Source organism: Synechococcus sp. MIT S9508 (assembly GCF_047303045.1).
GTDB lineage: Bacteria > Cyanobacteriota > Cyanobacteriia > PCC-6307 > Cyanobiaceae > Synechococcus_C.
The window spans coordinates 1-224,143 of the sequence record NZ_CP138941.1; the positions used below are offsets into that span (position 1 = coordinate 1).

The following is a 224,143-nucleotide window of genomic DNA, read 5'->3' on the forward strand; positions in this document are numbered from 1 at the left end:
CAAAATGCGCCAGGGCACAAAAAAAGCCACCCCTCAAGGGTGGCTTTCTTCGCATCACATGCGTGACAGAAATGTTTTACCTGGCATCGAGCTATTTTCTCAGGGGGCTACCCCCCAAATATCGTCGCCGCTGCTGCGTTTCACAACCGAGTTCGAGATGGATCGGAGTGGTTCCACAACGCTATGGACACCAGGATAGAAAACATTCCCAAGGTTGAACCCTGAGAACTGCATAGGACATAACCAACAACTTTCATCGTTGATCATGCGTCTGAATCGAATAAATCATCGCCTCAGGCAAGAACCAAATCATGGTCAAGCCCTCGGTCTATTAGTACTCCTCCGCTGCATCCATTACTGGACTTCGACGTAGAGCCTATCAACGGGTGTTCTTCCCGTGACCTTACTGGGTTACCCCATGGGAATACTCATCTTGAGGTGGGCTTCCCACTTAGATGCTTTCAGCGGTTATCCACTCCGCACATGGCTACCCAGCGTTTACCGTTGGCACGATAACTGGTACACCAGAGGTGCGTTCCTCCCGGTCCTCTCGTACTAGGGAGAAATCCTCTCAATATTCCTACGCATACACCGGATATGGACCGAACTGTCTCACGACGTTCTGAACCCAGCTCGCGTACCGCTTTAATGGGCGAACAGCCCAACCCTTGGGACCGACTTCAGCCCCAGGTTGCGATGAGCCGACATCGAGGTGCCAAACCTCCCCGTCGATGTGAACTCTTGGGGGAGATCAGCCTGTTATCCCTAGAGTAACTTTTATCCGTTGAGCGACGGCCCTTCCACTCAGAACCGTCGGATCACTAAAACCGACTTTCGTCCCTGTTCGACTTGTAGGTCTCACAGTCAAGCTTCCTTCTGCTTTTGCACTCGTCAGCTGATTTCCAACCAGCCTGAGGAAACCTTTGTGCGCCTCCGTTACCTTTTAGGAGGCGACCGCCCCAGTCAAACTGCCCACCTGATACTGTCCGCTCCCCGGATAACGGGTGAACGTTAGAACCCTAGCTCTGAAAGAGTGGTATCTCACCATTGACTCCCTAGTACCCACGAGCACTAGATCAACGTCTCCCACCTATCCTGCGCATTCAGAGCCCGGGCACAATACCAAGCTACAGTAAAGCTTCATAGGGTCTTTCTGTCCGGGTGTATGTAGTCCGCATCTTCACAGACAATTCTATTTCGCCGAGCCTCTCTCCGAGACAGCGCCCTGATCGTTACGCCTTTCGTGCGGGTCGGAACTTACCCGACAAGGAATTTCGCTACCTTAGGACCGTTATAGTTACGGCCGCCGTTCACCGGGGCTTCAGTCGCCAGCTTCGCTTACGCTGACCGGCTTCCTTAACCTTCCGGCACTGGGCAGGCGTCAGCCCCCATACATCGTCTTGCGACTTAGCGGAGACCTGTGTTTTTGGTAAACAGTCGCCAGGGCCTTTTCACTGCGACCACCTTGCGGTGGCACCCCTTCTCCCGAAGTTACGGGGCTAATTTGCCGAGTTCCTTAGAGAGAGTTACCTCGCGCACCTCGGTATTCTCTACCACCCCACCTGTGTCGGTTTCGGGTACTGGCAGTTATGCCTTAACGGGTATAGAGCTTTTCTTGGAAGCATGACATCACCGACTTCGCTGCCGTAGCAGCTCGTACTCACGCCTCAGCTCGGAACGTTTTCGCCGCTCCTCATAGCCTCGAACGCTTGAACCAGTAACCAACGTCTGGCTCGGCTAGCCTTCTCCGTCCCTCTTCCCAAAACATAACCGGTACAGGAATGTTGACCTGTTATCCATCGACTACGCCTTTCGGCCTGACCTTAGGACCAGACTAACCCTCCGCGGACGAGCCTGCCGGAGGAACCCTTAGGGTTTCGGTGCATGGGATTCTCACCCATGTTTTCGCTACTCAAGCCGACATTCTCACTTCTATGCAGTCCACGCCCGCTCACGCTAACGCTTCGCCCCACATAGAACGCTCCCCTACCATAAATCCGCAGCTTCGGTACAACGCTTAGCCCCGTTCATTTTCGGCGCAGGATCGCTCGACCAGTGAGCTATTACGCACTCCTTTGAGGATGGCTGCTTCTAGGCAAACCTCCTGGTTGTCTGGGCAATCCCACCTCCTTTATCACTTAGCGTTGATTTGGGGACCTTAGCTGGCGGTCTGGGCTGTTTCCCTCTCGACCATGGAGCTTATCCCCCACAGTCTGACTGCCTCGCTACACACAGGGTATTCAGAGTTCATCTCGATTTGGTACCGCTCTCGCAGCCCGCACCGAAATGGTGGCTTTACCCCCCTGCTGGAGCACGAGACGCTACGCCTCAACGTATTTCGGGGAGAACCAGCTAGCTCCGGGTTCGATTGGCATTTCACCGCTAACCACAGCTCATCCAGTGACTTTTCAACGTCAGTTGGTTGGGACCTCCACTTGGTATCACCCAAGCTTCATCCTGGCCATGGTTAGATCACCCGGGTTCGGGTCTATAAATACTGACAAACGCCCTATTCAGACTCGCTTTCGCTATGGCTCCACCATTTCCGGTTTAACCCGCCAGTACCTATAAGTCGCCGGCTCATTCTTCAACAGGCACACGGTCACCCGATTAGTCGGGCTCCCATTGCTTGTAAGCTCACGGTTTCATGTTCTATTTCACTCCCCTCCCGGGGTTCTTTTCACCTTTCCCTCGCGGTACTGTTTCGCTATCGGTCACACAGTAGTACTTAGCCTTACGAGGTGGTCCTCGCGGATTCACACGGAATTTCACGTGCTCCGTGCTACTCGGGATACAGCTAGGTCAGTTCAGTTTTCGTGTACGGGGCTTTCACCTTCTTTGGCGTGTCTTTCAAACACTTCCACTAACATCCCTTTTCCACATTGCTGTCCCACAACCCCGATGGTCGAAACCATCGGTTTAGGCTCTTCCCCGTTCGCTCGCCGCTACTCAGGGAGTCGTTTTTACTTTCCTTTCCTCCAGCTACTAAGATGTTTCAGTTCGCTGGGTTGGCTCGTGCCAGCCTATGGATTCAGCTGGCCGTTCTAAGGGTTGCCCCATTCGGAAATTCCCGGATCAAAGCGTGTTTCCAGCTCCCCGAGACTTATCGCAGGTAACCACGTCCTTCATCGCCTCTGTGTGCCAAGGTATCCGCCGTGAGCTCTTTGTAGCTTGACCATTCATCTCCAAAACGCTTGCTGTCGTTGAAACAGATTCTGAACGATTCATTGCTGAATCAATCATCAAACTCCCAATTGCTCGACACAATTAGAAGAACGTTATGGAGTCTCGGCTCTTGCTCAAGAATTGACATCATCCTAAAAAAGAATGATGCATCCATGAGAGATGCTTTATTCTTACAGACTTTTTCCTATGCAGTTGTCAAGGTTCTGCTAGACATCAAACTGATAAAACAGTTCGAGCCCAGCATCTTATCAACCAAAAGGTCGTGATAATTCACGTCATTTCAGAATGACAGGAAGCTGGGGTCATGCCAGCGGACAGATCTAAATCACATCACATTCGAGTTCACCTTCCATCATTCAGAAGATGGAGATTGAGTTCGATCAGTGGAGGTTAGGAGACTCGAACTCCTGACATCCTGCTTGCAAAGCAGGCGCTCTACCAACTGAGCTAAACCCCCAACACCGAATGGGCCATCCTGGACTTGAACCAGGGACCTCACCCTTATCAGGGGTGCGCTCTAACCACCTGAGCTAATGGCCCAGGAAGACTCAACCCTTGTGGGATGTGACCTAGACAAAGTTTAGGAACTGAAAATTTCCATCAAGCAATCCATATCTCTATGCATTCTTGACTTCAAAATTGAGGTACCGATCGACCTAAGGTGACAGGATTTTGGCCTAAGAATTAAGTACTCAGACATCAAAATCATTGTTTGTCTCCCTGTTAGGAGGTGATCCAGCCGCACCTTCCGGTACGGCTACCTTGTTACGACTTCACCCCAGTCATCAGCCCCACCTTCGACGTCCTCCTCCACAAGGGTTGGAGTAACGGCTTCGGGCGTGGCCAACTTCCATGGTGTGACGGGCGGTGTGTACAAGGCCCGGGAACGTATTCACCGCAGTATGCTGACCTGCGATTACTAGCGATTCCTCCTTCACGTAGGCGAGTTGCAGCCTACGATCTGAACTGAGCCACGGTTTATGAGATTTGCTTGTCCTCGCGAACTTGCTGCTCTTTGTCCGTAGCATTGTAGTACGTGTGTAGCCCAGGATGTAAGGGGCATGATGACTTGACGTCATCCACACCTTCCTCCGGTTTATCACCGGCGGTCTCTCTAGAGTGCCCAACTAAATGCTGGCAACTAAAGACGTGGGTTGCGCTCGTTGCGGGACTTAACCCAACATCTCACGACACGAGCTGACGACAGCCATGCACCACCTGTCACTGCGTTCCCGAGGGCACTCTCTCGTTTCCAAGAGATTCGCAGGATGTCAAACCCTGGTAAGGTTCTTCGCGTTGCATCGAATTAAACCACATACTCCACCGCTTGTGCGGGCCCCCGTCAATTCCTTTGAGTTTCACACTTGCGTGCGTACTCCCCAGGCGGAACACTTAACGCGTTGGCTACGACACCGAGGGGGTCGATTCCCCCGACACCTAGTGTTCATCGTTTACGGCCAGGACTACAGGGGTATCTAATCCCTTTCGCTCCCCTGGCTTTCGTCCATGAGCGTCAGTTATGGCCCAGCAGAGCGCCTTCGCCACTGGTGTTCTTCCCGATATCTACGCATTTCACCGCTACACCGGGAATTCCCTCTGCCCCTACCACACTCAAGCCCAACAGTTTCCACTGCCATGATGGAGTTAAGCTCCACGTTTTAACAGCAGACTTGAAAGGCCGCCTGCGGACGCTTTACGCCCAATAATTCCGGATAACGCTTGCCACTCCCGTATTACCGCGGCTGCTGGCACGGAATTAGCCGTGGCTTATTCCTCAAGTACCGTCAGATCTTCTTCCTTGAGAAAAGAGGTTTACAGCCCAGAGGCCTTCATCCCTCACGCGGCGTTGCTCCGTCAGGCTTTCGCCCATTGCGGAAAATTCCCCACTGCTGCCTCCCGTAGGAGTCTGGGCCGTGTCTCAGTCCCAGTGTGGCTGATCATCCTCTCAGACCAGCTACTGATCGATGCCTTGGTGAGCTCTTACCTCACCAACTAGCTAATCAGACGCGGGCTCATCCTCAGGCGAAATTCATTTCACCTCTCGGCATATGGGGTATTAGCGGCCGTTTCCAGCCGTTATCCCCCTCCTGAGGGCAGATTCCCACGCGTTACTCACCCGTCCGCCACTAACCCGAAGGTTCGTTCGACTTGCATGTGTTAAGCACGCCGCCAGCGTTCATCCTGAGCCAGGATCAAACTCTCCGTTGTAGATCAAGTCCTCTTAAAGGCTTTCACCTCTTCAACTTGATTTGCTTTACCCACTCATCAGCACTGGCGCACTGATTGCAGTTAAAACCACCTTCCTCTGACAGAAGGGTTCTTAAGAGTGCACTTAGAATCTCTCCCTCGTGACTTTCCAGGATCTCAGATCCGGTCGTTGCTCCACAACGCGCACACCGACAACATTAAAAGCTCGTGAAAACTTCCAATCTTGTAAGCACGCTGCTTCTTTGCAACTAAAAATTGTTGACGGGACCTCACACTTACATCGCTATATCATCAAGCTCAATCACCAAACCTTTCAGCTCAGCAACCGAAACTCGACGCGATGAAAGCGTCAGTTCCTAAACTTTTCGATTGTCCAGGTTCTGCCGTCGCGTTCCCTATCAGGAACGGTTGGCGGTGCGGTCTCGCGACCGCTTGTGAAACCTACAACACCGTGGGATCGCTCCCTCTTGGCCTTGTAAGCACCTCTAAACATTACAAGCTCGCGCTCTTCATGTTCAGTGGCTGCGCTCCAGGCTTCCGCCTGCCGCGCAGTCCAAAAACATAACTCACAAACATCCCCTAACGCAACTGATCGCATCTCAAGACTTGCTTCCACTGCCGCAATCGAAAGCCAGCACTACGTTTTGGCTACACGCAACGGATCATGGCAGGACGCTTCAGCCAGCAGAACCAGCGTGTCCGACCGAGCTCAAAGGAAGACCAGGTGGTCCAGAAGGCCCGCGAGCACTTCGAGCGAACGCTGATTCCCCTGCGCGGACACCTTGCTGGCAGCGTCGCCGCCCTGGAACATCCCCGTCACGACGAAGCTCTCAACTACGGCGAGATCTTCCTGAGGGACAACGTTCCCGTGATGGTCTACCTGCTGACGCAGAAACGATTCGACATTGTCCGTCAGTTCCTGACCATCTGCCTTGACCTGCAGAGCACCACTTACCAGACACGAGGAGTCTTTCCCACCAGCTTCGTGGAAGAGGAAGGACATCTGATTGCGGACTATGGCCAACGCTCCATCGGTCGGATCACCTCAGTCGACGCAAGTCTCTGGTGGCCGGTTCTTTGCTGGATGTACGTGAAGTCCAGTGGAGACGAGGAGTTCGCCTCCAGTCAGGCTGTTCAGCGCGGTGTTCAGCTGCTGCTGGACCTTGTGTTGCATCCCACCTTTGAAGGAACTCCGGTGCTGTTCGTGCCGGACTGCGCTTTCATGATTGATCGTCCGATGGACGTCTGGGGTGCACCACTGGAAGTGGAGGTGTTGCTGTACGGATCTCTGCGTTGCTGCACTCAGCTCATGGAGCTGGGACGAAAGCACCACAACAGCAGGCTGCTGGACCAACGACTGGTGCTAACCCGCCAGTGGGTTCACGACCTTCGCCAGTTTCTTCTCAAGCACTACTGGGTCACGAGCAAAACCATGCAGGTGCTGCGTCGCAGACCGACCGAACAGTACGGAGACAACCAGCACCAAAACGAATTCAATGTTCAGCCTCAAGTCATTCCTGACTGGCTGCAGGACTGGCTCGAAAACCGTGGGGGCTACCTGATCGGCAACATGCGCACAGGACGACCTGACTTCCGCTTCTACAGCCTCGGAAATTCACTCGGCTGCCTGTTCGGACTGCTGACGGCCCCACAACAACGTGCACTGTTCCGCTTGACACTGCACAACCGCGACCACCTGATGGCCGAGATGCCCATGCGCATCTGCCACCCTCCGATGGAAAGCCTTGAGTGGCAGAACAAGACCGGGTCGGATCCGAAAAACTGGCCCTGGAGCTATCACAACGGTGGTCACTGGCCAAGCCTGTTGTGGTTCTTCGGTGGCTCCATCCTTCTGCACGAGCGCCGCCATCCCCATGCCGATGTCCTGCTGATGGGGCAGATGAAAGCACTGCTGGAGGAGTGCTATTGGAGTCATCTCAACCAATTACCAAGGCAACAGTGGGCTGAATACTTCGATGGCCCAACAGGGACCTGGGTGGGCCAACAGTCGAGGACCTACCAGACCTGGACGATTGTTGGTTTTCTGCTGCTCCACCACTTCCTGCGCGTCAATCCAGATGACGTAATGCTTCTGGATCTCGATGAAGGAGCTGTTCCTGACCCTGCGGATGAGTTTCCTGAAGACACTATTCACGACTGGGATCACCATTAAAAAAGCCCAGCCATAGGGTTGGGCCAAAGAGATCCATCTCAAGGAAAATCAGAAGAGTCCCAAGGTCAGAGATTTATCGATGGGCATTGCTGCACCAATACCGAGGTAGATGGTTGTTGCTGTACCAAACAGGAACACAGCCATCGCGACAGGGCGGCGGAAAGGGTTCTGGAACTTGTTGAAGCTCTCGATGAAAGGAACCAACATCAGACCGAGAGGAACAAGGGTCTGAAGAGCGATTCCCAGAAGCTTGTTGGGAACAACCCTCAGGATCTGGAAAACGGGATACAAGTACCACTCAGGGAGGATTTCCAGAGGAGTTGCGAAGGGATCAGCCTTGTCGCCAAGCATGGCGGGATCCAGGACGGCGAGTCCGACAATGCAGGCAATGGTGCCCAGGATCACGACCGGGAAGATGTAGAGGAGGTCGTTCGGCCAGGCAGGTTCGCCGTAATAGTTGTGGCCCATGCCCTTAGCGAGCTTGGCGCGCATTTTGGGATCGTTCAGATCCGGCTTCTTGAGGATGTGCATGGATCAGGGGGTGTTGTTTGAACCTTAAGCAGACCAGGGGGGCTGAACGACAGAGCGCTCAGAGAATGAAACGGATCACAAGGGACCAGAAATACCTTGCTTCCGGATCATCAAGAAGTGCATCAGCATGAACACCGCCAGAAGCCATGGCATCACAAAGGTATGAAGGCTGTAGAAGCGAGTCAGTGTGGACTGGCCAACACTTTCACCGCCTCGGAGCAGTTCAACCATGAAGTCTCCAACCACTGGGATGGCAGCAGGAACACCTGAAACGATCTTCACAGCCCAGTAGCCGACCTGATCCCAAGGAAGGGAATAGCCCGTCACGCCGAAGGAGACAGTGATCACAGCCATCGTGACGCCGGTGACCCAGGTGAGTTCACGGGGGCGCTTGAAACCTCCAGTGAGATAGACCCGGAAAACGTGCAGGATCAGCATCAGCACCATCATCGAGGCACTCCAGCGGTGGACCGAGCGGATCAACCATCCAAAACTCACATCCGTCATCAGGTACTGGACGGATGTGTAAGCCTCAGCGACCGTGGGCTTGTAGTAGAAGGTCATCGCGAAACCTGTCGCGAACTGAATCAGGAAACACACAAGTGTGATTCCACCGAGGCAGTAAAAAATGTTGACGTGTGGAGGCACGTACTTGCTGCTGATGTCATCAGCAATGTCCTGAATTTCAAGACGTTCCTGGAACCAGTCGTAGACAGGTGAGGAGTTCGCCATGCAGAGGTGGGCTTGGATTGCGAGAGTCTACCGATGTCGTTCCAGTTGCGGGCAGGGATGAAGCCAATGTTGCCGACTGTTAACGGATGGTCAGATCGTCTGCGACGACTGGCTTTTGGTTTGGCGAGTGCCATTCTCATCGTTCTGCTTGCCAGCCCGCAGGCCCTGGCGCTCAACGATGCGCAGCAACTGGTGGTGGAAAGCTGGCGTCTTGTGAACCAGGGTTATCTGGACCCTGACCAGTTCGATCGGATCCGCTGGAAACGCCTTCGCCAGAAGGCTCTTGAAAACACGATTGAAAGCAGCGAAGAGGCTTACAGCGCCATCGAGGCGATGCTGCTACCGCTCAATGACCCCTACACCCGCCTGCTGAGACCTGCAGACTACGAAGTGATGAAGGCCAGTAACGAGGGGAACCTCAGCGGCATTGGCCTGCAGCTCGGTCATCGCCAAGACAGCAATGCAACCGTGGTGATTGCTCCACTGGAAGGGTCCCCCGCAGCTGAAGCCGGCATCGTCAGTGGAACTGAAGTCATGGCCGTGAATGGAGAGGCTGTCGAGATGCTCGGCCTCGAAACGATCGCGGCACGTCTCCGGGGAGCAGTGGGAACCCAGGTGGTGCTCACCCTGCTGCCACCGCAAGGCGAGCAGCAGGAAATCACTTTGGAACGACGCAACATCGATCTGCGGCCGGTGCGGACAAGGCGGCTGCGCAGTGACACCCACACCCTCGGTTACATCCGGATCACACAGTTCAGCGAAGGCGTGCCCGAACAGGTTCGCGCAGCCATTGACGAGCTCTCCGACAAGAGCGTTGAGGGGCTGGTGCTTGATCTACGCAACAACTCAGGGGGGCTGGTCAGCGCAGGGCTTGCGGTAGCCGATGCATTTCTGGATCAGCAGCCGATCGTGGAGACCCGAAATCGCAGCGGCATCGCCGATCCGATCCAGGCAGGAGCTGAAGTGCTTTACAGCGGACCGATGGTGACGCTGGTCAATGAGGGGACGGCAAGCGCCAGCGAAATCCTTGCGGGCGCACTTCAGGACGATGAACGATCGCTGTTGCTTGGCAGCAACACCTTCGGCAAAGGCCTGATTCAGACTCTGACCAACCTCAGTGATGGCAGTGGACTCGCCGTGACGGTGGCGGGCTATGTCACCCCCAGCGGGAGGGACATTCAGGGCGAAGGCATCACTCCAGACAGGATCCTGGACGGACCGGAACCACTGAATCCCGGCGGAGAAGGCGATCGCTGGCTCAGCGACGCCGAACTCGTGCTCCAGTCGATGATTGATCAGGAAGCCAGTCAGGCCAGTCCAGATCCCATGCCGATCACGGATGACGTTGAAGCGGAGCCAACGAGCTGAATGGGCTCCCGCACTTATCACGACCCACTTCATCACGGCATCAGCCTGGACGCCGATCAACCCGCCGAAGCCATGGTGCTCGCGCTGGTGGACTCGGCTCCTTTTCAACGACTGAGGCGTATCCGCCAGCTCGGCCCAGCATTCCTCACGTTTCACGGGGCGGAATCCAGCCGATTCACTCACTCACTGGGTGTCTTTGCCATCGCCCGCCGAGCGATGGGCCGCCTGATTGAGCTCGATCCCTCTCTGAACAAACAAAAGGGTGTGCTTTACGCCGCCGCCCTGCTTCATGACCTTGGCCATGCTCCTCTCAGCCATTCAGGAGAGGAGATGTTTGGCACGCACCACGAACAGTGGTCAGCGCGTGTGATCCGGGAACACCCCGACATTCAGGCCCCCCTCGAACAGTTTTCAACAGGCACAGCTGCCTCGGTGGCCGATCTTCTCGAACATGGTCGTGCAGAACGTGGCGTCATCAAGGCCCTGGTGAGCAGCCAACTTGACTGCGATCGTCTGGATTACCTCTTGCGCGACAGTTACAGCACAGGGGCCCGATATGGCCAGCTGGATCTTGATCGAATCCTTGGTGCGATCACCCTGGCGCCCGATGGTGAATTGGCCATTCATCCGAAAGGGCTGATGGCGGTGGAGCATTACCTGGTGGTCCGCAGCCTGATGTACCGCAGCATCTATAACCACCGCCTCAATGTGGTTTGCAATTGGTTGCTAGATCAGTTGATCCGCCAAGCACGACTGCTGGGACCTGGTCGCATCTGGGCTGACCAAACCATGCAGGCTTGGCTATGGCAGACCCAGGAGCTTGACCTCCACAGTTATCTCGCCAACGACGACCTGCGCACCGGTTATCACTTTCAGCGATGGAGAGAGGAGGCACCGGAGCCGCTTGCCGATCTCTGCGATCGATTCCTCAACCGCCGACTGTTTAAAGCTCTCGATGTCAGCCAGATGGATGCATCAACACAGTTGGCACTGCTGGCTAAAGCGCAGACTTATGCCGCTGCAGCAGGCCTCGACCCTGAAATGTGTTGCGGACTTCGACACCATCAAATCCGCGGATATCACCCCTATCGAGGTGGATTGCGCCTTTGGGATGGTCAAAGCCTTCAGGCGCTCGAACAGTGCTCACCACTGGTCAACAGCCTCGCGATTCCCGCGGCGTCAGCCTGGTTAATTCACCCGGGAGAGATCACAACCGAACTCCATGTGGCCATGGCCAGCATTCGCTAGGCGGATGATCTCACTAATCTCCGGCCATGACCGCTGAACCAACACCTCAGGTTCCTTACTGCCTCAGGCTGCCGGCGTTCCGGTCCGTTTCCTGGCAGCAATGGCTTCCAGCACAGCTGCCATCTCTCCCTCCAGGTGATCTTGATCTAGACATTGCAGACTGGAGCCTGAGCTGTCGCGATCTAGACGAGCTGCTGCATGCTTTAGATCAGGCTGGACACGGCGTTCAGCTGCTGATCACGCGCTGCCGCGACACGTTGATCAGCGCAGCGGCACTGGGTTTGTCTGTTCGCGAGGCCAGCAATGTCATTCCCACACGTGAAGCCAGGGATGATGAGCCGAACGCGACCAAAACCAAGGTTGACCTCACAGTTCATCGGGGAACCTTGCGGTCCGGTGATCACATCGAAACCCAAGGTCACTTGCTGATCGTGGGTGACGTGAATCCAGGGGGGTCAGCGTCCGCCGAGGGGGATGTCTATGTCTGGGGACGCCTACGAGGCCGGGCTCACGCAGGCAGCAAGGGCAACAGCAACGCCAAGATCGTGGCGTTGCAACTGAGGCCACTTCAGCTGCGGATCGCGGAGCTTGTGGCCCGAGGTCCTGAGGATCGGCCCCAGCCTGGTCTGGCCGAGCAGGCTTGCATTCTCGATGGTGCCATCTCCATCGAGCCAGCCAGTCCGCCCTTTTTGCCTCAGCAAATCTGATCGATTTCGGGCGGACGAGATGAATTAATGCCATTAAGGTGGCGCGATCAAAACGGGACCCCGTGACCAATTCGCGAACGATCCTGATCTGCTCGGGAAAGGGCGGCGTCGGCAAGACCACCCTCACTGCCAATCTCGGCATTGCTCTAGCCGGGCAAGGGGCTCGCACCGTGGTTCTCGATGCGGACTTCGGCCTCAGAAATCTCGATCTGTTGCTTGGACTCGAAAATCGAATCGTGTTCACCGCTCAGGAAGTGCTGGCAGAAACCTGCCGCCTTGATCAGGCCTTGGTGAAGCACAAACAGGAGCCGAACCTGGCACTGCTGCCTGCGGGGAATCCACGCATGCTCGAATGGTTGAAACCCGAAGACATGCAGACCATTGCTGGAATGCTGTCGGAACGTTTCGACTACGTGCTGATCGATTGCCCCGCAGGCATCGAAGACGGCTTCAAGAATGCCGTGGCAGCAGCGAAGGAAGCGATCGTGATCACGACCCCGGAAGTATCTGCAGTCAGAGACGCGGATCGAGTGATCGGATTGCTCAACACCCATGGGGTTTCACCCGTTCAGCTCGTGCTGAATCGAGTCAGGCCAAAAATGATGGCCAATCAGGAGATGTTGGCGGTCGATGACGTTACCGACATCCTGGCTCTACCGCTGCTTGGCCTGGTTCTTGAAGATGAACAGGTGATTGTCAGCACCAACCGAGGGGAGCCTCTGACACTCAATGGAAGTGCTTCTCCTGCAGCCAAGGCTTACGGGAACATCGCCCGTCGCCTTCAAGGAGAGGACATCCCTCTGATGGACCCTGCGAAGGATGGACGACGGGGAATTCGCGCCAGGGTGCGCCAACTGATGCAAACCAAGATTTTCTGAACGCCATGACCTTGCAAGACTTGATCGACAAAATCCTGCGCCGTCAACCCGCCAGTGCAACCACCGCACGTGAACGCTTGCAACTGGTTCTGGCTCACGATCGCAGCGACCTGAGCCCTGAAACGCTGGATCAGATGCGACGCGAAATCTTTGAAGTCGTGGCCAAATACGTGGACATTGATCTCGAGGAAGGCGATGTGAGCCTGGAGACCGAAGATCGCGTCACAGCACTCGTGGCCAATCTGCCGATCCGACGTTCAATGGCGACTAGCTCACAAGATTGACGGCACTGCGATTGAGGGGAATCCCAAGAGCAGGACTTCCCTTGATCCATGACGAACTTTCAGCTCACACCAGCCGAAATTGGCGTGCTCAATCTTTTATTGCAGGGCTGCAGCAAGCACGCAATCGCTGAAGCACTGGTTCTGAGTGTGCGAACGGTTGAAAGCCATATCAGCAGTTCCCTTAGAAAGACAGGCTGTCGTTCACGACTGCAGCTCAGTCTCTGGTGGATGCATCAGGTCAGCGCGGATCAGCGGATGTGCGCCGGTAGAGTTCGATGATTGCCGGCTTAGCTCAGTGGTAGAGCAGCGCTTTTGTAAAGCGAAGGTCGTCGGTTCAAATCCGTCAGCCGGCTTCTCGGGACTCAAATCGGACTGTTCAGGGCACTCGATCTGAGTCAGTGCGCCCAGCCAGCAACCAGATCCCTACAAAGCCCAACAACAAAGGCAGCACCCTCAGTTCAAACAAAGGCGTGAACCATCGGATCGCAGGCTCCAGCGTCCAGTGAAAGAGGGCCTGGAGCACCAGCACAAGCGCGATCAGCCAGAGCATGGGGGAGATCTCTCAATCACATCAACCATCACAGCGCCTTGACGCAGGAGTTGCCAGCAACCTGGTGATGTCCAGGCAATCACGGTGCTCGCCAGCCCAGAGGGATCAGGCCAGGGCAAAGGAGCCAGCAACGGCAGATCTGGAAAAGCAATAGCAGCTTCTTCTGCGCTCTGAGTTGGCGGAGCTCCGGAAGGATTGGCACTGGTTGTGGCCAGTGGACCGCTCTGCGCCAGCAGGGCTCGGGTGACATCACAATCTGGAATACGCATGCCCAGGGTTGATTGACCAGGGTTGAGGCGCTGAGTCAGATGCCCCTCCACAGGAAGCACCAGAGTGAGTGCGCCTGGCCAGAAGCGACGGGCCAGCGGTTCAGCATCAACTCTGGCGTCTTCACTGGTGAGTGTCAGTAACTGATCAGCCTGTGCTGCCATCAGGATCAGTGGTTTGTCCTGCGGACGCTTCTTGAGGGTCCAGATCTGAGCCGCATGGTCAGGAGCAGCGGCAAGAGCTGGCAAGGTATCCGTGGGCAGCAGAGCTGCTCCACCACCCCTGAGATGTTGGGACAACTCCTTGGCTGACATCAATGGGGACTCATCGTTGGTCATGGGGACGAGCGAGCAACAAGATCCGAGTCAAATGGGGCGTCTAGCGATGGCAAAACGCTTCACACCGCTGAGATCTGAGCGTGCTCTGGACAACATCAGTCCTGCGGACCTCATCAGGCCAAGCACCTGATCACTCTGGTCGTGATGATGCTCTAGAAGAAGCCATCCGCCTGGAGAGAGCGCCTCAGGAGCCCGTTCCAGAATCGCTCTGCAGCAATCCAAACCATCCTCACCGCCGCACAGCGCCTGCCTTGGTTCATGGTCGCGAACGAGAGGATCGAGCACCTCCACAACCTCGGAGGGGATATAGGGCGGATTGGCGACAACAAGATCAAAGTGTCCCCACCAGCGATCCAGGGGATCCCACCAAGACCCTTGATGCAGCTGCCATGTCCGAGACGTCGTCAAAGCGTTGAGGTTGATCTGCGCCAACTCGAGAGCAGCAGCGCTGAGATCCACAGCATGTCCGTCCCATCCCGGCAGTGCGCGAGCGAGTGCAATAGCCAGGGCTCCACTGCCTGTGCCCAGATCTGCCCAGCGACCCGCAGAGGCATAGCCTGCCGCTAGTGGATCCTGCAGACAATCAAGCGCAAACTCAATCAGAAGCTCGGTCTCCTGACGGGGAATCAGCGCGGCTGGGCTGATCTGAAGATCAAGATCGCGCCATGGACAACGTCCGACGAGATGTTGCAACGGAACATGATTTTGAAGATGCACGGCCCAGATCTTCTCCAGGTCCTGGAGGGTGCTGGCCAGAGAAGCGGTTGACTCAGGCAAGATGCGCAGCCGCTGCAATTCAGCCCAGCTCAGGTTGGCCTCCATCGCCAGAAGCCAATCGAGATCAACAGCCCGACCACCACGCAGCAACTGTCGGCGACGCCAAGCCAGCAACTCCTGTCCTGAACATGAGGCGGACTCCATGAAATCAACCTAGAGCGAGCGCCAACGCAGACCTGGCTGCGCCACCACCAAACCCTCCAGCTCAAGCTTCAGCAGCTCCGCAGCAACACGTTCAGGATTGGAATGAAGTGCGTGCACCATCTCGTCGAAGCTGGAATCGTCATCGACCAGCCTCAGTAAATGGGTTTGCACCGCGTCGGAGGTTTGAGGGTTCTCTGAGTGCAATACAGAGGCATCACCCTGCCCAAGAGAAGAGACACAAGATCCTGATCCTGCCCCAAGTTGATCAATCAAAGCCTGAGTGTTGATCAGCGGCAGTGCCCCCCGACAGCAGCAACGCATTATTGCCCTGAGACGATTCCCGCAGAGCATCACCTGGAACAACCCAGACGGGGATTCCCAAAGAGCGCGCCATCGCTGCCGAACGCAGCGCTCCACTGTTCTCTGGACATTCCACCACCACAACAGCCTTGGTCACAGCGACGAGCAAGCGATTGCGCAGAGCAAAACTAGATCGCGTGACGCTCGCGGAATCACGGAGCTCAGTTATCAGTAAGCCAGCCTGCGCGACCTCCTGCTGCAAAGCGCGATGCTCTAGCGGATAAACACGATGCAGCGGCATGCCAAGCACCGCGACGGGACTGCCGCCAGCCTGAAGACAAGCTCGATGAGCAGCTGCATCAATGCCCTCAGCCAGACCGCTGACCACTGGCCAATGAGCCTGGGCCAGGGCTCGACCCAGCTTGTCCGCCATCCGAAGTCCGTGGTTGGAAGGCCTTCTTGTGCCGACCACCGCGACAGCTTGCTGCAATGAGAGCGAGGACAAAAGAGCTCGACGTCCACGCCAGTGAATCGATAAGGGCGGGCGCTCCAACCTCTCAAAGCCAGCGGGCCACTCAGGGGCACAGGGCAACAGAACATCGACAGGGACCTCGATGCAAGGTTGCAGGCCGAGGCTCGCTCGATATCGCTCGAGCGAAGACAGCACCGACGCCGGCCATGCGAACTCCTTATGCAATTTCGGGAGAGACCAACCCCAGAGCTCCTGAAAACCCTGAGGGGCCTGAGCGGCAGCAGAACAGAGCTGGTGCATTCGGGCTGAACCAATCCCAGGACACTGCAACCACAACCACCACCAGGAGCGCCCCGACACACCATCGTTGCTAGTGCAAAAATACTATTAAAGCCCTTGCTTTGGCCCGTCAACGAGAGCGCTGAATGCTTCCGCCACTGCTTCGGGCGGATGACGCAAAACCCTTCGGACCGGATGCACGCTCACCAGAGCAAGCTCCACCGAAGCTTCAGCCACACAGATATCGCCCTTCATGAAACGGGTTGACCAGGGCCAGCGAACACCCCGGGGAGCACCGGAGACACTGATCAGCTCCACCTCATCGCCAAGCATCAGCGCTTCCCGATAGCGGATCCGAAGCTGAATAACGGGCATTTCCAGGCCGCCTGAGGCCATCGCTTCGTAGGGATAGCCCGTAGCGGATAGTGCCTCCACCCGAGCCTCCTCAAGCCATCCCACATACGCTCCATGCCACATCACACCGCCATGGTCTGTGTGCTGTGGAAGCACTCGTTTGACCAGGCGCCAGGGGTGCCTGGTAACGCTCTCATTCACCATCCGAACTGGAAACTCCAATCGGCCATAGGCTGCTGCATAGGCTGAGACTTCGCCGTGTTCAAGAACCTTCTGATCGCCGATTCAGGCAAAGGCCACGTCGGTGAAATGATCAACATGCTGCGCGACCTGCCGGCCTTCCAGTCAGCCAGGATCAACCTGCTGCATGTTGTCCCTGAACAGACCATGGCAGCATCGCAACAGCACTGGGAAAGCGCAGGCAGCCTTCTGGCTGGTTCTGTTGAGAGACTGGGACTCAATCCACAGGACGTGAATTCAATCATCCGCCAGGGGGACACCAAGCAGACCGTTCTCAGCGTTGCGGATGAACTGAACGTCGACCTGATCGTGATGGGATCACGAGGTCTTGGCCGGCTCAGGTCGATTCTGGCCAACAGCGCGAGCCAGTACGTTTTTCAACTATCGACGCGACCGATGTTGCTGGTCCGTGACGATCTTTACATCCGTCATATCAACAGAGTTCTGGTCACCATTGATGGCACGGGAGTCGGCGACGACGCCCTCAAGCTGGCCTGCGAAATGGTGCTCGAGATTCCAGGAGGACAGCTGACCGGTGTTCACGTGGCGCGCCAGGACCCCACACCATCACGAGGAGCAGCCAGCAAGAGCGATACTTACCTCGACCGCGCGGTACAGAGAGCTCGCAAGCTGGGGGTTGAACTTAAGCCCTTGCACGTGACCGACTCGGACATCGGCAAGGGGGTGTGCCTGGCAGCCGAGAAGGTCAACGCTGATCTGGTCGTGTTGGCCTCTCAAGACCGTCGTCCTCTGGTGGCGAGAGGACTCGTTGACCTCGACAAACTGCTCGGCGGTTCAGTGAGCGATTACATCCGAGTTCATGCCCCTGCCCCGGTGCTTCTCGTGAGAGAACCGGAACAGCGGTGATCAATAGGGAGCTGAACAGCCGTGAGGGAAGTCACCCCTCACGGCTGTTGGTCTGAATGAACAAGATGATCAGGAAGACGGTCGGCACCAGAACAAACAGCAGGCTGGCCACGAAGCCGAGATCGTTGGTTTCCATGAATGTGAAAGAACCTGCTGGAACGTATCACCGTCCGGAAAGCTTTGACTCGAACCGATCAGCGCTCTTCACCGGGCGTTGCAGGCGAACCTTGACCAGAGGCTTCTAAGGGCTGCATGGTTTCGTCAGTCGCTGACTCGTCATCAGCGTCCAAATCAACGGCAGACGCACCAGGCCATTCCAAGGGTCCGGGAGGTAGAGGCGCCGCCAAGGCTGCAGCCACCCGCTTGGTCTGATCAGGCATCGAAACCTGTGGCTTGGTCACCACCACCACCGACTGCTCAACCAGAGATTGACAAGCGAGGCGCCATCCTTTTGGCCTCCGTCTGAGCTTGACCTCTTCCACCGCGGTTCTCGCACTCATGGCGGCTGTGGACGTCTCGCCTTCAACTTTCACGAAGCAGGTACTGCACTGTCCGCATCCACCACAATTACCCAGTTGCCCTTTCAACCCGTAGAGCTGAATCCCTTCTCGCACGGCCACAGCTCGCAGGTTTTCACCCGGGAAGCACTCCACATCCCGACCCTCACGCACAAAACGGATGACAGGCATTGAACCTCTTGAAGAGAAGGGCGCTGCGACACGCCGGGGCATAGACACTACGAGCCTCAGGTTGCGTTTTGTAACCCCCCGGCCAGAGATCGCTGCGAACACAAGCAAAGCCAGGAAAGCGGCGGGATCGAGAATTTCGATCACCACGGTGACCGTCAATTCACGTTGCAGCTCACGACAGCCTGACGCGTACATCGAAGTGAACGCCCTACGATCGCTGGGTCTGGCTGCATTGGCAGCTCCGTTCCCCCGAACCTGACCCATGGGATTGCCCTGGTATCGGGTGCACACCGTCGTCATTAACGACCCAGGCCGCCTTCTGGCCGTGCACCTCATGCACACTGCCCTCGTCGCCGGCTGGGCCGGCTCGATGGCTCTTTATGAACTCGCCATCTTCGACCCCTCCGATCCAGTCCTGAACCCGATGTGGCGTCAGGGCATGTTCGTGATGCCCTTCATGGCCCGCCTGGGCGTGACGGACAGCTGGGGTGGCTGGAGCATTACTGGAGCCACAGGAGTTGATCCTGGCTTCTGGAGCTTCGAAGGTGTCGCAGCTGCTCACATCGTGTTCAGCGGCCTGCTGATGCTGGCCGCCATCTGGCACTGGACTTTTTGGGATCTCGAGATCTGGCAAGACCCCCGCACTGGAGAGCCAGCTCTCGATCTCCCCAAAATTTTTGGCATCCACCTGCTCCTGGCAGGCCTCGGCTGCTTCGGTTTTGGAGCTTTCCACCTCACCGGCGTCTTCGGCCCTGGGATGTGGATTTCTGATCCCTACGGCATCACGGGTCACCTAGAGCCGGTGCAACCGTCTTGGGGCCCTGAAGGTTTCAACCCCTTCAACCCTGGCGGAATCGTTGCCCACCACATTGCAGCTGGAATCGTCGGCATCATTGCCGGAATTTTCCACATCACAACTCGTCCGCCGGAACGCCTTTACAAGGCACTACGGATGGGCAACATCGAAACCGTTTTGGCCAGCGCGATCGCCGCTGTGTTTTTTGCCGCCTTCGTGGTTGCAGGAACCATGTGGTACGGAGCTGCTGCAACGCCTATTGAGCTGTTCGGCCCCACTCGTTATCAATGGGACCAGAGCTATTTCAAGACCGAAATCAATCGTCGCGTTCAGACCGCGATGGATCAAGGTCAATCGGAATCTGAGGCCTACGCTTCGATCCCAGAAAAACTCGCCTTCTATGACTACGTCGGCAATAGTCCTGCCAAGGGTGGACTGTTCCGCGTCGGCCCCATGGTCAACGGTGATGGGCTGCCGACTGGCTGGCTCGGGCATATCGCTTTCACCGACAAAGATGGACGCGATCTACAAGTTCGCCGCCTGCCCAACTTCTTTGAGAATTTCCCAGTGATTCTCGAAGACGCCGATGGCGTTGTCCGGGCTGATATTCCCTTCCGTCGTGCTGAAGCGAAATACTCCTTCGAACAGCAAGGCGTCACGGCATCAGTCTTCGGTGGTGCACTCGACGGTCAAACCTTCACTGACCCCGCTGACGTGAAGCGACTGGCACGCAAAGCACAACTGGGAGAAGGGTTTGAATTCGATCGCGAAACCTACAACTCCGACGGCACCTTCCGCAGCTCGCCTCGAGGCTGGTTCACCTTCGGACACGCCACATTCGCGCTGCTGTTCTTCTTCGGCCACATCTGGCACGGAGCCCGTACGTTGTACCGCGATGTGTTCGCCGGAATTGATCCCGACCTCGGCGAACAGATTGAGTTCGGCCTCTTTCAGAAACTTGGAGACCGCACCACCCGCAAACTGCCTGAGGGCTACGTTCCCCCTGCAGGCACACCCCTCAGCTGATCAGTCCTTAGGAGATAACCGATGGAAAGCTTCGCTTACATCCTCATCCTCACTCTCGCGATTGCAACTCTCTTCTTCGCGATCGCATTCCGCGATCCTCCGAAGATTGGCAAGTGATCATCTCCGCCCCGCTTTCAGCGGGGCTTTTTTTATGTCTAAAACGTGAATTCGCGCCACAGATGTCATGGGTGGACGCGAGCCTTACAATTCATACATCTACGCAATTGTTAGGGCGTGCAGTGCCCCTCCTGCCAGAACACCGATAGCCGGGTGCTCGAATCAAGAGCCGCCGACGGAGGTAGAAGCGTGCGTCGGCGACGGGAGTGCCTCAATTGCGAATTTCGTTTCACCACCTACGAACGGGTTGAAACCGTTCCCATCACAGTGATCAAGCGAAATGGCAATCGTGAAACTTTCAGTCGCAGCAAATTGCTTCATGGCTTGAGTCGAGCCTGCGAAAAAACTGGGATTCCTCCAGAACGTCTTGAAACCATGGTTGAAGAGCTGGAACTCAGCCTTCAACAACGCAGCGGCCGTGAAGTCTCCAGCAGCGACATCGGTGAACTGGTTCTCGAAAAGTTGAAAAGTCTGAGCGAAGTCGCCTATATCCGTTTTGCGTCCGTTTATCGCCAGTTCAGCGGTGTGAGTGATTTTGTCGCCACCCTGGAAGGCATCAATGCAACCAAGGCGGAGCTCACAGCCGCGATCTGAGCTTGGTCGTCGATCTGTAGAATCGGCAATTGCCTGATTCAGGTCGGCGGGCCTGTTTCAGATCCCATCGCTCTGCCCCAGAGGCAGACCGCCAACGTTCCATGACTGTCACTCCCACAGATCCTTCCCAGGAATCTGCAGTGGACACCGCAGAAGCGGTCACATCCGAAACCGAAGCCGTGGCTGAAGGGTCAGCTGATCAAGCCGACTTCGGTACCGATGAAGACCTCGGCATTCCCGAAGACATCCCCACTGCTGACGATCCCAGCAGCCGGGCGACCAGTCGGGACATGGACAGTGCTGGATTCACCCTGGATGAATTCGCGGCCTTACTGAGTAAGTACGACTACAACTTCAAGCCCGGAGACATCGTTAACGGCACGGTTTTCGCCCTGGAATCCAAGGGCGCCATGATCGATATCGGAGCCAAAACCGCTGCATTCATGCCTCTTCAGGAGGTGTCGATCAATCGCGTTGAAGGACTCAGCGATGTTCTCCAACCCGGAGAAATCCGGGAGTTCTTCATCATGAGTGAGGAGAACGAAGACGGACAGCTCTCCCTCTCCATTCGACGGATCGAATATCAGCGAGCCTGGGAACGTGTCCGCCAGCTGCAGAAGGAAGACGCCACCATCTACTCAGAAGTGTTTGCCACCAACAGAGGTGGCGCTCTGGTGAGAGTGGAAGGACTGCGTGGATTCATCCCCGGATCCCACATCAGTACCCGTAAACCCAAGGAAGAACTTGTTGCCGACTTCCTCCCCCTCAAGTTCCTTGAGGTTGACGAAGAGCGCAATCGTCTGGTGCTGAGTCATAGGCGCGCTTTGGTCGAACGCAAGATGAACCGCCTCGAAGTGGGTGAGGTTGTTGTGGGCACCGTGCGCGGAATCAAGCCTTACGGCGCCTTCATCGACATCGGCGGTGTCAGCGGGCTGCTGCACATCTCTGAAATCAGTCACGAGCACATCGAAACCCCACACTCGGTGCTCAACGTGAATGATCAGATGAAAGTGATGATTATCGATCTCGACGCCGAGCGAGGCCGCATCTCACTCTCCACCAAGGCGCTTGAGCCAGAGCCTGGTGACATGCTCACGGATCCGCAGAAGGTGTTTGACAAGGCTGAAGAAATGGCTGCTCGCTACAAGCAGATGTTGCTTGAGCAAGCAGAGGAAGGCGAAGAGCCCCTGGGTTCAATGATGATTTGAGGGAGCCGAGCCAGTGGCTCATCTCAAACTCAAGGACCGTGAGCTCGGTTCAGTTCAGGGGGTGCTGTTCGATAAGGACGGCACCCTTTCCCATAGCGAGCCGCGTTTAATCGAACTGGCTGACGCCAGACTTGATGAAGCAGGGCGCCGATTTAGATCGCGAGGTGCCTCAGCTAGCGAGCTTCGGGAGCTGAACGATCTGCTAGCGAGAACCTACGGACGCTGCAGTGCAGGGGTCATCCCTGACGGCACGCTGGCCGTAGCGTCGCGAAATCACAACCTGCTGAGCACCGCAACGGTGTTCTGTCAGATGAATCTGAGCTGGCCTCAATCATTGGTCCTGGCTCAGGAGGTGTTTGATCATGTGGATCAGCACAAACAAGCATTGCATCCAGGTGGGTACCCGATTGGCTTGTTGCCAGATGCAGCACGGCTTCTCAGAGAGCTAGCCGCTGCTGGAACCACTTGTGCCGTGATTAGCAATGACACCACAGAGGGCATTGAGAACTTTCTCCACCAGCACCAACTCAACGACTGCATCAGCGGGCTGTGGAGTGCCGATCACCACCCAGCCAAACCAGACCCGGGAGCTGTTCAGGGACTGTGCTCACAACTGGACCTCAGAGTGGAGAACTGCGCCTTGATCGGAGATGCCGACACCGATCTGTTGATGGCACGACAGGCAGGGATCGGACTGACCATCGGCTATGTGGCCGGATGGCATCGCCAGCCAACGCTCACCGCCCATGAACATCTGATCAGTCACTGGAGCGAACTGACCGCAACGTCAGACTCATTGTCAAAGGCCTAAAGAGTCGACCTCGTAAAGTCGCCGGCAATTACCGATGGCCATGAGTCGATACGTTTTTACCTCCGAATCCGTTACGGAGGGGCATCCCGACAAGATCTGCGATCAGGTGAGTGATGCCGTACTCGACGCCCTTCTGGCGCAGGATCCCACCAGCCGTGTGGCCTGCGAAACAGTTGTGAACACTGGCCTTTGCATGATCACAGGCGAAGTGACATCCAAAGCGCAAGTGGACTTCATCCACCTTGTTCGCAATGTGATCAAGGAGATTGGCTATAGCGGAGCGCGCGCCGGTGGCTTTGATGCCAACAGCTGTGCTGTCTTGGTCGCCCTCGACCAGCAGTCGCCCGACATCGCTCAGGGAGTGAATGAAGCCGATGACCACGCTGGCGATCCGCTGGATTTGGTTGGTGCTGGCGATCAGGGGATCATGTTCGGCTATGCGTGCAACGAGACACCCGAGCTGATGCCCTTGCCCATCAGCCTGGCCCACCGGCTGGCAAGAAGGCTGGCGGAAGTACGTCACAACGGCACCCTCGATTACCTCTTGCCTGACGGCAAAACGCAGGTGAGTGTGGTTTATGAGAATGACAAACCGGTTGCGATCGACACGATCCTGATCTCCACCCAGCACACGGCTGAGGTGGGAGGCATGAGTGACGAGCAGGGCATCCGTGAGCGAATCACGAATGACCTCTGGACCCACGTCGTGGAGCCGGCAACAGCCGACCTGGCCCTGAAACCAAGTCGGGAAGCGACCAAATATCTCGTGAACCCGACCGGAAAGTTTGTTGTTGGTGGCCCCCAGGGTGATGCCGGGCTCACCGGACGCAAGATCATCGTGGATACCTACGGGGGTTATGCCCGTCATGGGGGCGGCGCCTTCTCAGGCAAGGACCCCACCAAAGTGGACCGCTCAGCGGCCTATGCAGCCCGTTACGTGGCGAAATGCCTAGTAGCAGCTGGTCTGGCGGAAAGGGCCGAAGTGCAGCTGAGCTATGCGATCGGCGTTGCCAAGCCGGTGTCAATTTTGGTGGAATCCTTCGGAACAAGCCAGTTGGCCAACGACGCGCTGACAGGCCTGGTTCAGGAGCACTTTGACCTGCGCCCCGGAGCCATCATCGAAAGTTTTGGACTGCGCAGCCTGCCTCAGCAACGAGGTGGACGCTTCTACCAGGACACTGCGGCCTACGGGCACTTCGGCCGCAATGACCTGAAAGCTCCCTGGGAGAACGTTGACGCCAAGGCGGCAGAACTGCGTAACGCCTGATCGGTTGATGCACGATTCACTGGCGCTCGGAATTGATCTGGGCACCAGTGGAGTGCGGGTTGCGGTTCTCAATCAACAGCGCGATCTGCTCTACACGCATTCCAGCGGCTATGACCGAGGCCTGGCGGATCCAGATGATTGGCTGACAAGCTGCATCCAGCTGATCAAGGCCATTCCACAGGAGCTGCGCAGCCAGCTCAGGGCTGTGGCTGTCGATGGAACCTCAGGGACGTTGGTGGCCTGCGATCCACATGGCACCCCCCTAGGCAAAGCTTTGCCCTACAACGTTGCCTGTCCGGAACAGCTGGAGCAGGTGCGTGAGCTGGTGCAAGCAGGCCAGCCGGCAGCGAGCGCTAGTGGCAGCTTGGCCCGCGCACTAAGGCTGCTGCAACAGCACTCGCAGCCGCTGATCCTTCGTCACCAGGCTGATTGGATCAACGGCTGGCTGCTTGAAGACTGGAGGTTTGGAGAAGAGGGCAACAACCTTCGCCTGGGCTGGTCGCTCAGCGATCAGCGATGGCCCGGTGACTTTGAGCGGCAGGGCTGGCGTGAGGCACTGGCGGAGATCCGACCGAGCGGCTCAAGGCTCGGAATCATCAGCGCTGCCCGAGCCAAACAGCTAGGGCTGTCGGAGAACATGCTCGTAATCGCAGGCACAACCGATGCCAATGCTGCAGTCCTCACCGCCGATGCCGCCGACGATGAAGGCATCACCGTGCTGGGAAGCACTCTTGTGCTCAAACGCTTCACCAGCATCCCTTTACGAGATGGCTCAGGGACCTCCACCCACCGCGTGGGCGGTCGCTGGCTTGCCGGGGGAGCCTCCAACAGCGGCGGTGCTGTGCTGCGCAAGTGCTTTCCAGGGATCGACCTCAACGAACTGAGCCGACAGATCGACCCTGATCAAGAGAGCGGACTGAAGCTACTGCCCCTGATCGGACATGGAGAGCGCTTCCCGGTGGATGATCCCAATCTTGCACCCATCCTGACTCCACGACCGGTGAGTGATGCGCTGTATCTGCATGGTCTTTTGGAAGGCCTGAGCCAGATTGAACGGAAGGGCTGGGCCAAGCTCACTGAACTCGGAGCACCCGCTCCAAAACGACTCGTGACCCTGGGGGGAGGTGCCAGAAACCCCCAGTGGCGACGCTTGAGGCAACGGTTGATCGGTGTTCCGATCCGCAGTTGTTACAGCCCTCCTGCTGCGGGGGTGGCGCGACTCGCACTCAGCGCTCTGCAACAGCAGCATGACCAAATCAGCCATTTCGGGAGAGAATCGACTGAGCTTCCATGAGCCTTTGGCAAACAAACTCCGTGACGCGCTCGCCATCGGGTTGTTCGTCGTGTTGGCCGGATACGTGGGGTACAGCGGTTTTCGACTGGCCCTGCTGCTCTGGCAGCGCTTTAGCTGATTTCGTTCATCAATCCCTGAGTCTTTCCCATGGCCGCCGAACCGCTCACTCCAGCCATCAGCGAACGCATCTGTCGTCATATGAATGACGACCACAGTGATGCTGTGCTCCGCTACGCCCACCACTACGGAGGCCTGACATCGGCAACGGCAGCCTCGATGACAGGAGTGACCGCAGAAGCCATGACCCTTGAGGTGAATGGCGAGACCCTCAGCATTCCCTTCGACCACATGCTCACCGACAGCGAGGATGCACACCGCACTCTCGTGGCCATGTTGAGAGCCATGCCTGCCGGGGCTGACCAAGGGGAATCCTGAAGTCAATCGCAGATCGTTGCCTTGCTGACCTGCATCAAGACCTGTCTGAAGCAGCTACTGATCGAACCCAGTTGCGCGATCTGCAAGCGACAGCTCATCTCAGAAGCTGATCAGTCAGGCCTCTGCCAGACCTGCCAACAACGCCTGGGGCTTGCTGAGTCTGGGGTCAAGGGCAACAGCCCCCTGCCCTGGCGCGCAGTCTCTTGGTACAGCGGTGCCATGCGCCAGTTGATTCTGTCGTTGCGCAGGACTCACGATCTTGGCTCTCTGCAGGCGATTTGCACGAGTCTTCAGTGCGGCTTACCACAAAACAGTCTGCTGATACCGATCACTGGCTGGAAGGCGAAGAGCCGATCGAATCCGCTTCCGGAACTGATCTGCCGCTGCCTGGAACGACCAACACTTCAGCTGCTGCAGCGTTGTCGCCCCACAGTGGGTCAGCACCGGCTCAATCATCGACAGAGAGTGAGCAACCAGTCCGGCAGCTTCAAGCTCAACCATGCACCCACCCAGTGGACAAGCCATGCCTGGACAAACCAGCGCCGTCAGCAGCAGGTCTGGCTTGTGAATGACATCGTGACACCGTTGTGGCCGCGAAGCAGGCTCTTCAGGCTTCAGGAATCACCATCCATGGGGTGCTTTGCCTGGCCAGAACCCCCTAGGAGCTCCACCCCGTGATTTAAGATTCAAGGGTCGCGTAGACAACGCGCCGGGATAGCTCAGTTGGTAGAGCAGGCGACTGAAAATCGCCGTGTCCCCAGTTCAAATCTGGGTCCTGGCACCTTCCTTATGCGCTAAAAGAGCACCGAATGGTTCCTGTCATGGCACCGTTCTGTGCTTTTGAGTGCCCGACTCTCTTTAAACCCATGCCCGTTGCATTTGGGAGGGATCGAACAAAAAAACGGGGCGGTTCTCGCACCACCCCGTGATTCCCCTATTGGTGTCTTCCCGATTCAGTCAGCACCTCCTTCAAGTGGACGAGCACAGTTTTATGGTTCGTCCTGATACATAACGTCGCCAAAGGCACAGTTCAGGAAAAGGGGCCGCCGGGCACCAAGCGAAGCCATCAGCCGCCATTACAGAAGCGAACTGCTTCGGCATTGGTGACACCATTGGCGATGACCTCGTCCACACAACCATTGAACGCCTTGCTTTCCTGCTTGACAGCGCAGAGCCCCAAGGCGATTGCTGCCAGTGAAATGGCGGTGACGACGGTGGCAGAAATCTGGATCACCCCATAGGCAAGCATCGCCTTCCTGTTGCCAGCGCAACTCTTCTTCCTCTTCTTTTTTCGAGGCGTATTTTCGGAGGAGTTGTCTTAAGTCATGGTCATAGAAAAATTTTAAGAATGTTATGGACTGGAACTAAGCTGCGAAGGCATATTTTGGCCGTAATAAACGCACCCAGATTCTAAAAGGAACAACCCCATAACACATCAAAATAGGCGTCATTTCTGCTCCCCAACCAGCACAAACGTCTTGAAGCCGTCTAACAGCTAATCCCTTCAAAGCCCCTCTGGCTTATCTCTAAGCATCTGCCGAAGGGGTATCAGACGTGCCACTCTTCCTGGCGTGCTTCTTGATCACAGGGAATTCCGGGCAAGTGAGAGCAGGAAAATCGGATCTTGCCTCCATGAAGAGGAGACGAATCAGGGCTTTGTATTGACGCTTGGTGTCGTCCACAGAGAGTCCCTGCGCTTCACAGTACTTACGCACGATGAGCAAGAACTCCAGAAAATCGTTGCTGGAAATTCGCTCAATTGTCTTGATCGTGGCCCACGGCTGAAGACCAATGCCGATCGGTCCATTCCACAGGTTCCGCTTATCACTTAACCAGCGATTGCGATTGTTCCTTGGTTGCTGCTCTGCACGGGCATACCAGCGCTCCCAATACACCGAAAGGGCCTGGCTTTGCTCACGCTGCTGCTGCTCCAGCTGCTGATGCAGGGTTCGCCACCGCTCCTGGGACGCAGCCACAGCAATGGTTGCGGCTTCCCAGGGGTCAGTGGTTCCACAGGTTCCTTCGATCGACAGACGCTTGCCTTGTCCTCGGTTGGTTCTTCCCTTGAAACGGCGCGGATCATCGGCCGTTTCTGGAAGAAAACGCCATTGCAGATTCTTGGTCTTCCTGCTTTTGGCGCTTGGTTTCTGGCGGAAGACAGACAGAGACGGATGAACGATCGCCCCAGTCCACCCCAGATCTCGTACCAGATTCAGGCTGTGCAGAGTGCCGTCGATCCAGTTCTGGGGAAGAGAGCGAGACATAGAGTTCCCCTACCTACGCCAACGATCAGGAGGGCGAAGGCGCTACCGCCGAACCGAACCAAACGTAAGGTCGCGGTATGGGAGCAACAAGACCAGCCTTTGCCAAAAGGCGTTGTCTTGATCACTGCTCAACCAAATCGAGTGTTTTAACGGGCCAATAGTCGCATCACCCCCAGCTCAAATCCTGGTCCTGGCACTTCGCAGAACCGTTCATTGATTCCAATCCCGGTTAACGACGATCGACATTTCAACAATGCCGATGGCTTCGCCATGGTGTTCGACCCAGCCTGGAAAGAATGTCTCAGGCGTGGCGAGCTTGAAAACAAATCAGTCGATGAAAAAATCGAAACAGTGATCAACCATTTGAACGACCATCCTTTTGTGCAGTCAGAGCCAACACAAGCTCGCCAGGTTGCTCAGTTCAGGGTCCGCCTACTGGAGCTGTGAGCAGCTGAAACAACCTTGAACCCCACCGATCAGGCACTCAAGAGATCAATTTGATCATTGTCGTCCTGATCATCGTCGTGCTGATCATTGACCTGGCCATGAGCAGGCTCAATCTGCGGGTCATCCACGTAGACCGTCTCATTCAGCGAGGGCTCAAGCTCATCCTCAATGTCATCGAGCTCCTCACGATCAGAGATGGCTTCATCAACGCAGTCAGAAGCCATTTCAATTTCATCGGCTGCTGGAGTCACGAGTTCGAGCACCTGGCCGGGAGCCTCTTCGTCGAGCAATCCTTGAAGATGCCTGAGACGGTCACCACTGTCATCAAGCAGCTGTTGACTGGCTTCATCTGGCGCAGGGTCTGATCCAGCAGACAAAGCATTCAGATGCAACTGCTCAAAACGCTCCTCGATGGCCAGCAAACGCAGCGTGAGTGACTCAGCGATCTCACTGACTGCATGCAGCTGTCGACTGAGCTGCTGGACCATGAGCGCATTGGATTCAGCAGCAGCCATGGGACACGAGCATTGGCGGCCCGATCGTATCGACCGTGCGTGGCTTGTCCAGGAGTGCCTGGCACAAGCAAAACCCGACCTCACACCATTCGACTTCTGGTGACATCCCTGATGCACGGCAGCTGAGATTCCGAACAGTACGGATACAGTTCCCAAGGCCGCATTTGAGCGATGGATGGATCACAGCAGGCCAACCTCATGTTGTTGCTTGAGGGGGTTGGAGCTGAAAACGAACAGCTCCATTCGGTCGGGGATCAGATCCTGCGGCTGAATCTCAAGCCCGATGACCTGCAGCTCTGGCAGGACACCTTCGCAGCCATGACGGAGCCTGGAAATGTGCTACTTGCCTGCGAAAGCGACGCTTGCCCGTTGGATGCGACCAAACTCACCTGGGTCGTTGGTGCCGCCATCCGCAGCACGGCAGTGAGGTCTGCTTCCGATGTTGGAGCACTGCTGAAAAGCCTTGGAGTGAGTGATCCAATTGCCGATGCCATCCCCGATCACTGCCCGGGAGTGGGCCAGGAGATTGCGTGGGCGTTCTATCTGGAACGCCACGGCTGGCTGACCGCGTGTCCGATTCTTCCCAAGACTTCGAGAAACAAGGCCGTTCATCCGTGAGCTCCGCTTCAGCAGAACGCATCAAACAACTTGCACGGGAGTCGAAGGTGTGTGGACTCAGTGGAGATCCCAGCCTTCCAGAGAACCTGCGTGATCTGATTCGAGAGGCCGATCAGAGCAAACGCTTACTCAGCGATGAAGAGATTCAAGAGTGTTGTGACTGGTCAGGTCTTGAAGCCGCTCCACTGACGGCACTTCAACGACAGGTTTCTGATCTTGTTGACCAGGCGCGTGCGGATCTTCTGAGTGAGCAGCCGCAGCTAGTGCAACCAGGCGGCAAGTTGTACCCGAAGGATCGGGCCGACGCCTGCTGGCGAGACTGCTTTCATTTTCTACGCGTCAGCATCTACGGCACCGCCTTACGCAAAAGCGCTGTGACGGACAGCGATGGCATGCAATGCCTGGCAGAGCTTTACGCACTACTCGATGTACCAGTGCCTGGATTACTTCTGGCCCTGGATCGCCTGCGCCTTCATTCAGTAGACAGCTACAGCAGACTGGGAGAGGGAGTGGATACCAAAACACTGGGTGATGCGTTATCTCACCTCGGCAACATGATTCGCAAGGAGATGAAGAGACACGACGGGTCTCAGCGGGAAAGCAGTGAAGCAGACATAAAATAAGCAGCATTGAATGAGCATTTCTACGGATGGCGCTTCAGCTGCTCGACTACCCGCTGACCAGCCAGAACAACCGCGTCGGCGACCAAGGCGGCCTGAAGTCTGAGCTGAATCGCGCGACATACCCAAGCCGTGAAGACCGGGGCTTCCAGATCGAGCAGGCCTATCGGCAGATCTTCTTTCACGCCATGGAATGCGATCGTGACGTGAACCTTGAATCCCAGTTTCGTGACGGAAGCATCACAACCAGGGACTTCATCCGCGGATTACTGCTGTCAAGACGCTTCCAGGAAGGATATGTGGCCTGCAGCACGAATTACAGGCTTGTCGATCAGGTGGTTGGCCGCGTTCTCGGTCGAGAGGTGCATGGTCAAAGTGAGCGAATCAGTTGGTCAATCCTGATTGCAGAGAAAGGCTTCAGCAGCTTTGTTGATGCTGTGCTCGACAGCAGCGAATATCTGGATTCGTTTGGCTATGACGATGTTCCAAGTCAGCGCTCGCGGGTGATTCCGGGGGCCTCAACCGGAGTGATGCCGATCTACCAGCAATATCCTCGCTACGGAAGCGACTGGAGAGATCGACAATGGGATCAAAAACTACAAGCCAGAATTGAAATTGAGATCCTTGTCCCTGCTTACATCAAAACGCCTGAATGGGCCAAAAAAGCCTGGCTTGGCTTGGCTGCGATTGGAGCCTTTGAAATCATCAGAGTTCTTCTCATTGTTGCCGGAGAAATGTATGGCACTCGCTAATTGAAAAGCGATAATTCGAATCCAAGATTTGATTGAAGCCACAACTGGCGACGCAGAACGACCATTTTCATATTGGAAGCACGAGATGACTCGAGATTTTGCTGTGAAAGAGCTACTCGAAGCAAGAAAGAGCATCATTTGATGACAACCGATGCACCACAAAACACCTGAGACTAAGAACCATTAAGCGTCCAATCGGCGACTATTAAGAAAGCCGGAGAATCGCGAGAAAACATTTTGTTGCAAGCCTCCAGGCTCTGGGGAGTTCATCCGAAAAACGCGATTACTGTCTGTTCACAAGCACTCCTTTGAGATCAGTAATGGTCGCCATCAAGCCGACACGTGATTTCACGAATCTGAACCGCGTCTCCTACGCCGGAGGGAACTCCACCAAAACACGACGCAACACTGCGACCAATCTCTACCGCCAGGAATGCGAAAAAGGCAACTTAATTCCCCGCCAGGGCCGCGCTGCGTCAACACCTGAGGAATACAAAGCAAACCTTTGTTCCGCCATGGGCATTGGCATCGGGCCAAGGGTTCACAGCGAATGTCCTTTCAGCAGTGTCAACGAGGTTTACGCAGCCAACGGAAGCGATGCCCTAGAGACAGCGATCGCGGCAAGCTACAAGCAGGTTTTCGGCAACCTGGGCCCCATGGGCAGCCAGCGCTGCACTGAGCTGGAATCGCAACTCAGCACCGGCGAAATCAGCGTGAGAGATTTCGTAGCAGGACTCGCCAAGTCAGACCTCTACAAAGAAAAGTATTTCCATAGTGTTTCGCCAATTCGCGGCATCGAATTGAACTACAAGCATTTGCTTGGGAGACCGCCAATTAACCAGGCGGAAGTGAGTGCAGCGATCACGCTCATCGCCGAAGGTGGATTTGATGCATTGATTTACAAAATCACCCACTCTGGAGAGTATCTGGAGGTGTTTGGAACAGACACTGTTCCTTATCCACGCGCTTGGACTTCGGCCGCTGGTGCTTATTGCTCCACATTCACCAATCTGGCCAGAGTCACTCCAGCCAACGCCGCTTCAGATACAACGATCGAAGGGCGCAGCCAACTGGTGATGGAATTCAGCAACGCTCGACGGATTTCTCAATCAGTGGGATACGACGTGAGTGGATTTGTTTACTCCAAGGCCGTCAGAGACCCTTACAGCGGTGCATTCCAACGCATGTATCAGTCTAAAAATGCAAAAACCTGGGCATAAGACAAAAGTCCTAAGCCTCGGCGAACCAATCCCACCAAAGAGTTGAAAATTGAAGCACCGACTGGATCAGTCGGTGCTTTTTCATGACTTCATCCGGTCCCAAAAAGCGCATTGAGCATCCCATCATGGGATTTTCGATTAATGGGGCCAACACAAAGAGCAAGGAGCAACTCGATCTCAACAACCATCAGCCTTGAATACTGATCGATTCAGATCATTCAGGTGGGGGAGAGAGGTAGCCTCCATGCAATGCAATTAAGGAGGCTTGAGCTCTGACGTCTCAATTCATCGACCTTCGCAACTGGACGGCCCCGGAAACCCAAACGCCTGAAAACGCTCAAGGTTCAGCCGTGGATGCTCGTGGTTCGGACTGGAGCCAACAGGATTTGGGTCAACGTGATCTGAGCGGCGCCTTGCTCTGCCGTTGCAACCTGCGTGGCAGTGATTTAAGCCAATGCAAACTTGAAGGCGCAGATCTACGTCTAGCGGTATACGACTCGAGCACCAAGTTTCCCGAGAATTTCGATCATCAAAACAGCGGAGCCGTTGGTCCAGGAGCAAAGCTCAATGGTGCTTTTCTGAATAACGCAGATTTAAGAGGAGTTGACCTGCGCAAAGCGGTGTTAATGGGTGCCTATCTCAGCGGGACCGATCTCAGCGGAGCAATTCTCGATGGCACGGCGATGGCTGGGGCAGATCTTCGACACGCCAACTTGCGAGGTGCGATGTGCAGAGGCACACGCTTTGGAACCAGCCAGCTGGATATGGCCGATTTCCGAGGCGCAGACCTCGAAGCTGCAGCGCTTGACTGCGTCGAATCGATTCGGGGAGCTGACTTCACTCTGTGCCGAGGTCTTGACCAACAGCTGGAGACATTGCTGAACCGTGGAGCGCTTGAACTGGATCAATGGAACCCGCTAACACGCAGCTCAACGCGGACAAGCCTGGAATCGCTGAAAGCGAAAAATGGTTCAGAAAACCAAAACTGATGCATGCTCAAGACCCCTTCCAGGAGCACTGAATTGTCACGTCACGCAATATTTAGACACACTTGATTGAGCTTTATAAAGAAGGCGCTCGCGCACGGCAGTTCTGACAGACGATAGGGCCTGCGAATATCGCGAGAACCTTCATGCCCTTCGGTCCTGCCTCGCTTTTGGGGGTCGAGCGCTTCTCGGACGAGAGTGAAGCACCCCTCGAACTGCTCCCTGGCGACGACGATGCCAAGAAGGAGCAGGTCATCCGCAAGGTGTATCAGCAGGTGCTTGGCAACGCTTACGTCATGGAAAGCGAGCGCCAAATCATTGCTGAATCGCAGTTCAAGCTCGGTGAAATCAGCGTGCGAGAACTGGTGCGACGCATCGCCAAGAGCGAGCTGTATCGCACACGCTTTTTCGACAGCTGCGCGCGTTATCGCTATATCGAGCTGGCCTTCCGCCACTTTCTCGGAAGGGCTCCTGAAGACTTCCAGGAAATGCGCACCCATGCTGAACGCCTAGACAGCAAGGGATATGAAGCCGATATCGACAGTTTTCTGGATTCAGACGACTACCAGAATGCATTCGGTGAGTGGACCGTTCCCTATCAACGCGGTTGGAAAACCGAATGTTGCACGACTCTCCAGGAATTCACCTGGAGCTTCCAGTTGTTGCGTGGAAACAGCAGCAGCAGCTTGAAGGGTGATCTGGCTGGCAACCGCAGCAAGCTTGGCGGTGCGGCCTATCAGAACCTGCCACTTCCGGTGGTTCCTCCGTCATCCACTCAGGCCACAGGCTGGAGTTTCCGCCCTTCAACCGATTTGCAGGATGCACCGACCCGACTGGGTGCAGGTGCTGGCGAGGAGGGCATGACTTACCGCGTGGAAGTCACGGGCTACAGCGCCAACAATCTGCGGCGCATCTCTCGCTATACCCGCAGCAACAGGGTCTTCTACGTTCCGTTCGACAAGCTTTCCGAGCAGTTCAAAAGGATTCACCGAGAAGGCGGAAAGATCGCAAGCATCACTCCGGTGACCTGATCTCATCTGAACAAGCATTCGACCACAACCCAACAACCTTTCATTAGATCTGAACCATGGCAACCAACCAAACTTCGAACGGATTCGGCGCTGAAACCAAGTGGAATAGCCCTGTCAGCTTCCAAAGGAAAGGGCAAAACGCTCAGAAGCCTGCACTGACTATTGGCGAATTCCTCAAACAGTCATGCGATCAGATGGCGATTGGCGTTGGTCCTCGCAGCCATGAGGATTGTCCCCACCGCGTCACAGCGGAGTGCTACAGCCCCGACGACCAGGCATCACTGGATGAAGTGATTGCTGCCAGTTACCGACAGGTGTTCGGCAACGCGCACGTCATGGATTTTGAACGCTGTACTGAACTGGAAGCACAACTGAGAGACGGCAGGCTCACAGTTAGGGACTTCATCAGAGGGCTGGCGCAATCAAGCTTTTACAAATCTCGTTTCTTCTCTGCGGTTGCCCCACAACGTGGAATCGAACTGAACTTCAAGCATCTGCTGGGTCGAGCGCCCCATTCTCAGGCTGAGGTGTCTCAAAAAATCAGCTTGCAGGCTGAAAGCGGCCACGCTGCACTGATCGACAGCATCATCGACTCGGCTGAATACCTCGAGGTGTTTGGCAGTGACATTGTTCCCTATGCACGTGCTTGGAGCTCACCCGCAGATCTAGCCACCTCAGCATTCTCAATGCTGGCAGCACTGCAAAAAAGCTTTGCTGGAAGTGACAGCGCACGCGGAGGCAGCAGTGCACTGACAAGCAGCATGGCTTCAGGAATCGCCCCCCGCATCGGCCGTCCTTCCGAAGCCATCGGAGTCCGCCCCTCCACAGCATTCTCGCGTGGTCAGATTCCAAGCAAAGCTCCTGGAATCACCAGCGGCAGCGATAGCGCGCCGATGCGCGGTGACTCCTACGTGTTCTTTGGGTTGGGGCAAAGGGAGCAAGAAACGTTCCAACGTTGCCCTGGCGATAGTGCAGATCAACTGAATGCACTGATTCGGGCCTCATACAAGCAGGTGATGGGCAACCCCCATCTCATGGAATTCGAACGGTCCTTGTCGGCAGAAAGCAAATTCATCGATGGCTATCTGAGCACTCGCGAATTTGTGCGGGCGATTGGCCTTTCCGCCGAATACAAAAAGCGTTTCTTCGAGACCAATGCCCCCTATCGCTTCATCGAACTGAACTTCAAGCATTTCCTTGGACGTGCACCAAAATCCCAAGCAGAAATCAGTGAGCACACTCGAATTCTTGCTGAAGGTGGTTACGACGCGGAAATTTGCAGTTACGTGGACTGCGAGGAATACCAAAGCACGTTCGGTGAAGACACCGTGCCTTTCGCACGAATTCTCTCCGAAGACGGCCGCTCACAGGTTGCCTTCAACCGTCATCTCAAGCTGGCCGAAGGTTTCGCGGCAAGCGACACAGTTCTAACCAGTTCTTCGTTGGTCACTTCAGTGGCAACAGGAATGGTTCCGGGCGGATGGAGCTCCACCACAACGAGAATCAACAGAACTGGCACCCAATCTGGTGCACCAGATCCCACCAAAAAGCGCTTCCGGATTGTGGTTGCAGCTCAAGCTGCACGCTCCAGGCAACGCACCGCAGGAAGCACCTATTTGGTGTCTGGCAAAGACATGTCCAGCCAGATGAAGTACATCCATGCCAGAGGTGGAAAAATCGTCTCCATCACCGAAGTGATGTAAGCGAATTTCCATCAACGAATTGTTGAATAGGCCCTTTGATCATCAAAGGGCCTAAAAAATTGACCCATCACCTAATCACCTGAGACATGACGGAAACCACCACACTGGCAACCCAGGCCAATGCAGATCTGGGACATGCTGATGAAGTGATTCAAAGCATTTACAAGCAGGTTTTCGGTAACCGTCACCTCATGGAGCTGGACGTCAACAAGTCTCTCGAAGCCTTGTTTATGAATGGCGATCTTTCTGTTCAGGGGTTTGTGACAGCACTTGCACAATCTGATACCTACAAGAGACTTTTCCTAGAAGACAAGAGCCCCTATCAATTTGTAGAGCTCAATTTCAAGCATTTATTGGGACGACCTCCTCATGATCAGAACGAACTGATGGAGCATGTTACCCGTATGAACACTGAAGGGTATGAGGCAGAAATTGCAAGCTACACCTACAGCGAAGAATATCTAGCTGCCTTTGGGATCGACCAAGTCCCCCACAATCGATCAGGCGAATCAATTAGTGGCGGACGAACCATTAATTACACACGTGGAATTGCAGTTGATGCCGGCTTCGCAGGCTACGACGCAGCCAGCAATGGTTCAAAACTGCTGAGCAGTCTCTCCACTGGCAATGCACCTGCGATTGTCGATCGCAAGAGCGTTGGCAACGCCAAGGGAATTTCAATCTTTTGGACGACCCGTCGTCAGGTCAGCGCTAATCGGCGTGTGATGCAGAAATCAGTTGTCAGCCAAAGCTCCATGTCTGCAACGCTTCGGAGCATCCAAGCCCAAGGTGGTCGGATCATTTCTATTTCGAAGGCTTAACCCTTCAAGGAGTTGTCCGCTGAATCTTCTTTGAATCAGAGATAATTGGATTGGCGATAGTGAACGCCAATCCAATTCCTTCAATCAACCGGCCAGACTCCTAGCTTTTTTCGTCGACAAACCCCTGACATGCCAATTCTTAGAGACACCACCAGGTCTGACCCCAATCAAACAGACGCCTTCAACAAGTCTGTTTCATCGGTTCCCATGGCTATGTCGATGATGGTTGATTCCATGGTCAACATGATGCAAGCCAATTTACCTAAAAACACCGAAGGGTTCGACACTGAAGGTAGAATTAATAATGAATATTGAGCAGTTTGTTGCTCAAAGCATCGGAGAATGGCGCTCAATGAGAAGCGGCCACTCACTTGCATTTCAACAATTCGAAGATGTACTGAGTGAAATATCAATCAAGGCATTCAACGATGATCAAAACAAAATTTCAGAGCTGATCAAAGCATCATCTCAACCTTCTGATAGCCAGTATCAATCTCCCTTTTGCATGGAGTGGAATGCTGAAAGTGACTGGGAACCCGACGATCCAAGCGAAGTCTCAAGTGGATCTTGCCTGATCGTACCGATCCCATCGGACGAAACATCGGGAAAACTTCTAAGAAGCGTGGGTTACGCAGAAGCTGTAGCAGCAGAATCAGACTACCGATTTCTTGACGACGGCACGTTTATTCTTAAGACTCACTATGATCAATCAATTGCCGAAGAACGCATCTGGTTCATATCAGAGCACGTTCGCTGTCGATCTTCAGTCTTAAAAACATCGGCTGGATCTGGAATCCTTCAGGCTTCTTTTGCATCTGAAGTCAGAAAAATTTCAACCTAAGAACCCAAGCCTAAAAACCTCAGCCATGGATAATCAAGATAAGCTCAGATTCGCAAAAATACTATCAGGCATCTACGATAATTTCGCTCAATCACAAGAAAGGCCCAAAGACTTCGCACGCATCAACATTGTCTTCCGGCCATTACCTTGGACTGTTTTCAAAGGTCCTGGTTTTTATTCAGAGCAGTTTTACGATTACTCGCCGTGGGATCCCTACAGGCAAGGAGTTCATCGCCTCATCTGCCAAGACGATGTTTTTGTGATTGAAAACTTTGACTTTAACAATAAGGAACGACTGGCTGGATCTGGCAGACATCCGGAATTACTTGATTCGCTTGATAGCGATAGCCTCAAAAAACGCTGCGGTTGTTCAATGCATTTTAAAGAAACAACAGCCAATCATTACGTTGGTAGTGTTGAACCAGGGAAAGAATGCTTGGTGCCTCGAGACGGAAAACTAACCTACTTAGTTAGCGAAGTCGAGGTGAATCAACACACTTGGGTGAGTCGAGACAGAGGATTCGACCCAGAGACCGATGAGGTGAAATGGGGTTCAGAGCATGGACCACTCAAATTCAAAAGAATTGAAGATATCTCTGATATAGTTACTCCGACTTGGATCGAAGAAGAAAAATAGTGAATGGAAAGTAGCGAAAAACAGCTTAAAGGTTGGATCCGTTCACAACATCTAATCTGCGAAGGTACTGATTTTATATTTGAAACCGTTGATCAAACACAACTTGAAAAGTTTGAAGCCTGCATGCTGGAAATTGGAGGTCAAGTGCGACAAGTTAAAGCAGTTGGCAATTGGCCAATGGGGCCCAATCGATCATTTAAAATACTGAGAGCTGTAGCAAGCGTGCCTCGACCTGGAGGAGAAGACTTAGTGACGTATTGGGCAAAACGTGGCGGGAAACAAACACGATATGCAGATATCAATACATAAAGCTATTCACCAAACCAACCCATCCAAGTTGGCGTCGAGAAATCAGTGTGCTTGCTCCACTTACGTAAAATTGCGAGCGAATCGATTTGAAAACCTCGCTCAGCCGCGATCGCAATCACTTGATCTTGATTCAGGGCCGATTTGATCTCATCTTGAAGAGCTTGATCGGTCTTTGCTAAAGCAATAAATTGCTCAAGAACTTCGTCTTGATTGACATCAGTCATGAAAAAGCCCTGCAAAAGTACTTAAAACGCGGCAATTAAGGGAATTAACTATCCGCTCCTTCCATTAGCATAGCTCTCCAAGCTGTGAGTTGACGGAAAGCCCATGACCAGTGCGCGGGATCAGCACTGAGCACTTTTTGTTGTATGGAAACTGACAAATTGGAGAATTCACGCTCATAACATGCATTCCATTGTGCTTCGCTGAAATCAAAACCCTGATGCTGGCCGTAGGCAATGATCTCTTGATGAGAACTCAGAGGTTTTAAACCAGTCGCAAGTTCGTGAGAACGAATCACCTCGTTAATAAAGCGAGTGAGCTCCTCGGAATGCATCAGCAACTCTCGATCCAGATTGCAAAATTGGCTTTGCTACAGATCATTTGCAAGACCAGCGGTCCACCGGGGCAGCGAAGCATCCGCCAAGAGATCGCTTGATCCATCACACCAGAATCCACGAGAATCTTTGCTGCACTCGTTGCCTGCTCGAGGGGAATCAAGGCTGCCCCTGTTATCGAGGCATCAACCGATTCAACGACCTGGCGCAGTGTTTCTATATCAGTGGTGAGATTTAGCCGATCCCGAATTGTCTGATCACTCTGAAGCGAGTCCACAAAACGTGGCAACGCTTGTTCAGCTTCTGCAGAGGCAGGCATAACAACAAGACAACACACCCTATTTTAACAGAAAAAACAAAGACCTAAAATGGGATCATCCTTGCGAGACCTGAGGATGTAGAATCAAAAAGACTTAGGTAATAGGCGGCATCATCAATCATGTCTGAACGATTTGATGTTCTCTTTGCCGGACTAGCTGAAGAAAAAGCAATTTAGTTACTGAAAACAAACCCTGAAGAACTCAAAAATCCTTTAGAGAAATACACGGCAGCGACTCGCCTTGCTGCATGCCAAAGCGATGAATCACTTGAGGCTCTGATCGAAGCCATCAGTCTTGAACAAGAAAATCTGTTCAATCGAATTACGCGCCGAAAGGTGCTGGAAGCTCTAGGGCGACGCCGAGATTCCCGCGCCTTGCCAGGACTCTTCAGTGCACTGACATTTGATGATGAGCCCTCAGTGATCAATGCTGTTGACTCGATTGCGCAGATTGGTTCCGCCCTTGATATAGAGCAACGCAGAGATCTTCTCAACGCTTTAAAGGGAAGCGACAACCAGAAAAGATCCGTGATTCAGGAGCACAGACGTCTTGGGATCGAAAAAGCAGACCATGAAATATCCGTGCTGGAGGACGACGCCAATCCACTCGTTGCAGGGGCTGCTCGTGCCTATGCCGCCAAGATTCACGGTCGGATCGATCGGCTGAATCCCCTGATTCCTCAACTCACCGATCCCATCGCTGGGCGACGCCGATCTGCTGTGATCGACTTAGGAGATGCCGGCGAGAGTTCCGTGCTGGAGCATCTGGTGTCATCTCCGGTGTCGATGCCGCTCAGAGCGAAGAGCGCCTTTCAAATCGTGGATCCCGAGAAAACAGGACTGGTTCCGGCCCCCTACGCAGAACTGATCACGACACTGCTTCAGGACAATCCTTTGGATATGGCCTTACAACAAGACTGGATCTACGAAAGCTCGCAGAGCGACATCGAAAAAATCTCCAGCACCGTAACGAAGGCAAGCAGCACGGGGGCGCACTCACTCTGATGAAGATGCCCAGGCCACAACAGCTGGAGGAAATCGATCACATTCACGCCAAGTTCTGGAGTGACTATGGAGCGAACTACCTACTCACAGCCGTCATCGGACTGAACAGAGTGCACGAACGCAGCGATCTGGTGCGAACGGCCCTGGCTGAGACGCTGCCGCAATACGCAAAATCCAGAGTTGCCGCTGCATGGGCCTGTCTCAGACTTGAACTCAATGACCAAATTGAGCTCCTCCAAGACATTCAAATGAATACGCGTTGGGTACCACTGAAATGGAGCTGCGAGCAGGTGCTTAAACAGATGTCATAACCACCACTTCGACTGCGGCACAGGGGGTTCAGAGCTAAACGCTTAAGAACTTTGGAATTTTTATTTTTTCCTTCGAATTGGTTTTGCAAACTTGTGTGTCCTGACAATCTGCTTTTGGTGGCGAGGCAGAAAGCAGGGTTAACGTCATTCGTGATGCGGATTTGCATCCCCCTCTAAACTTTCCGAAGCACCCATGCTCGACGCATTCTCCCGGAAGGCCGTCTCGGCCGATTCCAGCGGCGCTTTCATCGGCGGAGGCGAGCTGGCCTCCCTCAAGTCCTTCATTGCTGATGGCAACAAGCGCCTCGACGCTGTTAACGCCATCTCCGGCAACTCTGCCTGCATCGTTTCTGATGCTGTTGCAGGTATCTGTTGCGAGAACACCGGCCTGACAGCCCCTAACGGTGGTGTGTACACCAACCGCAAAATGGCTGCTTGCCTGCGCGACGGTGAAATTGTTCTCCGCTACGTGAGCTACGCCCTGCTCGCCGGTGACGCATCCGTGCTGCAGGACCGCTGCCTGAACGGTCTCCGCGAAACCTACGCCGCTCTGGGCGTTCCCACCGGTTCCGCTTCCCGCGCTGTGGCCATCATGAAGGCTGCTGCTTCTGCTCTGATCACCAACACCAACAGTGGTGTCAAGAAGGCTGCTCTCACCCAGGGTGACTGCGCAAGTCTGTCTGCTGAAGCCGGCAGCTACTTCGACATGGTGATCAGCGCCATCAGCTGAACCACTTCTGTTTGATCGTTCAAAACAACACACATCCTTCATCATGAAGTCCGTCATCACCACTGTTGTCGGCGCAGCCGATAGCGCTTCCCGCTTCCCCTCCGCTTCCGACATGGAATCCGTTCAGGGTTCTATTCAGCGTGCTGCTGCACGTTTGGAAGCTGCTGAAAAGCTGGCATCTGGCTACGACGCCATTGCTCAGCGCGCAGTTGACGCTGTGTATGCCCAGTACCCCAACGGTGCTACAGGCCGCCAGCCTCGCAAGTGCGCCACCGAAGGCAAAGAGAAGTGCAAGCGTGACTTCGTTCACTACCTGCGTCTGATCAACTACTGCCTCGTCACCGGCGGCACCGGCCCCCTGGACGAACTGGCTATCAACGGTCAGAAAGAGGTCTACAAGGCCCTCAGCATCGACGCTGGCACCTACGTTGCTGGTTTCTCCCAGATGCGTAACGACGGTTGCTCACCTCGCGACATGAGCCCCCAGGCTCTGACCGCTTACAACACCCTGCTGGACTACGTGATCAACTCCCTGGGCTGATCACAGCTCAAAGGTTGATTTAATTCAGCAATGTGACATGGGTGGGCATTTCTGCCCACCCTTTTTTTTACCTTCGACTCGAAAGGTAAATCAACTAAGTCAAGAAGTTGCTGAACACGAGAAAATCTCAGTCAACTAGCCAATTGGGCGTTGAAACAGAATGACGCCAATCATCTGTGGCAACAGCAAAAAATCCTTGATTTCTTGTTGCATCAAAGTTTGCAACCGACTTGCTCTTGAGCTTCACGATTAAAAGCATTATTCAGGGGTAATTCGGAACAAACAAACACACCTATCCCCAATTCTCATCATGCTCGGCACAGAAACCAGCCTGAAAGCCCTCACGTCAGCCACCAGAACAGGGCCCGCTTCGTTCTCCACAGCGAGCAAAGCCGGCAAAAACACCGCTCCTCGCACCGTTGCAGGCGCCATTGCTGATTACAAGCGTCAGCATTGTTCCGCGATGGGTATTGGTATTGGGCCAAGACTCCACTCCGAGTGCCCCTTCGGAGTCACCTTTGATCAGTACAGCCCAGAGAACAGCGCAGCTCTTGAACGCGTGATCGCGGCTGCTTACCGCCAAGTCCTTGGAAATCTTCCTCCAACAGACAATCAGCGCGAAACTTCATTGGAAGTAAGGCTGATGAACGGTGAAATCACTGTTCGTGATTTCGTCAACGGCTTGGCTAAGTCGGACTTTTACAAGACCAACTTCTTCCATGCAGTTGGCGCCCAACGTGGCATCGAACTGAACTTCAAGCACCTGCTCGGCCGAGCACCTCTGAACCAGACAGAAGTTCAGGATCACATCAAGTTTCAAGCAGAAGAAGGCTTTGATGCGCTGATTGACAAGCTGACCGACTCAGCTGAATACACAGAGGTGTTTGGCTCTGACATCGTCCCCTACGAAAGAAGCCACGATTCCTATGCGGGAATGTTCACACGTTCCTTCAATCTGATGCGTGAGCTTGGCGGCATGAAGGTTGCCATCAGCGACAACGCCCAAGGCCGCAACAGCCGCACCATCAACCCTCTGGCGATTGCTTCCAGAGAGGAATACAAGCCACAGTCGTTCTCTTACACTGCCGTTCAGAAGACTCCTGTCAAACTGCCTCAACAGCAGTACAGCGGACATCAGCCTCCCAAGATGACCGATTACGTGGCATTCCGTCCTTTCGGAGTTCACTTCTGATCCAAACTTAGGTTTGATCAAATAAGCCATGAACCCCATCCAAGGATGGGGTTTTTTTTTGCCAAATCTTTGGCATGATATTTCCCAACCAACAGAGCGGCGAGACAATCAATTAGATTCAATCCAAGTGAATGAAAACCATGAATGAGGCAACATCTAATCAGCAAATCAATGAACTTGAAGGGCTTACCGAGCGAGAAGCTTTGGAGTTGGCCGAAGTACTCAAACAAAAATTAGTCGATCAAGAAACACCAAGCTCTGATCAAACGTCGATCAAACAAATGGTTGCTGGATTGGGAGATCAACGGGGTTCTTTACGACTGACATTCGCCCAAAGCCTAGGGAACGTCGGGGAAGCAGCTATTCCATATTTATGCGATGCCATGAAGAACAACCCAAATGTGATCATTCGACGCGCATCGGCAAAAACGCTCAATCTGATTGGTAGTGAACAAGCCTTACCTAATTTGATCGAGGCATTTAAAACAGATCCTGATCCTGTCGTTCAAGGATCCTCAGCCGGCGCAATGGCAACGATAGGAGTCCCTGCAATTGAAGATCTTCTGAAAATTCTCACCGAGCCAAACTGCACAGCCTTCCAAGTAGGACTGATCAACCTGGCATTAAGCTTTATCGGCTCAAAAGCTCCGGATGCACTGAACAACGCAATACAATCAGAGAATATAGAAATCCGGATCGCTGCCATTACAGTCTTGGCAGAACAGATTCAATCGGGAAGGTACCAATCTGCGAGCAAGATGCTCCTCAAGGCATTGTCGGATCAATCAAGTGAGGTCAGAGCAGAAGCAGCAACGATGGTTGGAAAAACATTAGAGCCTGAAGATGCCAGCGAAAAACTCTGCGAATTACTGTCCGATGAGTCCGTACAAGTCCGAAAGAATACATCGCTGGCGCTGATGAAAATGGAAGCCGAAGAAGCCATCAGGCCGCTAAAAAATGCAGCAGCAATCGAAAAAGACGAACAAGTCAAATCAGTGATGAATGTGGCAATTAAGGTATTAGAACAAGACTAAAAACCTGATCAATCCAGGCCCAAACTCTGGCGCCTCTCAAGACTTGCTTGAGCGACTTCACGGATTAATTCGTCTTTGCTCTCATCTTGAGCCAACCCGTGAAGGCACTGATTAACCAAAGGAGAATCTAATTCAGCTAGCGACATAGCCGCACCTTGAACGTGTGCAATATTGCTGCTATCGCAAGCCTTAATCAACAGCGGAATGACACGAGATTGCTCTGATGCTTGCTTGGAAAGGTGACCAAGAGTCATCAAAGCGGACTGAGCGACCACTGGGCTGACATCGTCTAGAGCTTTTTCTAACATCACTAACGTTTCGAGAGAAAAAGCTTGATCAGGAAAACACACCGAGACCTGAACAATTGCCTTAATACAACACGCTCTAATGGTTCCATTATCAGATGCGTTGAATAATTGAATCAGTTCGGGGACACTCTTATGGCCAATCATCCCTAACGCTTTAACCGCAGTGCGATAAACACCTGGATCAGGATCATGCATCAACTCGAACAGTCGAGGCATTGCCTCTTCAGGGAATTGCTCTGCAAGGAGCGAACAAGCAGTGAAGCGAATATTAGGATTTGGATGTACTAAATCAGCAAATAAAGAATCAATGGAATTTTTGGACACGTCCATATAAATACCTGCAAATTCAAAGCAATCCTACACTAGCGACAAGAGGACCCTAAGGATAATTCAATCAATATTCAGATAACACCGTCAATCAAGCCGATTGCATCGATGACAGCTTAGCTTGGACAAAACAATCGCCATCATCAGCAAGTAGCTTCAAACAATTATCAGCATCAAGTTGATTGACCCGATTAGAAATTGATTCCAACGCCAAGATCACCGCGTAACGACAATCCCAAGGAGGCATGTATTGATCGGCCAAAAACTGAGGAATCAGCTCAAGAAAATGAGATGGATTCAATTGAGCTATAGAGTATATCGCTGCAGCACGGCTTTTTTGAAACTGAGGCCGCAGATTGATTGCAGATGACTTCAAGATTTCGTCAATACAACTTAAAGCCTGCTGCGACCAATCACCCCGCGAACCCATCAAGCGCATAAAGAAATAATGGGCACCATAGTCATTATGTGCTTCTTCATCCCATTGTTTTGAGATGACTGGCCAGAGTACATCCGAAGAGATAGATCTCAACATCTTCAAGGCAAGGTAACAACGGCTGAAATCAGTATTAAAGAGGTCCCGCACTAAAAAATCAGGATTAGGAGTGACGTCATACTCATGGACAAGCGTAATATCATCTGGTTCATCAATTAGAATGGTGTCAATCAGATGAATTGATTCCATTAAGGCTGGATGCTGATCTTGAACGTTAAGCAGAAGCCTGCAAGCACGCATTCGAAAAGCTGGGGAAACTGGCGACGCTACAATTGAAGGCAGATACTCAACGGCTTGCGCATCAATTAAGTCCTGGATTGCGCATTGACGGTCCATCTGGTTTGGGAGCAAAAGATGCTCAGCCACAACAGAAAGCTGCTTTCTACTACCGGAGAGTTGAGCATCTGCAGCAATTGCGGCTCCTCTGATTCCAGGAGATTCGGAATTCTTTAAAGCCTGAATTGTGGCGAGGCATTCTTGCACAGACAGGCTTGCCAAGCATTGAATTAAAACACGCTGATTGCATCGATTATCTTCCAACAGATCAATCATCTTTGCAGTTAGTCGAGGATTATTGCATTTCAATTGCTGGAGAGCAAATATAGTGTTTTCGACCAAATAACGGTCTTCAGACCAAAGGCATTGCCCAATTTTAGAGATCGACGACGAAGCACCTAACCTTCCAAGAACTTCGACAGCCTTTCTCTTAGCAATATTAACAGCTTGTTCCTTAAGAGGATTATCTAACAAATTCACTAAAGCTTGTTCAGTCTCCGATCCTGGGCAATTGATCAAATGAGACGCTGCCATATAGTAATCGCTTTGCGACTCCAACTCATTGATGGGCTGAAGAAGAATCCGGCGTGCATGCTCACATGTCAGCTCGGGATGAATATTGTCAAAACGACCTGTCATCAAGGTATAAAATCACGTATAAATTGTACCTTAAAATCAAGCAAGATGTCTTCACTAAACTCAAACTAGTCAAAAAAAACTAACTCGATGCTTTGAGAAGCGAAAACAGCATAGAGTTGCATCAGTTACTTGAACATTGTGGGACCTTTTTCTGGGAAGCGATTCATCGTACAAACAACGACCATGAATCGTTCAAGGCCATCGATGTCCGTACATTTCAACATTCCATTCAATGGTCTATGTCAGGGGATGCAAGTGATGCATCGTGCTGGCTTTAATGTTACTGCGCTGAATAGAGATTACGCAAAAAGCGAGCCTCAAGCTCAAGCAACTACTAGCAAGAGCAACTTGAAAGAGAAGAGTGTAGAACTATCGCCAGCAAAACCGTCCAGCCCCAAGAACACAGAGCTGAAATCAGAGAATAAAGCTGAAAGCACTAAAGCGGATAAAAAGTCAAGCCAAAGGAATCGTCGTCAACGACGCAAATAGAACAACTCTGACTAACTCGATTTAGGCCTTGATTTCAAAGACTGCATCGCTGGGTCTTCCACTTTTCAGTGCTTCCCAGTTGATGCCAAGCAGAAATTGTTCAGGATTTGTACATTCAACGACATCAACTCCCCAAGATCCATCTTGCAGTGGGGAACCAGCTGATCCCGGAGAATCCTTACGACCTCCAAGAGCAAGCCAATGATGCTCGGAGCCATGAGAAGAAGAAATTCGAAATTTTTTCCATGCCTGAACGAGCTCTTTGGCCATATCTTCAGGTGATAAAGAAGACTCTAAACGAATCAGCCAATGCGGATGATTTAAAGCTTGGGCATGATCAAAAGCATTTGATTGCCCCTTCAATCCATCAGCTAACGCTTGAGCAGATATTGCAGGAACACTATCTGATGTGATCTGAAGATTATGAGAGACAATAAAAACGGTCATGGTTTGGGCTATGGTCAAAGTCAAGTGTGATGGAGGGCTCAATGAATGACTTCGCTGAAACACAGTTGAGTCAAGAAGAAGCCCTTGATCTTGCCAATCATCTCAAAGAAAAATTGAGCGCAGGATTGCCGATTGACGCTGATCCAGACTCCATCGCGATCATGGTAGCCGGGCTGGGGGATCCTCGAGGGCTGCTTCGCCGTCAAATTTCCGAGGGCTTGGGATCGATTGGGAAAGCAGCTGTTCCTGCTTTGTGCCAGGCCATGCGACGCAGTGATCAGGTCACAGTGAGAAGAGCAGCTGCTAAAACTCTGACTTTGATTGCTGATCGGAATAGCCTGCCAGATCTTCTGACGACTTTTCTGACCGATACAGATTCAGTGGTGCAAGGCTCAACAATGGGAGCGATGGCATCCATGGGAAAGGAATCAATCGGAGCAATTCTGAGCATCGTTGAAAATGTCGACAGCACAGAAATGCAAATTGGCCTAGCGAATTGGGCACTCACGATCATTGGTGATCGAGCCCCAGAAACCCTCAAAGGTGCATTGACCTCAGACAATGCCAGAGTTCGAAAAGCAGCAATATCAGCCCTTGCCAGTCAGATTCAATCCCTAAACTCCCAAGAGGATCGAGACCTGCTTCAAAAGTCTCTTCTGGATTCGTGCGCTGAAATTCGTTCTGAAGCGGTCATCCTGCTTGGAAATCTTGAGGATTCAGAATGGACATTACCTTTACTCTCCTCTGCTCTCTCAGATCAGGAGAGTTTGGTCAGAAAAAACACTGCTTTATCACTGATGAAGCTCGGCTGCAGTTCAAGTATTCCTAATCTTCAAACACAACTCGAAAGCGAATCTGACCCAGTAGTCCGCAACGTTTTACAGCTTGCGATTGATCGACTCCAACAATCCTGAGAAAAACAATCATGAAAAAGGGGGATGCCTGAGCACCCCCCGATTCAGCTAGTTGCTGTAACCAAGCTCAGGAGAGTGCGTTGATCACATAATCCAAGTAGGACTTGAACTCGTTGAGAGCCTGAGGGCTCATGTCACGAGGAGCACAAGCACGGTCACGGGTGTAGGTGAGTGCTTCAACGTAGGGGCCTGTAGGAAGGCTCAGTGAGCGGTACACCTCACGGGCACCAGCAATTCCCCACTCATCCAGAGGACCAGTGCCGCCAACAACGAGGCAGTAGTTGATCAGGCGCAGATAGTGGCCCAGATCGCGGTAGCACTTGTCAACCTTGACCTGGCTATCACCAGCCTCACCAGGCTGCTTCAGATAGGCGTACTTGTTGAAGCAGGCATCACCGGCTTCACGAGTCACGGCATCAAGACCAGCAGCCAGCTTTTCAGCAGCTTCAAGTCGAGCAGCGGCACGTTGGATGTTGCCCTGAACGGCTTCAAGATCGTTCTGGGAAGGGAAGCGACCTGCTGCGTCTGCAGCAGTCACAACTGTGGTAACGACGGACTTCATTGATGGGTTCCTTTAAGAGGGAGAGTGTCTGAAAAGAAAGCGAGAAGCCGTTCAGGAGACGGCGCCGATCACGCGATCGAAATAGGAACCAGCTTCAGCAACAAGAGCTGAGCAGTCGCCTTGTGTGGTCTCCATCTTGCGGAAACGCTTGCCGCCAGAGGCAGGAGAGTTGGTTTCGCCGATGAGAGCAGTTGCTGAAGCCTTCATGATGGCCACGGCACGTGCTGCCGACTGGGTGGGAACTCCCAGAGCGATGTAGGTCTCTTTCAGACCATTCAGGCAACGGTCATCCAGCACGGAAGCGTCGCCTGCAAGCAGCGCATAGCTGATGTAGCGGAGCACGATCTCACCATCGCGCAGGCATGCAGCCATGCGGCGATTGGGATAGCAGTTACCACCAGCCTGAATCAGGCCGGTGTTCTCGCAGATCATGCCGGTCACAGCATCGGAAACGATGCAGGAGGCGTTGGAGGTGATGGCGTTGACAGCGTCCAGGCGCTTATTGCCTTGGCTGACATAGCTGCGAAGGACAGCGAGGTCGCTACCACCTACAGGTGCGGTTTTGGCGTCAGCGCTGACGACCGAACGGGAGAATGCGTCGAGCATTTGGGGCCAGACAGTTTTGTGGGGGAGAGGCTTCTGATGCCGAGAGGCAACCACTGAAACAAGGCCTTTGAAGGTGTCTTGAGCCGATGGCTGAAAAACCCAAGGGGTTGGAAGCGCTTTAACAAACTAAGCCGGGTCAACCAAGCAGTGGTTCGGGATCAGCTGATCACGCAAGAGTTCGTCACCTTGTGAGCTCAACAAGGCCCTCAACAGGCTTCAAGGTCCCCATAGCCCTAGCCATGAACAGTACAAAAGGCACTGAGCAAGGGAAAATCTGTCCGTCAAACCACTAGATCACCAATCGCAACGCAGGCAACACTTGGGCTTCAGTGGGCGGGTAGGCTCACACTCGCTTTTCTGTTCATTTGCTCAGCATGGCGGATCAACCTCCTCAGCAAGCACCCAGCATTGAAGAATTGCAGGAATCGATTGATGAACTATCCACCTATCGAGAACGACTTTATAACGACGTTCTAGGGCTGGGTAAAAAACTTCGTTTATCCCAAAAGAAAATAGAAGCCACGCTCAGCGAACACCCTGAGCTCACACGAATCGATGAGGTGTTGGATCAACTCAAGGCGCAAAGAAATGCTCAGAGCGGCCAATGATGAGACCAGAGGGGATCACCCCGATGACGATGGCCAGCTTTTTTGAAGCAAGTCGGGGTACTTGGCTGAATCGCCGAGTCGTCCATCACCTGGATTGCCAAGACGATGAAGCTGCAGATTCAAATTTGATCATCGAACCGTTCGACACCAATGACCCAGTAGTTGAAAAAGTGTGTTCAGCGCTGAACGTGAAAATCAGCGATACCAGCGGTGGAGCAAGGTTTTACTGGGAGAGCAACTTGATGGAAGATACGCGCAATAACGACTACGCCGCAGTGGTTGTCGATGCCCCTAATCCAGCAGACCCCCGTCAAGGATTTCTGTTGAGAGATGTCGGTTATGTGGAAAAAAAATCAGTCGTCAGCACCTATTCCTTTGCTGATGATGGCGTGTTGACGATCAAAACCCGATATGACACCAACACAGGTATCGAACGATGCTGGTTTGTGAATGATCAAATCAGAATGCGGGTGAGCTCGGTGCAATTTCTCAACGGTGTTGCCATGACCACGTACTGCACTGAATTTCGCTGTCCCAGTAACGCTGAGATTGCGGCCCTGTCGTCAGCCACCAGAGAGAGAGCTGACAACAATCCTCCAACCCAGGAGAGCTGAAACGTGTTTGATCCATTTCTCAAGGAACTTCACCACGGCATCCAGCAACGAGGCGGTAAGGCCATAGACGTGCCCGCTGGGCTCGAGGAATGCCAATCCAAGAAAGGCACCAGCGTGATCCGCAGCTGGCTTTGGGAGGTCCCGAATTTCCGTCGCTGGCGGGTCACCAGGCTTGATGCTGGTGACAAGCTGCAGGTTCTGAATTCGGTTGCCTATCCCGATTACAGCCTTGACCATCCTCTGATGGGAGTCGACCTGCTCTGGTTTGGAGCGCGACAAAAGCTCGTTGCCGTTCTCGACTTCCAACCTCTAGTTCAGGATGCAAATTATCTCGATCGCTATTTCTCCGGCCTCAAACAACTGAATCAGGAATTTCCTGATCTCAATGGCGAAGAGACGATGCGCTCGTTCGACCCGAATCAATACTTCTCATCCTGGTTGTTGTTTTGTCGTGGCGGTGCTGATCAAGCGGAGACCTCGTTGCCGCCGGCATTCAGTGCATTCCTGAAGGCCTACTGGGAGCTTCACGACACCGCTCTGAAAACCGACGCGCTCATTCAGTCGGATGAAGTGAAACGCCTGCAGGACAACTACGACGTTTACAGCGCCGAACGCGACCCGGCTCACGGACTCTTCACCAGTCATTTCGGCAAAGAGTGGTCCGACCGATTCCTGAGCGAATTTTTGTTCCCAGCATCCGCCAAGCAATGAGTTCAAACCGACGCAACAGCCTTGACCCTGTTGCCATTGAAGGCTGGAGCTGGCAGCCGTTCCTGGAGGACGCTGTCAAGTCTCTAGAGCCTCTTGGGATCGAGCCCTATCCGGTCAACGATGCCTTTCTGTTCAAGCAGGATCAAACAGGATCGAAAGCGAAACCTGTCTGCGTGACCACGGCCACCTGGGCCTGCAAGTGCAAGAAATTCCGTCAGGTGAGGGCGGCTTGCGTCAGTGCGGGCTCATCCGCATCGGTTCTGAACTTTGTGATCAATCCTCTGCCGAGGTATGACTTGCCCTTCTTTGGCGGAGACCTTGTCACCCTGCCTTCGGGCCATTTGCTCGCGCTCGATCTTCAACCTGCTGACAAGCAGGACAGCGAACACACTCAAGGCGTTTGGGATCGGCTGATGCCGATTTTTGATCGCTGGCGTTCTCAGTTACCAGACGGAGGTCCAATTCCTGACGAAGCCCAGCCCTTCTTCTCGCCGGGTTTCCTTTGGACACGATTGCCCCTGGGAGAAGAAGGAGATCAGCTCATCAAAAGCGTGGTGCGACCAGCTTTCAATGACTACCTCAACCTTTATCTGGAACTCGCCGCTGCGGCCGAGCCTGTCTCCGATCAACGCATGGAGCATCTCCTGGCGGGTCAACGCCGTTACACCGATTACAGAGCAGAGAAAGATCCTGCCAGGGGAATGCTGACTCGATTCCATGGCAGTGAATGGACCGAGGCTTACATCCACGATGTGCTGTTTGACCTCTAATAGCCGGTGTGCTGCTCTGAACTGAGCAAATACCCTGCCTGGACTGGGGGTTAAGCATTATGAACAGCAATCGGGTGCGCTTCGACCACTTAGCGAGAATTGCTTTCGACCCCGACGGGACTTTTACGATGTCCCTCCGGTGTCTGTGACACCCATTTAGACGCTGCCAAGAGGAGTTCCAAATGTTCGACGCCTTCACCAAGGTTGTCGCCCAGGCCGACGCCCGGGGACAGTTCATCAACACCAGCGAGATTGATGCTCTCGCCGCCGTCGTCTCTGACAGCAATAAGCGTCTGGACGCCGTGAACCGCATTTCCAGCAACGCCTCAACAATCGTTGCGAATGCTGCACGCGCTCTGTTTGCTCAGCAGCCTGCACTGATTGCCCCCGGCGGCAACGCCTACACCTCCCGTCGCATGGCTGCCTGCCTGCGCGACATGGAGATCATCCTTCGCTATGTCACCTACTCGGTCTTCACCGGTGACGCCTCTGTGATGGAAGATCGCTGCCTCAACGGCCTGCGTGAGACCTACCTGGCACTGGGTACTCCCGGCGCATCTGTAGCCGCTGGCGTCAATCTCATGAAAGAAGCCGCACTGGCCATCGTCAACGACAAAGACGGAATCACCTCAGGTGATTGTGCATCTCTCAACAGCGAGATCGGAACCTACTTCGATCGCGCAGCAGCCTCTGTCGCTTGATACCGATAGCCACTTTTTTCGCTTAAATCCTTCTTCATCATGAAAACCCCCCTCACCGAAGCCGTCGCGGCAGCAGATTCCCAGGGCCGCTTCCTCACCAACGCCGAAGTGCAAGCTGCTTCCGGTCGTTTTACACGCGCCAAAGCGAGCCTGGAGGCTGCCAAGGCTCTGACTGCCAAGGGTGATGCCCTGGTCAACGGAGCTGCACAAGCTGTTTACACCAAGTTCCCTTTCACCACCCAGATGGAAGGCTCGAACTATGCCTCAACCACTGAAGGCAAAGCCAAGTGTTCCAGGGACATCGGCTATTACCTGCGCATGGTCACCTATTGCCTCGTTGCTGGAGGCACAGGCCCTATGGATGACTACCTGATTGCTGGCCTTGCCGAAATCAACCGGACCTTTGAGCTCTCACCGACCTGGTACGTTGAAGCACTGAAGCACATCAAGGCCAACCACGGTCTTTCTGGTGATGCGGCTACAGAAGCCAACAGCTATCTCGACTACGCGATCAACGCCCTGATCTGATCAACATCGTTGTTCAGACTCTCCATAAGCCCCCATCTGGGGGCTTTTTTTTTCAGTCACTCACTGATGAAACCATCTCTGCAACGATTCCTAGACCTTCTATGCGGAGAGTACAGCAATCAACAGCAAGCCTTCGATAACCCTCCATTGTTTGCTCATATCTTTCTTAAATATCGACCGATAGAGCATCTTCAGCAGGGATCCATTCTTCTGGAACAAACTTATGCAGTCGACCCGAAAAACCCATACCGATTACGAATGATACGAGCAGAAGAAGTTGAGAATGGAATCATCAAACTCTGGAACCATGTTTTTAGGGAACCCGATCAATTCTCAAAAGCAACAACAGACATCACTCTACGAAATCAGATCAAAGAATCAGATCTCATACCATTGAACAATTGCCACTACCAAGTCACCCAAAGAGAAGACGGATATCATGGAGAAATAGAGCCAGGCTCTTGCTGCATTGTCAAACGAGAGGGCAAAGACACCATTCTTGTTAGCTCATTCCACCTGGATCGAGACACTCTTTCAACGCTTGATCGTGGCCAGGACCCAGTGACCAAAGAGCGATGCTGGGGCTCAATCGCAGGTGAATTTCGCTTCAAAAAGACTGCATCATGGGAAGCGAAGTGGTGTTAACCCTCCGAAAAAAATCCCAGGCATGATGCGGTCTTTTCAGAGAAACAGCACAGGGACGCCGCCTTTTAAGCTAAAGCCCAAGAGCTGCCGCCACAGAATAGAGACTTGATCCCAATCAACTCAACACAATCAGCCCTTGAAGCCCTAGATCATGAAGATGCTGGTGTTCGCTATCACGGCGCCTGGTGGCTGGGCAAACACCGAGCGATCGAAGCAATCCCCAAGCTGGTCGACTGCCTGAAGGATGAACGAGAGGTGACCTCTACAGGTGGCTACCCACTGCGAAGGCAAGCAGCACGATCGCTCGGGATGATCAAAGATGCAAGTTGCATTCACTCACTTCTTGAAACACTGAATACCAATGATGTTCAACTCCATGAAGCAACATTGAGAGCATTGATCGAAATCAAAAACGATCAATGCTCTCATGCACTAATCAGCTATCTAGACAAAGATATTGATAACAAACCAATAGAAGCTCTCATTGAAGCACTGGCTTCAAATCAAGTTTGGCAGGTTGCTGAGAAAATCAAGCCTTTCCTTCAATCAGACTGCGAGAGAGTGGTGAGCTCAGCAGCAGCATTCTTCTATGAATGCACTGGCGAGAAAAGCTATCTCGATCAAGTGATTGCCCTCCTGAATCACGAAAATCGTTTTGTGAGGCAATCAGCAGCTTTCGACCTTGCCCGAATCGGAACGATCTCAGCAGCAAAATCCATTCTGGCAGCCCCAATCCCCAATAACGTCAAAATGTATGCCATCAGGGCAATCCTGAGCGATTCGCTACTCAAATCAGCCAAGGGAGAAAATGAGCAAGGGGCGCAGAATCAAGAGGCGCATGATTCTCTCTTCAAAACACTTGACGGATTAACCAGAGAAAACTTTGCGGGCAATTTGCTCATCAATCAAGACATTACAAAACCGACCAGCACCGAGCAATCACTCAGATCAACAGCAGACATACTCTCCCTTGCCTTTGAGAAGCTCGGATCGCCGTCATTGATGGAACGCGAGGAAGGCATCAGGCTGCTTGCCGAAAGCCCGAAAAGCATCAAAGAAGATCTACACAATCTGTACTTTTCAGAATCAGATCAAGACATCAAAATGGGCCTTGTTAAAGCCATGGCAACGCTAAAAAATAGTGATTATGTACCAGCCTTGATCGATGCTGTTGGAGTCGAAATCGGCAATCACTGCCAGGGCAACATCCGACGTGTGGCAGCATGCGCACTTGGAGACATTGACTGGATTCAGCAAGCCGATTGTCCATCACTCACTATCACAATGGATAAGCTGAGCTGGACATTGCAATACCCTGACGACTGGGGATTGCGCTACAGCGCATGCATCGCACTAGAAGGCATCGGCAATAGCAGAGCTAGAGCCCTTCTGCTTGAATCAAGCGCAAAAGAAGCCGACCCTGTGATTTTAAAACGCATCGACATTGCTTTATCCGAAATAAGCTCACCCAATATTTTTTAAAGTTTCAAACCCACGAAGCCACCAATTTGCGCCTCAATCAAGGGGCATCAAAAAGCCTAAAACGATTACTTAAAAACAACCGTGAAAATACTTTTCGTCTGTCTCGGCAACATCTGCCGATCACCCGCTGCGGAGGGGGTGTTTCTGCATCTTCTGAACGAACGAGGATTAAACGACCGCTTCGTGGTGGACTCCGCCGGCACCGGCAGCTGGCATGTGGGAAATCCCGCGGACCGTCGGATGCAGGCCGCGGCCAAGCGGCGTGGCATTCATCTGCCAAGCCGAGCCCGTCAGATCGACCTCAATGACCTGGAAGAGTTCGACCTGGTATTAACCATGGACGACGACAATTTCAGGGCTGTCAGCGGCCTAGCCCGAGAAGCGGGGGAAAGGGCCACCGCCCAGATCCGGCCGATGCTCAGCTACGGAGAGCGCTACAGCGAAAGCGAAGTTCCTGACCCTTATTACGGAGGGGATGCCGGCTTCGATCATGTGCTGGATCTACTGGAAGATGCCTGCGCAGCGATGCTCGATGAACTGAGCGCACAGGATTAAGCAACTACCATCCAGCAATGAAAAGCGATCAGCGCTCGGGAGTGGGCCAGACCTCTTCAGCAACCCGCCCGCGGAACAGGTCCTCGAGTGCGTCAATCACGGCTTCGATCCCCATCCCGTCGGTGATCAGCTCGGTGGCGTCATCCGCCTGCACCAACGGCGCATTTGTTCTGGTGCTGTCGAGTCGGTCTCGCTCAACAATCTGCGCTTCGAGTTCGCTGAGCGCAGGCACGGCATGACCGCGCGTCTCCAGATCCTTGGCACGACGACGAGCCCGTTCTCCAGGAGTCGCCGTCAGGAACACCTTGAGCTCGGCATCCGGAAAGACAGCTGTACCGATATCGCGGCCTTCAGCCACCAGGCCGCCCTTCTCACCGAGTCGCTGCTGCTGCCGCGTCAGCAGTGCCCGTACGCACGCATGGGCAGCCACCAACGACACCGCACCGGTGACTTTGGGATCACGGATTGCATCCGTGACATCCCTGCCGTTCACACAAACGGTCTGCACTCCATTCCGCAACGGCGAAAGATCCACCTCCAAGCCGCTCAGAAGCCGCTCGACGGCGTCTGCGTTGGCCGGATCAGCCCCATGCTCCTGGACCCATAAGGTCACAGCCCGATACATGGCGCCGGTATCGAGATAAAGCAGACCCATGCGTTCAGCGAAGGCCCGGGTGACCGTGCTCTTTCCAGCACCGGCGGGGCCGTCGATGGCAACGATGGGAGAACGGGTCATGACAAAAATGTGATCGATCAGGCGTGTGGATCCAGAGCAGACGGCCGCGGCCAAAAGGCGCAAGGACTGCGTTTCCGCAGCAGGCTGCAGCGTGGATGGATCCACGACCTCTACATACTCCACCTCAAGGCCTGCGGTTTCGAGCTGCCGTCTGAGTTGGATCAGAACATCCCTCTGGCTAGCCAGCCTGTTCTGAAGTTGCGTCGCAGCACGACGGAGAGCGGCTCCGATCGATACCGCGCTGCGTCGCTCCGCTGGAAGCAGGTACAAATTGCGCGAACTGGCAGCCAGACCATCGGGCTCCCGCACGGTGGCACATCCCCTGATCCGAACCGACAATCCCAGGTCGCTCACCATCCGGCGCACGATCGCGAGTTGCTGCCAATCCTTCTCACCCAGCCAGAGCTGTCTTGGCTGGACAAGTGCCAAAAGGCGGCTGACCACGGTGGCAACTCCATCGAAATGGCCTGGTCGCCAGGGACCGCACAAACCCGACTGCAAAGCTGACGGCGCTTGCAGCCTCCAACCCGACGCGACACCTTGCGGATAAATCTGGCGCTCATCCGGACACCAGATTGCTGACGCACCGGCCTGCTGTGCCAGAAGGCAGTCAGCCTCGAAGGAGCGGGGGTAACGATCAAAGTCTTCCCCCTCTCCGAACTGCAGAGGATTGACATACACACTCACCAGAACGGATCCCGGCTCCGGGCAGCCAGCAACCGCACGCTGGATCAGCTGGGCGTGACCTTGATGCAGCCCCCCCATCGTGGGAACGAAATCAATCGGGCCAGGCCGTGATGCACGCCAGGCCGTGAGTTCTGAGCGAGTTCGGAGGACGCGAAGGCTCAGCGAAGCACCTCAAGACGAACCTGGGCAATGCCACTGCTCGTCAACCCCAGCTCGCTTGCAGCACCATGCGCCAGATCAATCACCCTGTCCCCAGCAAATGGGCCACGATCATTAATGCGCACCACTGCTTTGCGACCGTTCCAGAGGTTGGTCACACGCACACGCGTACCGAAAGGCAAGGTGCGGTGAGCGGCAGTCATTGTTCCCGGGCGAAACACCTCTCCATTGGCGGTGCGATTCCCATAGAAACCGGGGCCATACCAGCTGGCTTCGCCCGAATGCGTGGAGATCACAAGCGGAACAAGAGACTTGGGTGGCGGCGGCGGAATCGGAACCACCACTGGCTCAGGCTCGGCAATGGCTGTCACTGGATCAGTGATCAGTGGATCCAGTGGCGCTTCGATCGATGGTTCAGCGACTTCGAGAGCGGAAACAGGCTCAGAAGGCAGCACCAGGTCCAGAGGGTCAGTGATCCCAAAGCCATCAAGGTCTCTCGCCAGCACCGGATAGAGAGCAAGGCCTGCGAGCGAAACTCCGGCAAATGCAGCAATGGCAGGAAAAAAACGAGCCATAAGAGTGGGTCAACGGCGGTCTAGGAAAGACCGTTGCTTCGGCCGTTAAGGGCCAAAAAAACCGCGACCGAAGCGCATGAAAGTCGCTTGAACGTAAAAATGTCTGGAATTCCTTGCAGGCAGAGAAAAGCTCACGCCGAGCAGGCCAAGACGCTGATCAGCCGCCCGGAGAGGATGCAGCAACTGGGCTGCAAGCACAACGCGCCGAGGAGCCATTGATCAGCTCAGGCAATCCAAACAACAAGCCCCACTGATGACCAGGGGACCAGCGATCGCAGCGGCACAAGAGCACGACACGACGCTCCGCTCACGAGGGGAGAGGATCAGGGCAGAACTACTGCTGCTGATGGACTACCGAGCCGCCGGTGTAGACGTGGAAGCTGGGCGAGCTTTCGTGCAGCGGATCAAAACCGGTGTCGAAGCAACGCATCGTCCAGAGGTAGTCGGCGGGCTGGGCGGCTTTGGAGGCATGATCCGGCTGCCGCAAGGGCTGAAACGTCCACTGTTGGTGTCGGGAACCGACGGCGTTGGCACCAAGCTTGAACTCGCCCAGGAACATCACAACCATCACGAGGTGGGCATCGACTTGGTTGCCATGTGCGTCAACGACGTCATCACCAGCGGTGCCGAGCCCCTCTTTTTCCTCGACTACATGGCCACAGGAGCCCTGAGTCCTGATGCCATGGCCACGGTGGTCGAGGGCATTGCCGATGGCTGCCGCCAGAGCGGCTGCGCACTGCTCGGCGGTGAAACAGCAGAGATGCCGGGCTTTTATCCACCAGGCCGATATGACCTGGCGGGTTTCTGCGTGGCCGTCGTTGACGAGGATGCGGTGATTGACGGCAGCCAAGTTCAAGCCGGCGATCGCATCGTTGGGGTCAGCAGCAGCGGAGTTCACAGCAATGGCTTCAGCCTGGTGCGCAAAATTCTCGAGACCAATGGCGTGTCGGCCGAAACACGCTTCGGCTCCGATGATCAACCTCTGATTCAGGCGCTATTGAAGCCAACCCATCTGTACGGGGCACTGGTGAAGCGGTTGATCGAATCAGGCACTCCTCTGCATGCCATGGCCCACATCACAGGCGGAGGCATTCCCGAGAACCTGCCCCGCTGCCTTCCTGACGGCTTGATCGCCAAGGTGGCCCCCGAACGCTGGCCGCGCTCGGAACTGTTCAGCTGGCTGCAATCTCACGGAGAGATCAAGGAGCGTGATCTCTGGCACACCTTCAATCTGGGAATTGGTTATTGCCTGGTGCTTCCTGGCGCGGCGGTCGAAGCTGCAATCGAACACTGTGAACAACAGGGCTTCAAGGCTTGGGACATCGGCGAGATCATGGCAACTACTGGCCATGACGACTCCCCAGTGCTCGGCTTACCCGCCTGAACCAGACCTGGATCCAACAATCTCCAACAGCTGGAGGACAAAGCGCACTGAGGCCTTCTAACCCCGTTAGTCTCACAACAGACAGATCGATCCTGCATCGATCAATGCGTCGCGACATACGCCCTAGTAAGCCATGCCATTTGATAGACCTCAGCGCACGACCCGACGACGTTCGTCGGCAGGTCCCACACCTCCCAGACGCCCTGTCAGTAATGGATATGACAAAAGCGGAGCTCACCGTCAGGGCGGACCAAGACCGACCTTTCTGGCGCTAAAGGACCACGGCAAGGTCTTCGTTGCCGACATGCCATTTCTCTCTGATGGGCAACTGGCCAACATCAGTAAAGAAGCTGCGGAAGTTCTCCTTAGTCTTGAGCGTCGCATTACCGAATTGGAGCAGGTTCAGGGTGACCGTGACACGTTGATCAAGGCCTGCACGAAGCGCGATGTCACCCATCGTTTCCTTAGAGCAATCGAGGAGGAACAACAACAGCGCCGGGACAATCCCGCCGTTCGCCGCGCTGCAGGAGAGTCTCTGCCTCGAACGTTTCTGGAGATCGCACGCCACCGCCTTCCGGGCGCAACGTTTGATTCTTTGCTGCAGGAAGCACTCTCAGCATGCGAACAGTCTGCGGCAGAACCTTCACCTGCCATCAAGCCACCACTCAAGGTGGTTTCCCTGCAACCCCAGGCATCATCACTGCCAGTGGTCGTCAGTCCAGATCCGGAACCAACCGATCAAGCGCTCTGAAACGGATTGTCCGGCATGCGAACCGGACAATCGAGACTGAGCTGATCGAGCAGACTGCGCTCTTGCTCGGTGAGGGTCCAGCCAAGTGCCTGCTTGGCATCCTTGACCTGAGCGGGTCGGCGAAATCCAGGAATCGGGCAGGTTGAGTGAGCCCGGCACCAGTTCAGGGCCACCTGCACCTGATTCACCCCCCTTGCCTGCGCCATGTCAGCCATCGCCTGACGCAGAGGGAGAGAACCCGGCAAGAGGCGCCGAAACAGCCCCGAACGCAAGAGCGTTGCACCACTGGGTGTCCAGCCAGGGTGTCGCGCCAGAACGCCAAGAGCAAGAGGGCTATAAGCCAGGACCTCCACACCGAGGTCGCGACAAAGGTCGAGGATACCGCCAGGTCTGATTGGTTCTGGAGCAAGCAGTGACAGCTGCACCTGCACACTGGCCAGCCGTACACCCCGACGCGCCAGATGATCGTGGAGCAGCCTTAGACGCTGGGGGCCGACATTGGACACACCAAGCTCACGCACCTCACCCTGGTCCACCAGATCAGCGAGACCGTCCAGCAGGGGTCGTTCCTGCCAGGGGGCGTATCGGGCTGTGCTCCAGTGCAGCTGAACCCGATCGAGCTGACCCCGTAGACGCTGCCGGCTGGCTTGAAATGCTTTCACCAGGCCGCGACGACCTAGGCGCCAGGGGAATGGAGCCAGCTTGGTGGCAACGATGAGGTTGTTGCGGGACGAGAGCTCAAGGCCCTCTAGACACTGACCCAGCAGCTCTTCACTTCGACCATTCAATCGACCAGTGCCATAGGAGTCCGCCGTGTCCACGAGCTGCAATCCGGCAGCAACGGCCGCTGCAAACGTTGCTTTCAGTTCTGGATCGTCTGTTTCGGAGCGATAGCCCCAGAGCAGTTGGTTGCCCCAGGCCCAAGTCCCGAATCCGATTCCTGTCACAACGCCATGGATCGCTGCACGCCATGATCGCTTCAGTACGGTCCATGCGATGTCACTCACTGCTGCCGAAACAGCTCGCAATCGGCGGGACGAGGGCTCCGCGCAGGATTCAGCCAGCGGTGCTGCAGATGAGCGTGTGCTCTGCTCTCACTGTGGTCGCACCGCCAGCAACGGCATCAGCTGCATCGGCATGTGCGTGGCCGACAGCGACTACTGAAGCGATGCGCGTCCTACCCATCCACCAACACGCGGCCCTTGGATGCGCTCTGTTGATTGGTCTGAGCTCCCCCATCGCTGCTCAACCCCAACTCGAATCCTTTTCAGGTCGATATCAGACCAAAAGCAGCAACTGTCGCTTCCTGCCAATGAATGGGCAAAAGCGTGGTTGCCGTTTAATTCAGATCGATGGCCGAACGCAGGCGGTCATCAGCATCCGCTTTGTTGGAGCTGGCGATCAGCCAGGCTCCAGCCAGAGGCTCACATTCGTGGTGTCGGAGTTGTCAACAACGCCCGTTTTGAAGTGCAGCCGAGGCAACTGCCAACTGATAACTGCCAACTGGCAAGGCAAGATCAACAGTGTGTCCGAAGCGAACTACAACGCCGATGGGCTGGCTGAAGGATTGCCGAAGGCCTGGGCTGTGAGCCTGGGGAACTGCAGTGTCCGTACAGGACGCATTCTCTGTCGTGCCGATAGACCAGCAGGAGGACAGGTCAGTGCTGAAGCACAACTCTGATCATCCAGACCGTGTGATGAGAACGAAGGCGGCACCCAGATTCGAACTGGGGATAAAGGATTTGCAATCCTCTGCCTTACCACTTGGCCATGCCGCCGCTCGGAGCAAATCCGCTCCACTGGCGGATCGTATCAGCGAGACCGCCCCTGCCCTGCTAGTGATCAGCAACGGACACGGCGAGGATCTGATAGCACTGAAAATCATCGAATCGCTGCACCGACTGCAACCGGCCTGGACCGTGAAGGTGCTTCCTCTCGTCGGCCAGGGCAGCTGCTTTCAGGGCGCGATTGACAAAGGCTGGGTGCAGAAGATCGGTCCGGGAGCACGACTTCCCAGCGGAGGATTCAGCAATCAGAGCCTGGGTGCTCTCCTCTCAGATCTCATGGCCGGTCTGCCGCTGCTCACCTGGAAGCAATGGATCTGCCTGCAAAAGGAGCGCAAGTCCACTGCTGCAATCCTGGCCGTGGGAGACCTGCTGCCGCTGCTGATGGCCTGGAGCATCCGTCGGCCGTTTGGGTTCATCGGCACGCCCAAGAGCGACTACACCTGGAGCAGCGGGCCAGGACAAGCCCTGAGTGATCGCTATCACGCACTGAAAGGCAGCGAGTGGGATCCCTGGGAATGGCATGTGATGAAACGGCGTGGCTGCCGCCTGGTTGCCATGCGCGACCGTCTCACCGCAAGGGGACTGCGCCGCCACGGCGTCAACGCGACCAGCCCCGGGAACCCAATGATGGATGGGCTTGCCCAATCAGACCCCCCAGCCAGCCTGGAGCGATGCCGACGCATCCTGCTGCTGTGCGGCAGCCGGATGCCCGAGGCACTGAACAACTTCCGCCGCCTGATCAGCGGACTCCTGCAGATGCCAAGCCCCGTGCCTCTGGCCGTTCTGGCAGCGCTTGGCTCCAGCCCCCATCAGAACGAGCTGGGTGAACTGCTACAAAACCTTGGATTCCGCAGCTGCCCTCCTCCAAGCAGCGCCCTCGAAGCCGCCGAATGCTGGGTAAACGGGCCGGTGCTTCTCCTGATTGGACCAGGGCGATTCCATCGATGGGTGGCTTGGGCGGAAGCAGGTGTTGCCACCGCCGGCACAGCCACAGAACAAATGGTGGGACTAGGAATCCCAGCCCTCTCCTTGCCAGGTCGTGGTCCGCAGTTCACCCATGGGTTTGCCGAGAGGCAGAGCCGACTTCTAGGTGGCGCCGTCCGCACCTGTGAATCGGAACAGGAGCTGGGCCGCCGTCTTGCCCAGCTTCTCAATGACCCTCTGCTGCGACAGGAGATGGGGCGCATGGGGCGCCAGAGGATGGGCCCTGCAGGCGGCAGCGAAGCCATTGCAAGGGAGGTGATCGGCCAGCTCGCACCCGAACACTGATACTGGGTTTCACTTCAGAACGAAGGATCTCCTTCCCACAGCCATGGCCGCCATTCAGGACCGCGACTATCTGAGGCTTTGCGCGGAACTGGCAAGTCTGCTCAGCATCAGCCAGGCCTCTGCCCGCAGACGGGTCGACCAGCAAGCAGCCAAGGACGGTGCACGGGATGTGGAAACCCGAAAATCCGTGGCAACAAGCCTGCTTGATGCAGCGAAAGCCGAACAGGGCCAGGGCTCAGCGGGCAGCAACCTGGACACGCTGCTGGAGGCTGAGCCCATGGATCAACACTTCATGCTCGAAGACTGAAACCGCTCAGTGCTCGAAGGTGTTGACAAAGCGAAAACGATCCAGATCAGACATCACTGGAACGCATGCGAAGCAACGCTGCGCCAGCTCCCAGCGACCCTCTCGCCGCAACATCACCTCCAACTGGCGGCGCGCGGGCAGCAGATAACGGGCATCGTTGGCGGCGTAGGCCAGCTGGGCGTCGCTTAACTCATCAACCCTGCCCCAATCACTGCTCTGGGCCTGTTTATCCAGCTCAACTCCGACCAGTTCCATAACCAGATCCTTGAGGCCGTGCCGCGGGGTGTAGGTGCGTGCCAGACGACTCCCAACCTTGGTGCAGAACACAGGATTGACTCGGATCGAAAGCCCCGTGGCCAGCGCTGCCACGTCAAACCGGGCGAAATGGAACACCTTTTCAATGGATTGGGCCTCCATCAGTGACTTCAGCCGCGGGGCCTCCGTCTGGCCGAGACCAACGCGAATGCAAGCAACCTGGTCTCTGTCGTCGCAGATCTGCACCAGACAGAGTCGGTCACGTCCATGAATCAGTCCCATGGCTTCGGTGTCGACCGCAAGGGCCTTCGCCTGGACGAAGCGGTCATACCAGTCCTGATCCAGGTCTCCATCAAAGACTGCGAATGTGCAGGGCTCATTGGGGATCTCAGCCATGGAAGGAAAGCAAGGAATGACAACCAACCACCACTCTGGCCTCAGCAGGAGATCGAACGAGTTTTAACTGAGCGCTTGAAAATCAGAACAAGACCGAGTTAGACAAAATCGAGACAGCTTGTTTTCATGCTCACCCAACGCAAACCAACGCGCTCCTGTCTGGCGGACATCGAACACTATTTCCAGCAGCCCCCGCCGCTCTTCCTGGATCTCGAGCTGGCGGTCTGCTGGGTTCTGGACTGCCTGCTGCAGAACGACACCTACCCCTCCGGACTGCTTCAGCGCCTGCAGAGTGATCATCCCAAGCTGCGGCTCTCCGAAACAGTGCTGCATCAGGCGGTCGATTTTCTCGAGCAGCAGGAAATGCTTGATTCCTATACCAAGCGTTGCCCAAGCAGGGGGCGCCCCCGCCGCATGCTGCATCTGCATCAGGACGCAAGAGGGCAGGCTGAACGCCTGATGGAACCCTGGAGCCGCTGGCTTCATGAACACGATCCACTGACCACCTAGCCACTGACCACGTAGAACAGTCCTCTGTTCGGGCAGCAGCTAGCCGGATGCCATCCCCCCAGACGTCCACTCTGCTGCTCACAGCGTTGCTGGGGATTGGACTGGTCTTCTTCCTGCGAGCTGCCAGCAAGGATCGAACCACTGTTTTGGAGGTTCGATCACCGCGGCCTCCGGTAGAAGTGCTGAATGGACTCGACGCCTGGTTGAAGCAGCGGGGCTGGAGCCAGCAAGGCGGGGATGCCGATCGCTGCCTGCTGGAATACAGAGGCCAGGTCGACAGCAGTGTCCCTCTGGCAATCCTGCTGTCACTGCTGGGAACCGTCGGCGCTGGCAGCCTTGGACTGGTCGTGCGACAGATGAACCCATCCTTGAATTGGTGGCCTCTGCTGATTGCCACTCTTGGTCCCTTGGCCGGGTGGATTTACACCCGCCGAGCAAGGCGCGTGGAAGAGATTCAGATCCGGCTCATCGAGTCTGAGGCAGGCGAAGGCAGCACACTGCGCCTGCGTGCTCATCGCGATGAGCTCATCGCCCTTGAGCTCGCCCTTGCCGATCCGCTGGAACTGGCCAGCGATGGCGCGTTGCTGTCATCACCGATCTGACGTGACTCCGCGACGGCTGGTCCTGCCCGCGGCATTGATGACCGCTGGACTGATCCTGTCAGCCGTGATGGCAACGGCCGCCAAAACACCACACCCCCAGGACGACGACCCCCTCACGGGAGTCAGGGTTGGCTTGCCTGCCAGCTGGACGGGCCGAGCAATACCCTCAGAGTCCATGGAGATTCTGGTTCTGGCAGGCCATGCCGACTCCCAGGGAATCGAGGGAGCCGGGACTTCGGGCGCAGCTGTTGACCGTGGGGGAGCCCGCCCCATGGATGCGCGCATGCGCGATGAACTGTTCTGGAATCGGCGGGTTCGTGATGCCGTGGTGACAACAGGCCAGGCTCGCGGACTCAAGATCCGTTCCTATGAACCGGATCAACTCACGATTGAGAATGAAGAGGATCCACGCACCAACTGGTCGGTGGGGCGACGTCACCACGACGCAGGTGGTTACGCCTTGGAGATCCATTTCGATGCCTACGGACGCCACGGCGTCGGCTCTGGCCTGATCCCCAACCGGCGCAGTCCAGCGACAAGGATTGACGAAAGCCTGGCCCTCAATTTCGGTCGCTATCCCATCAACTTTCGCGGTGGTCTCGGCGCACCCAGACGAGGCATCAGCATTCTCGAGATCGGCAAACTGGAGGGACAGCTGGAGCGGGCTTTGCGGGCTCCGCACAGTCGCAATGCAGTGATTGCCGCGTTGGCCCTTCGCATCGTTGAAGCCATTGAGCTGGGCATCGGGGAGACCCCGGGCCCAGCAACCCAGAGGCTCAGTTCACCGCCTGATGCGGACGACAACGTTCCTCAAGCGATGGATCTTCGAACCAATGCTGTGGACGGGTGAACAGATCCGTGAGTAGGGCCTCACGAGACCCCTCCTCGGCCTGATAGCCATATTCCCAGCGAGCTAGAGGCGGCAGAGACATCAGGATCGATTCCGTGCGGCCATTGGTCTGCAATCCGAAGATGGTTCCTCGATCCCAGACCAGATTGAATTCCACATACCTTCCCCGTCGGTACAACTGGAACTGACGCTCACGGTCTCCGTAAGCAAGGCCATTACGTTTGTCGATAATCGGCATGTAGGCAGGAAGGAATGCCGTTCCGTTAGCCCTCGCCAGATCATGCAGCTGCTCCCAGGAGAGATTCACTGAACCGATCTCAGCCGCTTTGCGAGCAGCTGGGCCTTCAGGATCCTGGCCGCGGTAAAGGCGCCCAGACCCGTCTTGGTAGTCGTAGAAGATGCCGCCGATCCCCCTCGTCTCCTGGCGATGCTTCAGGAAGAAGTACTCGTCACACCAGGGTTTGAACACCTTATAAAGACGCTCATCGACTGAATCGCAAGCCTGCTGATGGGTGCGATGAAAATGGCGGGCATCCTCAAGAAAGGGGTAGTAAGGCGTGAGATCAGCACCACCTCCGAACCACCAGACCGGTCCAGCCTCGAAGTAGCGATAGTTGAGATGCACCGTCGGAACGAATGGATTTCTGGGATGCAGAACCATGGAGGTGCCGGTGGCAAACCATGAATGCCCTTTGGCTTCAGGCCGCTGTTTGAGGATTGAAGGTGGCAGTTCCTTACCATGCACTTCAGAGAAATTCACGCCTCCTTGTTCAAAGATGCGGCCTTCACGCATCACACGGGAACGCCCACCACCGCCTTCAGGCCGATCCCAGCTCTCTTCCTGAAACTTGCCAACGCCGTCGATCTCTTCGAGGCCTGAGCAGATCTCATCTTGCAGGCCCATCACCAGCGCACGGGCACGCTCGCGTGAGTCGGCGGGGGGACGCTCTCCCGAGACAGCCCCAGACGACGAGGGCACGGCCCCGAGCATCCGGCCCTTCAGACGCTTAAGCAGGGAACGGACCATGGTCGACAGTGTCGTTGAACTCCTGACCATTTCAGCCCAGCGCCGTCTCCGACAAGTTCGTGTGAAGGACTGTCATGGAAAAGCGCCCCTAGGATCCAGCCAACGAATGGGACGCATGACCACTGCGGAACAGGCCACTCAGGCGCTCAGCGACCTCCGCGATGCGGGAAGTGACCGTTCTCTGTTGGACCTCGGTTGGCTCGACCAGGTGCGGGTGACGCCTCCAAGAGCAGTGATCCGGTTGAACCTGCCTGGATTCGCACAGAACCAGCGTGATCAGATTGTGAGCGGTGCGAGGCAGCGACTGCTGCAACTGGAGGACATCGACGATGTCCAGATCGAACTCGGGCAACCACCCTCCCAGGGAGGAATCGGACAGGCTGGCCACGGCCAGGTCGCCGAACGACAGTCGATTCCCGGTGTCCGCCATGTCATCGCGGTCAGCAGCGGCAAGGGTGGCGTTGGCAAGAGCACGGTGGCGGTGAATCTGGCCTGTTCTCTAGCCGTGCGTGGACTGAAGGTAGGGCTTCTGGATGCCGATATTTATGGCCCCAACGCCCCAACCATGCTCGGGGTGGCGGACCGTACGCCAGAGGTGAGCGGCAGTGGAGATAACCAGTGCATGCAGCCGATCGAGACCTGCGGAGTCGCCATGGTGTCGATGGGGCTGCTGATTGAAGAGAACCAGCCCGTGATCTGGCGCGGACCCATGCTCAACGGGATCATTCGCCAGTTTCTATATCAAGTGCAGTGGGGAGAGCGCGATGTCTTGGTGGTTGACCTGCCGCCTGGCACCGGCGATGCCCAATTGTCATTAGCCCAGGCTGTTCCCATGGCGGGCGTCGTGATCGTGACCACCCCACAGCAGGTGGCCCTTCAGGATGCGCGACGCGGATTGGCGATGTTTCGCCAGATGAATATCCCGGTGCTGGGTGTGGTCGAAAACATGAGCGCATTCATTCCGCCAGACCAGCCCGATCGCAGATATGCCCTCTTCGGCACAGGCGGTGGCCAGACGCTGGCCGATGCTTTCGACGTCCCCCTACTGGCTGAAATTCCCATGGAGATGCATGTTCAGGAAGGCGGCGATCAGGGCAAACCGATCACCTTGTCAAAGCCCGACTCGGTCAGCGCCAAGACATTTCTGGCGCTGGCAGATCGTCTCTCACCCATGGTGACCAACGAAGCCTGATCATGGTGTCCGGAGTCGGCCTCAGTGGACAACCCCTGTTCAGAAGGTCCGACAAACGGCGGGGTCGAGGACGCGAGCGGGACTGGATTCTGTGGGGAGTACCGCTCGCCATGGTGGCCGTGGCTGGACTTCTGATCGCCAGCACGCAGCGTCAGGCCGATTACGCCGACTGGTATCACCACTGGATCACTGCCGGTGTCGGCGTGGGAATCGCACTAGTGCTGGAGAGGTTGTCGTTGCTGCGACTCCGCCCCCTGCTGATCCCCATTTACGGACTCACCGTGATCAGCCTCGTCGCTGTTCGAATGATCGGCACCACAGCACTGGGCGCACAACGCTGGATCAGCATCGGGGGCGTGCATGTGCAACCCTCCGAATTCGCGAAGCTGGCAGCAATCCTGCTGCTGGCAGCGGTATTGGATCGACACCCTGTTGAACGCCCGGTGGATCTGCTCAGACCACTAGGTGTGATTTCACTCCCCTGGGTGCTGGTGTTCATCCAGCCCGATCTGGGCACGTCGCTGGTGTTCGGTGCGCTGTTGTTGACGATGCTCTACTGGTCGGGAATGCCTTTCGAGTGGCTGGTTCTGCTGCTCTCCCCCCTGATCACGGCCCTGCTCGCGGGACTGTTCCCCTGGGGACTCGCCGCCTGGATCCCATTCACCCTGGGCATCGCCTATCGGTCTCTGCCCTGGAAAAAAGTCGCGCTGGCTCTGGTCCTGGCGGTTCAAAGCGCAGCTGCACTGGTGACTCCCTGGCTGTGGGCCAATGGCCTGCAGGATTATCAGCGCGACCGACTGGTGCTATTTCTCGACCCAACCAAGGACCCCTTGGGTGGTGGATATCACCTCCTGCAGAGCACTGTGGGAATTGGTTCTGGAGGACTGTTCGGCACTGGCCTGCTGCAGGGACAACTCACCAAGCTGCGCTTCATCCCCGAGCAGCACACCGATTTCATCTTCAGTGCGCTGGGTGAGGAGCTGGGATTCGTGGGCACAATTCTGGTGGTCGTCGGCTTCGCACTACTGATGGGGCGCATGCTTCAGGTGGCAGGAAAAGCTCGGACCGACTTCGAATCGTTGGTGGTAATCGGCGTCGCCACGATGCTGATGTTCCAGGTTGTGGTGAACATCTTCATGACCATCGGCCTTGGGCCCGTCACCGGGATTCCGCTGCCCTTCATGAGCTACGGACGCAGCGCCATGGTGGTGAATTTCATCGCCCTTGGTCTCTGCCTATCCGTGGCAAGGCGTGCAAGGCGAGCTCTGATCCGTTGAAGGACTCCACACCGCTGCTGCAGTCAATTCAGGCCTGTATGGCGACGGGTGTCCCTCCCGGCCAGGCCAGCGACACCAATGCCAGACGGCTGTGGTGGGGCGGCTTGGAAGTGCTGCAGGATCTGCTGGAGATTCAAGACAACACTGCCGCAGGCATCTGGCTGGCGGCACCGCTGCCAGCCCTTTACGCCCCCGATCTGCTTCAGCGTTTTCAGGGCTGGGTTTGGGCGCCTGAGGCCCTGGATGTCCTGAGTGCCGCCGAGCGATCAACCCTGCTCCCACCGGATCGCCTCAATGCCAGACAAAGCCAGGTCGCATTGGCCACGTCCAACGAGCACTTCCAGCGCCTGCCCCTGAGAGAGTCCGACAGTCACGATCCGCTACTGATCGTGATCACAAGCCGGCTCCAGGTGGCCCTGGCCCTCCATGGCGAAGAGGGACAGCGGCAGCTGCTAATGCGCAGCGAGCCCGACATCCTTGGCCAGGCCCTGACGCTGGTTGAACAGCGTCTGCGCCTGGATGCGCCTGAACAAGCCGACCAACTGCAACAGGCGGTTCGGCAACTCGGTCCTTTGCAGAGCAGCAGCGATCTGGCCACACGCTTCTGGCCCCGTCTGGCGGAGCGGCTCGCTGGAATGGCGCCCACGGTCATGTTGCAGACAGCGCAGGGTCCCAAATCCACACCACCTCCACCACAGCCTGCTAACGACAAGGGAGATGAGGATGCTGAGCTGTCGCTGCTGGAGGCCATCACGCATGAAGTGCGCACACCCTTGGCCACCATCCGCACCTTGATTCGTTCCCTGCTGCGCCGCCGTGACCTTCCAGAGCAGGTGCTCGGTCGCCTGCAGCAGATCGACACCGAATGCAGCGAGCAGATCGATCGGTTCGGGCTGATTTTTCAGGCGGCCGAACTGCAGCGGCAGCCCCATAGCTCATCCACGCTGGCCCGCACCGACCTTGGAGCGATGCTGAATCTTCTGGCGCCGGGATGGGAACAGCAGCTGCAACGCCGGGGATTACATCTCGAGCTGAACCTGGAGAGTGGGCTTCCCCCTGTGCTGAGCGATCCAGGTCGACTGGAGCCCATGCTTGGCGGACTGATTGACCGCTGCAGCCGCAGCTTGCCGGCAGGAAGCAGCCTTGAATTGACCCTTCAACCTGCGGGTGCGCGCCTGAAGCTGCAGATTCTCACGAGAACACCTGATCAGCTCTCCACCACAGCAGCCGACGCCAACGACTTGTCGCAGGAAAACCTTGGTCCCGTTCTCAGCTGGAATACCAGCACGGGTGGACTGCAGCTGAGCCAGACGGCAACCCGTCGACTGCTTGAACGACTTGGCGGACGCCTCACCCAGCGCAGGGACCGCGGGCTGACGGTGTTCTTTCCGATCGCCGATCATTGTTGACGGGTGTAAAGGTCCGGGTCGGATCACCAAATCGGAGCCGAATCATTTGCTACTTTCCAAACAGATCGGCATGCGGATTTCCTCAGGACAGCCATGACATCAACTCCTTTGACAGGACAGCTTCCCCAGTACATCGGAAGCACCGGTGGCCTGCTCAATTCCGCTTTAACAGAAGAGAAATACGCAATCACCTGGAGCAGCAAAACCGATCAAGTCTTCGAGCTGCCAACCGGCGGCGCTGCCGTGATGAACACCGGCGAAAACATCATGTATTTCGCACGTAAGGAACAGTGCCTGGCGCTGGGCACCCAGCTGCGCACCAAATTCAAGCCCCGGATCGAGGACTACAAGATTTACCGGATCTACCCCGGTGGCGACACTGAATTCCTGCATCCCAAGGACGGCGTCTTCCCCGAGAAAGTCAATGAGGGTCGTGCAATGGTGGGGCATAACCCACGCCGCATTGGCCAGAACACCAATCCTGCCAAGATCAAGTTCAGTGGCCGCGACACGTTCGATACCTGATCCCCTCCTCGCTTAAATCCATCCCGTCGTTCTGTTGAACGGCATGATGGTCGGCGGTCGGTTTCGACGACTTCTTCATGCTCAGTCCCGACCGCAAAGCCTTTCTGGAAGCCGCTCAATCAGGCGCCACGATGATACCCGTGGCCTGCAGCTGGCCTGCGGATCTCGAGACCCCACTGACCACCTGGTTAAAGGTCGGACATCAACGACCACCTGGTGTGCTGCTGGAATCTGTTGAAGGTGGCGAAACCCTCGGTCGCTGGAGTGTGGTGGCCTGTGACCCTGTCTGGACGTTGTCAGCAGCGCGTGATGGGCTGGAGCGGACCTGGCGAGACAATCACCGCGAGACCTTCAGTGGGAACCCCTTCGATTGCTTGAGAAGCTGTCTGGAGCCTTACCGGCCTGCAACGCTGCCGGGACTGCCTCCGCTGGGCCAGCTCTATGGAATGTGGGGATACGAGCTGATCCGCTGGATCGAGCCCAGCGTTCCTGTCCATCCCGCGAGCGCCGATGGTCCGCCCGATGGGCTGTGGATGCTGATGGACAGCATCCTGATCTTCGACCAGGTGAAACGCCTTATTACCGCTGTTGCCTACGGAGACCTCAGCGGACAGCGCAATGCAGCCACAAGTCCTGAGGATGCCTGGGACGAGGCGATGGCGCGCATCAACTCACTGCGCGAACGCATGGCAGCCCCCTTACCGCCCGTGCGACCTCTCAACTGGAGACCAGACAAAGGTGCAACCCCAGAGACCCGAAGCAATCGCACCCAGGAGGATTTTCACCAGGCGGTGGACCAAGCGCGTGATCACATTGCTGCTGGTGATGCCTTCCAGCTGGTCGTGAGTCAGCGGCTAAGCGTTGATGTCGATCATCCACCGCTGGATCTGTACCGCAGTCTGCGGATGATCAACCCCTCTCCTTACATGGCGTTTTTCGACTTCGGTGACTGGCAGCTGATCGGCTCCAGTCCCGAGGTGATGGTGAAAGCGGAACCGGATCAGGGTGGGATCCGTACGGTGCTGCGACCGATTGCCGGTACGAGGCCCCGAGGCAGTAATCCTGTTGAGGACAGGAACTTCGAAGCCGACCTGCTGGCCGATCCCAAGGAGCGCGCCGAACATGTGATGCTCGTTGACCTGGGACGCAATGACCTGGGCAGGGTCTGTGCGCCCGGTTCGGTCTCCGTGCGCGAACTGATGGTGATCGAGCGTTATTCCCATGTCATGCACATCGTGAGCGAAGTGGAGGGGCGGCTTGCCCCTGGCAAGGACATCTGGGATCTGTTGATGGCCTCCTTCCCAGCAGGGACTGTGAGCGGAGCTCCAAAGATAAGGGCAATGCAGCTGATCCACGAGCTTGAACCTGACTCCCGTGGTCCCTATTCAGGTGTCTACGGCTCGGTGGACCTGGCCGGAGCACTCAATACCGCCATCACGATCCGCACCATGGTGGTACAACCAAGATCCGACGGTGGCTGGACCCTGCAGGTGCAGGCAGGAGCGGGAATCGTGGCCGATTCCCAGCCAGAAGCAGAGTTCCAGGAGACACTCAACAAGGCTCGCGGGATGCTCACAGCGCTGGCCTGTCTCGAGGACGTGGAAGCATGAGCCGGAACAGGTTGCTCAAAGGCTTTGAAGTCGAGCTGTTCACCGGCCGACCCGATGGCCGCAATGTCGGCATCGCAGCCCGTGCCAAGCGGGAACTCGAGGGCTTCGTGACGGAGCCAGATCACCGCAATCTTGAATATGTGACCGATCCGCAGGCCAATTACGAAGGCATTGCAGAGGCCTTGCTCTCTCCTCGCCGCAAGCTGCGTCGCTGGCTGATGGAGCAAGAGCTCACCCTGCTGCCAGGCAGCACCCTCAGCCTCGGGGACACCGACCGTTTTGAGCGTTCAGACCCGGACAACCCTTATCACTCACTAATCGAAGCCACCTACGGCACAGCAGTGGTGACAGCGAGCATCCATATCAATCTGGGGATCGATAATCCAGCTGAACTGTTCGCTGCTCTGCGTCTTGTGCGCTGTGAAGCGGCTCTGTTGTTGTCTCTGAGTGCCAGTTCACCCTTCCTCAACGGCCGGATCACCGGAGCGCATTCCCAGCGTTGGCTCCAGTTCCCGCTCACGCCGGCACGCGTTCCTCTCTTCCTTGACCACCAGCACTTCATCTCCTGGACCAATCAGCAGATTGAGGCCGGTTCCATGCACAACGTCCGGCACCTCTGGACATCCGTGCGACCGAACGGACCGGACCGTCCGCACCAATTGAATCGTCTTGAGCTGCGGATCTGCGATCTGATCACCGACCCAGAGGTGCTGATTGCAGTGACCGTTCTTTTGGAACTACGGGTGCAGCAGGTGCTGCGAGAGCCCGAACAGCACGACCCCCTGCAAAGCAGTGCACTCAATCTTCAGCAACTGGAAGAGCTGAGCATGAGCAACGATCGCGCCGCGGCCCGTTCCAGTCTTGAGACCACATTGCACAACTGGCGCGACGGACGCGAACGCTCCTGCAGAGACTGGCTGGAGCAGCTGATCGACAGCGTGACGCCGCTGGCTGAAGAGCTTGGATTGAAGCAGCAACTCGAACCACTCTCAGGCGTTTTACAAGAAGGCAATCAGGCCATGCGATGGCTGCAGGGCATCCACTCCGGAGAAAGCATCGAATCGGTGCTGCGAGAGAGCATCGCGGCCATGCAAGAGGAGGAGATGCGTGGAGTGTGCACGCCGGCCGAACGTTCTTTGGGATGATCATGACGACTCCAGATCCCGACCCGCTTTCGATGTCCTCCTCCCCAGCAATGATTCCTGCGAGCGATCAGCCCAGGGCTGCGGTGCAGGAGACATCTGGCAATGGCCATCTGCTTCAGCAGCGCCTGGCTCTGGTGGAAGATCTGTGGCAAACCGTGCTGCGCAGCGAATGTCCTGCGGAACAGGCTGAACGCCTGCTGCGCATGAAGCAGCTCAGTGATCCGGCCTTACCCGAACCCAGTGCCGTCAGTTCGGATTCCGTGGTCTCGCTGATTCGAGATATGGACCTGTCGGAAGCCATTGCAGCGGCCAGAGCCTTCTCGCTGTATTTCCAGCTGGTGAACATCCTCGAGCAGCGCATCGAGGAGGACAGCTACCTCGAAAGCATCATCCGCTCTCAGGAACTGGCCGAGCAGGTTGATCCCTTCACTCCACCACTGGCAACTCAGACAGAACCCGCCACGTTTAGCGAACTGTTTGAGCGTCTGCGGCGCCTGAACGTACCTCCCGCACAGCTGGAGACTTTGCTTCAGGAGCTCGACATCCGACTGGTTTTCACAGCCCATCCCACGGAAATCGTGCGTCACACGGTGAGGCACAAGCAGCGGCGTGTTGCCAGTCTACTGCAACAGCTGGAAACCGCCTTCGAAACCAGTCCACGCGAAGCCGACAGCATCCGTCTTCAATTGGAAGAGGAAATCAGGCTCTGGTGGCGTACGGATGAACTGCACCAGTTCAAGCCATCCGTGCTCGATGAGGTCGATTACGCCCTGCACTATTTCCAGCAGGTTCTGTTCGACGCCATGCCGCAGCTGCGTCGCCGTCTGACCACTGCACTCTCCGGCAGTTACCCCGATGTACAGCTGCCCCCGTCCTCCTTCTGCACCTTCGGGTCTTGGGTGGGATCCGATCGCGACGGCAATCCTTCCGTCACCACAGACATCACCTGGCGGACAGCCTGTTATCAGCGTCAGTTGATGCTGGACCGCTACATCAGTGCCGTCCAGAGCCTGCGCGACCAGCTCAGCATCTCGATGCAGTGGAGTCAGGTGAGTGCTTCGCTGCTCGAATCACTGGAAATGGATCGGTTTCGCTTCCCAGAGGTCTACGAGGAGCGAGCCACTCGCTACCGCCTCGAGCCCTACCGGTTAAAGATGAGCTTCATGCTCGAACGGTTGCGTCTCACCAAGTTGAGAAATGATCAGCTGGCCGATGCCGGATGGCGAGCTCCGGCTGAGAGCCCCCAGCCGTTTGCTCCCGAAAGTCAGCCGAGCGAAGCCCTCCATTACGGGTCGGTCGCCGAATTCCGCAGTGATCTTGAGCTGATCCGCACAAGCCTGGTGAGCACTGATCTCACCTGTGAGCCCCTCGACACCCTGCTCACTCAGGTTCACATCTACGGCTTCTCGCTTGCGGGGCTCGATATCCGTCAGGAGAGCACGCGGCACAGTGACGCGCTGGATGAACTCAGCCGATATCTCAATCCAGACCAGGCCTATGGAGACCTGAATGAGCAGGAGCGCGTGAACTGGTTGCTGCAGGAGCTGCAGACGCGTCGTCCCCTGATACCTCCTGCAGTGGATTGGTCTGCCACCACCGCGGAAACGGTGGATGTGTTCCGGATGCTGCATCGCCTTCAGGACGAATTCGGCAGCCGCATCTGCCGCACGTACGTCATTTCCATGAGTCACAGCGTTTCCGACTTACTGGAGGTGCTGCTGCTGGCCAAGGAGGCGGGCCTCGTGGATCCCTCCGCTGGCCATGCCGATCTGTTGGTGGTTCCTCTGTTCGAAACGGTGGAGGATCTTCAACGAGCTCCTGAAGTGATGGGCGAGCTCTTCCAGACAACGCTGTACAGAAACCTGTTGCCTCGCGTGGGCAGCCAGGGACTACCGCTACAGGAACTGATGCTCGGTTATTCCGACAGCAATAAGGACTCTGGATTCCTCTCCAGCAACTGGGAAATTCACAAGGCTCAGATTGCGCTGCAGGATCTGGCTGCACGCAATGGTGTGGCCCTGCGTTTGTTCCACGGCCGTGGAGGCTCCGTCGGCAGAGGCGGTGGCCCCGCTTACCAGGCAATCCTGGCCCAACCGAGCGGCACTCTTCAGGGACGCATCAAGATCACCGAGCAGGGCGAAGTGCTGGCTTCCAAGTACAGCCTGCCTGAGCTGGCTCTCTACAACCTTGAAACGGTCACCACAGCAGTGGTGCAGAACAGCCTGGTCACCAATCAGCTGGATGCCACCCCAAGCTGGAACGATCTGATGGCTCGACTAGCGAAATGCTCACGACGCCACTACCGGGCCCTTGTGCATGACAATCCCGACCTGGTGGCCTTTTTCGAGCAGGTGACTCCGATTGAAGAGATCAGCAAACTGCAGATCTCCAGTCGTCCAGCACGGCGCAAATCCGGCGCCAGGGATCTGTCCAGCCTGCGTGCGATTCCCTGGGTGTTTGGCTGGACCCAGAGCCGATTCCTGCTGCCCAGCTGGTTCGGTGTGGGCACAGCTCTCAGTGAAGAGCTCGAAGCTGATCCAGAGCAGATGACCTTGCTGCGCACCCTGCACCAGCGCTGGCCCTTCTTCCGAATGCTGATTTCCAAAGTGGAGATGACTCTCTCCAAAGTCGATCTCGATCTGGCCCGTCACTACGTGACCAGCCTGGGCAGTGCAAGCCATCGCGATGCCTTTGAACGGATCTACACGACGATCTCTGATGAATACACACTCACTCGACGCCTGGTTCTGGACATCACCAGACAGGAAAGATTGCTGGATGCCGACCCGGCACTGCAGCTGTCGGTGAACTTGCGCAACCGCACGATCGTGCCGCTCGGGTTCTTGCAAGTGGCCCTACTCAAACGCCTGCGTGATCAGAACCGTCAGCCACCTATGAGCGAATTTCCGAGTGACGGCGACGGTCGGACCTACAGCCGCAGTGAGCTTCTGCGCGGCGCACTGCTCACCATCAACGGCATTGCCGCAGGCATGCGCAACACCGGTTGAGTCGCAGTGGCACTGCTTCCCTTTCGCCAACAGGCCGCCGTTCCACGGCTCCCAGAGCGCTACAGCGAGAGCATGGAGTTCGTTCCCGATGGGAACAGCATCAATGCCCTGCTGGAAGACTGCGGCGATCAACCCCACCCGGTGGAACGCTGGCCGCTGGCACTGCAACGCAGCATCTGGCACCTCAGCATCCTCGACAGTGAAGAGCAGCGACTTGTGGGCTTTGTCAGAGCCACCAGTGATCAGGCACTGAATGCCAATCTCTGGAACCTGGCAGCCGCTTCAGGACCTGATCAAGCCAGATTGCTGGAGGTGCTGGTTCACCGTTCACTGGCCTGTTTACGCAGAGATTTGCCCGGATGCAGCATTTCGATTGCAGCACCTGCCCAGGCGCTGGATGCACTGAAATCGCGCGGCTTCATTCTTGATCCTGGCGGGATCAGAGCGATGGGCCTGCGGCTGCGATGACCGGTCGATCTTTCTGAACACGAGCATGGAGGGACTCGAACCCCCGACCCTCAGAACCGGAATCTGATGCTCTATCCAACTGAGCTACATGCCCACGCGGAGGCTGGGAGAACAACCACGCTCCAGTTACCTTAGCCACACACCGCACCCGGACCGATTCGGCTTCTCCGGCTCGAACTGCAGGAGTTCCGCAACCACTGCAATCTGCAGCTGGAGATTGATGCGCCGCGTCTGCTGGTGATCGGCAGCAACGGCGTTGGCAAATCCAACCTGCTCGAATCAGTGGAGCTGCTGGGCAGCCTGCGCTCACATCGATCCAGCCAGGATGCGGATCTGATCCACTGGGATGCCTCCCGCGCTCTGCTCAAGGCCACCTGCCTTGATGAGGATGTGGTCGAACTCGAACTGCGGCGACGGGGAGGACGACAGGCTCGACGCAACGGCAAGGTGCTGCAGCGTCAGATGGATCTGATCGGCCCCCTCCGCTGTGTCGGGTTCAGTGCGCTGGATCTCCATCTGGTGCGTGGAGAGCCGGCACTGAGGCGCCAGTGGCTCGATCGGGTCGTGTTGCAGCTGGAACCGGTCTATGGCGACCTGATTGGTCGCTACAACCGCCTGCTGCGACAACGCAGTCAGTTCTGGAGACGAGGTGGGCTCGGCATGTCGCTGGAACGGAACGTGCTACTGGACAGCTTCGACACCCAGATGGCACTGGTATGCACACGCATTCACCGCCGCCGTCGCCGTGCCTTGGCACGACTCGAGCCCCTCGCCGCAGCCTGGCAGCAACGTCTCAGCCAGGGCGATGAACAACTGGAACTGCGCTACTCGCCCGGAAGCGTGCTGGAAGGGGAAGAGGCCGAGGAAACCTGGCGGCTGTCCATCGAAGAGCAACTGCAGCGGCAGCGGCCAGACGAGCAGAGGCTGGGCAGCTGCAGAGTGGGACCCCATCGCGACGAAATCGATCTGATGCTCAATGGCACTGCAGCTCGCCGCTTCGGATCTGCAGGGCAGCAGCGCACCGTGGTGCTGGCACTGAAGCTGGCCGAACTGGAATTGGTGGGTGAATTGTGTGGTCATCCCCCTCTGCTGCTGCTGGATGATGTTCTGGCGGAACTGGATCCACGTCGCCAGCTCACCCTGCTGGAAGCCGTGGGTGATTCCCATCAATGCCTTGTGAGCGCAACGCACCTGAACGCCTTCGAAGGCCAGTGGCGGCAGCGTTCGCAGATTCTCAACGCTGATCACTTGAGAAACGGGCTGAGAAAAAGCTAGGGTCTGGAGCCCTTTTCTTCGATGCCCTGATGGAGCAGACCCTGTCCTGCCTTCATCCCAACCCGGGATGGGACGACGCTTTAACAATCTCAGCCCCCAGCCCCAGTCAGACGAGTGCGACTGAGATGGTGGGAAAACATTGCATCCTTGAGCTCTACGGCTGCGATCAACGGAAGCTCAACGACGAAGCCTTCCTGAGAACCACCATCACGATGGCAGCGAAACGTGCTGGTGCCACTCTTCTCAACCTCATCACCCACCGATTCGAACCTCAGGGTGTGACCGGGCTGGCGCTCCTTGCCGAGTCCCATATCTCCATTCACACCTGGCCTGAAAACGGTTACGCAGCAGTGGATGTTTTCACCTGCGGAGATCACACCATGCCCGAATCAGCCTGTGAACACCTCAGGCAAGAGCTGGGCGCAGGTCGCCACTGCATGCGCAGCTTTCTGCGAGAAACACCGTCGGCCGTGGCTGAAGCAGAACGGACACCGAGCGTCCAGGCCGGCTGAATCGGCCCTCAACCGGGGATAACCCTGTTGAGTTTTCCACTCACCAACCCTTCCAAATCGAGGCTCACACTGGTGAAGCCGAGCTCGAGCATGGCCCGAACCAATGAGTCTCTGAGCTCAGGAGCAAGCAGTTCCGCAAGCCGCTCCTGAGGGACCTCAATCCGGGCCGAAAGGCCTTGGGATCGAACCCTCACGCGAGCGAAGCCCCGTTCGATCAGCCAGGCTTCCGCATGACCAACCTGTCTGAGCCGGTCATGGCTGATAGCTTCTCCATAGGGAAAGCGTGAAGCCAGACAAGGCTGAGCCGGCTTGTCCCACCAGGGAAATCCCAGCGCCTTGGACAGTCGTCGCACGCAGGACTTATCGATCTTCAGATCCGCCAGCGGCGAACCCACACCTGCTTCACTGGCCGCCTGTAGGCCAGGCCGATGATCACCGAGGTCATCGAGATTCACACCATCCAGCACCTTTGCTCCTTCAGCAGCCTCAGCAATGGGGGCGAGATGACTGTGCAGCTCGCGTTTGCAGGCATAACAACGATCCGTGGGATTGCTGCTGTAGGCGGGGTCTTCGAGCTCCCTGGTTTCCACCTCACGGTGGCGGATTCCCAGCCAGTGCGCCTGCTGACGCGCTTCAGCCAACAGATGAGGAGCCAGCGAAGGCGACACGCCGGTGATGGCACACGCGCAGTCGCCAAGCTGTTCCTGTGCGATGGCAGCCACCAAGGTGCTATCCACCCCACCGGAGTAAGCCACGAACACGCGATCACAGCCCAGGATCCATTCACGAAGGTGCTTCAGGCGAAACTCATCCTCCACCGACAAAGATTCCAGCAGGCGCAAGGTCTCGAAAGCCACTGCTGAAAATAGGAATCTCGTTATGCTCCGATCGTAAGAAGCGCCATCCAGGAATCGACGATGGACGCAGTCCAGTCATCCGATAGCTCGAGCGGAACCCGACGCAACAGCAAGCCAGGTATCGGCATCGTCACAGCTGCCGACAGCCGTGAACGCAGCCTGGGTCAGCTGCATGTGTACGACGGAGAAGGCAAGGGCAAAAGCCAGGCCGCACTTGGTGTTGTGCTGCGCACGATTGGTCTGGGCATCTGCGAACAAAGGCGAACCAGAGTTCTGCTGCTGCGATTCCTCAAAGGGCCTGGACGGGCCTACGACGAGGATGCAGCGATTGAAGCATTGCAGCAGGGTTTCCCCCACCTCATCGATCAGGTCCGCACAGGGCGCGCCGACTACTTCAATGCTGACGAGGCCACCAAATTCGACCAACAGGAAGCCCAGAGAGGTTGGGACATCGCGCGAGGCGCGATTGCCAGCGCCCTCTATTCCGTTGTGGTTCTGGACGAACTGAACCCGGTGCTGGATCTCGGTCTGCTCGATATCAACGACGTGGTGAAGACCCTCTCGGCACGACCGGAGGGCATGGAAATCATCGTGACCGGACGGGCTGCCCCCCAACCGTTAATTCAGATCGCCGATCTGCACTCTGAGATGCGAGCCCACAGACGGATTGAGCCCAAAGATGATTCGCTGCTTCCATTCCCGTCACCGGGTGGAATCGAGATTTACACCGGCGAAGGCAAAGGGAAGTCGACCAGCGCCCTGGGCAAAGGTCTCCAGGCCATCGGTCGAGGCATCAGTCAGGACAAAAGTCATCGCGTCCTGATCCTGCAATGGCTCAAGGGAGGCAACGGTTACACCGAGGATGCTGCGATTGCAGCTCTGCGTGAGAGCTATCCGCACCTGGTCGACCACCTGCGTTCTGGACGGGACGCGATCGTCTGGCGTGGTCAACAGGAACCGATCGATTACGTGGAGGCTGAACGCGCCTGGGAAATTGCCCGAGCGGCAATCGCCAGCGGCCTTTACAAGACCGTGATCCTGGACGAACTCAATCCCACCGTTGACCTGGAACTGCTACCGGTCGAACCCATCGTGCAAGCCCTGGTGCGCAAGCCCTCCGAAACTGAAGTGATCATCACAGGGCGCTGCAAACACCCACCGGCCTACTTCGATCTGGCGAGTGTTCATTCTGAGATGGTGTGCCACAAGCACTACGCCGAACAGGGAGTCGACCTCAAGCGTGGGGTTGACTACTGACGGCTTGATCCAGCCTCAGTATCGAACAACTCCCGGATCGACCTGCTGCGACCAGGCATCGATCCCTCCCGCCACATTGGTGGCGTCGATTCCTTGCTGGGACAGCAGCTCGACCGCCCGAGCAGAACGTCCTCCCAGCTTGCAATGCACGTAGATCGGACCTTGACCAGCAAGGCGGCGAATCTCCTCGATCCTCTCTCCGTTCTCGATTTGTGCAAGCGGGATCAGTTGCGATCGTGGAATCACGGCCACGTCAGCTTCCGAGGGATTGCGCACATCAATCAGTACCAGCTCACCGCCGTCGTCCAACAGTGCGCTGAGCTCCTTCACGGAAATGCTTCTCACGCTTGACGCTCCCTCAAGACGGCCAGAATTGTCGACGCTACAGAACGCCTCGTAATCGATCAGGCCAGTGATGGGAGGGCGCTGGGGGCGGCGCTGCAGACGCAGCTCACGGAAACGCATGGTCAGGCCATCCACAAGCAGCAGCCTCCCATCCAGAGATTCACCAAGTCCTGCCAGCAACTTGATGGTTTCGGTGGCTTGAAGCAGCCCGATCAATCCCGGCATCACCCCAACAACTCCACCATCTGAGCAGGAGGGAACAAGGCCAGGGGGCGGTGGCTCCGGAACCAGATCGCGATAATCCGGTGACTGAGGGCCTTGGTTGAAGACACTGACCTGACCTTCGAAACGCTGGACGGAGCCATACACCCACGGCTTGTTGAGCAAGGCACAGACGTCGTTGATCAGATAGCGAGTAGGAAAGTTATCGGACCCATCAACCACCAGGTCATGACCCTCGACCAGCTCGATAGCATTGGTGGTGGTGAGCCGGCAAGCGTGCTGCTCAACCCGGCAATGGGAATTCAGGCCCACGATCCTTTGACGAGCGGAATCCGTCTTGAGCTGGCCAAGGCCACTTTCGGCATGAATGACCTGCCGCTGAAGGTTGGAGACCTCCACTCGGTCGTCGTCAACGATGCCGATGCGACCAACACCAGCCGCCGCCAGGTACATCAATAAAGGCGAGCCGAGCCCACCGGCGCCAACACACAACACCGATGCTGTTTTCAACCGCCGCTGACCGGCAACCCCAAACTCCGGGAGTGTGAGGTGACGGGCATAACGTCCACGCTCCTGAGCACTCAGATCGGGATCTGGAAGGTGTTCCGTCATTGCAGAGGCAGAAAGACGCCATCGGGACACGACATCACAGTTTCTCCCACAGTTGCCTGACTGTGGACAACCAACGAAAGAGCGCTGACAGGCTTGTCAGGCCCCCCCGGCCCGGCCCCCTGTAACCACCAGGCACGGACGCCGGCGACACCGGCATCAATGACCATGACCCCCTCGCCGGCAGCCCATTGCCTATCCAGTGCACTTGGCAGCGGCTGGCCCTCTGGATGGGAATGCGCACTGCCTAGAACCCGCCAACCTCTCTGGCGAGACCAACGCTGGGCAGCGATTTGCTCACGAGGATCGAGTGCGAAACGTGATCGGCGCGAAGCACAAACCAGCGATTGATCTCGGTCTCCCGTGATCGCATCGTTGAATCCGCCGAAACCAGGGCGCCAGACATTGCAACAGGGCCACACGAAGCGCACATTGAGATCAGGTGCTGACTCCCCAAGCAGCAATGCGCAACCCTCTTCCGGTGATACAGCTCCAAGAGAAGCCCTGAGAATCATCAGACAATCGAGATCGATACGGAGCCGGCATGGCATTCCAGTGATCTTGCCGATATCGTCGCGGAGTATTAGTAGCCAGCCTAGGCGTCATGAGCGACGAAACCACTACGCAGTCGACTGAAAGCGCCACAGGCGACAACATCGCCTTCGCCGAGCGCTACAAAGACGTCCTCGGCAAGGTGAACGAAACTCTCGACAAGGTCGATTGGAGCCAGGCAGGGCGAATCGGCAAGGTTGTTGGCATTTTTGCCGCTGTGATCGTTGCCCAGATCCTGATCAAAGGCATTCTCGACACGATCAATTTGCTGCCGGTTGTCCCGGGCCTGCTGGAATTGCTCGGCGTTGTGGTGGTCGGGCAATGGAGCTGGAAGAATCTCACCACAAGCGACAAGCGCAATGCTCTAGTTGACAGAATTCAGACGCTTCGCAAGGAGTACCTGGGCTGAAGCCACTTGGCATGAGCCATCAGGTTCATTCACGATCGTTTCAGAGCAAGGCGAGCCGCAGATCCTTAAGGATCCTGCGGCTTTGTTGTTGGTATCCACCGCCAAAAAGGTTGGCGTGATTTAACAGGTGATAGAGATTGAGAGCTTCAATTCTCTGATCCGCGCCCGCAGGCAGTGGCCATTCGCGGCTGTATCCCTCCATAAAGCGACGAGAGAATCCACCGAAGAGATGGGTCATGGCCAGATCCACTTCGCGATCAGCCCACCAACTGGCGGGATCAATCAAGAGACCACGACCATCAGCCAGCACCGCTGCATTGCCAGCCCATAGATCGCCATGAACCAGGCAGGGTGCAGGGGCATGACGATTCAGCCATGCAGCGATCGGTTCAAGCACTGGCTCCCAGTCCTGCACAGCTAGCCCCCACTCAGAGGCCAGACGCAGCTGGGGCTGAAGTCTGAGTTGAGTGAACGCATCGCCCCAGCTGTCACGCCATCCGGATGGCTGGGCACCAAGACCGATGAAGCCATCACGATCCCAGCCGAAACGACCTGGTCCGGCCTCAGCCGACACACGATGAATCTGCGCCAGTCCCCGGCCAAGACAGAACTGATCGCCGCTACTGGCATCCCACCATGCCATCACCAAGGCTGAGTTCTCAGGCAGTGGCAAGCAGCCGAGCACCTGAGGCACTTCGATCAAGGCTGGATCTGCCCAGTGACGTAACGCCTGTAGACCGGACTGTTCCGCAAGCAAGTTGGCCGTTTCGGCCACCTTGACGAAGAGTTGCTCACCATCGTTCAGGTTCACCCGCCACGTGGAACCCACACTGCTGCCGCCCACACTGAGCACATCAACGACCTGTCGTCCCTCAAGCAACTCAGTGGCAGCCGCCAGTGCCTGTTCCAGCTGATCACGCATCCACGCTGATCTAACTCTGCTGCCAGCATGCCGCGATGGAACCAGTCCAGGACGTGATCGTGATCGGTGGCGGCATTGCCGGTCTCACCGCCGCAGCTCTGCTGGCCCATGAGGGTTTGGGCGTCACCCTGCTGGAGGCACACCACCAGCTTGGTGGTTGTGCTGGAACGTTCCGACGGGGTCCGTTCACCTTTGATGTGGGCGCAACACAGGTTGCGGGACTGGAACCCGGAGGAAGTCATGCACGGCTCTTCCAGCACCTGGACATCCAACCTCCGGAAGCCGAACAGCTGGACCCCGGATGTGTGGTGGACCTCAATGACGGGTCGCCACCGGTGCATCTCTGGCACGATCCTCAGCGCTGGCGCCAGGAGCGCAACCAGCAATTCCCTGGCAGCGAACGCTTTTGGCAGCTGTGCAGCTGGATTCATCGTCAGAACTGGCAGTTTGCTGCAGCTGATCCAGTGCTGCCGATTCGCACTGGCTGGGATTTCGGACGCACCCTGGCTGCCCTGACCCCCGGAAATCTGGCTTGTGCCCCACTCAGTCTGCTCACGGTGTCTGATCTACTGACCCTCAGCGGATGCGCTGGAGACCGGCGACTGCGACGCTTCCTCGACCTCCAGCTACGGCTGTATTCACAGCAACCGAGTGACCGCACAGCAGCTCTCTATGGCGCCACGGTCTTACAGATGTGCCAGGCCCCACTCGGTCTGTGGCATCTGCACGGATCGATGCAGAGCCTTAGCCACCAGCTGGAGACAGCCCTGGAACGCGATGGTGGGCGGGTGTTTCTGCGCCATCGTGCTCTGAAATTGGAGCGCGATGGCGATCAATCTGGATGGTCGGTCACGGTTGAAGCTCCTGGGACAGCGCAACGATGCCTACAGGCCAGCGAGATCATCTGCAGCCTTCCGCCGCAGTGCCTGCCAGACCTGATTCCGGATCGGGAACAGATGCCCGACAAGTACCGCAAGCACCTGAACAGCCTCAAAGCACCGAGCGGAGCGATTGTGTTTTACGGAGCTGTGGAACGGCATCACCTGCCGGACGAATGCCCTGGACACCTGCAGCGCGACGGCAACTCCCCCGGTTCACTCTTTTTGTCGATCAGCCACGACGGTGACGGACGAGCCCCGGAGGGCCAGGCCACCGTGATCGCCAGCGTCTTCACCTCGCCGGAGGGCTGGCATGACATGGATGAGAAGGCTTACCAGCAACGCAAACGGGAGCTTCGGGATTCAATTCGACAAGACGTGAACGCCGCTTTGAAACTGCCGGATGACGCCTGGCTGCATCAGGAGCTGGCAACTCCGAGAGGATTCGCCCACTGGACCGGGCGTCCGGATGGCGTGGTGGGTGGTCTTGGGCAGAGCCCAGATCGCTTCGGCCCCTTTGGACTGGCCAGCCGCACGCCGATTCCCCAGCTGTGGCTGTGCGGTGATTCCATTCATCCCGGAGAGGGCACCGCCGGCGTCAGCCTGTCCGCACTGATGGCATGCAGGCAATTGATGGCTGGGCGAGGTCTGACCCTCAGGCTTGCGGTCTAACTGGATCAGAAGGGGGCTCCAGAAACCCTGGACGCAAGGCGCGAGTTTTTTCCAACTCCTGCTCCAATTGAGCCCAATGGCCGTTGAGGATTGCCTCTTCAAGCTGTTCGAGGCTCCATCGATAGGCGGCAAGAGACTTCAGCAATGCAGAGGTATTGCGGCAGGCCATTGCCGTTCCCAGCGCTGGATTGCCACCACCAACCCGCGTTGTATCAGCGAAACCACTGGACGCCAATTGACGCGCAAGATCGCGCACGCGTGGGTCTCGCTCCTCCCCGAGCACGCGCAGCAGTGCTGCGCTCACCATCACGGGCAGATGGGAGATCAGGGCAACGGCCTGGTCATGAATGAACGGATCCGCACTGATCCAGTGCGCACCGAGCGAGCAAGCCAAAGCTCTCACCTGCGTCAGAGCTTCGGGATCTGTCTCAGCCTCTGGAGTTCCAACCCAGGCGCGTCCTCTGAACAGACCACGGCAACCGGAGTCCACCCCTGACTCCGCAGTCCCTGCCATGGGGTGAGACGCCACGAAGCGGGGATGGCGATCTCTCCAGACATCGAGGACGGCTCCCTTCACCGACCCCACATCCGTGATGACGGCCTCAGACGGCAGGGCTTGAAGCAGCGCATCTTGCGGCTGCAGCAAGGCCTCGAGCGGCAATGCCAGCACGACAAGATCACATCCCGCGAGGCAGGCAGGGTCGCAGCTGACAGTATCGACAAGCCCGCGCTCAAGGGCACGCTCCGCTGTGCTGTCGCGATGCACGAGGCCCTGAACGCTCACCCCAAGAGCACGCAGATCCAGCCCGATCGAGCCACCGATCAGGCCAAGACCCACAACACCGACCCTGCTGACACCAGCGAGTTCTGCGATCCGCTCCTGATCCATCACTGCTGTCCACATCCAGCCCATGTTGCTCGACTTGTGCGGGGATCGGAACAGCTCAGCCTGAACCGATGAGGGGCCCGGCCGTTCTTAGGCTTTTCGAATGCTGGAAGTCCAGGCCCATCAGCAGCTCAAGCACCTGCTTCGGGGAGAAGCGGGCCAATGGGAGCACCAACTGACCCTGAGTCGCCTGGTGGGCCGAAGTCTGCGACGCCAGGATCGAACCAGAATCCAGCTGTCTGCGGGCAGCAGCGACCGTTGGTGGCTAGCCCTGCTGGTGCCGCTCAGCCTGCGCAGCAATCACACCGTGCTGGTTCTCGACCCGACTCAACACCAGCGGTTGCTGCATGTTGAACGGACGCGCCTGCTGGAGAGCGGATTAAAGCTGGGATGCTGGACAGGCTTTGATCCCCCGCCTGGAGACCAGATCTGGCTGTTGACACACCAACAGCTTCTGGATGTCCATCGCCGCGGACAGCTCCGTCCTGACGATCATCTTGTTGTTCCTGAGGCGGAGTGGCTTCAAGAACGTCTGCGACGGGCCATGACCGTGAACATCGAATCCTGTCACTGGGAGGAACTGCGAGCAGCATTTCCCTCCGCAGGAGAGGGTTTGCTGGATCTGCATGAACGCCTGAGCCGCCAGCTTGTCGCCCTTGGTGGCGGAACGAACCGCGACCTCGCCATGCCCGGGAGCGCTTTGACCCGGGTTCGCGATCTGCTGCAGCTGCTGGGTTCAACACCAGAACCCTGGTGCCAGCTGATGTCCGTGGACCGGCCATCTTGGGCCAGCTGGGCTCGCGTGGATTCGAACACCCTGCAGTGGAGCTGGCAGTTGCAACCGCTTGAACCACTGATCACGCTGGAATCGCTCTTCCTAAAGCATCCCTGGACATTGATCCACGCAGATGGGGGCTGTCGAAGTCATGGTGAAGAGCCGAGCATCGACAGCGATGAGCTGCGAATCGATCTACGCGATGCACCGCGTGGAGAGCCACTGCCGATCTATTTGCCGAGGCGTCAGCCGCTGCCGAACACTGAAATTTTCGCCGGCCATCTTCTTGAGCAGAGTCGACGCCTGATCCTTGGCCGAACTGGATTAACCGCAGTCCTGGTGGATGCGCCCTGCATGCGTCAGCGTCTCTGCAGCGAGCTTGCAGCGGAATTCGGCAGCAGGGTCACGTTGGAAAACACCGCACCGGAGTCAAACGGAGTGATCTGCTGCAGCTGGAACTGGTGGTTGAGTCATCAGCATCTGCTTCCGGACCCGGAACAGCTGATTGCAGCCATGCTGCCGATCGCCAGCCTGGAGGACCCTCTGACCGCAGCCCGTGTGGAGTTGCTGAAGCGCCAGAGACGTGATTGGTTTCGCACGCTTCTGCTACCGGAAGCATTGGCCATTTTGATCCCTGCCATTGCCTCGCTCAGACGCAGCGGTGGTCGGCTGGCCATCCTCGACGGACGGGTCCGAGGACGCAGCTGGGGAGAGCAGGTGCTGCGCGCGCTTGAACCCTGGGACTCGTTGCAGAGACTTCGGCCAGACTGAGAATCACTTCTAGGCTGACCAACAGCTTGTGAGGCCTGAGATGGGAGAAGCACGACGCCGTGCCAGTCAGGGACTGCCACCTCGCCAGAGCAAACCCGACCCCAAGGACGCTGAGCGATTTATCACCTGGTTACCGCTGACTCGAGCGCAGGCCACGCAATTCGTGTCCATCACCACACGAGGCGCCTGGATCGGCATCGCAGCCCTGGTGCTGTTCTGGGTGGTGGTGCGCTTCATCGGGCCTGCCGCCGGATTCTGGACACTTGCCGACAGCCCATAAAACCGCGAAAGCTCACCTCAACCCTGAATTCGAAAGAAAACCTTTAGGCTCATATGCACCTGGGTGGTGTTCTGCGTGTTCCTCCGACTTGCCGAGCAGTACCGCTCGGTCGTCCAAGATCTGGTCATGAGCCTTCAGGCTCTGGCGACAAATCTCAGCAAACAGGGCATCACAGCAACCTGCTACGTCTGCGATGACGGCCAGCACGGAAGTGGAGCCTCATTTATGGCTGAGCTTGGCGAGCAACATATGGTGCGCTTTCTGGTCTCTGACTTTGGGATCAGCTGGGTCGAATCCCGCAACGGCCGCGAACTGGTGAAATTCGAAGGTGCGGAAGCCATTCAGGAACTTCAGCGCATCACAGGAAACCTGCAGAGAAGCCGCAGCGAATGCAGCTCCCCACAGCTCAAGCAGGGCTAATCAGGCTGCGTCCTTCGACGGCGCAGCAACCTCAGCGGACTTGGCGAGAGGCTTGGCAGCAGCCGAGCGTGCCGCAGCAGCAAGAGGACGCATGGAGTTGGACGTGACTTCCGAACCCTCCGTCAGCTTCTGACGCACCAAAACCTCAATGGCATCCTTGGCCTCCGAATTTTGCTCCAGCCAACCAATGGTGTTGTCACGACCCTGACCGATGTTGTCGCCCTCATAGCTGTACCAGGCACCCTTGCGAGTCACGACACCCGTCTCCTCCGCCAGATCAAGCAGACAACCCAGCGTGCTGATCCCACGGCCAAAGAGGATGTCGAATTCCGCAATGCGGAAGGGAGGAGCCACTTTGTTTTTGGCCACCTTCACCTTGGCGCGGATGCCGTATTCCTCAGTACCGCGCTTGAGAGTCTGAATACGGCGGATATCAAGACGCACCGAGGCATAAAACTTGAGAGCGTTACCACCGGTGGTGGTTTCTGGGTTGCCGTAGGTGACACCAATCTTGAGGCGCAGTTGATTGAGGAAAATCACCGTGCAACCGGACTTGCCGATATTGCCCGTGATCTTGCGCATCGCCTGGCTCATCAGACGGGCCTGACTGCCCACGGCAAGGTCGCCCATCTCACCTTCGATCTCAGCACGGGGCGTCAGAGCGGCAACAGAGTCAACCACCACGATGTCGACAGCCGCGGAGCGGACCAACTGGTCCACGATTTCCAGCGCCATCTCGCCGGTGTCCGGCTGAGAAACCAGCAGGTTTTCCACATCCACTCCCAGCGATGCCGCATAAACCGGGTCGAGCGCATGCTCGGCATCAACAAAGGCAGCGACGCCTCCATTGCGCTGAACCTCGGCGATGGCATGCAAGGTCAACGTGGTCTTACCGGAACTTTCGGGCCCGTAGACCTCAACGACTCGTCCCTTGGGATACCCACCACCGAGGGCGAGATCAAGGGTGAGAGCTCCAGTGGAAATGGTTTCCACCCTCATCCTGGATGCGTCCCCGAGACGCATGATCGAACCCTTGCCGAAGTTGCGCTCGATCTGACCGAGCACGAGATTGAGCGCTTTATCGCGCTCACCGGGGCGGACATCTCCGCCGGAGGACTGGGAGGCTTTCACGTCGGCTGGCATGGCTGAAACAGTTAAGGAGCAGAAGAACGCCGCAGGCAGCTGATCGGGACGGCGGATGAACCGACGCCTCGGTGGGATCAGAGACCGGACAGATCATCCAGTGCCCCGATCCAGGCCATCCGTCTCACGTAGTACAGATGTACGTTATCGAATCAGGGCCAGTCCGCCAAGGGGGCTGAGAACTGCTCTGGCCTCAATAGGCGAATTCCACTGGAGAGGTCCGTCACATCCGTGGGTCTCAGGTAGCCCCAGCTGACAAGCCAGCAGCGCAGGGTTTCGAGGCCTGGGGTGGTTCGAACGGTTTCCAAGGTGGGGCGACGGTCCTCGACAAAACCCTCCAGTGTCCAGTCGCAGGCCAGGCGGCGCAGCACCTCAGGCTTGGATCCCGACTCATGCCCATCCAGCCGTTCTGGCTTGAGCCCCATCGAGGCGAGCAGCTCAGCGGTGAAATCCCGTGCCTTGGTGGTGAGCACCGCCCAGGCCATGTTCTCTTCCGAAAAAGCAGTCAAACGCTCAGGCACTCCCGGATAGGGCTGATGCAAAGCCAGCCAGGAGTCCGGATCGGTCCGCACGGCAGTGGCCCGCACCACCTCCAGGGTCTGCTGCAGCAAGGCAGGAGTCCAGCCGAAACGCTCCAGGGCAGCTGTGCATTGCGCCGTGTAGCCGTGCACAAATGCCTGGACCCCGAGCTGCTCGAGAGGACCGCGTTGCTCGGAAATCAATGCCGCGCTCAGCACCATCTCCCAACCGTGATGAATCCAGGGCCTGAGCTGCCGGAACTGTGGCGGTGTGGACTCAGGAAGATCGACAGCGGGATTGAGCTGCAGGCAGGCACGACGAGCACTCCACCAGTACTCGTTCATCCCATCCACAATCACGCCGTCAAAATCGAAGACCAGCAGACTGGGTGACCGCACTGAGGATCAAGAAAAACTGGGCCGCTAGGATTCGAACCTAGGAATGGCGAGACCAAAACCCGCTGCCTTACCGCTTGGCGACGGCCCATTGATTCCAGTGATGAAACTCCCTACGGAGGTCAACTCTGGGGTTCAAATAGTTACTCACAACGGAGTGACCTTCGTCAATCCATCCGAGCATCCAGGCGCGAGATCATGGCGGGAAGACCCTGAGCCGGCGCTGATCACTGGATCCATAGACATCGCTCTGAAGGCTATAACGCGCCACAAGATCTGCCTGCATCTGAAGAACGTTCTCGTTGCGAGGTAGAAGTTCAACCGGACGCCCCTGCGGCATCACAATCTGCTCGACTGCAAGACGGCATTCCTCGAGAGCCGCCAAGGCATCGCCTCGATCCGGATGAACGAATGACCTCTCAGACTCCTGGTCTTGTCTGGGCAGAGGCTGGCGGTTGAGCAGTCGCTCAAGAGCTCGCTCCACCTGGGCCAGAGAATCCGACTTGATGACAAGAATCGGCACCCCGGCCTCCCTTGCCTGTCGGCGAAGCTCGGGCTGGCGTCCTAACCCTCGACGCACGCTCAGCAGCACATCCGCACACGCCAGATCGTCAACAGCACTGACAGGCCAACCATGGCAGCGGACAGCTTCTTCGAGTCGCTGCTGACTGAGTCCACAACAGAGCACCTGCAGCTTCAGCTCACGCGGTGCCACATCAACGGCGGACTTTTCGGGAGCATCGTCCCTGGGAACGGAACGCCTGGGATCGGGCAAAGGAACAACGGCCAAGGCAGGCCGCCGCTGAGGAGGCTGCGGCATTGAAGGCTCTGGGTCGACAAGCCTGACGCCGCCGTCCGCCATCAGTTCACGCTGCTGAGGCCTGGGGCTTTGTCCACGCAGCAACAGATCCACCGTGCGCCCGACATCGTCGTGAACTGCCCAGCGATGGCGGCTGTGCATCTCCACAGCGAGCGGGAAGGTGGGTTCAGCAGCACGCTCCAGAACCGTTTTCTGCGTTCGACGCCGGCGTGCCTCATCGTCGCCAAGGGTGACGGACTCAATCCCACCCACCAGATCGCACAATGTCGGATTCTTAATCAGATTGGCGAGTGCATTGCCGTGGGCGGTGGCCACAAGCATCACTCCCCTCTCGGCGATCGTGCGTGCCGCCTGAGCTTCCAGCTCAGTGCCGATCTCATCGATCACGATGACTTCGGGCATGTGATTTTCAACAGCCTCGATCATCACCTGGTGCTGAAGTTCGGGCCTGGCCACCTGCATGCGCCTGGCACGACCAATTGCAGGATGTGGAATGTCTCCATCACCAGCGATTTCATTGCTGGTGTCGATCACAACGACCCGCTTGTGCAGATCATCGGCCAACACACGGGCAATTTCCCTAAGAGCTGTGGTCTTGCCCACACCGGGGCGTCCCATCAGCAGCAGTGACTCACCGTTGTCGAGCAGATCACGAACTATGGCGACTGTTCCGAAAACTGCGCGTCCAACGCGACAGGTGAGGCCGACCACATCACCGCTGCGATTACGAACGGCGCTGATGCGATGGAGTGTTCGCTCGATGCCGGCACGATTATCAGCACCGAACTGGCCGATCCTGCTCACCATCTCCTCGAGATCGTTGCGCTCCAGGCAGCGGCCACCAAGTTCAACCGAGCGACCTGGATAGCGCGCTTCCGGAATCCGACCGAGATCGAGCACGACCTCAAGCAGCTGATCACGACGTTCAGCGGATGCAAGAGCTTCCTGAACTGCGGTGGGCAACAACGCGAGCAGTCGCTGCAGATCATCGGTGATGCGCTCGGTACTCATGGCCCAGGCTCCCAGTGCTCATCAGGACCTAAACGCCTTCTAGCAGGATTGAGTCCCCAATCGGGACCGTCAGGGGCGTGAAAGCCAGGGGATGACAAGATCACGGGCCAGCGCCAGGGCCTGCTCCCAGCCGAAGGGCCAGTCACGCAGGGTGGTCCGGCGGCATTCCGCCTCCTGCAGAAGAGGTTGCACGATCGAACGGGCCATGCCACCAAAGGCGACGCCTGCAGGACCACTGGAACGCGGCAGCCCCAGGCCGTCCAGCAAACCAATCGTCGCGCCATTGGTGCCTCCCGCCAGCTGCAACGGACCCGGAGGTGCGCTGGTCCGCACCTGCTGCCAGAGCCGCAGTGCCGCACGGGCCGTGCCTGCACCGACATCGCCGCTCATAGGACGTCCATCCAGCTGCCAGAGAGGTCGAAAACCATGCTTTCGCAGGGCCTCATGGCGACCCCACAGCTCCGTGACCAGATCTTCGGAGCGAAGACCATGCCCCTCAAGACCGCAGCTGACCGCCAGCCTGCGCAGAGGAATCGAGGCAGCTGCAACCTGCTCAAGCGTGCGATCAAAGTCCTGCTCACGCCCAGGTGCGGTATGAACCTCAATCGCATCGGGTTGGAGCTCGGCCAGCAGAAGGGCGAGGTTGTCCAGCCCCACTCGGTGATCGGAGGTTTCAATCAGGCCAAGGGGGCAGGCCGGCAAACAGCGCCCACAGCCGTAGCAACGGTTGGGGTCGACACCAGGACCGGCATGAATGGCATCAGCCGGGCAGACCCTCTCGCAGGGGCGCGCGCAATCAGGTGGGCAACGGGACGGGTCAAAGACAGCCTTACGAAAATGGGCATCACGTCCATCGCTGACGCTGACCATCAACCAGGGGGAGTGACCAGTGCGTTCCCGGGCCCAGCTGAGACCGGTGCGAGCAGCATTGACGACAGCGGCGTCGGCTGCCACGTCGACACACTGAACGCCGGCCACGGCATACAGGGCACAAAGGTCTGCAACCGCAGCCAAATCTTGATTACTGGCCCCACAGATCAATTTGACCCAACGCCCCTCCCCAAGGGCTTCATCACCGGCGGTCTGTGAACCGGTGACCGGCAGAAGACAGGTGGTCAGGCTCCCAGCAGCCGTGTCATCGGCTGCCAGCGCAGGCTGCGCGCACCACCCATTTCCACCACAATCTTCAAGCGCGGCTCACGCCGGCAAAGGTCACAGAGGGACAGCAATTCCGATCGAGACAGCACCTGCCCCTCGATCAGCCAGAGAACGACCGGCTTGTTTCCAAGCAGAATCTCTCCAAGCTGAGGCATGACTTCCTGCACCTCTCCAACCGCCGCACCACGTCCAACGCTTTGATGTCCAAGGTGTGGAGGGCGCACGCCGTGTTTCTGCAACAGAAACACCTCCGGATCTCCGAAACCGCGTGCTGAGGTGATCTGTGTGCGGTACCCAGCGGCACGCAGTCGCCTCAGCAGGCGCGTCTCTGCGCCGCCCTCAAGGGGAGCATGGACTGCCATGACACCTGCGGATTCCAGTTCACGGCGGAAACCCCGACCTGAAAGCAGCAGCGGCATGGAATTAGTCCAGATGGAATGAGTCTGGCAGCTGATCAGGGATGAATGGAAGCCGGAAGGCAGTGGTGTAGGGTTTTTATTTGCTCTGCCGATCTGTGCCCGTCCGCTAGCCGGGCCTCCAGTTCCAAGAGCAGGTCCGGCGTGTGCGCCGGATCTTCAGGCCAGTGCAATTCAGCGATTTCATTCGTTGCATTGCCGGGAAACTACCGACCTTCACCGGTTGATTAAGTCCCAGCCAGCTGATTCGCTCGCTAGCCCCAATCCGAATTGCCCCAGCGGTTTCCGTTGAAGCTTTCGGCCATGACTGCGTCATCTCAATCAGCGCCCTTCAGGCCACAGCTACAGCAGCGTCAAGTTGCAACAGCTGAGGTTGTCCACGCTGGCGTCATTACCTCCCATGTCCATCGGCATCCTTGGGAAGAAACTGGGTATGTCCCAGTTCTTCGACGAGCAAGGCAAAGCCGTCCCGGTCACTTTGATCGAGGCGGGGCCTTGCCGAATCACCCAACTCAAGACCACTGAAACTGACGGCTATGAAGCCGTGCAGATCGGCTTTGGCGAAACACGCGAAAAGCTGATCAACAAGCCCGCCAAGGGTCACCTCGCCAAATCCGGCGAGGGGATCCTCCGCCACCTGCATGAATATCGCGTCGACGACCTGAAGGGTCTCGAACTGGGTGGCGCAATCACCGTGGGTGATTTCGAGGCAGGCCAGAAGGTTGACGTCAGCGGCGACACCATGGGTCGTGGCTTCGCCGGTTATCAAAAGCGTCATGGCTTCAGCCGAGGTCCGATGACCCACGGCTCGAAGAACCATCGTGAGCCCGGTTCAACCGGCGCTGGCACCACACCAGGTCGGATCTACCCCGGCAAGCGAATGGCTGGTCGCTATGGCGGCAAGAAAATCACCACGAGGGCCCTCACGATCCTCAAGGTGGACAGCGACCGCAACCTGCTCGTGGTCAAGGGCTCTGTACCTGGCAAGCCTGGATCTCTTCTGAACATCCGGCCCGCCAATCGTGTGGGTGCCAAGCCCACCAAAGGAGGTAAGTGATGGCCAATTGTGTTGTTCGTGACTGGCAGGGCAAGGAAACCGGCAAGGCTTCCATTGACCTGAAGGTGGCCAAGGAAACCACTGCCGTTGACCTGATGCACCGTGCGGTGCTGCGCCAGCAGGCCCACAGCCGCCAGGGAACCGCAAGCACCCTCACCCGTGCCGAAGTACGAGGTGGCGGACGCAAGCCTTACAAGCAGAAAGGAACCGGTCGTGCCCGTCAGGGATCGATCCGTACGCCTCTGCGTCCCGGCGGCGGCATTGTGTTTGGTCCCAAGCCGCGCACCTACAACCTTGCGATGAATCGCAAGGAGCGTCGTCTGGCCCTGCGCACCGCGCTGATGGCCCGCATCGATGACGTGATTGTGGTAAAGGACTTCGGAGCAGCCCTCGAAGCGCCAAAAACCCGTGAAGTCGTTGACGCACTCGGGCGCCTCGGAGTTGCTGCCGACGCGAAAGTTTTGATTGTGCTCACCGCCCCTAGCAATGTTGTGAAACGGTCCGTTCGCAACCTCGAGAAGGTAAAGCTGATCACTGCTGACCAGCTCAACGTCTTCGATCTGCTCCACGCCAATGCATTGGTGTTGGGCGAAGAGGCACTCGCAACCATCCAGGAGGTCTACGGAGATGACTGAGCGCTTCACAGGACGCCTGGCGGATGTGATCCGCAGGCCCCTCATCACAGAAAAAGCCACCCGAGCACTGGAACTGAACCAGTACACCTTCGAGGTGGACCACCGAGCTGCCAAGCCCGACATCAAAGCCGCTGTTGAGCAGCTATTCGATGTCAAGGTCACCGGCGTGAGCACCATGAATCCTCCCCGCCGCAGTCGTCGGGTCGGCAAATTTGCCGGCAAGCGCTCTCAGGTTAAGAAGGCTGTGGTGCGCCTCGCTGAGGGCAACTCCATCCAACTCTTCCCTGAGTCCTGAGGGGTCTGAAACGTCATGGCAATCCGTACCTTCCGCCCCTACACACCCGGTACCCGCACCCGGGTCGTCACCGACTTCAGTGAAGTCACCGGCCGCAAGCCGGAGCGTTCGCTTGTGGTGTCAAAGCACCGCCGCAAGGGACGCAACAACCGCGGCGTGATCACCTGTCGCCATCGTGGCGGTGGCCACAAGCGGCAATACCGCATCGTCGATTTCCGACGCAACAAGCACGGCGTCCCCGCCAAGGTGGCCGCCATTCACTACGACCCGCACCGCAATGCGCGGCTGGCCCTTCTCTTCTACACCGATGGTGAGAAGAGATACATCCTGGCTCCAGCAGGAGTCACCATCGGTCAGACGGTGGTCTCAGGGCCTGAATCTCCAATCGAGATCGGCAATGCCATGCCGCTCTCTGACATTCCCCTCGGTTCCAGCGTTCACTGTGTCGAGCTTTACGCCGGTCGCGGTGGACAAATGGTCCGAACTGCCGGAGCCAGCGCTCAGGTGATGGCCAAGGAGGGCGATTACGTCGCCCTGAAACTGCCATCCACTGAGGTTCGCCTGGTGCGCCGTGAGTGCTACGCCACCATCGGCGAAGTCGGCAACTCGGAGATCCGCAACACCAGCCTTGGCAAGGCAGGGCGCCGGCGTTGGCTCGGACGCCGACCTCAGGTGCGAGGCAGTGTGATGAATCCCTGCGACCACCCCCATGGTGGTGGTGAAGGCCGAGCTCCGATCGGGCGTTCTGGTCCTGTAACCCCTTGGGGCAAGCCTGCGCTGGGACTCAAGACCCGCAAGCGCAACAAGCCGAGTAACAAGTTCGTCCTCCGCAAACGTCGCAAGACGTCCAAGCGGAGCCGTGGCGGACGCGACTCATGATGCTGCTCACCATTCTGTCGTTCGCTTAATCCGCCATGGGACGTTCACTTAAAAAAGGCCCCTTCATTGCCGACAGCCTGCTTCGCAAGGTTGAAAAGCAAAACGCCGCCGATGACAAATCGGTGATCAAAACGTGGTCTAGGGCTTCCACGATCCTGCCGATGATGATCGGCCACACAATCGCGGTTCACAACGGCCGCACCCACGTGCCGGTCTTCGTGACCGAACAGATGGTGGGCCACAAGCTTGGCGAATTCGCCCCCACCCGCACCTTTAAAGGCCACATCAAAGACAAGAAAGGAGGCCGCTGAGACCATGACAACGTCATCCCCAACGGCAACTACCGCCCAAGCCCACGGTCGCTTCATCCGCGGCTCCGTGTCCAAGGTCCGGCGGGTTCTCGATCAGATCCGCGGTCGCAGTTATCGCGATGCGTTGATCATGCTCGAGTTCATGCCTTACCGCTCCACGGGTCCCATCACCAAGGTTCTGCGTTCTGCAGTGGCCAATGCCGAGCACAACCTCGGACTTGACCCTTCAACCCTGGTGATCTCCCAGGCCAGCGCAGACATGGGTCCATCCATGAAGCGCTACCGCCCCCGTGCCCAAGGTCGCGCTTTCGCGATCAAAAAGCAGACCTGCCACATCAGCATTGCTGTGGCACCCCAGACCGAATCCTGACCCCCGAGCACCCCGACTGATGGGACACAAAATCCATCCAACCGGCTTACGCCTGGGGATTACCCAGGAGCACCGGTCACGCTGGTACGCACCCGGCAAGAGCTATCCGAGCCTCCTTCAGGAGGACGATCGGATTCGCAAGTTCATCCACAAGAAATACGGCTCCGCCGGTATCAGTGATGTGCTGATCGCCCGCAAGGCCGATCAGCTCGAAGTTGAGCTGAAAACCGCACGCCCCGGCGTGTTGGTTGGACGCCAGGGCAGTGGCATCGAAGAGCTGCGCTCCGGCATCCAGAAAACCGTCGGTGATCTGAACCGTCAGGTTCGGATCAATGTGGTCGAGGTCGAGCGTGTCGACGCCGACGCTTTCCTACTTGCCGAATACATAGCTCAGCAACTTGAGAAACGTGTGGCGTTCCGTCGCACGATCCGCATGGCCGTGCAGCGAGCACAGCGAGCGGGTGTTCTTGGCCTGAAAATCCAGGTTTCAGGACGCCTGAATGGTGCTGAGATCGCTCGTACCGAGTGGACGCGTGAAGGTCGGGTGCCTCTGCACACCCTTCGCGCTGACATCGACTACGCCACCAAGGTCGCCAGCACCACCTATGGGGTTCTCGGCATCAAGGTCTGGGTGTTTAAAGGCGAAGTGCTGGGCGACGAAGCCCAGCAACAGCTGCCAGTGGGGGCAACCCCGCGGCGTCGGGCCGGTCGCAGGCCCCAACAGTTCGAAGACCGCTCCAACGAGGGTTGAACAGGAGGCCTGAACCATGCTGAGTCCAAAACGCGTCAAATTCCGTAAGCAGCAACGCGGCCGCATGCGCGGTGTCGCCACTCGTGGCAACACCATCGCCTTCGGTCAGTTCGCTCTGCAGGCACAGGAATGCGGCTGGATCACCTCGCGCCAGATCGAGGCCAGCCGTCGTGCCATGACCCGCTACGTCAAGCGTGGCGGAAAAATCTGGATCAGGATTTTCCCTGACAAACCGGTCACCATGCGCGCTGCCGAAACCCGAATGGGTTCAGGTAAGGGCAACCCAGAATTCTGGGTGGCGGTGATCAAGCCGGGCAGGATCCTGTTCGAGATGGGTGGTGAAGAAATCACCCCCGAAATCGCCAAGGAAGCCATGCGCCTCGCGCAATACAAGCTTCCTGTGAAGACCAAGTTCATCACTCTCGATGAACAGGAGCAGGCATCCGGTGCGCAAGCTCCGGCCGCTGCTGCCGCCACCGTGGAGTCCTGACCATGGCCCGTCCCAACGCCTCCGAACTGCGTCAGCTCTCCGACGCAGACCTCACAGAGCAAATCGTCAGTCTCCGCCGCGAGCTGTTCGATCTGCGCTTCCAGCAAGCCACAAGGCAGCTGGCCAACACCCACCGCTTCAAGCAGAGCCGCACCAAGCTGGCCCAACTGCTGACGGTGCAGAAGGAGCGCCTTAGCTCCACCGCCTCCTGATCCTTCGCTACATACCTATGGCACTCAAGGAAAGGGTCGGCACCGTCGTCAGCGACAAGATGGACAAAACGGTGGTGGTTGCGGTGGAAAACCGCTTTCCCCACCCCATCTACCAAAAGACGGTCAGCCGTACCACCCGTTACAAAGCTCACGACGAAAACAACACTGTTCGCGTTGGTGACCGTGTTCGCATCACCGAGACCCGTCCACTCAGCCGTCACAAGCGCTGGGCCATCGCTGAGGTGCTCAGCCACAGCCCGAAGGCTGAGGAGGTCAACAAATGATTCAGCAGGAATCTTTTCTCACCGTTGCTGACAACAGCGGAGCCAAGCGCATCCAGTGCATCCGCGTGCTGGGAAGCAATCGTCGCTACGCCCATGTGGGCGACGTCATCGTGGCCACCGTGAAGGACGCCATGCCCAACATGGGCGTGAAAAAGTCCGATGTGATCAAGGCCGTGGTGGTCCGCACCAAAGCCACACTGCGTCGTGACACCGGTAACTCCATCCGGTTTGACGACAATGCTGCCGTCATCATTAACGACGACAAAAACCCCAAGGGCACACGTGTCTTTGGACCTGTGGCACGCGAACTGCGCGACCGGAACTTCACCAAAATCGTCTCCCTCGCTCCGGAGGTGATCTGAGATGGCAACTGCAACTCCGAAATCCGCCGCAGCGAAGCGCATCAAGATGCGTCTGCGCAAAGGCGACACCGTTCAGGTGATCACCGGCAAGGACAAGGGCAAGACCGGAGAGGTCCTGCGCACCCTGCCCAATGAAAACCGCGTGATCGTGGAGGGCGTCAATATGCGCACCCGCCACGTCAAACCCACTCAGGAGGGTGAAAGCGGTCGGATCGTCACTGAAGAGGCTTCACTGCATGCCTCCAACGTGATGATCTACTCCACAGACAAGAAGGTGACCAGCCGAGTCGAGCTGATCACTGAGAAGGACGGCAGCAAAAAGCGCCGCCTCAAGAAAACCGGCGAGGTGATCGACTGATCACCTCGATCCGCCTTCTGACCAAGCCCAGAAGTCCCATTCCCCAGCCATGTCACTGAAACAGCGCTACAGGGAGACCATTCAGCCCAAATTGCTGAAAGATCTAAGTCTCTCCAATGTCCATGAAGTCCCCAAGGTGGTCAAAGTCACCGTGAACCGAGGACTTGGCGAAGCTGCCGCGAATGCCAAGGCGCTAGAAGCCTCGGTGAACGAACTTGCTCAGATCACCGGCCAGAAAGTGGTGGTGACCCGAGCCAAGAAAGCCATCGCGAGCTTCAAGATCCGCGAGGGCATGCCGATCGGCTGTGCCGTGACTCTGCGCGGCGATCGCATGTACGCCTTCCTTGAGCGACTGATCAACCTGGCACTGCCCCGCATCCGTGACTTCCGTGGCGTCAGCCCCAAAAGCTTCGACGGACGTGGCAATTACACCCTGGGGGTGAGAGAGCAGATCATCTTCCCTGAGATCTCCTTCGACAAGATCGACGCCATCAGGGGCATGGACATCACCATCGTGACCACTGCCCGTTCGGATGAAGAGGGCCGGTCCCTCCTCCGCGAGATGGGAATGCCGTTCCGCAGCAACTGAGCCCTCCTCGGAAACCACTATGGCCAATCACGACCCTATTTCCGACATGCTCACCCGCATTCGCAATGCGAGTGAGAAACGTCACCAGAGCACGAAAGTACCTGCCTCCCGCATGTCTCGCAGCATCGCCAAAGTGCTGCAGCAGGAAGGCTTCATCGCCGAGATCAGCGAGGAAGGCGAGGGAGTCCACACCAACTTGGTGCTGGAACTGAAGTACAGCGGCAAGAACCGCCAACCCACCATCCGCTCCATGCAGCGGGTGAGCAAGCCTGGTCTGCGCATCTACAAGAACACCCGCGGCCTTCCCAAGGTCCTCGGCGGACTGGGGGTGGCGATCATCTCCACCTCCAAGGGTGTCATGAGCGACCGCGATGCCCGTAAGCAGGGCGTGGGCGGTGAAGTGCTCTGCTACGTCCTTTGATCTGGAGCCAAAACCATGTCACGTATCGGTAAAGCCCCCATCCCCATCCCTGAAAAGGTGACCGTGAGCCTCAACGGACTCGCTGTCACGGTGAAGGGACCAAAGGGCGAACTCAAACGCACCCTGCCTGAGGGCGTGAGCATTGATCAGGTGGAAAACACCATCGTGCTGTCTCCCACCAGCAGCAAACGCACCTCCCGCGAGCGCCATGGCCTGTGCCGCGCTCTCGTTAACAACATGATTGTTGGCGTCGAGAGCGGTTTCAGCAAAAGTCTGGAAATCATCGGTGTTGGCTCCAGGGCACAGGTGAAAGGCACCACCCTGGTCGTCTCCGCTGGTTACAGTCACCCCGTCGAGGTTGCAGCTCCTGACGGCATCACCTTCAAAGTTGAGAACAACACCAAGGTGACTGTGTCGGGGATCGACAAGGAATTGGTGGGTAATGAAGCCGCCAAAATTCGCGCCATCCGTCCGCCCGAGCCCTACAAGGGCAAAGGAATCCGGTACGAGGGCGAATGGATCCTCCGCAAGGCAGGCAAGTCGGGCAAAAAGTAATCCACTACTAGACGCCGTTCTTCTTTACCCACCATGTCGACCCTCTCCCGCAAACAACAGACCCAGAAGCGTCATCGACGCCTGCGTCGTCACCTCAGCGGCACCGCCGGCAAACCCCGCCTGGCCGTGTTCCGCTCCAACAGCCACATCTATGCCCAGGTCATTGACGATGACGCCCAGAGCACACTCTGCTCAGCGTCGACAGTTGACAAGGACCTGCGCACTAGCCTCAAGGCCCATGGCAACGACTGCAATGCTTCCGTAGCCGTCGGTGAACTGGTGGCCAAACGCGCCCTTGCCAAGGGCATCCAACAGGTGGTCTTCGATCGCGGCGGCAACCTGTATCACGGCCGGGTGAAAGCCCTTGCCGACGCCGCCCGGGAAGCGGGCCTTCAGTTCTGATCCTGCTCTCAACATGACCGATTCCAACCCCCAGACCAATCCCAACGACGTGCCCTCGGCGGCTGATGTTCCTGCTGCAGCTGAAGGCCAGCAGCAGGAGCAACGCCGTGGAGGAGGTCGCGACCGTGGTGATCGCCGTGGCGGACGCCGTGGTGACCGACGCAACCAGGAGCGTGACTCCGAGTGGCAAGAGCGGGTTGTCCAGATCCGCCGCGTGTCCAAGACCGTGAAAGGCGGCAAGAAGATGAGCTTCCGAGCCATTGTTGTTGTCGGAAACGAGCGCGGTCAGGTCGGCGTCGGCGTCGGCAAGGCCGGCGACGTGATCGGTGCCGTCCGCAAAGGTGTCGCTGACGGCAAGAAGCATCTCGTCAAGGTGCCTCTGACACGTCACAACTCCATTCCGACCCTCTCCAACGGTCGCGATGGTGCAGCCAGCGTGTTGATTCGCCCCGCAGCTCCCGGTACCGGTGTGATTGCAGGCGGCTCAATTCGCACAGTTCTCGAGCTTGCCGGCATCAAAAACGTGCTGGCCAAGCGACTGGGCAGCAAGACTCCTCTGAACAACGCCCGGGCCGCCATGGTGGCTCTCGAAAGTCTCCGCACCCACAAGGAGACCGCCAAGGAACGGGGGATCTCCCTCGAGCAGATCTATTCCTGATTCCCCACATGACTTTCCGACTTGATTCCCTAAAGCCCAACAAAGGCGCCCGACGCCGCAAACTGCGCAAGGGTCGCGGCATTGCCGCTGGCCAGGGCGCGAGCTGCGGCTTCGGCATGCGCGGCCAGAAATCCCGTTCCGGCCGGCCGACCCGCCCAGGTTTTGAAGGTGGCCAGATGCCCCTTTACAGGCGCGTGCCCAAGCTGAAGCACTTCACATTGGTGAATCCCAAACACTTCACCGTTGTGAATGTTTCAGCACTGAATGAGCTCAAGGCCGGCAGCACCGTCAACCTCGACTCACTGGTCAAGGATGGTGTTGTCACCAGCCCCAAGCACCCGCTGAAAATCCTCGGCAACGGGGAACTCAAAGCAAAGCTCACGGTTCAGGCCGCCGCTTTCACGGCATCAGCACGAACCAAAATCGAAGCAGCCGGTGGCACCTGCGAACTGTTGGACTGAGATCCGTCGATCGACCTCCACAGATCTAACGTCTGAGCCGTCCGCCGGATCATCATCCGCGGACGGCTTTGCTGCATCAAGCTCAATCACCCAATCTCTGTTTCATGCTCGTCAGTCGAGGACGAAATCCCAGCGCCACTGAAGTCATCACCCAGCTGGTTCAAAACCCTGAGCTGAGAGGCAGGGTTCTGACAACTCTGGGACTGTTGATGCTGGTGCGTCTTGGCATCTACATCCCGATGCCAGGCATTGACCGTGTCGCTTTTGAACAGTTCATCCAACAGGGTGGACAGCTGATTGGTTTCCTCGACATCTTCACTGGTGGCGGCATCTCCACCCTGGGCATCTTCGCTCTCGGGATCCTGCCGTTCATCAATGCATCGATCATCCTTCAGCTGCTCACAGCCTCCCTTCCGCAACTGGAGGACCTGCAAAAAAATGAGGGAGAAGCGGGTCGTCGCAAACTCGCTCAGATCACGCGCTATGTCGCACTTGGCTGGGGTCTGATTCAGAGCGTGGTGTTCGCCATGATCCTGCGCCCTTACGCCGTGGAGGGACTTCCAGTTGCTGTGTTTGTGGTGCAGACGGCACTCGCGCTGGTCACCGGATCGATGATTGTGATGTGGCTGAGTGAAGTGATCACAGAACGAGGCATTGGCCAGGGCGCCTCACTCGTGATCTTCCTGAACATCGTGGCCACCTTGCCTCAGGCTCTCGGCTCCACGATTGAGAAGGCCCAAACCGGCGATCGCAACGACGTGTTCGGAATCGTGATCCTGGTTCTGGTGTTCCTGGTCACGATCGTGGGAATCATCTTTGTGCAGGAAGGACAACGCCGGCTTCCGATCGTCAGTGCAAAGCGTCAGGTAGGCGGCGGAGCCGTCTTGCCTAATCGCCAGAGCTACCTGCCTTTGAAGCTCAACGCCGGCGGCGTGATGCCGATCATCTTTGCCTCGGCACTGATTTTTCTGCCGATCACGATTGCCAACTTCAGCCAGAACCCTTTTCTGATCAGAGCAGCCACTGCCCTGAATCCAGGCAGCTCGAATCCATGGCCTTATGCCCTGGTGTTCTTCTCCCTGATTCTCGGCTTCTCCTATTTCTATGCGTCCCTGACCTTTAACCCGGTGGATGTCGCCAGCAATCTCAAGCGCGGAGGGGTGGCAATCCCAGGCGTTAGGCCTGGAACAGCAACAGCGAATTACCTCGAAGGTGTGAAAAACAGACTCACCCTGCTTGGCGGACTCTTCCTCGGCGCTGTCGCCATTATTCCTTCCGCCGTGGAACGAGCAACCAATGTGCAGACGTTCCAGGGACTTGGAGCCACCTCGCTGCTGATCCTGGTGGGTGTTGCCATCGACACTGCCAAGCAGGTGCAGACCTATGTGATCTCTCAGCGCTACGAGGGAATGGTGCGCCAGTAACACGGCACGTTCGAGCAATCGCTCCGAAACAACACAACATTGGTGGATCCTCAACACCTGCTGACCTCGTCTACCCCAACCACCCAGAATCGCCATGAAACAACGTCTTCTGTTTGTGGGCCCGCCCGGTGCCGGCAAAGGCACGCAAGCGGCCCGCCTCTGCGAAAAGCACGGTCTTCGGCACCTGTCTACCGGCGATCTGCTCAGAGCTGAGGTTGCCGCAGGCAGTGAGCTTGGCAAGGAAGCGGAAGCCGTGATGAACCGGGGCGAGTTAGTCACAGACAGCCTGGTGCTGGCAATCGTCAAGGCACAACTCTCTGCTCTCAATGGCCAGGGCTGGCTGATGGATGGCTTTCCGCGCAACGTGGCGCAGGCCGAGGCACTGGCGCCACTGCTTCAGGAACTCGATCAAGCGATTGAAAGTGTCGTATTACTCGAGCTGGATGATGCAGTTCTGATCGAGCGACTGCTGGGCCGCGGTCGTACTGACGACAACGAGGAGGTGATCCGCAACCGTCTTGAGGTCTACAAGCAGCAGACAGCCCCTCTGATTGATCACTACAGCAGTCAGAACCTGCTGGCCAGAGTGCAAGCCAACGGCAGTGTTGACGCCATTGCTGAGCGAATTGAAAGCATTGTTGCTTGACCCGCTGTGTTACGTTAGCTGTTTGCAACAATGGAGAGCTTCGCCCCATGAAGGTGCGTTCCTCAGTTAAAAAAATCAGCCCTGACGATCAAATCGTCAAGCGCAGAGGTCGCATCTACGTGATCAACAAGAAGCGCCCTCGCAACAAGCAACGCCAGGGCTGAAGCCTCGGTCTGCTGTCTCAAGGCAGGGTCCCTGTCCCTGCCACCCTGAATTGAAGACTTCCCAGGCAAAGGAAGTCATTGTCCACCTCGATTAATTGCTCAGTGGCACGGATTGCTGGTGTCGACATTCCCCGCGAAAAGCGGATCGAAGTCGCCCTCACCTACATCTACGGAATTGGCCCAACACGGGCCAGAACCATCCTTTCCAAGGCTGGTGTCAACCCCGACATCAGGGTGAAGGATCTAGAGGACGGTGATGTGCAGAAATTGCGCGGTGCCACCGAAGCCTTCACCATCGAGGGTGACCTGCGCAGGCAGGAGGGGATGGCACTCAAGCGCCTGCAGGACATCGGCTGCGTACGTGGTCGTCGCCATCGCATGAGCCTCCCGGTGCGTGGACAGCGAACTCGCACGAATGCGCGGACCCGTCGCGGAGCTCGCAAAACCGTGGCCGGCAAGAAGAAGTAAGCCGCTACGGCCCATTCGGACCCTTCAGTTCCTTAAGCCCCCTCCATCTCCAGGCCCATGGCCAAAACAGTCAAAAAATCAGGCCCCAAGAAGGCCAAGCGCAACGTTCCCAACGGCGTTGCCCACATTCAAAGCACCTTCAACAACACGATTGTTTCGATCACCGATACCACTGGAGAAGTCATCTCCTGGTCTTCGGCAGGTGCCAGCGGTTTCAAAGGTGCACGCAAAGGCACACCATTTGCTGCTCAGACTGCAGCCGAAGCAGCCGCCCGCAGAGCTCTCGAGCAGGGCATGCGCCAGATCGAAGTGCTTGTGCGTGGCCCCGGATCAGGTCGTGAAACCGCGATCCGTGCTTTACAGGTTGCAGGTCTGGAAATCACGCTGATCCGTGACGTCACTCCACTGCCTCACAACGGCTGCCGCCGTGCCAAGCGTCGGCGCGTCTGAGCCAACGCGTCCCCGTTCAGGTCCCTCTCTCCCCCGACTCAGACCGTGTTGCAATACCAGATCGACCGTATCGAGCATCAGATCGCTGACGATCGCTCCCAAACCGGTGTGTTTCTCATCGGCCCCCTTGAGCGGGGCCAAGCCACAACCCTGGGTAATTCCCTGCGGCGTGTGCTCATGGGCAACCTTGAAGGCACAGCGGTTACAGCAGTCCGCATTGCCGGCGTCAATCACGAGTACGCGACCATCCCGGGAGTTCGGGAGGACGTGCTCGACATTCTGCTGAACTGCAAACAGATCACCGTCAACAGCCGCACAAACGATCTGGAGATCGGCCGTCTGGTGGTTGCTGGCCCTGCAACGGTCAAAGCCCGCGATTTGCAGTTCTCCTCCCAGGTCCAGGTGGTGGATGGTGAACGCGTGATCGCCACGGTGAGCGATGGCTACAGCCTCGAGCTCGAGGTTCATGTGGAACGCGGCGTGGGCTATCGCCCAGTGGATCGTCACAACGAAGACACCAGTGCCATCGATCTTCTTCAGATCGACTCCGTGTTCATGCCCGTGCACCGGGTGAACTTCACCATTGATGAAACGGCAGTAGCTGAGGGTGGTTCCGCTCGAGAGCGCCTACGCATGGAAGTGGTGACCGATGGTTCGATCACACCTGACGATGCCATTGCTCAGTCCGCAAACCAGCTGATCGAGCTCTTCCAACCGCTCGCCACCGTCACCATGGTGGAAGAAGTTCCGGTAGAGCCTGAGCCCACAGCTGAAGCTCAGATTCCTCTCGAGGAATTGAATCTTTCTGTGCGTGCCTACAACTGTCTGAAGCGCGCTCAAGTCAATTCCGTTTCCGATCTGATGGGCTTCAGCTACGAGGATCTACTGGAGATCAAGAACTTCGGTTCCAAGTCGGCTGATGAGGTGATTGAAGCGCTTGAAAGGATCGGCATCCAGATCCCCCAAAGCCGCACCAGCGTCTGACTCTTACCCGCCCTTTACTGCAGCCCCTTCAGAACCATGCGCCACCAATGCCGAGTCCCAAAGCTGGGACGCCCCGCTGACCAACGCAAAGCCATGCTTCGCGGCCTCACAACTCAGCTGATCCGCGAAGGACGCGTCACCACCACCAAAGCTCGTGCAAAAGCACTGCGTGACGAAGCTGAACGGATGATCACACTGGCCAAGGAGGGCAGTCTTGCTTCCCGGCGCAGGGTTCTGGGATACGTCTACGACAAGCAGCTGGTGCATGCTTTGTTCGAGAAAGCTCCTGATCGCTACAGCGATCGCAAAGGTGGCTACACCCGCATAACCCGCACCGTTCGTCGTCGTGGGGACAATGCCGAGATGGCCATCATCGAACTGGTCTGAAGTCCGGCTCCAGCGTCACGGAAATCACCATCCCAAAACCGTCGGCTGATTCTGTCGGCATCCGTCTCAAACGGATTGCTCTCAGTCTCCAGTACGAGGGTTCTTCATTTTGTGGATGGCAACGTCAACCCAACGGCACCAGTGTGCAATCGGTTCTCGACGAGGCCATCTCAGCGCTCGACCCCCATCGGCCGATACAGACCGTGGCAGCGGGGCGAACGGATGCTGGCGTGCATGCATCCGGCCAGGTGGTTCATTTCGACAGCTGCGGAGCGATTCCAGCCAGGCGCTGGGCCCCAGCTCTCAATGGCCGTTTGCCGTCCTCGATCCGGGTGCGAGAAGCGGTGGAACGCCCACTTGGATGGCACGCCTGCTACTCCGCCAGCTATCGGCGTTATCGCTACACCCTCTACAACGGTCGAAGGCCGAACCTGTTTCTGTCGCCCTGGAGCTGGCATCGCTATCAGACACGGCTCGATGAAAAGGCGATGGAACAGGCGCTTCGTGGCCTGCTGGGACTTCACGACTTCGCAGCGTTCCAACGCGCAGGAAGCCGACGATCCCACTCACGGACAACGATCCAGGACGTGTCCATTCAGCGTCAAGGAGACCTGATTCACTTTGAGATCCAAGCCAGCGGTTTTCTCTATGGAATGGTGCGTCTGCTGACGGGCCAGCTCGTAGCTGTGGGAGAGCATCGATTGACCCCGGAGCACTTTGAACGCCGTTGGAGAGAACGTCGCCGCAGTGAAGTGAAAGATGGAGCACCAGCGCAGGGACTCTGCCTGCTGCGCGCTGGTTATCCGGAAACCATCTTCAGCAAGGGCGGCTGGTACGATTGCCAACCGACGTTTTTTCTGGCCTCAGAGGACCCACCCCCGGAACCTCCCCCATGGCCAATCAGTACCTAAGCGGTCGATTCCACTCAACTGACCCGATCAGTGGGGGAACCACCGACAGGTAGAGTCGTTCTTTGAGCTCTGTCCAGCACGCCACGGCGTGACTCAAGCTCCCTGCCCAGCTTCGTCGCTCGCGACGGGGCATAACCGAACCGGCATGCCGGCGCGATGAACAAGACCTCTGTCCCCTCCATCGATTCAATCGACCGCCAGTGGTATCTGGTTGACGCTGAGAATCAAACGCTCGGCCGCTTAGCGACCGAAGTAGCTTCCGTGCTCCGCGGCAAGAACAAAGCCAGCTACACCCCGCATCTCGACACCGGCGATTTCGTCGTTGTGGTCAATGCCGACAAGGTGAAGGTGAGTGGCAGCAAGCCGCAACAGAAGCTGTACCGCAGGCATTCCGGACGCCCAGGTGGGATGAAGGTGGAGACCTTCGCTCATCTGCAGGAGCGTCTTCCTGAGCGAATCGTGGAAAAAGCCATCAAGGGCATGCTTCCCCACAACGCTTTGGGTCGCCAGATGTTCCGCAAACTGAAGGTGTACAAGGGTGCCGATCATCCGCATTCCGCCCAGCAGCCTCAGCCCCTGCAGCTTGATCCCGCCGCTTCCGCCAAATGAGCACGTCTAATTCCGTCGTTTACTGGGGCACAGGTCGCCGTAAGACCTCAGTTGCCCGCGTTCGCCTGATCCCCGGCAACGGCACGATCACCATCAATGGCCGGCCTGGAGATAACTATCTCAACTACAACCCTGCATACATCGCTGCCGTCAAGGCTCCATTGCAGACGCTGGGTCTAACCACTGAGTACGACGTGCTCGTCAACGTCAGAGGTGGTGGTCTAACCGGACAGGCTGATGCCATCAAGCAGGGCGCTGCCAGGGCTCTGTGCGAGCTCTCCTCCGACAACCGCAAGCCTCTGAAAACGGAAGGTCACCTCAGCCGTGACCCTAGGGCTAAGGAACGTCGCAAGTACGGTCTCAAGAAAGCCCGCAAAGCTCCCCAGTTCTCCAAGCGCTGATCCCTGTCATGCCCAAGCCCGACATTCATCCCACCTGGTATCCCGACGCCAAGGTGATCTGCAATGGAGAAGTGGTCATGACCACTGGCTCCACACAGCCCGAAATCCATGTGGACGTCTGGAGCGGAAACCATCCGTTCTTCACAGGCACCCAGAAAATTCTCGACACCGAGGGCCGAGTGGATCGCTTCATGCGCAAGTACGGCATGGGCAGCACCGCCAGTGTCAACGACGAGAAAACAGCTCCCGCCAAGGACGAAGCGAAGAAGGAAGCCTGATGCGCTCTGCAATCGACGCAGAAGCGATCGGTCGCCACGATTTTTGCCCCCGAATGCAGACCAAACTCTGCTTTCGGGGCTTTTTTCTGAAAGGACATCACCATCAGGTCCTTTGCCGACCATGCTTCTGAGGCCATGGACTCCTCAACACTGATCAGCCGTCTTGAGGCCGCGACCAGCAGTTTCCACAATCTGGAACGCCAGCTCGCTGACCCTGATGTGGCTTCAGATCCGGATCGTCTGCAATCTGTGGCCAAAGAGCGTTCACGCCTTGAACCGCTGGTCGTCGACTACACCAGCCTGCAGAACGTTCTCCAGGAAAGGGAACAGGCGCGGACGCTGCTGCGTGAAAGCCGCGGCGATGCCGAGATGGAAGAACTCGCTCAGCTGGAACTGCAGTCTCTGGAGCAACGCCATGACGAACTGATCCAGCGGCTGACGCTTGCATTACTGCCCCAGGATCCGCGCGATCAACGCAGTGTGATGCTGGAAATCAGAGCCGGTGCCGGCGGCGATGAAGCCTCGCTCTGGGCCGGAGATCTTGCCCGCATGTATGAGCGATTCAGCAGCCGTCGTGGTTGGACAGTCCAGCCTGTGAGCGCTAGCGAAGCCGACCTTGGCGGTTACAAGGAACTGATTCTTTCGGTGAAAGGCGATGCCGTCTTCAGCGAATTGAAATTTGAAGCCGGTGTACATCGTGTACAGCGTGTCCCCGCCACCGAATCCCAGGGCAGGGTGCACACATCCACGGCGACGGTGGCTGTGATGCCAGAGGCAGATCCCGTGGAGGTTCAGATCGAACCCGGTGATCTAGAGATCAGCACGGCTCGATCAGGAGGAGCCGGCGGACAGAACGTGAACAAAGTGGAGACAGCCGTCGACCTGCTGCACAAACCGAGCGGCATCCGTGTGTTCTGCACGCAGCAACGCTCCCAGCTCCAGAACCGGGAACGGGCCATGGAGATTCTGCGAGCCAAGCTCTATGAGCGACAGCTCGCCGAAGCCAATGAAAGGGAGAGTTCAGCCCGCCGCTCCCAGGTGGGTACGGGCGACCGCAGCGAAAAGATCCGCACCTACAACGCCAAAGACAACAGGGTCACCGACCACCGACTCGGCAGAAATTTCAGCCTTGAGTCCGTTCTTCAAGGACAAATGGAAGATGTGATCGGTGCCTGTGTCGCCGAGGAACAGCGCAGCAAACTGGAGCAACTCAGCCAACAGAGCGACGATTAACCAGAACGGTTCAGGCGCCGATCACATATTTGGCCCATTCACTGTGGCGACCTGAATCAATCTGGCGAACAGCTTCGAAACTCAGACTGCTGAGGGGACGTCGCGGAACCCGCTTAAGAGGCATGCCGGCTTCAGAGGGGGTACGACTGGCTTTGCGCACATTGCAACTGGTGCAAGCCGTGGTCACGTTGTCCCAGGCATCGGTTCCACCTCGGCTGCGAGGAATCACATGGTCGATGGACAGGAGTTCGTGGCTTCCGCAGTACTGACAGGTGTGATTGTCACGCTGAAACAGATTGCGGCGTGTCAGTGGCACCTGGCGAAAGGGAACTCGCACAAACTGACGCAAACGGATAACCGTTGGCAGATGCATATCACTGCGAACAAGGTGCTTGGAATCGTGTTCCAGACCCTCAGCTTTGCCCTTGATCATCATCACGACGGCTCGTCGCCAGGTGGTGATGTTCAACGGCTCGTAGGACGCATTGAGAACGAGAACCTGGCCCATGCCAGCTCCCTGATTACACGCCATGCTATCGGGGTCACAAGGCCAGCTTTGTGACCTTCACTACCCAGTCCCGATGCCTGACCTGTCCGCCGATCGCCCTAGCCCCACCGGCCCTGAAACGGCTGCTGGCGCTGACCCGCGACAGCGAGCCTGGATGGAGGTGTCGGCTTCAGCCGTTGAACACAACGCCAGAGCGTTGAAGCGGTTGCTGGCATCGGACTGCTCCCTGATGGCGGTCGTCAAGGCTGACGGCTACGGACATGGCGCCAAAACAGTTGCCCAGGCCGCCATCTGCGGGGGGGCGACCAGCCTGGGAGTCGCCACCCTGCAAGAGGGAATTGAATTGCGACGGGCCGGGCTGGAGTTACCGGTCCTCGTGCTGGGCAATCTCACCCAACCCGAAGAGCTGCGCGCATGTCTGCACTGGCAGCTGATGCCCACGCTGAGCAGCATGCGCGAGGCACTGCTCTGCCAAAACCTCGCCAGTGGCAGCGGCCGAGTGTTCACGGTGCAGCTCAAGCTCGACACCGGCATGTCTCGGCTTGGCTGCCACTGGGAGGACGGGGAACGCCTGACTGAAGCGATCCTCCAGCTCGATCAATTGAATCTGGGTGGGGTCTACAGCCATCTCGCCCTGGCCGATGGCGAACTTGAAGGGCATGCCGATCGGATTACGCGCCTGCAGCAGGAGCGTTTCGAAGCCGTAACACGAAAACACCGACAGCAGGGTTTACAGCGACATCTGGCCAATTCAGCAGGCACCCTGCGTGATCGATCACTGCATCACGATCAAGTGCGCGTGGGATTGGCTCTCTATGGCCATGCACCCAGCACCCATCTGGAGCAAAGCCTGGATCTTCAACCAGCGATGAGCGTCAAAGCTCGAGTCAGTCTGATCCGTGAGGTCGCAGCAGGTGTGGGGGTGAGCTACGGGCACCGCTTCGTCACTAGTCGGCCCAGCCGACTGGCCGTAATCGGCATCGGCTACGCCGATGGCGTGAGCCGCTGCCTATCAGGGCAAATCCACGCCCTGCATCGTGGCCAGCCCCTTCCTCAGGTTGGTGCCATCACCATGGATCAACTGATGTTGGATGTCACCGACCATCCTGACCTTGAGAGCGGTGATGTGGTCACGCTGCTGGGAGGGGATGATCAGGAGGTGATCCGCCCTGGGGACTGGGCAGAACTGTCAGGTTCCATCCCCTGGGAGGTGTTGTGCAGCTTCAAGCACCGACTACCGCGACTAGTGGTCTGAACGGGCACACTGTTGATAGGGTGGCGAGGCCGCTGGAGAGGTGGCTGAGTGGTTGAAAGCGGCTCCCTGCTAAGGAGTTACAGGAGGCAACTTCTGTCGAGGGTTCGAATCCCTCCCTCTCCGTGCCCTGACGGATCCAGGAAGTCCTAGACCATCCCATGCCCTACTGAGACAGAGACCACGAATTAAAAGGTACCTGGACGTTCCCCCATGATCTGAAGCAGGTCAATTCCTTTTTTGGGTGAGGCTGGAGGAATGGACATAGCCTCAAGTCAGGAAAGAACCGTAATGAGACAACCATCTCGGCGACGAGTTGGTAAAAGACCAGGCAAAGTGCTACTCAAAACCTTAGGACTTAATCCTGAATGCTCTCTTCTACGTCTTGAAAACAATATCAATTCCAAGGCTTGGCTTTTATTAAACAAGCCAATTCCGACAAGATTGAACGAATATGAGAGATTCGTCAAATATAAACTCATCAGAGAATTTAGTCAAGCGTACATCAAGGAAAACTAGACACCACGAATGTCATTAATAAATAAAAAGGCAATGAGTCTATTAGAAATTGCGGGCACAAATCATTGAAATTTGAATATTCGACAAAGGAAAACATCAACTTGTCAAACAAAAGTTGAAAATCGATGCTTAAAAAATAGATAGTTGATCACGAAACCATGAGGCAATTCCTAGCAATGGGGCCCAAAAACCTGATTATCTGTATCAAGGGGCACAGTTTTTGTAAAAAGATGACCAATAGTTCAAAGCCTATTGAAATTCTCAAAACATAGACTATCTTAAGAGGACATTAATGTCCGGGGAAAGCAGGGAATGAGCAAACGCAGAATAATTGCAAGTTTGCTGGTTTGCTTTTTAGGTGGCCAAGATATCGCCAGGGAGCTAGAAGCGTCGGAAACACAAATCAAAAACCTATTCGGCTACGATCAGAATGACTTAAATAAACTAGAGGAAAAGTATAATCAATTAAGCAGCAGAATTGAGGAAAATTCAAATTATATAAGCCTGAATCAGGCATACATAGAGGGGCTAAGAAACAATGCAACACTTAAACAATACTACTACAATGTAGTATCAAAACAATGGGAAAAAGTAGCAGCATTTCGTGAGTGGATGCCCAAGCTATCATTGTATGGATATCCAGCGTTTGGACTTTATAGCTACACGAACAGTACATATTACAAAAATCCAAATTCAACCTCCTCTGGCAGCAGTACCACAACAAACACCACAAATTCGACTGGAACCACGACAACAGTTACAACAACAACGAGTTCAAGCTCCAATCCGTACACATATTACAGTAAACAAAGTGCATTAACTCCATACGCAACATTACAATGGACATTCTTTGATTTAGCAAGAGGTTCTAAAATTTCTGCCAAATCGGAAGAAGTGGAATCAGCGAAATTTGTATTTGATTCAAGCGCAAGAAATATTCTTCTTGATATCGCAAATGCTTATTACTCCTTACAGGCTGAGCTAGAATTGATAAATCAGTACAAAAATATTTTAGAAATAACTCGCAAAAGCATGCTGGCAGTGAATGCACAAAGACAGGCTGGACTCAAAGACTATGGAGATACAGCACAAGTTGCAACACAATATTTTTCGGCATTGAACAAGCTTATAGATTCTCTAAACAATATAATAAGTGGAGGATCAACATTAGCCAAACTTATTCAAGAGGAACCCGACGCTTCACTAATGCTCCCTTCCGATGCATTGACTGCATTAGATGAATGGAATCAAAGCTTGCAAGATTCTCTTAAACATGGATTGGAATTTAATGAGAATATCTACAACGCATTGGCCGAGTCAAAAAGTTATTCACTTCAAAAAGATGCAGAACTCCAATCTTATTGGCCAAAATTATTCTTGTATGCAGTTGGCTACTACAACAGATATAATGGAACGAATTATGCGCCTATAGGCGAAGGCGGCAGTGATTCATATTATGATCAAATATCCAAACAAATGACAGGTCAGATCGGAATTGGCTTCAGCTGGGAATTTGATGGTGGAATTAGTTTAGCGAGTGCAAACTCCTTTGAAAATTTATCTCTTGCAAAGTTAGAGGAAGCAAAAGACAAAAGATCAATGGTTGTTGAGAAGGTCAAAGCATATTACGGTCAGTACGAAACGCAACAAATGAAAATGATCAATACTAAAAGAGGCTTAAGCGCATCAGAAGCTTCTCAAACAATAGCGCTTGAAAAATATCAATTAGGCTTAAGTGATATAACAACACTAGTTCAAGCTATACAACTTTACTCAGCAGCAGTAGAAGATAATATTCACTCGATAAAGAAATACAATGAGGCTATTTCTGAGTTGCACAGGTGGTCGGCTCAGTGGCCATCTGAGATCACAGAAAATATAGTCTACGAATATTTTAACTTACAAACCACAACTAACTAAAATCAATGTCAGAACTTTTTGAAGAAAAAGCACTCGCAAAGAAAAAGAACAAAGTTTCTTCTGTAAAATCAACGTCACTTCTTAGTACCCCATTAAAGGGAGCTATTGGAACAGGGATTGCCTTGTCAGCAGGAGCTTTGCTTTGGTCATGCTTCGCAAGAATTCCAATGAAAGCGACTGGTTATGGGGTTATCGTCCCAAATGGTACCTTCGATACAAAAGTAACTGCGTCTACCGGAAGAATTCACTTCACATTTGAAAATGGCAAACATAGACAGCCAGAGTTTGCAGCAACACTGTCTTACATGATTCAAAATCCGGATGCAATTTCAAAAAATACAGTATCAAAATTCAACGATGAAATCCAATCGTATTACACTACTTTATTTACATCAGAGGGTGCAAACAACCAGGACGTAAGTCCTCCAAGAAATAAATTAAAAGCAGGTAGCATTCTAGCAATGCTCAGTCCGATAAAGAGTCTAAAAGAAATTTCCGAAGCAATTTCAACATTTGAATTAACTCATGAGCTAGAAAAATCCTCCATCCAAGCAGAGGAGAAAGTAATTGAAGCTAATTCAGATATCTACGAGCAGAAATCGAGAATACTTAGTAAGATGATAGAGCTAAGGAATAAAGGTTTTTTAAGTGAAACATCTGTAATTAGCGCAACTGCTGAACTCAACGAATATAAGGATAAAATCAATCAAGCAGTGCTTCGCTTGGAAAAGCTAAAAAAGTCAATAGAGAAAGAAAGATTGACAATAGCCCAAAAGATTATTCGATTTAATGAATTGAATGTAGTACTTGCAGAAAACGATGTATTCATACTTGATGTATTGCAGCCTAATCATACGTTTTTGGATTCTGGGACACAAATATTACTAACTGCACCCAACTTAAATACACATCCCACCACAATCCCGGTATTTTTTCCAAACTCTAGTGCTGGCAAAGTGAATAAAGGGTTAGATGCTCTTGTTACCCCAATTGGGATTGACAGTTCATCGGTAGGGTCAATTAAAGCAAAGGTTGTTGAAATTAGCCTTCTCTCTGCAAATGAGGCATCCATTAATCAGATCATTGGAGCCAAAAGCCTTACAGAACTAGTACAACAAAATGTCAAAGATCCGACACCAGGAATTATGCAATTATCAAAAATCAGTAATAACTCCTACGAATGGACTTCAGGTCAAGCACCTGAAGGGTATGTACCGCTAGGGAGCATTGCCAGTGTAAATGTAACAACATCAAAAGTTGCACCAATTTCATTAGTTATACCTTTCTTCCGAAGAACATTTGGGATCACACCGCCAGAACCAAAACTTAAGGACAATAATGCCTTGAATGCAACTAAAGAACTAAAATGAGAAACTTACAGCTTTCCAAAAAAAGAGTCGTAGCGAAAACGACCATTCAATTTGAGGCAGTTGAGTGTGGGGCTGCTTCATTAAGAACAATACTTCAATACTTTGGCAAAATTGTTCCACTGTCTGACATTCGCAAAGAATGCGGTATTACTAGAGATGGTGCAACAGCCAGTCGCATAGTATCTGCAGCAAAATCATATGGGTTAGATTGTAGACCGTTCAAATTAAGCGCTGAAGGTTTATGCCAGGAAGGCAAGTTTCCTATTATATTATTCTGGGGATTCAACCACTTTCTTGTTCTCGAAGGATTCGATGAGCATCAAAATGCTTACTTAAGCGATCCACAACAAGGGAGAGTACGTGTATCTTTCAAGGAGTTTGAAGAAACTTACACAGGAGTAGCTCTTGAATTCATCCCCAACAAAGATTTTACACAAGGAGGAAATGAAGAGTCTAACTTTGCAGTACTGCCTGAACTACTCAATAATGTAAAACCATATGTTTGGATTGTAGTCATATTATCAATATTTGGCGCAATTCCTACTCTTGTCATTGCAGGAGCGACGTCACAAATTATCAACCAATTTCTGAATAATAATAAGCTTTATTTTGGCATACCATCGCTTTGGCTAATTGGCATATCAAGTACTATTTTGATGATTATTCTTACAATGCAATATTTGATAGTTAGGCGTCTTGGATTCAAGGTATCAAAAGAATTAACCGCAAATCTTTTTCAAAAGCTTTTCTCGGTACCATTTGCATTTTACCAGCAACGAATGCTTGGCGAGCTTGCACAAAGAATGCAGCTTGGAATTCGAATATCGGATCAATTTTTTAACGACATATTATTATTCACCTTAACAATGATCCAATCATTCGTAATTGTGATGGCGACCTTACTTATATCGTGGCAGTTAACAGTCTTTTGCTTATTATTAATATCCGTCAATCTTATTCTGAACTATAAATTAACTCTTAATCGAGTCGACTCAAATCGCCTACTTGGAATTGAAGAAGGGAAAATGCTTGGAGCAAGCATGCAAGGAATTGGAGACATACAAATGATTAAGGCCTCTGGTCTAGAGATTCAATTTATGTCCGGATGGCAGATACATTTTTCTAACGTTATAGAAAAAAGACAAGAGTTAGGTATACAGATAGGTCTCTCAAATGTGGTTGCATCAGGTTCAACATATCTTATGAATTCAATGTTAATTGGTATTGGCGGCCTTTTGATTCTGTCTGGAGATTTGACATTAGGTGCCTTGGTGTCATTCCAATTCCTATTAACTGTGCTTGTAGCACCAGTTGCCCAAATGTCCGGTATAAGCAAACAGTTTCAAATGCTAGACGGTCTGCTTGGAAGAATTCTTGATTTACAAAAAACTGAGACAGATCCTACTCAAGATGATTTACTAATAGAAGAAAGTAATCAATATCAATCAGCAAATTCCGATCCGGATAATCATAAGCTATTCACTGCTTCAACTGAAATAGATGTAGAATTCAAAGATGTAGATTTCTCATATGATCCCAAAAAACCATTTATCGAAAAATTTAATTTCGTCATTCCAAATGGAGGACATTTAGCGTTGGTTGGGGGGAGTGGTTGTGGAAAATCAACTATTATAAAAGTACTGGCTGGTCTTTACAATCCTTTAGGTGGACAAATAAAATTCAATGGGGTGAATAAAATAGATATCAAAAAAGAATTAATAAATCAAGTCATTGGATATGTTCCACAAGACGTATTTATGTTTAATGAGTCAATTGAAACAAATTTAAAATTATGGAAAGATTATGTTTCTGATTCAGATCTAGAATCAGCAGTAGAATTAGCTTGCATAAAGGATATGATAGATAAATATCCAATGAAATACAAACAAATAATATCAAACGGTGGGCTAAATATAAGCGGTGGTCAAAGGCAAAGATTAGAGATAGCCCGGGCGTTAGCTCTGAAACCGAAATTGCTATTGCTTGATGAAGCAACTAGCGCGTTAGATGAAGATACAGAAAAACAAGTTTTAGAAAACATATGGGGCTTAGGTATATCAACAGTCTCTATCGCACACCGTATGAGATCAGCCTTGATGAGTGATTATGTAATTGTTATGCATGAAGGAAAAATTGTTGAACAAGATACCCCTAATAATTTGCTGAAAACCGAAACAGTATTTAAACATCTCGTAAATTTGGAGAATAACCAATGAACCGATCCGACTCAAAAAAAGCTGTACTTCAGCAGGCATTAAATATTAAGGAAAGCCTCCGCTTTGACAATGCACCACAAACCTATTCAGATTCAATAGAAACTGTCGTTCAATTCGCACTACGCAGGCTCAATGTTGCGAAAAGACTAAGTGCTCCAACAAGAAAATCTTCAAATACAATTGTTCATTTTTTAGATTATAACGACATACTTTATAGAAGAGTTCTAATTCCTGATGATATAGATAAAAAAGAACATGTTGTGCTGGTTGTCAAAGAATTTGACAACGATGTTTACCATGTGGTGTATCAAGAAAAAAGAAAAGATTACATTTTTCTAGGGAACACATTTGAGGTAAAACTTTTTGATCCTGAAGAATGGAAATCAAAATTAGATTTAAATTGTTTCGAACTATACCCGAGTTTGCCTGCGAAAATAAATAATGCTTTTGATGTTCTATCTTTTTCTTTTAAACAAGAATATTTAGCATTAATTGCACTTGTAATTGCTACCGCAGTAGTGACAATATTTAATTTATCAATTCCACTGCTAACAAAATTTCTCGTAAGTACGGTTTTACCGCAAAATCAAACAACACTGTTATTGGAATCATTGATATTAATTTTGTTGATTGGCTTAGGATTAGTATGTGCAAATTTCTTGCAAATTAACATGCTGCTTAGATTAGAAACGTTGACTGACCTTAGGCTTCAGACTTCGGTATGGGATAGATTGCTTAAATTACCAGTTCAATTTTTTAATAAATACTCTGTAGGTGATTTAGCATCGAGAGTGAATTCTATATCGGCTCTTAGACAGTTATTAGGCTCTGGGGCAATATCTACATTGTTATCTGGGGTATTTGCTGCATCCTATTTCGTATTAATGTACCAATACAATGCACGACTGGCAAATTACGCTTTAATAACAAGTATTATCTCAATTACGATCGTCGGAATACTAGCATTTCGTCTTATAGATTTCCAATTTAAATTACAAGAAAACGAAGCGGATATAGCAAATTTTGCTTTGCAGTCATTGATAGGAGTTGCTCAACTAAAAACATCCGGAAGTACTCCGTACGTATTCTTGCAATGGTTAAATAGGATCTCAAGACTCACTAAAATTAAATTACACAGTTTAAAAATCGACAACTCCCTTGATATCTTTTCGCAAATATCAATCCCTATATCATCTACTATTATATATAGTGCAGTAGTCATAAATGTCTTGTCCTCAAACGATGAAAGTACAAGTAATCAAGCTGCTGTTGCGTCGATAGTTGCATTTGTATCAGCATATTCCGCTTACAACAGCAAAGTCAATGAAGCAATTACGCAATTAGCAAATATATTGCCAAATAGTATCGTACTGTGGAAACGTGCATCACCAATACTATTTGCTGACGTAGAGTCAGGTTATGACCCTAAAGCTATAGTCTTAAAATCCCAAGGAAACATCAGATTTGAAAAAGTAAAATTCCAATATCAAGGTGCTCCTGAACCACTATTCGAAAATCTCAATTTAATTGTAAGACCAGGAGAACATACCGCCTTGACAGGACAAAGTGGATGCGGAAAAACAACTATCTTTAGATTACTCTTAAGCTTTGAAAATTTAAATTCTGGGACGATTTTAATAGATGACGTACCATTAAATCAACTCTCTATCCGTAACTTTAGAAGACAGATAGGTGTGGTAATGCAAAACGCTCAGTTAAACCCTGGGACTATCTACGAAGCAGTAACTGGTGGTTTACCATACGAAGAAGAAGAAGTTTGGCATGCACTCGAACTAGCCAACATTGCTGAAAGTATTAATGAAATGCCTATGAAGCTAGAAACCATTTTGACACAAGGTTCTTCTGCAATTTCCGGTGGACAAAGACAAAGGATTGCAATAGCAAGGGCCCTGATCACAAAGCCAAAAATCCTTTTAATGGACGAAGCTACTAGTGCTTTAGACAATGAATCTCAACAGATTATTACTAAAAATATTGATTCTATGCACTTGACGAGGATAACAATTGCTCATCGCTTATCCACAATTTTGAGTGCTGATCACATATACAGAATTCAAAACAAACAGGCTATTAAGATCTCGGTTGATGACCTAGAAAGAGGTGATTACGAAGAAAGTGAAAACAAATAATTGTTTTAATAGCACTTATAGTCTAGTCAAGGAATCTGTAAAACTTAATAATTTATACATTGACCCGACTAGTGGTAGTCATAAAAAGAACCAAGATTATTTTCAATGGCAAAATAATTTGAAGGATTCCTTTGATATGAACCCTATTCAAGAAGCTGAATACATAAAGCGTCAGGAGGCAAGGATTAACAATATAAAAACAAATTATTTTAATAATCCCATAAAAACAGAAGATGTAGAGAATTTATCAGCCCAGCCTGTGTGGTTTGCTAAATTAGTGCAAATTCGCGAAATTTATCTCCAGTATAAAACAAGTCAAATTTATAGTAATCACGAACAGGGATCCTGTTGGGATATTTTTTGGCAACCCTTGCTTAAATTATTTGAATCAGATTTAGACGAAATCTGTAAAATCAACAGTATTCCCTTGCAAATAAATACAAAGGTATATGTTGATTACTTAAACCGCAATTTAAGTAAAATTTTTGATGGTTTGCTAGGGGAATTCTTCGATAATACAAAGTCGAGTTTTAGCTTGTCTACTGAAAATAGTTTAGATAATATATCCCTTGAATACACGCTTAAGAAGCAGGGTTTGAATGACAAAATAACTGAGGAGATTACATGTGGTTTTGCAAATATTTTGAGTAGCTATCCAGTGTTTGGGAAAAAGCTTTCATTGATTTACTTGAACTACTTGAATTTCTTTTCATTGTTCGTCGATCGTCTTAAAAAAGACATTTATGAAATTTGCAAATATAACCCAAGTAGTAAAGAGATAGTCGTAAATCTAATACCTTGTCGCTCTACTTTGGGTATTTTTCATCCCAAATGTTTTCATATTCAACTTTTTGTTGTATCCGACAATGACACAAAATTACCAGACGATCCAATAGAAGTATTATATATAGAAAAGAATTTTACGGCTGAAAAGTTTTTCAGCTCAGTGTATTCATGCAAAGGCATAGATGAATCAAGTCAATATATACTACCACCAAGTTTTCTTCCGAAAGATAATTATGGGTATGTATATCTCGCAGACAAATTAGAAATAAAAGACCAATGGCCATACTTATTGTATTACTTAGGTCAAGTCACATATCTCTATTGGTTATTAGATTTAGACAAGTCTGCATGTAGTAGTTTTTATTATTATAATGAGCAAATAATATTAGTTGATGAAGCGTCAGCAAGCTTATTGCGTCCGACCTGTATTGCCAATCGCTCTTATGACTTACTCTATTCTAAAATTGATGAGTTAAATAGAACCAACTATAAATTGACAGACGAATCCGTTTTGAAAACAGGAATCATCCAGAATTTTAAAATTTTAAATGGAGAGACTATTAATTTGAGCTTACTCGGGCAGATCTGTAAGAATATATTACCAAAGCTAGAAAAAGATTATTCGTTATTTGTTTACACTCAGTTCCTTCAATTGCAAAAGAAAAATAAATCTTATGAAAATCCTAATAATCTAGAAAGTCTCTCCATTTGTGAAATTTTATTTAGCTGTTTTAAATTTGGATTTGAAGATATGATTAACTCATTTTCATCAAATGATTATCAGCAAAATAATGCTATCTGGTTGAATATAGCCAATAACCTGCAAAATCATTCAAATTCATTTTCCTACTATGATTCTACAGATGACCTACGCCTCCTAATAGCCTTACACAAGCCCTCTAATTTGAGATCTGAAATAAATCAAGTTAAGGAGATTGAGAAATTTCATAAAGAGTCAATATCTAACATGGATAATAAACCTGATGAAGTACCTCTTGTCGGATATCATATGACTTGTCTTTATGGAACTAAGGATTCTCGAATATGCAATAATATGTCTGCTCTAAACGAAATAAATAGTATTTATGGAGACACACTATTTACAGATAGATCTGAATACTCTTTTTCGGACTATCTTATCAAACGGCTTAATAAATTTGATAGGAATCATATCCAAGTATCATTAGATATGATTGAAAAGTATTTTTTGCGGCTAAATGACTCTTTATCAATGGCGCCTTCTGTGAAAATTGAAATATCTTCATCATATGATAATTTGAATCAAGATCTATGCCAAACTTTTGGTTTTACAAGTAATGATCTGGCAGATATTTGCGTAAGCAAACTTTCTGATTATTACATATTAAGTGAGCAAAATCACCCTTTTTGGTTAGCAAATGATTTATTAAATAGCAATTTGGTACATCCTCCGGTTTCATCAGGGCTCAATCTATACTCAGGTAAGGCAGGAATTGCGTTATTCTTAAGTCATTATTCTGAGATAAATAAAAATTCCTCTGCATCTAATGCTAACCAAATCAAACATATCACTAATCTAATTCGCCAAGAGTTGCATGATCATTTTTCCGCATCTTCTATCCAACCCATGGAATATTCTTCACTTCCGTTAGGCATATGTGGTATTGGTGGATTTCTGATAGCCTTCAAATGTCTCGAATTACCCGAATTACATCGTAATTTAATACAAAACTTATGTATGGACTCAATCAATACCGATTGTGATCTTGATTTCATTGCAGGTGCTTGTGGCTGCGTTGGACCACTTCTTTCCAATTCATCGCAAAAATCATTAGATTTAGCTTATTCTGCGTGTACTCGTTTTAAAGATATGCAGGATATTAGCGGTGCTTGGGATATAAATCCTTCCTTTTCTAAACTTATTAGTTTTGCACACGGAACATCCGGTTTTATTGCGGCTTTAGTGCGTTGCGCATTGACTTTAAATACCGATGAGTTTGATTTAACTATTGAAATGGCAATTAACTATGAACGTACAATGTTCAATGAAAAGTTGCTTACATGGCCTGATCTACGCAGATCGTATAATGAAACCGTTTTATCTTGGTGCCATTGTGCTCCGAGTGTCTTACTTAGTCGCTGCTGTTTAGTTGGCACCAAGTATTGGGATGATTATTGTGAAACTGAAATAATCCTAGGACTACAGGCAATGCAAAATTTGCCATTTACTGATGTAAATAATATTTGCTGTGGGGGTTTTGGCTTAGCTTCTATATGTTCAATTGTAGAAATTATATCATCAAGCTTATCAGCACATGGTCATAAAACAGCCCTAGAACTGATATGCATGAATCGGCAAAAAATACTGAAAAACATCTCATCTATGGATGGCCATAACTATTTATTTAACGACAAAGATCCATTGATAGAGACAGGATTGTTTACAGGTATTTCGGGAATTGGCTTATCATTAAGTAGTCGATCGCTTCCATTGCTTGCCACTGTGATAAGTGGTGACTTGCTAAAGCTTCAAAGCCTAAAATAAATCAATCCTATTGATCGCAAATCCAAAAACATTTGCTCTATTAAATAAGATAAAAAAGCCATGGAACTAATGCTCCATGGCTTTAAGGCAAAATAAGATAATTCGAAGCTTATTTCACTAAGAAATCAAAGGGTGCAAGCGGCTGTCCATGCAGCTTTACCGCAGCTTCCGCCGCCGCCAGCAACGGAATCAAGGTCGCTGTTATCGAGTGTTACGCCGTGCTCTGAGGCAAGTTTTTTAAGAGCCTCTTCTGCCTTCTTAGCGAGCGCAGGATCTGACTGAAGCTTTGCAATGAAATCGTTTGTGTTTGCCATGAGAATTAAAGTGTTTGATAGGTTTATGACAGGTTTCAAAGGAATAATTTGAAACCGGTATTAGGGCATTAGTTAGTTTTCTTGCTCAGAAAGAGCAACCTGCCGTCCAAGCGTACTGCTTGCAGGAACCGCCACCACCAGCGACTGAATCGAGATCAGATGAATCTATATCCATTCCTGCTTCTTTAGCAACTTGATCGAGAGCTGCTTTCGCTTTTTTTTGCATTGCAGGATCATTCTGTAACTTATCCAAAAAATTCTTAGAATCAGACATGGTAAAAATGAATGGGTTTGACCGTGGTTAAAAACCAACCACGATTTTCAAAATAGCCAATCTCAGCAGCATGGGGCGTCATCTTCCTAAAGAAAAAATTTTCTTTTTTTTGAATTGAATCAATTGATACTTTTTGAAAGATTCGGAAGATTTATTTAATAAGCATTAACCGGTTCAAAGCAATTTGAAATTTACTAGAGAATCATATGAATACGCTTACTCATTTTGGTTGCAAAAGCTTGCTATAAACTGCTAAAAGTCGCCCAGTTCGCACAGGCCTGCTGTCATGATTGTCAACAGCGCCTTGTCTGACTGGACACTTCCTCTCCGCATCATTATCTTTGCAATAATCCCGCCCCAAAAACCCGGCCCAATTTGGATATTTTGCAATTGCTTATGAGATATCCCAATTTGATAAGATATTGAATCCTGATTATTTTGGTCAATTTCAAACAGCTTCAAAATAGATTGCTGTCTAGAATTATTTTTCTTATCGTCGCTAGTTGGGCTCAACAATTGTAGAGCAATTAAAGTTGAATAGAGTTTTGTTTGCTGATAAGTAGTCAACCCGACCTTTTCGATTTCCTGGATATGCCTGTGAAGCGATAATTCTACTGAATTTAATTCAACGCTGAATTCTTTTGTTTGGCCTTCCCATAAACTCATAAGACATAATATCATACAGTCACTAACAATTTTCTCTAGGCATTCAAGCTTACCAATATTTGAAAAGAATCTTTCACGCGATTCATTCGCAAGCTTTTGATAAAGTGAACTTTTTTTATTAAAAGATAGATGCAGGCTGACGATGGTTAAAGCACCTTGCCCGCTCCAAAAATCATAAGACAAATCAAAAGTATTGTTTATATAAGCTGTTAATTGCTCAAGGATAATGTCAGTAATTTGTTGGTCCAATATCTCATTTTTACAATTTAAAGCCTTTTGTCTATACAGAAATGTACTTACTAAAGCTAATGAGCCATCTTCCAGATTTAGTGGCAACCCATAAATAATCTCCTTCAAATTACCAAGCCTAATGATTGATTGCCATGGATCATTAAAGCCTGAGCAATGTAAAGCTAATAAGTCTGAGGAGGCACCCAGTAATCCAATACCTTGTTCACGAAGCCACGGGAAAATTAAGTTTTTACGAGACAACACATGGGTCCAAGAGACTTGGTTTTGTTTGCCTAATTGAATTTCCCAATTATTGCAGCCTTCTTGACTTAAGGCATTTTCAATTGATGTATAAAAAACAAAGCCAAGAATACCATTTCGAAATGAATAATCAGTAGGACCAAACTGATGTGTATGACCATCTCTCTCCAACAGAATACATAGCCAATAGTAATTATTTTCTGAATTTAATTTTGCTTGTGATTTTATGCTTCCAGTAGAATACTGGCTTATGCTATTAATTTCCTTAGTATTGGTTGTCAACTTTGTATTTCGAGTTTTCAAAAAATTAGGCTGTATAAAACATAAATTAAGACTCTTTGCTACAAAAGACCCATTAATTATCATAATTTGCCTTTTTATCTCTTCTTTGCTTAAGACGTTTAGCCTTCTTGTGAAACTTGTGAGAGAACTATCTGCAAAGAATTCTTCTCTGCTAAATTTTAAGATATGATTAGGCCCTTTTGGTGAACAACAATTTTCTAGTTCGTGAGTAAAATATGGTATATCAAGTTCACGCAGTTGCTGGATTTCCTGCTTGCAAATCAGCCAGTTATAAGGAGCATCTTCTGACTGCATATAAGCACGTATAAGTTTTTCAATTACAAGAAATTGCTGATTAACAGTCTCTAATGACTGAGGTGATTTAAGATTAAGCAGTAATTTTTTATAGACTTGAGTATTTCTTTGAATGAATCTTCTTTTCTTGTTTTTGCAATATGTTTTTGCCAATTCTCTAATCAAAATTTTATTATCATAAAATAATTTCATTTGTTTTTCAAAGCCTTCTCTTACGTATTTGACATATTCTATGCATTTGTTCTGTGATTTTGATGGCAAACAAGGATTAAATAGGCACTCATCTGATAAATCCAACTTCATCATATAATTTGTATTCGTAAATAGCCAGCGTTGTTTCGCAAAGAGCTCTTCATCTTCTTCACAAGTAGGTGAGCCCAAGCAACTAATATCAATAAATTTTTTTAGCTTTATAGAGTATATTTGTGAAGGTAGCATGCCAGTGCGTGTTACTGAATAACTTTCTTCGACTGAATCGATTTTATTATCTTTATCTATATATGTATGCCTTAGACGTGGCTCCATTAAAGTCTCCCCATCTATAAGCATTAGATTATCGAGACGTGCTATGAGATTTTCTTGATGACAATCTGATCCACCAGTAATATGGAGTGTTGCCAAAATTTTTCCAGAATTAATATAAAATCTTTTCATCTCTTTTTCGCTTTTACATAGCCTATGCTCAACAAACTCTGAATAACCATATGTTTCTCTATCGAGTAAAACTGGAAACAATGAAACTGATTCCGTTTCTAATGAAGCAAAAAATTTCAGAATTTCATAGAAAAATATTTCCAACCCAACGCTTCTTGGCTTGTAAACTACTTTGATTAGTTCATTATCTGCAAGTATTGACTTAAAATGAATAATCAATACTTGTTCGCCGCCATTGTGAGAATCAGATCCGGTATAGCGTACATTTATTATTTTATCGCTGGCAACATTAAATTTCTTTCTTAATTCTTTCTCGTCTGCGCTGATTCGGGTAAGAAGTTTTCTTGTTGTAGTTTCCCATCTATTCACTATAGTGTTGATATGTAAGTAAAGTACTGGGTATTCTTTCAGAATATTTTCAAAGTTAATCTTGGTATCTCTGATAAAAGAGATGTATTGGTCTTTTGGAATCTGATTATTGGCATCCTGCGAGTATTGATAACTTGTTATTTCAGCCATGATCTCATTTATATTTCTTGATTCATTCAACTTTTTTATCAATACTTGTTCGGTAAGATCGCTAAGCTGTATGTAAAGTCCTCGAATAAGTGAACTTTTAGTATTTTCACTGACAAATACTTTGTTCGGGGTTAATGTGCTTGCCTTTGTGATGATATTCCCTGCCCATAACTCAAGTGGTTTCCATAGTTCTATAAAAGGAATTTGATCATATCCTTCATAGCTATCTAAGTCTTCCTGTTTTGTCTTTTTAATTAGCTCTACAAGCCAGTTTAAACTTTTTTTTGCTTCTGAAATTTTTTGATTTTCTGTTTTTTCCCAGTTTCTTATTTTTTCGAACTCTTCGCTATTTTCCCAGAGTAATCTTTTCTCTAATTGTGCAATATCTCTAGGGTGGCCAATTGACTCGCACCACTTAGCAAGGAAATCGGAATCACATTTATCGATGAATTTTCTAATATTATATGCATCCATAATCGTTAAAACTCACGTTCCAACCTTTATTTGGAAAAAGTTCGATTGTAAAATCGATATTTCTTATTTTAAAAGTCGTGGGTTTAATGCAAAAGTTGATTGAGATGTTTGATTGCTTCATAGGGAAACAAGAATTCAAGAGTGCTTTTCCAAGGATGATGATGGTCGAAAATACATCTGTATACTTAGTCTAAAGTCGGAGATTGCAAGAACCCGTAACGAGGAATATCGCTCTATGAACGCGAGCTAATCCTAATCCACTAAAGGCGCATGCTCGAAAAACAGAGAGGAATCAAGTGTTTTCTCAAATCTATCTTAAAACAGTTATATCATTTCTCTTCCAAAAACTTCGATCAAAGTCGCTCGTTTTAACTAAACGCAGATCGCATTTGGCTCCATAGTTTGATAGGCGTTTTGCAATAAGAGGTAATGGTTATTGATCAATGGCTCTATCAATGCCGTTGCTGAACGTCACCAGCAGGCATGAGGCCTTCCCGTCGGTGCACCACCATGCAGCGTCATGTTGAGCCTGAATCATCCAGCTGGCCATGCTCCAAAGCTGAATGTCCTCCGGCAGCTATCCACCGAGGAAACCATCAACCTAATTTCAGGATACGCCTACCGCGTCTGGTGCCCTAACAGGCACCCTCTTGATATGGTGGGCGGGCCGCTGGAGAGGTGGCTGAGTGGTTGAAAGCGGCTCCCTGCTAAGGAGTTACAGGAGGCAACTTCTGTCGAGGGTTCGAATCCCTCCCTCTCCGTTGAATTGAACAGTGAGTCGTCAATCGGCTCCATAGGCAGAGAGTTCCCTCGCCATCAGAGGCAGCAGTTGTTCGTCGTCGGCACTCTCCTGCCCTTCGCTGAAGACCACCAACAGACAAGGTGCCTGCCCGTCGATGCACCACCAGGCTGCGTCGTGACGAGCCTGACTCATCCAGCCGGCTTTACTCCAGAGCTGACTGCCTTCCGGCAAACCCTCGCCGAGGAACCCATCCACTTGATTCTCAGGATCTTCGAGCCTTTCTGCCTTGCCGAGTGAACGCGCCAATCGGGCTCGAAGTCGCTGACAAGCCGGAGGTGAGAGCACGCCATCGGTCATGACCGCCTCGAGAATCCTGGCAACAGCGGCTGTGCAGAGGGCATTGCGATTGTTGTTGTTCTCCCCGTAGAACGCTCGTTCGCGTCCATAGGGACCATCACCCCAGGTTTTCTGGCAACAGTTGACGCGCTCCAACTCAGGCCAGCCGAAACCATGAAACCAGTCGTTCACTCGGCGGCGTTGCTGCTGCCACTGCTCCCATGCAGGGGAGCGCAAGGGCGGACCACTCGTTGTACCGGTCAGCAGATCCACTATCAACCCCGTGGCGTCATTGCTGGAGTCAGCCAGCATGTCGCGGAGCGCACGACGAAGTTCATCGCTGTCTGGAATCAGATCCCGCTGCAACCAGTGCTCGGCCGCCACCGCGTACAACAGCTTCACCACACTCGCGGGATAGAGCAGCTTCTGGTCAGCCCAAGCCGCACCGGTGCCGCTGCCATTGGTCGGAAACGTGGTGTCGTAACGCACCCAGGTCACGGCCATCTGATCATGCAGACCGGGACGGCCATCGGCCGCCAGCCTGTCGATCAGAGCAACGAGGTGCTGCTGCATCACCGGCTCGGGACGGTAGAACGCCATGGCACTGGCTACTGGCAATGCCGACCCTAGGCACCCCGATCACTCCGGACCTGATCAGCCCAGGGAGCTGCTGGAAACTGCTGCGTGGACAGAACGGCTACGCCTCGCCAACAAAGAGCGGACTCGCCACCCAGGCCGCAGCAGGCCGATGCTTCAAGGTCGCTGCACCGTTGCGCCGCGAAAATCAGGGGCGTTTGCAGGTTGTGCTGCTCGAGGACGGCTACCCCTGCTGGCTATCCATGGATGAACTGGCGGATCAGGCTGTGGCCTGCGAAGCCTGGCAACCATGCCTGCTCTCAAGCTCGGAGATCACCAGCCGTCTGAATACGGTCCTGAAGTGGCTGCAAGCCTCTGCCGGGCTCAAAAACACCTACCTGTGGGGAGGCACCATCGGGCCTGACCTGGACTGCTCTGGCCTTGTGCAGACAGCCTTTGCCAGCACCGGGATCTGGCTGCCCAGAGATGCTTATCAGCAGGAACGGTTCTGCAAGCCGCTGGCGGTGCAAGCGAATGATGTGAACGCGTTGCGCTCCGGTGATCTGATCTTCTTCGGCACACCTGAACGCTGCACGCACGTCGGCATCCATCTCGAAAACGGCCGCTACATCCACAGCTCGGGGATTGAACATGGCCGCAATGGCATCGGCATCGACAGCCTGAATCCCCAGGATCTACATCCCGTGGCCAGTCACTACAGGGCTGAACTGAGGGGTGCAGGCAGGGTGACCCGCTGCCATGACGGCAGCACACTGCCTTAAAGGAGTGACAATGCGCGAGATCTCCGCCTGACGGACTCATGGATCCGCTGACACTGCTCGCAGGGCCGTTCATCGCACAGATGAATCTCGGAGCTCCAGGAATGATCGAAACCAGCTCCATGGGCGGTGAGGGGGAATTTCTTCAGCGCAGTCAGCCCATCCAGCAGCTGACACTGATGCGCACGATCTACCGGGGCGATTGTCCTGGCGAGAGTGTGAGACCGATTAGTGGCATGAGCTTTCTGGCCTCGCTGCCCCCGGCAGGCAATCAGCGGATTGTGATCAGGAACCGACGCACCGGTGGCTATACCAACCGTGAATACGACAGCGGCAGAAGACGTTCGGAGAGGTTTTCGATCAGTCTTGGTGATCGGCACCACGGCAGTTTTCTCTCCGTGACACCAGGCGAGAACGAGTTCCGCTGGTCTGTGACCAAAGCCGGCAATGCAGATGGACCGACCAAAGGCAACGCAATGCTGATGGTGACCATCAAAGACAGAGAGCGCTATCGCAATTTTCGCTCCATCGATGAAGACGCCTATTGCCCTGGCGAAGAATACTCCTCCTCACGAACTCCCATCGGGCAATGCAGTAGCGGCTACTTCAAGGTCAAACGGCAGGGTATCTGCCCCAATGGCAGCAAGATCGATCTAGGCACGCAGATCGTCTATAGGCGCTATCGATCCTGGTGATGAGCAGAGTGCCGGTCTGCTGTTACTGGTCAGCATTGGTCCAACAGGCGCCGATTAGGTTGCATGGATCTCGATCGGATCCTGATGACGGCTGGGCTGGACCTTTCGGTTGTGGTGCCGCTCTACAACGAAGAGGAAAGCCTGCCTGAGCTGGTGGACCAGCTGCTGAAGGCGCTGCGACCCATTGGAGAGCGCTTTGAACTGGTGTTGGTCAATGACGGCTCAACCGACAACACCGCATCAGTGCTGGAAAGCATCAGCGAGCACGTGCCGGAGTTGGTGGGTGTTCTGCTGCGCAAGAACTACGGTCAGACAGCTGCCATGGCGGCAGGTTTTGATGTCGCCCAAGGGCAGGTGATCGTGAGCCTCGATGGTGATCTACAGAACGATCCCGCCGACATCCCCCTGCTCCTCAACAAGCTGCGCGAGGGGTATGACCTGGTGAGCGGTTGGCGTTTTGATCGCCAGGATGCCGAGCTCCAGAGAAAACTTCCCTCCAGACTGGCCAATCGTCTGATCGGGCGCGTCACTGGGGTTCGCCTGCATGACTATGGCTGCTCACTCAAGGCCTATGACCGCGACGTGCTGTCCGACATGCGCTTGTACGGGGAGCTACATCGCTTTCTGCCAGCGCTGGCCTTCATCGAAGGAGCCCGAATAACAGAAGTGAAGGTGAATCACCGTGCGCGTCAGTACGGAACCAGCAAATACGGAATTGATCGCACCTTTCGAGTCCTGATGGACCTGCTCACGGTGTGGTTCATGAAACGCTTCCTCACCCGGCCGATGTATGTCTTTGGGTTTGGAGGCCTCGTCGCCATTGCAACAAGCCTGGTGGCAAGCGCCTATTTGCTGGTCATCAAACTGACGGGTGAAGACATCGGCAACAGGCCACTGCTCACGATGGCTGTCGTACTCGGCCTGGCCGGGATTCAGCTGTTCTGTTTCGGACTGTTGGGAGAACTGCTGATCCGGACCTACCACGAAAGCCAGGGGCGCCCGATCTATCGCATCCGGGCAACGTTGCGAGGGGGCCGGGCCACCTGAGCCGGAGACGGTCGGGTCGCTCCACGGTGACGCTCAATGGCTGTTGCAGCGGCTTCGACAACAAGACTGTCGGCATCACGCAGACCGCGCCTCAGCAGCGGCAGAACGGAGGCATGCCCCCACTGACCGGCCACCCTCACGGCCTCAAGCCTCTGGCCTGGGTTGCCTTGATCCATTGCCTCGCGTAACCGACGCTCGAGGGAGATCCGCTCAGCGCTGCTGACTGGGGGCTGGAACGGGGCCGAATCGCAGGTTCCCTTTGCAGAACCTGGCTGAATCTCATGATCTTTCTGCGGCGATGAAACCTGCACCAGACCCAGCTGGGCTCTGTTGATGGCTGCCACGGAGGTCGCATCGGTGCTGCGCAACAGCGTTTTGCCAGGCCGTCGGCCAAGACCCCAGAGCACGATCACCAATACAAGGGCGGCACCACCTGCAAGCAGCTGATTCATAGGTTCAAGGCAGCGGAGGCCGAATGGATTGAACTTTTATGTCACCGACCCGATCGGTCGAAGACCACCAGAAAGTCAGTCTTTACAGTAACCGCAGACATTTGGGTCGCTGCCATGACTGGAGAATTCGCCGCTGCCTGGATGCCCTCTGTATTCATCCCACTGGCTGGGGTTTTGGGTCCAGCTGTCGTGATGGTTCTGATGTTCAACCTGATCGAAACTACCGCTGACTGATCGCTAGCAAGCCCCCGTCAACGATCAAGCGCACTGCCCACCCACCGCTTCTTCATCCATGTCTGTTTCCCCCGTCGCCGATCCAACAGTTGGCAATCTCGCCACCCCGGTGAACAGCAGCTATTTCGTCAAGGCGTTCCTCAATGCGTTGCCGATCTATCGACCATCTCTCTCGCCGAACAGACGCGGCCTGGAGATCGGCATGACCCATGGGTATCTGCTGTATGGGCCCTTCGCCGTCTGCGGTCCTCTCCGAAACAGCGATTACGCATCCTCCGCAGGACTCCTTGCTTCGATCGGATTGGTTTCTATCCTGACTGTATGCCTGTCGATCTATGGCACCGCTGGCAACGGACCCAAGGTCCAACCCGCTGACGCCACCATCGACAGCCCACCGTCTGACCTCTTCACCAAAGAAGGTTGGTCGGAATTTACAAGTGGCTTCTGGCTTGGCGGTTGCGGGGGAGCAGCATTTGCTTGGTTCCTTGTCAGTGCAACTCCGTTGCTTTATTTGGCGAAGATCGCTGGTGGTGTCGCTCCCGTCGGCTGATTCACTACTTTTAAACTTCAAACGGGAGTTTGAAATCACTGTTTGGGATGCCCCGGATGACGTCATCGATGACTCATTTGGGGCTTTCTGCTGCCAGGATCTGAGCCCTTGCTGAGCGGTCGCCGACTTGCGGTCCATCTCCCAGCCATTTCTGAGACGGCCCGTCTTCACCATCGTCTGCAGCCTGCTGGTGCTGCTGGCGGGTGTGGTGTCTCTGGTGGGCCTCGGGCTGGAAGACCTGCCTCAACTGGCTCCCACCCGCGTGAGCGTGAGCGCCAGTTTTCCTGCCGCAGGTCCTGAAGTTGTCGAGCAAAGCGTCACGGCAGTGCTGGAAAACCAGCTCAGTGACCTCGACGGCCTGGAGAGCATGACCTCCAACAGCCGACAGGGCGGAGCAAGTCTCAGCCTGCGCTTCGAGGCTGGCGACCCAGAACTCAACGTGATCAAGGTTCAAAACGAGGTCAACCTGGCCAGCCGCCGATTGCCCCAGGCCGTAACGCGGCAGGGGCTGAATGTGAACCGCTCCACAAATGATCTCCTGCTGATCCTCGGCTTCAGCGCTCCTCCGGGGCTATATGAGCCGATCTTCATCGGTGGCTGGCTCGACCAGCAACTGAGCGAAGGCCTGCGGACCACGCCTGGAGTTGGCGACATCCGTGTGTTCGGCAGTAGCGAGCTCGCCTATCGGCTCTGGCTGGATCCCAGTCGGCTGGAGCAATTCAATCTCTCCACCAACGACATCACCAATGCTCTGGCAGATCAGAACGTTCTTGCCGCAGTGGGCAACCTGGGTGAGGCACCGGCACCGGCAGGGCAGTTGTTCAGCCTGCCGGTTGATGCCGAAGGGCGTCTACGCAGCCAGGCCGACTTTGAAGCCATGGTGGTGAAACGCACCGACAACGGAGGCCTGGTTCGGCTTAAGGATGTGGGACGCGTTGAGCTGGGCCAACGCAGCTACGGCAGCAGCGCCCTCAACCTTCAGGGCCAAAGCTCCGTGGCTGTCGGCATCTTCCAGCGGGATGGATCGAATGCACTGGAGGTCAGCCGGGCGGTGCGAGACAGGCTGAAAAGCCTGGAAAGCAGCTTTCCTCCTGGATTGGATGTTCAGGTGATCGTGGATGTGGCCGAAACCGTCCAGGCCAATCTCGATCGCACCAGAGACACCCTCAGGGACGCGGTGCTGCTGGTTTTGCTAGTGCTGGTGCTGTTTCTGGGACGCTGGCGCCTTGCCTTGATTCCCGGCCTGGCGGTGCCTGTGGCATTGATCGGCAGTCTTGTGGTGGTGCGCCTCAGCGGATCCAATCTCAACAGCCTGATCCTGTTTGGCCTCGTGCTGGCCACAGGCATCGTGGTCGACGACGCCATTGTCGTCAGCGAAGACATCGCAGGTCGGATCGAGCGGGGCGAGGAGCCAAAGGGGGCTGCGGAAGATGCGATGGCAGAACTAGCGGGCGCCGTGTTGGCCACATCGCTGGTTCTGGCTGCAGTCTTCCTGCCTGTTCTGCTGATCCCTGGCTCCATAGGCCGCCTGTATCAACCGATTGCACTGGCCATCAGTGGCGCCATTCTGTTCTCAACGTTCAATGCCCTCACCTTCACTCCGATGGCCTGCGCCCGCGTGCTCGGACAGGGCGACGGACGCTTGCCAGGACCGCTCAGGTTGATCAGTCGCAGACTGCAATCGGGCATGGCCCGGTTGCAATGTCTTTACGCACGGATGCTGGCGGTTTGGCTAACGCGTGGCAGAACCGTGATCGCTCTGGTGCTGGCAGGCCTGATGCTCACCGGCATTGGTCTGTCGACGATCCCCACCTCCTTCATCCCCAACGAAGATCAGGGCCAAGTACGCGGTTATTTCACGCTTCCGGAGGGGGCAAGCCTTGAACGAACCGAGGCTGTGATGGAACGCATCCGCGAGGTAGTTGCCGAAGAGCCCCTGATCCGCAGCGGCAATTTCTATGCCGGAAGCTCGTTCGGACAGAGCGGCGAGGACACGGGATCGTTCTATCTGCGCCTCACACCCATGAAAGAACGCTTAGGGCGGCAGAACAGCAGTGAAGCTGTGAAGCAGCGCCTGAACAGCGAGCTGAGACGACGCATCACCGATGCTCAGGTGATCGTGACCACACCGCCCACAGTGCGGGGTTTCAGCAGCGAATCGGGCCTGCAGATGGAATTGCTGGATCGCAGTAGAGGCCAGCTCAGCCTGCAGGATTTCGAGACCCAGGCCCAACAGTTCATCCTTGCTGCCCAGAACTCCGGACAATTCCAGCGCGTCAGCACGCGCTTCGATGCAAGCTCACCACGATGGCTACTAGAGCTGGACCGAAGCCAGATGGCTGCTCTGGACCTTCCGGTGGGTCCCACTCTCAGGGACATCGGAACCGCCATCGGAGGCCGTTTCATTGATGACACCTTCGCGGGAGGGGAAATCCGCAGCATCTATCTGCAACTGGAGGGAACAGATCGCAGCACGCCTGGAGATCTCACCAGCCTGATGGTGCGCAACCGCAGCGGCGATCTGGTCTCTGTGGCAAACGTTGCTCGGCTTAAGCGTGATTCAGGAGCGAATCGAATCACTCATTACAACCAGAACCGATCCATTAGCATCACTGCCGTCACAGCGGATGGGATCAGCAGCGGCCAAGCCATCGATCTCCTGCAGTCGATCAGTGACCAGACCGGAGGCAACAACCTGGGGCTCGCCTTCACCGGTCTTGCCAGAGAGGAGACCCGGGCGGAATCTGTGTCCTGGGTGCTGTTCGGCCTTGGAGTCACGGTGGTGTATCTGTTGCTGGCGGGCCTCTATGAAAGCTTCGTAGACCCACTGATCATCTTGCTCACAGTGCCGATGGCACTGCTGGGAGCACTGATCGGCCTGAAGCTACGCGGTCTCACCCTTGACGTTTTCGCCCAGATGGGCCTGCTGGTGCTGGTGAGCCTGGCCGCCAAGAATGGAATCCTGATTGTTGAATTCGCCAATCAGCGTCTAAAGCAAGGCGTCGCATTGACGGATGCAATCGAGGAAGCAGCGCTGAACAGGATGCGACCGATCCTGCTGACCGCAGTGACGTCGTTGGCCGGATTTCTGCCATTGCTGCTCGCCACAGGCACAGGCTCCGCCAGCCGCATCAGCATCGGCACCGTTGTGTTCAGCGGGCTGCTGGTGTCCACGCTGCTCTCACTCTTCATCGTGCCCGCAACCTATCTGCTGTTCAAGCGCTGGCGAGGAGTCGATGCGGCAAGTCCGGAGCTGGACAGCTGATTTCAACAGGGCTCAAAACGATCGTTCACGGCAGGGCCACCCCCGGGAGGGATGAGGCACGCCCCGCCGGACGACGATTCAGTGACTAACGCCCTAGACGCGATCGAAGCGAACGTCGTGGGAGCAAATGGCGGCTGAGGTGCTGCACGCTCAGCAATCTGCTCATCCACCTCAAGCTGAGCCAGATCAATTCGCTCTCTGGGCAGGATCTGCAAGGTGAGGTTGTAACCGGCGGCGACGCCAACCAGCAGCACCACGAGCTCCAGTTTTGGGGGAAGGGAAGGGAATGACATCCAGAACTCAACCCAAGCGGTGAAGCTCCAGTAGACGCGGACAACACGATCAAAACGTGACTGAGATCGATCAAAGCCATGACACTTTGCATACGAAGACCAGATGTACAGATTTGTAAGGTGTGTGCTCCCTGAAGCGCTGAGACGACACGGCATGCTGAGCAGCGCAAAGAATCGCCAAACGTCATCTGCTCAGGCTCAGTATTTCTCCTACGGCGAAGCGGCCAATCCGATTCGCAGCGGACTGACGGGCACCGTTCCCTATCGCTCCTTTTCCCCGGCTTTCTTTTCCCAAAACGGCAGTGCCGTGATGCCTCTGGATCTGAGCGAAGAACTGCAGTGCAGTGGACCTGCCACCGGCCCATCGTTGTGCGCCAACTTCATCCGACTGGATGGCGACGAGCTGCGCACTACCGCTGTAGCAACAAGCCAGTTGTTCTTCGTTGCCGATGGCCAGGGAGCCACGGAAGCTTGCGGCGAACACTTCCAGTGGAGCAAGGGCGACATGCTCGTTCTCCCCGCCGGAGGAGATGCCATTCACTGCTGCTCTGGCAAAGCGGCTCTCTACTGGGTGCACGACGCACCACTGCTGCGTTTTCTGGGTGTAACTCCCAATGAAGCCCGTTTTGAGCCAACGTTTTACAGCCATCACGACAGCCAGGGGCGACTTGCTGAGATTGCAGCCAGCCCCAGCGGAGCGCGTGCCAACCGGGTCAGCGTGCTGCTGGGTAATTCAGCGTTTCCCCAAACAAGAACGGTCAGTCACACTCTTTGGGCCATGCTCGGCATTCTGCCCGCAGGGCAGGAACAAAAGCCCCATCGCCACCAATCGATCGCACTGGATTTCGCCGTGAACTGCGAACCCGGTTGCTACACCCTGATTGGCACTGAGCTCGATGATCAGGGAAGAATCCGAAACCCACACAGAGAAGATTGGGCAGCTGGTGCCGCTTTTGTGACTCCACCGGGCTACTGGCATTCCCACCACAACGAGTCAGGTGCAGATGCCTATGTGCTGCCGATTCAGGACGCAGGACTCCATACCTATCTGCGAACACTCGACATTCTTTTTAGCGGCTGATCAACGGCTTAATTGTTCTCCGCCATTCAGATTCAGCCAACAAAAAACCCCCGCCAGATGACTTGGGCAGGGGCGAATGAAAGATTGCCCTGCAGTGAGGGCAATCAGGATTGATCAGCCGAACTTGCCGGATGTCGATGCAATCAGGAAGGCGGCATACGTGAGGATGTAGCCAATCGTGAAATGGGCGAGACCCACAACACGAGCCTGAACGATGGACAGAGCCACAGGCTTGTCGCGCCAGCCAACAAGGTTGGCGAGCGGTGTGCGCTGATGAGCCCAAACAATGGTCTCGATCAGCTCCTGCCAGTAACCGCGCCAGGAGATAAGGAACATGAATCCAGTCGCCCAGACGAGGTGGCCGAACAGGAACATCCAGGCCCAGACGGCGAGATTGTTGCTGCCGAAGGGGTTGTAACCGTTGATCAGCTGGGAGGAATTCAGCCACAGATAGTCGCGGAACCAACCCATTAGGTAGGTGCTGGACTCATTGAACTGAGCCACGTTGCCCTGCCAGATGGCCAGGTGCTTCCAATGCCAATAGAAGGTGACCCAACCGATTGTGTTCAGGGCCCAGAAGACGGCTAGATAGAAGGCGTCCCAGGCAGAGATGTCACAAGTACCGCCACGGCCAGGGCCGTCGCAGGGGAAGGAGTAACCAAAGTCCTTCTTGTCTGGCATGAGCTTGGAGCCACGGGCATCCAGAGCACCTTTGACCAGGATCAGAGTTGTGGTGTGCAGACCAAGAGCGATGGCGTGGTGAACCATGAAGTCACCAGGGCCGATCGGCAAGAACACGTCGGTGTTCCCGTTGATGGCATCCATCCAGCCACCCATGTAGGCAGCGTTGGCATTGGCTGCAGCACCAGCGGAATTGGAGAGCAGAACGTCGAAACCGTAGATCGCCTTACCCGAAGCGGCTTGAACGAACTGGGCAAAGACGGGCTCAACCAGAATCTGCTTCTCAGGTGTTCCGAACGCCACAACAACGTCGTTGTGAACGTAAAGACCAAGCGTGTGGAAACCAAGGAAGAGAGTGATCCAGCTCAGGTGGCTGATGATCGCTTCCTTGTGCTCAAGCATCCGGGCCAGGACATTGTCCTTGTTGGCTTCGGGGTCGTAGTCACGGATGAAGAAGATCGCTCCGTGGGCGAAAGCACCGCACATCAGGAAGATGGCGATGTACTGGTGGTGCGTATAGAGAGCAGCCTGTGTCGTATAAGCCTTGGCGATGAAGGCATACGACGGCATCGCATACATGTGTTGCGCCACCAGGGAGGTGACCACACCCAGCGAGGCAAGAGCAAGGCCGAGCTGCATGTGAAGGCTGTTGTTCAAGGTGTCGTAAAGACCCTTGTGGCCAGCGCCGAGATCACCGGGAGTGCCCTTGGGAGGGTTATGAGCTTCGAGGATCTCCTTGATGGAGTGTCCGATACCGAAGTTGGTCCTGTACATGTGACCAGCGATCACAAATAGGCAACCAATCGCCAGGTGGTGATGGGCGATGTCAGTGAGCCAGAGAGCTTCTGTCTGAGGATGGAAGCCACCGAGGAAGGTGAGAATCGCAGTTCCAGAGCCTTCGGCCGTACCGAAGATTTGACCCGCGGAATCAGGATTCTGTGCATATACACCCCAGTTGCCGGTGAAGAAAGGTCCAAGACCGGCGGGGTGAGGCATCACGCTCAGGAAGTTGTCCCACCCAACGTGCTGACCCCTGGATTCAGGAATCGCCACGTGCACCAGATGTCCGGTCCAGGCAATAGAGCTGAAACCGAAGAGGACAGCCAGGTGGTGGTTCAGACGCGACTCAGCATTCTTGAACCATGCGAGTGACGGACGGAACTTGGGCTGCAGGTGCAGCCAACCGGCGAAGAGTGCCCAGGCCGACAGGATCATCATGAAGATGGAACCCTGATACAGCTCGGCATTCTTGGTCATGCCAATTGTGTAGAACCAGTGATACAGGCCTGAATAGGCAATGTTCACTGGCGATGTGGCTCCCGCTTGAGTAAAGGCGGTAATGGCGCCTTGACCGAAATGGGGATCCCAGATTGCGTGAGCAATGGGCTTCACGTGCAGAGGGTCGGCGACCCACTGTTCGAAGTTGCCCTGCCAGGCGATATGGAACAGGTTTCCCGAAACCCAGAGACCGATGATCGCGAGATGCCCGAAATGGGTGGAGAAGAGCTTTTGGTAAAGCCTCTCCTCCGTCATTCCGTCATGGCTCTCGAAGTCGTGAGCCGTGGCGATCCCGTACCAGATGCGGCGGGTTGTCGGGTCCTGTGCCAGACCCTGGCTGAACGAAGGAAATTTCGTTGCCATTAGAGGGAAAGTTCAGGAAAGGTCAGCCGCCCACCACAAGGATGTGGGCGTGGAAGAAGGACCAAGTGACTGTGATGCCGCCCAAAAGATAGTGAGCAACACCGACAGCACGGCCCTGGATGATGGACAGCGCACGAGGCTGGATGCCAGGGGCCACCTTCAGCTTGTTATGAGCCCAGACGATGGACTCAATCAGCTCCTGCCAGTAGCCGCGGCCACTGAAGAGGAACATCAGGCTGAAAGCCCAGATGAAGTGACCACCAAGGAACATGATTCCGTAGCCGGCTGTGTTGGAGCCGTAGCTGTTGATCACCTGAACGGCCTGAGCCCACAGGAAATCACGCAACCAACCGTTGATGGTGATGGCGCTGTTGGCGAAGTTGCCATTGGTGAGGTATTGGACTGAGCCATCAGGCCTCACCGCACCCCACACGTCGCTCTGCATTTTCCAGGAGAAGTGGAAAATGACGACAGACAGGGAGTTGTACATCCAGAACAGACCAAGGAAGACATGGTCCCAAGCAGACACCTGGCAGGTGCCGCCGCGACCAGGGCCATCGCAGGAGAAGCGGAAACCAAGGTTGGCTTTGTCTGGAATCAGACGGGAATTACGGGCGTAAAGAACACCCTTGAGCAGAATCAACACCGTCACGTGAATCGTGAAGGCGTGAATGTGGTGGACCATGAAGTCCGCAGTGCCCAGAGGAATTGGAGACGCCGCGACCTTGCCGCCTACGGCAACAACGGAACCGTTGAACACTTCACTGACGCCAGCGAGAGCGTTAGGAGCGGTGCTGCCGGCAGCTGAGGCATGCAGACCCTGAATCCACTGTGCAAAGACGGGCTTCAGTTGGATCGCGGAATCACTGAACATGTCCTGGGGACGACCCAGAGCACGCATTGTGTCGTTGTGGATGTACAGGCCGAAGCTGTGGAAGCCAAGCCAGATGCACACCCAGTTGAGGTGGCTGATCAGAGCGTCACGGGCCTTGAGCACTCTGTCCAAGACGTTGTCCACGTGCTTGGCAGGGTCGTAATCGCGAATCATCGCGATGGCGGCGTGAGCTGAAGCACCGACGATCAGGAAGCCACCAATCCACATGTGATGGGTGAACAAACCGATCTGAGTCGGATAGTCAATCGACATGTACGGATAGGGAGGCATCGCGTACATGTGCTGGGCAACGATGATGCTCAAGGAGCCGAGCATTGCAAGGTTCAGAGCCAGCTGGGCATGCCAGCTGTTGATCATGAACTCGAACAGGCCGTCATGGCCCTTCGTTGCAGGGAAAAGCAGAGGATCGCCTTTCTGGCCCTCGAGGATCTCCTTCATGGAGTGACCGATTCCCCAGTTGGTCCGGTACATGTGTCCGGCCACGATGAACAGCACCGCGATCGCCAGATGGTGATGAGCGATATCGGTCATCCACATGCTTCCGGTCACAGGATTGATTCCACCCTTGAAGGTGAGGAAATCGCTATAGGCAGCCCAGTTGCCATTGAAAAAAGCACCGATGCCGGCACTGAATCCTGGATAAAGCTGAGCTAGCAGATCCTGATTAAAGAATTCGTGGGGAAGAGGAATGTCTGCCACGGAAGAAATGGTCTTGCCGTTCAACACCAGCGGCTGGCCGGCGTCGATGGCATCCATCAACTTCGTGGTAGGCAGAGACACATGCAGCAAGTGACCGGTCCAGGACAGTGAGCCCAGGCCCAGCAGACCAGCCAAGTGGTGGTTGAGCATCGACTCAACGTTCTGGAACCACTCAAGCTTCGGAGCTGCCTTGTGATAGTGAAAAACGCCTGCATTCAGCATCAGGCCGGCCATCACGAGAGCGCCAATGGCGAGAGACATCAACTGCGTCTCATTGGTAATGCCCCAGGCCCTCCAGACATGGAAGAGACCGGAGGTGATCTGGATGCCTTGGTGGCCGGCACCCATATCGCCGTTGAGGATTTCCTGGCCGAAAACCGACCAAACCACCTGAGCGCTTGGCTTCACATGGGTGGGATCGGCAAGCCAGCCGGAGAAATTGGAGAAGTGGGCGCCATGGAAAAAGGCACCACTCAGCCAGATGAAGATCACGGCCAGATGACCGAAGTGAGCACTAAAGATCTTCCGAGAAACCTCCTCAAGGTCACTCGTGTGGCTGTCGAAATCGTGAGCGTTGGCGTGGAGGTTCCAAACCCAGGTGGTGGTTTTGGGACCTTTCGCGAGGGCTCGGTCGAAATGTCCGGGCTTTCCGAACAATTCGAAGGTCGCTGGATTGTCGACCTTCTCGACCTGAGTCTTCGCGGTGCTCCCACGCTCTGGTGGGCTGATGGTCATCGAGTCGTTCCTCGAGGGACGGGATCGAGGTGGTGGGACACCCCTCCGGAAATCCATGGGATTACCGGGGCCCCGGGCGCGGATCAGCAAGCTTCACCGTGACCGGGCGCCAGTGGCGTTCAGAGTAATGAACCCTGACTCTCACTGGAGCTAGGGCCCCAAAGAGGGGACCGCTGCGGGAAGCATAGGAGGGGGAGCAGTCATCACACGACAGGGAGTTACAAAGGTTCAATCCGGTCGCGGGCCTGTCCAGACCTGGAATCTGGATCAGCTCGAGCATCAGCGAGGAGACCCCGATTAGGCGCGTTGAGCAACACAAACAGGCGACACATATCGATCTATTTAATGCAAATCATTCCCAATAGTGCGTCCTTCCCATCGGTGCCCAGAATGGGTCGAATCAAGCTTTGGCCCATGGCGGCATCAGGCCGGACGTACCACCTTCATCACTGGCTGCAGACTCTGCTTGCCCTGTGGATCATGGTGGTCCCCGCCGCAACCGCGCAGGCCTGGCCCTGGGGAGCAGACAGCTCAGGCGATGGAGAGCGCTCTGCAGAGATCATCAGTGTTTCTTCACCTTCCGGGCGACTGCAGGAAGTCAGTCCCCCGGGCGCTGTGCAGCAGCTACAAGCAGCGCTAAGCAGCCATACCCCCCGACTTGAACTGATCAAACCCTCCGATGGCGCCCTGCTGAAAACCGGTGAGGTGCAAGTCACGTTGCGGATCCAGGATTGGCCGTTGGCTGAGGATCCACAACTGGGCCTTGGAGCCCATGTGGCCCTGCAGATCGACGACGATCCACCACTGCGTTTCTGGCACGCCGAAAACGATCGACTGCAGATCACGCTTCCCGGTCTCACCCCGGGGAGTCATCGCTTTACGGCCTATGCGGCCATGCCCTGGGGTGAAGCCGTGAAATCTCAGGGAGCCAGCCTCCAGTGGCGACTGGATCTCCTGCAGCAGCTTTCAGGAACGCAGCCGAATCAGGATGCTCCCTGGCTTTCAGTAGTCAGCCCCTCGGATCTCAGCAACGGTGATCCTTTGCTGATCGACTGGCTGATCTGGAACGCCCCGCTGCAGAACCTACGGGAGGGGGATGGCCGCTGGAGGCTGAGGATCAGCGTGAATGGCGACAGTTTTTTGGTTGACCGCCAGGAGGCTCTTTGGCTGAAAGCATCAGGCAACGGGAATGGCAGCGTGCAGATGGAACTGCTGGATGGTCTTGGCGATCCGATCACTCCGGTCTTCAACAATCAATTACGAGCCACCGCAGCGCGTCCCGGCCTCCGTCCGATTTGGATGCAGTCGAAGCTGAGCGATGAGCAGATGGCGCGTCTGCTTGGCGTCGCCATTCCTGAAACAGAACAGTCACCTCAGAGAGACGCAACACCGCCACAGACTGCGCTCAATCCTGACTCTGAAACCGAAACTGAGACTAAAAAGTCCATCCAAGACGACCCTTCAGCACCGATCAACACACCGACCGCACCAAGAGTTGAGGAACCAACATTTGAGGAATCAACCATTGAGGAGCCAACCATGGAACAACAATCCATGGATCCAAGCCCGCAGCAGATCGACTCCTCGCCTCCGGCCATCACGGCTGACGATGAGCTGCCAGTGCTGCCTGATCAGTCAGCCGCCGACAGCGAAGAACCGCTGGCGACCAGCAAAGCCGACAAGGCTGCGCCCGAGCGAAGCATCAGGACAACAGAACCGGCATCCGAGCCAGAGAAGCTACGGATCACCAGCAGCCTGGGAGGATCAGCTAGGGAGCTGTTGAACGAGGATGGCACCCAGCGCTGATTCCCTGAGGCCACTAGCCCTGAACGCTGTCGACACCACCTTCATCCAGCTGATGGAAGCGCCACTCGCACTGGGCCTATCCGTGAGTGCCTGGCCCCTCCTTCAGCAGCTGCAACAGGCGGGACAGGCGGATCGGGTGGGATTAACACCTCTAGCCGCCGCAGCACTGCAAACCTCTCCCAGCGACTTGTTGGTCGCACCGGCTGCGGAATTTCTGAGCGACCAGTGGCGGAGGGGTGGGCCCACAATCGTGATCGGAGCCATGGGTGCCGTCACACGACTGATCGCACCGTTGCTGAGCGGTAAGCAGAACGATCCTGCCGTGGTGGTGATGGATGCTCACGGTCAAAACATCGTGCCCCTGATTGGTGGTCATGCGGCAGGAGCGGAACAGCTGGCCCATGCACTGGCTGCGGCACTAGGCGGGCAAGTGGTGCTGACCGGTGATGCAGCGAGCCAGGAGCGACTGGCTCTCGACGCCTTCGGAGAAGCCTGGGGATGGGTGCGTGGCGGCACGCCGGAAGCCTGGCATGACCTCATGCTCTCCCAGGCCTCTGGACCAAGCCTCAATGTTGTTCAGCAAACAGGAACGGACCTCTGGCGCAGTAGTACCGCTGGTCAACACTTCGGCGTTACCGCTGACTCCGAACACGGGATTGCGCTCGCCATCGGTCCACGCTCCGACGGGGCTCCCTGTCGCTGGCACCCAGCCACGCTCTGGATCGGCATCGGCTGCGAACGCTTGAGCTGCCTTGCATTGATTCAACGAGCTGTGGATCGCTCTCTTCAGTCCGCAGGACTGGCCAAGGAGTCCGTGGCAGGCATCAGCAGCATCGAGGCCAAGGGTGACGAGCCGGCTCTGCTGGAGTTCTGTGAGCATCAAAATTGGCCGTTACGACTGTTCGGCGCCGCTGCCCTCGCCGATGTCGCCGTGCCCACGCCCTCTGAAGTAGTGAAGGCGGAGATGGGCACAGCATCCGTTGCGGAAGCCTCTGCAGTTCTGGCATCAGGAGATGGCGCAAAGCTGTTGCATTCCAAGCGGATCTTCCATGCCGAGGGCGGCGAACAGGGTGCCGTGACGGTGGCGATCGCAGAGGCTGCTCATCCCTTGGCAGCCAACAAAGGAGAGCTGCATCTGGTTGGCAGTGGGCCAGGGTCACTGCAACTGCTCACTGCCGACGCCCGCACAGCGCTCAGCCGCTGCGTCCTCTGGGTGGGATATGGCCTTTACCTGGATCTGCTTGAACCGCTGCGTCGTTGCGATCAAGTCCGATTGGACGGACAACTCACCCGTGAACGGGATCGCTGCTGGCAAGCACTGGATTTGGCCCGTCAGGGCGCCCGTGTGGCACTGATCTCCTCAGGAGACAGCGGCATCTACGGCATGGCTGGGCTGGCGCTGGAGCTTTGGATGGACCTGCCTGAAACAGAACGTCCTCGCTTCCAGGTGCATCCTGGCCTCTCCGCACTGCAACTGGCTGCCGCAAGGGCAGGGGCACCACTGATGCACGACTTCTGCACCATCTCTCTGAGCGACCGGCTCACGCCCTGGCAGGTGATCGAACGACGCATCGAGGCAGCTGCCTCCGGCGATTTTGTGGTTGCGATCTACAACCCTCGCTCCAGGGATCGCAACTGGCAGCTGACAAGGGCCCGGGAGATTCTGCTCTGCGCGCGTCCGGAGACGACTCCTGTGGTGATGGCTCGCCAGCTTGGACGCAGTGACGAGCAAGTCAGTCTTCACAGCCTGGGCAAGCTGCGGCCTGAAGACGTAGACATGCTTACGGTGTTGGTGATTGGAAACAGCAGCAGCCGAGTCCAGGACGGCCGCATGGTGACCCCAAGGGGTTACCCAGGTGCCACTCTGAATTGATGACGACCTAGTGCAGTCGGGATGACAGGATTCGAACCTGCGGCCCCTTCGTCCCGAACGAAGTGCGCTACCAAGCTGCGCCACATCCCGATGGCCCGACTGTAGAAGATGACCTCAGTTCTGAAACCTGACTGGTTGCGCGTCAAAGCCCCTCAGCGGGAACGCATCGGAGCTGTTGCCGACCTGCTTCTTGACCTCAAGCTCAACACGGTCTGCCAGGAAGCAAGTTGTCCAAATATCGGTGAATGCTTCGCCGGGGGAACCGCCACATTTCTGATCATGGGGCCGGGCTGCACGCGTGCTTGCCCCTACTGCGATATCGACTTCGACAAGAGCGTTCGAGCGCTGGACCCCACCGAACCGGAGCGTCTTGGCGAAGCGGTGTCGCGGCTGAAACTCAAGCATGTGGTGATCACCTCGGTGAATCGCGACGATCTGAGCGATGGAGGAGCGAGCCAGTTCGTTGCCTGCATTGAGCAGGTGAAACGACGCTCTCCCTTCACCACAATCGAACTGCTGATCCCCGACCTTTGCGGCAACTGGGACGCACTGGAAACGGTGATGGACGCCGCGCCGCATGTGCTCAACCACAACATCGAAACCGTTCCACGCCTTTACAGACGAGCCAGACCTCAGGGCAATTACGAACGCTCTCTGGAGCTGCTGAAACGGGTGAGAGATGGATGGCCCAGGTCGTACAGCAAATCAGGTCTGATGGTGGGCCTGGGAGAAAACGATGAGGAGGTGATCGAAGTGTTACGCGACTTGCGCGCCCACCGCGTCGACATTGTGACCATTGGCCAGTACCTCTCTCCCGGCCCAAGACACTTACCTGTGAACCGCTTTGTGACTCCGGAGCAGTTCGACCGTTACCGGCTGATTGGTGAACAAGAGCTGGGTTGCCTGCAGGTGGTGAGCAGCCCACTCACACGCAGCAGCTATCACGCCGGCGAAGTACAGCGGCTGATGATCAGCCACCCACGCTGACGATCAGAGCTCATAACCGCCGATCTGGATCCATTGCTGCAACTGCCAGTTCACCAGTCCGGCCTGAATCATCGGATCGTCTTGAACCCAGCGGTGAGCGTCTTCAAAGCTACTGGCTTCAAAGATCAAGAGCCCACCTCCGCCTGGCCGCTGCTCACCATCCACCAGATAACCACTGTGGATGCGACGTCCGCTGTTGCAATGGGACATCACCCATTGGCGATGAGCCTCAAGATGAGGCCGCTTCTGCTCAATGGGCAGGGCGGCCGTCTCCGAGGTGAAGGTTTCGGTCTTGATGAACCAGGGCACGGTGCGGAAGAACGATCAGGCCGCAACCGCCTGTTTGTCGGCAAGCCCCATGGCAGCCCGTTCGCTGGGGGGGACCAGAACCTTGAAACGGCTCCTTGCGGCAGACCAGTCAGACAGAAGATCCGAAGCTTTCTCACTGCCGGTGGCCGCGACGTGAAGCTCAAGCAGACCCTTGAGCGTGGCCTCCTGCTCAGATGTGGTAATTGGGCACACCTCCACGATCTCCGGGTTCACGCGTGGCGTGACCCGGTCACCTTCATCGAGAAGGAACGTCACGCCTCCGGTCATCCCAGCGCCAACATTGCGACCAGTGCTGCCAAGCACCACCACAATGCCACCAGTCATGTATTCACAGCAGTGGTCGCCGGCACCCTCAACCACCGTGCAGGCGCCGCTGTTACGGACACCGAAACGCTCACCAGCACGCCCATGAGCGAAGAGCTCACCACCGGTTGCTCCATACAGACAGGTGTTGCCAAGAATCACCTGGTCACCAGGATTCGCAGTGGAATCCGATGGCACAAGCGTGATGCGACCGCTGTTCATGCCCTTGCCGACATAGTCATTGGCTTCCCCTTCAAGGCGCACATTCATGCCCTGAACGAGAAAGGCCCCAAAGCTTTGACCAGCAGCTCCACGGAAGGTGAGATCAAGCTGGCCCACGAAGCCACGATTGCCGTAGCGCTGGGCAATCTCACCGGCCAGACGAGCGCAGACACTCCGGTCGGTGTTGATGATCTCAACCGTGCGGCGAATGGATCGCTGACTGTCAATGGCCGCCATCAGCTCGGGGTCGGCCAACAGTTGGTCTTCGAGAATCGGCCCATTGCCGTGGGCTTCAGCACTGTGGGTCAACCATGAACGATCTTCAGAACCACTGATCGGTGCCAGAAGGCTAGAAAGATCCACGCACTTGGTTTTGGCCAGCGAAACGCCTCTGGGCTTGAGGAGGTCGCTGCGACCAATGAGATCCTCCAGTCGGGCCACACCAAGCAGACTCATCAGCTGGCGCACCTCTTCGGCGACGTACCAGAAAAAATTCACAACGTGCTCAGGAACTCCCGTAAAGCGCTGACGCAGGTTCTCTTTCTGTGTCGCCACTCCAACCGGGCAGCTATTGAGGTGACAAACACGCGCCATCACGCAGCCTTCGGCGATCATGGCGATCGAACCAAAGCCATATTCCTCAGCACCGAGCAGAGCAGCGATCACCACATCCCAGCCGGTCTTGAGACCGCCATCGGCTCTGAGCAGAACTCTGTCGCGAAGGCCATTCTCGAGCAGAGAGCGATGCACTTCTGTGAGGCCCAGTTCCCAGGGCCCACCCGCGTGCTTGATCGAACTCAGGGGGGAAGCACCTGTGCCTCCGTCGTGGCCGGAGATTTGGATCACGTCCGCGTTGGCCTTGGCCACCCCGGCAGCGATCGTGCCGATACCGATCTCGGCGACCAGCTTGACGCTGACCGGCGCCGAAGGATGCACCTGGTGCAGATCATGGATCAGCTGGGCCAGATCTTCAATCGAATAGATGTCGTGATGAGGTGGCGGTGAAATCAAAGCGACACCAGGCTTGCTGTTGCGAAGCCAGGCGATGTACTTGTCCACTTTCGGCCCGGGGAGCTGGCCACCTTCTCCAGGCTTGGCACCCTGGGCCACCTTGATTTCCAGCTGTTTCCCGCTCCTGAGATATTCAGCCGTCACACCGAAGCGTCCTGAGGCGATCTGCTTGATCGCAGAGCAGGCGGTATCCCTGTTCTGAAGCCCGCCGATGCTGGGGAAAGCAACGGACCGGCCGTCGCCATCCACATCGCTCAGCACCTGGAAGCGAGCAGGATCTTCACCACCTTCGCCGCTGTTGCTCTTACCGCCGATCCGGTTCATGGCCACCGCCAGAACCTCGTGAGCTTCACGAGATAGAGCTCCGAGGCTCATACCGCCGGTACAGAAACGGGTGCAGATGCTTTCCACGCTCTCCACCTGATCGAGGGGCAACGGCGAGGACGCGACATTGAACTCCAGCAGGTCACGCAGCGCCATCACCGGACGGTTCTCCAGCAAGGTCTTGTAGGTGGAGAAATGGTCATAGCCAGGACCCTGGGCCAAAGCCTTGTGCAGGGCCTTGGAGAGTTCAGGGTTGTTGCGGTGATACTCCGCACCATTGCGGTATTGAACAAAACCCATGAATTCGAGCTTGCTGCGGTTCAGCTCGGGGAAGGCCTTGGCATGCATGGAGAGTGTTTCGTTCGCCAGTTCCGCAAGGGTCATGCCGGCAACCCGACTGGTCGTGCCGCTGAAAGCGGTCTCGATCACATCGGCTCCGAGCCCGATCGCCTCAAAGATCTGAGCACCGTGATAACTGGCCAGAAGCGAAATTCCGATCTTGGACAGAATCTTTCTGAGGCCGTTTTCCAGAGAGACACGCACATTGGCCTGAACCTGATCAGCACTCAGGTCGGGAAGCTTTCCCTGCTCAATCCGTTTTCTGGTTTTGGGGTGTTGGAGCCAGTGGCGGGTGGTCTCCCAGGTCAACCACGGACAAACTGCACTGGCGCCGTAGCCGATCAGGCATGCCATGTGATGGGTGCTCCAGCACTGAGCAGTGTCCACCACAAGGGAGCAGCGCAATCTCAACTTGCGGCGCAACAGATGGTGGTGGACGGAGCCAACGGCGAGCAGTGCCGGCATCGCCACCGTGGTGGCCGTCAGGGGTGTGGGCTCAGCGTTGGCATCAACGCGGTCGGAGAGCACCAAAACCTGAGCCCCAGCGTGCACGGCTTGCTCAGCTGCCTGGCACAGGGCATCAAGAACAGCTTGAAATCCACCGGTGCAGGATTCAACCGCCACCTGGGTAGACAAGAACTGAACCGGGAGACCTTGCTGGCTGATCTCTTCCAGCTCGGCCTCATTGAGAACCGGGGTATCGAGATGAATCACCGAAGCTGCTTCCGCCTGAGGTTTCAAGGCCGGACGACGCTCACCGAGATGCATCTCCAGGCTCATCACCAGTTGTTCCCGCAGGGGATCGATCGGTGGATTCGTGACCTGCGCGAAGCGCTGCTTGAAATAGTCGTAGAGCAAATGGGGCTTGTCTGAGAGCACCGCCAGTGGGATGTCATCCCCCATGCAGAAGGTGGGCTCCTTTCCTAAGGAGGCCATATCGCCGATGATCAGATCGAAATCCTCTGCGGTGAAGCCCATGGCGGTCTGCAGTCTCAGCAGATCGAGTTCTCCGACCTGCTGAGACTGAGTCCAAGCTTGCGGACGGACATTGCGGCGGTATTGCTCCAACCAATTGCCGTAGGGGAAACGTCCAGCGGCGTCTTCCTTGACCAACCAGTTGTCAAGGAGTTGGCCTGTCTGCAGATCCACCGCGAGCATCTGACCTGGACCGAGCCGACCTTTCTGGACCACGGTCTTGCCGCTGAGATCGACCACACCGGTCTCGGATCCCATGATCACGAAGCCATCCTCCGTGGAGCACCAGCGAGCTGGACGCAGGCCGTTGCGATCCAGGGTTGCTCCAACACGCTTGCCGTCAGCGAACACCAACAGAGCCGGGCCGTCCCAGGGCTCCTGGATACCAGCGTTGAATTCATACATGGCCGTCACATCAGGACGGCTGTCGAGGTCCGGCTGGTTGCGGAATGCTTCAGGGACCAGGGTGATCAGGCTGTCGGTGACGGAACGACCACTGCGCACCATCAGCTCAAGGGTGGCGTCGAGGTTGGCTGAATCGCTGAAAGCTGGATTCACCACGGGGTTGAGGTCGTCCGCAGCTTCTCCCCAGACGCCAGCGAGGCTGGCTTCAGAGGCCTTCGCCCAATTGAGATTGCCCAGCAGGGTGTTGATCTCACCGTTATGCCCCAACAACCGCATCGGCTGGGCCAGGGGCCAGCGGGGGAGGGTATTCGTGCTGAAGCGCCGGTGATACACCGCGAAGCTCACTTCAAAGCGGGAGTCCCGCAGATCGGCGTAGTACTGAGCGAGCACTTCCGATCGCACCATGCCCTTGTAAACAACCGTTCGGCTGCTCAGAGAAGCCACATAAAAAGCGCGTGAGCCCTCGAACCCCCACGCTTCCCTGGCCCTGGCTCCAACACGGCGCCGGAGACGCAGAAGAAGCGCCTCGAAGGCATCACCTTCAGCGTCCCCCTTAACCAACCACTGCTCAATTACTGGAGCCGTTTCACGGGCCAGAGGCCCAAGCACTGCTGCATCGACAGGCACCTCGCGCCAACCGGCGAACTGCAGACCAAGTGCAATAGCTTCCTCTTCAAAGAACTGTCGAGCCTGCTGGCGACGTTCAGCGTCTGTGGGCAGGAACATCATTCCCAGCCCTTTGGCGTCAGCGGCTTCCGGCCAGATTGCCCGGAGATAGGTCCATGGAATTTCACACAAAACACCCGCACCATCTCCGGAGTCAGAGTCACCCCCACAACCACCGCGGTGTTCCATGCAACCGAGGCCACGCAAGGCCTGCTTCAGCACCCAATGGCTGGGATGCCCTTGCATCTGCGCTAAGAATCCCACTCCACAGGCGTCCTTCTCACCGGCCACTGCCTGGGGCGCAGCGCTGTCGCTGTAAGGCCAGGAGGAGCCGGTGAGGTGTGTCATGACCTGGATAAGAGTCGGGCTGATCCCGTTTTGGATGCAACATCCATCACGGTGCAAATTCGATCCTAAGGATTGGCCACCCCAGCTAGCGTCAGCGGATGTTCCTGTCGCCTCCTCCTCCAGTCCCGCTTGCCGAAGTGCGCACAGCCGACCGGGTGAACGGCAGCGAAGTGAAGGTCGCAGGCCTTGCATCCAAGGGGGCATGGCAGTGGGTCGGAAACGACCAACGCTCACCAATCCAGCTCTGGATCCCTCTGGATGTGCTGATCGGTCGACTCGGCTTCCAGCGGGTTCGTAGTGAAGGAGGGGAAGCACTGGAGTGGTTTGGTCAACGCGTCCCTCTACAAACACTGATCAAGCGCTCTCTGGACGATGAGGTAGCGATTGACGCAGCACCTTGGTTCAAGCGATTCAATGTCGCCAGCAGCCATCGACAGGGTGTCCTGTCGATTTCACTGGAAGCACCCAGGGTTCAGAAGCTGCGTCAGGGCCGCGGGAGCACAGCGGGGCGACTGGTCCTCGATCTCAGCGGACCTGCGCTGATGCAACGGCAGAACGACGACCTATTACTCGGGGTGTCGATCACTGCCGCCCAGGACGCCAAGTTGCATGCAATGGGCCTGAAGACCAAACGCGAAAGGCAAGGTCTGCGAATCGAGGGACGAGCCGATCGTCCGACGCTCACTCTTGCAACACCCTGGCGGATTGTGATTGATGGATTGAGTAGCTCCCGCACCACCCGAGTTCGTTCGTCGAGGAATGGATTGCAGTCGGCTCTGCTCAACCCAGAGATCCAAGCGGCACGCCGCAACGGGCTGGTGCTGGAAGCCCGCACGTTTCGTGTGGGGGTAAAACCGGTGACAATTTTCAGGGCAGGTGTTCCCTTCAACAGCAAATCGCTCGAACTGCGACCACTCGCTGCTCGTGGCGAACAAACCGGGATTCGATTTCTCAGCCAACTGGCCCAGCATGAACAGGCTTTGTTGGCCGTGAATGGGGGGTTCTTCAATCGGGTTCGTCAGCTTCCCCTGGGCGCCCTGCGTGTCGATGGAACGTGGCTTTCAGGACCCATTCTCAACCGGGGAGCGATCGGCTGGACAGCAGGACAAAAGCTTCTGTTCAACCGTCTGCGCCTCGACCAGTCCATGCAGATCAATGGAGGCCGTCGCTGGGGCCTGGGGTTTCTCAACAGTGGCTATGTGCAACGAGGCTTGAGTCGCTACACCCGGGCATGGGGGCCGGTCTACAAGGCCCTGAGCGGCGAGGAGAAGGCCATCACCGTGAAGGATGGCGTCACCATCAACCTCCACAATCGCGCCGAATTGAGCCGGGGGGTTCCTCTGACACCCGGAGCGTCCCTGATCGTGTCGCGCGCTGGAACACCGCTTCCCGCTCAACCTGGTGATCGGGTCAGCATCAGCCTGCAGCCATCCAATCCAGTCGGAGAGCAACCGCAAGTCCTGGCTGGAGGACCACTTCTGATGAAAGATGGTCAAGTTGTGCTGCGCGGTCGTCAGGAAGGTTTCAGTGCCGGATTCCTGTCCCTTGCAGCTCCTCGAACGGTCGTCGCCCAAGACCGCAGTCGTATATGGCTGATGACACTCAAGGGCACTTCAGGCAGTGATCCCACGCTGCTGGAAACGACGCTGGCCCTTCAGCAGCTGGGCATGCTCGATGCCCTCAACCTTGACGGTGGGAGCTCTACGACGCTTCTAGCAGCAAATCGAACGGTGATGACCGGACGCGGCGTGACGCCCAGGGTTCAGAACGGTCTTGGGCTCGTTCGCCACTGAACAACAGCTGGCACACTGGACGCCTTCCCGAGCATCGGTCCATGGGCTCCACGCTGCAAATCACCGCAACTGCAGCCGCCGAACTGGGGCGACAGGCCGCTGTTGCAGGCACCCCCGGAGTGATGCATCTGGATCTCACGGCAGGGCACTGTGAGCGCAATGTCATCCGTCTACAGCCAGGTAGCCTCAATGGAATACCCGCCGCTCGGGCCGAGGGAGTGACCCTGCATGTTCCCGATGCCCAGCAGGCATTGCTGGAGGGGCTGACACTTGACTATCGAAGCGACATCAGTGGCGGAGGCTTTCTGATCCTGAGCAGCGATGCAGTGCGTTGCTGCGCCTGCGGCAGCGCTTTCAGCCGCCTTTGATCAGATCGGGCAGGTCGAACCGGTATTGTGGTGGATTGTCGAACAGGTCGGATCTCCGGCCGCTACGCGACCGTCGATGCCAACCATTCAGCAACTGATCCGGACCGAGCGTCAGAGCTCAAAGGCGAAAACCAAATCGCCAGCTCTGAAAGCCTGCCCCGAACGCCGTGGTGTTTGCACCCGTGTGTACACGTCCACTCCCAAAAAGCCCAATTCGGCTTTGCGCAAAGTGGCCCGTGTGCGCCTCACCTCCGGATTCGAGGTCACCGCCTACATCGGCGGCATCGGCCACAACCTGCAGGAGCACTCGGTTGTGCTGATCCGCGGCGGTCGCGTCAAGGATCTGCCTGGAGTTCGCTACCACATCATTCGCGGAACCCTTGACACCGCAGGAGTCAAGGACCGTCGTCAGTCCCGTTCCAAGTACGGCGCCAAGTCTCCGAAGGAATGATCGCCAACGATCCACCTTTCAGGATCGTGATCTGCCCGTCACCTTCACCCTTCTCCGTTCCTTTTTCATTTGACAGTCCATGTCACGCCGTAACGCCGCCGTCAAGCGCCCGGTTCTCCCCGATCCCCAGTTCAACAATCGACTCGCCACCATGCTTGTGGCTCGGCTGATGAAGCATGGGAAGAAGTCCACGGCACAGCGAATCCTGTCCGATGCCTTCAGCCTGATTGGCGACCGCACCGGTGGCGATCCCATCGAACTCTTCGAGACGGCCGTGAAAAACGCGACTCCTCTTGTAGAAGTACGTGCCCGACGCGTCGGCGGTGCCACCTATCAGGTCCCCATGGAAGTCCGCCAGGAGCGCGGCACAGCCATGGCTCTGCGCTGGCTTGTGAGCTTCTCCCGTGCTCGCAACGGCCGCAGTATGGCTCAGAAGCTTGCTGGTGAACTAATGGACGCTGCCAATGAAGCCGGCAGTGCCGTTCGCAAGCGCGAAGAAACCCACAAGATGGCCGAAGCCAACAAGGCTTTCGCTCACTACCGCTACTGATCCAACACCGCTCTGAAGCCTCGTTTGCTCAGGGCGGACCTGTAGGATCTCACCGCCTTTTTACGCCCCACCCCGGAGTTTCCTGTGGCTCGCGCCTTTCCCCTGGAACGCGTCAGAAATATTGGTATCGCTGCCCACATTGATGCGGGCAAAACCACCACGACAGAGCGCATCCTGTTCTATTCAGGTGTGGTTCACAAGATCGGTGAAGTGCACGATGGTGCAGCGGTGACCGACTGGATGGCCCAGGAGCGCGAGCGGGGCATCACGATCACGGCTGCGGCCATTTCCACCAGCTGGAAAGACCACCGGATCAACATCATTGATACCCCTGGTCACGTGGACTTCACCATCGAGGTGGAGCGCTCTATGCGTGTTCTCGATGGTGTGATCGCTGTGTTCTGCGCCGTTGGAGGCGTCCAGCCTCAGTCAGAAACCGTCTGGCGACAGGCCGATCGCTATTCCGTTCCCAGGATGGTGTTCGTCAACAAGATGGACCGCACTGGTGCAGACTTCCTCAAGGTCCACGGTCAGATCAAGGATCGCCTCAAAGCCAATGCTGTTCCGATTCAGCTGCCCATTGGCGCTGAAGGCGAGCTGAGCGGCATCATTGATCTCGTGGCCAACCAGGCACACATCTATAAAGATGACCTCGGTCAGAACATCGAAGTCACCGATGTTCCTGCTGACATGAAGGATCAGGTGGATGAATGGCGCAACGTCCTGATGGAAACCGTTGCCGAGAACGACGAAAACCTTATTGAGAAATTCCTGGAAACCGGTGAGCTCTCGATTGATGAACTGAAAAATGGCATTCGTGAAGGCGTTCTGAAGCATGGTCTCGTGCCTGTGCTTTGTGGCTCCGCCTTCAAGAACAAGGGTGTGCAGCTTGTTCTCGACGCAGTTGTCGACTACCTTCCCGCCCCTGTTGACGTCCCCCCCATTCAGGGTGTGCTGCCAGACGGCAAGGAAGCCGTTCGTCCGTCCGACGACAAAGCCCCCTTCAGTGCTTTGGCCTTCAAGGTCATGGCTGATCCCTACGGCAAGCTCACCTTTGTGCGGATGTACTCCGGTGTGCTCGAGAAGGGCAGTTATGTGCTCAACTCCACTAAAGACAGCAAAGAGCGCATCTCCAGATTGGTGGTGCTGAAGGCCGACGATCGTGAAGAAGTCGATGCACTGCGCGCCGGCGATCTGGGTGCTGTTCTTGGTCTGAAGAACACAACCACCGGTGACACTCTGTGTTCCGTGGAAGATCCGATTGTTCTTGAGACTCTGTTTGTTCCGGAACCCGTCATTTCCGTGGCAGTCGAGCCCAAAACAAAGGGCGACATGGAGAAACTCTCCAAAGCTCTTGTCTCACTGGCTGAAGAAGATCCCACCTTCCGGGTCAGAACTGATTCAGAAACTGGCCAGACCGTGATTGCCGGAATGGGAGAGCTCCATCTGGAGATCCTGGTCGACCGGATGCTGCGCGAATTCAAAGTGGAAGCCAATATCGGCGCTCCTCAGGTTTCCTATCGCGAAACCATTCGCGCCTCATCACGAGGCGAGGGCAAGTTCTCTCGTCAGACCGGTGGTAAGGGTCAATACGGCCACGTCGTGATCGAAATGGAGCCGGGCGAACCCGAATCCGGCTTTGAATTCGTCAACAAGATTGTTGGCGGTGTCGTTCCCAAGGAATTCATCAAGCCCTCCGAAATGGGCATGAAGGAGACCTGTGAGTCCGGCGTGATCGCCGGATTCCCGATGATCGACGTCAAAGTGACCATGATCGACGGTTCATATCACGATGTGGACTCGTCGGAAATGGCATTCAAAATTGCCGGTTCGATGGCCTTCAAGGATGCGGTCAAGAAGTGCAACCCAGTGCTTCTTGAGCCGATGATGAAGGTCGAGGTCGAGGTCCCCGAGGATTTCCTCGGCTCGATCATCGGCGACCTGTCCTCCCGCAGGGGCCAGGTCGAAGGTCAGGCAATTGACGATGGCACGTCAAAGGTCTCTTCCAAGGTGCCCTTGGCCGAGATGTTCGGCTACGCCACCGAGCTCCGATCCATGACCCAGGGTCGGGGTATTTTCTCGATGGAATTCAGCCACTATGAGGATGTTCCTCGCAACGTGGCCGAGGCCATCATTTCCAAGAATCAGGGCAATTCCTGATCTCTACCCTCCTTTAATTCCACCCCCGATTCTTTAACCAAAATGGCACGCGAGAAGTTCGAAAGGAACAAGCCCCACGTCAACATCGGCACCATCGGCCACGTTGACCACGGCAAGACAACCCTGACCGCCGCGATCACCAACGTGCTCGCCAAAAAGGGACAGGCAGAGGTCCAGGACTATGCCGATATCGACGGTGCTCCCGAGGAGCGCGAGCGCGGCATCACCATCAACACCGCTCACGTCGAATACGAGACTGACTCGCGTCACTACGCCCACGTGGACTGCCCTGGCCACGCGGACTATGTGAAGAACATGATCACGGGTGCCGCTCAGATGGACGGCGCCATCCTCGTTTGTGCCGCCACCGACGGCCCCATGGCCCAGACCAAAGAGCACATCCTGCTGGCCAAGCAGGTGGGCGTGCCCGCCCTGGTGGTTGCTCTGAACAAGTGCGACATGGTCGATGACGAAGAGATCATCGAACTGGTGGAGATGGAGATCCGCGAACTGCTCTCCAGCTACGACTTCCCCGGCGACGATATCCCCGTGGTTCAGGTCTCCGGACTGAAGGCCATCGAAGGTGAGGCTGAGTGGGAAGCCAAAATTGAAGAGCTGATGGCGGCTGTTGACTCCAACATCCCTGAGCCTGAGCGCGAAGTCGACAAGCCCTTCTTGATGGCTGTTGAGGATGTCTTCTCCATTACCGGCCGTGGCACCGTGGCGACAGGCCGTATTGAGCGTGGCATCGTCAAGGTTGGCGAAGAAGTTGAAATCGTCGGCATTAGAGAGCCTCGGAAAACCACCGTTACCGGTGTGGAAATGTTCCGCAAGCTGCTCGATGAGGGCATGGCTGGAGACAATGTGGGTCTGCTGCTCCGCGGCATTCAGAAGGAAGACATCGAGCGCGGCATGGTGCTCGTGAAGCCTGGCTCAATCACTCCTCACACCAAGTTCGAGGGTCAGGTTTACGTCCTCAAAAAAGAAGAAGGTGGTCGCCATACCCCGTTCTTCGCTGGCTACCGCCCGCAGTTCTACATCCGCACCACGGACGTGACCGGTCAGATCACCGCATTCACCGCTGAAGATGGCAGCAACGTGGAAATGGTGATGCCCGGTGACAACATCCAGATGACTGGCGAATTGATCTGCCCAGTCGCCATGGAAATGGGCATGCGCTTTGCCATCCGTGAGGGTGGTCGCACCATCGGTGCAGGCGTTGTCTCCAAGATCATCGATTGATCTCACCGGGATGATTGCAAGGATGGTCTGACCGCTGTCAGGCCATCCCTTAGCATTCATAGATGAGTTGAACGCTGCCTAGACACGTTCAATCAGCACCTCGACAATCCACCTCTCGTGATCTCCCTAGGAGATTTCTTCGCGCTTCATGTCCACTGCAATTGCCCAGCAGAAGATCCGCATCCGTTTGAAGGCGTTTGACCGCCGCATGCTGGATCTGTCCTGCGACAAAATCATTGAAACGGCCGATAACACAGCAGCAACTGCCATCGGCCCCATTCCTCTTCCAACCAAGCGCAAGATCTACTGCGTGCTGCGCTCCCCGCACGTAGACAAGGATTCACGCGAACATTTCGAGACCCGCACCCACCGCCGCATCATTGATATCTACAGCCCTTCCGCGAAGACCATCGATGCTTTGATGAAGCTCGATCTACCCAGTGGCGTGGATATCGAGGTGAAGCTCTGAGCTGAGCACGCTCATTCGGTCAGCTGTCTAGGATTCGTTTCCTCAGCAATTTCATGCGTGGCTGACCTGTCCGTCAGAGAGCTTCCCCTATTTCCTCTGCCGGATGTCGTCCTGTTCCCCAGCGACGTACTGCCGCTGCACATTTTTGAATCGCGTTACAGGATGATGCTGGAAAGCATCCTCGAGACCGATCAACGTTTTGGTGTCGTTCGTTGGGATCCCCGCAGCCAAAGCATGGCGTCCATCGGCTGTTGTGCCGAAGTGATCCAGCATCAGACAGGCGACGACGGCCGCAGCAACATCGTGACGCTTGGGCAACAGCGTTTCAGAGTGCTGAATGTGACCCGCGAGACTCCCTTTCGCACTGCGATGGTGAGCTGGATTGAGGATGAGCCGGAAGGCGATCTCGATCAGCTCCATACCCTCAGTGATTCCGTCACCAAAGCGCTCAGAGATGTGGTCGAGCTGACAGGAAAGCTCACCGACTCCCCCACCGCACTGCCCGACGATCTGCCCGACCTTCCGAGGGAACTGTCGTTCTGGATCGGCGCTCACCTCGGTGGTCCCGTGGCCGATCAACAGCAGGAACTTCTGGAGCTCACGAGCACCAGGATCCGGCTCGAACAGGAGTACGAAATGCTCGATGAAACCCGTCGCCAGCTGGCAGCACGAACCGTGCTGCGCGACACCCTCTCCTCCGCCGATTCCGGCAACGGTTGATGTCTCTCTCCACTGTTCTGATTCCGGCCGTCATTGGGCTCGCAGCCGCTGCGGGCGCCTACGCACTCTGGACTCGAAAAAGTCGGACCTACCACTCCAGTGAAAGCGTCGCTTCTGCCTATGACGCCTGGACTGAAGATCGTCTGCTCGAGACCCTCTGGGGTGAGCACGTGCATCTCGGACATTACGGTGATCCACCAAAGCGACGGGATTTCCGCCGCGCCAAAGCCGATTTCGTGCACGAGTTGGTGCATTGGAGTGGATTGGATCGTCTGCCTCCCGGCTCACGGGTGCTCGATGTGGGCTGCGGGATTGGCGGCAGCGCCAGGATTCTTGCCAAGGAGTACGGCTTTAACGTGCTTGGGGTCAGCATTAGTCCCGCACAGATCCAACGGGCCACCGATCTAACGCCGGACAACCTGTCCTGCCGCTTTGAGGTCATGGATGCACTGAACCTGAATCTTGCGGACGCTGAATTCGAAGGGGTTTGGAGTGTGGAGGCAGGCCCACATATGCCAGATAAGCAACAGTTCGCAGACGAACTTCTGAGGGTTCTGAAACCAGGTGGAGCTCTGGCTGTCGCCGATTGGAACCGTCGCGATCCTCGCGACGGTGCTCTGGATGCCCGCGAGCGCTGGGTGATGCACCAGCTGCTGACTCAGTGGGCTCATCCCGAATTTGCAAGCATCCCTGGGTTCCAGCACAACCTGGAGTGCAGCAGTCAGCGCAGGGGGCTAATCGACACTGACGACTGGACCAGGGCGACTCTTCCGTCTTGGAACGAATCGATCCTGGAGGGATTTCGCCGCCCGTCGGCGGTGCTCAGACTCGGCCCACCCGCCCTGCTCCAGGGGCTACGTGAAACGCCCACGATGATGTTGATGCGCTGGGCCTTCGCTCAGGGGATGATGCAGTTCGGCGTCTTCCGCCTCGCCGCTGATTAGTTGAATTCGGAACTGGGATAAGCGCCGAAATCAGCCAGATGCTCACACAGAGGGCTCAAAAGGGTCTGGAGTTTTGTCAGGACGACATCCGCGCCGGAGGTTGGCAACTCCACATCCACAAAGAACACGTACTCACCTAATTCACGTTTCGACGGTCTCGACTCGATCCTGCTCATATTCAGGCCCAGGCCAGCAATCGCCTGCAGAGCTTCAATCAAGGCCCCAGGAGCATTGCGATGCAGAGAGAACGCCAGGCTGGCGAGCTGACCTCCGCGCAGACGCTCGCCGCGATGGAGCAGCAGAAAGCGGGTTCTGTTGCCCACAACATCATTCACCGGGAACGCCAGTTCCTCGAGACCCTGCAGTTCGCCAACGGACCGATCTGCAATCGCTGCTCTGAAACGGCTGCCCTTCACCATCCGCGCTGCTTCCGCAGTGGATGTGGTCGGCAGTTGCAGCGCCTGCGGCAAGTGGGTTGCCAGCCAGCCGCTGCATTGCGCCAGTGCCTGGGGGTGAGACAGCACCTCCGTGACGCTCTCAATGGAACCACTACTGAGCAGGGCGTGGCGGATCGGCAGAACCAAAGCGCGTCGAATGCACAGATCGGGATGAGACCAGAGAGCGTCAAGACTGGCCGTGACACCACCCTCCACAGAGTTCTCAACGGGCACCACAGCAGCCTCACAACGACCATCCGCCACGTGGTCGACCACTGAACGCAGCCCAGTGCATGGAACCAACTCAGCATCACTGATCTGTTCGAGCCGGATCATCTCTTTGGCCGCTCGCTCGCCATAAGTGCCTTTCGGCCCTAGAAACGCCATCCGAATCGGCATGGATCCAAGCACTTGCATCGATAGGATCATGCCGCGTCAGCACAAGGGGCATGACCCTTGCCTTCCGCGCCAGTCAGCATCTCGATCTGCCGGTCGCCAACCAGACCCAGCCCCTACGCAGCTACCTGCAACAGGAAGACCGAGTCATCAAAGCTCTTCTGGATGCGCGTCAGCTCGACAGGATCGGTCCAGGTCGTTACCGGTACACGGTCACCACACTTCAGGTGTTTCAACTGCAGGTCTGTCCTGTCGTATCCCTGAAAATCGAGCCGGGTGATGGAACGATCTCCATCCAGGCAACTGAAGCCACGCTTGAAGGGCTTGGGCTTGTGGATGATTTCCAGCTGAGCCTGGAAGCACAACTGCAAGTGACGGATCACGGCTTGCAGGGCGAGGCCAAACTGGGAGTGAACGTCAGTCAGCCACCACTGCTGAAGCTGATTCCCAAACGGGTGCTGGAAAGCACCGGCGAGTCGATCCTGAACGGCATCCTGATGACAATCAAAGGTCGGGTCGGGCGACAGCTGGTGCGTGATTTTCAGGACTGGGCACTGCAATCACCAGCTGAGGACACAACAGGTTCAGATCGGCGCTCAGACCATGGCGAACACCTTGGTGAGGAAGGTGTGACGATGCATCGGAGTGGCACCTGAAGCCAGCAGGGCCGCTCGATGTTGAGCGGTGCCGTATCCGGCATGGCGTTCCAGTGCATAGCCAGGGAAACGTCGAGCCAGGCGACGGATCAAGGCATCGCGAGCTTCCTTTGCCAGAACGCTGGCGGCAGCAATCGAGGCTTCACTGCTGTCACCACGCACAATGGTGCGCTGAGGTCCTGTCCAGAGGCGTAGGGGCAATACCCCATCCACCAGCACCAACTCTGGAACCTGGGGGAGTTTTTGAAGAGCGCGGAGCATGGCGAGTTCCGTCGCCACCCTGATCCCCTTCGCATCCACATCACGCGCAGCCGCTTGGCCCAGGGCCCAACTGGTGGCTCGAGCTTCAATCTCGGGAACCAGCGCAGCTCTGCGCTTGGGGGAGAGGGCTTTGCTGTCCGTCAGGCCGAGATCGGAGAGTGCATTCGCGGCAGAATTAGTGAGGCAGACCGCGGCAGCGAAGACAGGCCCGAACCAGCATCCACGGCCAACCTCATCGACACCAGCAATCACTCGGCGGTGGCGGAAGACCGACGACGACGACGGCCAGGGCGGGCCTCTTCAGCCGGCTTCTCAGGCTCGGCAACTGCTGCTGCAACGGGTTCAGGAACCTGTGACTCAGGAGCAGCAACCGTTCGCGACGCTGTCGGAGCATCGTTGGCAGGAGTTCCCTCCAATGGGGTGATCTCAACCAGCAGTGGTGCCTCTTCAGCAGTTTCCGTGGCCGACACAGGCGAAGGTGCGGGAGCGGTTGAGCCATTGCGTGCTCCACCTCGACCTCCGCGGGAGCCGCGACGACGGCGGCGACCTGAACTGGCCGCCAGCTGCTGACGTGCATCTTCCAGGACCGCGTCGGCATCTTCTCCCGGTCGCACCACCCGCACGAGAAGGTTGTCAGTTTCAGGAGGTGGATCCAACAGAAGCACTGGATTCAGTCCCAACCAGCCAAAGACCCGTTCCTGGTCATCGTCCATCGGGACAGCGACCAGTTCAGGATCCTGACGGCGGTTGGCGCCTGCGGGCTCGGTGGCATCCGATGTGGATTCACCGGCCACCGTCGCCTCAAGGGTCGGATCCACCAGCTTGTTCTCCGTGGATCCATTCACCCGGCCGCGGCCACCACGTCGGCGGCGGCCGCCTCCTGAGTCAGCAGGAGCCACGACTTCCTCACGCGCCGATGTCGCCGATCTCACCAGACCTGTGGCGGCAGCTTGAGGCTGAGGAAGATCCTTGCCAGGCAGCACTGCCTCGTAACCAGGGGAGACTCGACCAAACAACTCATAAATATTCTGGCCCTGACGCTTGCGCGTCATCTCAACCAAGCCGAGCTCGGTGAGTTGGGCGATCTGAGGGCGCGCCGTGTCATCCCGCATCGCCGTCATGAAATGCTCCAGCAACTGCAGCTGATCGCGACGGGAATCCATGTCGATGAAGTCGACGACGATCACGCCTCCGATGTTGCGTAGCTTCAACTGCCGTCCAATCTCGACAGCTGCTTCGCAATTGGTCCAGAGGACTGTCTCACGGGCATTGGCGGAACGGGTGAACGAGCCCGAGTTCACATCGATCACAGTGAGAGCCTCGGTGGGCTCGATGATCACGTAACCGCCGGAGGGAAGATCCACCCGAGGTTTCAGAGCATCACGGATGGCCGCATTCACCTTGAAGTGCTCAAGCAGCTCGTCGGATTCGGTATGTGCCTCCACTGAAACGTTCGCCCCTTCCTGCCCCAGGAAGCTGGTCACTCGATCAACAGCTGCGGCGTCATCCAGCACCACGCGGGCCAGATCAGGGCCGGTGTGATCTCTGAGAATCCGATGGATGAAATCCTCATCCCGGTTGAGCAGAACGGGAGGCGAAGCGGTTTCGGCTGCTTTTTGAATCGCTTCCCACTGACGCAGCAAGGATTCGAGATCGTCGATGAGCAGGTCTTCACTGATGCCCTCTGCTTCCGTGCGGACGAGCAGACCCGCACCCGGCGGTTTCACCAGCACCCCGAGAGCTCGGAGGCGATTGCGCTCCCCTTCGGCGCCAATACGACGGGAAATATTCACACCCTGGCCACTGGGCTGCAACACCAGATAACGGCCTGGAAGAGCCAAATTGCCGGTGAGACGTGGGCCCTTTGTGCCGGTGGGCTCTTTCATCACCTGAACGAGCACCTTCTGGCGCGGTTCGAGCAGCTCAGTGATCCCTGCAGCACCTTTTTTAAGGCGCAGCGGGCCCAAGTCGCTCACATGGATGAAACCGTTTTTCTCACTCTCACCAATGTTCACAAAGGCGGCGTCAATCCCCGGAAGCACGTTCTCCACCGTTCCGAGGTAAACGTCACCGATCTGATAGCGGCCTTGCGCCACGATCAGCTCATCAACACGGTCATCGGACAGAACCGCCGCGATGCGCAGCTGCTCGGCGATGACGATTTGCTGGGGCATAAACAGAAACTGACGACGCCCGTCAGGGCAGTGACCGGTCAGTGAGCCACTGGGCTCATCGATCGGGGGTGAATTGGAATTACTTTGAAAAGACCCTGGGGTCGAAATGGCACGGAGTGGATCACTCCTATGGCCGATCAACATCAGCGCGGGGGCGCTGGCAGGAGCGGAGGCCTAGGCCTCTCGTTCCAAACAATGATTGGGACAAGAAGGCCGGGACGAATCCGTGGCTCAAGCCTCTGGATTGAAGTCCTGAATTGAATTTAGCACTGCAGCAGAGTCAGCTCCACCCGTCGAACACGGGAGAGTGACAAGTCAAACCCCAGAGATTGCGAGAGCCAGAACTGCAACTGAGCAGGCTTAAGACTGCGGCCCTGGGAATCAACGGCAGCAAGCAGCTCCAGCTCCGCTCTGGCGCCAATATCCTCCGAGGAGGGCTCAAGCTGCTCCAGCAGGCGCAGATCCTGGAGCAGTTCACGCACATCACGACGACGCGGACGCCCTTTCTTGTCGGTGTCCTCCCAGATCATCTCGTTCTGTGCCAGCAGAGCCGCGATGGCCTGCGACCAATCGACGGAATCACTCTGCGACAGCAGCTCAGAGCCACTCAGCACAAAACGCCAGCGGCTGGTTCGCACCTGCTGAGCCAGGCTGAGAGATGACACGGCCACCTCCTCAGCCGTGATCAGATGCAATCCCGGTGGCAACGTCTGCTGCCAACGTTCTTTGACCATCAACGCGTCCACTGTCTCCACAAATTCCAGATCCATCCATTCGCCTCCCCCTTCCACTCCCAAAGGCAGCGCCAGTGCGAGCTGAAGCCGAGGCAATGGATGAAACCCACCTGTGAAGCTCACGGGCAGCTCGGTCCTGCGCAGTGCTCGCTCGAGAAGACGCACTAGATCCAGATGGCTGAGCAAGGCCATCGCTCCAGTTTTGCTGAAGCGAAAGCGAATACGACAGACACGCTCACTCGGTGGCGCCTGCTGAGGCCTGGCCACTGGAATTGCAGGTGGCGCCACCACAACGTTATGGCCCAGATCAGGGCCGCAAACGCCACAGCTGCTGCACGTTTCAAAAGAGCAGTCGGGCACAACACTCGAGGCAAGCGCATGCTGCAGATCCTGGGCAAGCCAGCCCTTGTCGATGCCGCTGTCGATGTGATCCCAGGGCAGGGGTTGCCGGCAAAACGCCTCAAGATCATCACGATCCAGCGCCGACACTGCACTCCAGCCACCAAGCTCCATCTGCCGGTAACTCCCCTCAAGCCCGGCCTGGGCAATGGCACTAGTCCAGGCGTTGTAAGTGCGATCCAGGGCCTCGAACCAGGCATCCATGCCTGCGCCGGCACGCCAGGCCGCTTCAATCACAGGCGCCAGACGCCGGTCTCCGCGACCCACAAAATCTTCCATCGCCGACAGGCGCACATCCGTGAAGTTGAAGCGCACACCTCGAAGGCGTCGACCTGCATCACGCAGCAGTTGCTGACGACGGAGAAACTCGCTGGTGGAAACGCTGTGCCACTGAAAAGGAGTGTGGGGCTTCGGTGTGAAGTTGCTGATGGTGGTATTGAGGCTAAGGCGGCCCAGATCACGGCAACACTCCTGAAGCATCCGACAGGTTTCGGCGATGCCGAGCACATCGGCATCGGTCTCTCCTGGAAGCCCGATCATGAAATAGAGCTTGACCTTGCGGTATCCGTTCTGCATCGCCGTACGGATGCCCTGCAGCAGGTCATCGTCGGTCAACCCCTTGTTGACGATGTCGCGCAGACGTTGCGTACCGGCTTCGGGAGCGAAGGTGAGCCCTGCCTTGCGTGCACCTCCGAGAATGTGGGCGATGTTCTGGTCGAAACGGTCCACCCTTTGGCTAGGGAGCTGAAGAGTGACATTGCGATCCGCAAGCCGATTGCGAAGCTCCACTCCCACTGCCGGGAGAGCGAGGTAATCACTGCAGCTGAGCGACAGCAGTGAGAAATCGCTGTAGCCCGTTTGCCGCATTCCCGTTTCAACGGCCTCGATCACGGCTTCGGGCTCCACATCCCTCGCCGGCCGCGTGAGCATGCCCGGCTGGCAGAAACGACAGCCACGGGTGCAGCCCCGTCGGATTTCCACCGTCAGTCGGTCATGGACCGTTTCCACGTGGGGAACCAGACCCATGGCGTAATGGGGCATCGGCGTGGCGACCCGTCTCAGCACTCGTTTGGGGAGTTCTGGCTTAAGCGGTTCAAGGCTGACTCCATCCAGACCCGGGGCATAGAGAGACGGCACATAAACCCCTGGCACCATGGCCAGATCAAGCAGCAGAGCCGAGCGCGTCAGTCCTGCCTGCTTGCCTTCGGCCAGCACCAGTCCGATCTCCGGCAACAGCTCCTCACCATCACCCAAGGCGATGAAATCGAAAAAGGCGGCATAAGGCTCTGGATTACTGGTGGCCGTTGGCCCTCCAGCAAAGATCAGCGGCGGAGCCTGAGGGTCACTCAGCGGCAAGTCACCACGGTCTGCCGCTCGGATCGGAACCCTGCAGAGATCCAACATCTCCAGGATGTTGGTGGCGCCCAGCTCATAACTCAGGCTGAAGCCAAGGATGTCGAAGGCGTTGAGGGGCCAGCGGCTCTCCACACCGAACAGCGCCTGCTCACGCTGCTTGAGGCGTTCGGCGAGATCGGCGGCAGGCAGGTAGGAGCGATCACAGACCTGCCCAGGCAAGGCATTGAGAATCGAGTAGAGAATGATGTGCCCCAGATTGCTGGAGCCCACTTCATAAAGCTCGGGATAGGTGAGTGCCCAGCGAACCCGGGCGGCATGCCAGTCCCTGGGCTCCACACCCAGCTCATGGCCCATATAGCGAGCGGGCCTGTTGATGCCCGCATCCACCAACTCGTCAAACGCCACAGGCGCGGTGGATGGATTCAACGCGACGGTCACGGTCTTCCGACCCGACTTCCTTCATCGTATGTAGCAGGATGCCCGCAGAAATCGGTCTTTCTGTGGTTCAGGTCAACGGCAATTACCTCAAACTCAAGGCGGGCTATCTGTTCCCTGAAATCGGACGTCGGGTGAAGGCCTTTGCTGCCGCCAAACCCGATGCAGCGTTGATTCGCCTGGGCATTGGCGATGTCACGGAACCGCTCCCCCAGGCCTGTCGTGAAGCGATGAAATCAGCCATCGATGAGATGGGCACCGCTGAAGGTTTTCACGGCTACGGCCCTGAACAGGGTTACGGCTGGCTGCGGGAGGCCATCGCCAAGCACGACTTCCAGGCCCGCGGATGTGACATCAGCGCTGAGGAGATCTTCGTTTCCGATGGCTCCAAATGCGACAGCAGCAACATCCTGGACATTCTCGGGGCCGGGAACAAGATCGCCGTCACAGACCCTGTTTACCCCGTTTACGTAGACAGCAATGTGATGGCCGGTCGCACCGGCGATGCCGGTGACGAAGGTCGCTATTCCGGTCTCACTTATCTGCCCATCAGTGCCGACAACAGCTTCACGGCCGAGATCCCCAGCGAACCTGTGGACCTCATCTACCTGTGCTTTCCCAACAACCCCACAGGAGCCGTCGCAACGAAGGAGCAGTTGAAAGCCTGGGTGGACTACGCCGGCGCCAACGGCTCTCTGATCCTGTTCGACGCCGCCTACGAGGCCTTCATCCAGGACCCGAGTCTTCCCCACTCAATCTTCGAGATCGAGGGAGCCCGCGACTGCGCCATTGAATTCCGCTCGTTCTCCAAGAACGCAGGCTTCACCGGCACCCGCTGCGCGCTCACCGTTGTACCCAAGGGACTCAAAGGCAAAACCTCCGCTGGTGAAGCGGTTGAACTCTGGGGCCTTTGGAACCGCAGACAAAGCACCAAGTTCAACGGTGTGAGCTACATCATTCAGCGTGGGGCAGAGGCCGTTTACTCCGATGCCGGCCAGCGAGAGGTCAAAGGCTTGGTGGCCTTCTATATGGAAAACGCCGCGATCATCCGTCGCGAACTCAATTCCGCTGGCCTCACCGTCTATGGCGGGGAGCACGCTCCCTACGTATGGATCAAAACTCCGGATGGCATGGACTCCTGGGGCTTCTTTGACCATCTGCTCAATCAAGCGAATGTGGTCGGCACCCCGGGAAGTGGCTTCGGCGCAGCCGGAGAGGGTTACTTCCGCCTCTCTGCCTTCAACAGCCGAGACAATGTCGACAGCGCCATGGCGCGGATCAAGGCCCTCTGATTCGCCAGCTGTGCTTCCAGTCCCTTTAGATTCCTTGTCTGTGAGAACCATGGTCATGGCGGTGGATACCCCCAGCCGCAGTCCAGGTGGAGCGGCCGTCCTGGACAAGGCACCGGAAAAGGTGTCCAAGCGCTCTCCCCGGTACAAAGTGCTGCTTCACAACGACCCTGTGAACTCCATGGAGTACGTGGTCACCACCTTGCGCCAGGTGGTGCCCCAACTCAGCGAGCAAGACTGCATGGCCGTCATGCTTGAAGCTCACAACACAGGCGTGGGTCTTGTGATCGTCTGCGACCTGGAGCCGGCCGAGTTCTATTGCGAAACGCTCAAGGGCAAGGGGCTCACCAGCACGATCGAGCCGGAGGAGTAATCGTTAAACCCATTGCCGAAGCCTGGGGTGGTCTGCTCAGCCACCAACCCCGCTGGGTCACGGCGATCATCCTGATTCCCGCGCTGTATGGACTGGGATGGTTGATGGCACAACCCATCGCCTACCTGCTCCCTGGGTCCTCACCCCCACGGCTTTCGTTGATCGGCACCGTCATCACCTTCGTGCTGTTCATCCTGGTGTTGCCCAGCTGGGTGCGCCAACGCTGGAACAGTCGCCAGCCCTGGCTAACCCTTGGAGTTCGCAGCCGCCGCGGTGAGTCATCAGCCGGATCCTGCTTGATCCAGGGTCTGCTGCGCTCCGCTGGTCTGCTAGCCCTGATTTGCCTGCCTTTGCTGTTGGGGTCCTGGGGACGCTGGCTCGGAGAGCTCACCACGGGTGATGTGATCAACGCCTTGTTGCTCTGCTTGGGACTCGGATTAGCTGAGGAACTGCTCTTTAGGGGCTGGCTATGGGGAGAGCTCAACGCCCTGACCGGTCCTCGCACAGCCGTCATTGGTCAGGCCGTGATCTTCAGCCTCGCGCACACCCGATTTGATCAGGGTTTTCTGCCAATGGTCGGTCTACTGACAGGATTGTTGCTGCTTGGTCTCATTCTTGCCGTGCAACGGCGCCTGGACAGCGGTTGCCTATGGGGCTGTGTCGGATTACATGGAGGTCTGGTCGGCGGCTGGTTCGCACTGCGTTCAGGCTTGCTACAGGTCTCACCCAGTGCTCCCGACTGGCTGATCGGCCCCGGTGGTGCCCATGCCAACCCCTTGGGCGGGCTGGTGGGAATCATTGCTCTGAGCGTTCTGCTCTGGCTTCAGCTCACGGCTTTGGCCAAAGCAGCACGACCCTGAAGCGGTGCACGGAGTGCTTCCTGCAGAGGAGCCACGCCGTAATCCCTCTCAAGCAGTGACATCACGGTTCGGCCGAAATCGGAAGGATCAAGGTCAAAAGCCTCTAAACAGATTCTGCCGAACGTGCTTCCCATCGGCTCTGGATTCCAGAGAAGCTTGCGCGCCGTCCAGGGCATCATGCTCATGGGGTTGTAACCGGGTTTGATCAGACCCTGATCGAATCCGTACTGCTCAAGGTGGGTGTGGGGCTGCAGCCCGATAAAGAAAATCGCGGGCTCAACAAGATCTGCGCCGAAGATGCGCTCCAGCTCACGGTGATAAGCAACGGTCTGGCGAATCGTCTCCGGACGCTCGTCGATCACGTTGAACGAATAGTTCACCGACACATGGTCGCGGAAGCCAGCGTCCGCCAGCATCCTGCAACTTTCCAGAACCGTGCGCAGGTTGTAGCCCATCCGCATTTTGCGCACGAGCTCCTGCGACCCCGACGTGATGCCGATCTCGAAATAGCTCATCCCGGTCTCCACCATCAGCTGAGCCAGTTCTGGATCCAGATTGTCGGCCCTGATGTAGGCAGCCCAACGGATGTCGGTCAGACCCTCAGCCTTGATGGCACGTAACAGCTCCTTGGCGTCCTCGATGTAGCGCTTGGCCGGAATGAATTGAGCGTCGGTGAACCAAAAGCCTCGAACACCTCTGTCATAGAGCTGACGCATCTCCGAAACCACTGCTTGAACAGGGTTCAGACGAACCTGCTTGCCCTCCACAGCCGTGTAAACGCAATAACAGCAGTTGTGGGGACAGCCACGTTTGGTCTGCACTCCGACGTAGAAATCACCGGCCTCGAGATACCAGTCGAGCTGAGGCCAAATCGAGGCGATGTAGTCGTAGTCGCATGCCGTTTTCGGTCGACTCTCCGGTTGCTCATGGATCAGCCCCGGCCGAGGGGGATCACCAACAACGAAGCAGCGCTCTCCATCCAGTGATTGACCGAGAAGCAGTTTCTCCAGAAGAGGCTCGCCCTCGCCCACGGACACAATCGTTCCTTTAGGCAGAGAACGTCCGAGCTGTTCGTAAAACACGCTGACAGCGCCGCCGCCAAGCACGGCCCTGGCTTCAGGGCGATGACGCCTTGCTTGACGAAGCCCTCTGCGCACCAAAGCCTTATTGCGGGAGAGTTCTCCGTAATGACTGGTCATCAGGCGGAGTCCACCTAATGCACCATGCAATCGCTTCAGGGGATTGCGGGCGTAGAAGACTTCAAACGAATTCTGCAGTGGGTTGCCACCCCGACCATCAACAGGGGCATAGATCTGAATGTCCCGCCAGGAAAACACCAAAAGTGTCGGGCGGAATTGGTCAATCGTGATGCGCAGAACCCGGTGCACGTCCAGAACCGGCAACGCCGCCAAGTCGAGAATCCGCTGCGGGATTCCTGGAAAACACTTGTGCAGGTGATCAGCCAGATAGATCGGGCCAATCGGAAAAATGGGATTGCAAGGCAGCCTGACCAGCAGCACCCTCTCGCCGGAACGCTTGGGCTGAGTCAGGAGCTCAGGCGGTTGCAGAAGGCCTTGCATGGCTTGGACGCTAACAACCACGTCCCTGAGAACGCCTGAGCGAGGTCTCAATGGTTCTTCACGTCGGCTTCATAAAGCAAGCGACATCTTGCGCAATGTTGCTTTACAATCATGCTTGGCAGGGCTTCCTGCCCTTCCGTAACCGTCTCCTCGGAGACATTCTTTCCCGTTCTCATGACCACCACCATTCAGCAGCGCTCCGGCGCTAATGGCTGGCAGCAGTTCTGCGAGTGGGTCACCTCCACCAACAACCGCCTCTATGTGGGCTGGTTCGGTGTGCTGATGATCCCCACCCTGCTGGCTGCCACCACCTGTTTCATTGTTGCGTTCATCGCAGCACCCCCCGTCGACATCGACGGCATCCGTGAGCCCGTTGCTGGCTCCTTGATCTACGGCAACAACATCATCTCTGGTGCTGTTGTTCCCTCCTCGAACGCCATCGGCCTTCACTTCTATCCCATCTGGGAAGCTGCTTCTCTCGACGAGTGGCTGTACAACGGCGGTCCTTACCAGCTGGTTGTCTTCCACTTCCTGATCGGCATCTTCTGCTACATGGGTCGCGAGTGGGAACTCTCCTACCGCCTCGGCATGCGCCCCTGGATCTGCGTTGCTTACAGCGCACCTGTGGCTGCTGCCTCCGCCGTGTTCCTGGTGTACCCCTTCGGTCAGGGTTCCTTCTCTGACGGCATGCCCCTGGGCATCTCTGGCACCTTCAACTTCATGTTGGTGTTCCAGGCCGAGCACAACATCCTGATGCACCCCTTCCACATGCTTGGTGTGGCTGGCGTCTTCGGTGGTTCACTGTTCTCCGCCATGCACGGTTCACTGGTGACCTCCTCCTTGGTTCGTGAAACAACCGAGAACGATTCACTGAACTATGGCTACAAGTTCGGCCAAGAGGAAGAGACCTACAACATCGTGGCTGCCCACGGTTACTTCGGTCGCCTGATCTTCCAATACGCGTCGTTCAACAACAGCCGTAGCCTGCACTTCTTCCTGGCTGCCTGGCCCGTTGTCGGCATCTGGTTCACCGCCCTTGGCGTGTCAACCATGGCCTTCAACCTGAACGGTTTCAACTTCAACCAGTCCATCCTTGATGGTCAGGGCCGCGTCCTGAACACCTGGGCTGATGTGCTGAACCGCGCCAACCTCGGCATGGAAGTCATGCACGAGCGCAACGCTCACAACTTCCCTCTCGACCTGGCTGCTGCTGAGTCCACTCCTGTGGCTCTGCAAGCTCCCGCCATCGGCTGAGGCTGAAGTCTCCAAGAGATTCAGCTTTAGCTGAATCGGAAAGCCCCCTCGGGAGAGGGGGCTTTTTACTGGCTGGCTGGTCGGTCAGTGAGCTGCTGGATCAGTGAGCAATGCAACGCCTCAGGTTGCCGACATTTCTCCAGTGACCCAGTACCTAACCCGTGCCGGATGCGAGGAGATGTAGTCATCCACTGCAGCCTCAGCCGTCTGATCATTGGCCTGCAACAGCAAATCAGACATCTCCTGATCGGGCAAATGGAAGCGAGTCAGGAAGCCAGCCAGATCTTGCATATCTAAATCCAGCTGAGGGCGACCGAGCGCATGAATCCACTCAATACCGCCAAACACCCGTTGTGGATCCTGAAGGAAACGCAACTTGTAACGAGCGAACATCCAATGCGGCGTCCAGCTGGCGACCACCACCCACCGTTGCTTGCGGATGGCCTGATCAAGCACCGCCGTCATGGCAGCACTGCTTGACGCAACCAGCTGCAGATCGTTGAGGCGATAGTTCTTGAGTGCCTCAGCCGAGGCCTGATTCAGGCCCGAGCCAGGATCAATCCCCTGCACGCGGTTTTCGAACCGCTCCGCCAGGGAAGGGTCGCGTAAATCAGGAATCGCAGAGAGCTCCGAGGCAGGCACGTAATCCGGCACCACCCAGCCCAGACGGCCTGAATACATCGAACCGAAATCGACAACCCGATCGCGCACCCGCCGGTAATAGTCACGGTGCGTCAACGGCAACCATGCCATCAGCATCAGATCCAGATCACCGCGAGCTATGGAGGCGTACTGGATACCGATGTCGGCAAGCACGCGCTCAACATTCACGTCGTAAGCCTGTTGGATCACTCTCTGAGCAATGAGGCTCACCACCTCAGCGTCAGCCCAGGGTGACCAACCAAGGCGCAGTGTGGGTCTTGCGGATGCAGAACTGGGCAGCGAGCTGCGGGAGCCCTCCACACCTCCCTTGCCAGCGGGGGGCGAAAAGCTCACCGAGGAGGATGGTGCACTTAGCTTGACCAAGCTGGCTGCGGAGATCCCCGCGACCCCCAGGCCTCCGAGCAGGACAGCTCGTCGTCGGATCTGTCGACCGCTCATGACGACCTCCAAACAGCCATCCATGCGCGCAGGCGTTGTTGAAGTGATGATCCGCGTCGCCCGGCGAAGCTCTGACTGAGACGGTCGAGGATCACCGCCAAGATCACCACGGCGATCCCACCTTCAAACCCCATCCCCACATCAAGCTGCTGAATCCCACGCAACACCACATCACCGAGACCTCCGCCACCGATCATCGAAGCGATCACGACCATTGAGAGAGACAACATGATCGTCTGATTGACCCCGGTCATCACGGTGGGAATGGCACTGGGCATCTGCACCTTCAAGAGCAACTGGCGATCGCTGCAGCCGAAGGAGCGACCGGCTTCGATCAGGTCATCCGGAACCTGGATGATTCCCAGATGCGTGAGTCGGACCACCGGCGGCATGGCGAAGATCAAAGTGGCGAGAATCGAAGGAACTGCACCCGTGCTGAACAACATCACTGCTGGAATCAGATAAACAAAAGCAGGCATCGTCTGCATCAGATCCAAACAGGGACGCACCAGCCTCCAGACCAATCGTGAACGTGCCGAGAGAATGCCCAGCGGCAGGCCGATGAACAGAGCCAGACCGGAGGCTGTGAGAACCAGCGAAAGGGTGGCGATCATCTCGCTCCAAAGCGCCATAGAGAGCACCAAATTGAAGCCGAGCAGAACGAACAGCGCGAACCCACCATTGACTCGCCAGAACCCCAGCGCCGCGGTAATCAGAGCGAACATCCAGGCCGGTGGCCACTCCAACACCATCGCAGTGACAGAGACCAGGGCCAGCACCGACACCTTGATCAGATCAAACAATCCCTGGGCGTTGGCCAACAACCACTCAACAGAAAGATCGATCGCCTGACCAAGCCAACCGGCTTGATGAGCAGCAGCAAGGATCAGCATCAACCGCCTGCCTCCATTGCGAGCAGCAACTGACGCGCGCTGATTACGCCCAGCAGCCGTTGCTCGTCATCCAGCACGGGCACTGGCTCAGAACTGGTTGCCACCACATCAATGGCTGCCTTTACCGATGTGCCTATCGACAATGTCTTGATGGCAGCCATGTCGACCCAGCCGAGACCTGGTCGGATCAGACCGCGGAAATGCTGCAGACGATCCGTCACATACATCGTGACGACCCCGTCATCAGGCAGAGGTTCGCCCACATCGCAAACACTCAGATCAGGAGGAGGCTGCACAATCGCTTCCACTGTCAGAACGGACGCCACATCGACGTCGCGAAAAAAGCGTCTGACCTCGTCATTGGCTGGATGTTGCAGCAACCGCTGAGCGGTGTCGCACTGCAATAGACGCCCGGCCTGCATCAAGGCAATCCGGTCACCGATCCTGATCGCCTCATCAAGATCATGGGAAATAAACACCACCGTGCGACGGTGCTCGGCCTGCAGGTCCAGCAACAGATCCTGCATGTCCTTGCGGATCAAAGGGTCCAAGGCAGAGAAGGCCTCATCCATCAGCAAAATCGGCGGGTCAAGGGCCAGAGCCCTAGCTAAACCGACCCTTTGCTGCATACCGCCGGACAGCTCACGTGGTCTTTTACGGGCCTCTGCGGCCAGTCCTACACGCTCAAGAGCCTGCATGGCACGATCAGTCCTCGCCTTGCGAGCCATGCCCGCAACCTCAAGACCAAAAGCAGCATTTTCAAGCACGTTGCGATGGGGGAAGAGCGCGAACGACTGAAAAACCATCGCCATCTGATGACGACGCAGCTCCGCGAGCTGCAGTGCCGTCATCGAGTTCAGCGAACGGCCCTTGACAGTCACCTCCCCCTCGCAGGGGGAGATCAGACCATTCAGCATCCTCAGCAAGGTGGATTTACCTGAGCCGGAAAGACCCATCACAACAAAGATCTCGCCAGCACGAACCTCCATCGAGACATCCTGGACAGCAGCCCGCACGCCGCGACTGGCATGAAGATCCTCAGGATCCGCACCTGAGCGGAGCTGCCCAATCAACTCTGCAGAGGATTTGCCAAACAGCTTCCAGACCGACTCGATGGAGATCTCTGACTGCACTTCAGAGCCTCCGCCCAAGCCTGAGCTGCTTATAGCAGTGGCCTGGCCTGCTGATCAGCGGTCAGTCACCATCCGTTTTCCACAAAGCCTTCATCTGCGTAGCTGACAGCTTCAAACGCCGTGATTAGGTTGCGAATTGAGCCCGTTTCGCAACGTCGATACAGCTCAGAGGGTCGGTAACGAGCTGTCAGACAGCGCCGCTGCTGTCCTTCGCACCGCCCCCCGCGCAGTAGAGGAGCCGACCGGCATGACCACACTCAGAAGCCACCCTTCAGCGGAATCCGGTGATGCGCAACGCTTCGGGCAGCGACCCGAACGCGTCCGGGAAACGGATCATTATCAGCAGGAATACATTGAGCAATTCGCAGACCGCTGGGATCGCCTGATTGATTGGGATGCCAGGGAAGAAGCTGAAGGCAACTTCTTTGTGCGCCTACTGCACGAGCATGGCGCCCGCTCGGTTCTGGATGTGGCGACAGGCACGGGCTTCCATTCCGTCCGTCTTCTACGCGAGGGCTTCGATGTGGTGAGCGTGGATGGCAGCCCCAACATGCTTGCCCGTGCCTTCAAAAACGCCCGGGAACGCGATCTGCTGATGCGCACGGTTCATGCGGACTGGCGCTTCCTGAACCGCGACATTCACGGCGAGTACGACGCCGTGATCTGCCTGGGTAACTCATTCACCCACCTGTTCCGCGAACGAGACCGTCGCAAGGCCTTGGCCGAGTACTACGCGGTGCTGAAGCACAATGGCATTCTGATTCTTGATCACCGCAACTATGACCGCCTGCTGGAGGGAACCTCCACAAGCGGCAAGAGCAATGTCTATTGCGGTAAAGACGTTGAAGTGGGACCGGAACACGTCGACGATGGACTGGCCCGTTTCCGTTATGCCTTCAGCGATGGCAGCACCTATCACCTGAACATGTTCCCGCTGCGGCACGGCTATGTGCGGCGCCTGATGCGAGAGGTGGGCTTCCAGCGGATCACCAGCTATGGCGACTATCAACGCGGCCACGATGATCCCGACTTCTACGTGCATGTCGCTGAGAAGGAATATCTGTTCGACACCGACATCACAGCTATCTGAGCGATGACGAGCACCTATTCCGAAGCAGCCAGCACCGCGGCCAACTACTACGACAGTGATGATGCCGATCGGTTTTACGCAGGCATTTGGGGCGGCGAGGACATTCACATCGGCCTTTATGAGAGTGCGGAGGAGCCGATCGCGACCGCAAGCCGTCGGACTGTCGACGCCCTAATCGCCTTGATCGGCCAGCCTCTTCCCCCAAACCAAGCGACCACCCTGAGGGTGGTGGACTTCGGGTCTGGCTACGGGGGAGCCGCTAGGAGACTCTGCAGCAGCCCTGGGATACGGGTGGAGGCCATCAACATCTCTGCAGTTGAGAACAACCGACATCGGCTGCTCAATCAAGAGGCCGGCCTCTCTGAGTGCATCAGCGTTCACGATGCATCCTTCGAAGCAGTTCCCCTCCCCGATGGCTGCGCCGATGTGATTTGGAGTCAGGACGCGATTCTCCACTCCGGTGACCGACGGACGGTGATGCAGGAAGCAGCACGTTTGCTGAAACCTGGTGGCGTGATGGTGATGACCGACCCCATGGCAGCCGATGGTGTCAATGCTGATTCACTGACGGCGATTCTCGGTCGCATTCACCTTGCGGATCTCGGATCACCAGAGCGATATCACCGCTGGGCTACCGAGGCAGGGCTAACGCGGACGGCATGGCATGACCGCACACCGATGCTGATCGAGCACTACAACAGGGTTCGCCTGGAGTTGCGACGACGCCGTGAGGATTTGGAACGCAGCATCACGCCGGCTTATCTGGAGCGGATGGATGCCGGGCTGGGCCATTGGGTTGATGGTGGCCAGTCAGGGAAGCTCAGCTGGGGCTTGATGCGTTTCAGCAAACCCCTGAACTGATGGAGCCAATCTCAGAGGAGACCCCATCTTCGAGCCACTCACCGATGGAGGTCGTCCATCAACTGATTCAGGACTGGAGCCTCGAACCCCATCCAGAAGGTGGCTGGTTCCGTGAGCTCTATCGGAGCTCATCATGGGTCACCCGTGCCGATGGCCAGCAACGAACAGCCATCACCAGCATCCTCTACCTGCTGGATGCAGGGTCCAGAAGCCGTTGGCATGCAGTGCATAAGGCCGATGAGGTCTGGACCCATCTCCAGGGAACACCCTTGAGTCTCTGGACTCTTGAACCGGATGGAGGCCAAGCCATTCAGCATGTGCTCTCTATGCACAATCCTGTTCATGTGGTGCCTGCAGGCCACTGGATGGCCGCACGCGCGGAGGGGCAGTACTCCCTGGTGAGCTGCTGTGTCGGACCAGGTTTCGACTTCAACGACTTCGAGATGCTTCGGGACCGGCCGGCTTCTGAACATCCTTCAGGGGCCCTGAGCGAGCTGATCTGAGCTCTCTTACGCTCGAACGAGAGAAAGCATTCCATTGGGCAGCAGTTTCGGCACCCTGTTCCGCATCAGCACCTTCGGCGAGTCCCATGGCGGCGGGGTCGGCGTGATCCTGGAAGGTTGCCCGCCACGACTGGAACTCAACATGCCAGCGATTCAGGCCGAACTGGACCGGCGCAAGCCAGGCCAGAGCAAAATCACCACACCGCGCAAGGAAGTCGATCAGGTGGAGATCCTGAGTGGTGTCATGGATGGCATGACCCTGGGCACACCGATTGCCATGGTGGTGCGCAACAAAGACCAGCGGCCACAGGATTACCAGGAGATGGAGGTTGCCTTTCGACCCTCCCACGCCGATGCCACCTATCAAGCGAAGTACGGAATTCAGGCGCGCAGCGGCGGCGGCAGGGCATCGGCGCGCGAAACGATCGGTCGCGTGGCTGCTGGTGCCATTGCCCGGCAGTTGCTGAGCAAAGTCCATGGCACGGAGGTCGTGGCCTGGGTCCGGCGCATTCATGACCTCGAAGCCAAGGTGGACATCAATGCGGTGAACCGCGAAGCCGTGGAAGCCAACATCGTGCGATGTCCGGATGCCGCGATGGCTGATCAGATGATCGAACGGATTGAGGCGATCGGCCGCGAGGGCGACTCCTGTGGAGGTCTGATCGAATGCGTTGTACGCAGGCCCCCCGTGGGCCTCGGAATGCCTGTCTTCGACAAACTGGAAGCGGATCTGGCCAAGGCGGTGATGTCACTACCTGCAACCAAAGGGTTCGAAATCGGCTCAGGTTTCGCCGGCACACAGCTGAAAGGGAGCGAGCACAACGATGCCTTTCTGCCCAGCGAAGAAGGCCGGCTGCGCACAGCCACCAACAATTCCGGCGGCATTCAGGGAGGCATCAGCAACGGCGAGCCGATTGTGATCAGGGTGGCCTTCAAGCCAACAGCAACGATCCGCAAAGAGCAGCAAACGATCAACGACCGCGGACAGGCCACCACCCTCGCCGCGAAGGGTCGACATGACCCGTGTGTGCTGCCCAGAGCCGTGCCGATGGTGGAGGCCATGGTGAATCTGGTCCTGGCCGACCACCTGCTCAGACAGCAGGGTCAGTGCAGCCTCTGGTGAGGCTGCACTTGGAGATTCAGCTGCGAGCCGTAGATGTAATGCCGCTGCCGCTCCCCAGCTGAGCTGCGGCCTTGGCCATGCGTCCGGCCACCGACCCGGAGGCCGATGACTTGGTGGCCTTGCGGGCACGACGAGCCGAGCGTGGCTTGCTTGCAGTGCTCACGGTTGTCGACGTTGTCGTCGTCTTTTTGGCGGCTCTTGTCGTGGTCGGCTTGCGTGAAGCGGATTTCTTCACGGCAGTCTTGGCGACTACAGCTTTCGCTGCTGGAGCCTTAGCCTTGGAAGCCTTCACGGCAGCAAGCTTTTTGGCAGCGGGCTTTTTGGCCGCAGGTTTCTTGGCCACCGGCTTTTTAGCGGCAGGCTTTTTGGTAGTCGACTGACGCGCAGGCTTACCGGTGGACTGGCGGTTGCGATGGCTCAACACCATCACCCACTCCTCATCGCTGAGTGAAGAGGGTTTGCTGCCATGGGCATTGGCCAACTTAGCGGCCTTTTCAATGTCCTGAATGAGATTGACCCAAGAGGTTGAGAAACGCTTGTCGGACTGCGAGCGAGCCCCACTTTCGACCAGGGTCTCCACGACGCCGGAGGCGGTGACCTTCTTGCGACGCCGATTGAAAATTTCCTTCTGCAACTGAGCGATCAAAGCATCAGCTTTGTCGCTCAACTTGATGGATAGCTGAGACATCGTTCCCGAAACATCTCTCTTATCTGTAGCAGATGGGTCTCATCGCTACCACTCATGCGCCAATCCAGGCGGTAAGGGAGGGATCGAAATCGTTGTTTTCGAACACAGTTCGACCAAGCGCGATGGCGTCATATCCAGCATCGAGCCAGGAGTAGAGGTCACCGGCACGCAAGCCTCCAGCGGCAATCACGAAAGGGAGATTCCCCATCGGCGCAGCGATCTGACGATAAAAGCTGCGCCCAACCACGCTTGCCGGAAACAACTTCACCAAACGGCAACCCAGATCACAGGCTTGCCTGATCTCAGAGGGAGTCATCACACCTGGGACCAACAAAAAATCAAGCTGCTTCGCTCGTTGCTGTAACTCCCGATCCAACAGCGGCGACATGGCGTAGCTGAATCCAAGCTCAGCAACCTGCTGCAGAGCCGATTGCTGCGTGATCGATGCCGCTCCGAGGGACAGACGTGGATGACGAGACCTCGCTGCGATCACAAGATCACGCCAGCGGGGATGATCAATCCATGCGATCTCTACATGCTGAACACCCGCCTCCACCAGCTGATCGAGCTGACGGCAGAGACGGGTGGTTAAAAAAATTGCCTCCAGATCAATGCGTTCTGGACGCAAAACAACCAGAAGTGGTTGGATCCGCAACGAGCGAATCAACCCCAGATCAGTTTCAGACGTATTCAGCAATACGGACATCACTGCGGATCAGCAGTTCCTGGAACTCTTCGGCATCCACAGTTTCCTGGTCCACGAGCATGTCTGCGAGTTCATCGAGCACAGAGCGGTTGTCGACAAGAACCTTGGTGGCACGCTTGTAGGCCAGAGCAACAAGATCAGAAACTTCTTCGTCGATGGTTGCCGCAGTGTCTTCCGAAAAGTCACGTTCAGCCGCGATATCACGTCCGAGGAACATGCCTCCCTGGGAACGACCAAGAGCTACCGGACCGAGTTTGTCGCTCATCCCGAAGCGGGTGATCATCTGTCTTGCAGTTGAAGCAACTTGCTGGAGGTCATTGGAAGCACCTGTAGTGACTTCGTCTTCTCCGTAGACGATCTCTTCAGCAACACGACCGCCGAGCGCAACGGCCATCTGGTTCTGCAGATAAGTGCGGGAATAAAGGCCCGACTCCATCCGTTCCTCACTGGGAGTGAAGAAGGTCAGACCACCAGCATTTCCACGCGGAATGATCGAGATCTTCTGAACCGGGTCGTAATCAGGCATGAGGGCACCAACCAGAGCATGGCCAGCCTCGTGGTAGGCAACGAGACGCTTACGGCGATCACTCATCACGCTGTCTTTTTTCTCAGGACCAGCCATGACTCGCTCGATGGCATCACTGATCTCGTCGTTACTGACTTCGCTCAAATCACGCCTGGCAGCAAGGATTGCTGCTTCGTTCAGCAGGTTGGAAAGGTCGGCTCCCGTATAGCCAGGAGTTCTGCGTGCCACCTTGTCGAGGTCGACATCCTTGGACAGCGTCTTGCCACGGGCATGCACTCCAAGAATCTGTAGGCGACCGGCGTAGTCGGGACGATCCACCGTGACCTGACGGTCGAAACGTCCCGGCCGCATCAGAGCTGAATCGAGAACATCCGGACGGTTGGTGGCCGCAACAATGATGATTCCGGTGTTGCCTTCGAAACCATCCATTTCGGTGAGCAACTGATTCAGCGTCTGTTCACGCTCATCATTTCCTCCACCCATACCAGCTCCGCGCTGACGGCCGACCGCATCAATCTCGTCGATGAACACGATGCAGGGTGCGTTTTTCTTGGCCTGCTCAAAAAGGTCGCGGACACGGCTTGCACCCACACCAACAAACATCTCGACAAACTCCGAACCGGAAATCGAGAAGAAGGGAACGTTGGCCTCTCCAGCGACAGCTTTGGCCAGAAGAGTCTTACCGGTACCTGGGGGGCCCACCAGAAGTACACCCTTAGGAATCTTGGCTCCAACGGCGGTGAAGCGATCAGGGTTCTTGAGGAAGTCGACAACCTCAGTGAGTTCAAGCTTGGCGCCTTCGATACCGGCTACATCACCGAATGTGATTTGCGTGGAGGGCTCCATCTGGACACGAGCCTTGCTTTTGCCGAAATTCATGGCCTGATTGCCACCGCCACCGCCGGACTGCGCACGACGGAAGAGGAAGAACAGTCCACCGAGCAACAACAAGGGGAAAATCAAGCTTGATGCAGCCTGCTGCCAGGCTCCGGGCTGGCGGGATGGCTGAACCGCGATATCAACGTTGTGATCGGTGAGCAGCTTGAGAAGGTCTTTGTCGGGTGCGAGGTTCACCTCAGCCCGACGGCCATCAGTCTCAACGACCTGAGCGGTACCACGATCAGGAGACAACAGAACCCTGCTGACCTGGTCTTCCTGGACCCTCTCCACAAAATCGCTGTAGCGAAGTGAGCGTGCCTCGGGTTGTGGGCTGCCGGCGCCACCAAAGAAAGCCGGTGCGATCACAACGATCGCGAGCACAAGAAGGGCCCCAAGGCCGATGTTCCGCCAACGTTTGTTCAAGGGTCTTCCGCCTCTGATGAAGGAATGTTAATAGGTAGTTGAGAGCTCAGGTGGACCGGAGTACATCCACAACGCTCTTGAAGGCGAACCACTCGGGGATCTCTTCACCGCTGCGCAGCATCTTGCGGAACTGAGTGCCGCTGAGCTTCTTCACGTGCAGCCCTCTGGCCTCGGCGTGTTCTGCGGTGACGTAACCCTCCTCCTCCGTGTAGACGAGGTTGAGAGAGGGCACTGTTTCCATGGTGAGTTCAGGCGCGCACTCCTTGGCAAAGTTCTGAGCGTCGTAGGGACCGTAGAAGTCATCACCGCTCAGGGAAGACTTACAGCCGGCCATGTCACGCCCAATGATGAAGTGGGTGCAGCCGTAATTACGGCGAATGATCATGTGCTGCAAAGCTTCACGGGGGCCTGCCATATGCATGGCGTAGGGCAAGTAAGCCCAGCGGATCCGAGCGTTATCCACCTCGACAGCAAGTCGCTCATAGGTCTGGAATCGCACAGCCCCAGGAATGTCATCCTGCTGGGTGGGACCGCAGGTTGGATGCACAAGCACCACTGCGTTTTCACTGACGTTGCTGGCATGCAAGGCTCGAGTGAATAGCTCGTAATGGGCTCTGTGGATGGGATTGCGGCACTGGAAGGCCACGACGTCCTCCCCTGCGGGAAGGCCTGCGCGGACCTCAGATGGCGTTTTGCAGGGGAACACGCGCGACGGCAGTTCAAGGCCCTGAATCCGACCACCGAGGTAGAAACGGCGACGCTCTGTGGCGATCATGCGCACAGCCGGATGTTCCAGGGATGTGGTGCCATAGCAACCCTTGGCCTCGATGACCTTGTCTGGCTCCCACTTGTCCTCAACGGTGAGCACAGCAAGGTCCTGGCCCTTGTAGGTGAGCAGAATCGTCTGCCCAACCGTGATGTCCTCACGGTCGGTGTCCATCACGATCGGCAGTCCGAACAGATACCCAGAGGTGGTGCGGTTTCCGGCCACCACTGCGTCGTAATCGGCCTGGTGCATGAAACCCCTTTCAGGGGAGAAGCCCCCGACCACCAGCAGTTCAACGTCACAGGCATTGCGATCGGAGCATTCGATGCTGCTGCTGGCTGAAGCTTTGACTGCAGCTTTGTCACCCTCAGGAACCATCAAATCAACCAGGGTGCCGCCATAGGGAGCGATCACACCGGTCTGAGAGGAAGGGGTGCTGGCAGTCATGACAGGCCGGAGTGGATTGGGAAGACGGCGCGATTCTCCCAGACAACAGCCTGCGGCTTCAGCGAAGAGGGGTCACAACAAGAAAGGGGCCGAAGCCCCTTGTTGGTGATCAAACTGTCTTGAAGCAATCAGGCCTCTTCGAGCTGGCCGTAAAGCTCTCCGGTGATCTTGACGTCCACAGTCTCTCTGCTGCCCATATCAGAGTCGGAAGGCTGAATGGCAGAGAACACGCCAGCGAATTCGCCGGTATCGGGATCGACTTTGGTGATGGACAGGCTCATCACACCCTGGCCGTCGATGTACTGCTTCTTGTTCTCTTGATCAAGCTCCTCGTAATCACCGCCGAGACCAATCAGTCCCTGGGGGTAGTCCACACCAGTTGTAAGTGAACGGCCTTTGGGGTCAAGGAAGTTGCTGGTGCGGTAGCTCGGTGTGCGGTACTCGCCTTCAAAATCGGTGCTGGTGGTGATGGCTGCACCTTCCGCATCGACCTTCAAATTTTTGCTTGAAAACGTGAAAGGGAACTCCTCTCCGCCTGGGACCAGAACGGTGATGGCCTGGAAGTCGATGCCACCCTCCTCAGTGAAAGAAAGGCCTTTCTCACTGACAACGAGGTCACCGTAGACCTGGTCAAGACTGGAGGTGTAACGGGTGAGGATCTTGCCCTCAACGAACTGGGCTTCCTGACGCTTGTTGGCAGGCTCACCTTTGATGAAGACCTGGCTGGGATGCATGCAGATGCCAGTCAGCTGATAGTCGTTGCCGGGAGTCAGCGGAATGGAACCACGTGCGGATTCAGGCAGCGTGGGGCAATCATTCGCCCTGCCGGTGTTACGGATGTCGTCGTACGTGATGTTCGAGCGATCAACTGCCTGAGCATCTCCGCTGCAGGCAGTGACGAAGGTCAGACAGAAAGCCAGCACAAGGGCCAGCAGAGGACGGATGCGCATGGAGGAAAAGCCGAAACGCCGGCTGTTGACGAAGTCCACCGGACAGGCGGATCTTACAGGTGTCAAACGGCCGCACCGGCTTGCCTTTTGCACGTCTCAACAACGTGAAGTGTTCTCCATGCAAAACGACGGCAGTGAAACCATCCAGGAGAAGCTGCACCGGAGCTCAAAACACTCTGAAAACTGTCGGAACAGCATCGAGACGATCCCGAGTTTTGCCCCTGCTTCTCCGTGATCTGAAAGCCCTCTACAGAGTCATCCAGAACGATGCGTTTCGGGCAAGCCTTCAGGAACCGCCCAAAGCTGTTCGCATTGCTTAAAACGATGGATCGCAGCAGCGGCTGGCCCTCTATTGCCCGCCCGCAAATGCGCACATTCATCGACCTTCTGGAGCAGGCTCCCGCCGATATGGCTGCTTGATCAAGAGGGATGCTTGATCTCTGATAGTCGATCCAGCAAGCGATGAGACAACACGAGCTTGTCTTCGAGGGGACAGACCTGATGGCGATCGCCTGGGCCCAAAAGCCAGCCGGCGTTCTGATCACTGTCGAGCCCCTGACCGATTCGGTCGACAGGATTGACCATCAACAGATCACAGCCCTTGGCCTGAAACTTTCGGCGGCCGAGCTCAAGCAATTGCTCATCGGTTCCTGTCAGGGCGGCAAAACCAAGCACAGACTGACCCGCGTGGCGCCTGCTCACCAGTGACTGAAGCAGATCAGGCACCGGCTCCCAACCACCCTCCAGGGACGCAATCAGCTGGTCTTTCGGCAGCTTCTCAACATCAGTGGGACTGGTTCGGCGCAAATCGGCGACAGCAGCGCACATCAACACCGCATCTGCTTTCGGCTGAAGCTGTTGGATCCTGTCGTCCATGGCGGCACTTCCCACCACTGCATGACACTGCAGACCTTCCAACCAGGACGGCGGAACTTGCAGCGGGCCATGCACCAAATCAACGGTGGCACCGCGCAGATGAGCGGCCTGAGCCAACAGAACACCCATGCGGCCACTGCTGCGGTTAGAGAGAACGCGGACACGGTCCAAAGCTTCCAGAGTTGGACCGGCACTCACCAGCACATGCCTCCCGCGCCAGTCGGATTTGAGGTGGCCCTCAGCATCGGCTTGCAAGAGGGCGCTGGCGGCAGCCAGTTCAATCCTGACGGGATCAGCCATCCGGCCCGTACCTTGACGGTCACAGGCGAGCAGACCGCCCTCAGGCGCCAGGGGCAGCACTCGAGGATCGTCAAGCAGAAGGCCCCAGTTGCGCTGCACAGCTGGGTGTGTCCACATGGCTGTGTTCATCGCTGGCGCCGCCAGAACTGGGCACTCACAAGCCAGAAGAAGGCTGGCCAGCAATCCCTCACCATCACCCTGCACCCAGCGGGACAGTGATGTTGCACTGAGCGGGGCCACCACCACGAGATCCGCCCATTCAGCCAGTTCGATATGCAGTGGGCGAGGGAATGCAGGGTCCCACTGGTCAGCGTCCTGCAGGCAGGGTTGACGACTGAGCGTTGCCAGAGCCACCGGGCTCACCAAACGGGCAGCACTTTCAGTGAGCACACAGCGGACCTGAGCCCCGGCCTGCACAAGCGCACTGACCAGCAGCGGAGTCTTCACAGCCGCAATACTCCCAGAGGCAGCGACCAGCACCCGTCGTCCCTTCAGTAGCCCCGGCATTAGCTCAGTCCTCGTCGAAGGGTTCCTGATCGATCAAATGGGCGTATGGAGCGGTGAGCTCCGGTCGATGAATGGCGAGGGCTCTCAAAAGATGCCAGTCATTCAGACCTTCAAAGGGGGTTGGGTAGTCGTCGTACTCCAAACGACGCGCCAGTGTCGCAACAGATGCCTCATCAAATGAAGCCAGTCGCTCCGGAGTGATCAGCATGCAGGCATGAAGCACTGGTGATCATTTTGCCTTCGAGTGCGTTGGAAAACCGGGGCTAAGTTGCTCTGCCCGGGGAATTAGCTCAGCTGGTAGAGCGCTGCGATCGCACCGCAGAGGTCAGGGGTTCGAATCCCCTATTCTCCATCGAGGTCTTATGAGATCAAGGTTGAATTGGAGTGCTAATGCAGAACAGTCGCTCAAGGAAGTTCCTTTTTTTGTGCGACCAGCCGTTCGCCGCAGAATTGAATCAATGGCACAGGAGTGCCAGCTCGACTGCATCGATTCAGCGTTTTACGCCGAAGCCAGGGCGAAATTTGCAAAGCGCTGAATCATGATCAGGCCCACGCTTGGCTATCGAAAGACAATCAGTCCTTCACTGCTGCTGGCGCTCAGCATCACGGCCTGTCTTTCAGTGCTCGTCAGACCTTCCGCTCTTTTGACCTACGGGCTGATTCTTCTGGCAGGTGGCCTTTCCCGCCGCTGATTAACGCACTTGAGAGCGTTCATTCAGGCCATGCGGTAAAAGAGAGGCTGAGAAAGCCACGATTGATGTCTCAGTCGAAAAGAGAACAAGTAGTGAGCCATCTGCGCTACATCCGCCAGGAACTCCGCGAAATGCATCAGGGCGTCATGGAAGACGGCCTGCTGCCAGAAGCCGGTGAAGTGCGAGGCGTCATGGCCCAAATGGAAGCGCTACTTGAACTACTCGAAGGCAAAAGCTCTCGCAAAGCAAAAGCTGAATCCGACTGAATCTTCAAGTTTCCACTTGCCAAGCAGAGCTGTTCAGGCTTTTCTACGAAAACAACCAGGTCATCAACCGGACAATTTTGGGCTTTTTGCATCAAAAGCCTCAATATGTAGCGGTTGATAGAGGCAATCACCCCATAAATGGTGTATACATTGGAGGGCAGGGTTCGGGCCGGGTGATGGGGATCATCGGTTGTTGTCCCTGCCTCTCTTTGAAGAGGTTGCAAAGTTGACAGCGCGTCTTCAAGCAACTCGACTTCAGCGAACATTCGGAGAAGCTGCGACCAGGCTGGACCTGTGGGCAACTAATCCATGGAGACGAACGTCACTCCTGCTCATCGCGCTAACAGGAAGTTTCATGATCGGGAACGGCGTTGCTTCCGTCTCTGGTGCTCTCAATCTGATGGACCCTGTGGCAGCGATGCTGACCGTGGGGCTGATGGAACTGATGGTGCGGGCGAGAAGGCACTGGGCCAAAGATCGCGGCAGTCACTTAGGACGACAATTGCTCGACATGACACGAATTGGGCTGCTTTATGGCCTCCTACTAGAGGGATTCAAGTTGCTTTAATCCGCTTCAAGTGATTGAAGGCGAAGACAAAACTGTTTGGCATTCATACGCTGAATTCAGATTGTCAAGCTTTATCCATGGCTGGAGAGCATTACTACCTCGAGCTGGATCCACCCGAAGAGCGTCTGCGACACGCGCCTCACGTAGTCATTGTGGGCGGCGGATTTGCGGGTGTTCGTGCCTGCAAGGCTCTGGCCAAGGCAGACGTTCGCATCACCCTGATCGACAAACGCAACTTCAATCTGTTTCAACCTCTGCTCTATCAGGTTGCGACGGGACTGGTCTCCAGTGGTGATGTAGCGACTCCGCTGCGGCAGCTGGTTGGACGCCAAAGCAATGTGCAGGTTTTGCTTGGTGAAGTCACTGAGATCAAGGCTGAAGACAAGCAGATCATCTTCAGCGACAAGGCCTACAGCTATGACCACCTTGTGCTGGCAACAGGATCGGGAAGCACCTTCTTCGGTCATGAAGAGTGGCGGACCTTTGCCCCACCGATGAAAATTCTTGAACACGCCGAGGAGATTCGACGGCGTCTGCTGATGGCAATGGAGCAGGCCGAACAGACTCCTGCCCCTGAGGCACGTCGTTTCCTGCAGACCGTCGTGATCGTTGGAGGAGGGCCCTCCGGTTGCGAAATGGCTGGAGCCGCTTCGGAGCTGATGCGCAATGCAATGCGCAAGGAATTCCGCCAGCTGAATCTTGAAGACACCAGGATCGTTGTGGTCGACCCAGGCGACCGCCTACTGAAAGCGATGCCGGAAGAGCTATCTCAGGCTGCACAGAAAACTCTTTCGGCTCTCGGTGTGGAGTTTCTGTTCAAAGGGCGTGTGCAGAGCATGCAACCCGGTGAAGTGATTGTGGGAACACCAGATGGTGAGCGCAAGCTGCAGGCAGCAACAGTGATCTGGACCGCCGGAGTACGGCCATCTCATCTCGGCCGCAAGTTGGCGGATTCCGTGGGCTGTAAGACGGACCGTGCCGGCCGCGTGATTGTGGAGCCAGATTTCTCCATGAAGGATCATCCCGAGATCCGGGTGGTGGGCGATCTCTGCTGCTACAAGCACACTCGAGATGGAAATAAGCTGCCTGGAATGGCAGGACCTGCAAGCCAGGCCGGAGGGTTTGTGGGCAAAGACATCGCCGCAATTGTGGCCGGAGGATCACGGCCGAACTTCAGCTGGTTTGATTTCGGCAGCATGGCCGTACTGGATCGCGTCGATGCGGTCGCAGACTTGCGTGGATTCAAATTCAAGGGCGGTCTTGGCTGGCTGCTTTGGGCCGCTGCTCACCTCGCCTTCATGCCCAATGAGGAAAATCGCTTCTCATTGCTCCTGAAATGGATCTTTGCGGTGGTCTCTCAGGCCAGAGCTTCGATGCTGCTGACGGGCATGCCAAGTCAGCACATGGGCTTGGACGCACCGGATGCTGCGTTCCCGATGGCACCAGGAGTAGGCCCATCCATCTCAGAGCCCGGAGCAGCACTGCGGGCAGCGATGGACTACTACTCCAACCAGGTTTCCGGTCTTTCGCCTCAACCCAAAGCAGGAGAGTCCACAGAGGATTCCGCCGCTGCCATCAAATAAAGCAAGGCCATCCTGATTGGGATTCCATTGCTAACCTGACTCTCCACCAGGTTGGCATTCAAGTCATCAAGCAGGGCCCCACTCATCTCGACCCCCCGGTTGACCGGGCCAGGGTGCAGTACCGGGATTGAGGCTCCGCATCGAGCCAATCGCTCATGGCTGAGACCGTAATCACGGTGGTAACGATCAAGCCCACTGAGCAGGTGCTGACGCATGCGTTCCTTCTGCAAGCGCAGGGTCATCACCGCATCCGCCCCCTTGAGTGCAGCATCTAGGTCGCGGCAGATCGTCAGCGACCCGCGTTTGTCAACAGGATCGCTGACCTGGCCTGGAGGTGGTTCAGCGAGGAAATCGGCGAACGCATCTGGCAGCAAAGTGGGCGGACCGCAGAGCACGACCTCTGCACCACAAGCCGTCAAAGCCCAGAGATTCGAGCGCGCAACACGTGAGTGCAGAATGTCTCCCACGATCACAATCCGACGACCTCGCAAAGCCTCGGGGCGGGGATTGCTGGCATCAAAGTGATAAGCAAGCGTGTAGAGATCCAGTAGTCCTTGACTGGGGTGGCTGTGCAGGCCATCACCGGCATTGAGGATCACGGTGCGCTCACCCGTGCGCTCCAAAGCTTCAGCCAGCTGCCGAGGCACACCAGTACAGCGGTGCCTCACCACCAGCATGTCGGCGCCCATCGCCACATAGGTGCGGGCGGTATCGAGCAGTGATTCCCCCTTGCTGAGCGAACTACTGGAAGGCGAAAAACTGGAGACGTCTGCAGAAAGGCGCTTGGCAGCCAGCTCAAAACTGCTGCGGGTCCGCGTGCTGGGCTCAAAAAAGAGGGTGGCCACCAAGCGACCCTGCAGCGCAGGCAGGCGACGAGCACCTGTGGCGGGCATCGATCTGAAGCGATGGGCCAACTCCAGAACAGTCGCGAAGTCCTCTAACGAAAAGGCCGCGAGATCAAGGATGTGTCGGTGTGTCCAGGCGCTCAACTGGCCTCACCTCACTGAAACCCATCGTAGAGGCGCACAGCTCAGCTGCCCAGCGTGGGTTGGGTCGCAAGGCTTCACTGGGTTTCGGGGAACGATCCCCGCGAGCCCGTTTGCTAACGCTGCGACTGGCCTGCAGGTACCAGCGCAAAGGCAGCTGTTCGCCCTGACTGATGCCGATCCGGGTGGTGGTGACCACAGCAGGTTCGCTCAGCTCGGCGGGGCGAGAGGCCAACCAGAGATCACCGCCTCCACAGACCGACAAAGCATCACAACGGCGATCGATTCCGAAACGGCGGGCCAACAGGCCCGGTCCGGCCGCAACCCGTTCGGATTCATCGGGAAGCGCCACAGCCCTCAACAAGACTCCGTTCGCCCAGTCAGGACGGTCGGTCACCACATTCACGCAGTGGTGAATGCCATAGCTCACGTACACGTAGAACCGACCAGGCTCACCAAACAGCGTTTCGTTCTGCGGTGAACGGCGGCGGTAACCGTGACAGGCAGGCTCATCCTGCGAATACGCCTCCGTTTCCACAATCACGCCCCAAAGTAAACATCCATCTGCCTGACGTTTCACCAGCCGGCAGCCCAACAGCTCAGGACCCACCACCTCAGCAGGGCGGCAGAAGAAGGTCTGGGGCAGCACTGGGCAATTGGAAGTGATGAGCTGAGTGACGATGAGTGTTCTTTGAGCAACAGCGTCAATGCGCTTCCTGCAGCTTCGCAGAAGAGATTCAGGTGCTTAGGCCGATTCCAAAAACTCCGAATCAATTGGCGATTGGCAGCGTGATGGCACCCGACCAAGACGTCAGGGCAACAGCAAGCGCGCGCAGAACCTGGCAGCCTGAAAGCATTGGTCATTGTCACGGATGAATCCTGCGCTTCAGCAACGGCGTGAGTTCTGCTTTCTGGTGCTCGCCGGGCTGTTTCTAGGGACGCTGGGCATGCTCAACATTCTTGGCCTGACCCGTTTCCTTGAACTAGGGCACATTGGTTCCTGGCCAGTTGTGGTGGCCGTGGGTGCTCTGCCTTACCCGATCACCTTTCTCTGCACGGATCTGATCAGTGAGCTCTGGGGCGAGAAGAGGGCCGCGCAGGTGGTTTGGGTTGGCCTGCTGCTCAATGGCTGGGTCGTGCTGATCCTTTGGCTGGGAGGAGTGTTGCCCGGAGTGGAAGGCGCGCCTGATGCCACCTTCTTCGACATCCAACACCTGGCCTTCGGATCAGTCATCGCCTCCATGGCTGCCTATCTGACGGCTCAGTTCGTGGATGTGCGCATGTTCCATTTCTGGAAAAGGGTGAGCAAGGGCAAGGCACTGTGGCTGCGCAACAACGGCTCCACGCTGGTGAGCCAGTTGGTGGACACCAGCACTGTGGTGCTGATCAGCCATTACGCCTCGGGCGTTCTCCCCGTGCGTCCGGCCGAACCGGTGGCTCCGCAACTGATCTCGTTCATCGCCAGCGGCTATTTGTTCAAGTCGGCCGCTGCACTAGCGGACACCCTGCCATTCATCTGGATCACTGGTCGACTGAGACAGTGGCTTGAGATCCCCCACAGCGGCAGTGAGATCGGGGGCGATGACGATCCCTGCATGCAAGTGATGACAAGCACCAATCCGCTGTCAGGCTTGAAGAAACAGATCTAAAGCCATGGATGCTGCACTCTCCGGTTTCAACCTGGGAACGGTGTTGCTGTTCAGCAGCGGCTTCTTCGTGGTGGCCACTTTCTTGTTCGGCAAAATGGGCGGCTACTACAACACTGATCAATACGACGGCAACGGCACAGCGCACTAAAGCCAGCTCTCACGATCGATCATCAAGCCAACGCCACGTTCGGCATGCCTTCCATCCTCCCCGGCCCGGCCGCTAACAACGACGCCATTCGCCTGGCCCTGCAGAGCTGGCCTGACGTTGATCAGTACCTGCAGAGCTGCAAAGGAATCATTGTTCCGCTTGGATCCACTGAGCAACACGGCCCGACAGGAGCCATCGGCACCGACGCCCTGACCGCAGAGGCCGTAGCTCTTGAGCTCGGACGGCTGAGCGGCGTCCTGGTCACACCGGTGCAAGCTTTCGGCATGGCCGAACACCATCTTGGATTTGCAGGCACCATGAGCCTTCAGCCCGCAACCTTGCTGGCTGTGATGCATGACCTTGTGATCTCACTGGCCACCCACGGCTTCGAGCGGATCCTTGTGGTGAATGGTCATGGCGGCAACATCGCCACAAGCAAGGCAGCCTTCGCTCAGGCCTATGGCACCGCAGCAAGCCGCAACCTGGAGGTTGCCCCGCGTTTGCGCTGCAGGCTGGCGAACTGGTTCATGGCCGCTCCGGTGATGAGCCGCGCCCGTGAGCTCTACGGCGACCGCGAAGGACAGCACGCCACCCCCAGCGAGATTGCCGTCACCCTGCATCTCCACGACAGCCTGATCAGCAAGCAGAGATCGCTGCCAGATCCAGCACCCTGCGGATCGATTCATGGGCCTGCGGACTTCCGCCGCCGCTACCCCGACGGACGCATGGGATCAGACCCTTTTCTGGCCAGACCAGAACACGGCCATGAGCTCTTGATCACGGCAGCGAAGGCGTTGCGCGAGGATCTGGAAACTTTTCTCGCCGCTGCATGAGCAAGATCACCGCCGACGACGTGCGCAAGGTGGCCCATCTGGCCCGCCTCGATCTACCTGAGGAGAAAATCACGACCTACACAGGGCAGCTCGAGCGGATTCTCGATTATGTGGATCAGCTCCAAGGCGTGGACACCGAAGGTGTTCCTCCCACCACCCGTGCGGTGGAAGTGGTGAATGCCACCAGAACAGACAAGGTGGAACCCACCCAGGTGCGAGAAGAACTTCTGGAACAGGCACCTTTGAGAGAAGGAGACTTCTTCCGAGTGCCAAAAATCCTGGACGAATGATCAGCGAGAGGAAGAGGACGAGCGCTTTGACTCGGTTTTAATCGCAATCTCGTTAACGAATACCAGCCAGGGTCTTTGAAGCCGACGCAAAGGCATGAATCTGGCGACACGGCGCATTTTTCCACTGCGGCGTTTATGGCTACGAACACCAACAAGAATGTCGTAGAGAAAGTTATATCCATCGCGGCGTGTTTCAAAAATTCCCAGCCGCTGAGGGGAGCCTTTGGAATCCAACAAAGGCTTGGTTGCCTCATAGGCAGGTTTGTAATCAAACCAGGGAATCGATGGCCATAGATGATGGATGAGGTGATAGTTCTGACCCATGATCAACCAATTCATGAGACGGCCTGGATAGATCCTGGAGTTCTTCCAGCGATTACGCGATGTAAAAGGTCGGTGGGGTAAATAATCAAAAAACAGACCGAGAGTCACTCCAACCATGAGAGCTGGAGCAAACCAGCAGTTGAAGACAAAGGGAAGAAACTGAAATTTGGCCGCAGCAAGAACAATCACCAGAAAGACACTGCGCTCGAGACCCCACTGCATTAATTCCCAGCGCTTCCACAATCTGCGCTGAAAGAAAAACCACTCGTGATAGAAAAATCGTGGAGCAATTAACCACAGAGGTCCGAAGGTGCTCACGATGTGATCCGGATCATTGTTGGGATCATTCACATGGGCGTGATGCTCGAGATGAACCCTTGTGAAAACAGGGAAACTGAAGCCGAGCAACAGTGCTGAGCCATGCCCCATGGCCTGATTGATCCAGGGAACAGGATGCGCTGATTTATGGCAGGCGTCATGAATGACGGTGCCCTCTAAGTGCAGAGCCAGAAAACCGGTTGCCAACAACACTGGTAGGGGCCATCCCGCCGCAAACCAACCCCAGATGGTCAGTGCGGCCAGCACATAACCACCAAGAAACAACCCCACGGTGAGGTTCAACGCTGCAGGTGGTGCCAAGAATTCCCTCGGCACAGAGCGCAGGCGAGTCTGGGCGCCTTGCGTTGCAGGTTGTCCGAAGGCCTGTGTCATCAACGAGGGGAGATTGGCTGACCGCAGTAAGTGGAACTAAATTAGGGAAACGGATGCCCACCGGGGGACTTGAACCCCCACGACCGAAGCCACTGGTACCTAAAACCAGCGCGTCTACCAATTCCGCCAGATGGGCAGGTTGCAACTCTAGGCAAGCAACCAGAATGCACCCAGACATGCTGCTTCCTTGATGCTGGCCACAATCGCTGGAGACCTTTGTCTGCTGTTGGGCCTGGCGGTCCTGCTGCTGCCATTGCTCGCCACGGAACTGAGTCGGCCCAGAGACGGGATCTGGGGAGGCATTGTGCTGCTGCTCGGCCTGGTTTTGGTCACCAGTAGTGACCGCCTGCGCGGTGCACCGATGCTCGCCGTCATCTGCAGCGCATTGCTGATCAGTCGACTCGGCGCAGAGGTGGCCCAATCACGCTGGCAACGACTCAGCCAAGAGGAGCAACAGCGACTGCAGTCAAAAGAACGTTGGGCAACGAGCGCGCAACAGCTCAGCACGTCGGTCACCACACTGCTGACCAATCTGCAGGCTGCACTCGGCAGCCTGAAACCCGAACCACCTGCTGACAATCGTGAAGAGGGCAGTAGCCGCAGCGGCAAACGCTGGGTTCGCCCTGAGGACTCCAATCAGCCAGACACCCCGGAGGACGCACTTTCAACAACCCTGGAGAAGCCCAAGGAAGCAACGGCACCCAACTTGGCCAGCGAGGACGGATAATTCCGTCTGCAGCTGCCCAACCGTGAGCAAGGAGACGCGCGACGCCAACGCCGAAGGACGTCCCTCCTACAAGGACACGCTTAACCTGCTGCAGACAAGCTTCGGCATGCGCGCCAATGCCGTGAAGCGAGAACCAGAGCTGCAGTCGTTCTGGAGTGAGAACGGGATCGACCTGAAGCTGGGCCTGCAGAACTCAGGGCCGATCTTCACCCTGCACGACGGACCGCCTTACGCCAATGGCCCCCTGCATATGGGCCATGCCTTGAACAAGGTTCTCAAAGATGTGATCAACAAATATCAGATCCTGCGAGGACGCAAGGTTCGTTACATCCCTGGCTGGGACTGCCATGGCCTACCGATCGAACTGAAGGTGCTGCAGTCGATGGATCAGGATCAGCGCCAAGCGCTCACACCGATCAAGCTGCGCAAAAAGGCCGCCGCCTATGCCCGCAAGCAGGTGGACGGCCAAATGAAAGGGTTTCAGCGTTGGGGGATCTGGGCCGACTGGCAAGAGCCTTACCTCACTCTGCAAAAGGACTACGAAGCCGCCCAGATCAAGGTCTTCGGCGAGATGGTGCTCAAAGGGCACATCTACAGGGGTCTCAAACCGGTGCATTGGAGCCCCAGCTCGCAGACAGCACTGGCGGAGGCAGAGCTCGAGTACCCCGATGGCCACACCAGCCCCAGCGTTTACGTCGCCTTCCCGGCGGTTGAATTACCCGCACCGCTGCGCGACGCCCTCAGCACAGAGGGCGTCGCATTGCCCGGTGATGTCGACGCACTCGGGAAGACCCTTCAGGTGGCGATCTGGACCACAACCCCCTGGACGCTTCCGGCAAACCTGGCGGTCTCCGTCAATGAACGCCTGGACTATGCCCTCGTCGACGATGGCGAGGGGCGGCTGCTTGTGGTGGCCGCTGACCTGATCGACTCCCTCGCCACAACGCTGGAGCGACCACTCGTCCGCAAAGCCACGGTGAAGGGAGCGCTGCTTTCCGGACTGACGTACCGCCATCCCTTGCTGGACCGCACCAGCCCCGTTGTGATCGGCGGTGAATACATCACGACGGAATCGGGCACAGGCCTCGTGCACACGGCACCAGGCCATGGAGTCGACGACTTTCACACAGGCCAGAAAAATGGCCTACCTGTTCTGTGCCCTGTTGACGAAGCTGGCACGCTCACGGACGAGGCGGGACCCTTCGCCGGTCTCAATGTCCTGAAGGACGCCAACCCAGTGATCATCGACGCGCTCGAGACGGCAGGAGCACTGCTGAAGCAGGAGGCCTACGGACACCGCTACCCCTATGACTGGCGCACCAAAAAGCCCACGATCTTCCGTGCCACCGAACAGTGGTTTGCCTCCGTCGATGGCTTCCGTCAGCAGGCCCTGGATGCCATCGATCGAGTCGAGTGGACACCCGCTTCAGGTCGAAACCGCATCGAGGCGATGGTCAAGGAACGAGGCGACTGGTGCATCTCCCGACAGCGCACCTGGGGTGTGCCGATCCCCGTCTTCTACAACCGCAGTGGAGGCGACGTCCTGCTCAACGCCGACACCCTCGCGCACATCGAAGCGCTGATCGCCGAACACGGTGCCGATGTGTGGTGGGAAAAAGACGAAGCTGATCTTCTGCCTCCCGCCTATGCCGATCAGGCTGAGCAATGGCGCAAAGGCACCGACACCATGGATGTGTGGTTCGACTCCGGCTCCAGTTGGGCCGCAGTCTCCAGCCAACAAGAGGGCCTTGGCTATCCCGCCGATCTGTACCTGGAGGGCTCTGACCAACATCGCGGCTGGTTCCAGAGCTCATTGCTGACATCAGTGGCAGTCAATGGTCATGCCCCCTACCAGCGAGTGCTCACCCACGGTTTCGCCTTGGATGAAAAAAGTCGCAAGATGAGTAAATCGTTGGGCAACGTTGTTGACCCGATGGTGATCATCGAGGGCGGGAAGAACCAGAAGCAAGAACCTGCCTACGGCGCTGATGTGCTGCGCCTGTGGGTGAGCTCGGTTGACTACTCCGCTGATGTGCCAATTGGTGCCGGCATCCTTCGCCAACTCGCGGATGTCTACCGCAAGGTGCGCAACACCAGCCGCTACTTACTGGGCAACCTCCACGACTTCAATCCAGCCGACGACGCCATTCCTGTGGAGAAGCTGCCGTTGCTGGACCGATGGATGCTCCAGCGAACTGCGGAGGTGATGAATGAGATCACGGAAGCGTTCGAGAGCTATGAATTCTTCCGCTTCTTCCAACTACTGCAGAACTTCTGCGTGTCCGACTTGTCGAACTTTTATCTCGACATCGCCAAGGACAGGCTCTATGTGAGCGCACCCTCCGACCGACGACGAAGGAGCTGTCAGACCGTGATGTCGCTGATCATCGAACGACTGGCTGGTCTGATCGCTCCTGTGCTGTGCCACATGGCCGAGGACATCTGGCAGAACCTGCCCTACGAGGTGGAGGAGACATCGATTTTCCAGCGCGGTTGGCCAACTGTTCCAGGCGACTGGCGCGATCCCAGCCTCAGTGAACCGATCCAGCGATTGCGAGAGCTGCGTGCTGCGGTGAACAGAGTTCTGGAGGACTGCCGAAGCAGACAGGAACTGGGGGCATCGCTGGAGGCAGCCGTCAGAATCGAAACTCGCAACCCAGAGCTGGAGTCAGCCCTCAACTGGTTGAACGAGAACGGCGATGCGGAGGCTGATGGTCTGCGCGACTGGCTGCTGGTCTCTCAGCTGCAATTAGGAGGAGAGCCTTGGGCCGAACTCCTCGCCGACCAGACAGACGACACCGCGATCATCGAGGTGAGCAGAGCCCGTGGGATCAAATGCGAACGCTGTTGGCACTACGAGAGTGATGTGGGCCAGCACAACCAGCATCCAACCCTGTGCGGGCGCTGTTGCAATGTTCTGAATCGTCGCTGATCACCAGATGGCCTGAGCCAGCAGGTCTTCCGGATTCACAGGCCCGACCAGCCTGGTTTCGCCGGAGGGGTCCAGCGGGCCCTGCAGCAATTCCGCCCAATCCAAGCGCGTGCCATCGGGGAGAACCGATGCATCTGGATCGAAGGCTGTGGGATGGGTCGTGCTGCTGCTGAAGCCACGAAAGATCAACAGTTCAAACGGCTCATCCAACACAAACCCGTGCAACCTCACCACCCGATCAGGGCTCAGACGCGTGCGTTCTTCCAGCTCCTGAACGAGGGCGGTGGATTCCATGATCAGAAATCCCCGGCGACCCGTCCCTGCTTGGGAAGACGCACCAGAGCCCACTGCAGCAGACCGACGACGTAAGCCACCAGAGACACATAGCCGATGAAGGCCGCCACGGCCATCGTCCACTCACCACCGAAGACGAAGTCGAACACACGCTCAGCGACTCGATGCAGCCCCTGGGGCGCCTCCAGCCAAAGCCGACAGGAATCAGTCTCGAGCTGACGGGTGCAACCCAGTGCCGAACCCGACATCACCGCGGCGAACAAGGCGAAGAGTGTGAGGGCCCATCGCCAGACCCGCACCGTGAACGGCAGCGCGCGACCCGGAGGGCTGTCGGCCAGCTCCTCATTGAGGTCAACCCAGAACCAAAGAGATGCAGCCATCAGCAGAGGCGCCAGAAATGCCGTGAGATAGCCGATCGGCCGTTGATCAGTCAGCAACAGCACGCTGATCGCCAGCAGACTTGCCACTTTCCAGTAGATCCCCAGCAACCTCACCAAGGCAGGGTCGCGTCGAAGCCCCGACCAGATCAGAAGCACAAGCGGAATGCCCAGAGCAATCGTCGCCCCGAGGCGATAGGTGAGCCACACCAGGGTGCGTGTTGTGAAATCGGACACCGACCAGGGACATCAGAAGGCCATTATCACGGTCATCCAGCAGGTCGACAGGATTGGTATGGTCCAATCCATGGTTCCGTTCAATCCTCTCGACTGGTTCCGGAGCCGCGGGCTGCAGGCTCAATGCCGACATGCTCTTTCCAGCAAGCCTTCTCTTGAAGATGCTGCAAGGGAAGTCACCAGTGCTCTGGGCTCGAATGAGGCCGATCTGGCCCTCGTGTTCATCTCGAGTCATTTCGCGAGCGATCTGACCCGTCTACTGCCGCTGCTGCAAAAACGCCTGAACGCCAAACACTGGCTCGGATGTCTGGGCGGTGGTGTCGTTGGCACCACAACAGCAGGCGAAGCCCATGAAGTGGAACGCACGCCAGCACTCAGCGTCAGTCTCCTGAACCTTCCTGGAGCTGAACTGAACAGCTTCCGTCTCGACAGCAGCCAACTGCCTGATCTTGATGGAGCCGCTAAGAACTGGCAGGACTGGGTGGGGGTGAACCCTGACCACAACCGTTCAATGCTGCTGCTGCTCGATCCCGGCTGTCATGCGATCAACGATCTCGTGAGCGGACTGGATTACGCCTACCCCGGCATCGCCAAAGTCGGAGGCATCGCCGTACCTCACAACGCCGATCATGGTTCTCTGCTCTATGGAGATCAGGTCATCGATGGAGCGGTAGGACTGAGCATCGGCGGCACCTGGAGCCTGGATCCTGTGGTCGCCCAGGGATGTCGACCGATTGGACCGGTCTTCGCAATCGAACAGGCTCAACGCAACGTTTTGCTCGAACTGAGCGACGGTGATCGCAGGGCCAGTCCAGTGGCCTGCTTACAGCGCGTGCTTGCCGATCTCAGCGCCGAAGACAGGGAATTGGTGCAGCACTCACTTTTTCTGGGTGTGGAGCGGGAGCAATTCATTGCCGATGCCATGCTCGCTGGCCTGAATAAGGGTGGCGTCTCAGCTGACCGACCCGAAAGGTCCTTTCTGGTGCGCAATCTGATCGGCGTGGATCCACGCAACGGCGCGGTTGCCGTTGCCGATCGCGTGCGTGCCGGACAAAACGTGCAGTTCCAGCTGCGTGAAGCGCAGGCCTCAAGACAGGAAGCCCGCCAACTGTTGCAGACCAGACGCGATCAAGGCAGCGACGCCACACCGTTAATGGGACTCCTCTTCGCCTGTCTGGGCCGGGGCAACGGCTTGTTTGGCAGACCCGATGGCGATGTCAGCATCGCTCGCGATGTCTTTCCACAACTTCCGGTTGCCGGCAGCTTCTGCAACGGCGAAATCGGCCCCCTCGGAGGAGCCACGCATTTTCATGGCTATACCGCCTGCTGGGGCCTGTTGCGCTGCGATCCTTCCGAAAGTGCAACGCGATCCTGATGCGGCAGCACGTCAATCCCCTCAGCCGCTTCTTTCAGCTGCCTCTGGAATTACCAGGTCCCGAAAAGCTGTTTGACATCGCCAATCGCCCAATCCATTTGGACATCGGCTGCGCCCGGGGCGTCTGTCTACTGGAGCTGTCAGCACTGAAACCAGAGTGGAATCATCTGGGTGTGGAAATCAGGCGTCCGCTCGTGCTGGCAGCCCAGCGTGACCGCGACAAACTCGAGCGTCACAATCTCCATTACCTCTTTTGCAATGCAAACATCAGCCTTGAGGGCTGGCTTGCGGAGCTGACCGCGGATCATCTGCAGCTGGTGAGCATTCAGTTTCCGGATCCCTGGTTCAAGCGGCGACACCGCAAGCGCCGGGTGATGCAACCCTCGCTCCTGCTCGCCATCGCTGCCGCTCTCAGTCCCAGTCGCGAGCTTTTTCTGCAAAGCGATGTTCTGGAAGTGGTGGAACCGATGGTCACACTGGTCGAACTGAGCGGTTGCTTCGACCGCCCCGACGAAGACACGCGTCCCTGGCGCACCAACAACCCTCTACCGGTGCCGACCGAACGCGAACGCTACGTGCAAGGGCAGGGCCTTCCTGCCTACAGAGTGCTTTACCGGCGCAACGAACAGCCACTGCCAGAGCTGGTAGAACTGGAGATCGCCTGGCAACGGGTCGATAATCCCGCTGATGTTCCTATCAATCACTGATGGCTGAGGCTTCGGCCCCGACCCCTTGGTTACTGCGCTGGCAAGGATTCCTACCAGGTTCAGCGGCACAGGAGAAGAGCTTAAGCGATCTGGCGGGGATCGTCCTGATCCTGCTGATGGCCGGACTTCCAGTCCTCACTCGTGCTGGTCTGGGCCTGATCGTGCTGGCCTGCGGAGCCCTTTGGGTGCTCTGGTCACTCACCAGAACTCCCGCTCACATCGGCTCGATCAGTGGCTGGCTGCTGCTGTTCCTGGCTGTGGCCATTCTGGCCACAGGTCTTTCACCGGTCCCGAGCGCCGCCGCCAAAGGTCTGCTCAAACTGATCAGCTACCTCGGGGTCTATGCCCTGATGCGCCAGCTACTGAGTGTCGGGCCTCAGTGGTGGGATCGCTTGGTGGCGGCCTTGCTGGGCGGATCTCTGCTGAGCAGCCTGCTGGCATTACGCCAGCTGTATGCCCCCACAGAGGAATTGGCTCGCTGGGCCGATCCCAACTCGGTGGCGGAGGGCACCATCCGCATCTACGGGCCACTGGGCAATCCCAATCTCCTGGCGGGGTACCTGGTGCCAATCCTGCCCATTGCCGTCGTGGCAATGATTCGCTGGCGTGGCTGGGGGGCCAGGCTCTACGCAGCCACAGCAGTGATCCTCGGCTGCGCTTCAACGCTGTTCAGCTATAGCCGCGGTGGCTGGCTTGGGATTGTGGCTTCAGTCGGTGTGCTGATGCTGCTCCTGCTGCTTCGGTACATCCGAAACTGGCCAGCGCTCTGGCGACGGCTTCTTCCCCTGGCCCTGCTCCTGATTACTGGCGTGGTACTGGCCGTTGCCGCCACACAGGTGGAACCGATCCGCACCCGAGTCGCCAGCCTGCTGGCAGGTCGAGGCGACAGTTCCAACAATTTCCGGATCAACGTCTGGCTCGCGGCGATCGACATGATCCAAGACCGTCCTTGGCTGGGCATCGGCCCGGGCAATGCAGCCTTCAACAGCGTTTACCCCCTTTACCAGCAACCGAAATTCAACGCTCTCAGTGCCTATTCAGTGCCGCTTGAAATCCTGGTTGAGACCGGCATCCCTGGCCTGCTCGCCTGTCTGGGGCTAGGGGTTGCCAGCCTTCGTAACGGTTGGCGTGCCCTGACTGCAGACGCAGAGCTTGCTCTTCCCTGCCTGGGCTGCCTCGCAGCCATCGCTGGTCTGCTGATCCAGGGTGCCGCCGACACCATCTTCTTCCGTCCTGAAGTGCAAATCAGCGGCTGGTTTTGCCTGGCCACCCTGAGCCAAATGCGCCGAGAGCCTTGAACAAGCAAGTTCCCATCTTTGCTGGATTTGATGCCGGACAGACCCAATGCCGTTGCCGATTGAGTGCTTGGGAGGACGGCAAACTTCGAACGGTCGGCGATGGTTCAGGGCCAGGAGTGAGCCATCTGGATGCTGCTGACGGAGAAGAGCGCTTTCGTTCTGCCATCCGCTTCAGCCTCGACAGAGCCCGACTCGACTGGACTCAGCGATGCGGTCGGGATGCCAACAAGTCAGAGCCAATCTTTGCTGCAGCCATTGGAGCCAGTGGCATCGAGGCTGGAACGCCCCTGCAGGAGAGGGGCGGAGCGCTACTCGCTTCAGAACTGCAACTGCCAGAAGCGCGCTGTCTGGCAACCGGCGATGAACGCACCGCCTTGCGAGGCGCATTCCCCGATCAGGCGGGCATCGTGCTGATCAGCGGCACCGGAATGATCGTGGTGGGCCGCAACGCCAACGGTCGCGAGCATCGTTGCGGTGGCTGGGGCTGGCGTCTGGATGCCGCAGGCTCCGCCTTCGATATCGGCCACGAGGCTCTTCAACTCAGCGTGAAGATGGCCGATGGCCGTGCTCCTGATGGGACCCTGCGCCAACGGCTCTGGGATGCGCTGAGCTGTCGCAGCGCCGCCGACCTCAAAGCACTCGTGGTTAGCCCAAACCATGGGGTTGCCGACCACGCGAGGCTGGCACCGCTGGTCGACGAAGCAGCCGCACAAGGGGATGCCGCTGCTCGGGCAATCCTGCAAAGATCTGCCTCCGCACTCGCTCAGGCAGCAGCAGCCACCGCGAAAGCACTCGATCTGCATACACCATCACTAGCTGCACGCGGGGGAGCACTGGAGCACTTGGCGGAGTTCCGCCAACTCGTTCACCAAACAGTGTTCGAGTTACTGCCAGGGAGCAACTGGCCATCGGCACCAGGGGATGCCTGTGATGGTGCACTTGCCTGCGCAGTGGATCGTTCCCCGCTTAAGCCACATTGAGATGGCGGTAGGCCGCTTCAGCCAAGCGACCGGTCCAGAGATCCACCACATCCGCTTCGGCCGCTTCCACCATCACCCGCAAAAGAGGCTCGGTACCACTTGCGCGCACCAGCACCCTGCCGTCTTCGGCCATCGAGCGTTCTGCTTCGTCGACCAGCTCTCGCAGCGGAGCGCACTCGGCCCAACCCTTACGACGGTTGAGGTCTGTCACCCTGACGTTCACCAACTTTTGTGGATAGGCCTTGAAGCTGCGATCCAGCCAGTCCGCGAGAGTCATTTGCTGGCCATGGCAAAGGGTGGCAAGCTGAAGCGCCGTGAGCACCCCATCACCGGCGAGTCCATGGGCAGAAGAGAGGATGTGGCCGGACTGTTCCCCACCCAGGGCTGCACCACTACTCACCATGGCCGCGTGCACATGCTGATCGCCGACAGGAGTCCGCTCCAGCTGACCACCTCTGGCCTGCCAGGCCCGCTCAAATCCGAGGTTGGACATCACCGTGGCCACCAGGCGCTGATCAGGCAGAGCTCCGATGTCTTGAAGCACAGACCCCCAGAGATAAAGCACATGATCACCATCAACCACGCGACCACGACCATCCACTGCAAGCATTCGATCGGCATCACCGTCGAAGGCGAAGCCCATGGCCGCACCGCGTTCGATCACCGCCTCGCGCAGCGGTCCGAGATGGGTGGATCCACAGCCCACATTGATGCGTTCGCCGTCGGCGATGCCGTGCAGCACGGTGAGATCGGCCCCAAGTGCGCGGAAGACCTCTGCACCGCAGGCGGTTGCTGAACCCCAGCACAGATCGAGCACGATCGGCACCCCATCCAAACGTTGATGCTGAACGCTGCTCAGCAGACTGTTGCGATAGTGCTGCAGCAATTCAGCGCGGTGGCTTGCAGCGCCACAACCGCTCATCGGCCCAGCAGCATCAGCCTCTCCACGTAGACCGGATTCGATGCGGCGTTGCAACTCGGAGCCCAGCTTGCTGCCGTCTGGCCCAAACACCTTGATGCCGTTGTCTTCCGGCGGGTTGTGACTTGCAGAAACCATCAGTCCGCCTGATGCCTGAAAGCGACGGATCAGACCGGGAACCGCCGGTGTGGGGCAAAGGCCAAGAGTCCAGACTTCACGACCTGCAGCAGTCAGACCGGCGGTCAGAGCGGCCACAACCATCGAACCGCTGCAGCGGGAATCCATCCCGATCAGAACGGGACCATCCGGGGGCAAGACACGCCCGCACCAGAAACCCACCTGCAACGCCAAAGCGGGTGTGATCGCTGTACCGACACGACCCCGCAGACCATCAGTCCCGAAACTGACCTCGGGGGACTGAAGTGAACCGAGCGGATGGGCGGCGGAAGAGGCCATGTGGTCTCATTTGTGGACTGAACCTTAAGAGCCCTGAGACAGCTGATCACTGAACCAGTGACAGGGCCACAGCCGCACGATGCCAATCAGTTCCATCGCTGAGGCACAAGCAGAAGAGCTGCCAGTTCCAGCAGAGCCCATAAACCCATCAGCAACACCACCCAGCCAGGCAACCACTGCAAGGGCCAGAGCCAGCGCAGGCCCCAAACCGCAAAAGCCAGTCCTAAAGCCACAACCAGGCGCAAGCGTTGGCGCTGGCCAGGTCGCGGTTGCCGACGCTGAGCAACCATCCAGTTCGATCCTGCTGGGCACAGAATGCCAGCAGTTTCCAGCCACGGCTTGAACATCCTAGAGACCCGCGGACCGCTACTTCTCGGCGGCACCACGCTTCTGACTGTTCTGGCGATCTTGGGTGGTCGTGTGTTCTTGCGCAGTCAACACCATCTGATCACGCCGGAGCTGAGTGATGCGCAGCTCTGGACGCACTACCGCTGGTCCTTGAACCCTGAGCAGCGGCGCGAAGCCGCCCTGATGCTGGGCAGCCGCAGCGGCGAGTCTCCACAACGGCGCAGGCGCCTCCTCACCGGCCAGGGCTGGGGGCCAGCTCCAATGGCCGCTGTGGCTTTGAAACAACAAGCTCTGGCGGCAAAGTCACTGGGCCGCGATCAGGAGGAGCAACAACACTGGCGGGATCTACTTCGACGTTTCCCTACGTCAACGGCCAGTGCCGATGCCCGCTATCACCTTGCTGATCACCAACCGAAACTGAAGGAGGAGCTGCTCAGTCTTCAACCCGCCCATCCAGCCGCTCTGGCGGCTGCCGCAGAACTGCCGGACAACGCCGACCAGGCCTTGATCCAATCCAGTGCCCTGCATCTGGCCCGCTGGGGAGCCAGCTGGCCTGGAGCGGATCGGCTGCTTCGCAAGGCCTGTGGCGCCATCACAGGGGTAGGACTTGAGCAGCAGCAGCGGCTGAAACTGGCAGCGGCCCTGGCTGAGCTTGGGGATCTCCAGTCTGCTGAACTTTGCCTACAAGGAACACCCCTGGCACCGTCTCAGGCACTGTCGATCGGGCGCACACTGCTTCGAGGCAATGAGGAACAACAGCAGCGCGGTGAAGCGATATTGCTGCAGCTGGCCAAGGATCATCCGGACAGCCAGGAGGCACTGAATTCCGCAGCGCTGCTGAGCGAGCCTTTGCGTCCGAAACAGGCATTGATAGATGCTTTGCCTGAATCTCTCCAACAACGATCAGCCGATGTGGCCGCAGCCCGGGTTCGTCTCGCAGGGGGCGAAGGAGGGCTGGTCGTGCTGCAACGCTGGCCAGGCCATCCAGCCAGCTGGCAACTGCAGTGGGATCTCGCTCGCGAAGCACTGCTCACAGGTCAATGGAAACTGGCACGGTTATGGCTGACTGCAATTCCCGCGGAACAACTGCCTGACCCCTTGCTTGCGCGCCAACAATTCTGGCTGGGGATGAGCATGGACAAGCTTGGAGATCGCAAAGGTGGCCAAGAGATCTGGCAGTCGCTGACGCGTCAGCAGCCACCTGGCTATTACACCTGGCGAGCTCAGGTCAGGCTGGGATCTGGAAACCTGCCGGCTCTCTCGGGCAGCCAGATCCTTCCTTCTACAAAGGCTGAACGCCTGAACTCTGTTCAACGCTGGAGCCCTCTCAACAGCGGCAGTCCCTTGGTTGACCAGCTCTGGCGACTTGAGATGCATCAGGAAGCCTGGGAAACCTGGCGCAGCGCAGCAGCAAACGCGAAGCCATCCCCGCAACAGCTCCTACTGGAGGGACGACTGCGGCTAGGGGTGAATGACCACTGGACTGGTCTCAGCCATCTGTGGAGGGCCAGTCTGAGACTGGTGTCCCCAGCCTGCGAGACACGTCAGCTACTGCACAACAGCCTTCACCCCCGACCGCTCCTGCCTCTGTTCCTGGCAGCTTCAGAGCAAGAAGAGGTGCGATTGGAGCTGCTTCTGGCTATCGCTCGACAGGAATCTCGTTTCTCCCCCGGTGTGGCTTCACTCGTTGGTGCCGTGGGACTGTTGCAGCTGATGCCGACGACTGCGGCCGAAGTAGCGGGCGAAAAGCTCAGTGCCGCTCAATTGCGCGAACCAGACCGCAGTGCAGTACTCGGGGCTCGCTACTTAGGAGGTCTCCTGCAGCAATGGCATGGCAATCCCTGGTTGACGGTTGCCAGCTACAACGCCGGGCCTGGGGCAGCGGAATCTTGGGTCAGTGGTGAACTTGATGAAGACCCTGAGCTGTGGGTCGAACGCATTCCATACCCTGAAACCCGTCTCTACACCAAGAAGGTGCTCGGCAATCTCTGGGCGTACCTGAACAACAGTTCAGGCAACGATGCCAGCACTGATCGCTGCAGCCAGTGAACTCTGGGGATCGGGCAGACCATGGCCAATCCAGATGCCTCCGATCACGATCACTGCAAGCCAGAACGCCATCAGTTGCGGAGGCGGAACCACTTTGATGCGACTGAGATCGAGGCGTGCCAGCAATGTCGCAGACCCCAGAATCAACACATCCGACAACAAGCTGAGACTGAGAACATAGAGCCCCACTGTGATTAACAGCGTGAGCGTGACCACCAGGCTGAGCACGCGACTCGATGCCATCAGCATGGAAAGCTGACGGAGCAGTAGATCGGGCATGGTGCAGATCACTACCACCACGACCGCCTGGATCATCTCCAACGCCCAGAACGTGCTCACCGAAATCGAATGGGCATCAGCCAGCCAAGCTTCCTGGATCGCCCAGTGATGGCCCAAGAACAGCGACACCACGAACAGAACAATCAGCAGCGGAGCCCGAAGCGGTAACAGAAGGAAACGCAAGACGGACATCGGCTTGGAGGCAGATTCGCGGCGGACAAACGTCGATCAAAGACGCGATCATCTGCGGTCAGACGCTAGCAACAGCAAGCGGTTTGTCCTGTCAGAGTGGTGGCATTGATGTCAGTCCGCGATGACCGACGGCGCTTCAAGCTCCAGCCTCAGCACACTTCAGAAGGTTCTACTGCTGGTTTCAGCCCTGGTCCTGGCTGTCAGCCTTTTCCTGGTGCGCAACGGCGGTTCCATCGAATCGCCACTTGATCAGCTCGCCAGACGCTCGTTGTCGCCAGAAGTGGCACTCAGCAACGGTCGACCCACAATCCTCGAGTTCTATGCCGACTGGTGTGAGGTCTGCCGCGAAATGGCTCCAGCGATGCTGGAGGTTGAACAACGTCACAGTGCCGACCTGGATGTGGTTCTGGTCAACATCGACAATCCGCGCTGGCTTGACCTGACCGATCGCTACGACGTCACTGGGATCCCTCAGCTGAATCTGTTCTCCGCAGACGGCACAATGCGGGGCCGCTCGCTCGGAGCACGCACTGAAACCGAGCTGAATTCGATCGCCAATGCCTTGATCAACGGCAGCCCAATTCCAGCTCTCGCTGGCGTGGGCAGCACGAGTGCTCTTCCTCAAACCGCCTCAGCGGATTCCACCGGTCCAAGAAGCCACTCCTAAATCCGGTCGGTGCCGACCGGAGAGGCGATGATCGACCGAACATCCCGTACCAGCAACCTCAAAACCTCATGGATTCCCGCTTCCGGGTCGAACTGATCGCCGCCACGCCCAATCCTCAACAGAGCGTGTATGCCGGCATGCACCAGGACTACAGCGAAGGGTTCGTGGTGATGGAACGCGACCAGTGGCCGAACGAAACGAGAGCTGGAGAAATTTGCATCAAGCGGTTGCTGGGTGGAATGAAGGGCCATTACGGCCCACTGGAACATGCTCAGATCGTTTTGAACGTTGGCTGGTTCCCTCACTCAGTCATGCAGCAGGCGCGAACGCACCGAGTGGGCGTGAGCTTTGATGTGCAATCGATGCGTTACACCGGTGAGCGCATCTGCAGGGCTGCTGAAGGGAAACTCGATCTCGAGGAAGTGTTCTACCTGCGGCCGGTCGGGGAATACCGAGACCGACTAGGCAAGAAATACACCTACGTCGATGAGCAACGACTCATCGATCTCAAACTCTGCCAACAAGCCGCGGAGCGCTATCGCGATCTGTTGCGCGATGGCTTCTCCGAGGAACATGCCCGTGGCATCCTCCCGTTCGACTATCGACAGCACTTTGTTGTCAGCTTCAGTCTTCGAGCATTCCTTCACTTCCTAGACCTGCGTTCCAAACTCGACGCGCAACAGGAAATCAGGGAACTTTGCGACTTGATGTGGCCCCATCTTCAGAACTGGGCACCTGAGTTTGCTGACTGGTACGAGAAAAATCGCTTGCACAAGGCGCGCCTGGCGCCCTGAGTCGGAGAACGATCGCAACCCGCTTGACTTAAACCTTGGCCAGTGTCACCCGCTCGGGTTGATGCTGGTATTTACCCTGCCGATCGCTGTAAGTGGTGTCGCAGGGATCGCCTTCAAAGAACAACAGCTGGCAGATGCCTTCATTGGCATAGATGCGGCAGTCAGCACCTGAACTGTTACTGAATTCAAGCGTGAGATGCCCTTCCCAGCTGGCTTCAGCCGGAGTGGTGTTCACAATAATGCCTAGACGCGCATAGGTGCTCTTGCCAAGGCAGATCACGGTGATGTTCGGCGGAACTTTCATCTTTTCAAGAGCCACTCCCAGGCCATAGGAATGAGCGGGAAGGATGAAATAGTCACCATCCTCATCATGGTGAAGCTCGGTTGGTTCAAGGTTTCCAGGATTGAACCGCTTGGGGTTCATCACAGTTCCAGGAACATGCTTGAAGATCAGAAATTCCTGAGGCGACAACCTCAGGTCGTAGCCATATGAGGAACATCCGAAACTGAGCACAGGTGCCAGCTTCTGCTCAGAGTCGAGATGGCGAATCAACCCTTTCTGGAAGGGTTCGAGCATGCCAGCGGCAGCCTGTTCAGTGATCCAACGGTCATTTTTGAGCATCAGAAACCCCTGCGCAGTTCCGTCACTTGGTCGGCTAATCCCATGAGAGAGTCCGGAATCGACGGTCCTGTGATGATCACATCCATGGAACCAGGACGTGCGTCCAGGCTGTCACGCACCTCAGATTCGTTGAGGTAGCCGAGAGCAATGGCCAAGCCAAGTTCATCCAAAACCAACTGATCAAGATCGCCGCTAGCCAGGTGGCGACGACAGATCTGCCAGACCGCTTGGACAGCATCCACCGTTGTGGGGTCAGCTGAGCTGGCCTGATCCGAAAGACATCCCATCACAGCAGGTCTCATCCAGACCATCCGATCGCAGAGAGTGATCGCCGCATTAGGCCCCTGAGCCACACCACCTTTGAGGAACTGCATCACTGCAACACGACTACCAAGCCCAGCAGAACGCAAGGCTTGACTCAAAACTGTCCCGAAACTTCCTCGATAAGGGGCGGTATGCACCTGCAACTGCCCTTCAGGAGCCACCAGATGCAGGGGCTGCTGTGGCTGGAGCGATGGCAGAGGATGCAAACCCGCACGGTTCAGAACCCGATGATCGGCACCGCTCTGCTGGCGGGGTCGATGGCTTGGGCTCAGGCTGGCGGTCATCTCGGTCGCTTCCATGTGACTGGAATCGAATCGATCCAGCGGAATTTGAATCTAGCGGCGAAAGCACAAATCACAATCCCTTTGACACCATCCCTGGTGTCTCTACGCCAACTGGCAGGCTCAAGATCCCGATCCGGTTCCCCATGAGCGAGACCCAGCGCAACGATGGCCGCAAACCCGCCGACCTCAGGTCCTTCTCGATCGACTGGGATCCCATGGGCTTCGCTCTGAGCTCTGTGATCGTGCGCACCGGACGCACCACCGTGCTCTGCAGCGTCTGCCATGAAGAAGGCGTCCCGCGCTGGCGACGGGATCAGGGCCTGGGGTGGCTCAGCGCTGAATATCGCCTGCTGCCGGGATCCACCCCTGATCGCCAGCGAAGGGAACTGATGAAACTGTCAGGACGCACCCAGGAGATCCAGCGCCTGATCGGCCGCAGCCTTCGCGCGGCAATCGACATGAAGGCGTTGGCTGAGAACACCCTGCTGATCGACTGCGATGTGATTCAGGCGGATGCGGGAACGCGGACTGCAGCGATTACGGGGGCATGGCTCGCCCTGCAAAAGGCCGGCGAGCGGCTGGTTGCACAAAATCGCATCAGCACTCATCCGGTCATCAACCAGGTAGCGGCTGTCTCTGTAGGACTGATAGAGGGGCATGCTCTGCTGGACTTGGACTACAGCGAAGACAGTCGGGCGGATGTTGATCTCAATGTGGTGATGAACAACTCCGGCGACCTATTGGAGTTGCAGGGCACTGCCGAAGGTGCACCATTCAGTCGCCAGCAGCTCAACAGCCTGCTGGACCTTGCCGAACCAGGGTTGAAGCAGCTCATGGCTGCACAGCTGGATGCACTGCATGAAGACTGAGCCAGGAGAACCGTGTTCGTTGCTACAGGGTGACCGCGCATCGCTCCTTAACTTCCCCGCATTGATGCGTTGGTCATGGCCGAAGTGATGCGCGGCTTTAGTCGGACTGCTCCCCAGCCTGGGCGGTCCGCAGAAACAAGCCTGACCAATGCGCCCAACCCCGCCAGCCGCACCCTGCTGGAAGTGATCCGTGATCTGGAAGGTGCCAGCACCGAAATGGTGGAACGGAACAAAACCATCTTTTTCCCAGGAGACCCGGCCGAGCGCGTCTATCTGATCCGACGAGGAGCTGTGCGTTTATCGAGGGTTTATGAGTCGGGTGAAGAGATCACCGTTGCCCTGCTGAGAGAAAACAGCCTATTTGGCGTTCTCTCACTGCTCACCGGACATCGCTCCGATCGGTTTTATCACTCCGTGGCCTTCACCAGAGTGGAAATGGTGACAGCCCCAGCGAGCTCTGTACGCCAGGCGATCGAAGCGAACACCAGCGTGGGATTGCTTTTACTTCAGGGTCTCTCCAGCCGAATTCTGCAGACCGAGACGATGATTGAAACCCTCACGCACCGGGACATGTCCTCCCGGTTGGTGAGTTTTCTGCTTGTCCTCTGCAGAGACTTCGGGATGCCTGGCCCCCAGGGCATCACCATTGACCTGCGTTTGTCTCATCAGGCCATCGCTGAAGCGATCGGATCCACGCGTGTCACGATCACGCGTCTGCTTGGCGATCTACGCAATTCAGGCCTGGTCGAAATTGACCGCAAGAAGATCACTGTTCTGGATCCGATTGCACTGGCCAAACGTTTCAGTTAACCCCGCTACAGGTGAAGATGGGCAGCACCTCAGCGGCCTGCCGCATGTTTGACGCACCGTGACCGGCTGGCTGCTGCTGCTTTCCCTGCTGATCCTCGGGGGCGTGCTCTCCACTCTTGGTGACCGACTGGGTTCGAGGGTCGGCAAAGCCCGGCTGAGCCTTTTCGGTCTTCGCCCACGTCAAACCGCGGTGGTGATCACTGTGCTCACGGGGAGCCTGATTAGTGCCTTGTCGCTTGGGCTGATGCTGCTGGTGAGCCGCCAGCTGCGCGTTGGTCTGTTTGAACTCAATGACCTCGAAGCCCGCCTGCGCAGCAGCCGCTTGGACCTGAAGGGTAGCCGCAAGGCTCAGCGCAAGGCACGGCAGCAACTCGAAGAGGCTCGGGCAGATGAAATCAAAGCCAGAAAGATCCTGGCGGATGCGCAGGCACGAGCCGGGGAGCTGCGCAGCACACTTCAACCCCTTCAAGAGCAGACACGCCGACTTGAGGCAGAACGGCAGAGACTCAGCCAGGACGTGCGCAACCGCGATGCGGAAATCCAACGCACGGATGATGAACTTCGAGCAGTGCGTCAACGCATCAGCTCAGGCGAAGCGGAGCTCCAGCAATTGGAGAAGAACCTGATAGCGCTGCGACGTGGAGATGTGGCCATCAGCAGTGGCCAGCCGCTGGCCACTGTCACGCTCAAGCTGGATCGTCCTGATCAAGCCCGGCAAGTGATTGACCAGGTGCTGCGGGAAGCCAATCTGCAGGCTTTTCAGAAGGTTCTGCCCGAACAGGCTCCTGATCGTCAGATCATCCTCGTACCCCGCCAGGACATTGAAAGGCTGGAACAAGCCATCCGAAAGCCTGGCACCTGGGTGGTGCTACTGCGCTCAGCGGCCAATGTGTTGCGCGGTGAGAGCGTGGTGTACGCCTTCCCGGATGTACGTCCCAATGTGGCCATCACCGTTGAGGGAGAAGTTCTGGCCAAAACCACTCTTGCCAGCCAGGAAACGAATCCAGAAGCGGTGCGAAACCGCATCAACCTTCTGCTGGCATCGACTCTGTCGGAGGTGCGCCGAAGAGGGTCACTGAGTCAAGGCCTTCAATTTGATGCCAACGCCGTCAACAGGCTCGCTCGGGAGCTGACCAAGCGCAGCGGTGGACGGGTTGATCTCGAGGCAGTTGCGGTGCGGCGTAGTGAAACCGCTGATCCCATTGCGATCGAGCTGCTTCCAAGCCGCCCACTGCGCCCAACATCCTCGCTTCAGGACGACAGTCCATGAACCGGATCGTCTCGGTTGACCCAGGGCGCAACAAGTGCGGCCTGGTCCTTGTCGATTGCACCAGAGACTGCGTCATCGAAGGGCACGTTGTGGCAACCGAATCGGTGCTGGACACCCTGCAGTGCTGGAGGCAGGACGCACCGATTGAATGCTTGGTGCTGGGGAACGGCACAGCCAGCAACAGCTTGAGACACCAGCTTCCTGAAGATCTTCCCGTCAGAGTGGTGGATGAGCGCGGCACCACACTTCAGGCACGCAAGCGCTACTGGCAGCTATGGCCCCCAAGGGGATGGCGGCGATTGATGCCCCGAGGCCTGCTGCTACCCCCCAGCGAACTGGATGCCGTTGCAGCCCTGGTGATTCTTGAATCGGAGCTCGGCCGCAAGATCCTTTGGCCTGGTCCCGCCCCACTCAGAAACGGGCCCTCACAGTGAAGCTGTAGTCACCACCGGCTTCCAGCCTGTAGTCGGATTTCACAAGAAAGCGAAGCAAGGCATCCTGGATCAAGGCTTTGCCCAGAGAGGGCTCCACACTCAGCTCACCACGATCAAACAACCAGTGAAAGGTCCAGGTGAAGCCACCCGCCTGAACCTCTCCCTGCAGACACTTGTCTCGGAAGCTGTGCTGGTGCACCCGAAGATGAGCCGTCGTGACAGGCAGGCGTGCCATCAGGCCTGATTTCCATCCAGATCAGGCACCAGATTCACAGCATTGATGGCGTTCCCAGCCCGATCCAGGCCTTGTCGCTGAATGTGATCAAGGCCGGACAACACTTCCCTCAGCACGTCTTGAAGCAGAGGTTCCTCAGACCGATTGAACTGACCGAGGACATGGGAGACCGTGCGGGCACGACGTTCCTCTGGATTGCGACCAGGAGCACCGATTCCAATGCGAAGGCGGGCGAACTCCTGTGTTCCGAGATGCTGAATGGTGCTTTTTAAGCCGTTATGTCCACCGGCACCACCGCGCGCACGCAGGCGCAACCGTCCGAGCGGCAAGTCCATGTCATCGACGAGCACGATCAGCTGATGAATCCCTAGATCAAACCAATCCAATGCAGCACGGATCGAACGACCACTGTCATTCATGTAGGTCTGTGGCATCAGCAGCCTGAGTCGAGCGCTACCGGAACCGACATCAGCGAGATCACCCTGAAGCTTTGACATCGCCTTGAAATGACCACCCTCACGAGTTGTCAGCAACTCAAGAGCCATAAATCCGACGTTATGTCGTGTCGATGCATATTTTTCACCGGGATTGCCCAGTCCGACCACCAGACGGAGGTCACCATGCTCGATCACCGGTCAGTCCTCAGAAGCCTTTGGGGATGACACAGGATCTGAAGGCGAGGAAGGTGGAAGTTCCTCTTGATCAGCCATCGCTTTGCTGATTTCGCGCTCGAATTCCTTAGAGGCTGTTTGAAAACCTTTAAGTGTTTTACCAAGCGTCCGGCCAAATTCAGGCAGACGCTTCGGTCCGAACACCAGAAGCGCTACGGCTCCGATGACGGCCATCTCAGGGAGTCCGATGCCGAAGATGTTCATGGAAGGTGATGAGCGGACCGAATCAGGAGCCGCCGTTCCAGTTCACGTTGATTCCTTCAAGGATCAGAGACTGGTTGTAGAGCTGAAGGATGACCAGCAGAAAAACCAGAAACAGCACCATGAAGATGCCCATGACAGGGGTAGTTCCCCAGCCGGGGACAACCTTGCCGTACTCGGAGTTGAGGGGACGGAGCAGATCGCCTAAACGAGTGCGTTGTGCCATAGCGGCCCTGAGGTCTCGGGTGAAGTTCAGTTCCGATACTGTAAGGGTCCCGACCCTGAAGAGGGTCGATCCTGTCGCGAGATTTGATGGAAAGCTCCTCACCGGCGCTGTCGGTATCGATTGCCGTGCTGACTGCCTTGTTCGGACTCACCGGTTTTGGTGTCTACACCGCCTTCGGTCCGCCGTCGAAACAGCTCGAAGATCCCTTCGATGACCATGACGACTGAGGGGCCAAGCGCAGCTCTTGCAATGCTCCAGGGGTGATTGTTGTGGACTGTTGTCCATCCTCAATCAACCAACCCTGGTGGCCGGGCGACCAGGTCACCCTTGCGCTCCCTGGGTTCAACAGCTGAACGAGAACCGCATGTTGAACCGCATTAGCGGATTGATCCGGACGGATCGAGACCGGTACGAGCTGGTGAGGCAGACCAGGGAATCCATGCCAGCGACCACAGGAATCGACCGGTCCCAGCCAACCCGGTTCACGAAAGCGAATCGCCTCCTGCGCAAGGCCATCGCGATACCAACCCCTTGAAACAGGCATCAGTGCCAGGCGATGACGATGTAGTCGCTGATCCGCCGATGGATCAGGCCAAGTAGGCCCACGTAGCAATGAGATTCCCAGATGATGCGGGCCGGCATCAACCCCCTGAGGACCGTCAAGCAAGACGCCAAGCCCACCACCAGGGCCTGCTTCCTCACTGGCCAACCAGGAAATCACAGGAACCTCCCAGCGAGCATGCTCGCTGGGCGTCAAGGCAACAGCGGGTCGTTCGATCACACCGCCGCTGGTGTCCGCAGCCCAGCGCACCGCTGACCTGGCAAGGGGACAGACCACGCGAAGCAGTTCATGGGTCTGACGCCAGTCGATCGTTATTTGCAATTCAACGGCAGGACTGTCGGCTCGCAGCAGCACATCCATGCGCAGCGCACTGCTCTCGATCGAGCTGCGCAGCACGACCCTGGCCACCAGCGGGCCCTGCTCCACCAACTCCAGCTGCCAATCAGCAGCCATCGGCAGTGGGTGCTGCGGATAATCCACCGCCAGATCCCAGGCATCCCAGAACTCGCCCCAGTCGCGATAGCGCCTGAACTGCACTGGTTCCGAAAGCTGATCAACACCCTGCTCGTCCTGCAGGCGGGTCAGTCCCCTGCGGTCCAGCTCAAGCGTGAGCAGACCGTTGCAGAGGCGCCAGCTCTGCTCGGCGATGAGCTGAACCCGAACCGGATTCCGCACAGCAGGAGAAGCTGTCACAGACGCTGAAGCAACGGCTGGTGCATCTGGAAGACACTCCAGAGGCAGTGCCATCACCCCCTGGGCCTCCGGCAACTGCACCCACAGATCACCACCTGGAGCAACTTGTGATGGCAGGTTGTTTCCCTCACACGACCAGCGACCGCGCGGCAGCCGCACGAGTGGAGACCAGCGCTGCAGTGGCTGCAGCCCGCACCATACCCAGCGTTGACAAGCCTTATCAGGCGCTGAGTCCGCGGACGACGCACGACTGAGCAATTGATGAAGACCGGCAGTCCGCAGCACTGCCACACGTCGGCGGGCAGCTCGCCACTGGGGCTCCGCCTGATCAAACACTTCAGGAATCGAGGTTCCAGGAAGAATGTCGTGGAACTGTTGAAACAGCAGTACCTGCCAGTCCCGCCGCTGCGTGGGTTTTGCTCCAAGGGCCTCCACCAGATCAGCCTCCCGCAGCAACCGCTCCAGGGTGCGGTTGTGTCGTTTCTGGTCCGGACGAGACGTGGCACAGCCCCGATGCAGTTCCAGGTACAGCTCGTCCTTCCAGACGGGTAAGGCTGACCTGAGCGGCTCAAGCTGCTTCAGGTACTCACGCACCGTCCCAGCATGACGTGGGGCGGCCTGTGGATGGTCTTGCCAGAGCTGCATCTCTTCCAGCATTTCCCTGGTCGGCCCACCGCCGTGATCACCAACCCCGGGCAACCACAGGGCCTGGTCGACTCCCGTGTTGGCCTGAAAGCGCTGCTGTTCTTGCTGCATGGCCATTGGATCGGCATCTGTGCCGATGCCTGGCAACATCAACGCCAGCAGCTCCGTGCCGCCGCGGCCGCGCCAGCGAAACAGACGGTGCGGGAAAACATTGGTGGCATTCCACGCCAGCTTGTGTGTGCAGAACCAGCGAACGCCCGTGGCGTAGGCAACGGCCGGCAGCCCGGACCCAAATCCGAAACTGTCCGGCAGCCAGGCCAAGTCATGTCGCCACTCCGGGAACAATCTCTGACTGGCCTCCTGACCTAATGAAAATTGCCGCCACAGTGAGGCCGTGCTCACAAGCACACAGTCGGTTTCAACCCAGGGACCGTTGATGGGCTCCCAACGACCCAGACGACTGGCCTGCTGAATGCGTACAAACAGCGCAGGGCGGTGGCGCTCCATCCACTCATAAAGAGCCGGGGTTGAGTGGGCGAAATGCAGCTCCGGGAAGAGCTCCATCAAGTCCAAAGCGGAGTGGAAGGTGCGTTCCGCCGCCTGCCAGGTGTCAGCAACAGGCCACAACCAGGCCAGATCCAGATGAGCATGCCCAACCCAGTGCAATCCACCGGCGGCATGAGCCAGCCCTGCGAGGTGTTGATCAACCTGAGCCACCGCCTCAGTGGATAGCGGATCGCAATCAAGCCACGACTCAGGCAGCGTCTTTGCCTTGATGCCTGTGAGATCAAGGGCCTGAGGAAGCAGACATGCCTGGGGATCAACAGAGGGCATAGCGGGCTCGCGGACCAGATCACTGGTGATCAGTGCACCATCGTCATGACAGGGACTGCGCAGCTCCAGCAGCAACCTCAGGCCCGCGCCCTCACTCCAGTGAACCGGCAGCTTCAAGCGGCAACGGGTGTCGAACAGGTCCCCTTCATGCACGAGAACCCCATCCACCCAGAGACGCACCTGGTCTGCCCACCAACTGAGAACAAGCCGTTCAAGGCTGTCATCGCACTGCTGCCAGTGGTTTGGCCAGGTGATGGTCTGCTCAATTCGCAACCAGACGCCCCCTCTTGGCCAGATCAACAGTCCACGCTTCGCCCAGTCAGGTCGATGCTGCGCTCCCCAAGGCTCTTCAAGGACGGATTGCCTGTGGAAATCACCGCATCGATGCCAAAAAGAGAGCAGATCGAGGCGGCTGCGACTTCGAAACGTTTCAATCCACGCCAATCGCCGGGGCTGAAGAGGGGGCTGCATGGTGAATTCACAACCTTGACCCATAAGATGATGGCTCTATCCCAGACGCCGGTCGGTCTCCATGCTCGCCCTCAAGATCTCCGTTTACTCGGTCGTCTTCTTTTTTATCGGGATCTTCGTCTTTGGTTTTCTGGCGAGTGACCCCAGCCGCACCCCGAGTCGTAAGGACCTGGAAGATTGAGTGCAGAGGTGATCTGAACGAACGACGTTCAGGGGTCACGACGAACACTGGTCATTTCAGGACTCAGGCTGAGGTTGCTCATGTGAGGATCGGCGGCCACTCCTAAGCGGATTTGCCAGCTTCCCGATCTCCCATCACGATCACGGGACTGCTGGCTGTGGCGGCAGTTCTCGGAGGACCAGCACGATCAGAAGGCATCGAAGACCTGATCGAGTTCGGAGTGATTCCTCCCACGCGCCTGGAATCGACTTCTGATGAGAATGTCAGCCGTGAAGCGTTGACATCCGAACCAGAGCAAGAGGAGATTGCTGAACCCGGTTCAGTCATTCAGCCTCCACCTGAATTACACCTAAGAGCCGACCGCCAGACCTACGACGCCAGGCGTCAACTGTTGATCGTCGAAGGCAACGTGAGTGCTGTGATCAATGGCGGCGTTCTGCAGGCGGATCGCCTGGAGTTCGACACGACGTTCAACAGCCTGTTTGCTCGCGGCAGTGTTCGTTACCGCAAGGGCACTCAGTATTTTCAGGCCAGCAGCCTGCGGTTCAGCTTGATCCAGGGCAGCGGTTCGATGCAAGACGTTTACGGCGTTCTCGATCTCGATACCGCTGCCGTTGATTTCAACCCACTGTCAAGCAATCAAATAAGCCCAGCTCCATACGCAACGCCAGCACGCCAGATCCCAATAGAGGATGCAAGCCAAGACAGGTTGCTGCCAGTGGTGGAGAGCACTGGGCTCGGATTCCCGTCAGCCATTGACATTGAGCTGGAGTCATCCACGGCCAATCGCATCAGCCCCCAGATTGATGGTGCGGGCTTCTGGGACCTGGAGCAGCCACTGTCAAGCGATTCATGGCTGGTTCCGGACACCACCCCAATAGAGAGCAAGGCCGGAGAAGGTATGGCTTGCCCGCCGGAAATACCAGCAATTCCTGACTGGCATCCGCACCCTTGGGCCGTCACCGCATGGGGCGGACAGATGATTGATTCCAACTTTGGAGACACATTCCTGTTCAACGGACGGATGCGTCCTGAGTATCTGCTTGGCGTCAGCATGCAAAAGCGCATCTGGCGAGCAGGGCCATTGCAACTCGAGCTCGAAGCCGATCTGTTCGCGCACCAGGCCTACGAACAGCAGGGTGGCCCGTTCAATCAGACCGTTCCCAACGCGAACACCCCAGCCCAGACTTTCGGCGAAGGCATCCTCGGCCTAGGTGCCCGCCTATGGGTTCAACCATGGCTCAGCTTTGGCTTCGTCGAAGGCATCAGCTACAACTCTGCAGTCAGTAATTACGAGCGCACCTACCGCGAGAATTACGCGAACCTGCTCAATTACCTCGCTTTTGAACTGGAAGCGACTGTGTCTCCTGAGTTGTCCATGGTGGGGCGCATTCACCACCGCTCAGGCGCCTTCGGGACTTACAGCGGCGTGAAGGAAGGAAGCAACGCCTACTTAATTGGACTCCGCTACCGCTGGGGCCAGGATCAACCTGAGCCCCTCAGTCCTGAAGCGCCGCCACCGCTGGGTTGCCCGGATTCCGACCGCGAAGCAAGGATCAAACCGCAGAGGCTCAGCGAGCAACTCGAAGACATCACCCTGGGGAATCCTTTGCGTGAGTCAGCCCCAAAATCTGCCGCCACAGATGTCAAAGAGGTTCGAGAGCAGTCCGATGACTGGAGACTTTCTCCAGCTGAACAAGAGAAACGTCGCAGCGCGGCGATCGCAGCAATCGACCAACGCATCAGCAGCATCCAGCTGCAGCAGCGGCTGGTGATTGAACAAAACAGAGGTGTTGCTGACAACGTCCGTAACAGCGAAGTACTTTCCGCTAACCGATACGGCGGAGTGAAACCTACTCAGCTCAACACTCGCGGGAAGAAAAAGCTCATCACCGGCACAATCAGCCGTTGGCGAATCCAGGCAGCCCAGGTGAGCTTCACCCCCGAGGGCTGGACTGCCGACCGAATGAACTTCACCAATGACCCCTTCACACCAGCACAGACACGCATCGATGCAGAGGATGTTGTGGCCACGGAGGAAGAAAATGGAGACATCCTGATTAAGAGCCAACGCAATCGCCTGATCGTTGAGGAACGACTGCCCATTCCAGTTTCAAGAACCCAACGCATCCAGAAACAGGAAGAGGTAGAAAACCGCTGGGTACTGAATATCGACAACGACGACCGCAGTGGTTTCTTCGTTGGTCGAGAGCTCAAGTCGATCACTCTGTCCAAAAATTTAACTCTGGACCTCCAACCACAATTCCTGCTTCAGCGAGCGATTGACGGCAGCAACAACAGCTACGTGGCACCAGGAACATCCATCGACAGCGGCGAGTTGACACAGGACAATGCGATCGGGGACCTTTTCGGCCTCGAAGCCGAACTCAGTGGAAAGTTACTAGGCCTAAACGTCGATGCTGAAGCCGACATCAGCACGTTTAGTCCCAGCAATTTCATGAACGGCAGCCGTTTCTGGGGCAATGTGAATCGCTTTATCCAGTTGCCCCTGCTTGGCAAGGTTGAAACCCGTTTCTTCGGCGCCTATCGGTACCGCACCTGGAACGGCTCACTCGGTGAGACCGACGTGTACAGCGCCTACGGCGCATTCGCAGAGAAGAAGGGCGACTGGCGATGGGGCAAGCTCTCAAATAATTACATCTGGCGCTTTGGTCTTGGTAACTACCAGGCGGAGAGCTTCACCAGCACCAATCTCATCGACACCACTCGCGCCAATTTCTACGGGTCGATGAACAGCAGCTATCCACTTTGGCGCGGAAATCCTGCAGAGCCAACACCGGAAGCGGCCTACCGCTACTCGCCGGTAGCCATCGTGCCGGGCCTGACGTTGCGCACGAATGTAAACACAACCATTGCCGCTTTTGGTGACGGCAAAAGCCAGAGCACTTTCAGCATCACCGGCGGACCAACCCTCACTCTGGGCACCTTCAGCAAGCCTTTCCTTGACTACACCGAGTTATCGATCGCCGGTGGCGGCACCCTGAAACAGGGAGCCAGTCCATTTGAATTCGACCAGTCCGTTGACCTCGCAACCCTCGGCATCGGCCTCACCCAGCAGATTGCAGGGCCGCTGCTTCTGAGTGCTGGGGTTGGCGTAAACGTTGATCCCAGCTCCGAGTTTTACGGCAATGTGATCAATTCCAATATCGAGCTGCGCTGGCAGCGACGCAGTTATGACCTTGGGTTCTACTTCAACCCTTATGAGGGCATCGGTGGTTTCCGCTTCCGCCTGAACGACTTCAACTTCACAGGAACCGGGCTGCCATTCATCCCCTACACACCACGCAATCTGCCCAACGAACTTGAAACACGACCGTTCTGAGCAAAGCCCTCTTTAATTCGGCCCACCCCCATAAATCAGATGGCTACCGGTGAGGTCTGCACCTGCAAACCGCATTCCATCAGTGCGTACATCTGGTGCATACGCATTAATTACCACAGCTCCACGCAGATCAGCACGGCGTAGATCGGTTCTGGAGAGATCAGCATTACTGAGTTGTGCACCTTGCAGGTCAGCGCCATCGAGACGGGCACCACTCAGGTCTGCCCCTTCAAGATTGGC

At 56.2% G+C, this 224,143-nt stretch carries 239 protein-coding genes, 12 tRNA genes and 3 rRNA genes (1 of these 254 cut by a window edge); 166 read left to right on the forward strand and 88 right to left on the reverse strand.

From position 1 onward, the window contains the following. Positions 1 to 78: 78 nt before the first annotated feature. The 5 genes from rrf to SIB42_RS00025 all read right to left on the reverse strand — a co-directional run bounded on the left by rrf (position 79) and on the right by SIB42_RS00025 (position 5,394). Positions 79 to 195 (reverse strand): 5S ribosomal RNA (gene rrf, locus SIB42_RS00005). Positions 196 to 311: 116 nt separating this feature from the next. Further along, positions 312 to 3,177, reverse strand: a 23S ribosomal RNA gene (locus SIB42_RS00010). A 393-nt stretch (positions 3,178 to 3,570) separates the two neighbouring features. Beyond that, positions 3,571 to 3,643: transfer RNA gene (locus tag SIB42_RS00015), tRNA-Ala, on the reverse strand. 9 nt (positions 3,644 to 3,652) lie between these two features. Next, a tRNA-Ile gene (locus SIB42_RS00020) sits at positions 3,653 to 3,726 on the reverse strand. 183 nt (positions 3,727 to 3,909) lie between these two features. Next, a 16S ribosomal RNA gene (locus SIB42_RS00025) occupies positions 3,910 to 5,394 on the reverse strand. The 16S, 23S and 5S rRNA genes sit together here with 2 tRNA genes alongside, the layout of an rRNA operon. A 664-nt stretch (positions 5,395 to 6,058) precedes the next feature. Here SIB42_RS00025 and SIB42_RS00030 point away from each other — a divergent pair. Beyond that, a complete protein-coding gene (locus SIB42_RS00030) occupies positions 6,059 to 7,567 on the forward strand; it encodes a glycoside hydrolase 100 family protein (protein ID WP_067095565.1) in 1,509 nt (502 codons plus the stop codon). Between the two features lie 48 nt (positions 7,568 to 7,615). Here SIB42_RS00030 and petD read toward each other — a convergent pair whose 3' ends face one another. Beyond that, the gene (gene petD, locus SIB42_RS00035; RefSeq protein WP_067095562.1) at positions 7,616 to 8,098 is read right to left on the reverse strand and encodes a cytochrome b6-f complex subunit IV; all 483 of its coding nucleotides are present in this window, start codon (positions 8,096 to 8,098) and stop codon (positions 7,616 to 7,618) included. Positions 8,099 to 8,173: 75 nt separating this feature from the next. Continuing rightward, complete coding sequence (gene petB / locus SIB42_RS00040; protein WP_007100534.1) at positions 8,174 to 8,830, reverse strand: cytochrome b6; 657 nt, start codon at positions 8,828 to 8,830, stop codon at positions 8,174 to 8,176. A gap of 66 nt (positions 8,831 to 8,896) precedes the next feature. On the opposite strand from petB, the gene ctpZ reads away from it, so the two are divergent. The 7 genes from ctpZ (at position 8,897) to SIB42_RS00075 (ending at position 13,668) form a co-directional block, all read left to right on the forward strand. Further along, entirely contained in the window at positions 8,897 to 10,198 is a 1,302-nt protein-coding gene (gene ctpZ, locus SIB42_RS00045; RefSeq protein WP_197459892.1) for a carboxyl-terminal processing protease CtpZ, read from the forward strand. Further along, complete coding sequence (locus SIB42_RS00050) at positions 10,199 to 11,446, forward strand: HD domain-containing protein (protein WP_067095556.1); 1,248 nt, start codon at positions 10,199 to 10,201, stop codon at positions 11,444 to 11,446. A gap of 26 nt (positions 11,447 to 11,472) precedes the next feature. Next, complete coding sequence (gene minC / locus SIB42_RS00055; RefSeq protein ID WP_067095552.1) at positions 11,473 to 12,153, forward strand: septum site-determining protein MinC; 681 nt, start codon at positions 11,473 to 11,475, stop codon at positions 12,151 to 12,153. Positions 12,154 to 12,215: 62 nt separating this feature from the next. Further along, the gene (gene minD / locus SIB42_RS00060) at positions 12,216 to 13,031 is read left to right on the forward strand and encodes a septum site-determining protein MinD (protein ID WP_067095549.1); all 816 of its coding nucleotides are present in this window, start codon (positions 12,216 to 12,218) and stop codon (positions 13,029 to 13,031) included. Positions 13,032 to 13,036: 5 nt separating this feature from the next. Beyond that, positions 13,037 to 13,315, forward strand: a complete 279-nt coding sequence (minE, locus tag SIB42_RS00065) for a cell division topological specificity factor MinE (protein WP_067095546.1) — start codon at positions 13,037 to 13,039, stop codon at positions 13,313 to 13,315. Between the two features lie 48 nt (positions 13,316 to 13,363). Then, on the forward strand, positions 13,364 to 13,594 hold the full coding sequence (locus SIB42_RS00070) for a response regulator transcription factor (protein WP_067095543.1): 231 nt from the start codon (positions 13,364 to 13,366) through the stop codon (positions 13,592 to 13,594). A gap of 2 nt (positions 13,595 to 13,596) precedes the next feature. Next, positions 13,597 to 13,668 (forward strand) — tRNA-Thr (locus SIB42_RS00075). 23 nt (positions 13,669 to 13,691) lie between these two features. On the opposite strand, the gene SIB42_RS00080 is transcribed toward SIB42_RS00075, so the two are convergent. From SIB42_RS00080 to SIB42_RS00105, 6 genes are all read right to left on the reverse strand, one after another. Further along, on the reverse strand, positions 13,692 to 13,865 hold the full coding sequence (locus SIB42_RS00080; protein WP_197459891.1) for a hypothetical protein: 174 nt from the start codon (positions 13,863 to 13,865) through the stop codon (positions 13,692 to 13,694). Next, the gene (locus tag SIB42_RS00085) at positions 13,853 to 14,470 is read right to left on the reverse strand and encodes an L-threonylcarbamoyladenylate synthase (protein ID WP_067095540.1); all 618 of its coding nucleotides are present in this window, start codon (positions 14,468 to 14,470) and stop codon (positions 13,853 to 13,855) included. The genes SIB42_RS00080 and SIB42_RS00085 overlap by 13 nt, the downstream gene beginning before the upstream one ends. Before the next feature lie 27 nt (positions 14,471 to 14,497). Beyond that, a complete protein-coding gene (gene prmC, locus SIB42_RS00090; RefSeq protein WP_067095537.1) occupies positions 14,498 to 15,391 on the reverse strand; it encodes a peptide chain release factor N(5)-glutamine methyltransferase in 894 nt (297 codons plus the stop codon). Positions 15,392 to 15,400: 9 nt separating this feature from the next. After that, on the reverse strand, positions 15,401 to 15,595 hold the full coding sequence (locus SIB42_RS00095) for a hypothetical protein (RefSeq protein ID WP_369818453.1): 195 nt from the start codon (positions 15,593 to 15,595) through the stop codon (positions 15,401 to 15,403). A 61-nt stretch (positions 15,596 to 15,656) separates the two neighbouring features. After that, positions 15,657 to 16,523 (reverse strand): DNA-processing protein DprA, encoded by an 867-nt coding sequence (locus SIB42_RS00100; RefSeq protein WP_413328189.1) that lies wholly within the window; start codon positions 16,521 to 16,523, stop codon positions 15,657 to 15,659. A gap of 27 nt (positions 16,524 to 16,550) precedes the next feature. After that, positions 16,551 to 17,000: an acyl-CoA thioesterase gene (locus tag SIB42_RS00105; RefSeq protein WP_067095651.1), complete on the reverse strand. Its 450-nt coding sequence runs from the start codon at positions 16,998 to 17,000 to the stop codon at positions 16,551 to 16,553. A gap of 54 nt (positions 17,001 to 17,054) precedes the next feature. On the opposite strand from SIB42_RS00105, the gene SIB42_RS00110 reads away from it, so the two are divergent. Next, positions 17,055 to 17,903, forward strand: coding sequence for a universal stress protein (locus tag SIB42_RS00110; RefSeq protein ID WP_067095534.1), 849 nt, complete (start codon positions 17,055 to 17,057; stop codon positions 17,901 to 17,903). A gap of 31 nt (positions 17,904 to 17,934) precedes the next feature. Here the strand turns inward: SIB42_RS00110 and psbM are convergent, their stop codons facing one another. Continuing rightward, positions 17,935 to 18,039, reverse strand: coding sequence for a photosystem II reaction center protein PsbM (gene psbM / locus SIB42_RS00115; RefSeq protein ID WP_006042119.1), 105 nt, complete (start codon positions 18,037 to 18,039; stop codon positions 17,935 to 17,937). A gap of 58 nt (positions 18,040 to 18,097) precedes the next feature. Beyond that, on the reverse strand, positions 18,098 to 18,856 hold the full coding sequence (locus tag SIB42_RS00120; protein WP_369818450.1) for a 2Fe-2S iron-sulfur cluster-binding protein: 759 nt from the start codon (positions 18,854 to 18,856) through the stop codon (positions 18,098 to 18,100). Here SIB42_RS00120 and psbB point away from each other — a divergent pair. The 10 genes from psbB (at position 18,855) to SIB42_RS00170 (ending at position 26,921) form a co-directional block, all read left to right on the forward strand. Further along, on the forward strand, positions 18,855 to 20,414 hold the full coding sequence (psbB, locus tag SIB42_RS00125; RefSeq protein ID WP_067095532.1) for a photosystem II chlorophyll-binding protein CP47: 1,560 nt from the start codon (positions 18,855 to 18,857) through the stop codon (positions 20,412 to 20,414). The genes SIB42_RS00120 and psbB overlap by 2 nt on opposite strands. A 21-nt stretch (positions 20,415 to 20,435) precedes the next feature. Continuing rightward, complete coding sequence (locus SIB42_RS00130) at positions 20,436 to 20,531, forward strand: photosystem II reaction center protein T (protein ID WP_006042122.1); 96 nt, start codon at positions 20,436 to 20,438, stop codon at positions 20,529 to 20,531. Between the two features lie 117 nt (positions 20,532 to 20,648). Continuing rightward, entirely contained in the window at positions 20,649 to 21,125 is a 477-nt protein-coding gene (nrdR, locus tag SIB42_RS00135; RefSeq protein ID WP_067095529.1) for a transcriptional regulator NrdR, read from the forward strand. Positions 21,126 to 21,226: 101 nt separating this feature from the next. Then, positions 21,227 to 22,333 carry a 30S ribosomal protein S1 gene (locus SIB42_RS00140; RefSeq protein ID WP_067095526.1) on the forward strand — a complete coding sequence of 369 codons (1,107 nt, stop codon included), beginning with the start codon at positions 21,227 to 21,229 and terminating at the stop codon, positions 22,331 to 22,333. A 13-nt stretch (positions 22,334 to 22,346) separates the two neighbouring features. Next, entirely contained in the window at positions 22,347 to 23,144 is a 798-nt protein-coding gene (locus SIB42_RS00145) for an HAD family hydrolase (protein WP_067095523.1), read from the forward strand. 40 nt (positions 23,145 to 23,184) lie between these two features. Next, on the forward strand, positions 23,185 to 24,411 hold the full coding sequence (gene metK, locus SIB42_RS00150; protein ID WP_067095520.1) for a methionine adenosyltransferase: 1,227 nt from the start codon (positions 23,185 to 23,187) through the stop codon (positions 24,409 to 24,411). 4 nt (positions 24,412 to 24,415) lie between these two features. Beyond that, positions 24,416 to 25,705 (forward strand): FGGY-family carbohydrate kinase, encoded by a 1,290-nt coding sequence (locus tag SIB42_RS00155; RefSeq protein ID WP_156485205.1) that lies wholly within the window; start codon positions 24,416 to 24,418, stop codon positions 25,703 to 25,705. 147 nt (positions 25,706 to 25,852) lie between these two features. Then, a complete protein-coding gene (locus tag SIB42_RS00160; protein WP_067095513.1) occupies positions 25,853 to 26,140 on the forward strand; it encodes a DUF2470 domain-containing protein in 288 nt (95 codons plus the stop codon). A 21-nt stretch (positions 26,141 to 26,161) separates the two neighbouring features. Further along, positions 26,162 to 26,818: a hypothetical protein gene (locus SIB42_RS00165; protein ID WP_082825046.1), complete on the forward strand. Its 657-nt coding sequence runs from the start codon at positions 26,162 to 26,164 to the stop codon at positions 26,816 to 26,818. A 30-nt stretch (positions 26,819 to 26,848) separates the two neighbouring features. Then, a tRNA-Phe gene (locus tag SIB42_RS00170) sits at positions 26,849 to 26,921 on the forward strand. A gap of 285 nt (positions 26,922 to 27,206) precedes the next feature. Here SIB42_RS00170 and SIB42_RS00175 read toward each other — a convergent pair. Together SIB42_RS00175 and SIB42_RS00180 are read right to left on the reverse strand one after the other, a co-directional pair. Further along, positions 27,207 to 27,389, reverse strand: a complete 183-nt coding sequence (locus tag SIB42_RS00175; protein WP_067095510.1) for a hypothetical protein — start codon at positions 27,387 to 27,389, stop codon at positions 27,207 to 27,209. 277 nt (positions 27,390 to 27,666) lie between these two features. After that, positions 27,667 to 28,404 carry a hypothetical protein gene (locus tag SIB42_RS00180; protein WP_067095507.1) on the reverse strand — a complete coding sequence of 246 codons (738 nt, stop codon included), beginning with the start codon at positions 28,402 to 28,404 and terminating at the stop codon, positions 27,667 to 27,669. A 213-nt stretch (positions 28,405 to 28,617) separates the two neighbouring features. On the opposite strand from SIB42_RS00180, the gene SIB42_RS00185 reads away from it, so the two are divergent. Further along, positions 28,618 to 28,851 carry a hypothetical protein gene (locus SIB42_RS00185; RefSeq protein WP_067095505.1) on the forward strand — a complete coding sequence of 78 codons (234 nt, stop codon included), beginning with the start codon at positions 28,618 to 28,620 and terminating at the stop codon, positions 28,849 to 28,851. A 29-nt stretch (positions 28,852 to 28,880) separates the two neighbouring features. On the opposite strand, the gene SIB42_RS00190 is transcribed toward SIB42_RS00185, so the two are convergent. Next, the gene (locus SIB42_RS00190; protein ID WP_067095502.1) at positions 28,881 to 29,366 is read right to left on the reverse strand and encodes a hypothetical protein; all 486 of its coding nucleotides are present in this window, start codon (positions 29,364 to 29,366) and stop codon (positions 28,881 to 28,883) included. A 171-nt stretch (positions 29,367 to 29,537) separates the two neighbouring features. Between SIB42_RS00190 and SIB42_RS00195 the strand changes: the two genes are divergently transcribed. The 11 genes from SIB42_RS00195 to SIB42_RS00245 all read left to right on the forward strand — a co-directional run bounded on the left by SIB42_RS00195 (position 29,538) and on the right by SIB42_RS00245 (position 38,904). Continuing rightward, positions 29,538 to 29,984 (forward strand): hypothetical protein, encoded by a 447-nt coding sequence (locus SIB42_RS00195; RefSeq protein ID WP_067095499.1) that lies wholly within the window; start codon positions 29,538 to 29,540, stop codon positions 29,982 to 29,984. Then, positions 29,936 to 30,607, forward strand: a complete 672-nt coding sequence (locus SIB42_RS00200) for a phycobilisome polypeptide (protein ID WP_413328196.1) — start codon at positions 29,936 to 29,938, stop codon at positions 30,605 to 30,607. Before SIB42_RS00195 ends, SIB42_RS00200 begins: the two co-directional genes overlap by 49 nt. Before the next feature lie 26 nt (positions 30,608 to 30,633). Beyond that, positions 30,634 to 31,356 (forward strand): phycobilisome rod-core linker polypeptide, encoded by a 723-nt coding sequence (locus SIB42_RS00205; protein WP_067095491.1) that lies wholly within the window; start codon positions 30,634 to 30,636, stop codon positions 31,354 to 31,356. Between the two features lie 320 nt (positions 31,357 to 31,676). Further along, positions 31,677 to 32,576: a phycobilisome rod-core linker polypeptide gene (locus tag SIB42_RS00210; RefSeq protein WP_067095489.1), complete on the forward strand. Its 900-nt coding sequence runs from the start codon at positions 31,677 to 31,679 to the stop codon at positions 32,574 to 32,576. A 287-nt stretch (positions 32,577 to 32,863) separates the two neighbouring features. Continuing rightward, on the forward strand, positions 32,864 to 33,565 hold the full coding sequence (locus tag SIB42_RS00215; protein ID WP_067095486.1) for a pentapeptide repeat-containing protein: 702 nt from the start codon (positions 32,864 to 32,866) through the stop codon (positions 33,563 to 33,565). Between the two features lie 143 nt (positions 33,566 to 33,708). Then, entirely contained in the window at positions 33,709 to 34,593 is an 885-nt protein-coding gene (locus tag SIB42_RS00220; RefSeq protein WP_067095483.1) for a phycobilisome linker polypeptide, read from the forward strand. 56 nt (positions 34,594 to 34,649) lie between these two features. Beyond that, complete coding sequence (locus SIB42_RS00225; RefSeq protein ID WP_067095481.1) at positions 34,650 to 36,296, forward strand: phycobilisome rod-core linker polypeptide; 1,647 nt, start codon at positions 34,650 to 34,652, stop codon at positions 36,294 to 36,296. An 86-nt stretch (positions 36,297 to 36,382) separates the two neighbouring features. Beyond that, a complete protein-coding gene (locus SIB42_RS00230; RefSeq protein WP_067095478.1) occupies positions 36,383 to 37,117 on the forward strand; it encodes a phycobilisome rod-core linker polypeptide in 735 nt (244 codons plus the stop codon). 304 nt (positions 37,118 to 37,421) lie between these two features. Further along, entirely contained in the window at positions 37,422 to 37,958 is a 537-nt protein-coding gene (locus tag SIB42_RS00235; RefSeq protein ID WP_067095475.1) for a phycobiliprotein lyase, read from the forward strand. 25 nt (positions 37,959 to 37,983) lie between these two features. Then, the gene (locus SIB42_RS00240; protein ID WP_067095472.1) at positions 37,984 to 38,595 is read left to right on the forward strand and encodes a chromophore lyase CpcT/CpeT; all 612 of its coding nucleotides are present in this window, start codon (positions 37,984 to 37,986) and stop codon (positions 38,593 to 38,595) included. A gap of 3 nt (positions 38,596 to 38,598) precedes the next feature. Beyond that, positions 38,599 to 38,904, forward strand: coding sequence for a CpeR family transcriptional regulator (locus tag SIB42_RS00245; protein ID WP_074160749.1), 306 nt, complete (start codon positions 38,599 to 38,601; stop codon positions 38,902 to 38,904). Positions 38,905 to 38,906: 2 nt separating this feature from the next. Here the strand turns inward: SIB42_RS00245 and SIB42_RS00250 are convergent, their stop codons facing one another. From SIB42_RS00250 to SIB42_RS00260, 3 genes are read right to left on the reverse strand one after another with little or no spacing between them, the layout of a single operon-like run. Next, positions 38,907 to 39,128, reverse strand: a complete 222-nt coding sequence (locus SIB42_RS00250) for a Nif11-like leader peptide family natural product precursor (RefSeq protein ID WP_067095642.1) — start codon at positions 39,126 to 39,128, stop codon at positions 38,907 to 38,909. 44 nt (positions 39,129 to 39,172) lie between these two features. Then, positions 39,173 to 39,460, reverse strand: coding sequence for a Nif11-like leader peptide family natural product precursor (locus SIB42_RS00255; RefSeq protein WP_067095645.1), 288 nt, complete (start codon positions 39,458 to 39,460; stop codon positions 39,173 to 39,175). Beyond that, positions 39,460 to 39,780 carry a hypothetical protein gene (locus tag SIB42_RS00260; protein WP_067095639.1) on the reverse strand — a complete coding sequence of 107 codons (321 nt, stop codon included), beginning with the start codon at positions 39,778 to 39,780 and terminating at the stop codon, positions 39,460 to 39,462. The genes SIB42_RS00255 and SIB42_RS00260 overlap by 1 nt, the downstream gene beginning before the upstream one ends. 180 nt (positions 39,781 to 39,960) lie before the next feature. Here SIB42_RS00260 and SIB42_RS00265 point away from each other — a divergent pair, with 180 nt between their 5' ends. The 6 genes from SIB42_RS00265 to SIB42_RS00290 all read left to right on the forward strand — a co-directional run bounded on the left by SIB42_RS00265 (position 39,961) and on the right by SIB42_RS00290 (position 44,593). After that, positions 39,961 to 40,785 (forward strand): HEAT repeat domain-containing protein, encoded by an 825-nt coding sequence (locus tag SIB42_RS00265; protein ID WP_413328595.1) that lies wholly within the window; start codon positions 39,961 to 39,963, stop codon positions 40,783 to 40,785. A gap of 5 nt (positions 40,786 to 40,790) precedes the next feature. After that, complete coding sequence (locus SIB42_RS00270; protein ID WP_369818448.1) at positions 40,791 to 41,096, forward strand: hypothetical protein; 306 nt, start codon at positions 40,791 to 40,793, stop codon at positions 41,094 to 41,096. A gap of 193 nt (positions 41,097 to 41,289) precedes the next feature. After that, positions 41,290 to 41,826, forward strand: coding sequence for a bleomycin hydrolase (locus SIB42_RS00275; protein ID WP_067095469.1), 537 nt, complete (start codon positions 41,290 to 41,292; stop codon positions 41,824 to 41,826). A 43-nt stretch (positions 41,827 to 41,869) separates the two neighbouring features. Next, positions 41,870 to 42,367: a class 2 C-phycoerythrin subunit alpha gene (gene mpeA / locus SIB42_RS00280; protein ID WP_067095466.1), complete on the forward strand. Its 498-nt coding sequence runs from the start codon at positions 41,870 to 41,872 to the stop codon at positions 42,365 to 42,367. Positions 42,368 to 42,677: 310 nt separating this feature from the next. Further along, the gene (locus SIB42_RS00285) at positions 42,678 to 43,559 is read left to right on the forward strand and encodes a phycobilisome rod-core linker polypeptide (protein WP_067095463.1); all 882 of its coding nucleotides are present in this window, start codon (positions 42,678 to 42,680) and stop codon (positions 43,557 to 43,559) included. A gap of 140 nt (positions 43,560 to 43,699) precedes the next feature. After that, complete coding sequence (locus SIB42_RS00290; RefSeq protein ID WP_067095636.1) at positions 43,700 to 44,593, forward strand: HEAT repeat domain-containing protein; 894 nt, start codon at positions 43,700 to 43,702, stop codon at positions 44,591 to 44,593. Between the two features lie 8 nt (positions 44,594 to 44,601). Here the strand turns inward: SIB42_RS00290 and SIB42_RS00295 are convergent, their stop codons facing one another. The 3 genes from SIB42_RS00295 to SIB42_RS00305 all read right to left on the reverse strand — a co-directional run bounded on the left by SIB42_RS00295 (position 44,602) and on the right by SIB42_RS00305 (position 47,575). Further along, positions 44,602 to 45,231, reverse strand: a complete 630-nt coding sequence (locus SIB42_RS00295) for a HEAT repeat domain-containing protein (protein WP_067095461.1) — start codon at positions 45,229 to 45,231, stop codon at positions 44,602 to 44,604. 88 nt (positions 45,232 to 45,319) lie between these two features. Continuing rightward, positions 45,320 to 46,639, reverse strand: a complete 1,320-nt coding sequence (locus SIB42_RS00300) for a HEAT repeat domain-containing protein (RefSeq protein WP_067095458.1) — start codon at positions 46,637 to 46,639, stop codon at positions 45,320 to 45,322. 510 nt (positions 46,640 to 47,149) lie between these two features. Then, a complete protein-coding gene (locus SIB42_RS00305; protein ID WP_074160748.1) occupies positions 47,150 to 47,575 on the reverse strand; it encodes a DUF2656 family protein in 426 nt (141 codons plus the stop codon). Positions 47,576 to 47,616: 41 nt separating this feature from the next. Between SIB42_RS00305 and SIB42_RS00310 the strand changes: the two genes are divergently transcribed. Continuing rightward, complete coding sequence (locus tag SIB42_RS00310; protein WP_231856417.1) at positions 47,617 to 48,489, forward strand: HEAT repeat domain-containing protein; 873 nt, start codon at positions 47,617 to 47,619, stop codon at positions 48,487 to 48,489. A gap of 67 nt (positions 48,490 to 48,556) precedes the next feature. On the opposite strand, the gene cpeA is transcribed toward SIB42_RS00310, so the two are convergent. Together cpeA and cpeB are read right to left on the reverse strand one after the other, a co-directional pair. Continuing rightward, positions 48,557 to 49,051, reverse strand: a complete 495-nt coding sequence (cpeA, locus tag SIB42_RS00315) for a class 1 C-phycoerythrin subunit alpha (protein ID WP_066904317.1) — start codon at positions 49,049 to 49,051, stop codon at positions 48,557 to 48,559. Positions 49,052 to 49,102: 51 nt separating this feature from the next. Beyond that, a complete protein-coding gene (gene cpeB / locus SIB42_RS00320; protein WP_067095448.1) occupies positions 49,103 to 49,657 on the reverse strand; it encodes a class 1 C-phycoerythrin subunit beta in 555 nt (184 codons plus the stop codon). Positions 49,658 to 50,031: 374 nt separating this feature from the next. Here cpeB and SIB42_RS00325 point away from each other — a divergent pair, with 374 nt between their 5' ends. The 9 genes from SIB42_RS00325 to SIB42_RS00365 all read left to right on the forward strand — a co-directional run bounded on the left by SIB42_RS00325 (position 50,032) and on the right by SIB42_RS00365 (position 56,271). After that, positions 50,032 to 50,265, forward strand: coding sequence for a hypothetical protein (locus SIB42_RS00325; RefSeq protein WP_067095633.1), 234 nt, complete (start codon positions 50,032 to 50,034; stop codon positions 50,263 to 50,265). Further along, a complete protein-coding gene (locus SIB42_RS00330) occupies positions 50,265 to 50,879 on the forward strand; it encodes a phycobiliprotein lyase (RefSeq protein WP_067095445.1) in 615 nt (204 codons plus the stop codon). The genes SIB42_RS00325 and SIB42_RS00330 overlap by 1 nt, the downstream gene beginning before the upstream one ends. A gap of 3 nt (positions 50,880 to 50,882) precedes the next feature. Beyond that, positions 50,883 to 51,590, forward strand: coding sequence for a 15,16-dihydrobiliverdin:ferredoxin oxidoreductase (locus SIB42_RS00335; protein ID WP_067095442.1), 708 nt, complete (start codon positions 50,883 to 50,885; stop codon positions 51,588 to 51,590). Continuing rightward, the gene (locus tag SIB42_RS00340) at positions 51,587 to 52,360 is read left to right on the forward strand and encodes a phycoerythrobilin:ferredoxin oxidoreductase (protein ID WP_067095439.1); all 774 of its coding nucleotides are present in this window, start codon (positions 51,587 to 51,589) and stop codon (positions 52,358 to 52,360) included. The genes SIB42_RS00335 and SIB42_RS00340 overlap by 4 nt, the downstream gene beginning before the upstream one ends. Positions 52,361 to 52,542: 182 nt before the next feature. Next, the gene (locus tag SIB42_RS00345) at positions 52,543 to 53,061 is read left to right on the forward strand and encodes a phycocyanin subunit beta (RefSeq protein ID WP_067095437.1); all 519 of its coding nucleotides are present in this window, start codon (positions 52,543 to 52,545) and stop codon (positions 53,059 to 53,061) included. 39 nt (positions 53,062 to 53,100) lie between these two features. Then, a complete protein-coding gene (gene cpcA, locus SIB42_RS00350; protein ID WP_067095430.1) occupies positions 53,101 to 53,589 on the forward strand; it encodes a phycocyanin subunit alpha in 489 nt (162 codons plus the stop codon). A 66-nt stretch (positions 53,590 to 53,655) separates the two neighbouring features. Next, on the forward strand, positions 53,656 to 54,234 hold the full coding sequence (locus tag SIB42_RS00355) for a chromophore lyase CpcT/CpeT (RefSeq protein ID WP_067095629.1): 579 nt from the start codon (positions 53,656 to 53,658) through the stop codon (positions 54,232 to 54,234). A gap of 105 nt (positions 54,235 to 54,339) precedes the next feature. Then, positions 54,340 to 55,716 (forward strand): HEAT repeat domain-containing protein, encoded by a 1,377-nt coding sequence (locus tag SIB42_RS00360; protein WP_067095427.1) that lies wholly within the window; start codon positions 54,340 to 54,342, stop codon positions 55,714 to 55,716. A gap of 81 nt (positions 55,717 to 55,797) precedes the next feature. Further along, a complete protein-coding gene (locus tag SIB42_RS00365; protein WP_067095424.1) occupies positions 55,798 to 56,271 on the forward strand; it encodes a low molecular weight protein-tyrosine-phosphatase in 474 nt (157 codons plus the stop codon). Positions 56,272 to 56,299: 28 nt separating this feature from the next. Here the strand turns inward: SIB42_RS00365 and SIB42_RS00370 are convergent, their stop codons facing one another. The 3 genes from SIB42_RS00370 to SIB42_RS00380 all read right to left on the reverse strand — a co-directional run bounded on the left by SIB42_RS00370 (position 56,300) and on the right by SIB42_RS00380 (position 58,644). Then, on the reverse strand, positions 56,300 to 57,790 hold the full coding sequence (locus SIB42_RS00370) for a bifunctional pantoate--beta-alanine ligase/(d)CMP kinase (RefSeq protein ID WP_231856421.1): 1,491 nt from the start codon (positions 57,788 to 57,790) through the stop codon (positions 56,300 to 56,302). A 62-nt stretch (positions 57,791 to 57,852) separates the two neighbouring features. Beyond that, positions 57,853 to 58,428, reverse strand: a complete 576-nt coding sequence (locus tag SIB42_RS00375; protein WP_067095418.1) for a septal ring lytic transglycosylase RlpA family protein — start codon at positions 58,426 to 58,428, stop codon at positions 57,853 to 57,855. Positions 58,429 to 58,473: 45 nt separating this feature from the next. Then, the gene (locus tag SIB42_RS00380) at positions 58,474 to 58,644 is read right to left on the reverse strand and encodes a hypothetical protein (RefSeq protein ID WP_413328207.1); all 171 of its coding nucleotides are present in this window, start codon (positions 58,642 to 58,644) and stop codon (positions 58,474 to 58,476) included. A gap of 130 nt (positions 58,645 to 58,774) precedes the next feature. Here SIB42_RS00380 and purM point away from each other — a divergent pair, with 130 nt between their 5' ends. Beyond that, complete coding sequence (gene purM, locus SIB42_RS00385) at positions 58,775 to 59,812, forward strand: phosphoribosylformylglycinamidine cyclo-ligase (RefSeq protein ID WP_067095626.1); 1,038 nt, start codon at positions 58,775 to 58,777, stop codon at positions 59,810 to 59,812. 133 nt (positions 59,813 to 59,945) lie between these two features. After that, positions 59,946 to 60,563 (forward strand): histidine phosphotransferase, encoded by a 618-nt coding sequence (locus tag SIB42_RS00390; RefSeq protein ID WP_067095415.1) that lies wholly within the window; start codon positions 59,946 to 59,948, stop codon positions 60,561 to 60,563. Here SIB42_RS00390 and SIB42_RS00395 read toward each other — a convergent pair. Beyond that, on the reverse strand, positions 60,551 to 61,510 hold the full coding sequence (locus tag SIB42_RS00395) for an aldo/keto reductase (RefSeq protein ID WP_067095623.1): 960 nt from the start codon (positions 61,508 to 61,510) through the stop codon (positions 60,551 to 60,553). The genes SIB42_RS00390 and SIB42_RS00395 overlap by 13 nt on opposite strands. Before the next feature lie 49 nt (positions 61,511 to 61,559). On the opposite strand from SIB42_RS00395, the gene SIB42_RS00400 reads away from it, so the two are divergent. Further along, positions 61,560 to 61,727 carry a hypothetical protein gene (locus SIB42_RS00400; protein WP_156485200.1) on the forward strand — a complete coding sequence of 56 codons (168 nt, stop codon included), beginning with the start codon at positions 61,560 to 61,562 and terminating at the stop codon, positions 61,725 to 61,727. 4 nt (positions 61,728 to 61,731) lie between these two features. Then, a complete protein-coding gene (locus tag SIB42_RS00405) occupies positions 61,732 to 62,244 on the forward strand; it encodes a hypothetical protein (protein ID WP_067095412.1) in 513 nt (170 codons plus the stop codon). 26 nt (positions 62,245 to 62,270) lie between these two features. On the opposite strand, the gene SIB42_RS00410 is transcribed toward SIB42_RS00405, so the two are convergent. Then, positions 62,271 to 62,341, reverse strand: a tRNA-Cys gene (locus tag SIB42_RS00410). Between the two features lie 60 nt (positions 62,342 to 62,401). Between SIB42_RS00410 and SIB42_RS00415 the strand changes: the two genes are divergently transcribed. After that, positions 62,402 to 63,619: a lipid-A-disaccharide synthase-related protein gene (locus SIB42_RS00415; protein WP_369818446.1), complete on the forward strand. Its 1,218-nt coding sequence runs from the start codon at positions 62,402 to 62,404 to the stop codon at positions 63,617 to 63,619. A gap of 43 nt (positions 63,620 to 63,662) precedes the next feature. Next, positions 63,663 to 63,926 (forward strand): hypothetical protein, encoded by a 264-nt coding sequence (locus SIB42_RS00420; RefSeq protein ID WP_067095407.1) that lies wholly within the window; start codon positions 63,663 to 63,665, stop codon positions 63,924 to 63,926. Between the two features lie 6 nt (positions 63,927 to 63,932). Here SIB42_RS00420 and SIB42_RS00425 read toward each other — a convergent pair whose 3' ends face one another. Then, complete coding sequence (locus SIB42_RS00425) at positions 63,933 to 64,577, reverse strand: ribonuclease D (RefSeq protein WP_067095405.1); 645 nt, start codon at positions 64,575 to 64,577, stop codon at positions 63,933 to 63,935. A gap of 126 nt (positions 64,578 to 64,703) precedes the next feature. Between SIB42_RS00425 and SIB42_RS00430 the strand changes: the two genes are divergently transcribed. Genes SIB42_RS00430 through SIB42_RS00440 form a run of 3 tightly spaced genes read left to right on the forward strand, consistent with a single transcriptional unit; the run spans position 64,704 to position 66,539 of the window. Then, entirely contained in the window at positions 64,704 to 65,087 is a 384-nt protein-coding gene (locus tag SIB42_RS00430; protein ID WP_067095402.1) for a helix-turn-helix transcriptional regulator, read from the forward strand. Between the two features lie 47 nt (positions 65,088 to 65,134). Next, entirely contained in the window at positions 65,135 to 65,689 is a 555-nt protein-coding gene (locus tag SIB42_RS00435; RefSeq protein WP_067095398.1) for a cofactor assembly of complex C subunit B, read from the forward strand. After that, positions 65,607 to 66,539, forward strand: coding sequence for an N-acetylmuramoyl-L-alanine amidase (locus SIB42_RS00440; RefSeq protein ID WP_231856416.1), 933 nt, complete (start codon positions 65,607 to 65,609; stop codon positions 66,537 to 66,539). The genes SIB42_RS00435 and SIB42_RS00440 overlap by 83 nt, the downstream gene beginning before the upstream one ends. Here SIB42_RS00440 and hemF read toward each other — a convergent pair. Beyond that, positions 66,466 to 67,566 (reverse strand): oxygen-dependent coproporphyrinogen oxidase, encoded by a 1,101-nt coding sequence (hemF, locus tag SIB42_RS00445; protein ID WP_067095392.1) that lies wholly within the window; start codon positions 67,564 to 67,566, stop codon positions 66,466 to 66,468. The two genes, SIB42_RS00440 and hemF, sit on opposite strands and share 74 nt — an antisense overlap. Before the next feature lie 115 nt (positions 67,567 to 67,681). Here hemF and SIB42_RS00450 point away from each other — a divergent pair, with 115 nt between their 5' ends. The 8 genes from SIB42_RS00450 (at position 67,682) to SIB42_RS00485 (ending at position 78,200) form a co-directional block, all read left to right on the forward strand. Continuing rightward, positions 67,682 to 68,758 carry an Mrp/NBP35 family ATP-binding protein gene (locus SIB42_RS00450; RefSeq protein ID WP_067095621.1) on the forward strand — a complete coding sequence of 359 codons (1,077 nt, stop codon included), beginning with the start codon at positions 67,682 to 67,684 and terminating at the stop codon, positions 68,756 to 68,758. 2 nt (positions 68,759 to 68,760) lie between these two features. Next, a complete protein-coding gene (rodA, locus tag SIB42_RS00455; RefSeq protein WP_082825044.1) occupies positions 68,761 to 70,035 on the forward strand; it encodes a rod shape-determining protein RodA in 1,275 nt (424 codons plus the stop codon). 38 nt (positions 70,036 to 70,073) lie between these two features. Beyond that, the gene (locus tag SIB42_RS00460) at positions 70,074 to 71,444 is read left to right on the forward strand and encodes a sensor histidine kinase (RefSeq protein WP_067095619.1); all 1,371 of its coding nucleotides are present in this window, start codon (positions 70,074 to 70,076) and stop codon (positions 71,442 to 71,444) included. Positions 71,445 to 71,537: 93 nt separating this feature from the next. Beyond that, on the forward strand, positions 71,538 to 71,969 hold the full coding sequence (locus tag SIB42_RS00465; protein WP_067095390.1) for a photosystem I reaction center subunit II PsaD: 432 nt from the start codon (positions 71,538 to 71,540) through the stop codon (positions 71,967 to 71,969). A 77-nt stretch (positions 71,970 to 72,046) separates the two neighbouring features. After that, entirely contained in the window at positions 72,047 to 73,579 is a 1,533-nt protein-coding gene (locus SIB42_RS00470; RefSeq protein WP_067095387.1) for an anthranilate synthase component I family protein, read from the forward strand. Next, a complete protein-coding gene (gene gshA, locus SIB42_RS00475; protein WP_067095384.1) occupies positions 73,576 to 74,724 on the forward strand; it encodes a glutamate--cysteine ligase in 1,149 nt (382 codons plus the stop codon). The genes SIB42_RS00470 and gshA overlap by 4 nt, the downstream gene beginning before the upstream one ends. Then, complete coding sequence (gene ppc, locus SIB42_RS00480; RefSeq protein ID WP_197459893.1) at positions 74,721 to 77,732, forward strand: phosphoenolpyruvate carboxylase; 3,012 nt, start codon at positions 74,721 to 74,723, stop codon at positions 77,730 to 77,732. Before gshA ends, ppc begins: the two co-directional genes overlap by 4 nt. A 6-nt stretch (positions 77,733 to 77,738) precedes the next feature. Further along, a complete protein-coding gene (locus SIB42_RS00485) occupies positions 77,739 to 78,200 on the forward strand; it encodes a GNAT family acetyltransferase (protein ID WP_082825043.1) in 462 nt (153 codons plus the stop codon). Between the two features lie 20 nt (positions 78,201 to 78,220). On the opposite strand, the gene SIB42_RS00490 is transcribed toward SIB42_RS00485, so the two are convergent. Further along, positions 78,221 to 78,294: transfer RNA gene (locus tag SIB42_RS00490), tRNA-Arg, on the reverse strand. An 83-nt stretch (positions 78,295 to 78,377) separates the two neighbouring features. On the opposite strand from SIB42_RS00490, the gene recF reads away from it, so the two are divergent. Together recF and speD are read left to right on the forward strand one after the other, a co-directional pair. Then, complete coding sequence (gene recF / locus SIB42_RS00495; protein WP_231856420.1) at positions 78,378 to 79,475, forward strand: DNA replication/repair protein RecF; 1,098 nt, start codon at positions 78,378 to 78,380, stop codon at positions 79,473 to 79,475. Between the two features lie 29 nt (positions 79,476 to 79,504). Next, positions 79,505 to 79,987 (forward strand): adenosylmethionine decarboxylase, encoded by a 483-nt coding sequence (gene speD, locus SIB42_RS00500; RefSeq protein ID WP_067095377.1) that lies wholly within the window; start codon positions 79,505 to 79,507, stop codon positions 79,985 to 79,987. Positions 79,988 to 79,995: 8 nt separating this feature from the next. Here the strand turns inward: speD and larE are convergent, their stop codons facing one another. Next, complete coding sequence (larE, locus tag SIB42_RS00505) at positions 79,996 to 80,844, reverse strand: ATP-dependent sacrificial sulfur transferase LarE (RefSeq protein ID WP_082825042.1); 849 nt, start codon at positions 80,842 to 80,844, stop codon at positions 79,996 to 79,998. Between the two features lie 60 nt (positions 80,845 to 80,904). On the opposite strand from larE, the gene SIB42_RS00510 reads away from it, so the two are divergent. Further along, positions 80,905 to 82,101 (forward strand): cob(I)yrinic acid a,c-diamide adenosyltransferase, encoded by a 1,197-nt coding sequence (locus SIB42_RS00510; RefSeq protein WP_067095375.1) that lies wholly within the window; start codon positions 80,905 to 80,907, stop codon positions 82,099 to 82,101. A 15-nt stretch (positions 82,102 to 82,116) separates the two neighbouring features. Here the strand turns inward: SIB42_RS00510 and moeB are convergent, their stop codons facing one another. After that, complete coding sequence (moeB, locus tag SIB42_RS00515; RefSeq protein WP_067095372.1) at positions 82,117 to 83,280, reverse strand: molybdopterin-synthase adenylyltransferase MoeB; 1,164 nt, start codon at positions 83,278 to 83,280, stop codon at positions 82,117 to 82,119. Continuing rightward, on the reverse strand, positions 83,277 to 83,828 hold the full coding sequence (locus tag SIB42_RS00520) for a M67 family metallopeptidase (RefSeq protein ID WP_067095367.1): 552 nt from the start codon (positions 83,826 to 83,828) through the stop codon (positions 83,277 to 83,279). The genes moeB and SIB42_RS00520 overlap by 4 nt, the downstream gene beginning before the upstream one ends. 53 nt (positions 83,829 to 83,881) lie before the next feature. Between SIB42_RS00520 and SIB42_RS00525 the strand changes: the two genes are divergently transcribed. Further along, entirely contained in the window at positions 83,882 to 84,238 is a 357-nt protein-coding gene (locus SIB42_RS00525; protein ID WP_067095364.1) for a CAAD domain-containing protein, read from the forward strand. Positions 84,239 to 84,278: 40 nt separating this feature from the next. Here the strand turns inward: SIB42_RS00525 and SIB42_RS00530 are convergent, their stop codons facing one another. Further along, entirely contained in the window at positions 84,279 to 85,160 is an 882-nt protein-coding gene (locus SIB42_RS00530) for a fructosamine kinase family protein (RefSeq protein WP_067095361.1), read from the reverse strand. Between the two features lie 35 nt (positions 85,161 to 85,195). On the opposite strand from SIB42_RS00530, the gene crtD reads away from it, so the two are divergent. Continuing rightward, positions 85,196 to 86,710, forward strand: a complete 1,515-nt coding sequence (gene crtD / locus SIB42_RS00535; protein ID WP_067095358.1) for a C-3',4' desaturase CrtD — start codon at positions 85,196 to 85,198, stop codon at positions 86,708 to 86,710. Here the strand turns inward: crtD and SIB42_RS00540 are convergent. Further along, positions 86,694 to 87,614, reverse strand: coding sequence for a prephenate/arogenate dehydrogenase (locus tag SIB42_RS00540; RefSeq protein ID WP_067095602.1), 921 nt, complete (start codon positions 87,612 to 87,614; stop codon positions 86,694 to 86,696). The two genes, crtD and SIB42_RS00540, sit on opposite strands and share 17 nt — an antisense overlap. 85 nt (positions 87,615 to 87,699) lie before the next feature. On the opposite strand from SIB42_RS00540, the gene SIB42_RS00545 reads away from it, so the two are divergent. The 3 genes from SIB42_RS00545 (at position 87,700) to SIB42_RS00555 (ending at position 89,842) form a co-directional block, all read left to right on the forward strand. Further along, positions 87,700 to 89,142, forward strand: a complete 1,443-nt coding sequence (locus tag SIB42_RS00545; protein ID WP_067095355.1) for a helicase — start codon at positions 87,700 to 87,702, stop codon at positions 89,140 to 89,142. A gap of 40 nt (positions 89,143 to 89,182) precedes the next feature. Continuing rightward, on the forward strand, positions 89,183 to 89,422 hold the full coding sequence (locus tag SIB42_RS00550) for a DUF2839 domain-containing protein (RefSeq protein ID WP_067095352.1): 240 nt from the start codon (positions 89,183 to 89,185) through the stop codon (positions 89,420 to 89,422). Positions 89,423 to 89,497: 75 nt separating this feature from the next. Continuing rightward, the gene (locus SIB42_RS00555; RefSeq protein WP_067095600.1) at positions 89,498 to 89,842 is read left to right on the forward strand and encodes a DUF1815 family protein; all 345 of its coding nucleotides are present in this window, start codon (positions 89,498 to 89,500) and stop codon (positions 89,840 to 89,842) included. Here SIB42_RS00555 and recA read toward each other — a convergent pair whose 3' ends face one another. From recA to SIB42_RS00585, 6 genes are all read right to left on the reverse strand, one after another. Continuing rightward, positions 89,843 to 90,985: a recombinase RecA gene (recA, locus tag SIB42_RS00560; RefSeq protein ID WP_067095349.1), complete on the reverse strand. Its 1,143-nt coding sequence runs from the start codon at positions 90,983 to 90,985 to the stop codon at positions 89,843 to 89,845. Between the two features lie 152 nt (positions 90,986 to 91,137). Continuing rightward, on the reverse strand, positions 91,138 to 91,902 hold the full coding sequence (locus tag SIB42_RS00565) for an HAD family hydrolase (RefSeq protein WP_231856415.1): 765 nt from the start codon (positions 91,900 to 91,902) through the stop codon (positions 91,138 to 91,140). 16 nt (positions 91,903 to 91,918) lie between these two features. After that, positions 91,919 to 91,990: transfer RNA gene (locus SIB42_RS00570), tRNA-Gln, on the reverse strand. Between the two features lie 105 nt (positions 91,991 to 92,095). Further along, positions 92,096 to 93,730 carry an AAA family ATPase gene (locus tag SIB42_RS00575; protein ID WP_067095347.1) on the reverse strand — a complete coding sequence of 545 codons (1,635 nt, stop codon included), beginning with the start codon at positions 93,728 to 93,730 and terminating at the stop codon, positions 92,096 to 92,098. 69 nt (positions 93,731 to 93,799) lie between these two features. Continuing rightward, a complete protein-coding gene (locus SIB42_RS00580; RefSeq protein ID WP_067095344.1) occupies positions 93,800 to 94,834 on the reverse strand; it encodes an LdpA C-terminal domain-containing domain in 1,035 nt (344 codons plus the stop codon). Between the two features lie 11 nt (positions 94,835 to 94,845). Next, positions 94,846 to 95,307 carry an NAD(P)H-quinone oxidoreductase subunit N gene (locus SIB42_RS00585; RefSeq protein ID WP_067095342.1) on the reverse strand — a complete coding sequence of 154 codons (462 nt, stop codon included), beginning with the start codon at positions 95,305 to 95,307 and terminating at the stop codon, positions 94,846 to 94,848. A gap of 397 nt (positions 95,308 to 95,704) precedes the next feature. Here SIB42_RS00585 and rplC point away from each other — a divergent pair, with 397 nt between their 5' ends. The 30 genes from rplC (at position 95,705) to prfA (ending at position 112,349) form a co-directional block, all read left to right on the forward strand. Next, positions 95,705 to 96,361 carry a 50S ribosomal protein L3 gene (rplC, locus tag SIB42_RS00590; RefSeq protein ID WP_067095339.1) on the forward strand — a complete coding sequence of 219 codons (657 nt, stop codon included), beginning with the start codon at positions 95,705 to 95,707 and terminating at the stop codon, positions 96,359 to 96,361. Beyond that, the gene (gene rplD, locus SIB42_RS00595) at positions 96,361 to 96,996 is read left to right on the forward strand and encodes a 50S ribosomal protein L4 (RefSeq protein WP_067095336.1); all 636 of its coding nucleotides are present in this window, start codon (positions 96,361 to 96,363) and stop codon (positions 96,994 to 96,996) included. Before rplC ends, rplD begins: the two co-directional genes overlap by 1 nt. Then, positions 96,989 to 97,291, forward strand: a complete 303-nt coding sequence (locus SIB42_RS00600) for a 50S ribosomal protein L23 (RefSeq protein ID WP_067095333.1) — start codon at positions 96,989 to 96,991, stop codon at positions 97,289 to 97,291. The genes rplD and SIB42_RS00600 overlap by 8 nt, the downstream gene beginning before the upstream one ends. A gap of 15 nt (positions 97,292 to 97,306) precedes the next feature. After that, positions 97,307 to 98,170: a 50S ribosomal protein L2 gene (gene rplB, locus SIB42_RS00605; protein ID WP_067095330.1), complete on the forward strand. Its 864-nt coding sequence runs from the start codon at positions 97,307 to 97,309 to the stop codon at positions 98,168 to 98,170. Between the two features lie 35 nt (positions 98,171 to 98,205). Continuing rightward, a complete protein-coding gene (gene rpsS / locus SIB42_RS00610) occupies positions 98,206 to 98,481 on the forward strand; it encodes a 30S ribosomal protein S19 (RefSeq protein WP_006854824.1) in 276 nt (91 codons plus the stop codon). Between the two features lie 4 nt (positions 98,482 to 98,485). Beyond that, a complete protein-coding gene (gene rplV, locus SIB42_RS00615) occupies positions 98,486 to 98,851 on the forward strand; it encodes a 50S ribosomal protein L22 (RefSeq protein WP_067095325.1) in 366 nt (121 codons plus the stop codon). 19 nt (positions 98,852 to 98,870) lie between these two features. Continuing rightward, a complete protein-coding gene (gene rpsC / locus SIB42_RS00620; RefSeq protein ID WP_067095322.1) occupies positions 98,871 to 99,602 on the forward strand; it encodes a 30S ribosomal protein S3 in 732 nt (243 codons plus the stop codon). Between the two features lie 16 nt (positions 99,603 to 99,618). Continuing rightward, positions 99,619 to 100,092: a 50S ribosomal protein L16 gene (gene rplP, locus SIB42_RS00625; RefSeq protein ID WP_067095319.1), complete on the forward strand. Its 474-nt coding sequence runs from the start codon at positions 99,619 to 99,621 to the stop codon at positions 100,090 to 100,092. Between the two features lie 2 nt (positions 100,093 to 100,094). Then, on the forward strand, positions 100,095 to 100,304 hold the full coding sequence (rpmC, locus tag SIB42_RS00630) for a 50S ribosomal protein L29 (protein WP_067095316.1): 210 nt from the start codon (positions 100,095 to 100,097) through the stop codon (positions 100,302 to 100,304). 17 nt (positions 100,305 to 100,321) lie between these two features. Next, on the forward strand, positions 100,322 to 100,588 hold the full coding sequence (gene rpsQ / locus SIB42_RS00635) for a 30S ribosomal protein S17 (protein ID WP_066904462.1): 267 nt from the start codon (positions 100,322 to 100,324) through the stop codon (positions 100,586 to 100,588). Beyond that, entirely contained in the window at positions 100,585 to 100,950 is a 366-nt protein-coding gene (rplN, locus tag SIB42_RS00640; RefSeq protein ID WP_066904467.1) for a 50S ribosomal protein L14, read from the forward strand. Before rpsQ ends, rplN begins: the two co-directional genes overlap by 4 nt. A gap of 1 nt (position 100,951) precedes the next feature. Beyond that, on the forward strand, positions 100,952 to 101,308 hold the full coding sequence (gene rplX, locus SIB42_RS00645; protein WP_067095313.1) for a 50S ribosomal protein L24: 357 nt from the start codon (positions 100,952 to 100,954) through the stop codon (positions 101,306 to 101,308). Positions 101,309 to 101,357: 49 nt separating this feature from the next. Then, the gene (rplE, locus tag SIB42_RS00650; RefSeq protein ID WP_066904473.1) at positions 101,358 to 101,897 is read left to right on the forward strand and encodes a 50S ribosomal protein L5; all 540 of its coding nucleotides are present in this window, start codon (positions 101,358 to 101,360) and stop codon (positions 101,895 to 101,897) included. Between the two features lie 19 nt (positions 101,898 to 101,916). Then, positions 101,917 to 102,318, forward strand: a complete 402-nt coding sequence (rpsH, locus tag SIB42_RS00655; RefSeq protein WP_066904475.1) for a 30S ribosomal protein S8 — start codon at positions 101,917 to 101,919, stop codon at positions 102,316 to 102,318. Between the two features lie 15 nt (positions 102,319 to 102,333). Next, positions 102,334 to 102,873 carry a 50S ribosomal protein L6 gene (gene rplF / locus SIB42_RS00660; protein ID WP_067095308.1) on the forward strand — a complete coding sequence of 180 codons (540 nt, stop codon included), beginning with the start codon at positions 102,334 to 102,336 and terminating at the stop codon, positions 102,871 to 102,873. A gap of 33 nt (positions 102,874 to 102,906) precedes the next feature. Next, positions 102,907 to 103,275, forward strand: coding sequence for a 50S ribosomal protein L18 (gene rplR, locus SIB42_RS00665; RefSeq protein WP_067095305.1), 369 nt, complete (start codon positions 102,907 to 102,909; stop codon positions 103,273 to 103,275). Between the two features lie 13 nt (positions 103,276 to 103,288). Beyond that, a complete protein-coding gene (gene rpsE, locus SIB42_RS00670; RefSeq protein WP_067095302.1) occupies positions 103,289 to 103,933 on the forward strand; it encodes a 30S ribosomal protein S5 in 645 nt (214 codons plus the stop codon). Positions 103,934 to 103,941: 8 nt separating this feature from the next. Then, entirely contained in the window at positions 103,942 to 104,394 is a 453-nt protein-coding gene (rplO, locus tag SIB42_RS00675) for a 50S ribosomal protein L15 (protein WP_067095298.1), read from the forward strand. Positions 104,395 to 104,498: 104 nt separating this feature from the next. Then, positions 104,499 to 105,818 (forward strand): preprotein translocase subunit SecY, encoded by a 1,320-nt coding sequence (secY, locus tag SIB42_RS00680; RefSeq protein ID WP_067095593.1) that lies wholly within the window; start codon positions 104,499 to 104,501, stop codon positions 105,816 to 105,818. 94 nt (positions 105,819 to 105,912) lie between these two features. Continuing rightward, positions 105,913 to 106,464, forward strand: a complete 552-nt coding sequence (locus tag SIB42_RS00685; RefSeq protein ID WP_067095295.1) for an adenylate kinase — start codon at positions 105,913 to 105,915, stop codon at positions 106,462 to 106,464. 47 nt (positions 106,465 to 106,511) lie between these two features. Further along, positions 106,512 to 106,628 carry a 50S ribosomal protein L36 gene (gene rpmJ / locus SIB42_RS00690; protein ID WP_066904998.1) on the forward strand — a complete coding sequence of 39 codons (117 nt, stop codon included), beginning with the start codon at positions 106,512 to 106,514 and terminating at the stop codon, positions 106,626 to 106,628. A gap of 102 nt (positions 106,629 to 106,730) precedes the next feature. Continuing rightward, entirely contained in the window at positions 106,731 to 107,096 is a 366-nt protein-coding gene (gene rpsM, locus SIB42_RS00695) for a 30S ribosomal protein S13 (RefSeq protein WP_067095292.1), read from the forward strand. Positions 107,097 to 107,153: 57 nt separating this feature from the next. Further along, positions 107,154 to 107,546, forward strand: coding sequence for a 30S ribosomal protein S11 (gene rpsK / locus SIB42_RS00700; RefSeq protein ID WP_066904496.1), 393 nt, complete (start codon positions 107,154 to 107,156; stop codon positions 107,544 to 107,546). A gap of 45 nt (positions 107,547 to 107,591) precedes the next feature. Continuing rightward, positions 107,592 to 108,530: a DNA-directed RNA polymerase subunit alpha gene (locus SIB42_RS00705; RefSeq protein WP_067095289.1), complete on the forward strand. Its 939-nt coding sequence runs from the start codon at positions 107,592 to 107,594 to the stop codon at positions 108,528 to 108,530. Between the two features lie 36 nt (positions 108,531 to 108,566). Then, positions 108,567 to 108,917: a 50S ribosomal protein L17 gene (rplQ, locus tag SIB42_RS00710; protein WP_067095286.1), complete on the forward strand. Its 351-nt coding sequence runs from the start codon at positions 108,567 to 108,569 to the stop codon at positions 108,915 to 108,917. 23 nt (positions 108,918 to 108,940) lie between these two features. Beyond that, positions 108,941 to 109,828, forward strand: coding sequence for a tRNA pseudouridine(38-40) synthase TruA (gene truA / locus SIB42_RS00715; RefSeq protein ID WP_067095283.1), 888 nt, complete (start codon positions 108,941 to 108,943; stop codon positions 109,826 to 109,828). A gap of 156 nt (positions 109,829 to 109,984) precedes the next feature. After that, positions 109,985 to 110,437 (forward strand): 50S ribosomal protein L13, encoded by a 453-nt coding sequence (rplM, locus tag SIB42_RS00720; RefSeq protein WP_067095280.1) that lies wholly within the window; start codon positions 109,985 to 109,987, stop codon positions 110,435 to 110,437. Continuing rightward, on the forward strand, positions 110,434 to 110,838 hold the full coding sequence (rpsI, locus tag SIB42_RS00725) for a 30S ribosomal protein S9 (protein WP_066904513.1): 405 nt from the start codon (positions 110,434 to 110,436) through the stop codon (positions 110,836 to 110,838). Before rplM ends, rpsI begins: the two co-directional genes overlap by 4 nt. A gap of 8 nt (positions 110,839 to 110,846) precedes the next feature. Next, positions 110,847 to 111,116 carry a 50S ribosomal protein L31 gene (gene rpmE, locus SIB42_RS00730; protein ID WP_067095277.1) on the forward strand — a complete coding sequence of 90 codons (270 nt, stop codon included), beginning with the start codon at positions 110,847 to 110,849 and terminating at the stop codon, positions 111,114 to 111,116. 135 nt (positions 111,117 to 111,251) lie between these two features. Continuing rightward, entirely contained in the window at positions 111,252 to 112,349 is a 1,098-nt protein-coding gene (gene prfA / locus SIB42_RS00735; RefSeq protein ID WP_067095274.1) for a peptide chain release factor 1, read from the forward strand. 10 nt (positions 112,350 to 112,359) lie between these two features. Here the strand turns inward: prfA and SIB42_RS00740 are convergent, their stop codons facing one another. Further along, positions 112,360 to 112,857, reverse strand: a complete 498-nt coding sequence (locus tag SIB42_RS00740; protein ID WP_067095271.1) for an HNH endonuclease — start codon at positions 112,855 to 112,857, stop codon at positions 112,360 to 112,362. Positions 112,858 to 112,930: 73 nt separating this feature from the next. On the opposite strand from SIB42_RS00740, the gene alr reads away from it, so the two are divergent. The 7 genes from alr to SIB42_RS00775 all read left to right on the forward strand — a co-directional run bounded on the left by alr (position 112,931) and on the right by SIB42_RS00775 (position 125,594). After that, on the forward strand, positions 112,931 to 114,112 hold the full coding sequence (gene alr, locus SIB42_RS00745; protein WP_067095268.1) for an alanine racemase: 1,182 nt from the start codon (positions 112,931 to 112,933) through the stop codon (positions 114,110 to 114,112). 34 nt (positions 114,113 to 114,146) lie between these two features. Continuing rightward, a tRNA-Ser gene (locus SIB42_RS00750) sits at positions 114,147 to 114,235 on the forward strand. A gap of 705 nt (positions 114,236 to 114,940) precedes the next feature. Next, positions 114,941 to 116,548, forward strand: coding sequence for a TolC family protein (locus SIB42_RS00755; RefSeq protein ID WP_082825041.1), 1,608 nt, complete (start codon positions 114,941 to 114,943; stop codon positions 116,546 to 116,548). A 5-nt stretch (positions 116,549 to 116,553) separates the two neighbouring features. Further along, complete coding sequence (locus tag SIB42_RS00760) at positions 116,554 to 117,918, forward strand: hypothetical protein (RefSeq protein ID WP_156485199.1); 1,365 nt, start codon at positions 116,554 to 116,556, stop codon at positions 117,916 to 117,918. Next, positions 117,915 to 120,134 (forward strand): ATP-binding cassette domain-containing protein, encoded by a 2,220-nt coding sequence (locus tag SIB42_RS00765; RefSeq protein ID WP_067095259.1) that lies wholly within the window; start codon positions 117,915 to 117,917, stop codon positions 120,132 to 120,134. Before SIB42_RS00760 ends, SIB42_RS00765 begins: the two co-directional genes overlap by 4 nt. Then, entirely contained in the window at positions 120,131 to 122,284 is a 2,154-nt protein-coding gene (locus SIB42_RS00770; RefSeq protein ID WP_067095256.1) for an ATP-binding cassette domain-containing protein, read from the forward strand. The genes SIB42_RS00765 and SIB42_RS00770 overlap by 4 nt, the downstream gene beginning before the upstream one ends. Next, positions 122,256 to 125,594: a lanthionine synthetase LanC family protein gene (locus SIB42_RS00775; RefSeq protein ID WP_156485198.1), complete on the forward strand. Its 3,339-nt coding sequence runs from the start codon at positions 122,256 to 122,258 to the stop codon at positions 125,592 to 125,594. Before SIB42_RS00770 ends, SIB42_RS00775 begins: the two co-directional genes overlap by 29 nt. A 399-nt stretch (positions 125,595 to 125,993) precedes the next feature. On the opposite strand, the gene SIB42_RS00780 is transcribed toward SIB42_RS00775, so the two are convergent. Both SIB42_RS00780 and lanM read right to left on the reverse strand, forming a co-directional pair. Further along, positions 125,994 to 126,182, reverse strand: coding sequence for a Nif11 family protein (locus SIB42_RS00780; protein WP_156485197.1), 189 nt, complete (start codon positions 126,180 to 126,182; stop codon positions 125,994 to 125,996). 252 nt (positions 126,183 to 126,434) lie between these two features. Then, positions 126,435 to 129,584 carry a type 2 lanthipeptide synthetase LanM gene (gene lanM, locus SIB42_RS00785; protein WP_067095250.1) on the reverse strand — a complete coding sequence of 1,050 codons (3,150 nt, stop codon included), beginning with the start codon at positions 129,582 to 129,584 and terminating at the stop codon, positions 126,435 to 126,437. 672 nt (positions 129,585 to 130,256) lie between these two features. On the opposite strand from lanM, the gene SIB42_RS00790 reads away from it, so the two are divergent. Further along, a tRNA-Ser gene (locus tag SIB42_RS00790) sits at positions 130,257 to 130,345 on the forward strand. 20 nt (positions 130,346 to 130,365) lie between these two features. Here SIB42_RS00790 and SIB42_RS00795 read toward each other — a convergent pair. Then, complete coding sequence (locus SIB42_RS00795) at positions 130,366 to 131,262, reverse strand: serine hydrolase (protein ID WP_067095590.1); 897 nt, start codon at positions 131,260 to 131,262, stop codon at positions 130,366 to 130,368. A gap of 17 nt (positions 131,263 to 131,279) precedes the next feature. Between SIB42_RS00795 and SIB42_RS00800 the strand changes: the two genes are divergently transcribed. From SIB42_RS00800 to SIB42_RS00810, 3 genes are all read left to right on the forward strand, one after another. Continuing rightward, the gene (locus tag SIB42_RS00800; protein WP_067095248.1) at positions 131,280 to 132,020 is read left to right on the forward strand and encodes a C40 family peptidase; all 741 of its coding nucleotides are present in this window, start codon (positions 131,280 to 131,282) and stop codon (positions 132,018 to 132,020) included. Positions 132,021 to 132,058: 38 nt separating this feature from the next. Then, the gene (locus SIB42_RS00805; RefSeq protein WP_067095243.1) at positions 132,059 to 132,712 is read left to right on the forward strand and encodes a hypothetical protein; all 654 of its coding nucleotides are present in this window, start codon (positions 132,059 to 132,061) and stop codon (positions 132,710 to 132,712) included. Positions 132,713 to 132,796: 84 nt separating this feature from the next. Continuing rightward, on the forward strand, positions 132,797 to 133,759 hold the full coding sequence (locus tag SIB42_RS00810) for a glycosyltransferase family 2 protein (protein WP_067095587.1): 963 nt from the start codon (positions 132,797 to 132,799) through the stop codon (positions 133,757 to 133,759). On the opposite strand, the gene SIB42_RS00815 is transcribed toward SIB42_RS00810, so the two are convergent. After that, positions 133,717 to 134,211, reverse strand: coding sequence for a HEAT repeat domain-containing protein (locus SIB42_RS00815; protein ID WP_067095239.1), 495 nt, complete (start codon positions 134,209 to 134,211; stop codon positions 133,717 to 133,719). The genes SIB42_RS00810 and SIB42_RS00815 overlap by 43 nt on opposite strands. 114 nt (positions 134,212 to 134,325) lie before the next feature. Between SIB42_RS00815 and SIB42_RS00820 the strand changes: the two genes are divergently transcribed. The 3 genes from SIB42_RS00820 to SIB42_RS00830 all read left to right on the forward strand — a co-directional run bounded on the left by SIB42_RS00820 (position 134,326) and on the right by SIB42_RS00830 (position 138,260). Further along, entirely contained in the window at positions 134,326 to 134,445 is a 120-nt protein-coding gene (locus SIB42_RS00820) for a photosystem I reaction center subunit VIII (RefSeq protein ID WP_067095236.1), read from the forward strand. A 58-nt stretch (positions 134,446 to 134,503) separates the two neighbouring features. Continuing rightward, on the forward strand, positions 134,504 to 134,995 hold the full coding sequence (locus tag SIB42_RS00825; RefSeq protein ID WP_067095232.1) for a photosystem I reaction center subunit XI: 492 nt from the start codon (positions 134,504 to 134,506) through the stop codon (positions 134,993 to 134,995). Between the two features lie 127 nt (positions 134,996 to 135,122). After that, entirely contained in the window at positions 135,123 to 138,260 is a 3,138-nt protein-coding gene (locus SIB42_RS00830; protein WP_067095229.1) for an efflux RND transporter permease subunit, read from the forward strand. Between the two features lie 2 nt (positions 138,261 to 138,262). Here the strand turns inward: SIB42_RS00830 and SIB42_RS00835 are convergent, their stop codons facing one another. Continuing rightward, positions 138,263 to 138,553 carry a hypothetical protein gene (locus tag SIB42_RS00835; RefSeq protein ID WP_067095585.1) on the reverse strand — a complete coding sequence of 97 codons (291 nt, stop codon included), beginning with the start codon at positions 138,551 to 138,553 and terminating at the stop codon, positions 138,263 to 138,265. Between the two features lie 154 nt (positions 138,554 to 138,707). On the opposite strand from SIB42_RS00835, the gene SIB42_RS00840 reads away from it, so the two are divergent. Continuing rightward, positions 138,708 to 139,634 (forward strand): cupin, encoded by a 927-nt coding sequence (locus SIB42_RS00840; RefSeq protein ID WP_067095227.1) that lies wholly within the window; start codon positions 138,708 to 138,710, stop codon positions 139,632 to 139,634. 114 nt (positions 139,635 to 139,748) lie between these two features. Here SIB42_RS00840 and psaB read toward each other — a convergent pair whose 3' ends face one another. Next, positions 139,749 to 141,956, reverse strand: coding sequence for a photosystem I core protein PsaB (psaB, locus tag SIB42_RS00845; protein WP_067095224.1), 2,208 nt, complete (start codon positions 141,954 to 141,956; stop codon positions 139,749 to 139,751). 22 nt (positions 141,957 to 141,978) lie between these two features. Then, positions 141,979 to 144,285 carry a photosystem I core protein PsaA gene (gene psaA / locus SIB42_RS00850; RefSeq protein WP_067095221.1) on the reverse strand — a complete coding sequence of 769 codons (2,307 nt, stop codon included), beginning with the start codon at positions 144,283 to 144,285 and terminating at the stop codon, positions 141,979 to 141,981. Between the two features lie 414 nt (positions 144,286 to 144,699). Between psaA and SIB42_RS00855 the strand changes: the two genes are divergently transcribed. After that, complete coding sequence (locus tag SIB42_RS00855; protein ID WP_067095582.1) at positions 144,700 to 146,091, forward strand: hypothetical protein; 1,392 nt, start codon at positions 144,700 to 144,702, stop codon at positions 146,089 to 146,091. Between the two features lie 52 nt (positions 146,092 to 146,143). Then, the gene (gene cobJ, locus SIB42_RS00860) at positions 146,144 to 147,964 is read left to right on the forward strand and encodes a precorrin-3B C(17)-methyltransferase (protein ID WP_067095579.1); all 1,821 of its coding nucleotides are present in this window, start codon (positions 146,144 to 146,146) and stop codon (positions 147,962 to 147,964) included. A 16-nt stretch (positions 147,965 to 147,980) separates the two neighbouring features. Here cobJ and SIB42_RS00865 read toward each other — a convergent pair. Beyond that, positions 147,981 to 148,054, reverse strand: a tRNA-Pro gene (locus SIB42_RS00865). A gap of 18 nt (positions 148,055 to 148,072) precedes the next feature. Between SIB42_RS00865 and lipA the strand changes: the two genes are divergently transcribed. Further along, complete coding sequence (gene lipA / locus SIB42_RS00870; RefSeq protein WP_067095218.1) at positions 148,073 to 148,951, forward strand: lipoyl synthase; 879 nt, start codon at positions 148,073 to 148,075, stop codon at positions 148,949 to 148,951. A 3-nt stretch (positions 148,952 to 148,954) separates the two neighbouring features. Here lipA and SIB42_RS00875 read toward each other — a convergent pair whose 3' ends face one another. Next, positions 148,955 to 149,260, reverse strand: a complete 306-nt coding sequence (locus SIB42_RS00875; RefSeq protein WP_067095215.1) for a YciI family protein — start codon at positions 149,258 to 149,260, stop codon at positions 148,955 to 148,957. Positions 149,261 to 149,275: 15 nt separating this feature from the next. Continuing rightward, on the reverse strand, positions 149,276 to 153,874 hold the full coding sequence (gene gltB / locus SIB42_RS00880) for a glutamate synthase large subunit (protein WP_067095212.1): 4,599 nt from the start codon (positions 153,872 to 153,874) through the stop codon (positions 149,276 to 149,278). 98 nt (positions 153,875 to 153,972) lie between these two features. Between gltB and SIB42_RS00885 the strand changes: the two genes are divergently transcribed. The 9 genes from SIB42_RS00885 to SIB42_RS00925 all read left to right on the forward strand — a co-directional run bounded on the left by SIB42_RS00885 (position 153,973) and on the right by SIB42_RS00925 (position 162,571). Continuing rightward, positions 153,973 to 155,667, forward strand: a complete 1,695-nt coding sequence (locus SIB42_RS00885) for a phosphodiester glycosidase family protein (RefSeq protein WP_067095209.1) — start codon at positions 153,973 to 153,975, stop codon at positions 155,665 to 155,667. Positions 155,668 to 155,708: 41 nt separating this feature from the next. Next, positions 155,709 to 156,035, forward strand: coding sequence for an AIR synthase (locus SIB42_RS00890; RefSeq protein ID WP_067095206.1), 327 nt, complete (start codon positions 155,709 to 155,711; stop codon positions 156,033 to 156,035). Between the two features lie 76 nt (positions 156,036 to 156,111). After that, positions 156,112 to 156,486 carry a 30S ribosomal protein S12 gene (gene rpsL, locus SIB42_RS00895; protein ID WP_066904579.1) on the forward strand — a complete coding sequence of 125 codons (375 nt, stop codon included), beginning with the start codon at positions 156,112 to 156,114 and terminating at the stop codon, positions 156,484 to 156,486. A gap of 79 nt (positions 156,487 to 156,565) precedes the next feature. Then, positions 156,566 to 157,036, forward strand: a complete 471-nt coding sequence (gene rpsG / locus SIB42_RS00900) for a 30S ribosomal protein S7 (RefSeq protein ID WP_066904590.1) — start codon at positions 156,566 to 156,568, stop codon at positions 157,034 to 157,036. 84 nt (positions 157,037 to 157,120) lie between these two features. Next, the gene (gene fusA, locus SIB42_RS00905) at positions 157,121 to 159,196 is read left to right on the forward strand and encodes an elongation factor G (RefSeq protein WP_067095203.1); all 2,076 of its coding nucleotides are present in this window, start codon (positions 157,121 to 157,123) and stop codon (positions 159,194 to 159,196) included. Positions 159,197 to 159,238: 42 nt separating this feature from the next. Further along, complete coding sequence (tuf, locus tag SIB42_RS00910) at positions 159,239 to 160,438, forward strand: elongation factor Tu (RefSeq protein ID WP_067095199.1); 1,200 nt, start codon at positions 159,239 to 159,241, stop codon at positions 160,436 to 160,438. Positions 160,439 to 160,586: 148 nt separating this feature from the next. Beyond that, positions 160,587 to 160,907, forward strand: coding sequence for a 30S ribosomal protein S10 (rpsJ, locus tag SIB42_RS00915; RefSeq protein ID WP_006042265.1), 321 nt, complete (start codon positions 160,587 to 160,589; stop codon positions 160,905 to 160,907). 57 nt (positions 160,908 to 160,964) lie between these two features. Then, positions 160,965 to 161,627, forward strand: coding sequence for an LON peptidase substrate-binding domain-containing protein (locus SIB42_RS00920; protein ID WP_067095196.1), 663 nt, complete (start codon positions 160,965 to 160,967; stop codon positions 161,625 to 161,627). Continuing rightward, the gene (locus SIB42_RS00925) at positions 161,627 to 162,571 is read left to right on the forward strand and encodes a methyltransferase domain-containing protein (RefSeq protein WP_067095193.1); all 945 of its coding nucleotides are present in this window, start codon (positions 161,627 to 161,629) and stop codon (positions 162,569 to 162,571) included. The genes SIB42_RS00920 and SIB42_RS00925 overlap by 1 nt, the downstream gene beginning before the upstream one ends. Here the strand turns inward: SIB42_RS00925 and pheA are convergent. Beyond that, a complete protein-coding gene (gene pheA / locus SIB42_RS00930; protein WP_067095577.1) occupies positions 162,568 to 163,407 on the reverse strand; it encodes a prephenate dehydratase in 840 nt (279 codons plus the stop codon). The two genes, SIB42_RS00925 and pheA, sit on opposite strands and share 4 nt — an antisense overlap. Positions 163,408 to 163,457: 50 nt before the next feature. Between pheA and SIB42_RS00935 the strand changes: the two genes are divergently transcribed. Further along, a complete protein-coding gene (locus SIB42_RS00935; protein ID WP_082825040.1) occupies positions 163,458 to 164,060 on the forward strand; it encodes a DUF1997 domain-containing protein in 603 nt (200 codons plus the stop codon). On the opposite strand, the gene SIB42_RS00940 is transcribed toward SIB42_RS00935, so the two are convergent. The 3 genes from SIB42_RS00940 to SIB42_RS00950 form a co-directional block, all read right to left on the reverse strand. Then, positions 164,001 to 164,573, reverse strand: coding sequence for a ribonuclease HII (locus SIB42_RS00940; protein WP_067095190.1), 573 nt, complete (start codon positions 164,571 to 164,573; stop codon positions 164,001 to 164,003). The two genes, SIB42_RS00935 and SIB42_RS00940, sit on opposite strands and share 60 nt — an antisense overlap. Further along, complete coding sequence (locus SIB42_RS00945; RefSeq protein ID WP_067095574.1) at positions 164,570 to 166,495, reverse strand: Rne/Rng family ribonuclease; 1,926 nt, start codon at positions 166,493 to 166,495, stop codon at positions 164,570 to 164,572. Before SIB42_RS00945 ends, SIB42_RS00940 begins: the two co-directional genes overlap by 4 nt. Positions 166,496 to 166,758: 263 nt before the next feature. Continuing rightward, entirely contained in the window at positions 166,759 to 169,338 is a 2,580-nt protein-coding gene (locus SIB42_RS00950) for a TIGR03960 family B12-binding radical SAM protein (protein WP_231856419.1), read from the reverse strand. Between the two features lie 146 nt (positions 169,339 to 169,484). On the opposite strand from SIB42_RS00950, the gene SIB42_RS00955 reads away from it, so the two are divergent. The 3 genes from SIB42_RS00955 to SIB42_RS00965 all read left to right on the forward strand — a co-directional run bounded on the left by SIB42_RS00955 (position 169,485) and on the right by SIB42_RS00965 (position 171,941). After that, positions 169,485 to 170,711 (forward strand): LL-diaminopimelate aminotransferase, encoded by a 1,227-nt coding sequence (locus SIB42_RS00955; RefSeq protein ID WP_067095571.1) that lies wholly within the window; start codon positions 169,485 to 169,487, stop codon positions 170,709 to 170,711. Between the two features lie 49 nt (positions 170,712 to 170,760). Then, on the forward strand, positions 170,761 to 171,081 hold the full coding sequence (gene clpS, locus SIB42_RS00960) for an ATP-dependent Clp protease adapter ClpS (RefSeq protein ID WP_067095183.1): 321 nt from the start codon (positions 170,761 to 170,763) through the stop codon (positions 171,079 to 171,081). 104 nt (positions 171,082 to 171,185) lie between these two features. Next, the gene (locus tag SIB42_RS00965) at positions 171,186 to 171,941 is read left to right on the forward strand and encodes a type II CAAX prenyl endopeptidase Rce1 family protein (RefSeq protein WP_082825047.1); all 756 of its coding nucleotides are present in this window, start codon (positions 171,186 to 171,188) and stop codon (positions 171,939 to 171,941) included. On the opposite strand, the gene SIB42_RS00970 is transcribed toward SIB42_RS00965, so the two are convergent. Beyond that, positions 171,905 to 173,521 (reverse strand): photosystem II high light acclimation radical SAM protein, encoded by a 1,617-nt coding sequence (locus SIB42_RS00970; protein ID WP_067095181.1) that lies wholly within the window; start codon positions 173,519 to 173,521, stop codon positions 171,905 to 171,907. The genes SIB42_RS00965 and SIB42_RS00970 overlap by 37 nt on opposite strands. A gap of 174 nt (positions 173,522 to 173,695) precedes the next feature. On the opposite strand from SIB42_RS00970, the gene psbA reads away from it, so the two are divergent. Then, positions 173,696 to 174,775, forward strand: a complete 1,080-nt coding sequence (gene psbA, locus SIB42_RS00975; protein WP_066904623.1) for a photosystem II q(b) protein — start codon at positions 173,696 to 173,698, stop codon at positions 174,773 to 174,775. A gap of 120 nt (positions 174,776 to 174,895) precedes the next feature. Here the strand turns inward: psbA and SIB42_RS00980 are convergent, their stop codons facing one another. The 3 genes from SIB42_RS00980 to SIB42_RS00990 are packed head-to-tail and all read right to left on the reverse strand — an operon-like array spanning position 174,896 to position 177,902. Further along, positions 174,896 to 175,900: a glycine betaine ABC transporter substrate-binding protein gene (locus SIB42_RS00980; protein WP_231856506.1), complete on the reverse strand. Its 1,005-nt coding sequence runs from the start codon at positions 175,898 to 175,900 to the stop codon at positions 174,896 to 174,898. Continuing rightward, positions 175,873 to 176,769 (reverse strand): ABC transporter permease, encoded by an 897-nt coding sequence (locus tag SIB42_RS00985; RefSeq protein WP_067098627.1) that lies wholly within the window; start codon positions 176,767 to 176,769, stop codon positions 175,873 to 175,875. Before SIB42_RS00985 ends, SIB42_RS00980 begins: the two co-directional genes overlap by 28 nt. Further along, complete coding sequence (locus SIB42_RS00990) at positions 176,769 to 177,902, reverse strand: quaternary amine ABC transporter ATP-binding protein (RefSeq protein WP_067098630.1); 1,134 nt, start codon at positions 177,900 to 177,902, stop codon at positions 176,769 to 176,771. Before SIB42_RS00990 ends, SIB42_RS00985 begins: the two co-directional genes overlap by 1 nt. 247 nt (positions 177,903 to 178,149) lie before the next feature. Between SIB42_RS00990 and SIB42_RS00995 the strand changes: the two genes are divergently transcribed. From SIB42_RS00995 to aroC, 4 genes are read left to right on the forward strand one after another with little or no spacing between them, the layout of a single operon-like run. Further along, positions 178,150 to 178,992 (forward strand): class I SAM-dependent methyltransferase, encoded by an 843-nt coding sequence (locus tag SIB42_RS00995; RefSeq protein ID WP_067098624.1) that lies wholly within the window; start codon positions 178,150 to 178,152, stop codon positions 178,990 to 178,992. Positions 178,993 to 178,995: 3 nt separating this feature from the next. Continuing rightward, positions 178,996 to 179,853 carry an SAM-dependent methyltransferase gene (locus SIB42_RS01000; RefSeq protein ID WP_067098601.1) on the forward strand — a complete coding sequence of 286 codons (858 nt, stop codon included), beginning with the start codon at positions 178,996 to 178,998 and terminating at the stop codon, positions 179,851 to 179,853. Beyond that, positions 179,853 to 180,356: a cupin domain-containing protein gene (locus SIB42_RS01005; RefSeq protein ID WP_067098598.1), complete on the forward strand. Its 504-nt coding sequence runs from the start codon at positions 179,853 to 179,855 to the stop codon at positions 180,354 to 180,356. Before SIB42_RS01000 ends, SIB42_RS01005 begins: the two co-directional genes overlap by 1 nt. Positions 180,357 to 180,390: 34 nt before the next feature. Next, positions 180,391 to 181,479, forward strand: a complete 1,089-nt coding sequence (gene aroC / locus SIB42_RS01010; protein WP_067098595.1) for a chorismate synthase — start codon at positions 180,391 to 180,393, stop codon at positions 181,477 to 181,479. A gap of 16 nt (positions 181,480 to 181,495) precedes the next feature. On the opposite strand, the gene SIB42_RS01015 is transcribed toward aroC, so the two are convergent. The 5 genes from SIB42_RS01015 to psbO form a co-directional block, all read right to left on the reverse strand. Further along, positions 181,496 to 182,167 (reverse strand): hypothetical protein, encoded by a 672-nt coding sequence (locus SIB42_RS01015; protein WP_067098593.1) that lies wholly within the window; start codon positions 182,165 to 182,167, stop codon positions 181,496 to 181,498. Positions 182,168 to 182,219: 52 nt separating this feature from the next. Further along, entirely contained in the window at positions 182,220 to 182,873 is a 654-nt protein-coding gene (locus SIB42_RS01020) for a bifunctional 4-hydroxy-2-oxoglutarate aldolase/2-dehydro-3-deoxy-phosphogluconate aldolase (RefSeq protein ID WP_067098589.1), read from the reverse strand. Further along, positions 182,848 to 184,701: an ATP-dependent zinc metalloprotease FtsH3 gene (gene ftsH3, locus SIB42_RS01025; protein WP_067098586.1), complete on the reverse strand. Its 1,854-nt coding sequence runs from the start codon at positions 184,699 to 184,701 to the stop codon at positions 182,848 to 182,850. The genes SIB42_RS01020 and ftsH3 overlap by 26 nt, the downstream gene beginning before the upstream one ends. A gap of 46 nt (positions 184,702 to 184,747) precedes the next feature. Next, positions 184,748 to 185,914: a sulfate adenylyltransferase gene (gene sat / locus SIB42_RS01030; RefSeq protein WP_067098583.1), complete on the reverse strand. Its 1,167-nt coding sequence runs from the start codon at positions 185,912 to 185,914 to the stop codon at positions 184,748 to 184,750. A gap of 128 nt (positions 185,915 to 186,042) precedes the next feature. After that, the gene (gene psbO / locus SIB42_RS01035; protein ID WP_067098580.1) at positions 186,043 to 186,864 is read right to left on the reverse strand and encodes a photosystem II manganese-stabilizing polypeptide; all 822 of its coding nucleotides are present in this window, start codon (positions 186,862 to 186,864) and stop codon (positions 186,043 to 186,045) included. Here psbO and SIB42_RS01040 point away from each other — a divergent pair. Together SIB42_RS01040 and SIB42_RS01045 are read left to right on the forward strand one after the other, a co-directional pair. Continuing rightward, positions 186,857 to 187,099: a hypothetical protein gene (locus SIB42_RS01040; RefSeq protein ID WP_197459940.1), complete on the forward strand. Its 243-nt coding sequence runs from the start codon at positions 186,857 to 186,859 to the stop codon at positions 187,097 to 187,099. The genes psbO and SIB42_RS01040 overlap by 8 nt on opposite strands. A 32-nt stretch (positions 187,100 to 187,131) precedes the next feature. Then, positions 187,132 to 187,284, forward strand: a complete 153-nt coding sequence (locus SIB42_RS01045; protein WP_197459939.1) for a hypothetical protein — start codon at positions 187,132 to 187,134, stop codon at positions 187,282 to 187,284. Here the strand turns inward: SIB42_RS01045 and coaBC are convergent, their stop codons facing one another. Both coaBC and SIB42_RS01055 read right to left on the reverse strand, forming a co-directional pair. After that, entirely contained in the window at positions 187,285 to 188,547 is a 1,263-nt protein-coding gene (gene coaBC, locus SIB42_RS01050; RefSeq protein WP_067098577.1) for a bifunctional phosphopantothenoylcysteine decarboxylase/phosphopantothenate--cysteine ligase CoaBC, read from the reverse strand. A gap of 4 nt (positions 188,548 to 188,551) precedes the next feature. Then, complete coding sequence (locus SIB42_RS01055) at positions 188,552 to 188,755, reverse strand: DUF2555 domain-containing protein (RefSeq protein WP_067098620.1); 204 nt, start codon at positions 188,753 to 188,755, stop codon at positions 188,552 to 188,554. A gap of 71 nt (positions 188,756 to 188,826) precedes the next feature. On the opposite strand from SIB42_RS01055, the gene SIB42_RS01060 reads away from it, so the two are divergent. The 6 genes from SIB42_RS01060 (at position 188,827) to SIB42_RS01085 (ending at position 191,656) form a co-directional block, all read left to right on the forward strand. Further along, positions 188,827 to 188,899: transfer RNA gene (locus tag SIB42_RS01060), tRNA-Ala, on the forward strand. Between the two features lie 10 nt (positions 188,900 to 188,909). Continuing rightward, on the forward strand, positions 188,910 to 189,083 hold the full coding sequence (locus SIB42_RS01065; RefSeq protein WP_082825120.1) for a PCP reductase family protein: 174 nt from the start codon (positions 188,910 to 188,912) through the stop codon (positions 189,081 to 189,083). Between the two features lie 3 nt (positions 189,084 to 189,086). Then, positions 189,087 to 189,239: a hypothetical protein gene (locus tag SIB42_RS01070; protein ID WP_156485304.1), complete on the forward strand. Its 153-nt coding sequence runs from the start codon at positions 189,087 to 189,089 to the stop codon at positions 189,237 to 189,239. Positions 189,240 to 189,304: 65 nt separating this feature from the next. Then, positions 189,305 to 189,505, forward strand: a complete 201-nt coding sequence (locus SIB42_RS01075) for a hypothetical protein (protein WP_006042295.1) — start codon at positions 189,305 to 189,307, stop codon at positions 189,503 to 189,505. A 355-nt stretch (positions 189,506 to 189,860) separates the two neighbouring features. Then, the gene (locus SIB42_RS01080; RefSeq protein ID WP_369818483.1) at positions 189,861 to 190,073 is read left to right on the forward strand and encodes a DUF565 domain-containing protein; all 213 of its coding nucleotides are present in this window, start codon (positions 189,861 to 189,863) and stop codon (positions 190,071 to 190,073) included. Between the two features lie 77 nt (positions 190,074 to 190,150). Further along, positions 190,151 to 191,656, forward strand: a complete 1,506-nt coding sequence (locus tag SIB42_RS01085) for an NAD(P)/FAD-dependent oxidoreductase (RefSeq protein WP_067098571.1) — start codon at positions 190,151 to 190,153, stop codon at positions 191,654 to 191,656. Here SIB42_RS01085 and SIB42_RS01090 read toward each other — a convergent pair. Further along, complete coding sequence (locus SIB42_RS01090) at positions 191,605 to 192,645, reverse strand: aspartate carbamoyltransferase catalytic subunit (RefSeq protein WP_067098566.1); 1,041 nt, start codon at positions 192,643 to 192,645, stop codon at positions 191,605 to 191,607. The two genes, SIB42_RS01085 and SIB42_RS01090, sit on opposite strands and share 52 nt — an antisense overlap. Beyond that, on the reverse strand, positions 192,614 to 193,291 hold the full coding sequence (locus tag SIB42_RS01095; protein ID WP_231856505.1) for a DNA-3-methyladenine glycosylase: 678 nt from the start codon (positions 193,289 to 193,291) through the stop codon (positions 192,614 to 192,616). Before SIB42_RS01095 ends, SIB42_RS01090 begins: the two co-directional genes overlap by 32 nt. 223 nt (positions 193,292 to 193,514) lie before the next feature. On the opposite strand from SIB42_RS01095, the gene SIB42_RS01100 reads away from it, so the two are divergent. Genes SIB42_RS01100 through gatC form a run of 4 tightly spaced genes read left to right on the forward strand, consistent with a single transcriptional unit; the run spans position 193,515 to position 195,562 of the window. Beyond that, positions 193,515 to 194,291 (forward strand): queuosine precursor transporter, encoded by a 777-nt coding sequence (locus SIB42_RS01100; RefSeq protein ID WP_067098554.1) that lies wholly within the window; start codon positions 193,515 to 193,517, stop codon positions 194,289 to 194,291. Between the two features lie 4 nt (positions 194,292 to 194,295). Then, the gene (locus tag SIB42_RS01105; RefSeq protein WP_197459938.1) at positions 194,296 to 194,439 is read left to right on the forward strand and encodes a hypothetical protein; all 144 of its coding nucleotides are present in this window, start codon (positions 194,296 to 194,298) and stop codon (positions 194,437 to 194,439) included. A gap of 44 nt (positions 194,440 to 194,483) precedes the next feature. Continuing rightward, entirely contained in the window at positions 194,484 to 195,272 is a 789-nt protein-coding gene (locus SIB42_RS01110; RefSeq protein WP_067098550.1) for a creatininase family protein, read from the forward strand. Next, complete coding sequence (gene gatC, locus SIB42_RS01115) at positions 195,269 to 195,562, forward strand: Asp-tRNA(Asn)/Glu-tRNA(Gln) amidotransferase subunit GatC (protein WP_067098547.1); 294 nt, start codon at positions 195,269 to 195,271, stop codon at positions 195,560 to 195,562. The genes SIB42_RS01110 and gatC overlap by 4 nt, the downstream gene beginning before the upstream one ends. Here gatC and crtR read toward each other — a convergent pair whose 3' ends face one another. Beyond that, positions 195,563 to 196,597 carry a beta-carotene hydroxylase gene (crtR, locus tag SIB42_RS01120; protein ID WP_067098544.1) on the reverse strand — a complete coding sequence of 345 codons (1,035 nt, stop codon included), beginning with the start codon at positions 196,595 to 196,597 and terminating at the stop codon, positions 195,563 to 195,565. Positions 196,598 to 196,651: 54 nt separating this feature from the next. Next, positions 196,652 to 196,733 (reverse strand) — tRNA-Leu (locus SIB42_RS01125). 54 nt (positions 196,734 to 196,787) lie between these two features. On the opposite strand from SIB42_RS01125, the gene SIB42_RS01130 reads away from it, so the two are divergent. Together SIB42_RS01130 and ileS are read left to right on the forward strand one after the other, a co-directional pair. After that, positions 196,788 to 197,324: a Ycf66 family protein gene (locus SIB42_RS01130; protein WP_067098541.1), complete on the forward strand. Its 537-nt coding sequence runs from the start codon at positions 196,788 to 196,790 to the stop codon at positions 197,322 to 197,324. A 22-nt stretch (positions 197,325 to 197,346) separates the two neighbouring features. Further along, positions 197,347 to 200,256, forward strand: a complete 2,910-nt coding sequence (ileS, locus tag SIB42_RS01135; protein ID WP_067098539.1) for an isoleucine--tRNA ligase — start codon at positions 197,347 to 197,349, stop codon at positions 200,254 to 200,256. Here ileS and SIB42_RS01140 read toward each other — a convergent pair whose 3' ends face one another. Together SIB42_RS01140 and SIB42_RS01145 are read right to left on the reverse strand one after the other, a co-directional pair. Next, positions 200,257 to 200,550 (reverse strand): hypothetical protein, encoded by a 294-nt coding sequence (locus SIB42_RS01140; protein ID WP_067098536.1) that lies wholly within the window; start codon positions 200,548 to 200,550, stop codon positions 200,257 to 200,259. Positions 200,551 to 200,552: 2 nt separating this feature from the next. Further along, entirely contained in the window at positions 200,553 to 201,164 is a 612-nt protein-coding gene (locus SIB42_RS01145; protein WP_067098533.1) for a DUF3177 family protein, read from the reverse strand. Positions 201,165 to 201,234: 70 nt separating this feature from the next. Here SIB42_RS01145 and SIB42_RS01150 point away from each other — a divergent pair, with 70 nt between their 5' ends. The 4 genes from SIB42_RS01150 to SIB42_RS01165 are packed head-to-tail and all read left to right on the forward strand — an operon-like array spanning position 201,235 to position 205,524. Then, positions 201,235 to 202,539 carry an FIST N-terminal domain-containing protein gene (locus SIB42_RS01150; RefSeq protein WP_067098530.1) on the forward strand — a complete coding sequence of 435 codons (1,305 nt, stop codon included), beginning with the start codon at positions 201,235 to 201,237 and terminating at the stop codon, positions 202,537 to 202,539. Continuing rightward, the gene (gene trmB / locus SIB42_RS01155; RefSeq protein ID WP_067098527.1) at positions 202,539 to 203,246 is read left to right on the forward strand and encodes a tRNA (guanosine(46)-N7)-methyltransferase TrmB; all 708 of its coding nucleotides are present in this window, start codon (positions 202,539 to 202,541) and stop codon (positions 203,244 to 203,246) included. The genes SIB42_RS01150 and trmB overlap by 1 nt, the downstream gene beginning before the upstream one ends. Then, complete coding sequence (locus SIB42_RS01160) at positions 203,246 to 204,544, forward strand: IctB family putative bicarbonate transporter (protein ID WP_067098525.1); 1,299 nt, start codon at positions 203,246 to 203,248, stop codon at positions 204,542 to 204,544. The genes trmB and SIB42_RS01160 overlap by 1 nt, the downstream gene beginning before the upstream one ends. Continuing rightward, positions 204,541 to 205,524 (forward strand): BadF/BadG/BcrA/BcrD ATPase family protein, encoded by a 984-nt coding sequence (locus SIB42_RS01165; protein ID WP_067098523.1) that lies wholly within the window; start codon positions 204,541 to 204,543, stop codon positions 205,522 to 205,524. Before SIB42_RS01160 ends, SIB42_RS01165 begins: the two co-directional genes overlap by 4 nt. Here SIB42_RS01165 and glmM read toward each other — a convergent pair. Both glmM and SIB42_RS01175 read right to left on the reverse strand, forming a co-directional pair. Next, positions 205,511 to 206,899 carry a phosphoglucosamine mutase gene (gene glmM, locus SIB42_RS01170; protein ID WP_067098520.1) on the reverse strand — a complete coding sequence of 463 codons (1,389 nt, stop codon included), beginning with the start codon at positions 206,897 to 206,899 and terminating at the stop codon, positions 205,511 to 205,513. The two genes, SIB42_RS01165 and glmM, sit on opposite strands and share 14 nt — an antisense overlap. Positions 206,900 to 206,985: 86 nt before the next feature. Then, positions 206,986 to 207,189: a hypothetical protein gene (locus SIB42_RS01175; protein ID WP_067098615.1), complete on the reverse strand. Its 204-nt coding sequence runs from the start codon at positions 207,187 to 207,189 to the stop codon at positions 206,986 to 206,988. Positions 207,190 to 207,214: 25 nt separating this feature from the next. Here SIB42_RS01175 and SIB42_RS01180 point away from each other — a divergent pair, with 25 nt between their 5' ends. Further along, on the forward strand, positions 207,215 to 209,296 hold the full coding sequence (locus SIB42_RS01180; protein ID WP_067098517.1) for a lytic transglycosylase domain-containing protein: 2,082 nt from the start codon (positions 207,215 to 207,217) through the stop codon (positions 209,294 to 209,296). On the opposite strand, the gene SIB42_RS01185 is transcribed toward SIB42_RS01180, so the two are convergent. Then, complete coding sequence (locus SIB42_RS01185) at positions 209,258 to 209,767, reverse strand: hypothetical protein (RefSeq protein ID WP_067098516.1); 510 nt, start codon at positions 209,765 to 209,767, stop codon at positions 209,258 to 209,260. The genes SIB42_RS01180 and SIB42_RS01185 overlap by 39 nt on opposite strands. A 121-nt stretch (positions 209,768 to 209,888) precedes the next feature. On the opposite strand from SIB42_RS01185, the gene SIB42_RS01190 reads away from it, so the two are divergent. Next, positions 209,889 to 210,434, forward strand: coding sequence for a thioredoxin domain-containing protein (locus tag SIB42_RS01190; protein WP_067098515.1), 546 nt, complete (start codon positions 209,889 to 209,891; stop codon positions 210,432 to 210,434). Between the two features lie 68 nt (positions 210,435 to 210,502). Further along, entirely contained in the window at positions 210,503 to 211,228 is a 726-nt protein-coding gene (gene thyX, locus SIB42_RS01195) for an FAD-dependent thymidylate synthase (protein ID WP_067098514.1), read from the forward strand. 28 nt (positions 211,229 to 211,256) lie between these two features. Here the strand turns inward: thyX and dcd are convergent, their stop codons facing one another. Together dcd and SIB42_RS01205 are read right to left on the reverse strand one after the other, a co-directional pair. Beyond that, a complete protein-coding gene (gene dcd / locus SIB42_RS01200) occupies positions 211,257 to 211,850 on the reverse strand; it encodes a dCTP deaminase (RefSeq protein WP_067098512.1) in 594 nt (197 codons plus the stop codon). Continuing rightward, positions 211,850 to 212,458, reverse strand: coding sequence for a cob(I)yrinic acid a,c-diamide adenosyltransferase (locus tag SIB42_RS01205; protein WP_067098614.1), 609 nt, complete (start codon positions 212,456 to 212,458; stop codon positions 211,850 to 211,852). The genes dcd and SIB42_RS01205 overlap by 1 nt, the downstream gene beginning before the upstream one ends. A 143-nt stretch (positions 212,459 to 212,601) precedes the next feature. On the opposite strand from SIB42_RS01205, the gene rph reads away from it, so the two are divergent. The 4 genes from rph (at position 212,602) to SIB42_RS01225 (ending at position 215,841) form a co-directional block, all read left to right on the forward strand. After that, on the forward strand, positions 212,602 to 213,327 hold the full coding sequence (gene rph / locus SIB42_RS01210) for a ribonuclease PH (RefSeq protein ID WP_067098510.1): 726 nt from the start codon (positions 212,602 to 212,604) through the stop codon (positions 213,325 to 213,327). A gap of 75 nt (positions 213,328 to 213,402) precedes the next feature. Continuing rightward, on the forward strand, positions 213,403 to 214,137 hold the full coding sequence (gene ntcA / locus SIB42_RS01215) for a global nitrogen regulator NtcA (protein ID WP_067098506.1): 735 nt from the start codon (positions 213,403 to 213,405) through the stop codon (positions 214,135 to 214,137). Between the two features lie 58 nt (positions 214,138 to 214,195). Next, positions 214,196 to 215,407, forward strand: a complete 1,212-nt coding sequence (locus SIB42_RS01220) for a DUF3084 domain-containing protein (RefSeq protein WP_067098503.1) — start codon at positions 214,196 to 214,198, stop codon at positions 215,405 to 215,407. Continuing rightward, the gene (locus tag SIB42_RS01225; RefSeq protein WP_067098500.1) at positions 215,404 to 215,841 is read left to right on the forward strand and encodes a resolvase; all 438 of its coding nucleotides are present in this window, start codon (positions 215,404 to 215,406) and stop codon (positions 215,839 to 215,841) included. Before SIB42_RS01220 ends, SIB42_RS01225 begins: the two co-directional genes overlap by 4 nt. Here SIB42_RS01225 and SIB42_RS01230 read toward each other — a convergent pair. The 4 genes from SIB42_RS01230 to psbH are packed head-to-tail and all read right to left on the reverse strand — an operon-like array spanning position 215,819 to position 217,174. Then, the gene (locus SIB42_RS01230; RefSeq protein WP_067098498.1) at positions 215,819 to 216,076 is read right to left on the reverse strand and encodes a DUF3146 family protein; all 258 of its coding nucleotides are present in this window, start codon (positions 216,074 to 216,076) and stop codon (positions 215,819 to 215,821) included. The two genes, SIB42_RS01225 and SIB42_RS01230, sit on opposite strands and share 23 nt — an antisense overlap. Further along, complete coding sequence (pth, locus tag SIB42_RS01235; protein WP_067098611.1) at positions 216,076 to 216,705, reverse strand: aminoacyl-tRNA hydrolase; 630 nt, start codon at positions 216,703 to 216,705, stop codon at positions 216,076 to 216,078. The genes SIB42_RS01230 and pth overlap by 1 nt, the downstream gene beginning before the upstream one ends. 6 nt (positions 216,706 to 216,711) lie before the next feature. Beyond that, on the reverse strand, positions 216,712 to 216,951 hold the full coding sequence (locus tag SIB42_RS01240; RefSeq protein ID WP_067098496.1) for a TatA/E family twin arginine-targeting protein translocase: 240 nt from the start codon (positions 216,949 to 216,951) through the stop codon (positions 216,712 to 216,714). A 22-nt stretch (positions 216,952 to 216,973) separates the two neighbouring features. Beyond that, the gene (gene psbH, locus SIB42_RS01245; protein ID WP_067098493.1) at positions 216,974 to 217,174 is read right to left on the reverse strand and encodes a photosystem II reaction center phosphoprotein PsbH; all 201 of its coding nucleotides are present in this window, start codon (positions 217,172 to 217,174) and stop codon (positions 216,974 to 216,976) included. Positions 217,175 to 217,260: 86 nt separating this feature from the next. Between psbH and psbN the strand changes: the two genes are divergently transcribed. After that, positions 217,261 to 217,401, forward strand: coding sequence for a photosystem II reaction center protein PsbN (psbN, locus tag SIB42_RS01250; protein ID WP_074160791.1), 141 nt, complete (start codon positions 217,261 to 217,263; stop codon positions 217,399 to 217,401). On the opposite strand, the gene SIB42_RS01255 is transcribed toward psbN, so the two are convergent. Continuing rightward, a complete protein-coding gene (locus SIB42_RS01255; protein WP_082825121.1) occupies positions 217,338 to 220,379 on the reverse strand; it encodes an alpha-mannosidase in 3,042 nt (1,013 codons plus the stop codon). The two genes, psbN and SIB42_RS01255, sit on opposite strands and share 64 nt — an antisense overlap. 61 nt (positions 220,380 to 220,440) lie before the next feature. On the opposite strand from SIB42_RS01255, the gene SIB42_RS01260 reads away from it, so the two are divergent. Further along, positions 220,441 to 220,560 carry a photosystem II reaction center protein I gene (locus SIB42_RS01260; RefSeq protein ID WP_006172424.1) on the forward strand — a complete coding sequence of 40 codons (120 nt, stop codon included), beginning with the start codon at positions 220,441 to 220,443 and terminating at the stop codon, positions 220,558 to 220,560. Positions 220,561 to 220,672: 112 nt separating this feature from the next. Beyond that, positions 220,673 to 223,903 (forward strand): DUF3769 domain-containing protein, encoded by a 3,231-nt coding sequence (locus tag SIB42_RS01265; protein ID WP_067098489.1) that lies wholly within the window; start codon positions 220,673 to 220,675, stop codon positions 223,901 to 223,903. A 12-nt stretch (positions 223,904 to 223,915) separates the two neighbouring features. Here SIB42_RS01265 and SIB42_RS01270 read toward each other — a convergent pair whose 3' ends face one another. Continuing rightward, positions 223,916 to 224,143, reverse strand: the 3' portion of a protein-coding gene (locus SIB42_RS01270) for a pentapeptide repeat-containing protein (protein WP_067098486.1). It continues 246 nt past the right edge of the window; only the last 228 of its 474 coding nucleotides appear in the window; its start codon lies off the right edge, out of view; it ends in the stop codon at positions 223,916 to 223,918.

Bases quoted from the DNA above. Each gene is read 5' to 3' on its own strand.
- SIB42_RS00245 (WP_074160749.1), top strand. From the start codon at position 38,599: ATGGAAAGTAGCGAAAAACAGCTTAAAGGTTGGATCCGTTCACAACAT.
- SIB42_RS00345 (WP_067095437.1), top strand. From the start codon at position 52,543: ATGTTCGACGCCTTCACCAAGGTTGTCGCCCAGGCCGACGCCCGGGGA.
- SIB42_RS00290 (WP_067095636.1), top strand. From the start codon at position 43,700: ATGAATGAGGCAACATCTAATCAGCAAATCAATGAACTTGAAGGGCTT.
- SIB42_RS00815 (WP_067095239.1), bottom strand. From the start codon at position 134,211: ATGAATCAGCTGCTTGCAGGTGGTGCCGCCCTTGTATTGGTGATCGTG.
- SIB42_RS01140 (WP_067098536.1), bottom strand. From the start codon at position 200,550: ATGGAATCCACCGCCCTCGTTCAGGAGCTGGAAGAACGCACGCGTCTG.
- SIB42_RS00190 (WP_067095502.1), bottom strand. From the start codon at position 29,366: ATGGCTGCTGCTGAATCCAATGCGCTCATGGTCCAGCAGCTCAGTCGA.
- ppc (WP_197459893.1), top strand. From the start codon at position 74,721: ATGATCATGACGACTCCAGATCCCGACCCGCTTTCGATGTCCTCCTCC.
- SIB42_RS00180 (WP_067095507.1), bottom strand. From the start codon at position 28,404: ATGTCTCGCTCTCTTCCCCAGAACTGGATCGACGGCACTCTGCACAGC.
- rpsL (WP_066904579.1), top strand. From the start codon at position 156,112: ATGCCAACCATTCAGCAACTGATCCGGACCGAGCGTCAGAGCTCAAAG.
- SIB42_RS00210 (WP_067095489.1), top strand. From the start codon at position 31,677: ATGGTCGCCATCAAGCCGACACGTGATTTCACGAATCTGAACCGCGTC.
- rpsI (WP_066904513.1), top strand. From the start codon at position 110,434: ATGAGCACGTCTAATTCCGTCGTTTACTGGGGCACAGGTCGCCGTAAG.
- psbA (WP_066904623.1), top strand. From the start codon at position 173,696: ATGACCACCACCATTCAGCAGCGCTCCGGCGCTAATGGCTGGCAGCAG.
- SIB42_RS00430 (WP_067095402.1), top strand. From the start codon at position 64,704: ATGCTCACCCAACGCAAACCAACGCGCTCCTGTCTGGCGGACATCGAA.
- SIB42_RS00600 (WP_067095333.1), top strand. From the start codon at position 96,989: ATGACTGAGCGCTTCACAGGACGCCTGGCGGATGTGATCCGCAGGCCC.
- SIB42_RS00925 (WP_067095193.1), top strand. From the start codon at position 161,627: ATGTCTCTCTCCACTGTTCTGATTCCGGCCGTCATTGGGCTCGCAGCC.
- SIB42_RS00810 (WP_067095587.1), top strand. From the start codon at position 132,797: ATGACGGCTGGGCTGGACCTTTCGGTTGTGGTGCCGCTCTACAACGAA.
- psaB (WP_067095224.1), bottom strand. From the start codon at position 141,956: ATGGCAACGAAATTTCCTTCGTTCAGCCAGGGTCTGGCACAGGACCCG.
- rplD (WP_067095336.1), top strand. From the start codon at position 96,361: ATGGCCAATTGTGTTGTTCGTGACTGGCAGGGCAAGGAAACCGGCAAG.
- lanM (WP_067095250.1), bottom strand. From the start codon at position 129,584: ATGGATGCATATAATATTAGAAAATTCATCGATAAATGTGATTCCGAT.
- SIB42_RS00225 (WP_067095481.1), top strand. From the start codon at position 34,650: ATGGCAACCAACCAAACTTCGAACGGATTCGGCGCTGAAACCAAGTGG.
- SIB42_RS01225 (WP_067098500.1), top strand. From the start codon at position 215,404: ATGAACCGGATCGTCTCGGTTGACCCAGGGCGCAACAAGTGCGGCCTG.
- cpeB (WP_067095448.1), bottom strand. From the start codon at position 49,657: ATGCTCGACGCATTCTCCCGTTCGGTCGTCAGCGCTGACGCCAAAACC.
- SIB42_RS00285 (WP_067095463.1), top strand. From the start codon at position 42,678: ATGCTCGGCACAGAAACCAGCCTGAAAGCCCTCACGTCAGCCACCAGA.
- SIB42_RS01045 (WP_197459939.1), top strand. From the start codon at position 187,132: ATGCGTTTCGGGCAAGCCTTCAGGAACCGCCCAAAGCTGTTCGCATTG.
- psbO (WP_067098580.1), bottom strand. From the start codon at position 186,864: ATGCGCATCCGTCCTCTGCTGGCCCTTGTGCTGGCTTTCTGTCTGACC.
- SIB42_RS00890 (WP_067095206.1), top strand. From the start codon at position 155,709: ATGGGCTCCACGCTGCAAATCACCGCAACTGCAGCCGCCGAACTGGGG.
- rplC (WP_067095339.1), top strand. From the start codon at position 95,705: ATGTCCATCGGCATCCTTGGGAAGAAACTGGGTATGTCCCAGTTCTTC.
- SIB42_RS00985 (WP_067098627.1), bottom strand. From the start codon at position 176,769: ATGCTGATCCTTGCTGCTGCTCATCAAGCCGGTTGGCTTGGTCAGGCG.
- psbM (WP_006042119.1), bottom strand. From the start codon at position 18,039: ATGGAAACCAACGATCTCGGCTTCGTGGCCAGCCTGCTGTTTGTTCTG.
- metK (WP_067095520.1), top strand. From the start codon at position 23,185: ATGAGTCGATACGTTTTTACCTCCGAATCCGTTACGGAGGGGCATCCC.
- SIB42_RS00805 (WP_067095243.1), top strand. From the start codon at position 132,059: ATGGATCCGCTGACACTGCTCGCAGGGCCGTTCATCGCACAGATGAAT.
- rplM (WP_067095280.1), top strand. From the start codon at position 109,985: ATGAACAAGACCTCTGTCCCCTCCATCGATTCAATCGACCGCCAGTGG.
- rpsH (WP_066904475.1), top strand. From the start codon at position 101,917: ATGGCCAATCACGACCCTATTTCCGACATGCTCACCCGCATTCGCAAT.
- rplE (WP_066904473.1), top strand. From the start codon at position 101,358: ATGTCACTGAAACAGCGCTACAGGGAGACCATTCAGCCCAAATTGCTG.
- petD (WP_067095562.1), bottom strand. From the start codon at position 8,098: ATGCACATCCTCAAGAAGCCGGATCTGAACGATCCCAAAATGCGCGCC.
- SIB42_RS00250 (WP_067095642.1), bottom strand. From the start codon at position 39,128: ATGACTGATGTCAATCAAGACGAAGTTCTTGAGCAATTTATTGCTTTA.
- SIB42_RS00760 (WP_156485199.1), top strand. From the start codon at position 116,554: ATGTCAGAACTTTTTGAAGAAAAAGCACTCGCAAAGAAAAAGAACAAA.
- SIB42_RS00835 (WP_067095585.1), bottom strand. From the start codon at position 138,553: ATGTCATTCCCTTCCCTTCCCCCAAAACTGGAGCTCGTGGTGCTGCTG.
- cpcA (WP_067095430.1), top strand. From the start codon at position 53,101: ATGAAAACCCCCCTCACCGAAGCCGTCGCGGCAGCAGATTCCCAGGGC.
- SIB42_RS00175 (WP_067095510.1), bottom strand. From the start codon at position 27,389: ATGCTTGCCTATGGGGTGATCCAGATTTCTGCCACCGTCGTCACCGCC.
- SIB42_RS01075 (WP_006042295.1), top strand. From the start codon at position 189,305: ATGTCTCAGTCGAAAAGAGAACAAGTAGTGAGCCATCTGCGCTACATC.
- SIB42_RS00470 (WP_067095387.1), top strand. From the start codon at position 72,047: ATGCTCAGTCCCGACCGCAAAGCCTTTCTGGAAGCCGCTCAATCAGGC.
- gltB (WP_067095212.1), bottom strand. From the start codon at position 153,874: ATGACACACCTCACCGGCTCCTCCTGGCCTTACAGCGACAGCGCTGCG.
- SIB42_RS00160 (WP_067095513.1), top strand. From the start codon at position 25,853: ATGGCCGCCGAACCGCTCACTCCAGCCATCAGCGAACGCATCTGTCGT.
- psbB (WP_067095532.1), top strand. From the start codon at position 18,855: ATGGGATTGCCCTGGTATCGGGTGCACACCGTCGTCATTAACGACCCA.
- SIB42_RS01180 (WP_067098517.1), top strand. From the start codon at position 207,215: ATGCCAGCAGTTTCCAGCCACGGCTTGAACATCCTAGAGACCCGCGGA.
- SIB42_RS00355 (WP_067095629.1), top strand. From the start codon at position 53,656: ATGAAACCATCTCTGCAACGATTCCTAGACCTTCTATGCGGAGAGTAC.
- petB (WP_007100534.1), bottom strand. From the start codon at position 8,830: ATGGCGAACTCCTCACCTGTCTACGACTGGTTCCAGGAACGTCTTGAA.
- SIB42_RS00525 (WP_067095364.1), top strand. From the start codon at position 83,882: ATGAGCGACGAAACCACTACGCAGTCGACTGAAAGCGCCACAGGCGAC.
- dcd (WP_067098512.1), bottom strand. From the start codon at position 211,850: ATGCTCAAAAATGACCGTTGGATCACTGAACAGGCTGCCGCTGGCATG.
- SIB42_RS01110 (WP_067098550.1), top strand. From the start codon at position 194,484: ATGCCTTCCATCCTCCCCGGCCCGGCCGCTAACAACGACGCCATTCGC.
- SIB42_RS01070 (WP_156485304.1), top strand. From the start codon at position 189,087: ATGATCAGGCCCACGCTTGGCTATCGAAAGACAATCAGTCCTTCACTG.
- SIB42_RS00425 (WP_067095405.1), bottom strand. From the start codon at position 64,577: ATGGCTGAGATCCCCAATGAGCCCTGCACATTCGCAGTCTTTGATGGA.
- SIB42_RS01230 (WP_067098498.1), bottom strand. From the start codon at position 216,076: ATGGCACGCCTGCCTGTCACGACGGCTCATCTTCGGGTGCACCAGCAC.
- SIB42_RS00765 (WP_067095259.1), top strand. From the start codon at position 117,915: ATGAGAAACTTACAGCTTTCCAAAAAAAGAGTCGTAGCGAAAACGACC.
- thyX (WP_067098514.1), top strand. From the start codon at position 210,503: ATGGATTCCCGCTTCCGGGTCGAACTGATCGCCGCCACGCCCAATCCT.
- secY (WP_067095593.1), top strand. From the start codon at position 104,499: ATGCTCGTCAGTCGAGGACGAAATCCCAGCGCCACTGAAGTCATCACC.
- SIB42_RS00120 (WP_369818450.1), bottom strand. From the start codon at position 18,856: ATGGGTCAGGTTCGGGGGAACGGAGCTGCCAATGCAGCCAGACCCAGC.
- pheA (WP_067095577.1), bottom strand. From the start codon at position 163,407: ATGCCGATTCGGATGGCGTTTCTAGGGCCGAAAGGCACTTATGGCGAG.
- lipA (WP_067095218.1), top strand. From the start codon at position 148,073: ATGACCTCAGTTCTGAAACCTGACTGGTTGCGCGTCAAAGCCCCTCAG.
- SIB42_RS00970 (WP_067095181.1), bottom strand. From the start codon at position 173,521: ATGCAAGGCCTTCTGCAACCGCCTGAGCTCCTGACTCAGCCCAAGCGT.
- rpmJ (WP_066904998.1), top strand. From the start codon at position 106,512: ATGAAGGTGCGTTCCTCAGTTAAAAAAATCAGCCCTGACGATCAAATC.
- SIB42_RS00965 (WP_082825047.1), top strand. From the start codon at position 171,186: ATGGCACAACCCATCGCCTACCTGCTCCCTGGGTCCTCACCCCCACGG.
- crtD (WP_067095358.1), top strand. From the start codon at position 85,196: ATGGAACCAGTCCAGGACGTGATCGTGATCGGTGGCGGCATTGCCGGT.
- SIB42_RS00825 (WP_067095232.1), top strand. From the start codon at position 134,504: ATGTCTGTTTCCCCCGTCGCCGATCCAACAGTTGGCAATCTCGCCACC.
- sat (WP_067098583.1), bottom strand. From the start codon at position 185,914: ATGACTGCCAGCACCCCTTCCTCTCAGACCGGTGTGATCGCTCCCTAT.
- SIB42_RS00820 (WP_067095236.1), top strand. From the start codon at position 134,326: ATGACTGGAGAATTCGCCGCTGCCTGGATGCCCTCTGTATTCATCCCA.
- rpsS (WP_006854824.1), top strand. From the start codon at position 98,206: ATGGGACGTTCACTTAAAAAAGGCCCCTTCATTGCCGACAGCCTGCTT.
- rplO (WP_067095298.1), top strand. From the start codon at position 103,942: ATGACTTTCCGACTTGATTCCCTAAAGCCCAACAAAGGCGCCCGACGC.
- prmC (WP_067095537.1), bottom strand. From the start codon at position 15,391: ATGGAGTCCGCCTCATGTTCAGGACAGGAGTTGCTGGCTTGGCGTCGC.
- prfA (WP_067095274.1), top strand. From the start codon at position 111,252: ATGGACTCCTCAACACTGATCAGCCGTCTTGAGGCCGCGACCAGCAGT.
- SIB42_RS01130 (WP_067098541.1), top strand. From the start codon at position 196,788: ATGCTGGCCACAATCGCTGGAGACCTTTGTCTGCTGTTGGGCCTGGCG.
- SIB42_RS01260 (WP_006172424.1), top strand. From the start codon at position 220,441: ATGCTCGCCCTCAAGATCTCCGTTTACTCGGTCGTCTTCTTTTTTATC.
- recA (WP_067095349.1), bottom strand. From the start codon at position 90,985: ATGCCAGCCGACGTGAAAGCCTCCCAGTCCTCCGGCGGAGATGTCCGC.
- SIB42_RS00685 (WP_067095295.1), top strand. From the start codon at position 105,913: ATGAAACAACGTCTTCTGTTTGTGGGCCCGCCCGGTGCCGGCAAAGGC.
- minC (WP_067095552.1), top strand. From the start codon at position 11,473: ATGACCGCTGAACCAACACCTCAGGTTCCTTACTGCCTCAGGCTGCCG.
- SIB42_RS00275 (WP_067095469.1), top strand. From the start codon at position 41,290: ATGCTCGACGCATTCTCCCGGAAGGCCGTCTCGGCCGATTCCAGCGGC.
- hemF (WP_067095392.1), bottom strand. From the start codon at position 67,566: ATGGTCCGTTCCCTGCTTAAGCGTCTGAAGGGCCGGATGCTCGGGGCC.
- SIB42_RS00305 (WP_074160748.1), bottom strand. From the start codon at position 47,575: ATGACCGTTTTTATTGTCTCTCATAATCTTCAGATCACATCAGATAGT.
- moeB (WP_067095372.1), bottom strand. From the start codon at position 83,280: ATGACGGAACACCTTCCAGATCCCGATCTGAGTGCTCAGGAGCGTGGA.
- rpmC (WP_067095316.1), top strand. From the start codon at position 100,095: ATGGCCCGTCCCAACGCCTCCGAACTGCGTCAGCTCTCCGACGCAGAC.
- SIB42_RS00270 (WP_369818448.1), top strand. From the start codon at position 40,791: ATGCCCAGGCCACAACAGCTGGAGGAAATCGATCACATTCACGCCAAG.
- alr (WP_067095268.1), top strand. From the start codon at position 112,931: ATGCCTGACCTGTCCGCCGATCGCCCTAGCCCCACCGGCCCTGAAACG.
- SIB42_RS01080 (WP_369818483.1), top strand. From the start codon at position 189,861: ATGATCGGGAACGGCGTTGCTTCCGTCTCTGGTGCTCTCAATCTGATG.
- SIB42_RS00885 (WP_067095209.1), top strand. From the start codon at position 153,973: ATGTTCCTGTCGCCTCCTCCTCCAGTCCCGCTTGCCGAAGTGCGCACA.
- SIB42_RS00310 (WP_231856417.1), top strand. From the start codon at position 47,617: ATGAATGACTTCGCTGAAACACAGTTGAGTCAAGAAGAAGCCCTTGAT.
- SIB42_RS00130 (WP_006042122.1), top strand. From the start codon at position 20,436: ATGGAAAGCTTCGCTTACATCCTCATCCTCACTCTCGCGATTGCAACT.
- SIB42_RS01175 (WP_067098615.1), bottom strand. From the start codon at position 207,189: ATGGTTGCTCAGCGTCGGCAACCGCGACCTGGCCAGCGCCAACGCTTG.
- rplF (WP_067095308.1), top strand. From the start codon at position 102,334: ATGTCACGTATCGGTAAAGCCCCCATCCCCATCCCTGAAAAGGTGACC.
- SIB42_RS00325 (WP_067095633.1), top strand. From the start codon at position 50,032: ATGGCGGATCAACCTCCTCAGCAAGCACCCAGCATTGAAGAATTGCAG.
- SIB42_RS01205 (WP_067098614.1), bottom strand. From the start codon at position 212,458: ATGACCGCCAGCCTGAGCCCAAGCCATCGACCCCGCCAGCAGAGCGGT.
- rpsK (WP_066904496.1), top strand. From the start codon at position 107,154: ATGGCCAAAACAGTCAAAAAATCAGGCCCCAAGAAGGCCAAGCGCAAC.
- minE (WP_067095546.1), top strand. From the start codon at position 13,037: ATGACCTTGCAAGACTTGATCGACAAAATCCTGCGCCGTCAACCCGCC.
- SIB42_RS00520 (WP_067095367.1), bottom strand. From the start codon at position 83,828: ATGCCATGCCGGCTCCGTATCGATCTCGATTGTCTGATGATTCTCAGG.
- SIB42_RS00540 (WP_067095602.1), bottom strand. From the start codon at position 87,614: ATGTGGACAGCAGTGATGGATCAGGAGCGGATCGCAGAACTCGCTGGT.
- SIB42_RS00050 (WP_067095556.1), top strand. From the start codon at position 10,199: ATGGGCTCCCGCACTTATCACGACCCACTTCATCACGGCATCAGCCTG.
- SIB42_RS00105 (WP_067095651.1), bottom strand. From the start codon at position 17,000: ATGGTGAATGAGAGCGTTACCAGGCACCCCTGGCGCCTGGTCAAACGA.
- SIB42_RS00770 (WP_067095256.1), top strand. From the start codon at position 120,131: ATGAACCGATCCGACTCAAAAAAAGCTGTACTTCAGCAGGCATTAAAT.
- SIB42_RS00950 (WP_231856419.1), bottom strand. From the start codon at position 169,338: ATGGGCCATGAGCTGGGTGTGGAGCCCAGGGACTGGCATGCCGCCCGG.
- SIB42_RS00945 (WP_067095574.1), bottom strand. From the start codon at position 166,495: ATGCCCCAGCAAATCGTCATCGCCGAGCAGCTGCGCATCGCGGCGGTT.
- rpsE (WP_067095302.1), top strand. From the start codon at position 103,289: ATGACCGATTCCAACCCCCAGACCAATCCCAACGACGTGCCCTCGGCG.
- rodA (WP_082825044.1), top strand. From the start codon at position 68,761: ATGGTGTCCGGAGTCGGCCTCAGTGGACAACCCCTGTTCAGAAGGTCC.
- gatC (WP_067098547.1), top strand. From the start codon at position 195,269: ATGAGCAAGATCACCGCCGACGACGTGCGCAAGGTGGCCCATCTGGCC.
- ntcA (WP_067098506.1), top strand. From the start codon at position 213,403: ATGGCCGAAGTGATGCGCGGCTTTAGTCGGACTGCTCCCCAGCCTGGG.
- cpeA (WP_066904317.1), bottom strand. From the start codon at position 49,051: ATGAAGTCCGTCGTTACCACAGTTGTGACTGCTGCAGACGCAGCAGGT.
- SIB42_RS00980 (WP_231856506.1), bottom strand. From the start codon at position 175,900: ATGGATGGCTGTTTGGAGGTCGTCATGAGCGGTCGACAGATCCGACGA.
- SIB42_RS00205 (WP_067095491.1), top strand. From the start codon at position 30,634: ATGGCGCTTCAGCTGCTCGACTACCCGCTGACCAGCCAGAACAACCGC.
- crtR (WP_067098544.1), bottom strand. From the start codon at position 196,597: ATGACACAGGCCTTCGGACAACCTGCAACGCAAGGCGCCCAGACTCGC.
- SIB42_RS01005 (WP_067098598.1), top strand. From the start codon at position 179,853: ATGGAGCCAATCTCAGAGGAGACCCCATCTTCGAGCCACTCACCGATG.
- rph (WP_067098510.1), top strand. From the start codon at position 212,602: ATGAGCGAGACCCAGCGCAACGATGGCCGCAAACCCGCCGACCTCAGG.
- SIB42_RS00440 (WP_231856416.1), top strand. From the start codon at position 65,607: ATGAGCTCATCGCCCTTGAGCTCGCCCTTGCCGATCCGCTGGAACTGG.
- SIB42_RS01160 (WP_067098525.1), top strand. From the start codon at position 203,246: ATGGCTGAGGCTTCGGCCCCGACCCCTTGGTTACTGCGCTGGCAAGGA.
- SIB42_RS00340 (WP_067095439.1), top strand. From the start codon at position 51,587: ATGAGTTCAAACCGACGCAACAGCCTTGACCCTGTTGCCATTGAAGGC.
- SIB42_RS00530 (WP_067095361.1), bottom strand. From the start codon at position 85,160: ATGCGTGATCAGCTGGAACAGGCACTGGCGGCTGCCACTGAGTTGCTT.
- SIB42_RS00380 (WP_413328207.1), bottom strand. From the start codon at position 58,644: ATGGCTCCTCGGCGCGTTGTGCTTGCAGCCCAGTTGCTGCATCCTCTC.
- SIB42_RS00400 (WP_156485200.1), top strand. From the start codon at position 61,560: ATGTCACTCACTGCTGCCGAAACAGCTCGCAATCGGCGGGACGAGGGC.
- SIB42_RS00140 (WP_067095526.1), top strand. From the start codon at position 21,227: ATGACTGTCACTCCCACAGATCCTTCCCAGGAATCTGCAGTGGACACC.
- rplP (WP_067095319.1), top strand. From the start codon at position 99,619: ATGCTGAGTCCAAAACGCGTCAAATTCCGTAAGCAGCAACGCGGCCGC.
- SIB42_RS01085 (WP_067098571.1), top strand. From the start codon at position 190,151: ATGGCTGGAGAGCATTACTACCTCGAGCTGGATCCACCCGAAGAGCGT.
- tuf (WP_067095199.1), top strand. From the start codon at position 159,239: ATGGCACGCGAGAAGTTCGAAAGGAACAAGCCCCACGTCAACATCGGC.
- clpS (WP_067095183.1), top strand. From the start codon at position 170,761: ATGGTCATGGCGGTGGATACCCCCAGCCGCAGTCCAGGTGGAGCGGCC.
- SIB42_RS00240 (WP_067095472.1), top strand. From the start codon at position 37,984: ATGGATAATCAAGATAAGCTCAGATTCGCAAAAATACTATCAGGCATC.
- gshA (WP_067095384.1), top strand. From the start codon at position 73,576: ATGAGCCGGAACAGGTTGCTCAAAGGCTTTGAAGTCGAGCTGTTCACC.
- SIB42_RS01255 (WP_082825121.1), bottom strand. From the start codon at position 220,379: ATGCAGCCCCCTCTTCAGCCCCGGCGATTGGCGTGGATTGAAACGTTT.
- SIB42_RS00575 (WP_067095347.1), bottom strand. From the start codon at position 93,730: ATGAGTACCGAGCGCATCACCGATGATCTGCAGCGACTGCTCGCGTTG.
- SIB42_RS01100 (WP_067098554.1), top strand. From the start codon at position 193,515: ATGAATCCTGCGCTTCAGCAACGGCGTGAGTTCTGCTTTCTGGTGCTC.
- SIB42_RS00195 (WP_067095499.1), top strand. From the start codon at position 29,538: ATGGATGGATCACAGCAGGCCAACCTCATGTTGTTGCTTGAGGGGGTT.
- SIB42_RS01020 (WP_067098589.1), bottom strand. From the start codon at position 182,873: ATGTCCGTATTGCTGAATACGTCTGAAACTGATCTGGGGTTGATTCGC.
- SIB42_RS00550 (WP_067095352.1), top strand. From the start codon at position 89,183: ATGGGAGAAGCACGACGCCGTGCCAGTCAGGGACTGCCACCTCGCCAG.
- rplN (WP_066904467.1), top strand. From the start codon at position 100,585: ATGATTCAGCAGGAATCTTTTCTCACCGTTGCTGACAACAGCGGAGCC.
- SIB42_RS00330 (WP_067095445.1), top strand. From the start codon at position 50,265: ATGAGACCAGAGGGGATCACCCCGATGACGATGGCCAGCTTTTTTGAA.
- SIB42_RS00840 (WP_067095227.1), top strand. From the start codon at position 138,708: ATGCTGAGCAGCGCAAAGAATCGCCAAACGTCATCTGCTCAGGCTCAG.
- SIB42_RS00935 (WP_082825040.1), top strand. From the start codon at position 163,458: ATGACCCTTGCCTTCCGCGCCAGTCAGCATCTCGATCTGCCGGTCGCC.
- SIB42_RS00080 (WP_197459891.1), bottom strand. From the start codon at position 13,865: ATGCTCTGGCTGATCGCGCTTGTGCTGGTGCTCCAGGCCCTCTTTCAC.
- SIB42_RS01190 (WP_067098515.1), top strand. From the start codon at position 209,889: ATGACCGACGGCGCTTCAAGCTCCAGCCTCAGCACACTTCAGAAGGTT.
- SIB42_RS00995 (WP_067098624.1), top strand. From the start codon at position 178,150: ATGACCACACTCAGAAGCCACCCTTCAGCGGAATCCGGTGATGCGCAA.
- rplR (WP_067095305.1), top strand. From the start codon at position 102,907: ATGTCGACCCTCTCCCGCAAACAACAGACCCAGAAGCGTCATCGACGC.
- ctpZ (WP_197459892.1), top strand. From the start codon at position 8,897: ATGTTGCCGACTGTTAACGGATGGTCAGATCGTCTGCGACGACTGGCT.
- SIB42_RS00255 (WP_067095645.1), bottom strand. From the start codon at position 39,460: ATGCATTCCGAGGAGCTCACTCGCTTTATTAACGAGGTGATTCGTTCT.
- SIB42_RS00435 (WP_067095398.1), top strand. From the start codon at position 65,135: ATGCCATCCCCCCAGACGTCCACTCTGCTGCTCACAGCGTTGCTGGGG.
- rplV (WP_067095325.1), top strand. From the start codon at position 98,486: ATGACAACGTCATCCCCAACGGCAACTACCGCCCAAGCCCACGGTCGC.
- SIB42_RS01150 (WP_067098530.1), top strand. From the start codon at position 201,235: ATGGTTCCGTTCAATCCTCTCGACTGGTTCCGGAGCCGCGGGCTGCAG.
- SIB42_RS00085 (WP_067095540.1), bottom strand. From the start codon at position 14,470: ATGACCAACGATGAGTCCCCATTGATGTCAGCCAAGGAGTTGTCCCAA.
- SIB42_RS00030 (WP_067095565.1), top strand. From the start codon at position 6,059: ATGGCAGGACGCTTCAGCCAGCAGAACCAGCGTGTCCGACCGAGCTCA.
- SIB42_RS00375 (WP_067095418.1), bottom strand. From the start codon at position 58,428: ATGGCTCGTTTTTTTCCTGCCATTGCTGCATTTGCCGGAGTTTCGCTC.
- rpmE (WP_067095277.1), top strand. From the start codon at position 110,847: ATGCCCAAGCCCGACATTCATCCCACCTGGTATCCCGACGCCAAGGTG.
- trmB (WP_067098527.1), top strand. From the start codon at position 202,539: ATGCGGCAGCACGTCAATCCCCTCAGCCGCTTCTTTCAGCTGCCTCTG.
- mpeA (WP_067095466.1), top strand. From the start codon at position 41,870: ATGAAGTCCGTCATCACCACTGTTGTCGGCGCAGCCGATAGCGCTTCC.
- SIB42_RS00235 (WP_067095475.1), top strand. From the start codon at position 37,422: ATGAATATTGAGCAGTTTGTTGCTCAAAGCATCGGAGAATGGCGCTCA.
- SIB42_RS01055 (WP_067098620.1), bottom strand. From the start codon at position 188,755: ATGCTGATCACTCCGGAGCGACTGGCTTCATTTGATGAGGCATCTGTT.
- SIB42_RS01240 (WP_067098496.1), bottom strand. From the start codon at position 216,951: ATGAACATCTTCGGCATCGGACTCCCTGAGATGGCCGTCATCGGAGCC.
- SIB42_RS00755 (WP_082825041.1), top strand. From the start codon at position 114,941: ATGAGCAAACGCAGAATAATTGCAAGTTTGCTGGTTTGCTTTTTAGGT.
- SIB42_RS00295 (WP_067095461.1), bottom strand. From the start codon at position 45,231: ATGGACGTGTCCAAAAATTCCATTGATTCTTTATTTGCTGATTTAGTA.
- SIB42_RS00780 (WP_156485197.1), bottom strand. From the start codon at position 126,182: ATGTCTGATTCTAAGAATTTTTTGGATAAGTTACAGAATGATCCTGCA.
- purM (WP_067095626.1), top strand. From the start codon at position 58,775: ATGGACTACCGAGCCGCCGGTGTAGACGTGGAAGCTGGGCGAGCTTTC.
- SIB42_RS00070 (WP_067095543.1), top strand. From the start codon at position 13,364: ATGACGAACTTTCAGCTCACACCAGCCGAAATTGGCGTGCTCAATCTT.
- SIB42_RS01040 (WP_197459940.1), top strand. From the start codon at position 186,857: ATGCGCATGGAGGAAAAGCCGAAACGCCGGCTGTTGACGAAGTCCACC.
- psbN (WP_074160791.1), top strand. From the start codon at position 217,261: ATGGAAAGCTCCTCACCGGCGCTGTCGGTATCGATTGCCGTGCTGACT.
- SIB42_RS01000 (WP_067098601.1), top strand. From the start codon at position 178,996: ATGACGAGCACCTATTCCGAAGCAGCCAGCACCGCGGCCAACTACTAC.
- SIB42_RS00465 (WP_067095390.1), top strand. From the start codon at position 71,538: ATGACATCAACTCCTTTGACAGGACAGCTTCCCCAGTACATCGGAAGC.
- speD (WP_067095377.1), top strand. From the start codon at position 79,505: ATGGAGCAGACCCTGTCCTGCCTTCATCCCAACCCGGGATGGGACGAC.
- rpsC (WP_067095322.1), top strand. From the start codon at position 98,871: ATGGGACACAAAATCCATCCAACCGGCTTACGCCTGGGGATTACCCAG.
- rplQ (WP_067095286.1), top strand. From the start codon at position 108,567: ATGCGCCACCAATGCCGAGTCCCAAAGCTGGGACGCCCCGCTGACCAA.
- SIB42_RS00405 (WP_067095412.1), top strand. From the start codon at position 61,732: ATGCGCGTCCTACCCATCCACCAACACGCGGCCCTTGGATGCGCTCTG.
- rpsJ (WP_006042265.1), top strand. From the start codon at position 160,587: ATGTCCACTGCAATTGCCCAGCAGAAGATCCGCATCCGTTTGAAGGCG.
- SIB42_RS00260 (WP_067095639.1), bottom strand. From the start codon at position 39,780: ATGCCTGCCTCTGCAGAAGCTGAACAAGCGTTGCCACGTTTTGTGGAC.
- coaBC (WP_067098577.1), bottom strand. From the start codon at position 188,547: ATGCCGGGGCTACTGAAGGGACGACGGGTGCTGGTCGCTGCCTCTGGG.
- SIB42_RS00795 (WP_067095590.1), bottom strand. From the start codon at position 131,262: ATGGCGTTCTACCGTCCCGAGCCGGTGATGCAGCAGCACCTCGTTGCT.
- glmM (WP_067098520.1), bottom strand. From the start codon at position 206,899: ATGGCCTCTTCCGCCGCCCATCCGCTCGGTTCACTTCAGTCCCCCGAG.
- SIB42_RS01015 (WP_067098593.1), bottom strand. From the start codon at position 182,167: ATGTCTCAGCTATCCATCAAGTTGAGCGACAAAGCTGATGCTTTGATC.
- SIB42_RS00545 (WP_067095355.1), top strand. From the start codon at position 87,700: ATGCTGGAAGTCCAGGCCCATCAGCAGCTCAAGCACCTGCTTCGGGGA.
- SIB42_RS00585 (WP_067095342.1), bottom strand. From the start codon at position 95,307: ATGCCGCTGCTGCTTTCAGGTCGGGGTTTCCGCCGTGAACTGGAATCC.
- SIB42_RS00855 (WP_067095582.1), top strand. From the start codon at position 144,700: ATGGCGGCATCAGGCCGGACGTACCACCTTCATCACTGGCTGCAGACT.
- SIB42_RS00800 (WP_067095248.1), top strand. From the start codon at position 131,280: ATGCCGACCCTAGGCACCCCGATCACTCCGGACCTGATCAGCCCAGGG.
- rpsQ (WP_066904462.1), top strand. From the start codon at position 100,322: ATGGCACTCAAGGAAAGGGTCGGCACCGTCGTCAGCGACAAGATGGAC.
- cobJ (WP_067095579.1), top strand. From the start codon at position 146,144: ATGGAAGCGCCACTCGCACTGGGCCTATCCGTGAGTGCCTGGCCCCTC.
- SIB42_RS00740 (WP_067095271.1), bottom strand. From the start codon at position 112,857: ATGGGCCAGGTTCTCGTTCTCAATGCGTCCTACGAGCCGTTGAACATC.
- SIB42_RS00510 (WP_067095375.1), top strand. From the start codon at position 80,905: ATGGACGCAGTCCAGTCATCCGATAGCTCGAGCGGAACCCGACGCAAC.
- SIB42_RS01185 (WP_067098516.1), bottom strand. From the start codon at position 209,767: ATGTCCGTCTTGCGTTTCCTTCTGTTACCGCTTCGGGCTCCGCTGCTG.
- SIB42_RS00420 (WP_067095407.1), top strand. From the start codon at position 63,663: ATGGCCGCCATTCAGGACCGCGACTATCTGAGGCTTTGCGCGGAACTG.
- SIB42_RS00390 (WP_067095415.1), top strand. From the start codon at position 59,946: ATGCCATTTGATAGACCTCAGCGCACGACCCGACGACGTTCGTCGGCA.
- SIB42_RS00220 (WP_067095483.1), top strand. From the start codon at position 33,709: ATGCCCTTCGGTCCTGCCTCGCTTTTGGGGGTCGAGCGCTTCTCGGAC.
- SIB42_RS00300 (WP_067095458.1), bottom strand. From the start codon at position 46,639: ATGACAGGTCGTTTTGACAATATTCATCCCGAGCTGACATGTGAGCAT.
- SIB42_RS01105 (WP_197459938.1), top strand. From the start codon at position 194,296: ATGGATGCTGCACTCTCCGGTTTCAACCTGGGAACGGTGTTGCTGTTC.
- SIB42_RS00450 (WP_067095621.1), top strand. From the start codon at position 67,682: ATGACCACTGCGGAACAGGCCACTCAGGCGCTCAGCGACCTCCGCGAT.
- psbH (WP_067098493.1), bottom strand. From the start codon at position 217,174: ATGGCACAACGCACTCGTTTAGGCGATCTGCTCCGTCCCCTCAACTCC.
- SIB42_RS01065 (WP_082825120.1), top strand. From the start codon at position 188,910: ATGAGATCAAGGTTGAATTGGAGTGCTAATGCAGAACAGTCGCTCAAG.
- SIB42_RS00460 (WP_067095619.1), top strand. From the start codon at position 70,074: ATGGCGACGGGTGTCCCTCCCGGCCAGGCCAGCGACACCAATGCCAGA.
- rplX (WP_067095313.1), top strand. From the start codon at position 100,952: ATGGCAACTGCAACTCCGAAATCCGCCGCAGCGAAGCGCATCAAGATG.
- psaA (WP_067095221.1), bottom strand. From the start codon at position 144,285: ATGACCATCAGCCCACCAGAGCGTGGGAGCACCGCGAAGACTCAGGTC.
- SIB42_RS00230 (WP_067095478.1), top strand. From the start codon at position 36,383: ATGACGGAAACCACCACACTGGCAACCCAGGCCAATGCAGATCTGGGA.
- rpsG (WP_066904590.1), top strand. From the start codon at position 156,566: ATGTCACGCCGTAACGCCGCCGTCAAGCGCCCGGTTCTCCCCGATCCC.
- rplB (WP_067095330.1), top strand. From the start codon at position 97,307: ATGGCAATCCGTACCTTCCGCCCCTACACACCCGGTACCCGCACCCGG.